201 protein-coding genes, 2 pseudogenes and 1 riboswitch (2 of these 204 running past the window's edge) are annotated in these 229,077 nt (G+C 60.5%); of the genes and pseudogenes, 95 read left to right on the top strand and 108 right to left on the bottom strand.

Features of this window, described 5'->3' with window-relative positions:
* The 6 genes from ACJ8QI_RS09280 to lapB all read left to right on the top strand — a co-directional run.
* A protein-coding gene (locus ACJ8QI_RS09280) for a sugar ABC transporter ATP-binding protein (RefSeq protein WP_060423741.1) crosses the window boundary here: on the top strand, nt 1–1,168 show its 3' portion. The gene continues 332 nt to the left of window position 1, outside the view; only the last 1,168 of its 1,500 coding nucleotides appear in the window; its start codon lies beyond the left edge, outside the window; it ends in the stop codon at nt 1,166–1,168.
* Nucleotides 1,169–1,178: 10 nt separating this feature from the next.
* Nucleotides 1,179–2,243 (top strand): ABC transporter permease, encoded by a 1,065-nt coding sequence (locus ACJ8QI_RS09275; RefSeq protein ID WP_336842159.1) that lies wholly within the window; start codon nt 1,179–1,181, stop codon nt 2,241–2,243.
* Nucleotides 2,236–3,759: an FGGY family carbohydrate kinase gene (locus ACJ8QI_RS09270; RefSeq protein WP_060439826.1), complete on the top strand. Its 1,524-nt coding sequence runs from the start codon at nt 2,236–2,238 to the stop codon at nt 3,757–3,759. Before ACJ8QI_RS09275 ends, ACJ8QI_RS09270 begins: the two co-directional genes overlap by 8 nt.
* Nucleotides 3,756–4,553, top strand: a complete 798-nt coding sequence (locus ACJ8QI_RS09265; protein WP_442532415.1) for an SDR family oxidoreductase — start codon at nt 3,756–3,758, stop codon at nt 4,551–4,553. The genes ACJ8QI_RS09270 and ACJ8QI_RS09265 overlap by 4 nt, the downstream gene beginning before the upstream one ends.
* A gap of 291 nt (nt 4,554–4,844) precedes the next feature.
* Nucleotides 4,845–5,147, top strand: coding sequence for a LapA family protein (locus tag ACJ8QI_RS09260; RefSeq protein WP_004930650.1), 303 nt, complete (start codon nt 4,845–4,847; stop codon nt 5,145–5,147).
* 6 nt (nt 5,148–5,153) lie between these two features.
* On the top strand, nt 5,154–6,326 hold the full coding sequence (lapB, locus tag ACJ8QI_RS09255) for a lipopolysaccharide assembly protein LapB (protein ID WP_025303023.1): 1,173 nt from the start codon (nt 5,154–5,156) through the stop codon (nt 6,324–6,326).
* A gap of 69 nt (nt 6,327–6,395) precedes the next feature.
* Here the strand turns inward: lapB and ACJ8QI_RS09250 are convergent, their stop codons facing one another.
* Nucleotides 6,396–6,695 (bottom strand): Arc family DNA-binding protein, encoded by a 300-nt coding sequence (locus ACJ8QI_RS09250; RefSeq protein ID WP_038876228.1) that lies wholly within the window; start codon nt 6,693–6,695, stop codon nt 6,396–6,398.
* Nucleotides 6,696–6,867: 172 nt separating this feature from the next.
* The gene (gene bhsA / locus ACJ8QI_RS09245; RefSeq protein WP_141968508.1) at nt 6,868–7,128 is read right to left on the bottom strand and encodes a multiple stress resistance protein BhsA; all 261 of its coding nucleotides are present in this window, start codon (nt 7,126–7,128) and stop codon (nt 6,868–6,870) included.
* Nucleotides 7,129–7,457: 329 nt separating this feature from the next.
* Between bhsA and pyrF the strand changes: the two genes are divergently transcribed.
* The gene (pyrF, locus tag ACJ8QI_RS09240) at nt 7,458–8,186 is read left to right on the top strand and encodes an orotidine-5'-phosphate decarboxylase (RefSeq protein ID WP_442532414.1); all 729 of its coding nucleotides are present in this window, start codon (nt 7,458–7,460) and stop codon (nt 8,184–8,186) included.
* Nucleotides 8,187–8,196: 10 nt separating this feature from the next.
* Nucleotides 8,197–8,523, top strand: a complete 327-nt coding sequence (gene yciH, locus ACJ8QI_RS09235; protein ID WP_442532413.1) for a stress response translation initiation inhibitor YciH — start codon at nt 8,197–8,199, stop codon at nt 8,521–8,523.
* A 190-nt stretch (nt 8,524–8,713) separates the two neighbouring features.
* On the opposite strand, the gene osmB is transcribed toward yciH, so the two are convergent.
* The 4 genes from osmB to ACJ8QI_RS09215 form a co-directional block, all read right to left on the bottom strand.
* On the bottom strand, nt 8,714–8,932 hold the full coding sequence (osmB, locus tag ACJ8QI_RS09230) for an osmotically-inducible lipoprotein OsmB (RefSeq protein WP_004945176.1): 219 nt from the start codon (nt 8,930–8,932) through the stop codon (nt 8,714–8,716).
* Between the two features lie 279 nt (nt 8,933–9,211).
* Nucleotides 9,212–9,958 (bottom strand): DeoR/GlpR family DNA-binding transcription regulator, encoded by a 747-nt coding sequence (locus ACJ8QI_RS09225; protein ID WP_038876236.1) that lies wholly within the window; start codon nt 9,956–9,958, stop codon nt 9,212–9,214.
* 50 nt (nt 9,959–10,008) lie between these two features.
* Nucleotides 10,009–12,441: a formate C-acetyltransferase/glycerol dehydratase family glycyl radical enzyme gene (locus ACJ8QI_RS09220; protein WP_442532412.1), complete on the bottom strand. Its 2,433-nt coding sequence runs from the start codon at nt 12,439–12,441 to the stop codon at nt 10,009–10,011.
* Between the two features lie 4 nt (nt 12,442–12,445).
* On the bottom strand, nt 12,446–13,345 hold the full coding sequence (locus ACJ8QI_RS09215) for a glycyl-radical enzyme activating protein (protein WP_442532411.1): 900 nt from the start codon (nt 13,343–13,345) through the stop codon (nt 12,446–12,448).
* Nucleotides 13,346–13,494: 149 nt separating this feature from the next.
* Between ACJ8QI_RS09215 and fsa the strand changes: the two genes are divergently transcribed.
* Nucleotides 13,495–14,160 (top strand): fructose-6-phosphate aldolase, encoded by a 666-nt coding sequence (gene fsa / locus ACJ8QI_RS09210; protein ID WP_016927538.1) that lies wholly within the window; start codon nt 13,495–13,497, stop codon nt 14,158–14,160.
* A gap of 53 nt (nt 14,161–14,213) precedes the next feature.
* On the opposite strand, the gene ACJ8QI_RS09205 is transcribed toward fsa, so the two are convergent.
* Nucleotides 14,214–16,280 (bottom strand): carbon starvation CstA family protein, encoded by a 2,067-nt coding sequence (locus ACJ8QI_RS09205; RefSeq protein ID WP_047730578.1) that lies wholly within the window; start codon nt 16,278–16,280, stop codon nt 14,214–14,216.
* A 385-nt stretch (nt 16,281–16,665) separates the two neighbouring features.
* On the opposite strand from ACJ8QI_RS09205, the gene ACJ8QI_RS09200 reads away from it, so the two are divergent.
* Both ACJ8QI_RS09200 and ACJ8QI_RS09195 read left to right on the top strand, forming a co-directional pair.
* On the top strand, nt 16,666–17,829 hold the full coding sequence (locus ACJ8QI_RS09200) for a M20 aminoacylase family protein (protein ID WP_442532410.1): 1,164 nt from the start codon (nt 16,666–16,668) through the stop codon (nt 17,827–17,829).
* 41 nt (nt 17,830–17,870) lie between these two features.
* On the top strand, nt 17,871–19,169 hold the full coding sequence (locus ACJ8QI_RS09195; protein ID WP_371935062.1) for an MFS transporter: 1,299 nt from the start codon (nt 17,871–17,873) through the stop codon (nt 19,167–19,169).
* Between the two features lie 65 nt (nt 19,170–19,234).
* Here ACJ8QI_RS09195 and ACJ8QI_RS09190 read toward each other — a convergent pair whose 3' ends face one another.
* Both ACJ8QI_RS09190 and gloA read right to left on the bottom strand, forming a co-directional pair.
* Nucleotides 19,235–21,169 (bottom strand): exoribonuclease II, encoded by a 1,935-nt coding sequence (locus ACJ8QI_RS09190; protein ID WP_442532409.1) that lies wholly within the window; start codon nt 21,167–21,169, stop codon nt 19,235–19,237.
* A gap of 187 nt (nt 21,170–21,356) precedes the next feature.
* Nucleotides 21,357–21,884 carry a lactoylglutathione lyase gene (gene gloA / locus ACJ8QI_RS09185; RefSeq protein WP_015378023.1) on the bottom strand — a complete coding sequence of 176 codons (528 nt, stop codon included), beginning with the start codon at nt 21,882–21,884 and terminating at the stop codon, nt 21,357–21,359.
* Between the two features lie 99 nt (nt 21,885–21,983).
* Between gloA and ACJ8QI_RS09180 the strand changes: the two genes are divergently transcribed.
* Nucleotides 21,984–22,838: a LysR substrate-binding domain-containing protein gene (locus tag ACJ8QI_RS09180; protein ID WP_197786688.1), complete on the top strand. Its 855-nt coding sequence runs from the start codon at nt 21,984–21,986 to the stop codon at nt 22,836–22,838.
* A 15-nt stretch (nt 22,839–22,853) separates the two neighbouring features.
* Here the strand turns inward: ACJ8QI_RS09180 and ACJ8QI_RS09175 are convergent, their stop codons facing one another.
* Nucleotides 22,854–25,160, bottom strand: a complete 2,307-nt coding sequence (locus ACJ8QI_RS09175; protein ID WP_442532408.1) for an FdhF/YdeP family oxidoreductase — start codon at nt 25,158–25,160, stop codon at nt 22,854–22,856.
* Between the two features lie 282 nt (nt 25,161–25,442).
* Between ACJ8QI_RS09175 and dacD the strand changes: the two genes are divergently transcribed.
* Together dacD and ACJ8QI_RS09165 are read left to right on the top strand one after the other, a co-directional pair.
* Nucleotides 25,443–26,612: a serine-type D-Ala-D-Ala carboxypeptidase DacD gene (dacD, locus tag ACJ8QI_RS09170; protein ID WP_060430144.1), complete on the top strand. Its 1,170-nt coding sequence runs from the start codon at nt 25,443–25,445 to the stop codon at nt 26,610–26,612.
* Between the two features lie 64 nt (nt 26,613–26,676).
* Nucleotides 26,677–27,582: a LysR family transcriptional regulator gene (locus ACJ8QI_RS09165; RefSeq protein WP_025303008.1), complete on the top strand. Its 906-nt coding sequence runs from the start codon at nt 26,677–26,679 to the stop codon at nt 27,580–27,582.
* A 43-nt stretch (nt 27,583–27,625) separates the two neighbouring features.
* Here the strand turns inward: ACJ8QI_RS09165 and ACJ8QI_RS09160 are convergent, their stop codons facing one another.
* From ACJ8QI_RS09160 to sapA, 6 genes are all read right to left on the bottom strand, one after another.
* Nucleotides 27,626–28,810, bottom strand: coding sequence for a CMD domain-containing protein (locus ACJ8QI_RS09160; RefSeq protein ID WP_442532407.1), 1,185 nt, complete (start codon nt 28,808–28,810; stop codon nt 27,626–27,628).
* 421 nt (nt 28,811–29,231) lie between these two features.
* A complete protein-coding gene (gene sapF / locus ACJ8QI_RS09155; protein WP_033648455.1) occupies nt 29,232–30,044 on the bottom strand; it encodes a putrescine export ABC transporter ATP-binding protein SapF in 813 nt (270 codons plus the stop codon).
* A 1-nt stretch (nt 30,045) separates the two neighbouring features.
* The gene (gene sapD, locus ACJ8QI_RS09150) at nt 30,046–31,038 is read right to left on the bottom strand and encodes a putrescine export ABC transporter ATP-binding protein SapD (protein WP_016927551.1); all 993 of its coding nucleotides are present in this window, start codon (nt 31,036–31,038) and stop codon (nt 30,046–30,048) included.
* Entirely contained in the window at nt 31,038–31,928 is an 891-nt protein-coding gene (gene sapC / locus ACJ8QI_RS09145; protein WP_060418571.1) for a putrescine export ABC transporter permease SapC, read from the bottom strand. Before sapC ends, sapD begins: the two co-directional genes overlap by 1 nt.
* Nucleotides 31,915–32,880 (bottom strand): putrescine export ABC transporter permease SapB, encoded by a 966-nt coding sequence (gene sapB, locus ACJ8QI_RS09140; RefSeq protein WP_004930575.1) that lies wholly within the window; start codon nt 32,878–32,880, stop codon nt 31,915–31,917. Before sapB ends, sapC begins: the two co-directional genes overlap by 14 nt.
* Nucleotides 32,877–34,526, bottom strand: coding sequence for an ABC transporter substrate-binding protein SapA (gene sapA / locus ACJ8QI_RS09135; RefSeq protein ID WP_442532406.1), 1,650 nt, complete (start codon nt 34,524–34,526; stop codon nt 32,877–32,879). Before sapA ends, sapB begins: the two co-directional genes overlap by 4 nt.
* A 205-nt stretch (nt 34,527–34,731) precedes the next feature.
* Here sapA and folE2 point away from each other — a divergent pair, with 205 nt between their 5' ends.
* Genes folE2 through zigA form a run of 3 tightly spaced genes read left to right on the top strand, consistent with a single transcriptional unit; the run spans nt 34,732 to nt 37,406 of the window.
* Nucleotides 34,732–35,658, top strand: a complete 927-nt coding sequence (folE2, locus tag ACJ8QI_RS09130) for a GTP cyclohydrolase FolE2 (protein WP_442532405.1) — start codon at nt 34,732–34,734, stop codon at nt 35,656–35,658.
* A complete protein-coding gene (locus ACJ8QI_RS09125) occupies nt 35,648–36,208 on the top strand; it encodes a carbonate dehydratase (protein ID WP_025303003.1) in 561 nt (186 codons plus the stop codon). The genes folE2 and ACJ8QI_RS09125 overlap by 11 nt, the downstream gene beginning before the upstream one ends.
* A 10-nt stretch (nt 36,209–36,218) precedes the next feature.
* Nucleotides 36,219–37,406: a zinc metallochaperone GTPase ZigA gene (gene zigA / locus ACJ8QI_RS09120; protein ID WP_442532404.1), complete on the top strand. Its 1,188-nt coding sequence runs from the start codon at nt 36,219–36,221 to the stop codon at nt 37,404–37,406.
* 193 nt (nt 37,407–37,599) lie between these two features.
* Here zigA and pspF read toward each other — a convergent pair whose 3' ends face one another.
* A complete protein-coding gene (gene pspF, locus ACJ8QI_RS09115; protein WP_149572555.1) occupies nt 37,600–38,607 on the bottom strand; it encodes a phage shock protein operon transcriptional activator in 1,008 nt (335 codons plus the stop codon).
* A 185-nt stretch (nt 38,608–38,792) separates the two neighbouring features.
* Here pspF and pspA point away from each other — a divergent pair, with 185 nt between their 5' ends.
* From pspA to tyrR, 7 genes are all read left to right on the top strand, one after another.
* Entirely contained in the window at nt 38,793–39,458 is a 666-nt protein-coding gene (gene pspA / locus ACJ8QI_RS09110; protein WP_025303000.1) for a phage shock protein PspA, read from the top strand.
* A 63-nt stretch (nt 39,459–39,521) separates the two neighbouring features.
* Complete coding sequence (gene pspB, locus ACJ8QI_RS09105; protein ID WP_039565931.1) at nt 39,522–39,749, top strand: envelope stress response membrane protein PspB; 228 nt, start codon at nt 39,522–39,524, stop codon at nt 39,747–39,749.
* A complete protein-coding gene (gene pspC / locus ACJ8QI_RS09100; protein WP_004930552.1) occupies nt 39,749–40,108 on the top strand; it encodes an envelope stress response membrane protein PspC in 360 nt (119 codons plus the stop codon). The genes pspB and pspC overlap by 1 nt, the downstream gene beginning before the upstream one ends.
* Nucleotides 40,109–40,204: 96 nt before the next feature.
* Complete coding sequence (gene pspD / locus ACJ8QI_RS09095) at nt 40,205–40,471, top strand: phage shock protein PspD (protein ID WP_442532403.1); 267 nt, start codon at nt 40,205–40,207, stop codon at nt 40,469–40,471.
* Nucleotides 40,452–41,849: a YcjX family protein gene (locus ACJ8QI_RS09090; RefSeq protein WP_038880359.1), complete on the top strand. Its 1,398-nt coding sequence runs from the start codon at nt 40,452–40,454 to the stop codon at nt 41,847–41,849. The genes pspD and ACJ8QI_RS09090 overlap by 20 nt, the downstream gene beginning before the upstream one ends.
* Nucleotides 41,846–42,907 (top strand): YcjF family protein, encoded by a 1,062-nt coding sequence (locus tag ACJ8QI_RS09085; protein WP_004930545.1) that lies wholly within the window; start codon nt 41,846–41,848, stop codon nt 42,905–42,907. The genes ACJ8QI_RS09090 and ACJ8QI_RS09085 overlap by 4 nt, the downstream gene beginning before the upstream one ends.
* A gap of 313 nt (nt 42,908–43,220) precedes the next feature.
* Nucleotides 43,221–44,792 carry a transcriptional regulator TyrR gene (tyrR, locus tag ACJ8QI_RS09080; RefSeq protein ID WP_038880356.1) on the top strand — a complete coding sequence of 524 codons (1,572 nt, stop codon included), beginning with the start codon at nt 43,221–43,223 and terminating at the stop codon, nt 44,790–44,792.
* A gap of 57 nt (nt 44,793–44,849) precedes the next feature.
* Here tyrR and tpx read toward each other — a convergent pair whose 3' ends face one another.
* On the bottom strand, nt 44,850–45,353 hold the full coding sequence (tpx, locus tag ACJ8QI_RS09075) for a thiol peroxidase (RefSeq protein WP_004930536.1): 504 nt from the start codon (nt 45,351–45,353) through the stop codon (nt 44,850–44,852).
* A gap of 225 nt (nt 45,354–45,578) precedes the next feature.
* Between tpx and ycjG the strand changes: the two genes are divergently transcribed.
* The gene (ycjG, locus tag ACJ8QI_RS09070; protein WP_060418587.1) at nt 45,579–46,553 is read left to right on the top strand and encodes an L-Ala-D/L-Glu epimerase; all 975 of its coding nucleotides are present in this window, start codon (nt 45,579–45,581) and stop codon (nt 46,551–46,553) included.
* 3 nt (nt 46,554–46,556) lie between these two features.
* On the opposite strand, the gene mpaA is transcribed toward ycjG, so the two are convergent.
* Complete coding sequence (gene mpaA, locus ACJ8QI_RS09065; RefSeq protein ID WP_060418590.1) at nt 46,557–47,264, bottom strand: murein tripeptide amidase MpaA; 708 nt, start codon at nt 47,262–47,264, stop codon at nt 46,557–46,559.
* Nucleotides 47,265–47,470: 206 nt separating this feature from the next.
* On the opposite strand from mpaA, the gene ACJ8QI_RS09060 reads away from it, so the two are divergent.
* Together ACJ8QI_RS09060 and ACJ8QI_RS09055 are read left to right on the top strand one after the other, a co-directional pair.
* Nucleotides 47,471–47,821 (top strand): hypothetical protein, encoded by a 351-nt coding sequence (locus tag ACJ8QI_RS09060; protein WP_025302994.1) that lies wholly within the window; start codon nt 47,471–47,473, stop codon nt 47,819–47,821.
* A gap of 160 nt (nt 47,822–47,981) precedes the next feature.
* Nucleotides 47,982–49,616, top strand: a complete 1,635-nt coding sequence (locus ACJ8QI_RS09055; RefSeq protein WP_060439841.1) for a peptide ABC transporter substrate-binding protein — start codon at nt 47,982–47,984, stop codon at nt 49,614–49,616.
* 159 nt (nt 49,617–49,775) lie between these two features.
* Here the strand turns inward: ACJ8QI_RS09055 and ACJ8QI_RS09050 are convergent, their stop codons facing one another.
* Both ACJ8QI_RS09050 and ACJ8QI_RS09045 read right to left on the bottom strand, forming a co-directional pair.
* Nucleotides 49,776–50,024, bottom strand: coding sequence for a hypothetical protein (locus ACJ8QI_RS09050; protein WP_004930507.1), 249 nt, complete (start codon nt 50,022–50,024; stop codon nt 49,776–49,778).
* A 194-nt stretch (nt 50,025–50,218) separates the two neighbouring features.
* Nucleotides 50,219–51,241 (bottom strand): hypothetical protein, encoded by a 1,023-nt coding sequence (locus tag ACJ8QI_RS09045; RefSeq protein ID WP_442532690.1) that lies wholly within the window; start codon nt 51,239–51,241, stop codon nt 50,219–50,221.
* A gap of 228 nt (nt 51,242–51,469) precedes the next feature.
* Between ACJ8QI_RS09045 and zntB the strand changes: the two genes are divergently transcribed.
* A complete protein-coding gene (gene zntB, locus ACJ8QI_RS09040) occupies nt 51,470–52,453 on the top strand; it encodes a zinc transporter ZntB (RefSeq protein WP_063990004.1) in 984 nt (327 codons plus the stop codon).
* Nucleotides 52,454–52,671: 218 nt separating this feature from the next.
* Here zntB and ACJ8QI_RS09035 read toward each other — a convergent pair whose 3' ends face one another.
* The 3 genes from ACJ8QI_RS09035 to ACJ8QI_RS09025 form a co-directional block, all read right to left on the bottom strand.
* On the bottom strand, nt 52,672–53,070 hold the full coding sequence (locus tag ACJ8QI_RS09035; protein WP_060418601.1) for a VOC family protein: 399 nt from the start codon (nt 53,068–53,070) through the stop codon (nt 52,672–52,674).
* 146 nt (nt 53,071–53,216) lie between these two features.
* Nucleotides 53,217–54,155, bottom strand: coding sequence for a tRNA 2-thiocytidine(32) synthetase TtcA (ttcA, locus tag ACJ8QI_RS09030; RefSeq protein ID WP_442532402.1), 939 nt, complete (start codon nt 54,153–54,155; stop codon nt 53,217–53,219).
* 48 nt (nt 54,156–54,203) lie between these two features.
* Nucleotides 54,204–54,632, bottom strand: a complete 429-nt coding sequence (locus tag ACJ8QI_RS09025; protein ID WP_442532688.1) for a tyrosine-type recombinase/integrase — start codon at nt 54,630–54,632, stop codon at nt 54,204–54,206.
* Here ACJ8QI_RS09025 and ACJ8QI_RS09020 point away from each other — a divergent pair.
* From ACJ8QI_RS09020 to ACJ8QI_RS09005, 4 genes and pseudogenes are all read left to right on the top strand, one after another.
* Nucleotides 54,580–55,713, top strand: a pseudogene (locus ACJ8QI_RS09020) (IS3 family transposase). The gene ACJ8QI_RS09025 and the pseudogene ACJ8QI_RS09020 overlap by 53 nt on opposite strands.
* Before the next feature lie 189 nt (nt 55,714–55,902).
* The gene (gene iteA / locus ACJ8QI_RS09015; RefSeq protein WP_442532401.1) at nt 55,903–57,057 is read left to right on the top strand and encodes an anti-phage ATPase IteA; all 1,155 of its coding nucleotides are present in this window, start codon (nt 55,903–55,905) and stop codon (nt 57,055–57,057) included.
* Nucleotides 57,032–59,287 carry a S8 family anti-phage peptidase IteS gene (gene iteS / locus ACJ8QI_RS09010; RefSeq protein WP_442532400.1) on the top strand — a complete coding sequence of 752 codons (2,256 nt, stop codon included), beginning with the start codon at nt 57,032–57,034 and terminating at the stop codon, nt 59,285–59,287. The genes iteA and iteS overlap by 26 nt, the downstream gene beginning before the upstream one ends.
* Nucleotides 59,288–59,468: 181 nt before the next feature.
* Entirely contained in the window at nt 59,469–60,197 is a 729-nt protein-coding gene (locus ACJ8QI_RS09005) for a hypothetical protein (RefSeq protein WP_442532399.1), read from the top strand.
* 139 nt (nt 60,198–60,336) lie between these two features.
* Here ACJ8QI_RS09005 and ACJ8QI_RS09000 read toward each other — a convergent pair.
* Nucleotides 60,337–61,453 (bottom strand): annotated as a pseudogene (locus ACJ8QI_RS09000) (IS3 family transposase).
* A gap of 86 nt (nt 61,454–61,539) precedes the next feature.
* Here ACJ8QI_RS09000 and ACJ8QI_RS08995 point away from each other — a divergent pair.
* Nucleotides 61,540–61,761, top strand: coding sequence for a DNA polymerase V (locus tag ACJ8QI_RS08995; RefSeq protein WP_442523552.1), 222 nt, complete (start codon nt 61,540–61,542; stop codon nt 61,759–61,761).
* Between the two features lie 603 nt (nt 61,762–62,364).
* Nucleotides 62,365–62,679 carry a hypothetical protein gene (locus tag ACJ8QI_RS08990; RefSeq protein WP_442532398.1) on the top strand — a complete coding sequence of 105 codons (315 nt, stop codon included), beginning with the start codon at nt 62,365–62,367 and terminating at the stop codon, nt 62,677–62,679.
* Between the two features lie 87 nt (nt 62,680–62,766).
* Here ACJ8QI_RS08990 and nifJ read toward each other — a convergent pair whose 3' ends face one another.
* Nucleotides 62,767–66,300, bottom strand: a complete 3,534-nt coding sequence (gene nifJ, locus ACJ8QI_RS08985; RefSeq protein WP_442532397.1) for a pyruvate:ferredoxin (flavodoxin) oxidoreductase — start codon at nt 66,298–66,300, stop codon at nt 62,767–62,769.
* 238 nt (nt 66,301–66,538) lie between these two features.
* Between nifJ and ssmE the strand changes: the two genes are divergently transcribed.
* The gene (gene ssmE, locus ACJ8QI_RS08980; RefSeq protein WP_060418612.1) at nt 66,539–66,871 is read left to right on the top strand and encodes a multidrug efflux SMR transporter SsmE; all 333 of its coding nucleotides are present in this window, start codon (nt 66,539–66,541) and stop codon (nt 66,869–66,871) included.
* A 499-nt stretch (nt 66,872–67,370) separates the two neighbouring features.
* A complete protein-coding gene (locus tag ACJ8QI_RS08975) occupies nt 67,371–67,625 on the top strand; it encodes a DUF333 domain-containing protein (RefSeq protein WP_015377999.1) in 255 nt (84 codons plus the stop codon).
* 29 nt (nt 67,626–67,654) lie between these two features.
* Here the strand turns inward: ACJ8QI_RS08975 and hslJ are convergent, their stop codons facing one another.
* The gene (hslJ, locus tag ACJ8QI_RS08970; RefSeq protein ID WP_060418615.1) at nt 67,655–68,083 is read right to left on the bottom strand and encodes a heat shock protein HslJ; all 429 of its coding nucleotides are present in this window, start codon (nt 68,081–68,083) and stop codon (nt 67,655–67,657) included.
* A gap of 50 nt (nt 68,084–68,133) precedes the next feature.
* Nucleotides 68,134–69,126: a 2-hydroxyacid dehydrogenase gene (locus ACJ8QI_RS08965; RefSeq protein ID WP_442532396.1), complete on the bottom strand. Its 993-nt coding sequence runs from the start codon at nt 69,124–69,126 to the stop codon at nt 68,134–68,136.
* Between the two features lie 467 nt (nt 69,127–69,593).
* Between ACJ8QI_RS08965 and ACJ8QI_RS08960 the strand changes: the two genes are divergently transcribed.
* From ACJ8QI_RS08960 to ACJ8QI_RS08950, 3 genes are read left to right on the top strand one after another with little or no spacing between them, the layout of a single operon-like run.
* The gene (locus ACJ8QI_RS08960) at nt 69,594–72,206 is read left to right on the top strand and encodes a YdbH family protein (RefSeq protein ID WP_442532395.1); all 2,613 of its coding nucleotides are present in this window, start codon (nt 69,594–69,596) and stop codon (nt 72,204–72,206) included.
* Entirely contained in the window at nt 72,203–72,400 is a 198-nt protein-coding gene (locus ACJ8QI_RS08955; RefSeq protein WP_100395721.1) for a YnbE family lipoprotein, read from the top strand. Before ACJ8QI_RS08960 ends, ACJ8QI_RS08955 begins: the two co-directional genes overlap by 4 nt.
* A gap of 8 nt (nt 72,401–72,408) precedes the next feature.
* Entirely contained in the window at nt 72,409–72,732 is a 324-nt protein-coding gene (locus ACJ8QI_RS08950) for a YdbL family protein (RefSeq protein ID WP_060418625.1), read from the top strand.
* A 120-nt stretch (nt 72,733–72,852) separates the two neighbouring features.
* Here ACJ8QI_RS08950 and azoR read toward each other — a convergent pair whose 3' ends face one another.
* Nucleotides 72,853–73,458: an FMN-dependent NADH-azoreductase gene (azoR, locus tag ACJ8QI_RS08945; protein WP_019452650.1), complete on the bottom strand. Its 606-nt coding sequence runs from the start codon at nt 73,456–73,458 to the stop codon at nt 72,853–72,855.
* 269 nt (nt 73,459–73,727) lie between these two features.
* Here azoR and hrpA point away from each other — a divergent pair, with 269 nt between their 5' ends.
* The gene (gene hrpA, locus ACJ8QI_RS08940; protein ID WP_442532394.1) at nt 73,728–77,615 is read left to right on the top strand and encodes an ATP-dependent RNA helicase HrpA; all 3,888 of its coding nucleotides are present in this window, start codon (nt 73,728–73,730) and stop codon (nt 77,613–77,615) included.
* A gap of 2 nt (nt 77,616–77,617) precedes the next feature.
* Here the strand turns inward: hrpA and ACJ8QI_RS08935 are convergent, their stop codons facing one another.
* Nucleotides 77,618–78,754 (bottom strand): MFS transporter, encoded by a 1,137-nt coding sequence (locus tag ACJ8QI_RS08935; RefSeq protein ID WP_442532393.1) that lies wholly within the window; start codon nt 78,752–78,754, stop codon nt 77,618–77,620.
* Between the two features lie 101 nt (nt 78,755–78,855).
* Here ACJ8QI_RS08935 and ACJ8QI_RS08930 point away from each other — a divergent pair, with 101 nt between their 5' ends.
* Complete coding sequence (locus ACJ8QI_RS08930; RefSeq protein WP_442532392.1) at nt 78,856–79,632, top strand: AraC family transcriptional regulator; 777 nt, start codon at nt 78,856–78,858, stop codon at nt 79,630–79,632.
* Between the two features lie 37 nt (nt 79,633–79,669).
* On the opposite strand, the gene ACJ8QI_RS08925 is transcribed toward ACJ8QI_RS08930, so the two are convergent.
* Together ACJ8QI_RS08925 and asr are read right to left on the bottom strand one after the other, a co-directional pair.
* Entirely contained in the window at nt 79,670–80,482 is an 813-nt protein-coding gene (locus ACJ8QI_RS08925) for a trypsin-like serine peptidase (RefSeq protein ID WP_049198285.1), read from the bottom strand.
* Nucleotides 80,483–80,776: 294 nt separating this feature from the next.
* Nucleotides 80,777–81,052: an acid resistance repetitive basic protein Asr gene (gene asr, locus ACJ8QI_RS08920; protein WP_025302975.1), complete on the bottom strand. Its 276-nt coding sequence runs from the start codon at nt 81,050–81,052 to the stop codon at nt 80,777–80,779.
* 185 nt (nt 81,053–81,237) lie between these two features.
* Between asr and ACJ8QI_RS08915 the strand changes: the two genes are divergently transcribed.
* Nucleotides 81,238–82,143, top strand: coding sequence for an alpha/beta fold hydrolase (locus ACJ8QI_RS08915; RefSeq protein ID WP_087762739.1), 906 nt, complete (start codon nt 81,238–81,240; stop codon nt 82,141–82,143).
* A gap of 167 nt (nt 82,144–82,310) precedes the next feature.
* Here the strand turns inward: ACJ8QI_RS08915 and ACJ8QI_RS08910 are convergent, their stop codons facing one another.
* The 4 genes from ACJ8QI_RS08910 to folM form a co-directional block, all read right to left on the bottom strand.
* A complete protein-coding gene (locus ACJ8QI_RS08910; RefSeq protein WP_197658197.1) occupies nt 82,311–83,810 on the bottom strand; it encodes a carboxypeptidase M32 in 1,500 nt (499 codons plus the stop codon).
* Nucleotides 83,811–83,844: 34 nt separating this feature from the next.
* Nucleotides 83,845–85,149, bottom strand: a complete 1,305-nt coding sequence (gene rstB / locus ACJ8QI_RS08905; RefSeq protein ID WP_049198288.1) for a two-component system sensor histidine kinase RstB — start codon at nt 85,147–85,149, stop codon at nt 83,845–83,847.
* Nucleotides 85,146–85,871, bottom strand: coding sequence for a two-component system response regulator RstA (rstA, locus tag ACJ8QI_RS08900; protein WP_049198289.1), 726 nt, complete (start codon nt 85,869–85,871; stop codon nt 85,146–85,148). The genes rstB and rstA overlap by 4 nt, the downstream gene beginning before the upstream one ends.
* 75 nt (nt 85,872–85,946) lie before the next feature.
* Nucleotides 85,947–86,669: a dihydromonapterin reductase gene (gene folM, locus ACJ8QI_RS08895; protein ID WP_060418637.1), complete on the bottom strand. Its 723-nt coding sequence runs from the start codon at nt 86,667–86,669 to the stop codon at nt 85,947–85,949.
* Between the two features lie 184 nt (nt 86,670–86,853).
* On the opposite strand from folM, the gene ACJ8QI_RS08890 reads away from it, so the two are divergent.
* On the top strand, nt 86,854–87,264 hold the full coding sequence (locus ACJ8QI_RS08890; RefSeq protein WP_038880297.1) for a hypothetical protein: 411 nt from the start codon (nt 86,854–86,856) through the stop codon (nt 87,262–87,264).
* 100 nt (nt 87,265–87,364) lie between these two features.
* Here the strand turns inward: ACJ8QI_RS08890 and ACJ8QI_RS08885 are convergent, their stop codons facing one another.
* The 4 genes from ACJ8QI_RS08885 to ydgH all read right to left on the bottom strand — a co-directional run bounded on the left by ACJ8QI_RS08885 (nt 87,365) and on the right by ydgH (nt 91,089).
* Complete coding sequence (locus tag ACJ8QI_RS08885; protein WP_060418640.1) at nt 87,365–87,760, bottom strand: pyridoxamine 5'-phosphate oxidase family protein; 396 nt, start codon at nt 87,758–87,760, stop codon at nt 87,365–87,367.
* 33 nt (nt 87,761–87,793) lie between these two features.
* A complete protein-coding gene (locus tag ACJ8QI_RS08880; protein WP_060439851.1) occupies nt 87,794–88,279 on the bottom strand; it encodes a hypothetical protein in 486 nt (161 codons plus the stop codon).
* 223 nt (nt 88,280–88,502) lie between these two features.
* On the bottom strand, nt 88,503–89,894 hold the full coding sequence (locus ACJ8QI_RS08875; protein WP_047730635.1) for an amino acid permease: 1,392 nt from the start codon (nt 89,892–89,894) through the stop codon (nt 88,503–88,505).
* Between the two features lie 244 nt (nt 89,895–90,138).
* On the bottom strand, nt 90,139–91,089 hold the full coding sequence (gene ydgH / locus ACJ8QI_RS08870) for a DUF1471 family protein YdgH (RefSeq protein ID WP_049198294.1): 951 nt from the start codon (nt 91,087–91,089) through the stop codon (nt 90,139–90,141).
* Nucleotides 91,090–91,207: 118 nt separating this feature from the next.
* Here ydgH and ACJ8QI_RS08865 point away from each other — a divergent pair, with 118 nt between their 5' ends.
* The 3 genes from ACJ8QI_RS08865 to pntB all read left to right on the top strand — a co-directional run bounded on the left by ACJ8QI_RS08865 (nt 91,208) and on the right by pntB (nt 94,561).
* Nucleotides 91,208–91,477, top strand: coding sequence for a hypothetical protein (locus ACJ8QI_RS08865; RefSeq protein WP_442532391.1), 270 nt, complete (start codon nt 91,208–91,210; stop codon nt 91,475–91,477).
* A 149-nt stretch (nt 91,478–91,626) separates the two neighbouring features.
* Nucleotides 91,627–93,156, top strand: a complete 1,530-nt coding sequence (gene pntA / locus ACJ8QI_RS08860) for a Re/Si-specific NAD(P)(+) transhydrogenase subunit alpha (protein WP_084827742.1) — start codon at nt 91,627–91,629, stop codon at nt 93,154–93,156.
* Nucleotides 93,157–93,166: 10 nt separating this feature from the next.
* Nucleotides 93,167–94,561, top strand: coding sequence for a Re/Si-specific NAD(P)(+) transhydrogenase subunit beta (pntB, locus tag ACJ8QI_RS08855; RefSeq protein WP_060439853.1), 1,395 nt, complete (start codon nt 93,167–93,169; stop codon nt 94,559–94,561).
* Nucleotides 94,562–94,618: 57 nt separating this feature from the next.
* Here pntB and uspE read toward each other — a convergent pair whose 3' ends face one another.
* Together uspE and ACJ8QI_RS08845 are read right to left on the bottom strand one after the other, a co-directional pair.
* Entirely contained in the window at nt 94,619–95,581 is a 963-nt protein-coding gene (gene uspE, locus ACJ8QI_RS08850) for a universal stress protein UspE (protein ID WP_004938281.1), read from the bottom strand.
* 126 nt (nt 95,582–95,707) lie between these two features.
* Nucleotides 95,708–96,472 (bottom strand): FNR family transcription factor, encoded by a 765-nt coding sequence (locus tag ACJ8QI_RS08845; protein ID WP_004938278.1) that lies wholly within the window; start codon nt 96,470–96,472, stop codon nt 95,708–95,710.
* 393 nt (nt 96,473–96,865) lie between these two features.
* On the opposite strand from ACJ8QI_RS08845, the gene ACJ8QI_RS08840 reads away from it, so the two are divergent.
* Complete coding sequence (locus ACJ8QI_RS08840) at nt 96,866–97,201, top strand: hypothetical protein (RefSeq protein WP_060418645.1); 336 nt, start codon at nt 96,866–96,868, stop codon at nt 97,199–97,201.
* Between the two features lie 16 nt (nt 97,202–97,217).
* Nucleotides 97,218–97,745: a YMGG-like glycine zipper-containing protein gene (locus tag ACJ8QI_RS08835; RefSeq protein WP_089186032.1), complete on the top strand. Its 528-nt coding sequence runs from the start codon at nt 97,218–97,220 to the stop codon at nt 97,743–97,745.
* On the opposite strand, the gene ogt is transcribed toward ACJ8QI_RS08835, so the two are convergent.
* The 11 genes from ogt to ACJ8QI_RS08780 all read right to left on the bottom strand — a co-directional run bounded on the left by ogt (nt 97,742) and on the right by ACJ8QI_RS08780 (nt 108,730).
* The gene (gene ogt / locus ACJ8QI_RS08830) at nt 97,742–98,272 is read right to left on the bottom strand and encodes a methylated-DNA--[protein]-cysteine S-methyltransferase (RefSeq protein ID WP_060418648.1); all 531 of its coding nucleotides are present in this window, start codon (nt 98,270–98,272) and stop codon (nt 97,742–97,744) included. The two genes, ACJ8QI_RS08835 and ogt, sit on opposite strands and share 4 nt — an antisense overlap.
* A 219-nt stretch (nt 98,273–98,491) precedes the next feature.
* Nucleotides 98,492–98,803 (bottom strand): hypothetical protein, encoded by a 312-nt coding sequence (locus ACJ8QI_RS08825; protein WP_401425744.1) that lies wholly within the window; start codon nt 98,801–98,803, stop codon nt 98,492–98,494.
* A 305-nt stretch (nt 98,804–99,108) separates the two neighbouring features.
* Complete coding sequence (locus ACJ8QI_RS08820) at nt 99,109–99,963, bottom strand: tagatose bisphosphate family class II aldolase (protein WP_442532390.1); 855 nt, start codon at nt 99,961–99,963, stop codon at nt 99,109–99,111.
* 9 nt (nt 99,964–99,972) lie between these two features.
* Nucleotides 99,973–101,139 carry an SIS domain-containing protein gene (locus tag ACJ8QI_RS08815; protein WP_442532389.1) on the bottom strand — a complete coding sequence of 389 codons (1,167 nt, stop codon included), beginning with the start codon at nt 101,137–101,139 and terminating at the stop codon, nt 99,973–99,975.
* A 25-nt stretch (nt 101,140–101,164) separates the two neighbouring features.
* The gene (agaR, locus tag ACJ8QI_RS08810) at nt 101,165–101,935 is read right to left on the bottom strand and encodes a transcriptional repressor AgaR (protein WP_087762745.1); all 771 of its coding nucleotides are present in this window, start codon (nt 101,933–101,935) and stop codon (nt 101,165–101,167) included.
* A 332-nt stretch (nt 101,936–102,267) separates the two neighbouring features.
* A complete protein-coding gene (locus tag ACJ8QI_RS08805; RefSeq protein ID WP_442532687.1) occupies nt 102,268–103,173 on the bottom strand; it encodes an ROK family protein in 906 nt (301 codons plus the stop codon).
* Nucleotides 103,174–103,190: 17 nt separating this feature from the next.
* Complete coding sequence (locus ACJ8QI_RS08800; protein WP_142109963.1) at nt 103,191–104,474, bottom strand: Gfo/Idh/MocA family protein; 1,284 nt, start codon at nt 104,472–104,474, stop codon at nt 103,191–103,193.
* A gap of 19 nt (nt 104,475–104,493) precedes the next feature.
* Nucleotides 104,494–105,606 (bottom strand): ABC transporter ATP-binding protein, encoded by a 1,113-nt coding sequence (locus tag ACJ8QI_RS08795; protein ID WP_442532388.1) that lies wholly within the window; start codon nt 105,604–105,606, stop codon nt 104,494–104,496.
* Nucleotides 105,607–105,627: 21 nt separating this feature from the next.
* Nucleotides 105,628–106,446, bottom strand: coding sequence for a carbohydrate ABC transporter permease (locus tag ACJ8QI_RS08790; RefSeq protein ID WP_004938251.1), 819 nt, complete (start codon nt 106,444–106,446; stop codon nt 105,628–105,630).
* Nucleotides 106,447–106,456: 10 nt separating this feature from the next.
* A complete protein-coding gene (locus tag ACJ8QI_RS08785) occupies nt 106,457–107,398 on the bottom strand; it encodes a carbohydrate ABC transporter permease (RefSeq protein ID WP_047730640.1) in 942 nt (313 codons plus the stop codon).
* A gap of 78 nt (nt 107,399–107,476) precedes the next feature.
* Nucleotides 107,477–108,730, bottom strand: coding sequence for an ABC transporter substrate-binding protein (locus ACJ8QI_RS08780; protein WP_089186029.1), 1,254 nt, complete (start codon nt 108,728–108,730; stop codon nt 107,477–107,479).
* 465 nt (nt 108,731–109,195) lie between these two features.
* Between ACJ8QI_RS08780 and ACJ8QI_RS08775 the strand changes: the two genes are divergently transcribed.
* The 4 genes from ACJ8QI_RS08775 (at nt 109,196) to ACJ8QI_RS08760 (ending at nt 114,417) form a co-directional block, all read left to right on the top strand.
* The gene (locus ACJ8QI_RS08775) at nt 109,196–110,866 is read left to right on the top strand and encodes a DUF4091 domain-containing protein (RefSeq protein WP_442532387.1); all 1,671 of its coding nucleotides are present in this window, start codon (nt 109,196–109,198) and stop codon (nt 110,864–110,866) included.
* Nucleotides 110,867–111,021: 155 nt separating this feature from the next.
* Nucleotides 111,022–112,743: an ornithine lipid synthase OlsF gene (gene olsF / locus ACJ8QI_RS08770; protein ID WP_049199741.1), complete on the top strand. Its 1,722-nt coding sequence runs from the start codon at nt 111,022–111,024 to the stop codon at nt 112,741–112,743.
* Between the two features lie 101 nt (nt 112,744–112,844).
* Entirely contained in the window at nt 112,845–113,627 is a 783-nt protein-coding gene (locus tag ACJ8QI_RS08765; RefSeq protein ID WP_084827747.1) for an N-formylglutamate amidohydrolase, read from the top strand.
* Nucleotides 113,628–113,703: 76 nt separating this feature from the next.
* A complete protein-coding gene (locus ACJ8QI_RS08760) occupies nt 113,704–114,417 on the top strand; it encodes a flagellar brake protein (RefSeq protein WP_049199733.1) in 714 nt (237 codons plus the stop codon).
* Nucleotides 114,418–114,477: 60 nt separating this feature from the next.
* On the opposite strand, the gene ACJ8QI_RS08755 is transcribed toward ACJ8QI_RS08760, so the two are convergent.
* The 12 genes from ACJ8QI_RS08755 to ACJ8QI_RS08700 all read right to left on the bottom strand — a co-directional run bounded on the left by ACJ8QI_RS08755 (nt 114,478) and on the right by ACJ8QI_RS08700 (nt 131,208).
* The gene (locus tag ACJ8QI_RS08755) at nt 114,478–115,905 is read right to left on the bottom strand and encodes a hypothetical protein (RefSeq protein ID WP_141959338.1); all 1,428 of its coding nucleotides are present in this window, start codon (nt 115,903–115,905) and stop codon (nt 114,478–114,480) included.
* Nucleotides 115,886–117,793: a hypothetical protein gene (locus ACJ8QI_RS08750; protein WP_442532386.1), complete on the bottom strand. Its 1,908-nt coding sequence runs from the start codon at nt 117,791–117,793 to the stop codon at nt 115,886–115,888. Before ACJ8QI_RS08750 ends, ACJ8QI_RS08755 begins: the two co-directional genes overlap by 20 nt.
* Before the next feature lie 9 nt (nt 117,794–117,802).
* Nucleotides 117,803–119,461: a hypothetical protein gene (locus ACJ8QI_RS08745; RefSeq protein WP_442532385.1), complete on the bottom strand. Its 1,659-nt coding sequence runs from the start codon at nt 119,459–119,461 to the stop codon at nt 117,803–117,805.
* A 13-nt stretch (nt 119,462–119,474) separates the two neighbouring features.
* Entirely contained in the window at nt 119,475–121,241 is a 1,767-nt protein-coding gene (locus tag ACJ8QI_RS08740) for a hypothetical protein (protein ID WP_442532384.1), read from the bottom strand.
* Nucleotides 121,242–121,369: 128 nt separating this feature from the next.
* Complete coding sequence (locus ACJ8QI_RS08735) at nt 121,370–123,526, bottom strand: hypothetical protein (RefSeq protein WP_442532383.1); 2,157 nt, start codon at nt 123,524–123,526, stop codon at nt 121,370–121,372.
* 21 nt (nt 123,527–123,547) lie between these two features.
* The gene (locus ACJ8QI_RS08730; protein ID WP_060439866.1) at nt 123,548–124,978 is read right to left on the bottom strand and encodes a hypothetical protein; all 1,431 of its coding nucleotides are present in this window, start codon (nt 124,976–124,978) and stop codon (nt 123,548–123,550) included.
* Nucleotides 124,975–126,729 carry a hypothetical protein gene (locus ACJ8QI_RS08725; RefSeq protein WP_442532382.1) on the bottom strand — a complete coding sequence of 585 codons (1,755 nt, stop codon included), beginning with the start codon at nt 126,727–126,729 and terminating at the stop codon, nt 124,975–124,977. The genes ACJ8QI_RS08730 and ACJ8QI_RS08725 overlap by 4 nt, the downstream gene beginning before the upstream one ends.
* A 4-nt stretch (nt 126,730–126,733) precedes the next feature.
* Entirely contained in the window at nt 126,734–128,341 is a 1,608-nt protein-coding gene (locus tag ACJ8QI_RS08720) for a hypothetical protein (RefSeq protein ID WP_442532381.1), read from the bottom strand.
* Between the two features lie 79 nt (nt 128,342–128,420).
* Entirely contained in the window at nt 128,421–128,945 is a 525-nt protein-coding gene (locus tag ACJ8QI_RS08715; protein ID WP_100395736.1) for a hypothetical protein, read from the bottom strand.
* A 452-nt stretch (nt 128,946–129,397) separates the two neighbouring features.
* Complete coding sequence (locus tag ACJ8QI_RS08710; protein WP_060418696.1) at nt 129,398–130,237, bottom strand: PfkB family carbohydrate kinase; 840 nt, start codon at nt 130,235–130,237, stop codon at nt 129,398–129,400.
* 3 nt (nt 130,238–130,240) lie between these two features.
* A complete protein-coding gene (locus ACJ8QI_RS08705) occupies nt 130,241–130,957 on the bottom strand; it encodes a glutamine amidotransferase (protein WP_060418700.1) in 717 nt (238 codons plus the stop codon).
* Nucleotides 130,954–131,208 carry a hypothetical protein gene (locus tag ACJ8QI_RS08700; protein WP_004938217.1) on the bottom strand — a complete coding sequence of 85 codons (255 nt, stop codon included), beginning with the start codon at nt 131,206–131,208 and terminating at the stop codon, nt 130,954–130,956. Before ACJ8QI_RS08700 ends, ACJ8QI_RS08705 begins: the two co-directional genes overlap by 4 nt.
* Before the next feature lie 66 nt (nt 131,209–131,274).
* Here ACJ8QI_RS08700 and ACJ8QI_RS08695 point away from each other — a divergent pair, with 66 nt between their 5' ends.
* Complete coding sequence (locus tag ACJ8QI_RS08695; protein WP_442532380.1) at nt 131,275–132,579, top strand: aminotransferase class I/II-fold pyridoxal phosphate-dependent enzyme; 1,305 nt, start codon at nt 131,275–131,277, stop codon at nt 132,577–132,579.
* On the opposite strand, the gene ACJ8QI_RS08690 is transcribed toward ACJ8QI_RS08695, so the two are convergent.
* The 3 genes from ACJ8QI_RS08690 to nudI form a co-directional block, all read right to left on the bottom strand.
* On the bottom strand, nt 132,576–133,562 hold the full coding sequence (locus ACJ8QI_RS08690) for an MsnO8 family LLM class oxidoreductase (RefSeq protein WP_060418708.1): 987 nt from the start codon (nt 133,560–133,562) through the stop codon (nt 132,576–132,578). The genes ACJ8QI_RS08695 and ACJ8QI_RS08690 overlap by 4 nt on opposite strands.
* A gap of 138 nt (nt 133,563–133,700) precedes the next feature.
* Entirely contained in the window at nt 133,701–134,537 is an 837-nt protein-coding gene (pbpG, locus tag ACJ8QI_RS08685; RefSeq protein ID WP_442532379.1) for a D-alanyl-D-alanine endopeptidase, read from the bottom strand.
* A 93-nt stretch (nt 134,538–134,630) separates the two neighbouring features.
* Nucleotides 134,631–135,056: a nucleoside triphosphatase NudI gene (nudI, locus tag ACJ8QI_RS08680; RefSeq protein ID WP_197779359.1), complete on the bottom strand. Its 426-nt coding sequence runs from the start codon at nt 135,054–135,056 to the stop codon at nt 134,631–134,633.
* 230 nt (nt 135,057–135,286) lie between these two features.
* Between nudI and ACJ8QI_RS08675 the strand changes: the two genes are divergently transcribed.
* Nucleotides 135,287–136,717 carry an SH3 domain-containing protein gene (locus ACJ8QI_RS08675; RefSeq protein WP_442532378.1) on the top strand — a complete coding sequence of 477 codons (1,431 nt, stop codon included), beginning with the start codon at nt 135,287–135,289 and terminating at the stop codon, nt 136,715–136,717.
* A 65-nt stretch (nt 136,718–136,782) separates the two neighbouring features.
* Here ACJ8QI_RS08675 and ACJ8QI_RS08670 read toward each other — a convergent pair whose 3' ends face one another.
* A complete protein-coding gene (locus ACJ8QI_RS08670) occupies nt 136,783–137,535 on the bottom strand; it encodes a hypothetical protein (RefSeq protein ID WP_060418720.1) in 753 nt (250 codons plus the stop codon).
* 257 nt (nt 137,536–137,792) lie between these two features.
* Between ACJ8QI_RS08670 and ACJ8QI_RS08665 the strand changes: the two genes are divergently transcribed.
* Nucleotides 137,793–138,821 carry a transporter gene (locus ACJ8QI_RS08665; RefSeq protein WP_084827756.1) on the top strand — a complete coding sequence of 343 codons (1,029 nt, stop codon included), beginning with the start codon at nt 137,793–137,795 and terminating at the stop codon, nt 138,819–138,821.
* Here ACJ8QI_RS08665 and ACJ8QI_RS08660 read toward each other — a convergent pair whose 3' ends face one another.
* The 9 genes from ACJ8QI_RS08660 to ACJ8QI_RS08620 form a co-directional block, all read right to left on the bottom strand.
* Nucleotides 138,822–139,355 carry an SRPBCC family protein gene (locus ACJ8QI_RS08660; protein ID WP_060418727.1) on the bottom strand — a complete coding sequence of 178 codons (534 nt, stop codon included), beginning with the start codon at nt 139,353–139,355 and terminating at the stop codon, nt 138,822–138,824.
* A gap of 3 nt (nt 139,356–139,358) precedes the next feature.
* Entirely contained in the window at nt 139,359–139,706 is a 348-nt protein-coding gene (locus tag ACJ8QI_RS08655; RefSeq protein ID WP_004938187.1) for an ArsR/SmtB family transcription factor, read from the bottom strand.
* 82 nt (nt 139,707–139,788) lie between these two features.
* Nucleotides 139,789–141,015, bottom strand: coding sequence for a Zn-dependent hydrolase (locus tag ACJ8QI_RS08650; protein WP_442532377.1), 1,227 nt, complete (start codon nt 141,013–141,015; stop codon nt 139,789–139,791).
* Nucleotides 141,012–141,503: an L-2-amino-thiazoline-4-carboxylic acid hydrolase gene (locus tag ACJ8QI_RS08645; protein WP_060439876.1), complete on the bottom strand. Its 492-nt coding sequence runs from the start codon at nt 141,501–141,503 to the stop codon at nt 141,012–141,014. Before ACJ8QI_RS08645 ends, ACJ8QI_RS08650 begins: the two co-directional genes overlap by 4 nt.
* Nucleotides 141,504–141,521: 18 nt before the next feature.
* Nucleotides 141,522–142,625, bottom strand: coding sequence for a branched-chain amino acid ABC transporter substrate-binding protein (locus ACJ8QI_RS08640; RefSeq protein ID WP_369803927.1), 1,104 nt, complete (start codon nt 142,623–142,625; stop codon nt 141,522–141,524).
* 82 nt (nt 142,626–142,707) lie between these two features.
* Nucleotides 142,708–143,421, bottom strand: a complete 714-nt coding sequence (locus ACJ8QI_RS08635; protein ID WP_180547264.1) for an ABC transporter ATP-binding protein — start codon at nt 143,419–143,421, stop codon at nt 142,708–142,710.
* Nucleotides 143,414–144,184: an ABC transporter ATP-binding protein gene (locus ACJ8QI_RS08630; RefSeq protein WP_308342585.1), complete on the bottom strand. Its 771-nt coding sequence runs from the start codon at nt 144,182–144,184 to the stop codon at nt 143,414–143,416. Before ACJ8QI_RS08630 ends, ACJ8QI_RS08635 begins: the two co-directional genes overlap by 8 nt.
* On the bottom strand, nt 144,181–145,293 hold the full coding sequence (locus tag ACJ8QI_RS08625) for an ABC transporter permease subunit (RefSeq protein ID WP_060418741.1): 1,113 nt from the start codon (nt 145,291–145,293) through the stop codon (nt 144,181–144,183). The genes ACJ8QI_RS08630 and ACJ8QI_RS08625 overlap by 4 nt, the downstream gene beginning before the upstream one ends.
* A 10-nt stretch (nt 145,294–145,303) precedes the next feature.
* Nucleotides 145,304–146,254: a branched-chain amino acid ABC transporter permease gene (locus tag ACJ8QI_RS08620; RefSeq protein ID WP_060418744.1), complete on the bottom strand. Its 951-nt coding sequence runs from the start codon at nt 146,252–146,254 to the stop codon at nt 145,304–145,306.
* 169 nt (nt 146,255–146,423) lie between these two features.
* Between ACJ8QI_RS08620 and ACJ8QI_RS08615 the strand changes: the two genes are divergently transcribed.
* On the top strand, nt 146,424–147,353 hold the full coding sequence (locus ACJ8QI_RS08615; RefSeq protein ID WP_060418747.1) for a LysR substrate-binding domain-containing protein: 930 nt from the start codon (nt 146,424–146,426) through the stop codon (nt 147,351–147,353).
* Here the strand turns inward: ACJ8QI_RS08615 and ACJ8QI_RS08610 are convergent.
* Complete coding sequence (locus tag ACJ8QI_RS08610; protein ID WP_102984636.1) at nt 147,350–148,669, bottom strand: ABC transporter ATP-binding protein; 1,320 nt, start codon at nt 148,667–148,669, stop codon at nt 147,350–147,352. The genes ACJ8QI_RS08615 and ACJ8QI_RS08610 overlap by 4 nt on opposite strands.
* 12 nt (nt 148,670–148,681) lie before the next feature.
* The gene (locus tag ACJ8QI_RS08605; protein ID WP_442532376.1) at nt 148,682–150,421 is read right to left on the bottom strand and encodes an ABC transporter permease; all 1,740 of its coding nucleotides are present in this window, start codon (nt 150,419–150,421) and stop codon (nt 148,682–148,684) included.
* A gap of 240 nt (nt 150,422–150,661) precedes the next feature.
* On the opposite strand from ACJ8QI_RS08605, the gene ACJ8QI_RS08600 reads away from it, so the two are divergent.
* Entirely contained in the window at nt 150,662–152,542 is a 1,881-nt protein-coding gene (locus tag ACJ8QI_RS08600) for a potassium transporter Kup (protein WP_442532375.1), read from the top strand.
* Nucleotides 152,543–152,636: 94 nt separating this feature from the next.
* Complete coding sequence (locus tag ACJ8QI_RS08595) at nt 152,637–152,939, top strand: cupin domain-containing protein (RefSeq protein WP_100395749.1); 303 nt, start codon at nt 152,637–152,639, stop codon at nt 152,937–152,939.
* Here ACJ8QI_RS08595 and ACJ8QI_RS08590 read toward each other — a convergent pair.
* Complete coding sequence (locus tag ACJ8QI_RS08590) at nt 152,936–153,526, bottom strand: TetR/AcrR family transcriptional regulator (protein ID WP_060439882.1); 591 nt, start codon at nt 153,524–153,526, stop codon at nt 152,936–152,938. The two genes, ACJ8QI_RS08595 and ACJ8QI_RS08590, sit on opposite strands and share 4 nt — an antisense overlap.
* Before the next feature lie 140 nt (nt 153,527–153,666).
* Between ACJ8QI_RS08590 and ACJ8QI_RS08585 the strand changes: the two genes are divergently transcribed.
* The 3 genes from ACJ8QI_RS08585 to ACJ8QI_RS08575 are packed head-to-tail and all read left to right on the top strand — an operon-like array spanning nt 153,667 to nt 156,533.
* Nucleotides 153,667–154,722 (top strand): sugar phosphate isomerase/epimerase family protein, encoded by a 1,056-nt coding sequence (locus ACJ8QI_RS08585; protein ID WP_442532374.1) that lies wholly within the window; start codon nt 153,667–153,669, stop codon nt 154,720–154,722.
* A 25-nt stretch (nt 154,723–154,747) separates the two neighbouring features.
* On the top strand, nt 154,748–155,644 hold the full coding sequence (locus tag ACJ8QI_RS08580; protein WP_442532373.1) for an alpha/beta fold hydrolase: 897 nt from the start codon (nt 154,748–154,750) through the stop codon (nt 155,642–155,644).
* Nucleotides 155,631–156,533: an alpha/beta hydrolase gene (locus tag ACJ8QI_RS08575; RefSeq protein WP_442532372.1), complete on the top strand. Its 903-nt coding sequence runs from the start codon at nt 155,631–155,633 to the stop codon at nt 156,531–156,533. The genes ACJ8QI_RS08580 and ACJ8QI_RS08575 overlap by 14 nt, the downstream gene beginning before the upstream one ends.
* A 48-nt stretch (nt 156,534–156,581) precedes the next feature.
* Here ACJ8QI_RS08575 and ACJ8QI_RS08570 read toward each other — a convergent pair whose 3' ends face one another.
* Nucleotides 156,582–158,015, bottom strand: a complete 1,434-nt coding sequence (locus ACJ8QI_RS08570) for an NAD-dependent succinate-semialdehyde dehydrogenase (protein WP_442532371.1) — start codon at nt 158,013–158,015, stop codon at nt 156,582–156,584.
* Between the two features lie 196 nt (nt 158,016–158,211).
* On the opposite strand from ACJ8QI_RS08570, the gene ACJ8QI_RS08565 reads away from it, so the two are divergent.
* Nucleotides 158,212–159,039, top strand: coding sequence for an AraC family transcriptional regulator (locus ACJ8QI_RS08565; RefSeq protein WP_060387784.1), 828 nt, complete (start codon nt 158,212–158,214; stop codon nt 159,037–159,039).
* 98 nt (nt 159,040–159,137) lie between these two features.
* Nucleotides 159,138–160,106 (top strand): DMT family transporter, encoded by a 969-nt coding sequence (locus ACJ8QI_RS08560; protein WP_060418765.1) that lies wholly within the window; start codon nt 159,138–159,140, stop codon nt 160,104–160,106.
* A gap of 27 nt (nt 160,107–160,133) precedes the next feature.
* Here the strand turns inward: ACJ8QI_RS08560 and fusA are convergent, their stop codons facing one another.
* Entirely contained in the window at nt 160,134–162,239 is a 2,106-nt protein-coding gene (fusA, locus tag ACJ8QI_RS08555; protein WP_442532370.1) for an elongation factor G, read from the bottom strand.
* A 238-nt stretch (nt 162,240–162,477) separates the two neighbouring features.
* Nucleotides 162,478–162,726: a glycine zipper domain-containing protein gene (locus tag ACJ8QI_RS08550; RefSeq protein ID WP_004938127.1), complete on the bottom strand. Its 249-nt coding sequence runs from the start codon at nt 162,724–162,726 to the stop codon at nt 162,478–162,480.
* 221 nt (nt 162,727–162,947) lie between these two features.
* On the opposite strand from ACJ8QI_RS08550, the gene ACJ8QI_RS08545 reads away from it, so the two are divergent.
* Complete coding sequence (locus ACJ8QI_RS08545) at nt 162,948–164,444, top strand: alpha/beta hydrolase (protein WP_197803345.1); 1,497 nt, start codon at nt 162,948–162,950, stop codon at nt 164,442–164,444.
* 45 nt (nt 164,445–164,489) lie between these two features.
* Here the strand turns inward: ACJ8QI_RS08545 and ACJ8QI_RS08540 are convergent, their stop codons facing one another.
* From ACJ8QI_RS08540 to ACJ8QI_RS08525, 4 genes are all read right to left on the bottom strand, one after another.
* The gene (locus tag ACJ8QI_RS08540; RefSeq protein WP_442532369.1) at nt 164,490–165,035 is read right to left on the bottom strand and encodes a cysteine hydrolase family protein; all 546 of its coding nucleotides are present in this window, start codon (nt 165,033–165,035) and stop codon (nt 164,490–164,492) included.
* A gap of 214 nt (nt 165,036–165,249) precedes the next feature.
* The gene (locus ACJ8QI_RS08535; protein WP_060418771.1) at nt 165,250–166,287 is read right to left on the bottom strand and encodes an ABC transporter ATP-binding protein; all 1,038 of its coding nucleotides are present in this window, start codon (nt 166,285–166,287) and stop codon (nt 165,250–165,252) included.
* Nucleotides 166,284–167,867, bottom strand: coding sequence for an ABC transporter permease (locus ACJ8QI_RS08530; RefSeq protein WP_411748660.1), 1,584 nt, complete (start codon nt 167,865–167,867; stop codon nt 166,284–166,286). The genes ACJ8QI_RS08535 and ACJ8QI_RS08530 overlap by 4 nt, the downstream gene beginning before the upstream one ends.
* A 33-nt stretch (nt 167,868–167,900) precedes the next feature.
* Nucleotides 167,901–168,917 carry an iron ABC transporter substrate-binding protein gene (locus tag ACJ8QI_RS08525; RefSeq protein WP_442532368.1) on the bottom strand — a complete coding sequence of 339 codons (1,017 nt, stop codon included), beginning with the start codon at nt 168,915–168,917 and terminating at the stop codon, nt 167,901–167,903.
* A gap of 409 nt (nt 168,918–169,326) precedes the next feature.
* Here ACJ8QI_RS08525 and ACJ8QI_RS08520 point away from each other — a divergent pair, with 409 nt between their 5' ends.
* The 5 genes from ACJ8QI_RS08520 to ACJ8QI_RS08500 all read left to right on the top strand — a co-directional run bounded on the left by ACJ8QI_RS08520 (nt 169,327) and on the right by ACJ8QI_RS08500 (nt 174,277).
* On the top strand, nt 169,327–170,946 hold the full coding sequence (locus tag ACJ8QI_RS08520; RefSeq protein ID WP_442532367.1) for an ABC transporter substrate-binding protein: 1,620 nt from the start codon (nt 169,327–169,329) through the stop codon (nt 170,944–170,946).
* Between the two features lie 141 nt (nt 170,947–171,087).
* A riboswitch (M-box (ykoK) riboswitch) is annotated at nt 171,088–171,261 on the top strand.
* 73 nt (nt 171,262–171,334) lie between these two features.
* Complete coding sequence (locus tag ACJ8QI_RS08515; protein WP_049199101.1) at nt 171,335–172,357, top strand: magnesium transporter; 1,023 nt, start codon at nt 171,335–171,337, stop codon at nt 172,355–172,357.
* 135 nt (nt 172,358–172,492) lie between these two features.
* Nucleotides 172,493–172,585: a protein MgtS gene (mgtS, locus tag ACJ8QI_RS08510; RefSeq protein ID WP_004938109.1), complete on the top strand. Its 93-nt coding sequence runs from the start codon at nt 172,493–172,495 to the stop codon at nt 172,583–172,585.
* A gap of 109 nt (nt 172,586–172,694) precedes the next feature.
* Entirely contained in the window at nt 172,695–172,874 is a 180-nt protein-coding gene (locus ACJ8QI_RS08505) for a hypothetical protein (protein ID WP_004938106.1), read from the top strand.
* Nucleotides 172,875–172,900: 26 nt separating this feature from the next.
* On the top strand, nt 172,901–174,277 hold the full coding sequence (locus tag ACJ8QI_RS08500; protein WP_442532366.1) for a cation diffusion facilitator family transporter: 1,377 nt from the start codon (nt 172,901–172,903) through the stop codon (nt 174,275–174,277).
* Here the strand turns inward: ACJ8QI_RS08500 and ACJ8QI_RS08495 are convergent.
* The 3 genes from ACJ8QI_RS08495 to ACJ8QI_RS08485 all read right to left on the bottom strand — a co-directional run bounded on the left by ACJ8QI_RS08495 (nt 174,220) and on the right by ACJ8QI_RS08485 (nt 177,350).
* Complete coding sequence (locus tag ACJ8QI_RS08495) at nt 174,220–175,065, bottom strand: inositol monophosphatase family protein (protein ID WP_442532365.1); 846 nt, start codon at nt 175,063–175,065, stop codon at nt 174,220–174,222. The two genes, ACJ8QI_RS08500 and ACJ8QI_RS08495, sit on opposite strands and share 58 nt — an antisense overlap.
* Before the next feature lie 66 nt (nt 175,066–175,131).
* Nucleotides 175,132–175,572 (bottom strand): GNAT family N-acetyltransferase, encoded by a 441-nt coding sequence (locus ACJ8QI_RS08490; RefSeq protein WP_442532364.1) that lies wholly within the window; start codon nt 175,570–175,572, stop codon nt 175,132–175,134.
* 47 nt (nt 175,573–175,619) lie between these two features.
* Complete coding sequence (locus ACJ8QI_RS08485) at nt 175,620–177,350, bottom strand: ABC-F family ATP-binding cassette domain-containing protein (protein ID WP_141959275.1); 1,731 nt, start codon at nt 177,348–177,350, stop codon at nt 175,620–175,622.
* A 450-nt stretch (nt 177,351–177,800) separates the two neighbouring features.
* Here ACJ8QI_RS08485 and ACJ8QI_RS08480 point away from each other — a divergent pair, with 450 nt between their 5' ends.
* The gene (locus ACJ8QI_RS08480; protein ID WP_060440688.1) at nt 177,801–180,230 is read left to right on the top strand and encodes a DUF3772 domain-containing protein; all 2,430 of its coding nucleotides are present in this window, start codon (nt 177,801–177,803) and stop codon (nt 180,228–180,230) included.
* Nucleotides 180,231–180,276: 46 nt separating this feature from the next.
* Here ACJ8QI_RS08480 and ACJ8QI_RS08475 read toward each other — a convergent pair whose 3' ends face one another.
* Nucleotides 180,277–180,444 carry a hypothetical protein gene (locus ACJ8QI_RS08475; RefSeq protein ID WP_164550866.1) on the bottom strand — a complete coding sequence of 56 codons (168 nt, stop codon included), beginning with the start codon at nt 180,442–180,444 and terminating at the stop codon, nt 180,277–180,279.
* Between the two features lie 129 nt (nt 180,445–180,573).
* Here ACJ8QI_RS08475 and ACJ8QI_RS08470 point away from each other — a divergent pair, with 129 nt between their 5' ends.
* Together ACJ8QI_RS08470 and ACJ8QI_RS08465 are read left to right on the top strand one after the other, a co-directional pair.
* Nucleotides 180,574–181,389: an alpha/beta fold hydrolase gene (locus ACJ8QI_RS08470; RefSeq protein WP_442532363.1), complete on the top strand. Its 816-nt coding sequence runs from the start codon at nt 180,574–180,576 to the stop codon at nt 181,387–181,389.
* Between the two features lie 55 nt (nt 181,390–181,444).
* Entirely contained in the window at nt 181,445–181,906 is a 462-nt protein-coding gene (locus ACJ8QI_RS08465) for a GNAT family N-acetyltransferase (protein ID WP_060419689.1), read from the top strand.
* A gap of 48 nt (nt 181,907–181,954) precedes the next feature.
* On the opposite strand, the gene ACJ8QI_RS08460 is transcribed toward ACJ8QI_RS08465, so the two are convergent.
* Entirely contained in the window at nt 181,955–184,093 is a 2,139-nt protein-coding gene (locus tag ACJ8QI_RS08460) for a TonB-dependent siderophore receptor (RefSeq protein ID WP_369819275.1), read from the bottom strand.
* A gap of 387 nt (nt 184,094–184,480) precedes the next feature.
* Here ACJ8QI_RS08460 and ACJ8QI_RS08455 point away from each other — a divergent pair, with 387 nt between their 5' ends.
* The 5 genes from ACJ8QI_RS08455 to ACJ8QI_RS08435 all read left to right on the top strand — a co-directional run bounded on the left by ACJ8QI_RS08455 (nt 184,481) and on the right by ACJ8QI_RS08435 (nt 189,025).
* The gene (locus tag ACJ8QI_RS08455; RefSeq protein WP_142109928.1) at nt 184,481–185,923 is read left to right on the top strand and encodes a GGDEF domain-containing protein; all 1,443 of its coding nucleotides are present in this window, start codon (nt 184,481–184,483) and stop codon (nt 185,921–185,923) included.
* 104 nt (nt 185,924–186,027) lie between these two features.
* A complete protein-coding gene (locus ACJ8QI_RS08450; protein ID WP_038871540.1) occupies nt 186,028–186,378 on the top strand; it encodes a DUF1428 domain-containing protein in 351 nt (116 codons plus the stop codon).
* An 11-nt stretch (nt 186,379–186,389) separates the two neighbouring features.
* On the top strand, nt 186,390–186,863 hold the full coding sequence (locus ACJ8QI_RS08445) for a VOC family protein (RefSeq protein ID WP_442532362.1): 474 nt from the start codon (nt 186,390–186,392) through the stop codon (nt 186,861–186,863).
* A 26-nt stretch (nt 186,864–186,889) separates the two neighbouring features.
* A complete protein-coding gene (locus ACJ8QI_RS08440) occupies nt 186,890–187,579 on the top strand; it encodes a VIT1/CCC1 transporter family protein (protein ID WP_038871544.1) in 690 nt (229 codons plus the stop codon).
* Between the two features lie 108 nt (nt 187,580–187,687).
* A complete protein-coding gene (locus tag ACJ8QI_RS08435) occupies nt 187,688–189,025 on the top strand; it encodes a D-serine ammonia-lyase (protein ID WP_442532361.1) in 1,338 nt (445 codons plus the stop codon).
* Between the two features lie 48 nt (nt 189,026–189,073).
* On the opposite strand, the gene ACJ8QI_RS08430 is transcribed toward ACJ8QI_RS08435, so the two are convergent.
* The 3 genes from ACJ8QI_RS08430 to tet(41) all read right to left on the bottom strand — a co-directional run bounded on the left by ACJ8QI_RS08430 (nt 189,074) and on the right by tet(41) (nt 192,801).
* Nucleotides 189,074–190,510, bottom strand: a complete 1,437-nt coding sequence (locus ACJ8QI_RS08430) for a 6-phospho-beta-glucosidase (RefSeq protein ID WP_087762786.1) — start codon at nt 190,508–190,510, stop codon at nt 189,074–189,076.
* A 130-nt stretch (nt 190,511–190,640) separates the two neighbouring features.
* A complete protein-coding gene (locus tag ACJ8QI_RS08425; protein ID WP_308344429.1) occupies nt 190,641–191,375 on the bottom strand; it encodes a MurR/RpiR family transcriptional regulator in 735 nt (244 codons plus the stop codon).
* Nucleotides 191,376–191,631: 256 nt separating this feature from the next.
* The gene (gene tet(41) / locus ACJ8QI_RS08420) at nt 191,632–192,801 is read right to left on the bottom strand and encodes a tetracycline efflux MFS transporter Tet(41) (protein WP_442532360.1); all 1,170 of its coding nucleotides are present in this window, start codon (nt 192,799–192,801) and stop codon (nt 191,632–191,634) included.
* 76 nt (nt 192,802–192,877) lie between these two features.
* Between tet(41) and tetR the strand changes: the two genes are divergently transcribed.
* The 5 genes from tetR to ACJ8QI_RS08395 all read left to right on the top strand — a co-directional run bounded on the left by tetR (nt 192,878) and on the right by ACJ8QI_RS08395 (nt 198,425).
* Nucleotides 192,878–193,519, top strand: a complete 642-nt coding sequence (gene tetR / locus ACJ8QI_RS08415; RefSeq protein ID WP_442532359.1) for a tetracycline resistance transcriptional repressor TetR — start codon at nt 192,878–192,880, stop codon at nt 193,517–193,519.
* A gap of 175 nt (nt 193,520–193,694) precedes the next feature.
* Entirely contained in the window at nt 193,695–194,168 is a 474-nt protein-coding gene (locus ACJ8QI_RS08410; protein ID WP_442532358.1) for a (2Fe-2S)-binding protein, read from the top strand.
* Nucleotides 194,165–196,423: a molybdopterin cofactor-binding domain-containing protein gene (locus tag ACJ8QI_RS08405; RefSeq protein ID WP_442532357.1), complete on the top strand. Its 2,259-nt coding sequence runs from the start codon at nt 194,165–194,167 to the stop codon at nt 196,421–196,423. The genes ACJ8QI_RS08410 and ACJ8QI_RS08405 overlap by 4 nt, the downstream gene beginning before the upstream one ends.
* 28 nt (nt 196,424–196,451) lie before the next feature.
* A complete protein-coding gene (locus tag ACJ8QI_RS08400) occupies nt 196,452–197,750 on the top strand; it encodes a c-type cytochrome (protein WP_089185996.1) in 1,299 nt (432 codons plus the stop codon).
* Between the two features lie 69 nt (nt 197,751–197,819).
* Nucleotides 197,820–198,425: a nitroreductase family protein gene (locus ACJ8QI_RS08395; protein WP_442532356.1), complete on the top strand. Its 606-nt coding sequence runs from the start codon at nt 197,820–197,822 to the stop codon at nt 198,423–198,425.
* 209 nt (nt 198,426–198,634) lie between these two features.
* On the opposite strand, the gene ACJ8QI_RS08390 is transcribed toward ACJ8QI_RS08395, so the two are convergent.
* Together ACJ8QI_RS08390 and ACJ8QI_RS08385 are read right to left on the bottom strand one after the other, a co-directional pair.
* A complete protein-coding gene (locus tag ACJ8QI_RS08390) occupies nt 198,635–199,207 on the bottom strand; it encodes a hypothetical protein (protein ID WP_442532355.1) in 573 nt (190 codons plus the stop codon).
* 137 nt (nt 199,208–199,344) lie between these two features.
* Entirely contained in the window at nt 199,345–200,253 is a 909-nt protein-coding gene (locus tag ACJ8QI_RS08385; RefSeq protein ID WP_336843542.1) for a DMT family transporter, read from the bottom strand.
* 144 nt (nt 200,254–200,397) lie between these two features.
* Between ACJ8QI_RS08385 and ACJ8QI_RS08380 the strand changes: the two genes are divergently transcribed.
* Entirely contained in the window at nt 200,398–200,952 is a 555-nt protein-coding gene (locus ACJ8QI_RS08380) for a helix-turn-helix domain-containing protein (protein WP_442532354.1), read from the top strand.
* A 123-nt stretch (nt 200,953–201,075) separates the two neighbouring features.
* A complete protein-coding gene (locus ACJ8QI_RS08375) occupies nt 201,076–203,001 on the top strand; it encodes a DUF3857 domain-containing protein (protein ID WP_442532353.1) in 1,926 nt (641 codons plus the stop codon).
* Between the two features lie 38 nt (nt 203,002–203,039).
* On the opposite strand, the gene ACJ8QI_RS08370 is transcribed toward ACJ8QI_RS08375, so the two are convergent.
* The 3 genes from ACJ8QI_RS08370 to ACJ8QI_RS08360 form a co-directional block, all read right to left on the bottom strand.
* The gene (locus ACJ8QI_RS08370) at nt 203,040–203,396 is read right to left on the bottom strand and encodes a DUF1937 family protein (RefSeq protein WP_442532352.1); all 357 of its coding nucleotides are present in this window, start codon (nt 203,394–203,396) and stop codon (nt 203,040–203,042) included.
* A gap of 99 nt (nt 203,397–203,495) precedes the next feature.
* On the bottom strand, nt 203,496–204,728 hold the full coding sequence (eutH, locus tag ACJ8QI_RS08365; RefSeq protein WP_033640245.1) for an ethanolamine utilization protein EutH: 1,233 nt from the start codon (nt 204,726–204,728) through the stop codon (nt 203,496–203,498).
* Nucleotides 204,721–206,181 carry an FGGY-family carbohydrate kinase gene (locus tag ACJ8QI_RS08360; RefSeq protein WP_442532351.1) on the bottom strand — a complete coding sequence of 487 codons (1,461 nt, stop codon included), beginning with the start codon at nt 206,179–206,181 and terminating at the stop codon, nt 204,721–204,723. Before ACJ8QI_RS08360 ends, eutH begins: the two co-directional genes overlap by 8 nt.
* Nucleotides 206,182–206,438: 257 nt before the next feature.
* Here ACJ8QI_RS08360 and ACJ8QI_RS08355 point away from each other — a divergent pair, with 257 nt between their 5' ends.
* The 3 genes from ACJ8QI_RS08355 to ACJ8QI_RS08345 all read left to right on the top strand — a co-directional run bounded on the left by ACJ8QI_RS08355 (nt 206,439) and on the right by ACJ8QI_RS08345 (nt 209,939).
* Nucleotides 206,439–207,842: an NAD(P)/FAD-dependent oxidoreductase gene (locus tag ACJ8QI_RS08355; RefSeq protein WP_064291345.1), complete on the top strand. Its 1,404-nt coding sequence runs from the start codon at nt 206,439–206,441 to the stop codon at nt 207,840–207,842.
* Nucleotides 207,832–209,055: an FAD-dependent oxidoreductase gene (locus tag ACJ8QI_RS08350; RefSeq protein ID WP_100395770.1), complete on the top strand. Its 1,224-nt coding sequence runs from the start codon at nt 207,832–207,834 to the stop codon at nt 209,053–209,055. The genes ACJ8QI_RS08355 and ACJ8QI_RS08350 overlap by 11 nt, the downstream gene beginning before the upstream one ends.
* 113 nt (nt 209,056–209,168) lie before the next feature.
* Nucleotides 209,169–209,939, top strand: coding sequence for a DeoR/GlpR family DNA-binding transcription regulator (locus ACJ8QI_RS08345; RefSeq protein ID WP_039566063.1), 771 nt, complete (start codon nt 209,169–209,171; stop codon nt 209,937–209,939).
* A 38-nt stretch (nt 209,940–209,977) separates the two neighbouring features.
* On the opposite strand, the gene ggt is transcribed toward ACJ8QI_RS08345, so the two are convergent.
* Both ggt and ACJ8QI_RS08335 read right to left on the bottom strand, forming a co-directional pair.
* Nucleotides 209,978–211,651, bottom strand: a complete 1,674-nt coding sequence (gene ggt, locus ACJ8QI_RS08340; RefSeq protein WP_442532350.1) for a gamma-glutamyltransferase — start codon at nt 211,649–211,651, stop codon at nt 209,978–209,980.
* A gap of 161 nt (nt 211,652–211,812) precedes the next feature.
* Entirely contained in the window at nt 211,813–212,676 is an 864-nt protein-coding gene (locus tag ACJ8QI_RS08335) for a LysR substrate-binding domain-containing protein (protein WP_060418828.1), read from the bottom strand.
* Between the two features lie 142 nt (nt 212,677–212,818).
* Here ACJ8QI_RS08335 and ACJ8QI_RS08330 point away from each other — a divergent pair, with 142 nt between their 5' ends.
* Nucleotides 212,819–213,955, top strand: coding sequence for an agmatine deiminase family protein (locus ACJ8QI_RS08330; RefSeq protein WP_442532349.1), 1,137 nt, complete (start codon nt 212,819–212,821; stop codon nt 213,953–213,955).
* 23 nt (nt 213,956–213,978) lie between these two features.
* On the opposite strand, the gene ACJ8QI_RS08325 is transcribed toward ACJ8QI_RS08330, so the two are convergent.
* A complete protein-coding gene (locus ACJ8QI_RS08325) occupies nt 213,979–214,647 on the bottom strand; it encodes a TetR/AcrR family transcriptional regulator (RefSeq protein ID WP_442532348.1) in 669 nt (222 codons plus the stop codon).
* An 82-nt stretch (nt 214,648–214,729) separates the two neighbouring features.
* Between ACJ8QI_RS08325 and ACJ8QI_RS08320 the strand changes: the two genes are divergently transcribed.
* The 5 genes from ACJ8QI_RS08320 (at nt 214,730) to ACJ8QI_RS08300 (ending at nt 222,610) form a co-directional block, all read left to right on the top strand.
* On the top strand, nt 214,730–216,244 hold the full coding sequence (locus tag ACJ8QI_RS08320) for an MDR family MFS transporter (protein ID WP_442532347.1): 1,515 nt from the start codon (nt 214,730–214,732) through the stop codon (nt 216,242–216,244).
* 129 nt (nt 216,245–216,373) lie between these two features.
* Complete coding sequence (locus tag ACJ8QI_RS08315) at nt 216,374–217,516, top strand: efflux RND transporter periplasmic adaptor subunit (RefSeq protein WP_060418836.1); 1,143 nt, start codon at nt 216,374–216,376, stop codon at nt 217,514–217,516.
* A gap of 1 nt (nt 217,517) precedes the next feature.
* Nucleotides 217,518–220,655, top strand: a complete 3,138-nt coding sequence (locus ACJ8QI_RS08310; protein ID WP_442532346.1) for an efflux RND transporter permease subunit — start codon at nt 217,518–217,520, stop codon at nt 220,653–220,655.
* 1 nt (nt 220,656) lies between these two features.
* Nucleotides 220,657–222,099 (top strand): efflux transporter outer membrane subunit, encoded by a 1,443-nt coding sequence (locus tag ACJ8QI_RS08305; protein WP_060418841.1) that lies wholly within the window; start codon nt 220,657–220,659, stop codon nt 222,097–222,099.
* A gap of 157 nt (nt 222,100–222,256) precedes the next feature.
* Nucleotides 222,257–222,610: a DUF1493 family protein gene (locus tag ACJ8QI_RS08300; protein ID WP_049200624.1), complete on the top strand. Its 354-nt coding sequence runs from the start codon at nt 222,257–222,259 to the stop codon at nt 222,608–222,610.
* Nucleotides 222,611–222,617: 7 nt separating this feature from the next.
* On the opposite strand, the gene ACJ8QI_RS08295 is transcribed toward ACJ8QI_RS08300, so the two are convergent.
* On the bottom strand, nt 222,618–223,187 hold the full coding sequence (locus tag ACJ8QI_RS08295; protein ID WP_004937978.1) for a DJ-1/PfpI family protein: 570 nt from the start codon (nt 223,185–223,187) through the stop codon (nt 222,618–222,620).
* 135 nt (nt 223,188–223,322) lie between these two features.
* On the opposite strand from ACJ8QI_RS08295, the gene ACJ8QI_RS08290 reads away from it, so the two are divergent.
* Entirely contained in the window at nt 223,323–224,861 is a 1,539-nt protein-coding gene (locus tag ACJ8QI_RS08290; RefSeq protein ID WP_442532345.1) for a long-chain-fatty-acid--CoA ligase, read from the top strand.
* Between the two features lie 39 nt (nt 224,862–224,900).
* On the opposite strand, the gene ACJ8QI_RS08285 is transcribed toward ACJ8QI_RS08290, so the two are convergent.
* Both ACJ8QI_RS08285 and ACJ8QI_RS08280 read right to left on the bottom strand, forming a co-directional pair.
* Nucleotides 224,901–226,175 carry a Glu/Leu/Phe/Val family dehydrogenase gene (locus tag ACJ8QI_RS08285; protein ID WP_442532344.1) on the bottom strand — a complete coding sequence of 425 codons (1,275 nt, stop codon included), beginning with the start codon at nt 226,173–226,175 and terminating at the stop codon, nt 224,901–224,903.
* A 537-nt stretch (nt 226,176–226,712) separates the two neighbouring features.
* On the bottom strand, nt 226,713–227,060 hold the full coding sequence (locus ACJ8QI_RS08280; RefSeq protein ID WP_060418847.1) for an antibiotic biosynthesis monooxygenase family protein: 348 nt from the start codon (nt 227,058–227,060) through the stop codon (nt 226,713–226,715).
* A gap of 510 nt (nt 227,061–227,570) precedes the next feature.
* Here ACJ8QI_RS08280 and ACJ8QI_RS08275 point away from each other — a divergent pair.
* Complete coding sequence (locus ACJ8QI_RS08275) at nt 227,571–228,191, top strand: helix-turn-helix transcriptional regulator (RefSeq protein WP_060418849.1); 621 nt, start codon at nt 227,571–227,573, stop codon at nt 228,189–228,191.
* 50 nt (nt 228,192–228,241) lie between these two features.
* On the opposite strand, the gene ACJ8QI_RS08270 is transcribed toward ACJ8QI_RS08275, so the two are convergent.
* Nucleotides 228,242–229,077, bottom strand: the final stretch of a protein-coding gene (locus tag ACJ8QI_RS08270) for a TonB-dependent siderophore receptor (RefSeq protein WP_442532343.1). Its footprint extends 1,354 nt past the window's final position; only the last 836 of its 2,190 coding nucleotides appear in the window; its start codon lies off the right edge, out of view — the gene reads right to left on this strand; the stop codon is at nt 228,242–228,244.

Here is a 229,077-nt window from a genome sequence, read left to right as displayed (position 1 = left end):
TGGCCGCATCAATGTGGACTATCAATATCAGCTGGCCAAAGCCTTGCTGCAGCGACTGGAGTTGGACATCGATCCGCATACGCCGTTGGGCAGCCTCGGTATCGGCCATCAGCAGCTGGTTGAAATTGCTCGCGCGTTGGCGAAGGACACCCGGGTGCTGATCATGGATGAACCAACATCGGCGCTGAGCCAGGCTGAGGTGCGCACGCTGTTTCGGGTGATCGCCGATCTGAAAAAACGCGGCGTCACCATCATCTACATTTCTCACCGTCTGGAAGAGCTGATGGAGATTGGCGATCGCATCACGGTGTTCCGCGATGGGCGTTTTGTTGCCGCCGAGCCGGTCTGCAACGTCAGTATCCCGTGGATCATCGAAAAAATGGTCGGGGAAAAGAGCAAACACTTTGATTATTGCGCGGCAGAGCAAGGGGATGAAGTGCTGAAGGTCGAGCGGTTGACGCTGCCGCGTGAAAGCGGCGGCTATTGCCTCGACGACGTCAGTTTTTCACTGCGCAAAGGGGAAGTGATCGGCATTTATGGCCTGTTGGGCGCCGGCCGCACCGAACTGTTCAAGGTGATCAACGGCGTGATGCGCCAGACCGCCGGCCGCATTCTGCTCAACGGCGAAAGCGTGGAGCGGTTGGGGTTTCGTCAACGCATGGCGTTGGGCATGGCGCTGGTGCCGGAAGACCGGCAGGCGGAGGGGTTGGTGCAGATGATGTCGATCAAGGCCAACATGACCCTGGCCAGCCTGGGGCGCAATGCACTGCGGCCGTTGGCGGCGGCTGGGGAGTGCGCGCTGGTCGATGGCATGATCGAAAAACTGGCGATCAAGGTGAGCGACCGGGAGCTGCCAATCACCAGCCTCAGCGGCGGCAATCAGCAGAAAGTGGTGTTGGGCAAGGCGCTGCTGACCGGGCCGCAGGTGGTGTTTCTCGATGAGCCGACGCGCGGAATCGACGTCGGCGCCAAAACGGACGTTTATCACCTGATTGGCGCTATGGCACGCCAGGGGCTGGCGGTGATGTTCTCTTCGTCGGAGCTGGATGAGGTGGTCTCACTGGCCGACCGGGTGATGGTGATGGCGGACGGGAAGCTGACGGCCGATCTGCCGCGCGAACGGGCCGATCGCGAAACGCTGATCCGCGCCTCAACCCCACATGCATAAGGATAAGGCAATGCAAACCAAATATCGGTTGTATATGTATTTGCTGCAGGCGCGCACCTTCATCGCCCTGTTGTTGGTGGTGCTGTTTTTCAGCAGCATGGTGCCGAATTTTCTGACCGTCTCCAATCTGCTGATCATGACGCAGCACGTGGCGATTACCGGGTTGCTGGCGGTTGGCATGACGCTGGTGATCCTCACCGGCGGCATCGATTTGTCGGTCGGCGCGGTGGCGGGCTTGTGCGGGATGATCGCCGGTGCGCTGTTGACCGTCGGTATCCCGCTGTGGGACGGCAACCGGCTGTTTCTCAACGTTTTCGAAGTGATCGGTGCGGTGGCGCTGTTGGGCGTATTGTTGGGGTTGGTCAACGGCACGCTGATTACGCGGCTCGGCGTTGCGCCGTTCATCTGCACCCTGGGCGCAATGTACGTGGCGCGTGGGGCGGCGTTGCTGACGGCGGACGGCAAAACCTATCCCAATCTGGTGGGCATGGAAGCGCTGGATAACACCGGTTTCGCGGCCTTGGGATCTGGCACCTTTCTGGGCATTTACAATCCGATTTGGCTGATGTTGGCCATCGTGTTGTTGGGGATCTATCTCACCAAGAAAACGCCGCTGGGGCGCTATATCTATGCGATTGGCGGCAATGAGCCGGCAGCGCGGCTGTCGGGGGTGCCGATCGTCAAAGTGAAAATGTTCGTCTATGCCTTTTCCGGGCTGTGCGCGGCGCTGGTGGGGCTGGTTATCGCTTCACAATTGCAAACCGCGCACCCGATGACCGGCAATATGTTCGAGATGGACGCCATCGGCGCGACGGTACTGGGCGGTACGGCGCTGAGCGGTGGCCGCGGCAGGGTATTCGGTTCGATCATCGGTGCTTTTGTGATCGTTTTTCTGGCGGACGGCTTGGTGATGATGGGCGTCAGCGAGTTCTGGCAAATGGTGATTAAAGGGTTGGTGATCGTCACCGCCGTGGTGATCGATCAGTTCCAGCAGCGTTTGCAAAGCAAGGTCATTCTGATGCAGCGCCAGGAAAAAAAAGCGGTGCAGCCGCTGGCTGAGGTGAGCCATGGTTAAAGCGGATTGCATTGTCGCGTTGGACGAGGGCACCAGCAACGCCAAGGCCGTGGTGGTGGATGTTCAGGGGGCGATCGTTGCCAGGGCCAGCAGGCCGCTGACGCTGCAGACGCCGCAGCCCGGTTGGGTGGAACAGCGGGGCGAGGCCTTACTGGAAGCCTCTCTGGCGGTGCTGCGGGAAGCGATTGCGTTGGCCGGGGCATCCCGTATTGCCGGTATCGCCATCAGCAACCAGCGTGAAACTGCCATCGGTTGGCGACGTTCCGACGGCCAGCCGATCGGGCCGGCCTTAACCTGGCAATGTGCGCGCGCTGCCGATTTTTGTGAACGGCTGCGGCACGATCGGCAGGCCGAAGTGGTGCGTCACGCCACCGGTCTGCCGCTTTCACCGCTGTTCTCGGCGTCGAAAATGCGTTGGTTGCTCGATCATTGCGAAGAGGGGCAACGGATGGCGGAGAACGGGGAGATCTGCCTTGGTACCATCGATGCCTGGCTGCTGTGGCAGTTGAGCGGAGGACAGGCATTCGGTTGTGATACCTCCAATGCCGCTCGTACTCAACTACTGAACCTTGCTTCCGGCGATTGGGACGAGCGGATGCTGGCGCTGTTCAACATTCCCCGTCAGGCGCTACCGACGATCCACCCTTCCAGTCATCTGTTCGGCACGACGTTGGGATTGGAAGGCATTGCCGACGGCATTCCGATTGGCGCGATGGTGGGCGACTCGCATGCGGCGCTGTACGGCCATGCGCTTGGCCAGGCAGGGCAGGCTAAGGCCACCTATGGCACCGGATCATCGGTGATGGCGCCGATCGCCGAAGCGCTATGCGGTACGAGCGCTTTGGCAACAACCGTCGCCTGGCACGATGGTGGGCGTATGCAGTATGCGCTGGAGGGCAATATTCCCCACACCGGCGACGCCATTGCCTGGATGCTGGATATCACCGCCATACCGCCGGGGGACGAGGCGCTGTTAAGTGAGCTGCCTGTTCGCGTGTCCGACAGCGGCGGCGTTTATTTTGTACCGGCCTTGACCGGGGCCGGTGCGCCCTGGTGGGACGAACAGGCGCGCGGCGTGATCTGCGGGCTCAGTCGCGGCACGCGGCGGGAACATGTGGTGCGGGCCGCTTTTGAAGCGGTGGCTTATCAAATCGCCGATGTGATCGACGTATTGCGGCAACAGCCGGGCTTTGTACTGCAGGGGTTAATGGCCGATGGCGGCCCGAGCCGCAATGACTGGCTGATGCAGTTTCAGGCCGATTTGTTGGGTTGCCCGGTGTGGCGCAGCAACACGGCGGAACTCTCGGCGCTGGGGGCGGCGCTGATGGCGATGCGCAGCCTGTGGGGGACTTCCGATCGGCAACTGGTGGCATTGTTGCCCCAACATGATGAATTTAAACCCGATATGCAGCGCCATCGGCAGCTGCAGGAAAACTACAGCGCCTGGCGGCAGGCGGTACAACGCACCTTGTGGCGGCCGCAAGCGGCTGCATTGATGACAGGAGAACAACCATGAATCGTGATTTCACGGGAAAAACCGTGGTGATTACCGGCGCATGCCGCGGCATTGGCGCGGGTATCGCCGAACGTTTCGCCAGTTTGGGTGCCAATCTGGTGATTGCATCGAATGCGGAACGCATTCTGACCACGGCGGAAACGCTGCGCCAGCGTTATCGGGTGGCGGTTCTGCCGATTATCCTCGACGTGACCGATGAAGCGCAGGTGATTGATTTTTATCGTCAGGCGTGGGAGCGATTCGGCGCGATCGACGTTTCGATTCAAAATGCCGGGGTGATCACTATCGATCGTTTTGACCAGATGCCCAAAAGCGATTTTGAGAAAGTGTTGGCGGTAAATACCACGGCGGTCTGGCTCTGCTGCCGGGAGGCGGCCAAATATATGGTCGACCAACGCCGGGGGCGGCTGATCAACACCTCTTCCGGTCAGGGACGTAACGGGTTCATTTACACACCGCATTACGCCGCCAGCAAAATGGGCGTGATCGGCATTACGCAGAGTTTAGCGCTGGAACTGGCACCGCATGGCATCACCGTCAATGCATTCTGCCCCGGCATCATTGAAAGCGAGATGTGGGAATATAACGACCGCGTTTGGGGCGAAATTCTCAGTGACCCGGAAAAAACCTATGGCAAAGGAGAGTTGATGGCCGAGTGGGTGGCGGGGATTCCCCTTAAGCGCGCCGGTCAACCCGAGGACGTGGCGGGCCTCGTGGCTTTCCTTGCCTCGGACGATGCCGACTATATTACCGGCCAGACCATCAATGTGGACGGCGGGTTAATCATGTCCTGACGTGACCGTGTCACAAAAAGGCGGCGTCGGATCGGCGCCGCATTAACCGCTTACATTTTCCCGCCATTGCAATCCGCCCGGCCGCCCCCATATCCTTATAAATTCGACGTTTTGAGAAGCTTTCTCATCAATTTGTTCGCTAAGGCCGTTTACTGCCGAATATGCCAGCAGATATGTGGTTTTATCGTGCCGCAGGGTTTCCCTGCCGCAACGGGAAATGCTAACTTAAGGGTTAGGGACGCCACGTTTTGGCATCGTTCATCCGATTCACTCGGCATCGCGGGAAAGAATGTGAAATATTTGCTGATTTTTTTGTTGGTTCTGGTGATCTTCGTGATTTCCGTCACCTTGGGTGCGCATAACGATCAGGTGGTCAATTTTAACTATCTGGTTGCGCAGGGCGATTATCGCGTATCGACCCTGTTGGCCACGCTGTTTGGCGCCGGTTTCGTTCTTGGCTGGATCATTTGCGGTCTGTTCTACCTGCGCACGCGCATTGCGCTGGGCCGCGCCGAGCGCAAGATCAAAAGGCTGGAGCTGCAGCTTGAGCAGCCCGCTGAACCGGCGGCTCAGCCCGTTGTCAGCAAGGAATAATCCTCTATGTTAGAACTGCTGTTTCTGTTGCTGCCCGTGGCTGCCGCGTACGGTTGGTACATGGGGCGCAGAAGCGCTCAGCAGGATAAACAGCAAGAAGCCAACCGCCTGTCGCGTGAATACGTGGCAGGGGTGAACTTTCTGCTTTCCAACCAGCAGGACAAGGCGGTCGATCTGTTCCTCGACATGTTGAAAGAGGACAGCAACACCGTTGAAGCCCACCTGACGCTGGGTAACCTGTTCCGTTCGCGTGGTGAAGTCGACCGCGCCATCCGCATCCATCAGGCCTTGATGGAAAGCGCCTCCCTGACCTTCGAACAGCGTCTGCTGGCGGTACAGCAGCTGGGCCGCGACTATATGGCGGCCGGGCTGTACGATCGTGCGGAAGACATGTTCAGCCAGTTGACTGACGAAGCGGATTTTCGCGTATCGGCGCTGCAGCAACTGCTGGTGATCCATCAGGCCACCAGCGATTGGCAAAAAGCGATCGACGTGGCGGAAAAGTTGGTCAAGCTGGGTAAAGAGAAACAACGCGTCGAGATCGCACACTTCTATTGTGAACTGGCGCTGCAGGCGATGGGCAGCGACGATCTCGATCGGGCGATGAGCCTGCTCAAGCGTGCGGACGCAGCCGATAAACAGTGTGCGCGCGTGTCCATCATGTTCGGCCGCATCTACATGGCGCAAAACGACTACGCCAAAGCCGCCGAGTCGCTGCAACGCGTACTGAGCCAGGATAAAGAGTTGGTCAGCGAAACGCTGCCGATGCTGCAGGAATGCTACACCCATCTGCCGGAACAACAGCACAACTGGGCTGAATTCCTGAAGCGCTGCGTAGAAGAGAACACCGGTGCCACCGCCGATCTGATGCTGGCCGAGATCATCGAGCAGCACGAAGGGCGCGACGTGGTGCAGGTCTATATCAACCGCCAGCTGCAACGCCATCCGACCATGCGGGTATTTTACCGGCTGATGGATTATCACCTGGCGGACGCCGAAGACGGCCGGGCGAAAGAGAGCCTGCTGCTGTTGCGCGATATGGTTGGCGAGCAAATTCGCACCAAACCGCGTTACCGCTGCCACAAATGCGGCTTCACCGCGCACTCGCTCTATTGGCATTGCCCGTCGTGCCGCGCCTGGTCATCGGTTAAACCGATCCGCGGCCTGGACGGGCAATAACGCGGCGGCGCGACAAAACAAAACGGGGCGATTTATCGCCCCGTTTTTTTATGCTCGTCTGTTCGTCGTTTACTTTTTCTTGCCGCCTTTGGCGCCGGTTTTCAACAGCTGGCGGAGTTTTTTCAGCTCTTTCTGGCTCAGCGGCTGTTCTATTTCTTCTTCGGTGCTTTGGTTGTCGATCTCGCCGTGGTGCAGCTCATCCGCCTTTTTGGCCGGTTTTTCTGCCTTGGCGGCGGGCGCACTGAAGCTGCTTTCCAGGCGCTGGCACACTTCCACGCTCAACGAAAATTCGTTTTCAGCGGCGGCGGCGCGGATTTTTTCCTTGAGTTCCAGAGGAATTTTAATGGTAAGTGTCGATATCTCGCTCATTTTGAAAGCCTTTTTGCAGGAAGATGCCTTCAAGCTAAGCCACTGGCGATCGGGTGTCTAGTGTGTAATAAAAATTTAATATTTATGTAACAAATGAGGGCGAGGCAAACGCGGGTTTTTTAGGCGAGAAACAGAGGCAGGGCCCGAGTGAGCGGGCCCTGTACCGGAAACATTATTTGTAGATGATCGCGGTGCCGCTCAGCATGTTGTTACCACCGGCGGAGATGATGCGGTAGCTGCTGGCGCCCTGAGCGTCGGCCTTAGCGGCCAGCTTTTTCTCCAGGCTGCTGAGGGTGGTCGCGTGGCCTGCGGAAACGACGCCGGTGGCGGTCAGGCTATCGGCCTGCTGGCTGCTGATCGGTTCAGCCGCGAAGGTGGCGAAAGAGGTCAGTGCGATAGCGGCAGCGGCCGCAAAATATTTGATGGTTTTCATAGGTGACTCCAGTCTGTTTATTAAGGAAGGAAGCCGTTCGCTTCCGATGTGGTGAATAATAAAGCATCCGTACCAATTGAAAATCTGATAATGCTGAGTAAGTCATTCAAAATATCTGATTAACAATTTACGCATCTTTACGGCGTTTTACGCTGCGTGGTTTATTGCTGACGCGCTTTCGTTGACGCGCCATGACAAAGGTGAGAAGTAACATGACAGAGCGCCGGTGCGCGCTGCGGCTGGGATTTCTGGCCCCCGGCATGTAGAATGCGGCGGTCAGTTTCGCGGGTGAGTCCCTGATTATGTCTATTTTAGAGAAGGTAGAAGAAATGAAGTCTGAAAATAACGCTAATAACAATGACTTAAAATCATCTCCAATCGTTGTGGCGTTAGATTACGCCGATAAGAACGCTGCGCTGGCGTTCGCCGACCGTATCGATCCGCAAGACTGCCGGCTGAAAGTGGGCAAAGAAATGTTCACGTTGTTTGGGCCGCAGCTGGTGCGCGATCTGCATGGGCGCGGCTTCGACGTGTTTCTCGACCTGAAATTCCACGATATTCCCAATACCACCGCGCATGCGGTCGCGGCGGCGGCCGAGCTGGGCGTTTGGATGGTCAACGTCCACGCCAGCGGCGGCGCGCGCATGATGACCGCCGCTAAAGAAGCGCTGGCGTCATTCGGGGCGGATGCGCCGCTGCTGATTGCCGTGACGGTGCTCACCAGCATGGAAGCGGAAGACCTGCGCGGCATCGGCATCGAGGCCAGCCCGGCGGAACACGCCGAGCGCCTGGCGCGCCTGACCCGTGACTGTGGGCTGGACGGCGTGGTGTGTTCGGCACACGAAGCGCAGCGGCTGAAGGCGGCCTGCGGGCAGGCATTCCAGCTGGTTACGCCGGGGATCCGCCCTGAAGGCAGCGCGGCGGGCGATCAGCGCCGTATCATGACGCCGGTGCAGGCGCTGGCCGCCGGCGTGGACTACATGGTGATTGGGCGTCCGATCACCCAATCTGCCGATCCGGCCGCGACGCTGCGCGCGATCCGCGCCTCTTTGGCCTGAGGAACCGCCGATGAATGACGATAACAGCCGCCTGGTGTATTCCACGGACACCGGCCGTATCAAGCAGGAAGAGGTTAAACCGCAACGCGCCAAGGGTGACGGCATCGTGCGCATCCAGCGTCAAACCAGCGGCCGCAAGGGGAAGGGCGTGTGCCTGATCGCCGGCGTCGATCTGGATGATGCTGCGCTCGACAAACTGGCGGCCGAGCTGAAAAAGAAATGTGGCTGCGGCGGTTCGGTGAAAGACGGGATCATCGAAATCCAGGGCGATAAACGCGATCTGCTCAAGCAGCTGCTGGAAGCCAAAGGCATGCAGGTCAAACTGGCGGGCGGTTAAGGTGAATCGCCATGCCGCGGAGCAATGCCGTGGCATGGCTTGAGGTTGTTGCTGCCGGGGGTTAGCCCGTTAACGGTAAAAGAACTCTAGACGTAAAGTAAAACAGACCTGAAATCATCGTTATTTTGGTTAATGCGTCAAAGCGCCGAGGCGCTTTTGCCAGCCTGTCGGCCGAGGACTCTCGGTCAGGTTATTTGCCAACCTGGTGACCGATGATGCCCCCCACCGCAGCCCCGCCCAACGTGCCCAACGCGCTGCCGTCTGTCAGTACGGCGCCGCCGACTGCACCGGCGCCGGCACCGATTGCGGTGTTGCGATCGCGTTTGGACATGTTGGAACAGGCGCTGAGTGAAAAAGCCAAAGTCAGTGCCAGAGCGGCGGTAGCGAAACGTTTATTGATAATCATCATAATGACTTCTCCTTAGCATTGGCTATATGGAAGTGCCCTGTAAGTATAGGCGCTAACCATAAATCAGGCCTGCCGTTGGTTCCCATACAGTATCGATATAAAAATGGCATTTTTTGTTAAAAGCCGAATAATTAGCAAGTTACGGCCCAAAAGTTGCCGAAACTGAGTATAGGTTTCTCGGGAAGGATAAACAGGTAAATAGTCTTAAAATCCCGCTGCGCAGGGGGAAAGGCGCGCGGCGTGGCCCGCGCGGCGCGCTTGGTATGATGGCGGCCCGCGTTAGTCGTTGACCAACTCCACCTGTATGCCCTGGCGTTTCAGCTGATGCTGATACTCGAGCGCCAAACGCGAATCGGTGATCACCCGGCTGATCTGGCCCGGCTGCGCCAGCGGGTTGGGCTGGATCTGGCCGAATTTGCTGGAGTCCGTCAGCACGATATTCTCCACGCCCTTGGCCAGCACCGCGCTGACCACGTCGGCGCGCATCATGTCGCGGCCGGTAAAGCCGGTTTCGGCCTGAAAGCCGTCAATGCCGATAAACGCCTTGTTGAAATGCACCTGCTGAATGCACAGCCGCGTGAGTGGGCCGACCACGGTCTCGCTTTTCTTCTGGTACATGCCGCCCAGCACAATCACGTCGCAGTCAGTTTCTTTCAGCAGGTTGGCGATGTAGTGGCTGACGGTGATCAGCGTAATGCGCTTGCGTTCGGCGATGTAGCGCGCCAGCAGGGCGTTGGCGCTGCCGCTCTCGATGAAGATCGTCTCGCCGTCGTTGACCTGCGCGGCGGCGTACTGCGCCAGCCGCTGCTTGAGAGTGAAGTTGGACATCATGCGGGCGTCGACGTCGTCGCTCTCCAGCGCCACGGCGGAGCCATGTACCCGCTTCAGGTAGCTGCGCTTTTCCAGCAGGTTGAGATCTTGCCGGATGGTGACTTCCGAGACGCCCGAGGCGCGCGCCAGCTCATTGACGCTGATCCGCCGGCGATCGTTAACCAACTGCAATATGGTCTGTTGTCGTAAATTCATATCGGCCTGATGATGCGGCCGCCAAGGTGCGGCCGCTAAGAGTCAAAGGTTTAAAGAGTATGTTCTGTGCGCGCAATAATATCATCCTGCGCCTCAGGGGATAATGCGGTAAAGAAGGCGGAATAGCCAGCTACGCGAACCACTAAATCACGATATTGGTCAGGGTGTTGCTTCGCTGCCAGCAGCGTTTCGCGCGACACGATGTTGTACTGCACATGCCAGCCGCGATAGCTCTCGAAGAAGGTGCGCAACATCAGCATCAGCTTTTCCCGATCGCGTGGGTTGTCCAGCGTCGTCGGGTTCAGCTTTTGGTTGAGCAACACGCCGCCGAGGATCGCTTCGGTCGGTAGCTTGGCGAGCGAATTGAACACCGCCGTCGGCCCCAGGTGGTCGGTGCCGGACGCCGGGCTGGCGCCTTCCGCCAGCGGCTGGTGCGCCTTACGGCCATCCGGGGTCGCCAGGGTGGCGGCGCCGAAGGGCACGTTGGCTGAGATAGACGACGTACCGGCGTAGTAGCCGCCGCCGATCGGCCCGCGGCTGAAGCGGGTGTTGCGATACTGCTTCAGTTCCTCGATGTAGGTTTGGTAGGCGCGCACCAGCAGCCGATCGACGTCGTCCACGTCGTTGCCGTATTTGGGCGCGGCGTTGAGCAGCCGCTGGCGCAGCTGTTCGCCATCCAGCCCGGCGAAGTCGTCGGCCAGCGCCGCCGCCAACTGCTGCTGGCCGATTGTCCCTTGCTCGAACACCAGTTTGCGCACCGCCGCCAGGCTGTTGCCGAGGTTGGCGATGCCGACCTGCAGGCCGGAAACCCAGTCGTACTTGGCGCCGCCTTGCTTGATGCTTTTGCCGCGTTCGATGCAGTCGTCCACCAGCGCGGAACAGAGGATATCGTGGGCGTTCTCCTCCAGCACGCTGTCCACCACGCATTCGATCTCAATTGACTTGCGCGTGTAGTAACGGATTTGCCGATCCCACGCTGCCATCACCTGCTCGAAATCGGCGAAGTTCCCTTTGGATAGCGCCTGTTCCTGCGGCAGGAAAATCTGCCCAGAGGTGGCGTCGCGGCCCTGTTCCAGCGCCGCCAGCAGCACGCGGGCGAAGTTGATGAAGCTCATGCCGGTGCAGCGATAGCCCCATTTGCCGCCGACGGCGGTCTCGATGCAGCCGATGGCGGCATAGTCGTAGGCGTCCTGCGGCTCAACCCCCAGTTTGATGAACTCGGGAATGACGATTTCGTCGTTGTTGAACGCCGGCATGCCGAAGCCGCAGCGGATCACCTGCACGCAGGCGTCGAGGAAGTCGGCGCTCATTCCGGCGTGGTAACGTACGCTGAGGTTGGGTTGGGTGGAGCGCAGGCGGCCGCAGGATTCGAGAATGGCGTAGGACAGCGGGTTGACCGCGTCGCACGGCCGGCCGTCGATCAGTTTTTGGCCGCCGATGGTGACGTTTTGGTACAGCGGGCTGCCGGCGGAGGCCTTGGAGTGCGAGCCGGAGCGGATCTTGTTGACCTCCAGCAGCTTCAGCCAGCAGCTGTGCAGCAGCTCGATGGCGTCTTCCCGCGCCAGGTTTTGCTCCAGCTCGACGTCGCGCCGATACCAGGGATAGAGATATTGGTCGAGACGACCAAAGGAAACCGAATGGCCGTTGGATTCGATCTGCAACGTCAGCTGGATGAAATAGCACAGCTGCAGCGCCTGCCAGAAGGTCCGCGGCGGGCGATGGGCGATCAGATCGCAGTTGTCTGCGATAGCCAGCAGCTCGGTGCGCCGCCAGTCGCGGGTTTCGCGTTGCGCCATGTCGCGCGCCAGGCGAGCGAAGCGCAGGATGTGCTCGCTCAGCGCCGCCAGTACGATGTCGATGGCGTTGAGAAACTGCGCTTTGTGCAGGTCTTCCCATTCGGTCAGGTGCAGGCGGCTGCGGCGCGCGTTCACCTTTTCACGCAGGCCGTCGAGGCCTAGCGCCAGCAGCAGCGGGAAGTTGACCGCCAGGTGGGCGTCGCCGGAGGTCATGTTGCCCTCGGCCTTGATGATGCCGGTGGCCAGCAGCGCCTTCTGTTCGTCGGTAAACATGCCGTAGCAGCGATCCTGCACCGTTTGGCCGCGCCACCAGGGGCAAAGACGGTGCAAAATCGCCTTGTTCTCTTCGCTGACCGAGAAGCCGGCGCCCGGCCGGTCGGCCAACTGGTCGATCTCGTTTTCTATCCAGCCGACGGTGTATTCGGGGAAGATCGGCGCGGCGCGCAGCTCACTGGCCTGGTTGCCGACGATCAGCTCGTCGTTGGCGATCCAGATACTGCGCTTCGCCAGGTGGTTGGCCAGCGCCAGCGCACGGCGCACCGGCAGCGGCCGATCCTGATGCTGTTGATAGGCTTCGGTATAGTGCTGCGCGCGTTCGGTGCACACCGGCGGTTTGACGATGTGGATCAGCGCGTTCTTATGCGCCTGAATACGGGCGCTGAGGGTGGTCAAATCCAATATGGTCATGGCGTTATCCTCGCAAAATGGCGGTCAGGCCTTTGGCGCCGGCGTACGCTTCGGCGAAGGCCAGCAGATCGGGCGCGTCCAGCGGCGTGCGGGCGGCGCGGTAGGGCTCGCCGAGCAGGTGATACTTGTTGATGCCCAGCGTGTGGTACGGCAGAAAATGGATCTCCGATACGCCGATCTCGTCGGCGGCGAAGTCGACAATCGCGCGAACAGAGTGGCGATCGGCGTTGAAATCGGGGATCAGCGGCACGCGCACGGTCATTGGCACGCCGTGCGCCGCCAGCCGGCGAAAATTGTTCATCACCCGACGGGCGGAGCCGCCGGTCCAGGTTTTGAAGCGCGCTTCATCGGTGTGTTTGAGATCGGCCAACAGCAGATCCAGCCAGGGCAACGAAGGGGCGATGTAGCGCCAGGGAACGTGCAGACAGGATTCGACGGCGGTGTGGATGCCGGCTTCCCGGCCGCGCCGCAGCAGCTCCGCCGCGATTTCCGGCTGCATAAAGGGTTCGCCGCCGGACAGCGTTAAACCGCCGCCGCTGCGCAGGTAGAAAGGCTTATCCCGCATCACCTCGGCCATGATATCGTCGGGGTTGACCGCGCTACCGCACAGGCTGAGCGCGCCGGTCGGGCAGGCGGCGGCCAGCGCCGCATAGTCGTCTTTGCTGATGACGTCGCGCCGCAGCGTCAGTGCGCCCTCGTCACGTAGCAGGCCTTGCGGGCAGCGCTCGGTGCACAGCGTACAGCCGCTCAGGCACAGGCGCTCGTCAAACAGCAGATCCGCGTGGCGCGAGCGGCTTTCCGGGTTCTGACACCAGTGGCAGCTCAGCGGGCACCCTTTTAAAAAGACCACGCTGCGGATGCCGGGGCCATCATGGGTCGAGTAGCGCTGCAGATTGAAGAACATGAGTCACCCGTTTGGCGTTGCTGAATCTTTCGCCATTAAAGATGTTTCGAATGAAAGTTGAATTGATTTTGGTCAAAAGTTGACAGGGTTTTTGCCCTATGATGATCAGAGTTTGAATCCGCCCACAGAACATGACACAGGAGTCCGTGATGGAGCTTTATCTCGATACCGCCGATGTGACTGCGGTAAAACGCCTGGCGCGCATTCTGCCGCTGCACGGCGTCACCACCAACCCGAGCATCGTGGCGAAGGAAGGCAAGCCGATCTGGGAAGTGCTGCCTGCGCTGCGCGACGCCCTCGGCGGCACCGGCAAGCTGTTCGCGCAGGTGATGGCGGCCGATGCCGAGCGCATGGTGGCGGAGGCGGCGCTGCTCAGCCAGCGCGTACCGGGGCTGGTGGTGAAGATCCCGGCAACCGCCGAGGGGCTGGCAGCGATCAAGAAGCTTAAAACGATGTCCATTCCGACGCTGGGCACGGCGGTATACGGCGCCGGGCAGGGGCTGCTGGCGGCCTTGGCCGGGGCGGAATATGTGGCGCCTTACGTCAATCGGGTAGATGCGCAGGGCGGCGACGGTATCGAAATGGTGCACGAGCTGCAGCAGCTGCTGAGCCTGCACGCGCCGTCGGCGCAGGTGCTGGCCGCCAGCTTTAAAACGCCGCGCCAGGCGCTGGAATGCCTGCTGGCGGGCTGCCAGGCCATCACGCTGCCGGTGGATGTGGCGGAGCAGTTCCTCAGCGCGCCAGCGGTGCAGGCCGCGGTCGAGAAGTTCGAGCAGGATTGGCAGGGGGCTTTCGGCTCCACGCTGCTGGGTTAAAGCCTGGCCAGTAAAAAGGGCGCCGCGGCGCCCTTGCTGGATGACTGAAACGCTTAGCTGCGGCCGGTTTCTTCCCTAAGCGCGGCGCTCACCTCATGCGCCGTCGGCTGTTCGGCACGCAGCGCCCGGCGGATCGCGAAGAAGGCGGCGATCAGCATGGTTACCGCCACCAGCATAAAGAACCCGCACAGCGCGGCGTTGATTTGGTTGCTGAACACGATGGTCTCCATGTCTTTCAGCGATTTGGCCGGCGCAATGATCGTGCCTTGCTCAATGCCGGTGGAGAATTTCTTCGCCTGCGCCAGGAAACCGATGCTCGGTTTCTCGTGGAAGATTTTCTGCCAGCCGGCGGTCATGGAGGTCACGAACAGCCAGGCGGTCGGCAGGATGGTAACCCAGGCGTAACGCTGTTTTTTCATCTTGAACAGCACCACGGTGCCGAGGATCAGCGCCATCGATGCCAGCATCTGGTTGCCGATGCCGAACAGCGGCCACAGGGTATTGATGCCGCCGAGCGGATCGACCACGCCTTGATACACGAAGAAGCCCCAGCCGGCTACCGCCACCGTGGTGCCCGCCAGATTGCCGAACCAGGAACGGTTGTTGGCCAGCTGCGGCACCGCCACGCCCACCAGATCCTGCACCATAAAGCGGCAGGCGCGGGTACCGGCGTCGACGGCGGTCAGGATGAACAGCGCTTCGAACAGAATGGCGAAGTGGTACCAGAAGGCCATCATCGCCCGACTGTTGAACACCTCGCTGATGATGTGCGCCATGCCCACGGCGAAGGTTGGGGCACCGCCGGCGCGCGACAGGATGGAGTTCTCACCTACCTCTTTGGCGATCAGCGCCAGCGTTTCCGGCGTGACGATAAAGCCCCAGCTGTTAATGACCTGCGAAGCATTTTCCACCGTGGTGCCGATCAGCGCCGCCGGTGAGTTCATGGCGAAGTAAACGCCCGGATCCAGCACCGAGGCGCAGATCAACGCCATGATGGCGACGAAAGACTCCATCAGCATGGCGCCGTAACCGATAAAGCGAATGTGGCTTTCGCGTTCCACCAGCTTGGGCGTGGTGCCGCTGGAGACCAGCGCGTGGAAGCCGGAAATGGCGCCGCAGGCGATGGTGATGAACAGGAACGGGAACAGGGCGCCGGCGAACACCGGGCCGCTGCCGTCGATGAAGCGCGAGACCGCCGGCATTTTCATCTCCGGCATGGCGAAGACGATGCCGATGGCCAGGCCGATGATGACGCCGATTTTCATAAAGGTGGAAAGGTAGTCGCGCGGCGCCAGCAGCAGCCACACCGGCAGCACCGAAGCGACGAAGCCGTAGATCACCAGCACCCAGGTCAGGGTGGTGCCGTGCAGCGTGAAGAACGGCCCCCAGTAAGGATCTTGCGCCACGTTGCCGCCGTAAATAATCGCCAGCAGCATCAGCACGAAGCCGATCACCGAGATTTCAGCGATCTTGCCCGGCCGGATAAAACGCATGTAGATGCCCATGAACAGGGCGATCGGGATGGTGGCGGCGATGGTGAACAGCCCCCACGGGCTGTCGGCCAAGGCTTTTACCACCACCAGCGCCAGCGCCGACAGGATGATGATCATCACCCCCAGCGCGCCGAGCATGGTGATCACCCCGGCGAACGCGCCCAGCTCTTGCTTGGCCATTTCCCCCAGCGAACGTCCGTCGCGGCGTGTGGAGATGAACAGCACCAGGAAATCCTGCACCGCGCCGGCCAGCATAACGCCGACCAGGATCCAGATGGTTCCCGGCAGGAAGCCCATCTGCGCGGCCAGAATCGGCCCCACCAGCGGCCCGGCGCCGGCGATGGCGGCGAAGTGGTGGCCGAACAGCACCCATTTGTTGGTGGGCACGTAGTCCAGGCCGTCGTTGTGGCGTTCTGCCGGGGTCAGACGGCGGTCGTCCAGTTCAAAGACCTTATCGGCAATGAACCGGCTGTAGAAGCGGTAGGCGATGCTGTAGCAGGCGACGGCGGCGACCACCAGCCAGACGGCGTTGACGTGTTCGCCGCGGCTGAGCGCCAGCATGGCGAAGGCGAAGGCGCCGACCAACGCCACCAGCAGCCAGATAAGTCCTGACCTGATGTTTTTCATGAAACAACTCCTTGGCGTACAGAGGTAAAAATCGACGTTGTTATTAGGAATGACGTTTTAACAGTAGAAGTTTTGCCGCCGAACCGCGGCAGGTCGGATGAGAAATGTGAAGCAGGTGGGGTTTTAGTGTAAAAACAACGTGATGAAACGGCGTTGGCGCAGGCTGCCGCCCACGCAATCCTCGGCAGTTATTCATTCTGCATTTTCACGGTGCGTACAGCGAATCATCGTCTTTTTTTATTCGGGCACGGCGTCTGGCGAATTATTATTTTATCTGTCGATGCGTGCCGAAATAAAATCATCCGTGCCGTGTTATACCTTTATTTCAACCCGCAGGTTTAATCATTCATAAAATAAATAATAAAGTCACGAAAGGAATTTAATTATGATAAATAAAATCATCGAAGGGTATTTACCGCAGCTCACGGCCATTCGGCACGATATTCATCAACACCCTGAACTGGGTTTCGAAGAGTTTCGCACCAGCGATCTGGTGGCGGATTATCTGAATTCGTGGGGCTATGAGGTGCACCGCGGATTGGCGGGCACCGGCGTGGTGGGCACGCTGCGGGTGGGTGGCGGCGTTAAACGCCTAGGATTGCGTGCCGATATGGACGCCTTGCCGATCGAGGAGAACAACGGCAAGCCCTGGAGCAGCAGCGTGGCCAACCGCATGCACGCCTGTGGCCATGACGGCCACACCACCATGCTGCTCGGTGCCGCTCGTTATCTGGCGCAAACGCGCAACTTCAACGGCACGCTGCACCTGATTTTCCAACCGGCGGAAGAGATGCTGAACGGCGGCGCGCGCATGGTCGAACAGGGGCTGTTCGAGCGCTTCCCCTGCGACGCCATCTTCGCCATGCACAACATGCCGGGGATGCCGCTCGGCGAGTTCTTCTTCCAGCACGGCCCGTTTATGGCCTCGATGGATCAGTTCAACGTGCGGGTGCAGGGGCGCGGCGGCCACGGTGCCATTCCGCAGCTGACGGTCGATCCGGTGCTGGTGGCTTCGCATATCACCGTCGCGCTGCAGAGCATCGTTTCGCGCAATATCGATCCGCTGGAGGCGGCGGTGATCACCGTCGGCAGCATCAAGGCCGGTGAGGCGGCCAACGTGATCCCGGACAGCGCGGAGATGAAGCTCAGCGTGCGCTCGCTGGATCGCCAGGCGCGCGCCACCTTGTTGGCGCGCATTCCGGCGCTGATCGAGGCGCAGGCGGCAAGCTTCGGCGCTCACGCGGTGGTGGAACACGTTAACGGCACGCCGGTACTGGTCAACGACGAAGCGATGACCCGTTTCGCCCACCGCGTGGCGGCACAGCAGTTCGGCGATGACCGCGCACACTACGGCACCCGGCCGCTGATGGGCAGTGAAGATTTCGCCTTCATGCTCGATGCGCATCCGCAGGGCTGCTACCTGATCATCGGCAACGGCGATGGCGAAGGCAGCTGCATGGTGCATAACCCGGGATATGACTTTAACGACGGCTGCCTGGCGGCCGGCAGCCAGTATTGGGGAGCGTTGGCGGAAGCGTATTTAAAATAAACTCGAAAATAATAACAGGGAAGGTAATGATGAGTGAAAATATGGCTGAAACCCAGGCGGCAATAATATCGGCCCCGAAGGCCGGCGGCAAAAAAGTCATATTCGCCGCCTCCTTCGGCAATGCGCTGGAATTTTTCGATTTCGGTATTTATAACTTCTTCGTTATTTACATCAGCGTATTGTTCTTTCCGCCGTCCAGCGATCCGCATCTGGCGTTGCTGTTGGCGTTTGCCACGTTCGGCGTCAGCTTCTTCATGCGGCCGCTGGGCGGCATTCTGATTGGCGCCTATGCCGATCGCCATGGCCGCAAGCCGGCGATGATCCTGACGATTTCCTTGATGAGCCTGGGCACGGCGATGATCGGCTTTGCGCCGACCTACGCCAGCGCCGGCTATTGGGGAACCGTCACGCTGGTGGCGGCGCGCCTGATCCAGGGCGTGGCGGCGGGCGGCGAGGTGGGGGCATCGATGTCGTTGCTGGTGGAGTCGGCGCCGCCCAACCGGCGCGGCTTCTATTCCAGCTGGTCGCTGGCGACGCAGGGCATCGCTACCGTGGTCGGCGGCGTCACCGCGCTGGCGCTCAGCGCGGCCTTGCCGGTGCTTTCCGGCGAGCCGAACGCCATGGCCGAGTGGGGATGGCGCATTCCTTTCTTTATCGGCGTGGCGCTGGCGCCGCTCGGTTGCTGGCTGCGCCTCGGGTTGGAGAGCGATCGGCCGTCGGTGTCGCGGGCTCACGAGCCGCCTGCGCAGTTGCGAAAGTACTCGCGGGCGGTGGTGCTCGGCGTGATGTTGACCATCGGCGCCACCGTCGCCACTTACATCTCGATGTATTATCTCGGCACCTACGCGGTGAAATACCTGGGGATGGCGCAGGCTTACGGCTATGCCGCGATGCTGCTGGCAGGGCTCGTCACCTTCGGCGGCAGTCTGCTGGTCGGGCACTGGTGCGATCGTTACGGCCGTCTGCCGCTGATCCGCGGGTCGCGGATCGCGATTCTGATCGTGGCCCTGCCGGCATTTTGGTGGCTGAGCGCGGTACCGCATCCGGCGGTGCTGCTGCTGATTGTCGCGGTGCTGGTCGGGTTGACCACGCTCGGTTCGGTGCCGACCATGCTGATGATTTCGGAGCTGTTCCCGCAGCGCATTCGGGCGCTGGGGTTTGCTTTGGTCTACAGCCTCGGGGTGGCGATCTTCGGCGGCTTCGCCCAGTACATCGCTTCGCAGTCGATCGCGCTGAGCGGTTCGCTGCTGGCGCCCGCCGTCTATCTGATGCTGGCGACGCTGGCTTCGCTGGCGGTGCTGCCGCTGCTGCGTGAAACCGGCGGCGAGCCGCTGCGCTAGTCGAAAAAAAACGCCGGCGGTTTTCACCGTCGGCGCTTTGCGTTGCGGCCGTTTCAGGCTGGCGTTCAGGCCGCCGGACGGGCGATCACGCTGCGGGTTTCCATGCGCACTTCGGCGATGGTGACCTGCAAGGTGTCGCTCTGGCGGTAAACCACTTCACCCTTGATCTGCACGGTGCCGGTTTCCTGGCTGCACTGCATCTCGTCGCGCACCGCGTGAATAAACGGTGCCGGGATGAAGGCAACCGCACCGTTGTCCAGCAGGCGCACGCGCAGGCCGCCGCGGGTCACGTCGATGATCTCGGCGTTGAAGCGGGTATCGGTACCGGCCTTGTCCTGCAGGAAGCGGGCGTACAGCCAGTCGCCGACGTCGCGCTCCGCCATGCGGTTCAGGCGGCGGCGTTCCGCCAGCTGCACCGTGACGTCATCCTGCGGTTTTTCTGCCGGCTGCTGGTTGATGATCGCCTTCAGCAAGCGATGGTTGACCATATCGCCGTATTTACGGATCGGCGATGTCCAGGTGGCGTAAGCCTCCAGACCCAGACCGAAGTGTGGCCCTGGCGTGGTGCTGATCTCGGCGAAGGTCTGGAAGCGGCGGATGCGGCTGTCGAGGAACTGGGTCGGCTGCGCATCCAGGTGGCGGCGCAGTTCGCAGAAACCGTCGAGGGTCAGCAGCTTCTCGGCCTCGGCTTCCACGCCGTTGGCCTGCAATACGGTGACCGCTTGCTCAACCAGAGCAGGATCGAAACCGGTGTGCACGTTGTACACGCCGAAGCCCAGGCGATCGCGCAGCACGATGGCGGCGCAGACGTTGGCGGCGATCATGCACTCTTCAACGATGCGGTTGGCGCTGCGGCGTTGCTCGGTAACGATCTCGAGCACGTCGCCTTTTTCACTCAGCACGAAGCGGTAGTCCGGGCGGTCTTTGAACACCAGCGCATGCTGATGGCGCCAGGCGTTGCGCGCGTCGCAAACGCGCTTCAGCAGGGTGATTTGTTGCGCGATGGCGTCGCTCGGCGGCTGCCAGCCGGCAATGCCTTCCAGCCAGTCGGAGACTTCGTCGTATACCAGCTTGGCTTTGGATTCGATCTCGGCGGCGAAGAACTGAATATCCTCGCCCAGCGCGCCGTCGGCGGCGATGGTTACGCGGCAAGCCAGCACCTGGCGGCGCTCGTTAGGGCGCAGCGAGCATAGGTTGTCCGACAGATCGCGCGGCAGCATCGGGATGTTGAAGCCCGGCAGGTAGTTGGTGAAGGCGCGCACGCGGGCGATATCGTCCAGCTTGCTGCCTTGTTCGACGTAGGCGGTCGGATCGGCGATGGCGATGGTCAACTGCAGCGAACCGTCGCCGTTGTCGGTCACATACAGCGCATCGTCCATGTCTTCGGTGCTGGCGCTGTCGATGGTGACGAATTCGAGCGCGGTCAGGTCTTCACGCACCAGCGCAGCGGCCGGCTCGCTGAGAGCCTGCATCTCCGGCGCTTCTTTCTCCAGGTTGTGACGCGCCAGCGTCACCCACCACGGGGCGAAATGGTCTTCACCTTCGGTGATAAAGTGGGTCAGATCGGCGTTGAAGCCGCGATCGCCTTTCAGCGGGTGACGGCGCATTTCCGCCACCGCCCAGTCGCCGGCCTGGAAGTTGTGGGTCAATTCACGCACCGGGCGGCACGGAATCGCATCTTTCAGCAACGGATGATCGGGCACGATGGACAGACGGTCGTCGCGCTTTTGCACGCGGCCGACAAAGCGCGACAGGAACGGCTCGACCAGGGTTTCCGGCTCGGCGATTTCGCGCTCTTTCTCGGTGTGCAGGGTGGCGATAATGCGATCCCCGTGCATGACTTTCTTCATGTACGGCGGCGGAATGAAGTAACTTTTTTGACCGTCTACTTCAAGAAAGCCAAAGCCTTTCTCAGTCCCTTTCACTACGCCTTCAACGCGCGGGGTCTGAGAGTGAAGTTGCTGTTTAAGCTGCGCCAGCAGCGGGTTATCTTGAAACATATCGTCCAGTGAATGGGTTGTGAGTGGCAAGATTTGCGGCTGACAGTTTTACGCGAATCACCCGCTGCGAGCAAGCCTAACGTCACGGAACCCCGCGTTGCCACGCGATTTTGCGCAAGAATGGTCAATCGGAGTGCTATCGATGGAAAACCCCGGCGCGAAGGCCGGGGTGAAGGGCGGGTGGCGATCAGTCCCGCAGCGGCGTCGGCTGCAGGATTTCAATCCAGTAATCGTCCGGATCGCGAATGAACGCCACGTAGTTCATACGGCCTTCATGCAGGCGCTTTTGGAAGGTGACGCCGAGGCGCTCAAACCGCTCGCAGGCGGCGCGCACGTCCGGCACCGTGACGCACAGGTGGCCAAAGCCGCGCGGCTCACCGTTGCCGTTGTGGTAGTGGAAATCGGCCTGATTTTCGGTGCCGTGGTTATGGGTCAGCTCGAGAATGCCCGGCTGGCTCAGCGCCCAGCGTTTGCGCTCATCGTCGTCCTGCGGGATCTGTTCACGCGGGCTGCGCGTCAGGTAGCAGATGGTAAAAGCGGCTTCTTCGAACGTTTCCAGATAGACCGGGGTAAAGCCCAGCACGCGGGTGTAGAAATCCAGCGCTTTGGTCAGATCCTTCACGCGGATCATGGTGTGGTTGAACACGTAACCGTCGGTTACCGCGTCCGGTTGGGCCGCCACGCCGGGCAGCGTCAGTAGATCATTCAGTGGCATCAGAGATCCTCCTCAGGGTGTCGGCAGACTGTAGGTGAAATCGATGCTAATCTAAAGTGATTGTTTTTAACTAATACACTAACTAAAAGTGAATGATAGATGAAGCTGAGCCAGCTGAAGTTTTTCTGTACCGTGGTGGAGCACAAAACCATCGCCGCGGCCGCGCGCGAGCTGCACTGCGTGCCTTCCAACGTCACGCTGCGGCTGCGCGAACTAGAGGAGTCGCTGGGCGGCGAACTGTTTTTCCGCGACAAGAATCGGCTGTACGTCAATCCCAAAGGGCGGCTGTTCTATCAGCAGGCGCGCGACATTGTGGCGCAGGCGGAGCGCAGCAAGCAGCTGTTCGCCGGCGAGCATCAGCGTGGGCTGCTGAACCTCGGGGCGCTGGATTTCTCGCTGGTCAGCCATTTGCCGGCGCGCATTGCCCGGCTGCGCCGTTTACAGCCTCATCTGCACATCAACGTGCTGAGCCGCGACTCGCTGGTGCTGGAACGCATGCTGATCGACAGCGATCTCGACCTGGCGATCACCGACGGCCCGATTGAACATCCGCTGCTCGCCAGCCAAAAGGCATTCGATGAACGGCTGGTATTGTTGATGCCGGCCGATGCCGGGGAACCCGACGCCGCCACGCTGGCGCCGCTGGAGTTTTACACGTTCAGCCGCGAATGTTCGTTTCGTCTGAAGGTGGATCACTGGCTGGCCTCGCGTGGGCTGAAACCGCGCATGACGCTGGAAATGGAGTCTTATGCCGCGATGGCGGCCTGCGTACAGGCCGGTTGTGGTGTCGCCTGCGTCCCCGGTTCGTTGCTGCCGCTGATCTTGCCGGCGCCGGGGCTGAAGGTGGTGGAAATGGGCGAAGAGGGGCTGAGCGACCTGTATTTCGTCTGGCGACGGCATCAGCTGTCGGACGAGTTGCAGACCATCCTGGGGATATTGGCGCGCCCGGCGTGAACCGGGCGCGCATTTTCAGGCGATGCGCAGCGAAGGTAGCTGTTCGCTGCGGCGGATCACCACCGGAATCGACTTCGAGGTCGGGGTACCGGTGCCGTCGCCGAAGCTGGCCAGCGGCACCAGCGGGTTGGTTTCCGGGTAGTAGGCCGCCAGGTTGCCACGCGGAATGTCGTAACTCACCAGCTTGAACCCGTTCACTTTGCGCACCACGCCGTCGTTCCACAGGGTTTCTATCTCTACCCGTTCGCCGTCCTGCAGGCCCAGCGCCGCCAGATCCTCCGGATGGATGAACAGCACTTCACGCTGACCGTAAACGCCGCGGTAGCGGTCATCCAGACCATAGATGGTGGTGTTGTACTGATCGTGCGAGCGCAGCGTTTGCAGGGTGAACGGTGCTTTCTCGCTGCCCAGCTGTGGGAACAGGGTGGTCGGCAGCGCGGCGGCGCTGAATTCCGCCTTGCCGCTCGGCGTGGCGAAGCGCAGTTCGGCGGCGGCATTGCCGAGGTAGAAACCGCCGGGCTGGTCGCAGCGCCGGTTGAAATCTTCGAAGCCGGGTATGGTGGCGGCGATGTGATCGCGGATCAGCGAATAGTCGTCGGCCAATTCCAGCCAGTCCAGCTGCTGGGTGCCCAGCACCGCGTCGGCGATGCCGCAGACGATCGCCGTCTCCGAACGTTGGGTCTCCGCCAGCGGCTTGCCGATGCCTTCCGAGGCGTGGACCATGCTGAATGAATCCTCGACCGTAATGTACTGCGAGCCGCTGGCCTGTATGTCCAGCTCGGTGCGGCCGAGCGTCGGCAGGATCAGCGCGTCTTTGCCGGTCACCAGGTGGCTGCGGTTAAGCTTGGTGCTGATATGCACCGTCAAATCGCAGTTGCGCAGGGCACGGGCGGTGCGTTCGGTGTCCGGCGCCGCGGCGGCCAGGTTGCCGCCCAGCGCGATCAGCACTTTCACTTCGCCGCGCAGCATCGCTTCGATCGCTTCCACCGTGTTGTGGCCCAGCGCGCGATTGGCGGTGAAGTTAAAGTGGCGCTCCAGGCTGTCGAGCAGTGCCTTCGGCGACTTCTCGTCGATTCCCATAGTGCGGTTACCCTGGACGTTGCTGTGGCCGCGTACCGGGCACAGGCCGGCGCCCGGTTTGCCCAACTGCCCGAACAGCAGCTGCAGGTTGGTGATTTCACGCACCGTCGCAATAGAGTGTTTATGCTGAGTCACGCCCATCGCCCAGGTGCAGATCACCCGTTCGGCGCCCTGATAGGTGGCCGCCGCCTGGCGCAGCTGCGCCTCGCTCAGGCCCGACTGCGCGGTAATGGTCTGCCACTCGGTGGCGTCTACCTGCGCCAGGTAAGCCTCCACGCCGACGCTGTGCCGTTCGATAAACGCCAGGTCGAACAGGGCGGGCTCGCCGGAGGCTAAACGCTGACGGTGGGTTTCCAGCAGGGCTTTCACCATGCCGCGCACCGCCGCCATATCGCCGCCCAGATTCGGCTGGTAATAGGAAGAGCTGATCGGCGAGGATTTTGGCGTCAGCATCTGTACCGGATCCTGCGGATCGGCGAACCTTTCCAGCCCGCGCTCGCGCAGGGTGTTGAAGCTGACGATACGCGCGCCGCGTCGGGCGGCGTTCTTCAGGCTGTGCAGCATGCGCGGGTGGTTGGTGCCGGGGTTTTGGCCAAACACGAAGATGGCGTCGGCCTTTTCGAAGTCATCGATGCGGATGGTGCCTTTGCCGACGCCGATGCTCTGCTTCAGCCCGACGCCGCTCGCCTCGTGGCACATATTGGAGCAGTCGGGGAAGTTGCTGGTGCCGAGCATGCGGCCGAACAGCTGATAAAGGTACGACGCTTCGTTGCTGGCACGGCCCGAGGTATACAGCTCGATCTGGTTCGGGTTGTCCATGCCGTTGATGTGTTTGGCGATCAGCGCCAGCGCGTCCGGCCAATGGATAGGTTCATAGTGGTCGGTTTCGGCGTTGTAGCGCATCGGATGGGTGAGGCGACCCTGATACTCGAGGAAATAGTCGCTCTGCTGCTGCAGCGTGCTGACGCTGTGGGCGGCGAAGAACTCAGGCTCCACGGCGCTGCGCGTCGCTTCCCAACTGACCGCTTTGGCGCCGTTTTCGCAGAAGCTGAAGGTGCTGTGGTTGTCGTCGCCCCAGGCGCAACCGGGGCAGTCGAAGCCGCGAGCCTTGTTGACGCGCATCAGGTTGCGCATGTTTTTTAGCGTTTGTTTACTGTCGAGGACAAAGCGGGTGGTGGCTTCAAGCGAACCCCAGCCGCCCGCCGGGCCGGTATAAGGCTTGATTGACGGTTTGAATTTCATGGTGACACTTCGCAGGTGGTTGTAGCTAAAAAGTAAACGCTTTTTTATGCGTCTTGCGTATTTATGTCACAAGTTTAGGGGCGCTGCGGGGTGGCGTCTAATCGAATGGGGCAATGGCGGCATAGAGCGCATCTATCGCCGGCGGGCAGTGCCGTAAACAAATGGTTGCATAAAGACACCCGCTGCAAAAGAGTAATGGTTTCGTCTGAAAGTGAATTCATGCAGTCTATCTCGCGGATTATATTGGCATTTTATTCAGCCTGCGGGCCTGAGGAACACAGCGTGAAGCGTTCAGTATCAGTGGTAATCGGCGGCATATTGCTGCCTTTAGCGGCGCAGGCGGCGGAAACGACGCCCAATTTTCCTACCATGACCCCGCCGGCGATAGACGCCGCCTCTTACGTTTTGATGGATTACACCACCGGCCAGGTGTTGGCCGCCGGCAATGCCGACGAACGGCGCAACCCGGCCAGCCTGACCAAACTCATGACCGGGTTGGTGATCGACCACGCGCTCGATCAGCACAAGATTGGCCTCGACGATGTCGTCACCGTGGGGAAAGACGCCTGGGCGCAGGGCAACCCGGTGTTCAAAGGATCTTCGTTGATGTTCCTGAAGCCAGGTGACAGGGTCACGGTACGCGATCTCAGCCGCGGTATCATCATCGATTCCGGCAACGACGCCTGCGTAGCGATGGCGGATTATGTGGCGGGCAGCCAGGCCAACTTCGTCAAGCTGATGAACGAGAAGAGCGCGCAGCTGGGCCTGCAGAACACCCATTTCGAAACGGTACACGGGCTGGATGCGCCAGGGCAGTTCACCACCGCCGGCGATCTGGCGGTGATTGCGCGCGCCATCATTATGAGTGAACCGGCGGAATACCATATGTACAGCGAGAAGTCGCTGACCTGGAATGGCATCACGCAGCAGAACCGCAATGGCCTGCTGTGGGATAAGACGCTGCACGTCGATGGGCTGAAAACCGGGCACACCGCCTCGGCCGGCTTCAACATCATCGCCTCCGCCACCGAAGGGGATCGCCGCCTGATCGCCGTGGTGATGGGCGGCAAAAGCGCTAAAGGGCGTGAGGAGCAGGCGCGTAAGCTGTTGACTTGGGGGCTGCGCGACTTTGCCACCGTACACCTGTTCAGCGCCGGCCAGAGTCTGGGGGAAGAGCCGGTCTGGTACGGCGAGAATCACCGGTTACCGGTCGGTAGCGCGCAAGAGCAGTCGCTCAGCCTGCCGAAAAGCGAGGCGGACAAGCTGAAGGCGCAGTACGTGATCAATGCCGCACGGCTGGAAGCGCCGATTGGCAAAGGGCAGACCGTTGGCGAGATCCGCATCAGCGACAATGGCCAGGTGGTGAAAACCTTGCCGCTGGTGGCGCTGCAGGCGGTGCCGCAGGGCGGCGTGTTCTCGCGCCTGGTGGATTACGTGAAGCTGAAGCTCTGACTCGCCGGGCGGACGACGGTGCCCGGTGGTATACTGGTGCGAATGCCGATCATTGAGCCGCGCTATGGATATTAAACAACTGATTTATTTGTGTAATTTAGAACGAGAACGTCACTTCGGCCGGGCGGCGGAGGCCAGCTTCGTTAGCCAGCCGACGCTATCCATGCGATTGAAAAATCTGGAAAAAGAGCTGGGTGTTTCGCTGATTAACCGCGGCAACCATTTCGGCGGTTTTACCGCCGAAGGCGAGCGGGTGCTGGCGTGGGCGCGTGAGATCGTCTCTGTTTACCAGGGGCTGAAGCTGGAGGTGGAGTCGCTCAAGCACGGCTTGCACGGCACGCTGCGCCTTGGCGTGGTGCCGCAGTGCAGTATCTCGGTATCGGAAATGCTCAAGGCGGTCAGCGAGCGTTACCCGCATCTCGATTACCGGCTGGCGGTGCTGAGCGCCGATCAGCTGCTGGAGGCGCTGACGGCGCATACCGTCGACATCGGCATCGGTTTTTTCGAGCTGTCGACCTTAAAGGAGCTGCACTTCCAATCGCAACCGCTGGTGGAAACCGGCGTCGAGCTGGTATTTCATCCGCAACACTTTCCGAAGCTGGTGGGCGATACGCCGTTGCCGCTGGAAGCGGTGGCCGCTTTGCCGCTGTGCCTGGCCGAGCCGACGCGTTATTTCCGCCGCTATCTCGATCAACACTTCCGCGACGCCGGGTTGACGCTGCACACGCGGCTGGAAACTGCCTCGATCTTCCAACTGCTGGAGGGGATTTTCGTCGGCCTGGGCTGCGGGCTGTTTCCGCGCGGCCAGCTGCAATCGCCGCTGATGCCGGCGTTGCAGCGCCGTCCGGTGGCCATCGGCGCTATGCCGCGTCATGCGGCGGTGGTGGTCGATATGGCAGAGCGCGCCACGCCGTTGGCGCAAAAATTCTTCGACGCCGCCAGCGAGTGGCTGCGTCAGCAGAATGTCTAAAACGCGGCGTATCACGGCCGGTAATCAGGCCGCGTAGCGGTCTTCAGTCGGCGGCGATGAAAGATTCGGCATCGCCCAGCGTTTGGCGCAGGCGATTTTCCCAGGCGTAGAGCGCGGCGGTGAGGATCACTTCCAGCGCCTGTGCCTGATTCAGACCGCTGTTGAACAACGGCTGCACGCTCTGCGGGGTGAATTTCTCCGGTGCGCGCGTCAGCTCGGCGGCGGTGTGGATCACCGCGCGTTTGACCGTGTCCTCGGTAGATGCCAATCCCTGAGGCAGCCCGGCGAACAGCGCCTGTACCAATCCGTCATCCTGCAATTCATGCGCCACCGTAGCCGCGCAGTAGCGGCTGCCGTTGATGCGCGAGACCGCCAGCGTCGCCAGCGCTTTCAATCGGCTCGACAACCCATATCCTTCGGCATTGATGCCGTTAAACACGCCGTTGCGCTCACGCAGTGCGGCGGCATCGTGCGCCAGCAGCAGGTAATAAGATTCGGCGCGCGCCTGCGGGTGGCTCTGATCCAGCACGTCAAGCTGTTCGGCGGCGGCGGCTTCCGTGTCGATTGGCGGCAGGCGCGCAGTCCAGCTTAACTCTTCGGCACTGAAGGTTACGCCATCGGCGTCTTCGACGTTCGGGAAACCGGGCACCACCACCGCCGGTCGGCCGGCCAACGCCGCTACGCCCGCCACCACGCGCGCTTGGTAGCTGACAAAACCGATGATTTGCGAAAAGGTGACGATATCCGCCGGGCTCAGCCCGACGTCGCCAAGCTGCTGCAGCGCTCTGCGGCAAATCAGCGTGGGCTGGCTGGCGAGCTGGCGGGCGTATTGGGTGATCTGGGCGAGGCGGATATTGCTTTCCCGGGAGGCGTCCGGGCTGTGCAGCGGGGCGAGGCGGGCGGCGTAGTGGCTACAGAGCGACTGCACGCCGGTCACCTGAGCGACGGTCAGCGCGGTGCTGAGTCGATCATAGGGTGACAATGTCACGTATCGTGATAGCGACACCTGGTCGGGAAACAGGGCGTGGTAACCGGCCAGCGAGGCGTTGAATACCCCGGCGCGGGCGCCGAGCGCAGCGTTTAACGCTTCATCGGCGAAGGCGCCCAACCCCAGCAGAAAACGATCGCGCAGGGTAGCCGCCTGTGGCTCCAGCGGCGCATCGCCCCGCACGCTGCTTTGGGTTTCGTGATACCACTGGGCATTATGTTGTCGACGGAGTCGTTCCATAGGGTCAATCCTTAATCATGAGCAACAGCCACCGGTGCGTGCGGCAGCGGCGGCTGGACAAAGAGTCAACATGCCCGCAGGCGGGGCGAAAGGTAGATTTAGCGCAGCTCATCGCAGCACAGCGCGTGGCCGTAAACAGAGAAACCGGCGGCCAGCGTGAGCAGAAACTGCGTGAGGCGGCGATGGCGAAGGCTGTTCATCAGTGCGATATCCTGTCGTATGAGAGGCTCAACGTAGGGGATATCCTCACCGATCGCCCTGGCGAGATAAAATAATGTTACGGACTAATCAATAACTGAAAGGAATAAAATATAAGGATATATAACAAGAATGTAATTTGTATGTGCGTTTTCTCGCTAAGCGGCAGGCACGCGCGGCAATAAAAAACCCGCCGCAGCGGGTTTGCATGTACAGCCGTGGCTCAGAAACGCCCGCCGTCGCGTCGCCAGGCGTCGGCGGTCAGCGCCTCGCCGAAGTGGCTGGCGATAAGTCGCTTGGTCAATTCGTGCAGCGGCGCCGCCAATACCTCGGCGGTGCTGCCGCGCTCGACGATTTCCCCTTCGTGCATCACCAGCACCTGGTCGCTGATATGCTTCATCATGCCGAGGTGCTGGGTGACATAGATATAGGAAATACCGTGTTTTTCCTGCAGCTCAAGCATCAGGTTGATGATTTGCGAGCGCATCGACATGTCCAGCGAGGCCAGCGCCTCATCGGCGACGATCACTTTCGGCTGCAGGATCAGCGCACGCGCCAGCGCGACGCGCTGTTTCTGCCCGGAAGCCAGCATGTGCGGATAGTAGTAGGCGTGATCCGGCAGCATGCCGACCTGGCGTAATGTCTGGTTGATGCGCTGCTCGCGCTCGGCGGGTTCCAGACTGGTGTTCAGCCGCAGCGGCGCGTCCAGCAGCTGGCCGATGCGCTGGCGCGGATTGAGCGAGGTGCTCGGATCCTGAAAAATCATGCGAATGCGCTGGCTGCGATAGCGATAATCGCCGAATTCCAGCGGATGATCGTCGATCAGCAGTTCGCCGGCGGTCGGTTCCACCATGCCGGAGAGCATCTTCGCCAGCGTGGATTTGCCGGAGCCGTTCTCGCCGATTACCGCCAGCGTCTGGCCTTCGCGCAGGGTAAAGCTGACCGATTTCACCGCCTCGACGTGCTGGCGGCGGAACAGCCCGGTGCGGTAGCGGTAGGTTTTGCTCAGGTTGCGCACTTCCAACAGCGTTTCCATGTTATTGCTCCTCCATGTTCAGCGGGAAGTGGCAGGCAAAGAAGTGGTTTTTGACCGGGCGCAGGCGCGGTGTTTCGATGCACTTCTTCTGTGCGTAAGGGCAGCGCGGCCCCAAGCGGCAGCCGATCGGCAGGTGTTCCAGCGAAGGAATGGCACCCGGCAGCGTGTTCAACCGGCTCTTGTGCGGCAGCGAGCGGCCGAAGTCCGGCATAGCGCGGATCAGCGCCTGGGTGTAAGGGTGGTGCGGCGCCGCCAGCAGCTCTTCGCACTGGGCGCTTTCCACCGTTTGCCCGCAGTACAGCACGTTCACCCGGTCGGCCCACTTGCTCATCATCTGCAAATCGTGGCTGATCAGCAGGATGGTGGTGTTGTTGTTCTGATTGAGGCGCGCCAACAGGCGGAAAATCTGCGCCTGGGTGGTCGGTTCCATGGCGTTGGTCGGCTCATCGGCGATCAGCAGGCGCGGTTGGTTGGCCAGCGCGATGGCGATCATCACTTTCTGGCACTCGCCTTCCGTCAGCTCGTACGGGAAGCTGCCCATGATGTCGTCATGATCCTTGATGCCGACGCGGTGCAGCAACTCGATGGCGCGGCGTTTGCGCCAGTTGAAGCGCTGCCACCAGTGGCCCTTGTAGGTCCAGCCCGGGATGGCCTGCGCCAGCTGGCGGCCGATGCTCTCGGAAGGGTCGAGACAGGACTGCGGCTCCTGGAAGATCATCGAGACGTTGTGGCCCACTAGCTTGCGCCGCTCGCGCGGGCTCAGCTGCAGCAGATCGATGTCGTCGAAGCGGAAACGATCGGCGGTGACGCGCCAGTTGTCTTTGGTCACGCCGCAGATGGCTTTGGCGATCAGACTCTTGCCGGAGCCCGATTCGCCCACCAGGCCGCGCACCTCACCCTCGGTCAGCGTCATGCTGACGCGATCGACCGCCTTGACCGGCCCTTCGGCGGTCATAAATTCAATCGTCAGATTGCGGATATCAAGTAACGGCATTATTCCACCCCGGCATTGATTGCGCGGCGCATACCGTCGCCCAACAGGTTAACCAGCAGCACGCTGACGAGGATGGCCGCGCCGGGCAGCATCACCGTCCAGGGCGCGACGTACACCAGCTCAAGCGAATCGCCGAGCATCGCTCCCCATTCCGGCGAAGGCAGCTGCGCGCCGAGATCGAGGAAGCCGAGCGCGGCGATATCCAAAATGGCCATCGACAGCGCGCGGGTGAACTCGGTCACCAGCACCGCCGCAATGTTCGGCATCACTGCGTACCACAGGATCTGCAGCGTGGAAGCGCCATCAAGCCGCGCCGCCACCACGTATTCTTTATCCAGCTCGTCGTGCACCGCGCTGTAGATGGTGCGCACCATGCGCGGCAGCAAGGCGAGCCAGACCGCCAGCATGGCGTGTTCAAGTTTGGGGCCGATAAACGCCACCACCACGATCGCCAGCAGCAGCGAGGGAATGGACAGCAGGGTATCGAGAATGTGGTTGAGCACCGCCGAGCGCAGCCCGTGAGTGACGCCGGCGAACACGCCGAGGATCACCCCGCAGAACGCCGCAGCCAGCGTCACCGCCAGCGCCGAGCCGAAGGTGGCGGCAGTGCCGGTCAACAGGCGGCTGAGGATGTCGCGCCCGAGATCGTCGGTGCCGAGAAAGAACGACACGTTGCCGTAGCGTGACCAGGAAGGCGGCAGCAGCTGATAACCGAGGAACTGCTGATCCAGCGCGTAGGGCGCCAGCAGGCTACCGAACAGCGACAGCAGCAGCAGGGCTATCACGCCGTAAAAACCGATCATCGCCAGCGCGTCGCCGTAGAAAATCCGCCAGGTGTAGCGCAGCGGGCTCGGCATCTTTTTCTCGCGGTATACGTTATCGAAGGGCATACCATTCCTTATGTTTCAGCGGGTTGGTTGCCGCACCCAGAATGTCGGCCAGGACGTTAATGGTGATCACCAGCGTGCCGACCACCATGACGCCGGCGGAGATCGCCGCATAGTCCTGCTGGCGAATGGCGTTGATCAGCCACCGGCCGAGGCCCGGCCAGCTGAACACCACTTCGGTGATCATCGCGAGCGTGAGCATGGTGGAGAACTGCAGCCCCAGCTTGGGCACGATTGGCGGAAGCGCATTGTGCAACACGTGGCGGCGAATGATGGTGAAGCGTGACAGGCCGCGGGTGGCGGCGGCCTTGATGTAGTTTTGGCTCAGCACGTCGTCGGTGCTGATGCGCATCAGGCGCACCACTTCGGTGGTGGGCGCCACCGCCAGCGCGGCGATCGGCAGGATCATGTGGCGCAGGGCGCTGCCGATCATCTCGGCGCGGTATGGCGAGTCCGACAGCCAGGCGTCAATCAGCGCGAACCCGGTGATCGGCTTCACCTGATACAGCAGGTCGAAACGGCCGGAAACCGGCAGCCAGCCCAGGTGCAGCGAGAAGAACAGCATCAGCAGCAGCGCCAGCCAGAACACCGGCATCGAAAAGCCCAGCAGCGCGAAGGTGCTGATGGCGGTGTCCTGCCATTTGCCGCGCAGCACGCCGGCGATGATGCCCAGCGGAATGCCGATAAACAGCGCCAGGGCGAAGGCCAGCAGGCACAGTTCCATGGTAGCCGGGAACACTTCGCGCAGCTGTTCGCTGATCGCCTGGCCGTTGATGCTGGAGACGCCGAAGTCCCAGTGCAGCAGGCTGACGAAGTAGAACTGATAGGCGTCCAGCAGGGCGGCGCCGTTCAGCGGCGCGCGCGGCGTGAAATAGCTCAGGCTGAAGCTGACCAGCGTCAGGAAGAACAGCGTGATCAGCAGCAGCAGAATGCGGCGCAGGGTAAAGATAATCACTTTTTCACCTCCGGCGCGGATTCACGGTACACCCCGGCGAACGAGGCGTTGCCGAACGGGCTCAGCACCAATCCCTTGATGTCGTAGCGGTAGGCCTGCAGCCGCAGGGAAGAGGCCAGCGGCAGCACCGGCAGTTGCTGCTCGAGGATCTTCTGCGCCTTACGGTAGTTGTCGATGCGCTGAGACAGCTGCTGCGACAACAGCGCGTTCTGCAACACCTCGTCGAAGCCCGGGTCACACCAGTGAGCATAGTTGGTTTGCGAACGGATTGCCGCGCAGCTCAGCAGCGGCCGGAAGAAGCTGTCCGGGTCGTTGCTGTCGGTGGCCCAGCCGGTCAGGGTCAGATCGTGGTTCATCTCCATCAGGCGCGCCTCCTGGAAGCGCCCCTCTACCGGCACGATGGTGACGTTGATGCCCACCTGGCCGAGATCGGCCTGGATCAGCTCGGCGGTTTTCAGCGGGCTTGGGTTGTAAGATTGCGAGGCGGTCGGCACCCACAGCTTCAGGTTCAGCTGGCCGACGCCGGCCTGCCGCAGCATCTCGCGCGATTTGGCCGGATCGTACTCGGTGACGTGCGCGTCGTTGTCATAGGCCCAGGAGGCGCGCGGCAGGATTGAGGCGGCGGTTTCCGCCGTGCCGTAATAGATCGACTGCATCAACCGCTGGTTGTTGATCGCCAGCGAGATCGCCTGGCGCACGTTGAGGTTGTCGAGCGGCGGTTTGCGGGTGTTGAACGCCAGGTAGGCGATGTTCATCCCCGGGCGCAGCGTCAGGCGCAGGCGCGGATCGTCGCGCAGGATAGACAGCTGGCTGGCCGCCGGATAGGCCAGCACGTCGCATTCGCCGGTCAGCAGCTTGGAAAGGCGGCCGGTGCCGCCTGCGCCCAGATCGATCACCACCTGCGGCATGCGCGGCAGGCCTTTCCAGTAGGCGGCGTTGCGCGCCAGGCGAATATATTGCCCCGAGCGGTATTCATTGAGCAGGAACGGGCCGCTGCCGACCGGCTCGCGGTCGATCAGCTCCTGGTGGCCTTCGCGCGTCAGCGTGTCGGCGTATTCAGCGGACAGCACCGGCGCGTAGTGGGTCGCCAGGTGCCACAGGAACGAGGCGTCCGGCGACTGCAGGCGGATCTCCACCGTGTAGTCGTCGAGCTTTCTCACGCTCTGCACCGAATCACCGAACTGCAGGCTGTCGAAATAGGGGTATTCGCCGCCGTTGACGTCGTGATACGGGTGTTTTTGGTCAAATACGCGCGCGAAGCTGAACACCACATCGTCGGCGTTCATCTTGCGGGTGGGCGTGAACCAGGCGGTGGTCTGGAACGGCACGTCCTTGCGCAGATGGAAGCGGTAGGTGGCGCCGTTGTCCAACACTTCCCAGCTTTGCGCCAGCTCGGGGATCAGCCGGTAGGTGTAGGGATCGACATCCAGCAGACGATCGTACAGCTGGGCGGCCAGGGTATCCACCGTCAGGCCGCTGCTGGCCATTTGCGGGTTGAAGGTATTCAGTATGCCGCTGACGCAATAGACAAAGCCGCTCTGGCGAATGTCCGGCAGCGGCGCCGCGACGGGCGCGGGCGGTGTGGTCGCGGCCAGGGCAGAGCCCGTCAGGCACAACGACAGTATCCAAAGGGGTAAACCACGCATAGAGGCTCATGGGTTTAATCAGCAATAGCGTTAGTGTATCGCACTCTGACCAGCAGCCCAATCCATTGAGCAAAATCGCTGAGTTTTCTGCTACTTGATTAAGCAAGGCGGTTCGCGACGTGAAAAAAATCTTATTTGATATGTTATAACATAACAAAATCGTGTTACCGTTCCCCGGCAAAGTCACAATAACGCAAGGGGATGTATGAACGAAGTTGCACTTCCACCACGCCGTTCGCTGCCAGACGCTCAGGCATGGCGCGGCGAAATGAGTGATGTCGGGCTCGATTGGGTCGGGATGCAAGGGATCGCGCTGCCGCTGGAGCTGGCCGGCAAGCCATTGATGGCGAAGGTCGACGCCGGTATCAACCTGCGCGCCGAAGCGGCGGGTGAACGCGGCATTCACATGTCGCGGCTGTATCTGGCGCTGGACGAATTGACGCAGGGCGAGCTGACGCCGCAGCGCATTGGCCGGACGCTGCAGGCCTTTCTGGATTCGCAGCCGGAGCACAGCGATCGCGCCAGCCTGACGCTCAGCGGCGAGCTGTTGTTGTCGCGCCCGGCGCTGCTGTCGCCGCAGCGCGGCTGGAAAGCCTACCCGCTGCGCATCGAGGCGGCGCTGGCGAACACACTGACGCTGGCGCTGACCGTCGGCGTGCCTTACTCCTCCACCTGCCCGAGTTCGGCGGCGCTCAGCCGCCAGCTGGCGCAGCAACAGTTTCAGTTTGACTTTGAACAGGCGGCGGAGCGGGTCAGCCAACGGCAGGTGAGCGAGTGGCTGTTGGAGCAGGGAATGCCGGCCACCCCTCACAGCCAGCGCAGCTGGGCCTGGGTCACCGTGACGCCCGAGAATGAACGGGCGTTCGAACCGGTGAAATTGATCGACCGCATCGAACACGCGCTGGGCACGCCGGTACAAACGCTGGTGAAACGCCGCGACGAGCAGGCCTTCGCGCTGGCCAACGGTCAGAACCTGATGTTTTGCGAAGATGCGGCGCGCCGTCTGTATCGCATGCTGCGCAGCCAGTGCGATTACCGCGCCTTCTCGCTGCGCGTCGAGCATCAGGAGAGCCTGCATGCCCACAATGCGGTGGCGGAGTTGAGCTGGCGGGGAGAAAATCATGTTGCGTAAAAATCCCAGCGGCCATCTGCCGCAGGTCTCGCCGCTGGCCTACATCGATCCCACCGCCATTATTTGCGGCCGGGTGATCGTCGAAGATTTCGTTTACGTCGGCCCTTATGCGGTGATCCGCGCCGACGAGTTGAACGCCGCCGGCGACATGGAGCCGATCGTCATCGGCTCGCACTCCAATATTCAGGACGGCGTGGTGATCCACTCCAAGAGCGGGGCGGCGGTCACCATTGGCCGTTACAGCTCGATCGCCCACCGCGCCATCGTCCACGGCCCGTGTCGCATCGACGATCGGGTGTTTATCGGTTTCAACAGCGTGCTGTTCAACTGCCATATCCAGTCCGGCTGCGTGGTGCGTTACAACGCGGTGGTGGACGGCGTGACGCTGCCTGAAAACCGCTATATCCCCTCGACCGAGCGCGTAGGGCCGGACAGCGACCTGTCGCGCTATCGCCAGGTCGATCGCGGCGCGCTGCAGTTTTCGGAAGAAGTGGCCGCCACCAACGTTGAGCTGGTGCGCGGTTACCAGGCATTACGCAATGAATTTTAATGAGGCTCCCATGAAACAACTTCCCGTGACCGTGCTTTCCGGCTTTCTCGGCGCCGGCAAAACCACGGTGCTGAACCACATCCTGAACAACCGGCAGGGTATGCGCGTGGCGGTGATCGTCAACGATATGAGTGAGGTGAACATCGACGCCGCGCTGGTGGAAAATGCCGTGCATCTCGATCGCCAGGAAGAGAAGCTGGTTGAGATGAGCAACGGCTGCATTTGCTGCACGCTGCGCGAAGACCTGCTGGTATCGGTGCGTGAGCTGGCGCAGGACGGGCGTTTCGATTACCTGCTGATCGAATCGAGCGGCATCTCCGAGCCGCTGCCGGTGGCGGAAACCTTTACCTTTGAGGACGAAAAGGGCGAAAGCCTGTCGCAGTTCGCCCGGCTGGATACCCTGGTGACGGTGGTCGACGGGGTGAATTTCATCCAGCAGTACCAGCAGGCGCAAAGCCTGCAGGAGGCCGGCCAAAGCCTGGGCGAGGACGATCTGCGCAGCGTGGCGGATCTGCTGATTGAGCAAATTGAGTTCTGCGACGTGATCCTGGTCAGCAAGACCGATCTGTTGACGCCATCCCAGCAGGGCGAAGTGATGGCGCTGCTGGCCAGCCTGAACCCCGATGCCCGCATTGTGCCGATCGCGCCGGGCAAACTGCCGCTGGAGGCGGTGCTGAATACCGGCAGCTTCAGCTTTGAAAAGGCGCAGCAGGCGCCCGGTTGGCTGAAAGAGCTGCGCGGCGAACACGTGCCGGAAACGGAAAACTACGGCATCAGCAGCTTCGTCTATCAGGCGCGGCGGCCGTTTGCGCCAGACAAGTTTTACCGCGTGATCAACGGCGATTGGGGCGGCGGCAAGCTGCTGCGCTCGAAAGGCTTTTTCTGGCTGGCGACGCGGCCGCGGCAGGCCGGGCAGTGGAGCCAGGCAGGGGGCATCGCCCACTACGGCCTCGCGGGCACCTTTTGGCGCGCCATTCCGCAAGATAATTGGCCGCAGGATCCCGAAGCGCGGGCGCACATTCAGGAAAAATGGGTGGAGCCGTTCGGCGATATGCGCCAGGAACTGGTGTTTATCGGCCAGCATCTGCAGCAGGCGACGATCGCGCGTATGCTGGACGACTGCCTGCTGAGCGACGATGAAATGGCCGCCGGCGTGGACTATTGGCTGGACATGGCAGATCCGTTCCCTGAGTGGTAATTGCGCAATCTTCGTGTGGTAATGAGAAAAATTCTCAACAAAGTGCTTTACAGACGATACTGATAACTATTATCATCGCCTGGCAGTTCACGGAAGGCCACAGTTTGCGGCTCTGATGTGGAAGGCACGACATTGCTCACATTGCTTCCAGTGTTTTTTAAGCCAGCTCGGGTGCTGGCTTTTTTTTTGCCTGTTATTCCTCGTCCGCTTCGCCATTTTGCAGCAGCGCATGCTTTTTCAGCATGCCGCGCAGCTGGTGATAGGTGAGCCCCAGCAGCTGCGCCGCCTTGCGCTGATTGAAGCGCCCCTGCTGCAGCGCCGCTTCGATCAATGCCTTCTCCTGCTCGAGCTGCCAGTGTTTCAAATCCAGCGGCAGCGGCGGTAACGCGCCGGCGTCTTCAGGAACGGGCGCGACCGGCGTGGTCTCGCGTGGCGCAAACGGGTTGATGACGATGTCGTCCAGCGGGCTGTCGCTGTCGCCGTGGCGATAAACCGAGCGCTCCACCACGTTTTTCAGTTCGCGCACGTTGCCCGGCCAGCCATACTCGAGCAACGTTCGCCTGGCATGCTCGGTAAAGCCGGGAAACAGCGGCAGCGCCAGCTCGCGGCACATTTGAATGGCGAAATGCTCGGCCAACAGCATGATATCGGGCCGCCGTTGGCGCAGCGGCGGCAGCTGCACCACGTCGAACGCCAGCCGATCCAGCAGATCGGCGCGGAACTTGCCCGCCGCCGCCAGCGCCGGCAGATCGTCGTTGGTGGCGCACACCAGGCGCACATCCACACGCAGCGGCTGGCTGCCGCCCACGCGCTCCAGCTGGCCGTATTCGATCACCCGCAGCAATTTCTCCTGCACCAGCATCGGCGCGGTCGCCAGCTCATCGAGAAACAGCGTGCCGCCGTCGGCGCGCTCGAAGCGCCCCAGATGGCGCTTTTGCGCGCCGGTAAACGCGCCGGCCTCGTGACCGAACAGCTCGGAATCCAGCAGGTTTTCATTCAGCGCCGCGCAGTTAAGCGAGATGAACGGCCCTTGCCAGCGGTTGGAGAGGTAGTGCAGACGGTGAGCGATCAGCTCCTTGCCGGTGCCGCGCTCGCCGATCACCAGCACCGGCTTGTTCAGCTTGGCGACCTGGGAGACTTGCTCCAAGACTTCGACAAAGGCGTTTGCCTCGCCCAACAAATTCTCTGGCTGTTCGTTCATGATGAAATTCGCCAATGTTTGGTGAAAATAATCACTCTACAGCAAGCGCGCAGAGAATCAAAAAAATAATATTCGTTACTTTTCAATAATATAAAAGTTGGCACGGGTTTTGATTATATCTTTGGGCAAGCTGTACGACTTAACGCGGCGCTTCAGACGCCATCAGAACCAAGAGGAAGTGAATTATGGGTATTTTTTCTCGTTTTGCCGACATCGTGAACGCCAACATCAACACCCTGCTGGACAAGGCGGAAGATCCGCAGAAGCTGGTGCGGTTGATGATCCAAGAGATGGAAGACACGCTGGTTGAAGTTCGCTCTACGTCGGCGCGCGCGCTGGCGGAGAAAAAGCAGCTGCTGCGTCGCATTGAGCAGGGTGAAAACCAGGTAAGCGACTGGCAGGAAAAAGCCGAACTGGCGCTGCGCAAAGATAAAGAAGACTTGGCCCGTGCGGCGCTGATCGAAAAACAAAAGGTGGCCGATCTGATCGCCACGCTGACGCAGGAAGTGGCGACCGTAGAAGAAACGCTGGCGCGCATGAAGAGCGAAATCGGCGAGCTGGAAAACAAGCTGACCGAAACCCGCGCGCGGCAGCAGGCGCTGGCGCTGCGTCATCAGGCCGCGTCTTCTTCCCGTGACGTGCGCCGCCAGCTCGATAGCGGCAAGCTGGATGAGGCGATGGCGCGTTTCGAACAGTTCGAGCGCCGTATCGACCACATGGAAGCCGAGGCGGAAAGCATCAGCATCGGTAAAAAGAAGTCGCTGGACCAAGAGTTTGCCGAACTGAAGGCCGACGACGCCATCAGTGAGCAACTGGCGGCGCTGAAAGCCAAAATGAACCGCTCAGAGTAAGGCGAACCGCGGCCACACGCCGGAGGTGGCCGCCTATCCAGGACCCGATAAGAAGGAATAACAATGAGTGCTTTATTACTTGCCATTCCGCTGACAATTTTCGTGCTGTTTGTCGCGCCGATTTGGCTTTGGCTGCATTACAGCAATCGGCAACAGACCGGCATCCAGCTGAGTCAGCAAGAAATGCAGCGCCTGGCGCAGCTGGCGGAAGACGCCAAACGCATGCGTGAACGCATTCAGGCGTTAGAAGAGATCCTCGATACGGAACACCCGAACTGGAGACAGTCCTGATGAGCACGACGCTGGGCAGTAAAAAGCTTTATCGCGTTCCCGAAGAAGGCATGGTGAAAGGCGTCTGCGCCGGTTTGGCCCACTATTTCGACGTGCCGGTGCGCCTGATCCGCGTGATGGTGGTGCTGTCGCTGTTCTTCGGGCTGTTCTTCTTCACGCTGGTGGCCTATATCGCGCTGGTGTTCGTGTTGGATGAAGCGCCGGCCAGCCGTTTCGAAGGCGAGCATCAGAAGACGCCGCGCCAGCTGCTCGATCAGCTGGAGTATGAGCTGGGCAGCGGCGAGCAGCAGCTGCGTCAGGTCGAGCGCTACGTGACGTCCGATACCTTCGGCGTACAGAGCCGTTTCCGCAAGCTGTAACCCTTCTTGCGATACCCGGCCTGCACAGGCCGGGTATCTTCGCCGCCGTTATCCCATAAATGTAACCTTAATCGTCTTGTGCCGGAGGGCATTGTCATGAATAAAATCGATGTCGCGAACACCGCCAAAACGGGTGGATTTAAACGAGGAGCGGCGGCAATGTTGAAGACATTGGCTAAAGTCATCATCATAGCGTTATTGAACTATGGCCCGGCGGGCGCCGCCGGCTGGCTGTTGAAGACCGTCGGCCGCAAACCGGTGCGCGTCGTGCTGGCGCTGGTGCTGGAACCGCTGTTCCGTAAAGGCCTGAACAAGGCATTCGGGCGTTACGTCAAGGAGAGCAATGAAACGACTGCAAAATGAGTTAACCTCGCTGGTCAACCGCGGAATGGATCGCCATCTGCGCCTGGCGGTGACCGGCCTGAGCCGCAGCGGCAAAACCGCCTTTATCACCGCCTTCGTCAACCAACTGTTGCATGTGCACAGCGGCGCACGCATGCCGCTGTTTTCACCGGTGCGTGAAGAGCGCCTGCTGGGCGTCAAACGCATCCCGCAGCGCGATCTCGGCATCCAGCGTTTCACCTATGACGAAGGGCTGGCGCAGCTGTACGGCACGCCGCCGGCCTGGCCGACGCCGACGCGCGGCGTCAGCGAAATTCGTCTGGCGTTGCGTTATCGCTCCAACGACTCACTGCTGCGCCACTTTAAAGACACCTCCACGCTGTACCTGGAGATCGTCGATTATCCCGGCGAATGGTTGCTGGATCTGCCGATGCTCGAGCAGGACTACCTGGCCTGGTCGCGCCAGATGACCGGGCTGCTGCAGGGCGAACGCGCCGAATGGGCCAAGCCCTGGCTTGAGCTGTGCAAGGCCTGCGATCCGCTGGCCCCGGCCGATGAAAACCGCCTGGCGGCGATCGCCCAGGCCTACACCGATTACCTGCTGCGCTGCAAAAGCGAAGGGCTGCACTTCATTCAGCCGGGGCGTTTCGTGCTGCCGGGCGACATGGCCGGCGCGCCGGCGCTGCAGTTTTTCCCATGGCCCGACGTGGCCGCGATCGGCGAATCGAAGCTGGCGCAGGCCGACAAACACACCAACATCGGCATGTTGCGCGCTCGCTTCAACTACTACTGCCAGTCGATCGTCAAAAACTTCTACAAAGAGCATTTCGTCCGTTTCGATCGGCAAATCGTGCTGGTCGACTGCCTGCAGCCGCTCAACAGTGGCCCACAGGCGTTCAACGACATGCGTCTGGCGTTGACCCAGCTGATGCAGAGCTTCCATTACGGCAAGCGCACGCTGTTCCGCCGCTTGTTCTCGCCGACCATCGACAAACTGATGTTCGCCGCCACCAAGGCAGATCATATCACCGCCGATCAGCACGCCAATCTGGTGTCCTTGCTGCAACAGCTGGTACAGGAGGCGTGGCAGAACGCGGCGTTCGAAGGCATCAGCATGGATTGCGTCGGCCTGGCCTCGGTGCAGGCGACCGAGAGCGGCATCGTCGATCATCAGGGGCAACGCATTCCGGCGCTGAAGGGCAACCGCCTGAGCGACGGCGCGCCGCTGACGGTGTTCCCCGGCGAAGTGCCCGCCCGCCTGCCGGGGCCGGCGTTCTGGCAGAGCCAGGGGTTCCACTTCGATGAGTTTCGTCCGCGCGCCATGAGCGTGGACAGCCCGTTGCCGCACATCCGTCTGGATGCGGTGATGGAGTTTTTATTGGGAGACAAATTGCGATGAGCGAGCCGATCAAACCGCGTATCGATTTTGACGAGCCGCTGCAGCCGCCGCAGGAGCCGGCGTTGCGCGCCGGCGTCGCTTTCGATGCCGAACAGGCAGAAAGCTTCTTCCCGGCGGCGCCGGAGCTGCAGCAGGAAGAGGAAGAAGGGCGCGCCGAAGGCATCATCAACGCCGCGCTGAAACCTAAACGCAGCCTGTGGCGCAAAATGGTCACCGCCGGCCTGGCGTTGTTCGGCGTCAGCGTGGTGGCGCAGGGCGTGCAGTGGGTGCATACCGCCTGGGTGCAGCAGGACTGGATCGCCATGGGCGGCGGCGTGGCTGGCGGCCTGATCGTGTTCGCCGGCGTCGGTTCGGTGGTCACCGAGTGGCGGCGTTTGTATCGGCTGCGCCAGCGCGCGGAAGAGCGCGACGTGGCGCGCGAGCTGTTGCATAGCCACGGGCTGGGGCAAGGGCGGGAATTCTGCGAGAAGCTGGCGCGTCAGGCCGGGCTGGATCAGGGGCATCCGGCGCTACAGCGCTGGCAGGCGTCGCTGCATGAAACGCAAAACGATCGTGAAGTGGTGGAGCTGTACGCCAAACTGGTGCAGCCGGTGCTCGATAACCAGGCGCGGCGCGAAATCAGCCGCTCCGCCGCCGAGTCGACGCTGATGATCGCCGTCAGCCCGTTGGCGCTGGTGGATATGGCGTTTATCGCCTGGCGCAACATCCGTTTGATCAACCGCATCGCCGCGCTGTACGGCATCGAGCTGGGCTACTTCAGCCGCATTCGTCTGTTCCGGCTGGTGCTGTTGAACATCGCCTTCGCCGGCGCTTCCGAGCTGGTGCGCGAAGTAGGCATGGACTGGATGTCGCAGGATCTGGCGGCGCGGCTGTCGGCGCGCGCGGCGCAGGGCATCGGCGCCGGGTTGTTGACCGCGCGGCTGGGCATCAAGGCGATGGAGCTGTGCCGCCCGCTGCCGTGGCTGGAAGGGGAAAAGCCGAAGCTTGGCGATTTCCGCAGCCAGCTGATCGGCCAGTTGAAAGACACGCTGAAAAAGAGCGACGGCAAGGCCAAATGACCCCACGACGGCGCTCTCAGGAGCGCCGTTTTCTCAACGGCGCCGACGCCGAACGTAATCGAGACTTGACGACAGTCGATCCCCCTGTGAGTGCATGATAAATCTCTGCAAAATTAATTCTGGTTGTGATAACTCTCTGTTTGTAGGCTAAAATGACGCCGATGCTGTTATCCGCTTGCGTTTAAAATCAGCAACCACGGCAATAAATCAGAGTTCTGTCAACTTTTGCTGACAGATCGCTTCTACCGCCCGGTGCGAGGGAGTATCATCATTGTCAACGATCCCCGCACCTGCAGAGATAAGGCCAACACTGATGCGTTTGGAAGTATTTTGCGAAGACCGCCTCGGTCTCACTCGAGAATTACTCGATCTTTTGGTATCGCGCAGCATTGACTTACGTGGCATCGAGATCGATCCCATCGGCCGCATTTACCTCAATTTCTCCCAGCTGGATTTCGATACTTTCCGCGCGCTGATGGCGGAGATCCGCCGCATCGCCGGCGTAACCGACGTGCGCACCGTCAGCTTTATGCCTTCCGAACGCGAGCATCGCGCGCTGCGTGCGCTGCTGGAATCGATGCCGGAACCGGTGTTCTCTATCGATATGAAGGGCAAGGTCGAGCTGGCCAACCCGGCGGCACAGGCGCTGTTCAGCCTGAACGAAGACAAGATCCGCAACCAGACCGCCGGGGCGCTGATCGGCGGCTATAACTTCAGCCGCTGGCTGGAGAGCGAGCATACGGCGCCGCACTCCGAGCGGGTGGTGATTCGCAGCCAGGACTTCCTGATGGACATCACGCCCATCTATCTGGAAGACGAACAGCAGCAGCCGGCCGCGGTCGGCGCGGTGGTGATGCTGAAGTCCACCGCGCGCATGGGCCGCCAGCTGCAAAATCTGTCGGTGAACGACGATACCGAATTCGACCACATCGTCGCGGTAAGCGCCAAGATGCGCCACGTGCTGGAGCAGGCGCGCAAGTTGGCGATGCTCGATGCGCCGCTCCTGATCGTCGGCGATACCGGTACCGGCAAGGATATTTTGGCCCGCGCCTGCCATTTGCGCAGCCCGCGCGGCAAACAGCCGTTCCTGGCGCTGAACTGCGCTGCACTGCCGGATGACGTGGTGGAGAGCGAGCTGTTCGGCCATGCGCCCGGCGCTTATCCCAACGCGCTGGAAGGCAAGAAAGGCTTCTTCGAGCAGGCCAACGGCGGTTCGGTGCTGCTGGATGAGATCGGCGAAATGTCGCCGCGCATGCAGACCAAACTGCTGCGTTTCCTCAACGACGGCACCTTCCGTCGCGTTGGCGAAGAGCATGAGGTGCACGTCGACGTGCGCGTGATCTGCGCCACCCAGAAAAACCTCACCGAGCTGGTGCAGCGCGGTGAATTCCGCGAAGACCTCTATTACCGCCTCAACGTGCTGACCATCACCATCCCGCCGCTGCGCGAGCGTCCGCAGGACATCATGCCGCTGACTGAGCTGTTCGTGGCGCGCTTCGCCGATGAGCAGGGTGTGGCGCGGCCCAAGCTGGCGAGCGATCTGGGCGGCTTCCTCAGCAAGTACGGCTGGCCGGGCAACGTGCGCCAGCTTAAAAACGCCATCTACCGTGCGCTGACGCAAACCGAAGGCTATGAGCTGCGGCCGCAGGATATCGTGTTGCCGGAGTTCGAGGTGGAGATGTCGCTGGGCGACGAGGTGCTGGACGGCTCGCTGGACGACATCAGCAAGCGTTTCGAGCGCTCGGTGCTGACGCGCCTGTATCGCACCTATCCCAGCACCCGCAAGCTGGCGAAGCGCCTGGGCGTTTCCCATACCGCCATCGCCAACAAGCTGCGCGAGTATGGCCTGAGCAGCCGTAAAGGCGGCGCCGAGGGCGAGGAATAAGAAAGGCGCCTTGCGGCGCCTTTAACGGATTTCCAAAGCCGGCGTTCGCCGGCTTTGTTATTTCAGCGCAGCCAGCGCTGCGTCGTAGTCCGGCTCGGTGGTGATTTCGTTCACCAGCTCGCTGTACAGGACGTTGTCCTGGCCATCCAGCACCACGACCGCACGCGCGGTCAGGCCTGCCAACGGGCCTTCGGCGATTTCGACGCCGTACGCCTGCTTGAACTCGGCGCCGCGCAAAGTGGACAGGGTGACCACGTTGCTCAGGCCTTCCGCGCCGCAGAAGCGAGACTGCGCGAACGGCAGATCGGCGGAGATGCACAGCACCACGGTGTTATCCAGGCCGCTGGCCAGCTGGTTGAATTTACGCACCGAAGTCGCGCAGACGCCGGTATCGATGCTTGGGAAGATGTTCAGGACTTTGCGTTTACCCGCGAAGCTGCTCAGCGCTACGTCTGACAGGTCTTTGGCAACCAGTGAGAAGGCCTTGGCCTGTTCGCCCTGCTGTGGCAGTTTGCCCGCTACGCTGACCGGATTGCCTTGAAAATGTACTGTCTGAGTCATTGCTAGATTCCTTTTACAGGTGTTTATACAAAGGGTATGAACCTGATGAAACGGTGCACCGGCAACGGCATTTAACATCAGGTTCACACCCTGGCGCCAGTTTATGACAACCGGGGCGGATTGGATATCAAAGTTTGCTAAATAGTTGTATATATTAGGCTGTTCTATAAAACATCACCGGCGCATCAGCCTGGCTGAATGCGCAGTTTTCGCTCAGGAGCCGTTATGAGAGACATGCGTTTTTACCCGGAAGCCTGGCCGCTGCATACCGCCTTCGTGATTGCGCGCGGCAGCCGCACTGAAGCCCGGGTGGTGGTGGTCGAAATCGAACAGCAGGACGTGCGCGGCATCGGTGAGTGCACGCCGTACCCGCGCTACGGCGAAAGCGAGGAGTCGGTGATGGCGCAGTTGGCGGAGATGGCGCCGGCGATCGCACAAGGCATGACCCGCGAACAGCTGCGGGTGCAGATGCCGGCGGGCGCCGCCCGCAACGCGCTGGATTCGGCGCTGTGGGATCTCGAGTGCCGCCTTCACGGGCAGAGCCTGTGGCATCTCAGCGGCGTGACGGCCCCGGCGCATATCCGTATGGCGCAGACCGTCAGCATCGGCACGCCGGAAGCGATGGCCTTCGCCGCGCGTGAACTGGAGCAGCAGGGCGCTACGCTGCTGAAGATCAAACTCGACGATCACTATATCAGCGAACGATTGGTCGCGATCCGCGCTGCGGTACCCCAGGCGACGCTGATCGTCGACGCCAATGAATCTTGGCAGGCGGAAGGGCTGGCGGCGCGCTGCCAGCTGCTGGCCGATCTCGGCGTGGCGATGCTGGAGCAGCCGCTGCCGGCCGGTGACGATGCCGCGCTGGAGCACTTTATTCATCCGCTGCCGATCTGCGCCGATGAAAGCTGCCACACCCGCGCCGATCTACCTCGGCTGGCGCAGCGCTATCAGATGGTCAACATCAAACTGGACAAAACCGGCGGCTTGACCGAGGCGTTGGCGCTGGCGCAGGCCGCGCGCGAACAAGGGTTCGCCATCATGCTCGGCTGCATGTTATGTACGTCGCGGGCGATATCCGCCGCCTTGCCGCTGGCGCCGGCGGCGCGCTTCGTCGATCTGGACGGCCCGACCTGGCTGGCGCGGGACGTCGAACCGGGCCTGGCGTTCGAATGCGGGGCGATCGTCGATATCGCCCCGTAGGGATTAATTCGGGTAGGTCAGCAGCTCGGTCATCGCGTCGATGTAGCGCTCGCTGGCGGCATCGGCGGAGATCGGCGGGAATTCGGCGGTGATGCACGGCAACGACAGATCCGCGCACCAGCTGCCGAACGAACCGGGCGTTTCATAACCGACGCTGGTCACCAGCGGCAGCTCGAACTTGTGCGCCAGCCAAACGCCGAGCCGCGAGCTGGCGGGATCTTCGATGCAGGCCAGCGGCTCATGGAACGACACCACCCAGTGCGGCTTCAGGCGATGGATCAGGTGACACAGCGCCTGAGTTTCCGGTTCGGAACCGGGGCGCCCGCCGGTGGAGAGCTTGACGTCGCGCACCGGCGCCGCGCTGTTCCAGCGGTAGACGGTGTCGCCGGAGCGCCAGTTGGCGGCCGGGAAATTGCGGTTCAGATCGACGCCGTTGGCATTGGCGCGCAGCCCCAGTTGGCAGCCGTCGGGGTTGACCGCCAGCACCACGTGGTGCCGCAGCCGCTCGGGGGCGATGCTGCGCAGCGCGCAGGACAGGGTCACGATGGCGGCGCTCTCATCGCCGTGGGTGCCGGCGATGATAAGCCCGGTCTCCGGGCCGCTGACCGCCGCCGGGAAATAGAGCAGCGGCGCGCCCAGCAGCGAGCTGCCGTAGTTCTCTCCTGCGACGGCCAACTGGCCACGTTCACTGCGCGGTCGATGTTCGGTCATGGTGTTGTCCCTGAGTAAAAGGCCGAGAGTCATTGTCATTTTATTCAGTGTATTACGCTTTGAGGCATCTTTCCCATCGCAATTGTGCGGCGTTTGCGCGATCTGTGACGCGGCGGCGGCGAAAACGCCAATTAAACCGCACCTGGCCTGACGCTGTTGTTATACTAACGGCAGTGCTAAGCCAATCACCCGCAAGAGGATTTAACATGCCAGTAGCCAGAATCATCGCCAGCTATAGCGAAAATGAAAATGACACCATCACGCTGCTGTGCGGCGTGGACGCTGAAAACCAGATCCGTCAGGGGGAGTGGTTCGGCGTGGTGAAAAACGACGACGGGCGCGGGGACGAATCGAATTATCCGTTCACCCTGCATATCGATTACCAGAAAGATGTCTTCTACCTTGATTACGGCTACGACGACGCCGACGCGCGCCAGCTGCAAAAAACCGATATTTCGGCCCGTCCGCTGGCCGAGAAAGGCTTTTTCACCGTGTTCGATGAAGAAGAAGGCGAAGAGTTCAGCTACCGCATCAACAGCATCCACCTGTACGACTAGCGGTCGCTGCTGCAAACACCGCCCGTGCCGCCCTGCGCCGCACGGGTTTTTTTATCGCCTGAATCGCACTTTTTGCAACTTCTCGGCCGTGAGCGCTAGGCCGGACGGATCTTGTGCTATATGATAAAAAATTCAGATGGTTAACGGGGGGAACATCATAATGACGGGAAGAAAAATGCAACGAGGTTTTCGTTTGGCGCTTTGCGCGGCGGCGATCGGCGCCTGTATGAGCAGCGCCATGGCGGCGCAGGTTCCCCCGGGCACCGCGCTGGCGGCCAAACAGGAAATCGTGCGCCACATTAAAGACGAACCGGCCTCGCTCGATCCGATTAAAGCGGTTGGCCTGCCGGAGGCCCAGCTGGCGCGCGATTTGTTCGAAGGGCTGGTCAATCAGGACGCCAACGGGAAAGTGATCCCCGGCGTCGCCACGCGCTGGCAGACCAGCGACAACCAGACTTACATTTTCCATCTGCGTAAAGACGCGCGGTGGTCAAACGGTGACCCTGTCACGGCGAAGGATTTCGTCTACAGCTGGCAGCGGCTGGTAGAGCCGAAAAACCTGTCACCGTTCGCCTGGTTCGCGCAGCTGGCGGGGATCCAGAACGCCGAGCAGATCATCAGCGGCAAATTGCCGGCCGATCGCTTGGGGGTGTCGGCGCCGGACGACTATACCCTCAAAGTGCAGCTGGACAAGCCGGTGCCTTATTTCGTCAGCCTGACGGCCAACTTCAGCCTGTTCCCGGTGAATAAGGCGGTGGTGGAAAAATACGGCAACGACTGGACCAAGGTCGGCAATCTGGTGGGCAACGGCGCGTTCAAACTGCAGGAGCGGGTGGTGAACGAGAAGCTGGTGCTGACGCCTAACGATCATTACTGGGATCATGCGCATACCGTGCTGACCAAAGTGACCTTCGTACCCATCAACCAGGAATCCAACGCCACCAAGCGTTACCTGGCAGGTGACATCGATATCACCGAATCCTTCCCGAAAAACATGTATCAGAAGCTGCTGAAAGACATTCCTGGCCAGGTGTACACACCGGATCAGCTCGGCACCTATTACTACGCGTTCAACACCCAGCGCGCGCCGACCAACGACGTGCGGGTGCGCCAGGCCTTGTCCTACGCCATCGATCGCAAGATTATCGCGGAAAAAGTGCTGGGCACCGGCGAAAAACCGGCCTATCACTTCACGCCGGACGTGACCGCCGGGTTCAAACCGGAGGCGAGTTTGCTGCAACAGCAATCGCAGGCGGAGCTGGACGCGCAGGCCAAGGCGTTGCTGCAGGCGGCCGGCTACGGCCCGAACAACCCGCTGAAGTTGACGTTGCTGTATAACACCTCGGAAAGCCACCAGAAGATCGCCATCGCCGTGGCCTCGATGTGGAAGAAGAAGCTCGGCATTGACGTCAAGTTGCAAAACCAGGAGTGGAAAACCTATATCGACAGCCGCAACACCGGCAATTTCGACGTGATCCGCGCCTCCTGGGTGGGTGACTATAACGAAGCGTCGACCTTCCTGTCGCTGCTGACCTCGACCCACAGCGGCAACATCGCCAAGTTCAAGAACGCGGACTACGACAAGCTGCTGGCGCAGGCGGGGCGGGAAACCAATCCGGCGGCGGTGACCGCCGATTACAACAAGATGGAGCAGATCATTGCCGACCAGGCGCCGATCGCGCCGATTTACCAGTACACCAACGGCCGTCTGATCAAACCGTGGGTAAAAGGCTACCCGATCACCAACCCGGAAGACGTGGCCTACAGCCAGACGATGTATATCATCAAACACTGAGTCGATTTATTTATCGCCCCCGCCTAATGCGGGGGCTTTATTTTATCGACGATGCAACGAAGACGATAATTAATTTTCCCACGCGATAAACCCCGTTTAATAATAAACAGGGTTGCCATCATCATATGATTATTTCGTTATTTCAGAGAGAGGTTACGCTTATAGACAGTCCCGCATGGCATCCACCACCACGCGGCCGCTCATGTCGGTCTGGGTGATGCGGTAGCTGGTGGGGTACGAGCGTCGGGTGCTGAAACGATCGTGGACGGAGACCTTGCCAATCTGCAGGCCGGCGGCGTTCTTCACCACAAACTCACTGATCTCTTCCTGGCCCTGGTTTTGCAAATGGATATTACTGATTTTTTCCAGCGTATCGCTGGCGTTTATTTTTAAATGGTCGCGTAACATAACTACCTCCTCGTAGTGAGAAAAGTATATGCCCCTAAAATTTGCGCTGAAACAGCTTTGTGTTGATTTATTATTATCATTTTGAATTAAAATTGATAGCAATATGTTAAGTCATAATAATAACGGCTTTGCCAGCGCTTTATCGGCGATATTGCCTGATTTATCGGCAAAGGTTTATTTCATTGCCGTTATTATTAGTCTGCATTAATGGGGAAAAGCGCCTGCCTGGCCGCCGGGGCGGGAAAGACGCAGGCGACGTTGTGCCCGCAGCCGGGAACGATCGTTAACCGATGCGGCTTATCCGGCGCCAGGTAACGCCGGTCATAGTCGGCATAGGCCAGGGCACGATGCAATCGATAGGGGCCCTGCAGCTGGGCGGCGCAGGATTTGTCGAGTATCCGATAGTAGGCGCCCGGCGCGGTGCCGGTATCACCGGCGGCGGCCAGGTAGGAGATATCCGCAGCGGCATAGCGCCCGCGGGCCGCATCGGCAGTGCGCTGCAGGTGAGCGGGAAGCGATTCCAGGCCGTATTTCCACCGGTTGGCCTGTGGACACCGGCCGGCGTTCTGCGTTTGCCAACGGAAGCGGCAGGCTGTTTCACTGCCGCAGCTCCCCCCGTTTATTGGTTGGGGGCGCAGATTATCAAAATAGAGCCAGCTGCCAGGATCGGCCACCACATAGCGCAGCCGCACCCCGCCTGGCGGATGGGCAAAGCCGACATAATGTTGCACGAACTGGGCGCCGGCAGAGAAACCGGCCACGGTTATCGTCTGCAGCGACGGCCAGCGCCGTTTCATATCGGCCAGCAGGTTATCCATGGCGTTGAATGAGCCGGTCTTCCCGGCATTATCCAAACCGCCCTCGATCCAGGAGCCGCAGCGCCACAGGGCGTCGCCGTCTTGCGGCAGGGGCAGACCGGTGGAATGGCAGTGGACGGCGAGTTTTTCCGGCACCTGGAACAGCGGGGCGGCCAGTAAGGCATCGTCTCCCGCTCCTGCCGCCTGCGCGGCGTCGATCGCCGCTTGCAGCGTTTTAACGGCGTCGCGTGGATGACCGTGCATCACCACCAGTGCGTTACGCGGCTGGGCGCTGTGCTTCTGGGCGACATAGTAAGAAAAATTGCCGCCGGCCGTCGCGACCCGTAAAGGGGTAGACATGCGTTCCAGCGCCGGCTCCGCGCGCAGCGGTTGGCTGGCGAACAGCAGCAGCGCCGCCATGGTACAGAACAGGCACCGCAGCACAGCCAGGTTCAATGCAAAATGTCTTGCGCCTGATTCACTACTTCCCGCCATCGTCGTTCCTCACCCGGTCGCAAATGTGGCTTCGCCTGAAGTATAGAGCACGCTTTTTGTCCGGCGTGAAAACTGGCGTTACAGCTTGGCCTTTGATCTCCAAGGTGTTAACGCTAGACTCAGCAACATAAGCAAGAGTGAGGGGATAAATGAATGGATGTGATTGAGGGGAGCGAGCTGCAGGTCGCTGATGCGGTTTATGCCTACCAGCTGGACGGCAAGGGGGGCGTCACGCCGATCGAGCAGGATGACAAGATCACCTGCGACGCGCCGTGCTGGCTGCATCTCGATTATGCGCACCCGGCCAGCGCCGAATGGCTGAGCACCACGCCGCTGCTGCCGGATTCGGTGCGCGAGGCGCTCTCAGGCGAAAGCTCGCGGCCGCGCGTCAGCCGCCAGGGTGAAGGCACCATGATCACCCTGCGCAGCATTAACTTCAACGCCAACTCCCGGCCGGATCAACTGGTCACCATCCGCGTGTACATCACCGATAAACTGATTATCTCCACCCGGCACCGCAAGGTGTACTCCATCGATCAGGTGGTGAACGATCTGCAGAGCGGCGCCGGGCCGACCAACAGCGGCAGCTGGCTGGTGGAGATTTCCGATGCGTTGACCGATCACACCAGTGAATTTATCGAGGATCTGCACGACAAGATTATCGATCTGGAGGACGCCTTGCTGGAGCAGCAGGTGCCGGAGCGCGGCCAGTTGGCATTGATCCGTAAACAGCTGATCGTGCTGCGCCGTTACATGGCGCCGCAGCGCGACGTGTTCGCTCGGCTGGCCAGCGATCGCCTGCCGTGGATGAGCGACGACGATCGCCGCCGCATGCAGGACATCGCCGATCGCCTGGGGCGGGGATTGGACGATCTGGACGGCAGCATCGCACGCACTGCCATTTTGTCCGACGAAATCACCACGGTGATGGCCGACGCGATGAACCGCCGCACTTACACCATGTCATTGTTGGCGATGGTCTTTTTACCTACCACCTTCCTGACCGGGCTGTTTGGCGTCAACCTCGGCGGCATTCCGGGCGGCGGTAATCCCCTCGGTTTTGCGGCATTTTGCCTGATGCTGGTCGGGTTGGTGCTTGGCGTTGCCTGGTGGCTGAAGCGCAGCCGCTGGCTGTAGGCAAAAATGACGAAAACCCGGTTAACATTGAGCAATATCAACATTTAGCCGGGGGAAATGGGGCATGATCTCTCTCGCAGGTGAATGCAACGTCAAGCGATGGGCGTTGCGCTCCATAATTGTCTTACTTTCTTATTTTTGAATTACTGCATAGCACATTTGATTCGTACAATGCCGGTTTAATCACCGGCATTTTTTTATTCGGCTTTTACTCTGCTTCAGGCCGCGCTTTCATCCCAGAAGCTGGCTTCAATCTTGTGCCCATCCAAATCCCGAACAAAGCAGCCGTAGTAAGCTTCACCGTAGTGCGGCCGCGAACCGGGCGCGCCTTCATCGACGGCGCCGGCCAACAGCGCTTGCCGGTGGAATTCATCCACCTGTTGCTTGCTGGTCGCGAAAAAGCCGACGTGCGTGCCGTTGCCGGGCGCGGCAGGCCGGCCGTCGATCGGCACCTGTAGCCAAAACTCCGGGTAGTCGCGGCCGTAACCGATGGCGCCGGGATGTTCCAACACGCGTCGGCAACCCAAGGCGGCCAGCGCACGATCGTAAAAGGCCGCGGCGGCCTCGAAATCGTTGGAGCCAAGCGAGACGTGGGACAGGCAGGGGGTAATATTCATTGCGCGCTCTCCAATTTGCTGTATAAATAAACAGTATAGGGTAAAAACGGCACTGCCCAGTAAATTTTGCGCAAACTGTGAACAGGATCGAGATCGTCGAGAGCGGGGAATGTCGCCGCTTGCAGAGGGCAAGCGGCGAGAGGGGCTTATTTGATTTCCAGCACGTTCAACCGCTCTGGCGCTGGCACCGCGTCGTCCGAGTCTTCCGGCTGCCAACCGACCGGCTGCATCGGGATGTCTTCGCGATCGAAGGCCAAGTCGCCGCCGTCCACCACGGCGCTACCGTGGTGAATGCCTTTGAAATCGAAAAGATTGATATCGCTCAGGTGCGAAGGCACCACGTTTTGCATGGCGCTGAACATGGTTTCCAATCGGCCAGGGTAACGCTTGTCCCAGTCGCGCAGCATGTCGCCGATCACCTGGCGTTGCAAATTAGGCTGCGAGCCGCACAGGTTGCACGGAATGATCGGGAAGGCTTTGGCGATAGCGAAACGCTCGATGTCTTTCTCGCGGCAATAGGCCAGCGGGCGGATGACCACGTGTTTGCCGTCGTCGCTCATCAGCTTGGGCGGCATGCCTTTCATTTTGCCGCCGTAGAACATGTTGAGGAACAGCGTTTGCAAAATGTCGTCGCGGTGGTGGCCCAGCGCGATCTTGGTGGCACCCAGTTCGGTGGCGGTGCGGTACAAAATGCCGCGACGCAGGCGCGAGCACAGTGAACAGGTGGTTTTGCCTTCCGGAATCTTGTCTTTGACGATGCTGTAGGTGTTCTCTTCGACGATCTTGTACTCCACCCCCAGGCTTTCCAGGTAGGCGGGCAGAATATGCTCCGGGAAGCCGGGCTGTTTCTGATCGAGGTTCACCGCGATTAACGAGAAGTTAATCGGCGCGCTCTGCTGCAGGTTGCGCAGGATCTCAAGCATGGTGTAGCTGTCTTTACCGCCGGACAGGCAGACCATGATGCGGTCGCCTTCTTCAATCATATTGAAATCGGCGATCGCTTCGCCCACGTTGCGGCGCAGGCGCTTTTGCAACTTGTTCAGGTTGTACTGTTCTTTCTTTGTAATTTCTTGATTTTCTTGCATTATTAACCATCTCTGGAACCAAAAGGGGCATACAAGGGGCAAAAATTTTTAAAGTGCCAGCTTACTGTTAAGCATGAGCACCTGATCGCCGTTCAGCTCTTCAATCCACGCCGCATAGACTTCATACACCATTTGCGCATTTTCATGCCCCATCTGACTCGCGATAAACGACGGGTTTGCACCAGCTGATAACAGCCAGCAGGCGAAAGTATGCCGCGTATGGTACGGATTCCGGCGACGAATGCCAGCACGTTTTACGGCGGCGTTCCAACGGTGCCCGATGCTCGATACGCTGTAATACGGTTTTTGCTCTCCTTTACGCATCCGTGGCATGAAAACAAAGTGTACGCGCTGGGTTTCTGTCCTGGACTGAACCCGCCCCGGTAGACGATCCTGCCCTATAGTTTGTGCACAGGAGGAGTGTATGGGCACACCACGATTTACACCTGAATTTAAGGAAGAAGCCGTCCGTAAGATAACGGAACGCGGTTATTCCGTTGCCGAACTATCTGACCGTCTGAGTGTTTCTGCACACAGCCTCTACAAGTGGCTACGGGCTATCAAACCTGATAACAGCGAACAGCATGCCCGGGATTTACTGGAAGCCAAAAGCGAGATCCTGAAACTACGGGCACAGCTAAAACGTACCGAAGAAGAACGGGATATCCTGAAAAAGGCCACGCGGTACTTTGCAAGGGAGCCCGACTGAAGTACCGCTTTATCAATGAGCACCGCACTGTATGGGGGGATGACGATGTGTCGGGTACTGCATGTCGCCCGGGGCGGGTTCTACGCGTGGCTGCACAACCCGGTCTCGGTGGGTGATAAAGATAACCATCGTCTGCTGACGCCTATCCGTGATTCATATTCACTGAGCGGAGGCGTATACGGTTACCGGCGGGTTCATGGCGATCTGAACGAAATCGGGGAAACCTGCAGCAAAAACCGGGTGGGCCGTACTATGCAACTGAACCGGATTAAAGCTGTGCGTGGCTATAAAGCACCACGGCGTATCGTCGGCCGACCTTCAGTGGTTGCCCCTAATCGCGTACAGCGGCAGTTTACCGTTGTCCGGGCCAATCAGGTCTGGGTCACCGACATCACTTATATCCGGACCTGGCAGGGATGGTTGTATTTGGCGGTGGTTATCGACCTCTTTGCCCGTAACGTGGTGGGTTGGTCGATGAAGCCGACCCTCTCACGCGAACTGGCACTGGATGCGCTGATGATGGCGGTCTGGCGACGTAAACCGGACAGCGAGGTCATCGTGCACTCAGACCAGGGCAGCCAGTACGGCAGCGACGACTGGCAACGGTTCTGTCGGGCCAATAACCTGGCACCCAGTATGAGCCGGCGTGGCAACTGTTGGGATAATGCGGTGGCCGAATCGTTCGTCAGTTCACTGAAAAAAGAACGCATCAGGAAGAGAATATACAAAACCCGGGAGCTGGCCCGAGCGGATATCTTTGATTACATTGGAGTGTTCTACATCCGGCCCCGGCGCCACAGTCACCTCGGCGGCGTCAGTCCGGAGGCCTTTGAACAGGCCTCGGCGTGAGGACAGAATTTGTCTACGAGCATGGGGTCAGTCCAAGTTTGTTGTTTTGTGCAGTAAACATGGGGTTTGGTGAGCAAAAGGTAAAAAAATCGTATCAATAATCCTAAAATGCGTTACGATTATCGCTATTTGCGATAAAAGTGGTATGATTTCCGTATCAATGTTGCATTTTTAGGCGTGGGTGAGTAGATGGACTATCTTTCAGAAATTTTGAAAATAATTGAAGGCGCTACTAAAGCTAATGCATCGATGGCTAATAATTATGCAGGTTTGCTAGCTGACAAACTTGAGCAATCCGGTGAGATTAAACAAGCTAAACTTATTAGAGAGCGGCTTTTGCGTGCACCTCAAGCCTTAGCTGGGGCGCAAAAGGCAGGAGGAGGTGTTTCGATAGGGTCTTTACCCGTTGACATTGACAGTAGGTTAAGCACTGTTGATGTAAGCTATCCAAAACTAGACAAATCGGAACTCTATCTTCCTGCAGGAATTAACACAAGAGTCGATGAATTCATAACTAATGTTCAGCGCTTTGATGAATTTGTAAAGGTAGATGCTGCTTTACCAAGCAGATTACTTATATACGGTAAACCTGGTACTGGGAAAACGATGCTCTCAAGATATATCGCATCTCGACTCGAGTATCCTTTGTTGACTGTAAGGTGTGATACCTTGATAAGTAGTCTCTTAGGTCAAACAAGTAAGAATCTGCGACAAGTATTTGACTATGTAAACCAGCGACCTTGCGTTTTATTTTTAGATGAATTTGACGCATTAGCAGGTGCTAGAGGAAATGAAAGGGATATTGGTGAGTTACAGCGGGTAGTAATTTCCTTGTTGCAAAATATTGATGCCGCTTCTGATAACACAATAATTATAGCCTCCACCAATCATGAACAACTATTAGATCCAGCGGTCTGGAGACGGTTTAGCTTTAGAATCCCTATGCCGTTACCTGACCAGCACCAGAGAGAACTAATCTGGAAGAGCCGGTTGAAAAATATGCTAAGCAATGAAGTTGATTTATGTGATCTGGCTAAAAAATCAGAAGGTTTATCTGGTGCGATAATTGAGCAGGTTAGCTTGGATGCGCGCCGAGATGCAGTCATTGCTGGCGATAAAAAAATCATTAACCACAAACTTTACAGGCGTTTATATCTTGCGCAATCTCTAATTGACGGTGTAAATTTACACACTTACGAAGATGAAATTTGTTGGCTTCGATCTAAAGATAAGAAAATCTTCTCAATTCGAGTTCTTGCAGAGCTATATGGTCTTTCGGCAAGAGTTATTTCAAATGTTCTGAAGGAGTCAGGATCAAATGAGCAGAAGGGGCACACAGGCTAGTATCACCAATCCCATTTTAAAAATTCCATTTTCCCGAAGGGATTTGGGGGCGATTGAAGGGGGAGGTGGCGGAGCAAAAGAACTGGTTGAAGTCACTCCCGAGTACAGGTGCGGATTAGTCCGCGCTCTCAATAGCACCAAGGCATATTTGCAGTCTAAACTCGATGATCATCCGAGGAGTCTCGGAACGATCGTTTTCAAGCTTAGAGAACAAGGCATTGCTAAATCACACAGGCCAAACAAGCTCACCCAAGAAGCAGGGTTGCAAAATGCTGGCCACGGTAAAATTGACGAGATGTTGGTTGCTGCCCATTCAGGTAGTTTTGCGGCATTGGAGTCAATTATACTGCATCGTAACATCAAAGCGATTGTTGCTAACTTGAGCGCTATTGAAAGTATTGAACCATGGGATGAAGAACGAAAAATCCCTGGCGGTCGTGAACCTCTTTTTGCCGCATCTAATATTCTTCTTCGTCTGTTTCAATATTCCGCAGAGGACGCCACAGATTCTAACCATGAAAGTGTGTTAGATATTTTAGATGACAATGAAGTCGAATATATCACCATCAGACAAAGACGCGGCCCTCCTTTGATACGTGTTGTTGGCATTTCTGAGCATGATGAATCTGTATTGGAAGCATTGATTGAGCATCCTGGAGTACGCACTTTAATTCCTGAACCTAAATACTCAGCGTTCCCTGTCAGTGCCAGCAGTGCTGAAAGCAATGGTGTAGATGACTTCCCATTGCCTCAGGGAGATTTGCCATTAGTAGCAGTATTCGATACTGGCGTCAGCCCGACTGCTATATCCATTAGTCCTTGGATAGCAAGTAGTGAAACGTATGTTATTCCCCCTGAGACTCGTTATGAGCATGGTACAATGGTCTCTTCATTGGTTTCGGGGGCTAGCATCCTGAACGATAGACATTCTTGGTTGCCTGAAACACACTCAAAAGTGCATAATGTATGTGCTTTGGACGAGGATGGATCTTACATTTCAGACCTTATTATTAGATTGACTGATGCCGTAAGTAAACGTCCTGATATCAATATCTGGAATCTATCCTTAGGCGGCGGACCATGCAGTGAACATTTATTCAGCGATTTTTCTATGGCTCTGGATAAATTAAGTGATCAATATGGCGTTTTATTTGTTGTGGCTGCAGGGAATTATCTTGATCAGCCAATCAGAACGTGGCCAGACCCTGACTCTTTAAATGGCAATGATCTAGTGTCTTCACCTGGTGAATCTGTCCGTGCATTAACTGTCGGTTCAATTTCTCACATAGATGCTGCAGATGCATTGAGCGCATTAGGCACACCTACACCTTATACGCGTCGTGGCCCTGGACCAATTTTTACTCCTAAGCCTGATATAATTCATGCCGGTGGTGGGGTTCACGCTCCATGGAGTGTTGGTTCTAGTAGTTTAAAGGTTATAGGTCCTGATAATAGAATCTACTCTAATTTCGGCACTAGCTTTGCATCACCTATTGTGGCGAGTTTAGCTGCTCATACTTGGCAGGAAATCGCAACCAGCCCTGATTTTTCTGTTTCACCTTCTTTAGTTAAAGCTCTTTTGATTCACTCAGCCCAGCTTTCTTCTCCAGATTACACTACACATGAACGACGTTATTATGGCGCAGGTCTTCCTGAAGAAGTTTTCGAAACCTTGCATGATTCAGATGATCGCTTTACATTAATTTTCCAAACATTCCTTGTTCCTGGTATGAGGTGGCGGAAGGATAATTATCCTATTCCTGAGTGTCTTAACCAAGATGATAAATTCAAAGGGGAGATTATCATCACAGCTGTTTATGCTCCGCCGTTAGATCCTAATGCTGGAAGTGAGTACGTTAGAGCTAATGTCGAACTTAGTTTTGGTTTGATAGAAAATAATAGCATGAAAGGCAAAGTACCAATGGAAGGTGAAACAGGCCAATCAGGTTATGAAACCGCCCAGATTGAACATGGAGGAAAATGGTCTCCGGTGAAGATTCATCGCAAGGCATTCACTCGCGGTATAGCTACTGGAAATTGGGGGCTTCAGGCAAAAGCTACTTTGAGAGCTAATGAACCTGCCCTTCGAGAACCCCTGCCCGTCACCATAATCGTAACATTGAGGTCTTTAGATGGTGATACCGAAGTGTATGCTGGCGGGGTTAGGGCGTTGAATGCAAATAACTGGGCTAGTTCGCCGCTTCCAGTGCGTGTTCCGATTACAGTTTAAAGCAAGAAAAAGGTTTGAAAAACTTTACTATTTAGGCCATCATTTTAGTGATTTTTGATATGATGCCGTAGTAATAAAAACATGTAAGCACATTACGCCGTCCAACTAACCTAGGGTGGTTTGTTGGGTAGTGTGTTCTCCTGTGAATCTGTTAAAATTCCTCCATCACACAGGAGGAACTATGGACTGGCAAGGCATACCTTTTCTGATGAAAGGCGATGAGGTTTTCTATCACGCAGAAGTTCTCTTAAGTAAAATCCCTAAGATTGTTTTAGAAATCCCTGATAAAAGTAGTTGGGAATCGTTTTTAACCGCATTGATTGCGGGTGGGATTCCTGCGTATGTAGCTTACCGCGCAATGAAATCCAATACCCAGTTGGTAACTCAGCAGCAACTGCAGCAGGGTAAAATAGCAGATAAAACGATCAAGGCGCAGGTAGTCGCCTCAAGTAGGCAGGTTTGGATCAATGAGATTAGAGATTTGCTCTCTCAATTTGCCGCGGACAACCGTGCATGTCTCAAGCGTCAGTGGGATTACTTCAACGCTGACAATCTATTTCAACAATATGCTTTAACTGAGCAAAATATTAACATAGAAGTATTTCTTGAAGAACGCCGGACAGCTCAGCGTATGCTTGAAGATGCGATACGGGCCAGGGATGAAATTTTAAATAAAATAAATTATGTGAAAAACCGTATTTTATTGATGCTCAACCATGATGAAGCTGAATGTGCCGCTTTGATAGAATTGATGTCATCCATTGAAAAAAAATCTAGTAACTTGAGTGAAGCTGACTTGAAGGATTATCGTGATGTCAGTAGGCAGCTAAGAGTTGATATAGATTATTTTATTATCTGTGCACAGAAATATCTTAAAGGTGAGTGGGAGATAATAAAAGCATCCATTTAATTTTATACCAAATTTTTATAAGCCACGCCTATGCGTGGTTTTTCATGCCTAAATTCGGAGTAAACAATGTATGACCCATTAACCACTTCAGCAGGGCTTGCTGCTGGTGGTGACCTGCCCCCAGGATTAGATACAACCTTCAGTTAGTAATGTCGGTTGGTTTTTGTTCATATTTTCTGTTTCGCCAGTCCGTTGCGAATTCAGCTGGTGTCTGGTAATCCAGTGATGAATGGGGACGGCACTCGTTATAATCCTGCCTCCAGTCATTAATCGTTTTCCGGGCATGAAGAATATCGCTGAACCAGTGTTCATTCAGACACTCATCGCGAAAGCGTCCGTTAAAACTCTCAATAAATCCGTTCTGCGTTGGCTTACCTGGCTGGATAAGCCGTAGTTCCACACCATGCTCAAAGGCCCATTGATCGAGTGCGCGGCAGGTAAATTCCGGGCCCTGATCGGTTCTTATTGTCGTAGGATAGCCCCGAAACAGCGCGATGCTGTCCAGAATACGCGTGACCTGAACGCCTGAAATACCGAAAGCAGCGGTGATCGTCAGACACTCCTTCGTGAAATCATCTACACAGGTCAGGCACTTGATCCTGCGACCGTTGGCCAGAGTGTCCATAACGAAATCCATCGGCCATGTAAGATTCGGTGCATCCGGGCACAGAAGCGGAAACCGTTTGGTCGCCAGCCCTTTACGGCGTCGTCTGCGTTTTACGCTCAGTCCATTAAGGTGGTAAATACGGTATACCCGCTTGTGATTGACATGAAGGCCCTCCCTACGCAGCAACTGCCAGATGCGCCGATAACCAAAACGTCTGCGTTCAAGCGCCAGCTCAGTAATACGCCCTGATAAATGTGCATCAGCAGCCGGACGCTGAGCATCATAACGGCAGGTCGACAGGGACAAACCTGTAAGCCTGCAGGCACGACGTTGCGACAGACCGGTCGCATCACACATCAACACCACGGCTTCCCGCTTCTGGCCTGTCGTCAGTACTTTCGCCCCAGAGCCTCCTTATCCAGCATGGCTTCGGCAAGCAGCTTCTTGAGCCTGGCGTTCTCTTCCTCAAGCGACTTCAGGCGCTTAACCTCGGGCACCTCCATACCTCCATACCTCCATACTTCTTACGCCAGGTGTGAAAGGTAGCGTCGGAAATGGCGTGCTTACGGCAGAGCTCACGGGTAGAAACCCCGGCTTCAGGCTCGCGGAGGATACTGATGATCTGTTCGTCGGAAAAACGCTTCTTCATGGGGATGTCCTCATGTGGCTTATGAAGACATTACTAATGTCGCGGTGTATTAATCAACGGGGAGCAGGTCACCGAGGCAGTACGAAATAGAGGGCGCTTTCCGCGCCGCTGTAAAAATTGAGCAAACGGGACGGCGTACTGTGACAACGCAGGATTTTGTTAAGCAGCTTGAGGCGGTCAACTGGAACTGGTCACTGAAGCAGGCTAACAACTGGATCGAGTGCTACGTAACAACCTTCAAAGATATCTCTGCTGAGGAAGGGGAAGCGCGTACCTTTATGCTGTTTAACCCAAATAGAGGGCGTTGAAATGGGTACTGACTACATTCAAGCGGTCAGTCTCGACGGAGTAAAAGCTTCCTACATTTCGCTCCGGCCTATGAAGAACATAAGGAATTTCTCCATCTGTGGTGCTAACGGACAATAAAAATTTTTAGGGGCAATAAAGGGGCATTCCACCATCAAAAGGGGCAAAAAAGGGCATTTTTTGAGTAAATTGGCGGTGATTGGCGTACTTAAGTTGGTAGTGTAACATTATGAAAAATAGGTGAAATATAGAAAGTTTAATAGTTTGCGGAAAAAAGGGTTATACCTTCAGGTTGTACTGCTCTTTTTGGCTAACGGATTGCTTTTCTGACATTTAAATCGTGCTCATTCTCAATGGGGGGCACTAGGGGCATGGCGTTGTAGACCGCGAGTTTACCATTCAACCGGCCAATTTTGATCATTATTCATCATCCAGCTTCCACGCGCCCGACGCGAGGCCTGTATGGTACGGATTGTGGCGATGAATGCCAGCAGGTTTTTCGGCTCACAGCATTCGCCGTCATTTGAACGACGGCTTCGAGGGAACGTTGTTTCACGGTGCGGGTCTCATCTCAGTCAGAACTTACACCGAGAGGCACAGAGAGCATGAAAGGAATCACTGTTGTTGGACTTTGCGCATCGTTTTTGGCTTACGCAGAAAACGCACTGGCGTTTGACACGATGCCTGTTGGTTTGAGCGAACCGACCGAAACCGTCGTACTGGTACCGCGAGAGCAAAAAGAGCGTCTTGATGGCAAGGATAAGGGAGATGCACTTTATTGTTACTATGACGGGAAACTATTTTCGCTGGGCGCCACGTTCAAAGACAAGGTTTGTGCTTTAGCGGAGATTAGAACGGATAAGCCATTCTCGACACGCGTCATGGCGCAATGGATAAAAGAAAAAAGCGCGGCTCGTTAAGTGTGAGGCCCTTGAGCATTGAGGGCCACCGCTGATTCAAACGGCATGTGAAAAACAGGGCGCGAATCGCTCGCGCCCTGAAGGGGATTACTCAGTGGCGGATTTTTCCGCCTTGCCGGCCAGCAGGCTGAGGAAGTCGTATTTCTCCTTCAGCTCTTTCTCGGCGGCCTGATACAGCGCGCTGGCCACTTCCGGCTGCTGCGAGTTCAGGCGGCGGAAACGCTGTTCTTTCAGCAGCGTTTCCGCCAGGCTGCTGTTCGGCGGCCGCGAATCCAGCGCCAATGCCGCCTTGCCCTCGGCGCTGCGGCGCGGATCGAAGCGGTACAGCGGCCAGAAGCCGGTGGCGGTCAGCTGTTTCATCTGATCGTGGCTGAGCGCCAGATCGTAGCCGTGCTCTTCGCACGGGCTGTAGGCGATGATCAGCGACGGGCCCGGATAGGCTTCGGCCTCCTGAATCGCTTTCACCGTTTGGTTAAGCTGCGCTCCCAGCGAGATCTGCGCGACGTAGACATGGCCGTACATCATCATGCTGACGCCCAAATCCTTGCGCGCCTTGCGCTTGCCGTGTTCGCCGAACTTGGTCACCGCGCCGAGCGGCGTGGCCTTCGACTGCTGGCCGCCGGTGTTGGAGTAGCATTGGGTGTCGAGCACCAGCACGTTGACGTTCTCCGTCAGGCTGAGCACGTGATCCAAACCGCCGAAGCCGATGTCGTAGGCCCAACCGTCACCGCCGATCAGCCAGATGGATTTATCCACCAGGTAGTCGGCGTCGGCCGCCAGCTGGCGTGCGTCTTCGCCTTCGAGACTCGCCAACAGCGTGCGCAGTTCGGCGATCTGCTTACGGCGCGGTTCCGGCGCCACGTCGTCCATCTGCAGGGCATTGACCAACCGATCCGGCAGCTGCGGCGCCAGCGAATTCAGCAGGCGCAGCACCCGCGCACGATGTTGATCGACCGTCAGGCGGAAGCCCAGGCCGAATTCGGCGTTGTCTTCGAACAGCGAGTTGGCCCACGCGGGCCCGCGCCCTTCGGCGTTGGTGGTGTAAGGCGTGGTCGGTAGGTTGCCGCCGTAGATCGACGAACAGCCGGTGGCGTTGGCGATCAGCAAACGGTCGCCATAGAGCTGGGTCAACAGCTTGATGTACGGCGTTTCGCCGCAGCCGGAACAGGCGCCGGAATACTCGAACAGCGGCGTGATCAGCTGCGAAGTGCGAATGTCGATGCGCTCCAACTGCGTCGGATCGATTTCCGGCAGCTGCAGGAAGAAGTCGTAGTTGTCTTTCTCAGCCGTCAGATTATCGAGGCGCGAAGCCATGTTGATGGCCTTGATCTCCGGGTTCTGGCGATCTTTCGCCGGGCAGACCTCGACGCACAGGTTACAGCCGGTGCAATCTTCCGGGGCTACCTGCAGCACGTATTTCTGGCCGCGCATATCGCGCGCTTTGACATCCAGTGACTGCAGGGAAGCAGGGGCGTGCTCCATCTCCGCCGGCTGAACCACCTTGGCGCGAATGGCGGAGTGCGGGCAGGCGGCGACGCAGTGGTTGCACTGGGTGCACAGGTCGGGCTGCCATACCGGGATCTCTTCGGCGATGTTGCGCTTTTCCCATTGGGTGGTGCCCACCGGCCAGGTGCCGTCCGGCGGGAAGGCGGAAACCGGCAGCGCATCGCCCAGCCCGGCCAGCATCGCGGCGGTGACGGTTTTGACGAAGTCCGGCGCGGCGTCCGAGACCACCGGCGGGCGCATCGGGCTGCTGGCGTCGACCGGCTGCAGCGGGATCTCGGTCAGCGCGGCGCGGGTGGCACCCAGCGCCTGCCAGTTGCGCTCGACGATCTCCTGACCCTTGCTGCTGTAGCTGCGGGCGATGGCGTCTTGCAGCTGTTGCAGCGCCACGTCGCTCGGCAGGATCTGCGTCAGGTGGAAAAACGCCATCTGCATTACGGTGTTGATGCGCGCGCCGAGCCGGCATTCGCGCGCCAGCTTGGCGGCGTTGATGATATAGAAACGCGCCTGGCGTTGGTGCAACAGCGCCTGAACCTCCTGCGGCAGGCGCGACCAGACCTCGTCGGCGCCGTAAGGGGTATTGAGCAGGAAGGTGCCGCCGGGCTTCAGGCGTTCAACCATTTGGTACTTATCGATAAATTGCAGCTGGTGGCAGCCGACGAAGTCCGCGCGGCTGACCAGGTAGGCCGAGTTGATCGGCTGCTCGCTGACGCGCAGGTGCGACACCGTCAGGCCGCCGGCCTTTTTGGAGTCGTAGACGAAATAGCCCTGGGCATACAGCGGCGTGGCGTTGCCGATGATCTTGATGTTGTTCTTGGTGGCCGAGACCGAGCCGTCGCTGCCCAAACCGTAGAACAGGGCTTCCAGCGAGGCGCGCTGTGGCAGGATTTCGTCGCTCAGCGGCAGTGAAAGCCCGGTGACATCATCGAAGATGCCGACGGTAAAGCGCGGACGCGGCTGCGGCTGGGCCAGCTCGCGGAACACCGCCAGCGCGCAGTCCGGGCCGAACTCTTTCGACGACAGGCCGTAACGGCCGCCGATCACCCGCGGCAGCGTGGCGCGCTCACCCCGGCTGTAGGCTTCCGCCAGCGCGGTCATCACGTCCAGATACAGCGGTTCGGCCAGCGCGCCCGGCTCTTTGGTGCGATCGAGCACCGCGACGCTGCGCACGCTGTCCGGCAGCGCGCTGAGCAGATACTGGGCGGAGAACGGCCGGAACAGGCGCACCTTCAGCACGCCGACTTTCTCGCCGCGGGCCAGCAGGGTGTCAATCACCTCTTCGCAGGTGCCGGCGGCGGACCCCATCACCACCACTACGCGCTCGGCCTGCGGGTGGCCGTAATAGTCGAACGGCCGATAGTGGCGGCCGGTAAGGGCGGCGAAGGCCGCCATGGCGTCGATCACGTGCTGGCCGGTGGCGTCATACCACGGGTTGGTGGCTTCGCGCGATTGGAAATAGGTGTCCGGGTTGGCCGAAGTGCCGCGCACCACCGGATGATCCGGCGACAGCGCCCGGCTGCGGTGAGCGTCGATCGCCGCCTGCGGCAGCATTTGCCGCAGCGTATCGTCGCTGAGCGGCACGATCTTGTTGATTTCGTGCGAGGTGCGGAAGCCGTCGAAGAAATGGATAAACGGCACGCGTGCGTTGAGGGTGGCGGTCTGAGAGATCAGCGCGAAGTCCTGCGCCTCCTGCACGTTGCCGGCGCACAGCATGGCGCAGCCGGTCTGGCGCACCGCCATTACGTCCGAATGATCGCCGAAGATAGACAGCGCGTGCGTGGCCACGGTGCGCGCGGCGACGTGCAGCACGAACGGCGTCAGCTCGCCGGCCAGCTTGTACAGCGTCGGGATCATCAGCAGCAGGCCCTGCGATGAAGTGAACGAGGTTGACAGCGCGCCGGTTTGCAAGGCGCCGTGCACGGTGGCGATCGCGCCGCCTTCCGACTGCATTTCCACCACCCGGGGGATGTCGCCCCAGATGTTTTGCCGGCCATCGCCGGACCAGGCATCCGCCTGTTCCGCCATGGTGGAACTCGGCGTGATAGGGTAGATGGCAATCACTTCGTTGGTGCGATAGGCCACGGAAGCGACTGCATTATTACCATCTGTAGTTATCATCGACGTTACCTTTTCATTGCTCACAAAGCCGCGAAAGCGCACTTTCGCAGTAATGGAAAAAAGTCTAACAGAGGGTTTGAACATGGCTTTATCGTGTTTGTGTGGCGGGTGATAAATCGTCAAAGGCGTATTTCCTCGCCGATTGGGTGCCGGCGGCAATAAATTGTTTTCACCGTTTAAAGACAATTTATTTCCGGCGCGTCATAATTGCGCATCGGCAAACTGACAGAAGAAAACCATGAGCGCATTTATGTATTTGACGATGGCGATAGTCGCGGAAGTGATCGCCACCACCATGTTGAAAGCCTCCGAAGGCTTTACCCGCCTGTGGCCGTCGGTGCTGGTGGTGCTGGGCTACGGCGTGGCATTTTGGGGGCTGTCGATGGTGGTCAAGAGCATGCCGCTGGGCATCGTCTATGCGATCTGGTCGGGCATGGGCATCGTGCTGGTGTCGGTCGCGGCGGTATTCGTTTATCAGCAAAAATTGGATTGGCCGGCGATCGTCGGTATGGGATTAATTATTGCCGGCGTGCTGGTGATTAATTTACTGTCCAAAGCTTCGGTGCACTGAGTGTTATTTTAATGTGAAAAAAGGCCGGCGTGACAGCAAGTCGCGCCGGTTGAAGAATTCAGCCATCATTCACTGAAAATAGTGGAATGCTAATTACTTAGCGCCGCCAGCATAGACGCAAATATCCTCCTCTCCGGTAGCAAAAAATGCGCCGTCATACTGAAAGCACGCGAAGATAATGAATACCGATATTGCGGGAGAAATCTCCCCGTCGGCAGCAGTGACGTTATCACTTTCTGCGTGCGGCCAGGGCCGGGTAGCGGGTGGCGCCGTCACGTTTGGCACCGCGCGCCAGTGTGGAAATATTCTGCAAACAAAATAAATGTCCGGTCGGCGCAAAAAAACGACAAATAATGGCTGGAATATATTTTCATTATTTATATATCGAGCTAGATTAAACAAGTTTGCATCAAAGATAGCGAAACGTGTCCGCCAAGTGACGCGCGTTATCAGCAATGGCGATTTTACACAGCGCAGTTCCGGGTTCAGGAGTGGGATAATGACGACATCAAAATGGCTGCTTGCCAGCGCCGTGCTGCTTTTAGCCGCCTGCAGCAGCAATAACGAAGAGCCAGTACAGCAGGGCAACAGTGCCAGAATCAATACGTTGCAGACCAGCGCCGGTTGCGCGGCGGTCGGCGGCGTCACCACCATCGCACACAACCTGAACGGTGAAGCGCTGCGCATGTGCCAAATGCCGAACGGCAAGCAGTGCGAAGAACGCACGCTGGGCCTGGGCAGCTGCGCCGGGTAAGCCCGCGGCGCCAGGCTCAGCGTGCAGGATCAATACACCCAATCGCGCAGGGTATAGATAAGCGTGTGGCCGCTGCCGTTGAGCGTCAGCTGCTGGGCGTTTAGCGTCACTTCGGCGCCGTTTTCCAGCACGGTACCGATCACCCGATCCCAGCGGTTGCGCTGTTCATCAGGGCACAGCCTGCGCGTCGTGGCCAGCGGTTTCACCGTCAGCACGCCGTCGCGTAATTGCCCCTGGCCGAAGAAGCGGTTGCACATCGTGCCGGAGACATGCAGGCTCTCACCGAACTCCAGATTGAGCAGGCCGCCACCCGCCGGTGATTTCGCCGTTTCGCCATCCACGCTCTGCAACACAAAGTTGTGATGTAACAGATCGCCTGGCGTGACGGCCGTGTGTGGTTTCATGCTGCACCCCGCTAAGGCCAGCGCCGCAAGGGCGGCTACCGTGGTTTTTCTCATCGCGTTCTCTCAAATAAACAGGGCGCCGCAAGGGCGCCCCGAGGTTACGCTCAGGCGTTCAACTGGTTCGGGCAGGCTTCGCCGCGTTCCAGCTGGCTGATGTTCTGCAGCGTGGTTTGCGAAATGCTGGTCAGCGCCTCTTCGGTCAGGAAGGCCTGATGGCCGGTAAACAGCACGTTGTGGCAGGCCGAGAGGCGGCGGAACACGTCGTCCTGAATCACGTCGTTCGACTTGTCTTCGAAGAACAGATCGCGTTCGTTCTCGTAAACGTCCATCCCCAGCGCGCCGATTTTCTGCTGCTTCAGCGCGTCGATGGCGGCGGTGGAGTCGATCAGCGCGCCACGGCTGGTGTTGATCACCATCACGCCGTTTTTCATCATCGCGAAGGCATCGGCATTCAGCAGATGGTGGTTTTCCGGCGTCAGCGGGCAGTGCAGGGTGATCACGTCGGACTGCGCGTACAGCGTTTTCAGATCGACATACTCCGCGCCCAGTTCCAGCGCCTGTTCGCTCGGGAAGGGATCGTAGGCCAGCAGCTTCATGCCAAAGCCTTTCAGAATGCGCATCGTCGCCACGCCGATTTTACCGGTGCCGATCACCCCGGCGGTGCGGTTGTGCATGTTAAAGCCGATCAGCCCTTCCAGCGAGAAGTTGGCGTCGCGGGTGCGTTGATAGGCGCGGTGAATACGGCGGTTCAGGCACATCATCATGCCTACCGCGTGCTCTGCCACGGCCTCCGGCGAATAGGCCGGCACGCGCACCACCTTGATGCCCAGTTCTTGGGCGGCGTCCAGATCGACGTTATTAAAACCGGCGCAGCGCAGGGCGAGAATTTCGACGCCCAGCGCCGCCAGTTCTTCGAACACTTCACGGCTGCCGTCGTCGTTAACGAAGAGGCACACCGCCTTGCAACCGGCGGCCGTTTTGGCGGTTTTTTTACTGAGTAAAAAGTCGAAGAATTCCAGCTCGTAGCCAAACTGCTGATTCACCAGTTCGAGATATTTACGGTCATACTGTTTAGTACTGTATATCGCCAATTTCATCGTGGTTTCTCCACCGTGATTTTGTGATCAATTTAACAGATTTTAGTAAATTCGACAATTGGTTAGCCATTTTCGACGCGGGCGATATGGCCGCTGCCGGGCAGTTGCGGAGGCGTGATACGGTGGAGGGAAGGCGACGGTGGCGGCAGGCGGCAAAAAAATCCCCACGGGGGTGTGGGGAATGGCTTCTCTAGTACACAGTTAGCTAGCAGCTAAACTTTTATTAGAATGGTTGCAAGACTATTAATCATCAACGGTAACGACAATAACAAAAGTCTGAAAACTGTCCTATTTATGTGATGTATATGTAACGAAAATCTACAACCCCGCACACGTTTGCGCCAAAAAGGTGCAAATCGCTTCTGGAACCGCACTCAGCTTCACCCTATGTCAAATTCGTGCCATCATTATTGTCAATTCAGGCATAGACTTAACGAATGCCTAACTCAGGAACAAGCAATCATTTAATGACCAGGCGATTGAAAGTATTCATAGGGACGGTGGCGGGCAGTGCAATTCTGGTGTTGGCGTTGTGGCAAACCCTGCCGCGCTGGCTGCCGGGAGTGCTATCGCATTGGTTACCGGCGGGGAGCCGGCTGGAATTGCAGGGCAATTTGCACTGGCGCCAGGGCGGCCTGGCGTTGGCGGGGGCGCGTTTCACCGCGCAAGATTGCCTGCTGGCCAACGTCGGGCCGACGCGGCTGGCTTATCACCAGGGCCGCTGGCAGCTGTCGAGCGATAAGGTCAGCGTCGACAGCGCCTGTTTGTCAAAACTCCCGGGCGGCGACGCCAGCAGCGCGCCGCTGGCGCTCGATCAACTGCAGCGGGAGCTGCCGTCGCTGGATCTCACCCTTAATGACCTGACGCTCATTCCCTGGCAGCGCTATGCCGGCAAGCTGCAGCTTTCCTCCGGCCCTGACGGGCAACGCCTGCATTATCAGGGGCCGAATCTCAGCGCCGAGGCGCAGCTGGATGAAAAACAGCAGCTGACGTTGCAAAGTCTGACCATCGTCCCGCCCAACAGCGCGCAACCGCTACACCTCGCCGGCAAGATAACCATTCCGTTGGATTTGGCCAGCCTGCCGACGCAGGGGGCGTTGCAGGGGGAAATGCAGACCGCCTATCTGGAAAAACCGGTGTTGCTGGACATGCGCTGGCAACAGCAGCAGGGCGTGTTGACGGTGAGCGAAAAAGGCGACGATCGCCCGCTGGCGGTGTTGCCGTGGGAAATCGCGCCGCAGCGGCTCAGCATCAAGCAGGGCGAGTGGCGTTGGCCGTACAGCGGGCAGCCGTTGAACGGCGGCCTGAACATCGCGCTGCATGACTGGAGCAAAGGGTGGGATGAAACGGAGATCAGCGCGCGGCTGAACGTGATCACCGCCGGCCACAACGGCAAGGGCAATGCGGTGCTCACCCTCGGGCCGGGCAAGGTAGGGTTGACCGACAGCGATCTGCGCTTCCAGCTGACCGGCCAGGCCAATCTGGCCGATTTCTCCACCACCGCGTCGATCCCGGGCGTGATTGGCGGCAGCATTCTTAATCCGACGCTGGTGCTGCAGCCGGGGTCGCTCCTGCGCCTGTGGGGCAAGGTGACGCCGGAAATGAAGCTGGAGGAGGCACGTTTACCGCTGGCGGGCGTGAAGGTGACCGCCGCCGGTATCACCGGCCGCCTGCAGGCGATTTTGAGCGCCAGCGACAGTTATTGGGGGCGCTTCAAGCTGCACCTGGACGGCCAGGCGCAGGATTTCTGGCCGGACAAGGGTGACTGGCAGTGGCGCTACTGGGGCAACGGCCGGTTGCCGCCGCTGCAGGCCGCCTGGGACGTTGCCGGCAGCGGCCGCTGGCAGGACAGCGAGCTGGTGCTCGACAAACTCTCCACCGGCTTCGACAAATTAAAGTACGGTCTGGTGACGGTCGCCGCGCCGCGCCTGAGCCTCAACCAACCGCTGCGCTGGCGGCGCGATGAACAAAACCCGCAGTTCAACAGCGAGCTGCAGCTGGCGGCGGATAAGGTCAGCTTCAGCGATGGCGGCCATCTGCCGGCGCCGGTGCTGGCGCTGCAGCTGAACGGCCGTTCGCCGGACAGTTTCCAGCTGCAGGGCAAACTGCAGGCGCAGCAGATCGGACCGATCGCGCTGCGCGGCCGCTGGGACGGCGAACGCCTGCGTGGTGAAGGCTGGTGGCCGAAACAGTCGCTGAAGGTCTTCCAGCCGCTGCTCGCGCCGGATCTCAATCTCACGCTGCGCGACGGCGAGTTTTATGCGCAGTCGGCGTTTTCCGCCGCCCGCGAGCAGGGCTTCGAAGCCGGTGGCCACTGGGTGGTGAAAAACGGCGGCATGTGGCTAAAGGACGGCGAAATGAGCGGTCTGGATTTCATCCTGTCGTACCGGTTCAAGCAGCATCAGTGGCTGCTGGGTGCCAAACAGCCGGTATCGCTGCGCATCAAGTCCTTCACCAACCTGTTCGAGATGCAGAACATTTCCGCCGATCTGCAGGGCACTTATCCCTACAGCGAAAGGCAGCCGCTGACGTTGAGCAACGTCGGCGTGGACATGCTCAACGGGCATATCAGCCTGTCGGCGCTGCGGTTGCCGCAGCATGACGCCGCGGTGCTGAAGCTGGACAAGGTCGATCTCAGCGCGCTGTTCACCGCCCTGAAACCGAAGCAGTTCGCCATGTCCGGCCGCGTCGACGGCGAGCTGCCGCTGTTCCTGAACCACCCGAAATGGCTGGTGCAGAACGGCTGGATCGCCAACGCCGGCACGCTGACGCTGCGGCTGGACAAAGACATGGCCGACGCCATCGGCAGCAACAACCTGGCGACCGGCGCGGCGATCGACTGGCTGCGCTACATGGAAATCAACCGTTCGCACGCCCGGGTCGATCTCGATAACCTGGGCGAGCTGACGCTGAGCGCGCGCATCGACGGCATCAACCCGCAGAAGAGCGCCAAGCGCGAGGTGATCCTGAACTATCGCCATCAGGAAAACGTGTTTCAGCTGTGGCGCAGTTTGCGCTTCGGCGACAATTTACAGGAGTGGCTGGAGCAGGCCCTCTCACAACCTGGGGAACAACAATGAAAATCATGAGTGTGCCGACGCTGGCAGCGGTGCTGTGCGTTTCGCTGCTGAGCGGCTGCGTGCCGCGCATCGAGGTGGCGACGCCGAAGGATCCGATCACCATCAATATGAACGTCAAGATCGAGCATGAAATTCATATCAAGGTGGATAAGGACGTCGAAAACCTGCTGAAAACCCAAAGCGGTCTGTTCTAGGAGCCGACATGAAAAAACGTTATTTGTGGCTGGCCGGCGCTGCCTGGTTGTTCAGCGGCGTGGTGATGGCGCTGACGCTGGATGAGGCGAAGCAGCAAGGGCGAGTAGGCGAAACCCTGAGCGGCTATATCGCGCCGGTGAAGCAGGACGCGGAAACGCTGGCGTTGGTGAAGCGCATCAACGCCGGCCGCGCCGAGAAGTATCAGGAAGTGGCGGACGGCAACCACATCGCCGTCGACGAAGTGGCGCGCATGGCCGGGCAGAAGCTGGTGACGCGGGCGCAGAGCGGTGAGTATGTGCGCGGCATCAACGGCCAGTGGCTGCAGAAATAAAAAAAAAGCGCGCCGTCTGGCGCGCCAAGAGATACGGATAGATGATTATTATGAGGGTAGTGCAGGTTTGACAGGACGTGTGTCTTGTCCGGCAGGGGCGTGGCGCCCCTGCGCAGGGTCTTAGGCAGCAACCACCTGAGACAGGGCCGCCTTGGCGTCTTCCTGGGCTTTGGTCGCCACTTCCGGGCCGTAGGCGATGCCTTCCGCGAAGACGAACTCCACGTCGGTGATGCCGATGAAGCCCAGGAACAGACGCAGGTAAGGTTCTACCAGGTCGGTTGGAGTGCCTTTGTGGATGCCGCCGCGGCTGGTCAGGATCACGGCGCGTTTGTTTTTCACCAGGCCTTCCGGACCGTTTTCGGTGTAGCGGAAGGTTACGCCGGCGCGGGCAACCAGATCGAAATAGTTTTTCAGCTGGGTCGGGATGTTAAAGTTGTACATCGGCGCGGCAATCACGATGACGTCATTGGCCTGCAGCTCGGCGATCAGCTCGTCCGACAAGGCCAGCGCTTCTTGTTGACGCGGGGTCAACGGAGCATCGGAAGGACGCAGCGCGCCGACCAGCTCACCATCCAGCACCGGGATTGGCTGCGCGGCCAGATCGCGTACGGTGATGGTGTCGCCGCTGTGGGCGTTGCTCCATTGCTCTACGAAGAAATCGGCCAGTTGGTTAGACTGAGAGTAGGTCGCCAGGATGCTTGATTTCAGAACCAATACTTTGCTCATCGATAATTCCTTACGTTGTGACAGTGACATCAGGACTCAGCGTCCCTTGCATGAAGTACATGCTATTCACATTCCCCCAACAGTGATAGCGCAATATTTCGAGATCTTCGTTCGATTTTATTGAATGACATGGCGACGCTTTACTCGCGGAAGTAGGGGGAGAAAGCCGTTTGTGATAGGCTGTGCGGCTAAAGTAAAAAAATCGCTAAAAAAACACCAAACCGTTGCTAAGCCTGGCCTTGGCGGCGAAGAAACAAGGAACACCGAACGTGAAATCTCCGCTCGAGGCACTGCCGGCCCAACTGGGTGAGCTGATGCTCCGCGATCAACAACGCCTGCGTCGTCGCCTGCAGGGCGCACGAAAAATCAAAAATCCCGATGCCCAGCTGGCGGTTGCCGCCGAAGTAGAAAGCGACATCGCGGCGGCGCGGCAAAAAGTGCAGGCGCGCGCCGCGTCTTGCCCGCGCATTACCTATCCGGAAAGCCTGCCGGTCAGCCAAAAAAAGCAGGACATTTTAAACGCCATTCGCGATCACCAGGTGGTGATCGTCGCCGGGGAAACCGGCTCGGGGAAAACCACCCAGCTGCCGAAGATCTGTCTGGAACTGGGGCGCGGGGTGAAAGGGCTGATCGGCCATACCCAGCCGCGCCGCCTGGCGGCGCGCACCGTTGCCAACCGCATCGCCGACGAGCTGGAAACCCCGCTCGGCGGCAGCGTCGGCTACAAGGTGCGCTTCAACGATCAGGTGGGGGAAAATAGCCTGGTCAAGCTGATGACCGACGGTATCTTGCTGGCGGAAATTCAGCAGGACCGCCTGCTGATGCAGTACGACACGCTGATCATCGATGAAGCGCACGAGCGCAGCCTCAATATCGACTTTATTCTCGGCTACCTGCGCGAACTGTTGCCGAAGCGCCCGGATCTGAAGGTGATCATCACCTCGGCGACCATCGATCCGCAGCGCTTCTCGCGCCATTTCAACAATGCGCCGATCATCGAGGTTTCCGGCCGCACCTACCCGGTGGAGGTACGCTACCGCCCGGTGGTCGACGACGGCGACGATACCGATCGCGATCAGCTGCAGGCGATTTTCGATGCGGTGGACGAGCTTGGGCGCGAAGGGCCGGGCGACATTCTGATCTTCATGAGCGGCGAGCGCGAGATCCGCGATACCGCCGACGCCCTGAACCGTCTCAATCTGCCGCATACCGAGGTGCTGCCGCTGTATGCGCGCCTGTCGAACAGCGAGCAGAACCGGGTATTCCAGTCGCACCACGGCCGGCGCATCGTGCTGGCCACCAACGTGGCGGAAACCTCGCTGACGGTGCCGGGCATCAAGTACGTCATCGATCCGGGCACCGCGCGCATCAGCCGCTACAGTTTCCGCACCAAGGTGCAGCGCTTGCCGATCGAACCGGTGTCGCAAGCCTCCGCCAACCAGCGTAAAGGGCGCTGCGGTCGCGTATCGGAAGGGGTGTGCATCCGTCTGTACTCCGAGCAGGATTTCCTCTCGCGGCCGGCGTTTACCGATCCGGAAATTCTGCGCACCAACCTGGCGTCGGTCATTCTGCAGATGACCTCGCTGGGGCTGGGCGACATCGCCGCGTTTCCGTTCGTCGAGGCGCCGGACAAGCGCAACATTCAGGATGGCGTGCGCCTGCTGGAAGAGCTGGGGGCGATCGCCACCGCAGACAATGGCCACTATCAACTGACGCCGCAGGGCCGCCAGCTGGCGCAGTTGCCTATTGACCCGCGTCTGGCGCGCATGGTGCTGGAAGCGCAGAAGAGCGGCAGCGTGCGCGAGGTGATGATCATCACCGCCGCGCTGTCGATTCAGGATCCGCGTGAGCGTCCGATGGACAAGCAGCAGGCCTCGGATGAAAAACACCGCCGCTTTGCCGACAAGGACTCGGATTTCCTGGCGTTCGTTAACCTGTGGGATTATCTGCAGGAGCAGCAAAAGGCGAACTCTTCCAGCCAGTTCCGCCGGCTGTGCCGCAACGATTTCCTCAACTACCTGCGGGTGCGCGAGTGGCAGGATATCTATACCCAGCTGCGCCAGGTGGTGAAAGAGCTGGGGCTGCCGATCAACAGCACGCCTTCCGACTACCGCAGCGTGCACACCGCGTTGCTGACCGGCTTGCTGTCGCACATTGGCCAGAAGGATGCGGACAAGCAGGAATTTACCGGCGCGCGCAACGCCCGCTTCTCGATCTTCCCCGGCTCCGGCCTGTTCAAGAAGCCGCCGAAATGGACCATGGTGGCCGAACTGGTGGAAACCAGCCGCCTGTGGGGGCGCATCGCCGCGCGCATTGAACCGGAATGGATTGAGCCGCTGGCTCAGCACCTGGTGAAACACAGCTACAGCGAGCCGCACTGGTCGAAATCGCAGGGGGCGGTGATGGCCAGTGAAAAGGTCACGCTGTTCGGTCTGCCGATCGTCGCGGCGCGCCAGGTCAATTACGGCGCCATCGATCCGCTGCTGTGCCGCGAGCTGTTTATCCGCCATGCGCTGGTGGAGGGCGACTGGCAGACGCGCCACGCCTTCTTCCGCGACAATCAAAAGCTGCGCGCCGAAGTGGAAGAGCTGGAGCATAAATCGCGCCGCCGCGACATTTTGGTGGACGACGAAACGCTGTTCGGCTTCTACGATCGCCGCATCCCCAACGACGTGGTTTCCGGCCGTCATTTCGACAGCTGGTGGAAGAGCGCGGCCAAACAGCAGCCGGACCTGCTGAACTTCGAAAAAGAGATGCTGATCAAGGACGGCGCCAACAAGATCAGCGCGCTCGACTACCCGAATTTCTGGCATCAGGGCAACCTCAAGCTGCGGCTGAGCTACCAGTTCGAACCGGGCACCGACGCCGACGGCGTGACGGTGCACATTCCGTTGCCGATCCTCAACCAGGTGGAGGAGCAGGGCTTTGAATGGCAGATCCCCGGCATCCGCCGCGAGCTGGTGATTGCGCTGATCAAATCGCTGCCGAAGCCGGTGCGCCGCAACTTCGTGCCGGCACCGAACTACGCCGAGGCGTTCCTTGGCCGCGTCACTGCGCTGGAATTGCCGCTGCTGGACGCGCTGGAGCGCGAGCTGCGACGCATGACCGGCGTGACCGTGTCACGTGATGATTGGCAGTGGGATCAGGTGCCCGATCACCTGAAGATGACCTTCCGCGTGGTGGGCGAGAAAAACCAGACGCTGCGCGAAGGCAAAGACCTGGCCGCGTTGCGCCTGCAGCTGAAAGAGAAGGTGCAGGAGACGCTGTCGGCGGTGGCCGACGACGGGCTGGAGCAGAGCAATCTGCATGTCTGGAGCTTTGGCCAACTGCCGGCGTTTTACGAGCAGAAGCGCGGCGGCTATTCGATGAAGGCTTACCCGGCGCTGGTGGATGAAAAGGACAGCGTGGCGATCCGCCTGTTCGACAGCGAAAGCGAGCAGCAACAGGCGATGTGGCAGGGCACGCGCCGCCTGCTGTTGCTGAATATTCCTTCGCCGATCAAATACCTGCATGAAAAGCTGCCGAACAAGGCCAAGCTGGGGCTCTATTTCAACCCGTACGGCAAGGTGCTGGAGCTGATCGACGACTGCATTTCGTGTGGCATCGACAAGCTGATCGCCGAACACGGCGGCCCGGTCTGGCAAGAGGAAGGCTTTGCCCGCCTGCAGGAGCAGATCCGCGCCGAGCTGAACGACACGGTCGTCGAGGTGGCCAAGCAGGTTGAGCAGATCCTGACGGCGGTCTTCAACATCAACAAACGGCTGAAAGGCCGGGTGGACATGTCGTTGGCGCTGGCGCTGTCGGACATCAAGACCCAGCTCGGCGGGCTGGTCTACCGCGGCTTCGTGACCGGCAACGGCTGGAAACGCCTGCCGGACACGCTGCGTTACCTGCAGGCGATCGAGCGTCGGTTGGAAAAACTGGCTATCGATCCGCATCGCGATCGCGCGCAGATGTTGCGGGTGGAGCAGGTGCAGCAGGCCTGGCAGCAGTGGCTGAACAAGCTGCCGCCGAAGCGACAGCAGGAGGAAGAGGTGAAAGCGGTGCGCTGGATGATCGAAGAGCTGCGCGTCAGCCTGTTCGCGCAGCAGTTGGGCACGCCTTACCCGATCTCCGACAAGCGTATTTTGCAAACTATCGAGCAGCTTTCGGGCTAAGCTCAGGTGTGCCGGCCGGCCGGCAAGCGGCCGGCACACCACAGGCTCAACAGGCCGCACAGCAGCAGCGTGGCGGCCAAATCCTGCCCGCGTGCCGCGATCGTCAACCCCAGGCCGATCAGCAGATAGTACAGCAGCCCGAATAACGCGCCGGCAGTGCCGAGTTGCTCCCGGTAGCGGGTCAGCGCCTGGCTCAGCACATTCGGGATAGCCAACCCGAACGCCAGCATCGCCAGCGCGCAGGGAAGCAGCATCCACAGGCTGTGTTGCCACCAGAACAATGCCACGCCGCTGGCCACCGCCAGCAACCCGCCCAGCAGGATCTGACGCTTGGCGCTGACGCCGCGCGCCAGCAGGTGGCGGTTCAACAGCGCTCCCGCCAGGCTACCCAGCGCCAGCATCGCGCCCGAGTAGCCAAACTGTTGGCTGCTCAATCCCAGCCTTTCGAACATGAATGGCGCCAGGCTGAAGTAGCTGAACACCATGATATTGAAGCTGGCGACCAGCAGTGCCGAACACCAGATGTGCCGATCGCGCAATATCGTCGTCAGGGCAATGCCCGGTGCGGCGGCCGTTGCGGTCTGCCGCTGCCGCGTTTCCGGCAATGTGCCGTAGCTCCACAGCAGCAGCGCCAGCGCCCAGGCCGCCTGTGCGATGAAGACTGCCGCGCTGCCGCCCCAGGCGACCAGCGCGCCGCCGGCAAACATTCCCAGCAGCGGGCTGATGGAAAGCGCGATGCCGACCAGCGCGAACATGCGCCCCAGCGCCGGGCCTTGATAGACGTCACGCAGCATGGTTTGCGTGACGATGGAACCGACCGCGGCACCGAAGGCGATCAGCGCGCGGGCGGCCAGCAACAGCGTGAAGTTGCCGCTCAGCAGCGCGATGCCGGCGCCGACCAGATAGAGCGCCAGGCCGGCCAGCATCGCCGGACGGCGGCCGAATCGATCGCAGAAGGCTCCCCAAAAGGCGACGCCGAGGGCGAAGGCGAAGAAATAGATGGATAACGTCTGCCCGGCCTGCGCGGCGCTGATGCCGAAATCGCTGCGGATGGCGGTAAGCGCCGGGCTGTACAGCGTTTCCAGGATCTGCGGCGTCATGATGGCGGTGACGAGCAGCGGTAAAGATAAGCGTTGCATGATGCACATTCTCCCTAAAAGTTAATGCGGCCAGTATAGGGAGCGACGCTTTGTTCGATTACAATCATTAGGACAAAAAACAACGGATATAGGACAATCTGATGGCGCTGATTCAACAGTATCACCCGTTCGACCCGGATCGGCTGCCGGCGCCGGTGCTCGGCATTGCGGCCGAACTGGCGGAGCACGACTCCGGGCTGCATTGGCATCAGCGCTCGCAGCTGCTGTATGCGCCGCAGGGGTGCATGACGGTCACGTTGGCGCAGCAGTGGCTGATTCTGCCGCCGACGCGCGGCGTCTGGATACCGGGCGGCATTGCGCATCGGGTGCAGCTGCGCGGCCGCGTCGCGTATCGCTCGCTGTATTTCGACCCGGTGCTGACCGCCGCCATGCAGCCACAGGCTGCGGTGCTGGCGGTGAACCCGCTGCTGGCGGCGATCGTCGAGCGCATCGCGCACTGGCCGCTGGACTCTGCGTTGGCGCAGCCCCAGGCGCGCGATTTGCTGGCGGTGCTGATCAATGAGCTGAGCGAGGCGCAGCGCGAGAATACCCAGCTGCGGCTGCCACAGGATAGGCGTCTTGCCGCCTGGCTGGCCACGCTGCCGGAGAGTGACGAGTTGCCGGGGTTGGCGGCGTTGGCGCAGCGCTTGAATCTGCACGCCAAAACGTTGACGCGGCTGTTTGTGCGGGAAACCGGCCTGAGCTATCAGCAGTGGTGCCAGCAGTGGCGGTTGATGCGTGCGATCGAACTGCTGGCGACGTTGCCGTCGGTCAGCGCGGTGGCGCAGCGGTTGGGGTTTTCCAGCGACAGCGCGTTTATCGCCTTTTTCCGTCAGTTCACCGGCACCACGCCGCGGCGCTATATGCAAGGGGGCTGAAAAGCACAACGGCGCATAATGCGCCGCTGAGAGAGGATTATTTGCCTGCGGCCAGGGCGTCCAGCGCTTCGCGGATGCCGGGCACCGCCAGGGCGCGGTTATCGGCGCGATAGCGATCTTTCGCCGCCGGCGCCGAACTTTGGATGGCGATCAGCTGCCAGCCGTCGGCGGTTTTCAACAGCAGCGGTGAACCGCTGTCGCCGGGCAGGGTATCACATTGGTGCGACAGTACGCCTTGCTGGGCCCAGCCGGTCACCTTGCAGTTTTGGTGGCTGTAAAGGTCATCCAGATGATCTTCCGGGTAACCCGCCTGAGTAATCAGCCGTTTGGCCTGTTTCAGGGCCTGGGTCAGCGCCTTGCTGTCGCCTTGCCACAGCGGCAACGGTGCGATCGGCAGCGGCTTTTTGTCTTTCAGACGGATCAGCGCAAAGTCATAGGCGGCGGCGGCGGGCGGCACGATCCAGCCATCACCGTCCGGCTTCAGCTTTTTGCCCAGTTTGCTGTCGACCAGTGTCTCGATATTGCCGGTTTGATACTGCCAGGATTTATCGCCTGCCACGAAGCGTAGCGCGATGGCTTTATCCAGTTGTCCGGGCGGCGCCAGCACGCAGTGGCCGGCGGTCAACGCCAGGTGCGGGGAGATCAGCGTGGCGGTGCACAGATTGCCGCTGGCGGTTTCGACCTGGCCGATGGCCTGCCACGGCTGGGCGGCGGTATCCGTGACCTTGATTCGTTCATCTTTGCCGAAAAACAGACGCGTTTGCTCGGCCTTGGACGGGCCGTCGGCGCGTGCCGCCTGAGCAGCGATGAGCGGGAGTGAGCACAGCAACAGTAAAACGGATATGCGCATAGATCTCTTGCCTGACAAATACGGATCATCCATAAACACACTGAATGCTAACTATAGACTGATTTAGCAGCCATGTGGATGGGCAATAATTGATTTTTCAATAATTTCCCGCCGGCGACGCGGCAGGCTACAGGTAAAAAAAGACGGCGATCAGTCCACAAAGGATCAGGGCGGTCAGAACGATCTCGAACAGGTAGCGGCGCAGCATCAATGAGAACCCCCCGATGAAAAAACACCCGGCGAACCGGGTGTCGTACACGTCAAGCCTGAAGCGGTGAGGGGACCCTCACGTCATTACGCTTTTTTGTGGCTGGCTTTCTTGTGGTGCTTTTTAGCCGCCTGGGCTTTTTGAGCCGGGGCTTTCTTACCGGCTTTTTTGTGATGCTTTTTGGCCGCCTGAGCTTTCTGAACCGGGGCTTTCTTGCCGTGGTGTTTCACCTGAGCTTTAGCCGGCGCAGCGGTGGCGGTGGTTGCGGTAGCCGCAGGTGCGGTGGTGGCAGCCTCGGCAGCGAAAGCCACGGAAGACAGACCCATTGCAGCGGCAACAACCAGAGCTAATACTTTTTTCATCGCAGAATCCTCAACATGACTTTTGGGTATCAACCCCACTGCGGGGCCGTTGAGATGATAGTAGGCAAACGGCGCCCGGCTTTCCGTGAGTGATTGGTTTCGGCTTGTAACCTAATGTACAGGGCGGCGGCGGCAAGGGGGATTGCTGCTATAATGACCGCCATGCGCGATAAAAGGGATTTAAAATGAAAGAGATAACGATTCGCTGTGGCGTGACTGAACAGGGCGAGGTGCCGCTGGCCTATGAGGACTGGGGCGATGAGGCGCACCCGCCGCTGCTGCTCATCATGGGCATCGGTGCACAGCTGCTGCTGTGGCCTGACGATTTCTGCCGCGCCCTGGTGGCCAAGGGATTTCGGGTGATCCGTTATGACAACCGCGACGTTGGCCTTTCCGGCAAAACGCAGGCGCAACGCACGCAACCGTTGTGGCTGCTGATGCTGCGCGCCCAGCTCGGTTGGCAAACGCCGGTGCCTTATACCCTGGCGGACATGGCGGCGGACGCGACGCATCTGCTCGATCACCTGCGTATCCCACAGGCCCACGTCTTGGGCGCCTCGATGGGTGGCATGATCGCGCAGGTGCTGGCCGCCGACTATCCGCAGCGTGTCGCCTCGTTGTGCATCTTGTTCTCCAGCACCAATCAACCGCTGTTGCCGCCGCCGGCACCTTCGCTGCTGTGGCTGTTGGTGCGCCGGCCTGCGGCCGATCTGACGCTGCAGCAACGCCGCGAGGGGATGAAAGCCTTCCTGCGCGCGCTCGGCACCCGGTTTTACCCGCCGGAGGAGGCGGAGCTGGATGCGTTGGTGCATCGGCTGTTAAAGCGGGGCGTGGATCCGGAAGGCATGCAGCGGCAACTTTCCGCGTTGCTCGGCAGCGGCGACCTGCGTCGCTACAGCCGGCGCATTGCCGCGCCGACGCTGGTCATTCACGGCGATCGCGATCGGCTGGTGCGCAAGGCGGGCGGGGTGGCGATCGCCCGCGCGGTCGCCAACGCCAGATTACATATTATGCCGGGCATGGGGCATGACCTGCCGTCCCCGTTGAGGCCGCAGCTGGCGGCGATGATCGCCCGTCATGCGCTGGGATGAGAGGCCGGAACGCCGGCATTTTTTGCTATTTTAGTTACAACATACAAATGGAGGGAGACCACCCGCCACTCTGTAGCCAAGGCGATGTCGGCACAGAACGTGCGTTATGAAGCATTATCCGGTCTTGCAGGCGGGAAAAGGGCGCGGCAGGGCCGCGCCAGCGGAGATTACAGGTAGCGGTTTTCCAAATGCTGACGGAAATAGCGTGGGTTGAGCGCTTCGCCGGTTGCGTTGGCGATCAGCGTCTCGGTCGGGAAACGGCTGCCGTGGCGCCAGATGTTGTGCTGCAGCCAGTGGAACAGCGGCTGCAGATTGCCGGCGGCGATGTCCTCGCCGAGAGAAGGCAGGGCCTGACGCACGCTGTGGAACAGCTGCGCGGCGTACATCGCGCCGAGCGTGTACGTCGGGAAGTAGCCGAAAGCGCCGTCGGTCCAGTGAATGTCCTGCATGCAGCCGTTGCGGTAGTTGCCGATGGTGTCGAGGCCGAGGTAAGCATGCATCTTCTCATTCCACAGCGCCGGAATGTCTTCCACTTCGATATCGCCTTCGATCAGCGCTTTTTCAATTTCGTAGCGCAGGATGACGTGGGCAGGATAGCTCACCTCGTCGGCGTCGACGCGGATCAGGCCCGGTTTAACGCGCTGGTTGAGGCGAATGAAGTTGGCTTCTTCCAGCGCCGGCTGTTCGCCAAACTGCGCGGTAACCAGCGGACGCAAGATTTTCAGGAATTCATTGCCGCGCGCCAGCTGCATTTCGAACAGCAGGCTCTGCGATTCGTGGATAGCGGTGGAACGGGCCAGGGCGACCGGCTGGCCGAGCAGATCGCGCGGCAGATTCTGCTCGTAGCGGGCGTGGCCGGTTTCATGCACGATGCCGAGCAGCGCGGTCAAAAACTCTTTCTCGTTGTAACGGGTGGTGATGCGCACATCTTCCGGCACGCCGCCGCAGAACGGGTGGGCGCTGACGTCGACGCGGCCGTTGTCGAAGTTGAAACCGAGCAGTTTCATCACGCTGAGGCTCAGCTGGCGCTGGGTGTCCACATTGAACGGGCCCTGCGGCGTCTGGCAAGGCTCATTGGCCTGTTTGGCCACCACGCGCTGCAGCAGATCCGGCAGCCAGGTTTTCAGATCGCCGAAGATGCGGTCGAGATCGCTGCTGCGCATGCCCGGTTCATACAGGTTGAGCAGGGCGTCGTAACAGCTGGTGCCGGCCGCCTGTGCGCGGATCTGCGCCTCTTCCCGACTGAGCTTGACCACCTCGCGCAGGTTCTCGACGAAACCGTCCCAATCGTTGGCCGGGCGCTGGGCGCGCCAGGCGTGTTCGCAGCGCGCGCCGGCGAGCGACTTGGCTTCGACCAGCGACGCCGGCAGCAGCACGGCGTCTTCATATTGGCGGCGCATTTCGCGCAGGTTGGCGCGATCGAGTTCGTCCAGCGTCTCTTGCTGTGCGCGATCCAACAGCTCGCCGGTGCTTTGTGCCGTTAAAATCTGGTGCTGCAGCACGCTCAGCTCGGCCAGCGCTTCGGAGCGCGCCTTGCTGCCGCCCGGTGGCATCATGGTTTGCATGTCCCAACCGGCGATGGCGGACAGGTGGCCGAAACGCGACAGCCGGCTGAACAGGGCGCGCAGGTGATCGTAAGCAGACGTGTTGGAATGTGCAGATGTCATTATTATTCGGCTCCAATGAGAAGGTCCGGCGGTATTACGCCAGATCGGCTTTTAAACTGAATGTCGGCTTCACCGGCCAGCAGAAACGGAAGCTGGCGCCGCCGAGCGAACTGCCTTCGACGAACACCTGTCCCTGGTAGGCGACGGCGATGGAATGGACGATGGCCAGCCCCAACCCGCAGCCGCCGGTAGCGCGATCGCGGCTGGGGTCGAGACGAACGAAAGGTTCAAACACCCGTTCGCGCTCTTCCGGCGGGATGCCCGGCCCGTCATCCTCGACCTGCAGGCAGGCGAGGTCGCCGTCAAACCACAGGCCCACGCGCAGACGCTGTTCGGAATAGCGCAGCGCGTTGTTGACCAGGTTGTCGAGCACGCGCTCCATCAGGCGCAGATCGACGCCGCCGAAGTCGCCGACGTGCGGGATATCGAGCTGGATGTCGCGTTCCTGATGAATAAGACGGATATCATCGACCTTGTCCTCGAGCCACTTTGGCAGATCGATGGGTTCAATGTTTAACGCAACCTGCGGACGGTCCAGACGGGCATAGGTCAGCAGCTCGTCGATCAGCGACTCCAGCTGGCCGATATCGCGGTTCAGCGCCTGCTGTTCGCTTTCGGACAGGTTATCGCTCATTTCGAGCCGGTAACGCAGGCGCACCAGCGGCGTGCGCAGCTCGTGGGCGATGCCGTCGATCAGCTGTTTCTTGCTGGCGATCAGGGTGTTGACGTTGTCGGCCATCTGGTTGAACGCCACGCCGAGCCGGCTCAGGCTGGAGGTGGGATCGAAGTGGGTACGTTCATCCAGATGCCCGGCGCCGAGCCGCTGGGCGGCGTTTTCCAGCTTGAGCAGGTCTTGCCAGTGCGGCCGCATCCACAGAAACACCGGCAGCGCCAGCGACATGCCGATAAACACCAGCAACACCAGATCCAGCAGGCGCATCTGATGCAGATAGAACAGATAAGGAATGGGGCCGACCACCAACACGTAGTGGCTGCGCGGAATGCGCTGCATAAAGGTGTACTGATCGTCGAGGGCGATGATTTCCCCCAGCCGCAGCCGTTTTTTCAGATCCTCGCTCAGCGCCTGTTTGCCGAGCGGCTCGATATGCAGCTTGAACGACAGGTTGAGATCCAGCGTGGCGATGGTCTTGTTCCAGTCCTTCAGCGGGATTTCGCGCAGCTCGCTGCGCATCAGGTACAGCGAACTTTTCATCAGGTCGTCCATCGACTGGCGGCCAGCGCGCTCGGCGGTCACTTTGTACACCAGGCCGACCAGCATCGCCATCACCAGAAAACAGACGAACAGCAACAGGAAGAACTGGACGAAAAGTTTTCTCATTGTTGCACCGATGCCCAGGCGTTCGGGGCGAACAGATAACCTTTATTGCGCACGGTCTTGATACGGAACGGCTCCAGCGCATTGTCGTACAGTTTGCGTCGCAGGCGGGAGATCGCCACGTCTATGCTGCGGTCCATACCGTCATAGCTCACGCCGCGCAGGTTTTGCAGCAGCGCCTCGCGATCCATGATCTGCCCGGCGTGGGTCGCCAGTTCCCACAGCAAATCGAAATCCGAGGTGGACAGAGTGACGGTTTCTTCACCCAGCGTGACCTGCCGGTTGACGGGATCGATGCACAATAGCCCGAAATGCAGCGCGTTGTGCTGGGTGAGCGGCTGAACCGACTCTTCTTTCGGCTGCTGGCTGTGTTGGCGCAGGTGCAAACGCAGGCGCGCCAGCAACACCGCCGGCGGCGTGGTTTTCAGGATATAGTCGTTGGCGCCCATCTCCAGCGACAGGATATGGTTCATGTCGCTGTCGAGCGAGGTGAGCAGCACAATCGGGCCGGGGAAGGTGGGGCGCAGATCGCGGCACAGCGTCATGCCGTCTTTGCCGGGCAGCATGATGTCCAGCAGCACCAAATCGGGTTGCTCGCGCTCGATGCGCGCCTGCGCGCTGTCGCCGCGCGGTTCGATCAGCACCTCGATGTCGTGTTTGCCCAGATAGGCGGCGATCAGTTTGCCGACTTCAGGATCGTCTTCCACAAAAACAATTTTATGCATATGCCCGTGTTTTAATAAGAAAAGCGGATTTCAGCATAGCGCGGCCCGCGAGGATGCGCCATGCGGATCTTTGCGTCAGCGCAGCGGCCGCCCGCCGTCGACGCCGTGGGTGCGGCCGGTCACGTAGCGGCTCTCCAGCAGGTAGTTCACCAGGTTGACCACTTCGCTCTCGCCCGGCGCGACCTTCATCAGCGACTTCGCCAACGCCTGCTGGCGATAGGCCTCATCGTCGCCCGCATTGAAGATGATCAGCGCCGGCGCGATGGCGTTGACCTTGACCTCCGGCGCCAGCTTGCGGGCAAACGATCGGGTCATATTGTCCAGCGCGGCCTTGCTGGCGGCATAGGCGATGTGTTTGTCGCTGCCTTTTTCCACCACGTAGTCGGTCAGATGGATGATGTCGGCACCGGCCTGGCCCTGGCCGGTCAGGCAGGATTCGAGCAGTTGATTGAGCAAATAGGGCGTATAGACGTGAATCTGCAGCATCGCCGCCATTACCTGCTCCGGCGGCACCTCCGGCGACTCGGCCTGCCAGGCGCTGGCGTTGTGGATCACCGCGCGCAGTTTGGGTGCCACCTGCCGCACCCGATCGGCGAAAAGGTAGATGCCTTCGTGCGTGGAAAAGTCGCCCTGAATGCAGCAGGCGCCCAAGGTTTTCAACTCGGCCATCGCCGGATATTCGCTGCGATAGGCGATGATGACGGGAACGCCGCGCTCGAGAAACGCTTTGGCGAGCGCCAGCCCGATGCGCCGCGCGCCGCCGGTAATCAGCACCGGGGCAGAGTTGGGGTGTTCCATTGATTAAAGCTCCTGGACAGACTGGCAAACAATAGGGGAATTATGCCATTATACGGCGGAAAGTCGTTAAAGCTTCGCATGATTATCCATTTCTGGATGTAAGATCCCCAATGCATTTCAGGTTGTCGCCCGGCGGCGGCTTGAAAGACCACGGGTTAACACTGGCCATGAGAGGAATGAGGGGATGAACAGCAATCACCTTGCATCCATCGCGCGCAGTGAGAAAATCTGTTTCGACTACATGGATTTTCTGTCCGCATCGTGCAGGAAGCACTGGCGCTTTGTTGATGCTATTTATGGTGTGATGCCGATCTTCGGCATGGTGTTGAAATCGCGCGTGACCACGTCACAAACGCGCAAAGAGCAGTTGAAAGAGCTGGCGCTGCAGGTGGTGTCAACGCAGGTCAGCGATGAAACCAATATCGTGCGCCTGATTGACCTGGCGCAGCAGCAGGGCCTGACGGTGTTTGATATTCAGCTTCCCTATGCGCTGGAGACTCAACAGCTGGCGGCCATTCAGAAAGAGTGCGCGGAAGGCATCGCGATTGCCCTGGTGGGTGAGCGTATGACCGTCACCATTCCCCCTAAAAGCTGACCGGTTGCATCGACCGGCCGCCCGTTCATGGTTAGGCAATTGACTGACCGCGATGGCCTAACCATGAACGTGAAATTCCGCGCTACGTATCGGCCTGCCTTTAAAGCCGGGTCCCGGCATTGGGGCCGGAGCGCAGGGTATAAATACTGTCTATATGAATGAGCACCGCGTATTTCGGCGGCTTCATTCCATTTTTTTCTGCAAATGCCAACGCGTCGTCAAACGGCTTGCCCGCCAGGAACAGTTCCGGGGTGCCGACGAAGCGGTAACCGTCCAGCGCCTCGCGGTCGATGACCACGACGGCCATTTTCGATCCCTCCCTGATATTTTGCAGCGTCTGGCCACCGGTATTTTCGTTGTAAATCAGCGTACGGTCATCATAGAGGCGCAGAGAACGTTTGGGGCCGATATCGGGCACGCCGTTCGGGCTGCTGGTTGCCTGTACAGGCAGCTGTTTGGCCAGCATTTTCTTCATGTCGTCATTCAATTCATTCATTGGCAGATTACCCCTCAGGTCGTGGTGTCGTTGTTAATGCACGGTGGCGGAATGGTTTACCGTGGGTGCGCAGACGCTGGTTTCCGGCAGCCGGTGTTCGCGTAGCACCTGCAGCGTCTCTATTCGGAAACGCAGCAGGTGCCGTTCGGCGACCTGCTGCATCTGTTCGCACAGCGAGGTATCGTCCATCACCTGCTCGATGGCGAGCCGGGCCTGATGCACGTGCGGCTCAACGCCGCGCAGGGGCTTTTGCCGCAGGCGCAGATGGGTCATGTTGTTGAACGTGACGATCAGCGCGGCAAGGGCTGACTCGAAAATATTCAGCGCTTCAAATCTGGCGGTATAGTCCGCATTTAACCAGGGTTTCTCGGCGAGGATCGCCTGAGCGACTTCCAGCGCCTGTTGATAGTGCGTCATTGCCAGGCGATCGCGTTGCTGATTGAACGCCGTGTTGCCTTCGGCGATCAGCGCTTCCCAGGCGGCAAACAGGGGGAGTGCGTGCAGCAGTTTTTCAGCCATGAAATGCCTTCCATTTTCAGCCTGTCTTAACAAGACCTCCTGATGTTTGCCATCGGGGGCCTCACCTGTGTCCTGCCGGTGATGCTATAAATGATAATGATAATTAATTGCATTTAAGATCGCAAGCATGGCAATTGACCGATCAACAACGGGGAGAGAGGTAAAAAAGAGGGAAGCGGCGAAACGAAATGCGGCTGCAGGGCAGCCGCATTGGCAGACGATGTTAGTGCAACATAAACCAGCCGGCAGGCAGCGTGGCCACCAGCAGCAAGAAGATGCTGCTCTTTTCCAGGCGATTCAGCAGATTGATATCCCGGTGGCCGCGGCGGGCATACATGAACACCAACAGCCCTGGCGCATACAGCAGCACCGACATCAGCAGGTGCATCAGCCCGGACGCGTACAGCAGCCACAAACCATAGACGCAGGCGCCGGTCGCGGCGAAGATCAGGCGCTTGTCGCGGCGGCGGTAAGCCACCTTGAACAGAAACGCGCCGACCAGGAAGTAAGGCACCAGGATCATTTCTGAAGCGATGGTCAACAGCGAGTTGTAGTTGCTGCCGGTCAGCCAGATCAGCACCAGCGCCAGCTGCACTGCAATGTTGGTCAGCCACAGCGAAGAGGACGGGGCGTGATGGCGGTTCTGCTTGCCGAACACGCGCGGAAACGCGCCGTGCTGCGCGGCCAGCAGCGGCACTTCGGCCGCCATGATAGTCCAGCTCAGGTAGGCGCCGCACACGGAAATGATCAGGCCGGCGGCGATAAGCACGTCTCCCCACGGGCCGATCAGTTCCACCATCAGCACCGCCATCGACGGGTTGCGCATTTCGGCCAGTTCGCTGCGCGGCACCACGCCCAGCGACAGCAACGTGACCATCAGATACACCGCCAGCGCCGACAGCACCGCCAGCATGGTGGCGCGGCCCACGTCTTTCTTATTGCGGGCGCGGGCGGAAACCACCACGGCGCCTTCCACGCCGATAAACACCCACAGAGTGATCAGCATGGTGTCCTTGACCTGTTCCCACACCGGCTTGCCGAGGGCGATGCCTTTGAAATCCAGCGTGAACACGTCCATTTTAAAGGCGATCGCCGCCAGAACGGCGAACATCCCCAGCGGCAGCAGCTTGGCCAGGGTGGCCGCCAGATTGATGCTGGCCGCGGTTTGCACGCCGCGCAGCACCAGCGCATGCACGATCCACAGCAGGGCGGATTCGGCGATCAGCGCCTGCCAGGTATTGCCGTCACCGAGAATGACGCTGCCGCCGCGATCGGTGAAGATACTCAGCGCCGCGAACACGATCACCAGATACGAGACGTTGGCGATCACGGCGCACAGCCAGTAACCCCAGGCGGAGCAGAAGCCCACCAGCTCGCCGAACCCTTCCTTGGCGTAGGTGAAGATGCCGCCGTCCAGATCCGGACGCAAACGCGTAAGCAGCAGCATGGCGAAGGCCAAAAACAGAATGCCGACGCCGGTGATCCCCCAGCCCAGCAGCAGCGCGGCGGGGCTGGCGACCTGCGCCATGTTTTGCGGCAGACTGAACACGCCGGCGCCCAGCATCGAGCTGAGCACCAAAGCGGTTAGCGCGGTAAGACCGAGTTTTTTTTCCAATGACGGATCCTGAACGCAGAATAAACAACTGGGAGGGAACTGCTTGGCGGCAACAATGTATTAACAACCACTGCGCGAATAGACAATAGCCCTAAAAATTGGCGCAAATTTTACGGAGGGATGATTAGAGATGCAATGATTGAATATGCGGAATTTACAAAAAACTATTCAACGTGCGATGAAAAAAGCGGCAATAAAAACGGGCAGCTCAAGGGCTGCCCGATGGTAAACCGAAAAGCGGGTTTTATTTGAACAGATCGGCGCTGACGGTCAGGTTGCCGCCGCTCTTGTTCTGCCACTGACGGGTGACGTGGTAGTACTTGGCGCCTTTCTCGGCCGCGCGTTTCGCCACTTCGGTGGAGACATCGGTCATGCTGTTGAAGTGGCCGGTGAAGGTGACGGAATCGAACGGCACCATCTGCGCGGCGGTCACGTTGTTCACTTCCTGGATCTTGGTGCCGTTAGGCAGCGTGACGGTATAGCGCTGGCCGGTAGAGGACTGGGTTTCGAAGAAACGGCCCACGTCGCGGCTTGGCGAACCGGAAGACGCGACGCCAGGAATTTCGACTTTCGCGGCAGCGGCGCCACCGGCGGCCAGTGCGGCGCGGCCGGCGTCAGAATCGGCCGGAATGGCATCCGGGCTCTGCACGCGGCGTTTTGGCGCATCGGCCTTATAGATGTAGGCGGTGACGAACTGGTTACCGCCGGAGTTGGCGTCAACCTGGCGCACGATGAAGAAGGATGCAGCGCCTTTTTTCTTCGCTTCTTTGGAGATGGCGTCGTTGATGTCCGGCTGGCTGCGGTAGAAACCGCTGACGCTCACGGTATCGTAAGGCTCCAGCAGATAGGCTTCATCTTTAGGCAGTTCGTTCACGCCGTTAAATACGCGGTATTTTGGTGTTTTGCTCACTTCTGGCGCATCTTTATGATAAAGGTCTGCGGTGACGCGCCAGTTGCCGCCGTTGTTGCTGTTGTTGCTGTCCTGGATATAGAAGGAATCGGCACCCAGTTTGTCTGCACGGCGGGATACGGCGTCGACGGCTTCATTGATGGCATTGAAGCGGCCGGTAATCGTGATGCGATCAAACGGCTTCAGCGCCGCTGCTTTCTCAGGAGTTAACTCTTGCGCCGCATGAGCAGACAGCGCGGTGAGTGATAACAAGGCTGACGCGATGATCGTGGTCTTCAGCTTCATAAAAAATCCTTTCGCCTAGCGCATTAACGTTTATAACGTACTGAACTGTTTAAGTGTAATTCAGCCGTCGATTATTACATGTAATTCTGAAAACTGTCTCAGCATTTTATGTTATCCCGTGCGACAAATCGCCGACGGTGGCGCGGGCCGCACGGATGGCGCCATCGTCATAAGTTTCCATAATAAAGGCTCTGGTGTCATTAATGTTAATTATTCACAAAATGATAACTTTTATGCTTTTTCGCCGCGCGTGGCCATAAATCGTTACGCCGGGCGTAAACCTCTTGTCACGCAGAATACGCTGTTCTGTATGGATTTTTTCACGGTAAATTGCGATTTGTCATATCACGCGCGGCGTTTTTATGTAAAAACAGAGCTGAATGCGTAAGCAATTATGGATCATCGACCTTATTTTCAGTAGGTTATAGTTGGCGTCTGAAATCAGTGCGGGCAAGTTAACGCCTCGCTCGCCGCTGGCGTCATGCTATGGGCAGGAAAATAATAAACATCATCCAAGACAGGTGAGAAGGGAACATTATGCGTATTGGTGTACCAAGAGAGCGGTTGGCCAATGAAGCCCGGGTCGCAGCCACGCCGAAAACGGTGGAACAACTGCTGAAGCTGGGTTTTACCGTCGCGATTGAACGCGGGGCGGGCAAACTGGCCAGTTTTGAGGACGTCGCCTACGAAGCCGCCGGTGCGGCGCTGGTCGACGAAAGCGAAGTGTGGCAGTCGGATCTGATCCTGAAAGTCAACGCGCCGCAAGACGACGAGATCGCCTTGATGCGCGAAGGCAGCACGCTGGTCAGCTTTATCTGGCCGGCGCAAAACCCCGAATTGATGGCCAAGCTGGCGGCGCGCAACGTCACCGCGCTGGCGATGGACTCGGTACCGCGCATCTCGCGCGCCCAGTCGATGGATGCGCTGAGCTCGATGGCCAACATCGCCGGCTACCGCGCGATCGTCGAAGCGGCGCATGAGTTTGGCCGCTTCTTCACCGGCCAGATCACCGCCGCCGGCAAAGTGCCGCCGGCCAAGGTGATGATCATCGGTGCCGGCGTGGCCGGCCTGGCGGCGATCGGCGCCGCGGGCAGCCTCGGTGCCATCGTGCGCGCCTTCGACACCCGCCCGGAAGTGAAAGAGCAGGTGCAGAGCATGGGCGCGGAATTCCTCGAGCTGGATTTTGAAGAGGAAGCGGGCAGCGGCGACGGCTACGCCAAAGTGATGTCCGAAGCCTTTATCAAGGCCGAGATGGCGTTGTTCGCCGCGCAGGCGGCAGAGGTAGATATCATCGTCACTACCGCGTTGATCCCGGGTAAACCGGCGCCGAAGCTGATCACCAAAGAGATGGTGGCGTCGATGAAACCGGGCAGCGTGATCGTCGATCTGGCGGCGCAAACCGGTGGCAACTGCGAACTGACGGTGGCCGACACCATTACCGTGACCGACAACGGCGTGAAAATCATCGGCTATACCGACCTGCCGAGCCGCTTGCCGACGCAATCTTCGCAGCTTTACGGCACCAACCTGGTCAACCTGCTGAAGCTGCTGTCGAAAGAGAAAAACGGTGAGATCGACATCGATTTCGACGATACGGTGATCCGCGGCGTTACCGTGGTGCGCAGCGGTGAAGTCACCTGGCCTGCGCCGCCGATTCAGGTCTCCGCCCAGCCGAAAGCGGCGCCCGCCGCCGCACCGGTGGCCAAACCCGAAGCCAAACCGACCTCGCCGTGGCTGAAGTACGGCCTGATTGCCCTGGCGATCCTGCTGTTCGGCTGGCTGGCGGATGCGGCGCCGAAAGAGTTCCTGTCGCACTTTACCGTGTTCGCGCTGGCCTGCGTGGTCGGTTACTACGTGGTCTGGAACGTCAGCCATGCGCTGCATACCCCGTTGATGTCGGTCACCAACGCGATCTCAGGAATTATCGTGGTCGGTGCGCTGTTGCAGATCGGCCACGGTGGCTGGGTGAGTTTCCTCTCCTTTATCGCCGTGCTGATCGCCAGCATCAATATTTTCGGTGGGTTCACCGTCACTCAGCGCATGCTGAAGATGTTCCGCAAGAACTAAGGGGTAACAAATGTCTGGAGGATTGGTTACAGCTGCATACATTGTTGCCGCTATTTTGTTTATTTTCAGCCTGGCGGGCCTGTCGCGCCATGAAACGTCGAAGCAGGGCAACCTGTTCGGCGTCGCCGGTATGGCGATCGCGCTGATCGCCACCATTCTGGGGCCGGATTCCGGCAACGTCGGCTGGATCATCATCGCCATGATCATCGGCGGCTCGATCGGCGTCTATCTGGCCAAAAAGGTCGAGATGACCGAAATGCCGGAGCTGGTGGCGGTGCTGCATAGCTTCGTTGGCCTGGCAGCGGTGCTGGTCGGTTTCAACAGCTACCTGGATCACGGCGCGCCGATGGAGCCGGTGATGGCGAATATCCATCTGACCGAAGTGTTCCTCGGTATCTTTATCGGCGCGGTAACCTTCACCGGTTCGATTGTCGCCTTCGGCAAGCTGCGCGGCATCATCTCTTCCAAACCGCTGATGCTGCCGAACCGCCACAAGCTGAATCTGGCGGCGTTGGTGCTCTCGTTCCTGCTGCTGGTGGCGTTCGTGCGTACCGACAGCGTGGGCTGGCAGGTGGTGACGCTGCTGCTGATGACGGCGATCGCACTGGCGTTCGGCTGGCATCTGGTGGCCTCGATCGGCGGCGCCGACATGCCGGTGGTGGTGTCGATGCTCAACTCCTACTCGGGGTGGGCGGCGGCCGCGGCGGGCTTCATGCTGAGCAACGATCTGCTGATCGTCACCGGCGCGCTGGTGGGCTCTTCGGGTGCGATCCTGTCTTACATTATGTGTAAGGCAATGAACCGCTCGTTTATCAGCGTGATCGCCGGCGGTTTCGGCAGTGACGGTTCGTCTACCGGCGATGCCGAAGAGATGGGCGAATACCGTGAAACCACGGCGGAAGAGGTGGCCGAGCAGTTGAAGAACTCCACCTCGGTGATCATCACGCCGGGTTACGGCATGGCGGTGGCGCAGGCGCAATATCCGGTGGCAGAAATCACCGAGAAACTGCGGGCGCGCGGCGTGAAGGTGCGCTTCGGCATTCACCCGGTCGCGGGGCGTTTGCCGGGCCACATGAACGTGCTGCTGGCGGAGGCGAAGGTGCCGTACGACGTGGTGCTGGAGATGGATGAAATCAACGAAGATTTCCCGGATACCGACACCGTGCTGGTAATTGGCGCCAACGACACGGTGAACCCGGCGGCATTGGAAGATCCGCGCAGCCCGATCGCCGGCATGCCGGTATTGGAAGTGTGGAAAGCGCAGAACGTGATCGCGTTTAAACGCTCGATGAACACCGGCTACGCCGGCGTGCAGAACCCGCTGTTCTTCAAGGAGAACACCCAGATGCTGTTCGGCGACGCCAAAGACAGCGTGGAAGCGATTCTGCGGGCATTGCAGAAGTAGTTGAGCAACCAAAAAAACGGGCCGCTTATTAGCGGCCCATTTTTTTATGCGTGAAGGCTAATCTTCGTCGTCGTGCTCATCGTCTTCATCCGCCTCGATCGGGCAGTTGAAGTTCTCCGGCTTAATCACCAGCAGATCGCATTTCAGATGGTCGATCACATGTTCCGCGGTGTTGCCGATAAAGGCCGCCGAAATGCCGGTGCGGCCCAGGGTGCCCAGAACCACCACGCCGGCCTGCAGGTGTTCGGCCAGATCGGGGATCACCTCTTCCGGCAGGCCTTTTTCCACGTGGGTGAACTCTTCCTTAATGCAGAATTTCTGCCGCAGCGCCTTCATGGCGATCAGATGCTGGCCGCGAATGGCGTCGTTGTAGACGCTCGGATCGAAGTCGGGCAGCTCGATGGCGATGTTGATCGGGGTAACGGGATAGGCGCCGACCAGGTGAACCTCGGTCTGGTTGACGTTCTGCGCCAGTTCGACGGTTTCTTGCACCAGTTTGATATTGAGCGGGTCGTGATAGGGTTCTTCGCTGGCCAGGTTGACCGCCACCAGCGCTTTGCCGCCTTCTGGCCAGGGTTGGTCTTTTACCATCCACACCGGGCAAGGGCATTTGCGCAGCAGGTGCCAGTCGGTGGGGGTGAAGATCACCGACTCCAGCCGGTCGTGCTGGTGCGCCATTTTCAGCAGCAGATCATGTTGGCCGGAAAGCACTTCCTGAATGATGGCTTCGAAGGGGCGGTTATGCCAGACCACTTTGATTTCGATCGGCACGCCGTCGTTGAGATAGAAGCGGCACTGCTCGTTGATCCAGGCGGCGCGTTGGCTGATCACACCTTGCCGCATCGCCGTTCTTTCGTCCGGGGAGAGCAGGGTCGTCATTTCGTAAGAGAAGTCATAAATGGGCAGGAAGGCTTTGATGCGCCCGCCGTTCCGTTTTACCAGGTACACGGCGCGGCGCAATGCCGGCTGATCGTCCTGATTGGGGTCAATAGCCACCAGAAGATTCTGATACTTCGCCATAGGGCCTCCTTACAGCTGAAATCAACAGTCTGTTAATTTACAGAGTAACCCAACATTGAAAAACAGAACAACAACAGAAGCGTGCCGGATCAACAATTTCGGTGAAATGTTGATCCGGCAGGGGAATCAGGCGTTGACGGTCACGTTGATGCGTGGCGTACCGGCCAGCACCGACAGGGCGTCGGCGTTTTCGATGGTGATGTATTTGCCTTTCACGCTGAGGATTTCGCTTTTCTGGAAGCGGCCCAGCAGGCGGCTGATGGTTTCCACCGTCAGGCCGAGGTAGTTGCCGATGTCGCCGCGGGTCATGGTCAACCGGAACTCGCGCGGCGAGAAGCCACGCTCCGCGAAGCGGCGCGACAGGTTGTAAACGAACGCCGCCAGGCGCTCTTCGGCATTTTTCTTCGACAGCAGCAGGATCATGTCCTGGTCGCCTTTGATCTCGCCGCTCATCAGTCGCATGATCTGCTGACGCAGATTAGGCATTTTGCCGGACAGATCGTCGAGGGTTTCGAATGGGATCTCGCACACCATCGAGGTTTCCAGCGCCTGAGCGAAGCTTGGGTGCTTCAGACCGCCGATGGCGTCGAAGCCCACCAGGTCACCCGCCAGGTGGAAACCGGTGATCTGCTCGTCGCCTTGCTCGGTGATGGTGTAGCTTTTGATGGTCCCGGAACGGATCGCGTACAGCGATTTCAGCTCGTCGCCGGCCTTGAACAGGGTCTGGCCTTTCTGGATGGGCTTTTTCCTCTCGATAATGTTGTCGAGCTGGTCCAGCTCGTGGGCATTAAGGGTGAAAGGAATGCACAGCTGGCTGATGCTGCAGTCCTGGCAATGGATCGCACAACCACCAGACTGGATACGACGAATCACGCGTTTTTCCGGGATCATAGATTACGCTCATTCAATAATTGATATGAGTCAATTTTAACATCTTTTGCTGCAGCTGATAAGGGTGGCATTAGCATGAATAGGGGTATTGTGTGCGAATTTTGCGCACACATGCCGCCGATTATTCTGTATCGCGCTGAAGTCGCTAGATTTATTTGGCACTTATGCGCAACGTGCGGTCGCCATTCCGGCGGCATAAGGCAGGGCAATCGGCGCGGGTGGTCTGCGCGGCTCGCATTGACAGGTTTTAGCGGCGTGAATCAATCATCCTTTGACACATTTACTGGCGAAAGCTTGTCGCATTCATCCGAATCCTCACCGCAAAGCCGCGCCGCATCGGCGTTAAGCTGAAGGTCAGAAAGGCAGGTGAACGATCCTGTTCGGGAGTGGATGATGAAAAAGCGCATACTGTTGATGGCGGCCGCCGCGGTGTTGATGACGGCCAGCGCCGCCGCCTTCGCCCACGGCTATTACGGCCACGGCTACTACCGGCACGGCTATTATTACGGCGGGCCGCGCGTGGTGATCGGCGTGCCCTGGGGGCCGCCGCCGCTCTATTACCCGCCGCCGCCGGTGGTGTATGTCACGCCGCCGCCGCCGCAGACCTATATCGAAAAGCCGCCGAGCTATGCCTACTACTGCCGCCGCCCTGCGGGCTATTACCCCCAGGTGCCGCGTTGTCCTGACGGTTGGATGAAGGTGGTGCCAGACGGTCCGTTCTCCCGGTGATTAAAGGCGGTGCGTGATGAGACACTCTTTTGCTTTCCCGATAGTGGCGCTGGCCGGGCTGTTGGCCGGCTGCGTCTCTGCGCCTTCCGGGCCCGGGGTCACCGCGCTGCCCGGCACGGGGAAAAGTTACGAACAATTCAATCGCGATGAGGCCATGTGCCGCGGCTATGCGCAAAACAGCCTTGGCAGCGGCGCGCAAACGGCGGCCAATTCGGCGACGGGAACGGCAGTGGCGGGAACGGCCGTCGGCGCGGCGGCAGGGGCGTTGATTGGCGCCGCATCCGGTCATGCCGGCCCCGGCGCGCTGATCGGCGCGGGTGGCGGGTTGCTGGTCGGCAGCGCGATGGCCAATAACTCGGCCTGGCGCAGCAGCGATGACCTGCAAGACCGCTACGATACCGTGTATACGCAGTGCATGTACGCCAAAGGTAACAAGGTGCCGGTGGCCTACGGTTATGGTGAGGCCACCTCATCGCCGGTGCCGCCGGACTACTATCCCGCCGCCCCGGCGGAGGGCGTCCCGCCGGACTATGTGCCGCGCTAGCGCGAGAGCAGATCCTGCGGCAGGTAACCTTCGTGCTGCAGCAGCCACTGCTTGCGCTGCACGCCGCCGGCATAGCCGGTCAGCGCGCCCTGCGAACCGATCACCCGGTGGCAGGGCACCACGATGCTGATCGGATTCGAACCGTTGGCCATGCCGACCGCGCGTGAGGCGGTCGGGCGGCCGATGCGTTGCGCCAGCTGGCCGTAGGTCAGGATCTCGCCGCAGGGGATTTGGCGCAGCTGTTGCCACACGGTGCGTTGGAACTCGGTGCCGGCGGTCATCACCGGCAGCCGATCGATAATGCCCAGTTCCCCGGCGAAATAGCGTTGCATCGCGTCGGTCAGCCCGCTGGGATCGCGCTGCTCACGCAGGGTGAAGCGATCGGCGCGGTAGTGGGTATTCAGCAGCTTCATCAGGCGCGCTTCGTGATCGGTCCAGTCAATCGCCCGCAGGCGCCCCTGTTCATCGGCAATCAGCACCAGTTCTCCCACCGGCGTGGCGGTACGATCAATCAAAAAAGTCTGCATCTGGATCACTCCTCGGTTTGGTATGGCGATTATCGCATGAAAGCGGGGGAAGCGATGGCGGATTTCGGACATGCTGATGGGCAACCGCAGGGTTGCCCAAATAGCCGGCTCAGGGTAAGCCGGGGAGTCATTGCACGTTAAATTTATAAAATAAATTTATAAGTCATCAAGACAAGTTGTGTCTTGTTTATTATTTCATCAGACATTAACGCGTTGGCGTTACTTATAGCTGATGGTCACGCGCTTTAAATGGGGATCGTTATTCACCATTTCGCTGGTGACGGCAGAGACTAATTCTTTTGGCATTTCTTTTAACGAAGAGGAAATATACCCGTTCTGATATTCCGTCACTTTACCGAAGCAGTTGGAGATAAGCTGTTCATCCTGATGTGTGATGGTGCAGGCCGGGGTGGTAATGGCGCCGGTGAAGCGCACGACGCCGGAGGCGACCGGGTTGCCGGAAAGCGGTTTTGCTTGCAGAGCGAAGGGCAGAATGACCAATGCGCTTAATACGGCTAAGTAATGGTTCATACGCTGTTCCTCTCAGAGTAAAAATGCTGCCAATTAAAAAACAAGCACGCTTGTTTTCATCAAATAAGCTATTTCGCTTGGCGAAATAAAAACGAATGGGCAAAAATCCTACTGCCTGCATCCAATGAATTTGATAATAGGGAGGTAGGGTGAGTAAAACCATGATTTGGATCATAGTGAAGACCGGTTAATGGTTTCCGGCGCGGTCAGGGTAAAAGGCTGTGATCGTTCTCTCAGGAAAGCGGGAAATGGCGGGATGTTTTCGCCCCCGTGGTGCAGCCACGAAACCGGGGGCGAGCGCGGGGTTACAGCATGCCGCTGCTGCCGCAGATGCGGATCTTTTCCGCCACCACTTCTTTCATCGCCAGCTTGCCGGGGACGATATATTTGCGCGGGTCGTTGGCATCCGGGTGCTGTGAAAAGTAGCTTTTCACCGCATCGGCGAAGGCGATTTTCAGTTCGGTGGCGACGTTGACCTTGCAGACGCCGAGCGAGATCGCGAGTTTGACCATCGCCTCCGGAATGCCGGAGGCGCCGTGCAGCACCAGGGGCACGTCCACCTGTTCGCGGATCAGCGCCAGGCGCTCGAAGTCCAGCTTCGGCTCGCCGTGATACAGGCCGTGGGCGGAACCTATCGCCACCGCCAGCGAATCGATGCCGGTGGCGGCGACGAACTCGCGTGCCGCCACCGGGTCGGTATAGAAACTGTCCGCCGTATCGACGATCAGATCGTCTTCCTGCCCGCCCAGGCGGCCCAGTTCCGCTTCCACGCTGGCGCCATAGCGGTGGCACAAGGTGACCGCAGCAGCCACTTTGGCGATGTTCTGCTCGAACGGCAGATGGGAACCGTCGATCATCACCGAACGGATGCCGCTTTTCACCTTGTGCTCGATGTCGTCCAGCTCTTCGTGATGATCCAGATGCAGCGCCAGCGGCAAATCGTAGCGGTGCGCGGCCGATTGGCAAATGCCGATCAGGTAGTCGGTGCCGGCGTAGCTGAAGGTGCCGGGCGTGCCGGCCATGATCACCGGCGAGCGCAGCTCGGCGGCGGTTTCCGCCACCACCTGCACGGTTTCCAGATTGTGAACGTTAAACGCCGGGACGGCGTAACCCTGGCGCTGCGCCTTGAGCAGCATTTCTCGGTTGGCTATCAGATACATGGGATCTCCTTACTGCACGGGGGAAGGGAAACGGTAAATCGTCACGCCTTTCACCACCCGGTTAACCTCGCCGGTGGGGCAAGGGTTGTCTGGGGTCAGCCCCAGCGCCAGCGAACTCTCGAAGGCCAGCATCTGGGTGAACAGCAGATACGGGAACAGCAGCCAGATATCGTCCGTGGCCTGATGCATAGGCAGCAGGGCATCGGACGGTGTCCGGGGCTGGCCGGTCAAACCGACCAATTGCATCGCCAACCCGTCGCGCTGCAGCTCGTTCCACAGATCGCGGTCATACTGGCGGGCGTAGTCGTCGTGGGAGAACATCACCACCACCAATGTTTGGCCGTCGACCATAAATTTCGGGCCGTGGCGCAGGCCGAGCGGCGAGTCGTAGCGCGTCACGATGCGCCCGGCGGTCAGCTCCAGCATCTTGAGCGAGGCCTCTTCCGCCAGGCCGGTAAAGCAGCTGCCGCCGAGGGTGATATAACGGCGGAAACCGCTGGCGGCCAGCGCCTTTACCTGTGGCTGCAGCGTTTCGCGCAGTGCGCGGCAGCGCTGCACCATGGCGTTCAGCGGCGCCTGGGCGGCCTCGAGCGAAAGCGGGCCGAGCAGCAGCGCGGCGCTCAGCATCATGCAGCTGAAGCTGGAGGTCATGGCGAAGCTCTGATCGTTGGAGCCTTGCGGCATCACCAGCGAACAGACGTTGTCGCGCCGATGCGCATACTGCGCCAGCTTGCTGTCCGGGTTGCAGACCAGCATCAGGTGGTAGCTTTCCGGCAGCAGTTGGTCGGCCAGCTCCACCGTCGCCACGCTTTCCGGGCTGTTGCCCGAGCGGGCGAAGGAGACCAGCAGCATCGGCCGCTCAGGATCGAGATACTGCCGCGGGTTGGCGACGATATCGGTGGTGCCGTAGGCCGCCACGTCGCGGCCGGTTCGTTCGCGCAGCCAGGGCGCCAGGGCGCGGCCGGCGAACGCCGAGCTGCCGGCGCCGCACAGCACGATTTGCAGCCGAGGATTGGCCAACAGCGGCGCCAGGAACGGCTGCCACTGCGCCTGTTGATCCTGCAGTTGCCGGTGCAGCGCCGCCCACAGATCCGGCTGCTGCCAAATCTCTGCGGCGGTGTGCCAGGCGTTGCGCTGCTTCAGCCAATCCGCCTCGTAAGAGAAATACGCGTTCATGATGACAACTCCTTAAAAGCCTCGGTTAACGGTCGGCGATAATCACGTCGATCCCTAAATGGTGCAGCGCCTGCAGATAGTGTTCCGGAATGCGGCCGTCGGTGACCAGGCGGTGGATCTGGCCGATTTCGCGGATCATGCAAAAGCTGGTGCGGCCGAATTTGCTGGCGTCGGCGATGGCGATCACTTCGCGCGCCACCTCGCACATCACGCGGTTCAGCTGCGCTTCGCCCGGATCCGGCGTGGTGATGCCGCCCGCCAGATCGAAACCGTCGACGCCGAGAAACAGCTTGTCGAACCGGTACTGGCGCAGCTGCTGTTCGGCGGCGGGGCCGTACAGCGACCAGGCCTTGCGGCGCACGCTGCCGCCGACCACCATCAGATCGATCTGCTCGTTGTTGGCCAGCTCGAAGGCGATGTTCAGCGCGTTGGTCATCACCACCAGATCCTTTTTCCCCGCCAGCTGCGGCGCCATCTGGCTGGTGGTGGAGCCGGAGTCGAGGATGACGGCGTCGCCGTCTTCAATCAGCGCCGCCGCCGCGCAGGCGATGGCGTGTTTTACGTCGCGGTTGATGCGGCCCTTGTCCTGCAGCGGGCGATCGAAGGCGAACTGTTTGTTCAACATGGCGCCGCCGTAAGCGCGCACCGCGCAGCCGTGTTTTTCCAGCTGGCGCAGATCGCTGCGGATGGTGACGCTGGACACCGAAAACTGCTGGCTGAGCTGTTCCACGCGCACCGAGCCTTCGCGGCACAGCTGGTCGATAATTAATTCCCGGCGTTTTGCGGTATTGATCATTAACGCAGACTCCTGATTTACCTGTAGCCGTGCCCGACCGCGGCTTAATAAGCCGCAGCGATACCGACCGGAGCGCTTTCAGTTGTTCGTGGCGAATTACAGCAAACGAAACACTGAAATGCAATCGATTAATTTTAAAATATCTATATCTATCAGTTGGTTATATTTAATTTTGCTTTCGGTTTAGCGGTAACCGAAAGCGGTATTAACACAAAGTGAAAACGGCAAATTCGTTATTTTTCAGTCGACAATTCTCGCGATGGCTTTATTCGGCCCTGCGGCGGCGAAAGCCGCAGCGATCATTCGACAGCCGCCGGGCTTTCACTGTTTTTTTATGCCGCCGCCTGTAATAGCGCCGCGCCACGCACGCCGCTGCTGTCACCGTGCACCGGTGGGAATACCGCTGCCGGTTCCACGCCCGGCAGCAGCCAGTGCCGCATCGCCGCCGGCAGCAGCCGATACAGCTCGCCGACGTTCGACAACCCACCGCCCAGCACGAAGGCATCGACGTCCAGCAGCAGCTGCAAACCGGCCAGCGCGCTGGCCAGAATGTCGACGTAGACGGTCATCAGCCACTGTGCGAGCGTATCCCCCGCGCGATAGCTGGCGACCAGCGCCGGCACGTCGGCGGCCGGATGGGCAAAGTGGCGGCTCAGCGCCAGCAGCCCGCTGCCGGAGACGTAGCGTTCAAAGCAGCCGGTCAGCCCGCAGTTGCAGCCGAACAGCGGCAGATCGTAGCGCTGCGCCAGCTGGGCGGAGATCGGCATATGGCCCCATTCGCCCGCCAGCCCGTTGCGCCCCTTGTGCAATTGCCTGTTCACCACCAGGCCACCGCCGGCACCGGTGCCGATGATGGCGCCGAACACCAGCGGCAGATGGGCGGTTTGCGGCGTGCTGGCTTCCGACAGCGCGAAACAGCGGCAGTCGTTCTCGATGGCGATTGGCCGCGCCAGCGCCTGCGTCAAATCATCCGCCAGGCAATGCCCGGTCAGGCAGGGCACGTTGACCGCCAGCTGGCGGCGGCTGACGGGGTCGGTGATCCCCGGCAGGCCGATGCCGATGCTGCCGCGCGTATGCAGCTCGCGGTCCGCCTGCTTGACCAGCCCGGCGATGCAGGCCACGAACTCGCCATAATCGCCGGTTGGGGTGTGCACGCGCTGAAGCAGCACCTGATTGAGCCGGCGATCGTAAGCGGCCATTTCGATCTTGGTGCCGCCGATGTCGAAGCCGTAACGCATCTCTCTCGTGCTCATGGTCAGGCTCCGTTCAGGGCGATCACCGCCGCTTCGCGGCGCGCGCGTTCGGCGGCGAACACCATCAGGTGGCTCTCCAGCGCTTCCGCCGGGCCGGCCAACACCTGGCTCGGATCGTTGGTGCGAATGGCCGCGATAAAGTGCTGCATCAGGTAGTAGTCGCCGCCGCCGTGGCCGGCCATGGCGTGCAGATCCTGGCCGGCGTCGGTGTCGTAATGCGTTTCGCCGTCGTCGAGGAACGAGGTGATGCGGATATGGCGGCCGTCGCCTTCCAGGCAGCCGCGGCTGCCGAAGATGCGGGTGTGGCGATCTTCGTGGCGGGTAAAGGCCGTCATGGTGAACGACGCGGTGCGGCCGCCGGCGAACTGCATGTTGACCACCTGATGATCGACCACGTTATTGTCGCAGCGGTAAACGCAGCGGCCGTAGGGCCCGTCGCGCAGCGCCGCCCGCAGCGTCGTCTGGTCAGGTTCTGGCGTCAACACGCGCAGAAAGCCGGGCGTGGCCTTGTGGTCGTCGCCCAGATAGATGCGTTTGGCGGAATAGGGGCAGGACGCCTCCACCGCGCAATCCAGGCAGTTGTCCGCCGCGCCGGCCGGTTGGTTTTCCCGGCGGAAGTGGCGCAGGTTGCCGAAGGAGCTGACCTGTTCGCAGGGCTGCTCCATCACGTAGCGGATCCAATCGATGTCGTGGCAGGATTTCTGCAGCAGCATAAAGGCGGCCTGCCGATCGTTGCGCCAGTTGCCGCGCACGAAGGAGTGCGCCTGATGCCAGTAGCCGACCGGCTCCAGGTGTTGCAGGCTGACGATGTCGCCGATCGCGCCGTCGCGCAGCAGCTGCTTGAGCTTTTGGGTATAGCGGGTGTAGCGCAGCACGTGGCCGACCGAGAAGATCAGCTTTTGGCGCACCACCTCGGCGACGATGGCGCGGCACTCGTCGGCGTCCGGCGACAGCGGCTTTTCCAGCAGCATGGCGTAGCCCTGGCGGGCGAAGGCCAGCGCCGGTTCCAGGTGCATCTGATCCTGAGTGCAGATCAGCACCGCGTCGGCCAGCTTGCCGGCATCGGCGGCCTGGCGCCAGTCGGTGAAGACGTTTTCCGGTGCGATGGCGTGCTGCGCCACGAACTGCTCGCGGTAGGCGTCGCGCGGTTCCGCCACCGCCACCACCTGCATCAAATCGGGGTGCGCCAGCGCATAGCGCGAGTAGATTTCACCGCGCGCGCCGGCGCCGACCACCAGTACCTGCACCGGGCGCTGGGCAACGTTGTTGGGTTGTGTTGACGACATTGCTGATACTCCGCTGTTGTTATTTGAGGTTTTGGCCGCTGAGCTCGTCGAACAAATGTGCGCGCGTCAGATCGAATGCCAGATGAATGTTTTCGCCGAGGCGCGGTTCCCAATCCGGCAGCGATGCCATGCGCAGCACGAAGCGCAGGTCGGCCAGTTCGCAGTGCAACAGCTCTTCGTTGCCCATGCGCTCGATAGTGACGATCTGCGCCGGGAAACAGTTGGCGCTGCCGGGCGTGCACAGCCGCAGGGACTCCGGCCGGATACCGAGGCACACCCGCGCATGCGGATAGTCCGCCAACTGCCGTTGCAGCGCCGGCGGCAGCTCGAGCGGGTGCTGCAGGCCGATGCGCAGCCGCACCGTTTGGCCGTCGCGCACGATCGCCAGATCGTGCAGGTTCATCGACGGGCTGCCGATAAACTCGGCGACGAAACGGTTGGCGGGGTGGTGATACAGGTTGATCGGTTTATCCACCTGCATGATGGCGCCGCGGTTCATCACGCAAATGCGATCGCCCATGGTCATCGCTTCGACCTGATCGTGGGTGACGTACACCATGGTGGCGGCGGCGCCTTCCTGCTTCAGCTGATTGTGCAGTTCGATCAGCTGCACGCGCATCGACACTCGCAGCTTGGCGTCGAGGTTGGACAGCGGCTCATCGAACAGGAACACTTTGGGTTTGCGCACGATGGCGCGGCCGACCGCCACCCGCTGGCACTGGCCGCCCGAGAGCTGGCCCGGCTTGCGCTGCAGCAGGTTGGTGATCTCCAGCTTTTCCGCCGCGTCGCGCACCCGGCGGTCGATCTCGGCCTTGCTCTCTTTGCCGATCAGGCCGAACGCCATGTTCTTGTACACCGTCATGTGCGGGTACAGCGCATAGTTCTGGAACACCATGGCGACGCCGCGATCCTTCGGCATGCTGTCGTTGACGCAGCGATCGTGGATCAGGATCTGCCCCTCGCTGACGCTCTCCAGCCCGGCGATCATCCGCAGCAGGGTGGATTTGGCGCAGCCGGACGGGCCGACGAACACCATAAATTCCCCGTCCTCAATGTCCAGATTGACGCCGTGCAGCGCGTGGAAACCGTTGGGGTAGACTTTTTTAACGCTGTTTAACTGAATTCCGGCCATGTCATTTACCTTGTCTGCGCGTTAGCCTTTCACCCCGGCGCTGGCGATGCCCTGGATGAAATAGCGTTGGAAAATAATGAACAGCATCAGCATCGGGATCACCGCCATCAGCGCCCCGGCCATCAGCAACGGGTATTCCACCCCGGCGCGGCTGGAGAGCGAGGCGAGGCCAACCGGCAGCGTCAGCTTCTCGGTGGTGGTATTGACGATCAGCGGCCACATCAGGTTGTTCCAGCTCCACAGGCCGTTGATGATGACGCAGGCGATAATGCCCGGCCGGATCAGCGGCAGCATGATGCGCCAGAAGATGGCGAAGTAGCTGTAGCCGTCGATCAGCGCCGCTTCCTCCATCTCCTTCGGCACCGCCAGAAAGAACTGGCGCAGCAGGAAGGTGGCGTAGACGCTGAAAATGCCCGGCAGCACCAGCCCGGTGATGCTGTTGACCAGCCCCAGCTTCTGTACCACCAGAAATTGCGGGATCAGAAACGCCTGGCCGGGCACCATCAGGATCGACACGCACACCAGGAACACCGCGTCGCGGCCGCGAAAATGCAGGCGCGAGAAGCCATAGGCGGCCAGGGTGGCGATCGCCATCTGCAGGGTGACGGTGAAGAAGGTCGCCAGCAGCGAGTTGAGATAAAAACCGGCGAACGGGATTTCGTGCATCACCCGGCCGTAGGCCTGCAGGCTGGGGTGCGCCGGCAGCAGCGTCAGCGGGATCTGGATGCTCTCGGCCTGGGTTTTCAGCGAGGTCACCAGCATCCAGATAAAGGGCACGACCGAGGCCAGCGCCGCCAGCCCCATAAACAGGTACACCAGCGTTTTCTTGCTTGCGTTCATGTGCAGCTCCTCAGCTGACTTTCAGGCGCTTGCCGATCGCCATTTGAATCAGGGTGATCACCAGCGTGACGGCGAACAGCACCACGGTGATGGCGGAGGCGTAGCCTTTTTCCTGCAGGTAAAACGCGTACTTGTAGAACAGGTTGGTGACGGTCATCACGTCGTTTTCCACCAGCGCGCGGTCGAACATCAGGAACACCACGTCGAAGATTTGCAGGATCTCGATAAAGCTCATCACCGACACGAAGAACAGCGTCGGCACCATCATCGGCAGCGTAATGCAGAAAAAGCGCCGCAGGGTGCCGATGCCGTCGATATCCGCCGCCTCGTACAGCTGGCGCGGAATACTCTGCAGCCCGGCCAGCAAAATGATGATCTTCAGCGCCAGCGACGACCAGATGATGATGATGGACACGCTGATGCGCACCACGTCCGGATCGGACAGCCAGGCGACCGGCGCAATGTGCAGCAGGCCCAGCGCCTGGTTGATCAGGCCGAAATCCTTGTTGAACAGCCATTGCCACACCATGGCCACCGCCGCGGGCATGGTGACCGCCGGCAGGAACAGCAGGGTGCGCAGCAGGCCTTTGCCGCGGATGTTCTGGTTGAGGCCGATCGCCAACAGCAGCGACAGGCTCAGGCTGATCGGTACGCACACCACCACGTAGAACAGGGTGTTGGCGGCGGCGGTGTAGAAGTCGTCGTCTTCGAACAGGTTGAGATAGTTATCGACGCTGATGCTGCTCCAGCGCATGAACTGGTTCAGATCGGTAAAGCTGTAAAAAATGTTCTGCAAAAAGGGGATCAGGTAAAACACCGTGACCCCTAACAGCAGCGGCAGGATCATCACCCAGCCCCAGAAGCGTTCGGCGCGTTCGAGCCGATTGAGCGCGGGGCGGGCGGTGCGCCGGGATGATTTCAGGGTGACCGTAGCCGTTTCTGCCAGTGACATGTTGCCATTCCTCACCTATCACTTTCAGCGTGGGTCCACCGCGGCGCACACTCGGGGTAGCGCGCCGCGGCGGGGCGATTACTGCTCCATGACGCGCGCGATCTTCTTGACCGACTTGTCCATTTCCTGCTTGGCGTCCGCGCCCATAAAGATTTTCTTCAGGCTGGCGATCCACATGTTCTGCCATTTCGGCGTATTGGTGCCGGCGGTGGGGTAAGCCTGGGTCACTTCAAGGGTCTGGATATAAGGCGAGACGTCGACTTTCTGGATCTGCTGCGCCCAGACCTTGGCCGCCGTCTTGTTGGCCGGGATCACCACCTTGGCCAGCTCCGCCTGCGAGGCTTCGCTGCTCATGAAGGCGATATATTTCCAGGCGGCCTGTTTGTGGGCGCTTTTGGCCGACATGGCGAAGGCCAGGCTGTGCGCTACGCCGGACTGGCGTTCAATTTTCGGCATCATTACCACGCCGATGTGATCGTTGATCAGTGGGTTGTTGGCGAACGGCGCCGCCAGCCAGGAACCGGCATAGACCATCGCGGCGCGGTTGGACTGGAAGATGTTCTCGGTTTTGACTTCGCTCATTTGCTGGGCGCTCGGCATCAGGCCGTCTTTCATCATGCCCTGCAGCTGCTGGTAGACCCAGATGGATTTGTCGTTGGCGATGTCGGTGGGTTGGCCGTCTTTCGGTACGATGTGATTGCCGTTTTGGAACAGCAGGTTCATATAGCTGTCCTGGCCGTCGATGCTGAGATCCATCACCAGCGGGAAGGCGGCGCCTTTCAGCCCGCTTTTCAGGGCGGTGGCTTTGTTTTTCAGATCGTCCCAGCTCCAGTCGCTGGTGGGGTAGCTGACGCCGGCCTGATCGAACAGTTTTTTGTTGTACCACACGGCGATGGAGTCGACGTCGCGCGGAATGGCCATCTGTTGGCCGTCGTACTGGTAGGCTTTCACCGAACTGGCGACCACGTCGTCCAGCTTAAGGCCGCTGTCCTTAATATAAGGCGCCAGCGGCTCCATAATGCCGTTTTTGGCGTATTGCACAAAATAAGGCATATTGATCCAGAATATATCCGGCGCCACGCCGCCGGCGGCGGCAGAATCCAACTTAACGAAATATTGCGCAGAGGGCGTTAATTCTATTTCTATTTTTATATCCGGATTGGCCTGTTCAAAGCGTTTGGCGATCTCCTGTTCGGCAGGTAATTGGTTTCTGTCCCAAACGGCATAGCGTAATGTTATTTTATCTGCAGCGTGGAGCAGGGTGGGTAATAATAATGCGCTGGCAAGAATAGAGTGCGCCAGCAGGCGTCCGGTATTTTTTATCGGTGACATTGCTTTCCCCTCGGTGAGCGACGAATAACGTTTTTCGCAACGTAAATTCTTTCTATCCCTTAACTTTCAATGTGTCAATACACCCCCGGATGCCCAAAAATGGGGCGAGAATGTTTCACTGTTGTTAAAATCGAAAGGCTTTCACGGCCAAGTGAAAGGTATGTTTGTTCACATTTCGTTAACCCGATGATGGGTTTTCTCCCTGCTGTCGCGGCATTTAGCGGCCCTCGCAGGCATAGGAATAACTGATAACCCTTGCACCATAATGGGGATTAAAAACATTTTTATTGTGCAAGCATCAGCTTCTTTCATTTTTGTGATGCAAATAAACAAAAAAATCGGGTCGCGGCAGTCAAAGAAGGGTATGGGAACGATTTTTATTACCGGCTATTGTCTGTGGCGATAAAAGGCGCTAGCCTGAATTTCACCGTGTTTATTCATTAAAAATAAAGAGGGCCGAACATCATGCGCCTGTCTCTGGTATTTACTCATTGCCTGGAGAAAGTATTTCATCGCCACAGCGTGCCACCTATTTCCGTGGAGGAACGGCTGAGCGGGTTAAATAACGAGGTGCTTTCCTGGCAGGCGGTGTATTGTTTGCAAACGCCCGGCAACGAAACCCGCCATGAGCTGTGTTATCAACTCGATGGGCCGCTGGCGGAGTATATCAGCGTGCGCCAGGTGCAATCGGTGCCGAGCGGTTTTCCCTGTTATCGCGAGACCGACGAGAATTACCTGACGACCGAGCCGGGGTTATTTCCCGATCCGCTGATGCCGCTGCCGCAACGGCGTTTTTTCGCCGCCTGCCGCTATTATGGCAGCCTGTGGCTGACCCTGACGCCGCCGGCCGATGCGCAACTGGCCGGCGACTTTCCGTTGACCCTGCGGCTGCTGGATGCCCAGAGCGGCGAGGCGCTGGCCGAGGCCACGCTGACGCTGCATCTGGTGCCGGCGGCGTTGCCGCCGCAAACGCTGTTGCACACCGAGTGGCTGCACACCGACTGCCTGGCGGATTACTACCGTCTGGCGGTGTTCAGCCCGGATTATTGGCGCGCAGTGCGCCACTTTGTGCGCTGTGCGGTGCGCGCCGGGGTCAATATGCTGCTGACGCCGCTGTTTACGCCGCCGCTGGATACCGCCGTCGGCGGCGAACGCACCACGGTGCAGCTGGTGAGGGTGACGCGTTCGGCGCAGGGGTATGGCTTCGATTTCAGCCGCCTGGCGCAGTGGGTGGCGCTGGCGCAGGAAGAGGGCATCGAGCACTTCGAAATCGCGCCGCTGTTTACCCAATGGGGCGCGGCGCATGCGCCGAAGATCGTGGTGGAGGAGCAGGGCGAGGCGCGACCGCTTTTCGGCTGGCACACCGATGCGCAGGGCGAACCGTATCAGCGTTTCCTGCAGGCGCTGCTGCCCGAATTGACCGCCTGGTTCCGCGAACGGGGGCTGGAACGGCAGGTGTGGTTCCATGTTTCCGATGAGCCGACGCTGGACAACCTGGCGGCCTATCGGCGCGTCGCCGCCGCGCTGCGGCCGCTGCTGGACGGCTTCCGCACCTTCGACGCGCTGTCGGATTTCGCTTTCTATCAGCAAGGCCTGGTGGAAACCCCGGTCGCCGCGACCGATCATATCGATCCCTTTATCGAACACCGGGTGCCCGGCCTGTGGGCCTATTACTGCTGCGTGCAGAAAACCGAGGTCGCCAATCGGTTCTTCGCCCAGCCTTCGGCGCGCAACCGCATATTGGGCGTGCAGCTGTATCTGTACCGCATTGCCGGCTTCCTGCATTGGGGATTCAACTTCTATAACAGCGCCCATTCGCGCGAGCGCATCAATCCGTACGCGGTGACCGACAGCGGCCATGCGTTTCCCTCCGGCGATCCGTTCGTGGTCTATCCGGGCGAGGATCTGCAGCCGGTGGAGTCGCTGCGCCTGCGGGTGCTGCACCAGGGGCTGCAGGACATGCGTGCGCTGCAGCTGCTGGAGAGTCTGACCGACCGGGCGACGGTGGAGACGCTGATCGAACGCGAGCTGGGCATGCGCATCACCTTCAAGCGTTATCCGCACCAGGCCGGGCCGCTGCTGCGCCTGCGAGAAGCGGTGAACCGCCGCATCGAAGCGTTGCTGGCGCCGATGTGAGGGGCAATGGGGGCGAAAATGCGTCTTTCGCTCCCAAATCGCCATTACTTTGCTATACCTGATAGTCGATGGATTCATTTTATTGTCATGTAACTGACACGTCAGAGTCACGGCTCTGGCTTAAGTTTGCAGCGACTACGTCAGGAGATAACGCGATGTTCAGCCTGGATTCTCTGTTGCAAGATGCATTTCCACACCGCAATACCCCTGCCTGGCAGCGCAGCCTGCTAAGAACCCTTCTCTTCGAAAAAGAATTCAAACAGTTCGCCGCCGACTATCCCCACCTGAAAGGGCTTGATCTGATCGAGCAGGTGGTGGACTACTTCAACCTCAGCTGCGAGCTGGTGGACGGCGATCTGGAAAACATTCCGAGCCAGGGGCCGGTGGTGCTCGTGGCCAATCACCCGATCGGTTCGCTCGACGGCCTGGTGCTGCTGCGCGCCGTCGCGGCGGTGCGCCCGGATGTGAAAGTGGTGGCCAGCCAGCTGCTGACCTACATCGAACCGCTGCGCAACCTGTTCGTGCCGGTGGATAACGTCGCTTATAAAACCAGCCGCAAGCAGATTGAAGGCATGCAGCAGCAGCTGGACAATCAGGGCGCGCTGATCCTGTTCCCGGCAGGCGAAGTGTCGCGTATGAGCCCGAAGGGCATCCGCGACGGCCACTGGCATACCGGCTTTCTGCGCCTGGCCGCCAAGGCGCGCGCGCCGATCGTGCCTATTCATATCAGCGCGCGCAACAGCAACCTGTTCTACTTTACCTCGCTGGTCTACCGGCCGCTGTCGACGCTGTTGCTGGTGCGGGAAATGTTCCAGCAGCGGGGCGGGCGCATCAAGATCCGCATCGGCGGCCGCGTGCCGTTCGCCAACTGGCATGACGGTCACACCAGCGCCAAGGATCTGGCGGAGCGTTTTCGCCGCCATGTGTATCGCCTGGGCCAGGGCAAGCCGGGGCTGTTCGCCAGCGAATCGCCGATCGCGCTGCCGGAAGAGCGTTTGGAGCTGAAAAAAGCGCTGGCGAACTGCGAACGCTTGGGGGTGACGCCGGACGGTAAAACCATCTACCTCTACCGCCGCCACGATGAAGCACGCACGCCGATCCTGCGTGAGCTGGGGCGCCTGCGCGAGATCGCCTTCCGTGCGGTAGGGGAAGGCTCCGGCCGCCGCCGCGATCTGGACAGCTACGACGACGACTATTATCACCTGGTGCTGTGGGATGAGGAGGAGCTGGAGATCGTCGGCGCCTATCGCTTTATCCCCACCGCCGAACAAATCGAACGCAAAGGGCTGGAAAGCATCTACAGCAATAGCCTGTTCCACTACGACCGCGATATGGAACCGATCCTGGCGCAGGGCATCGAGCTGGGGCGCAGCTTCATTCAGCCCGCCTATTGGGGCAAACGCGGGCTGGACTATTTGTGGCTGGGCATCGGCGCCTACCTGTCGAAATACCCGCAGTACCGTTATCTGTTCGGCCCGGTGTCGATCTCCGGCGGCATGCCGCTGGCGGCGCGCGATCTGCTGATCGCCTTCTATCGGCTCTACTTCTCGCCGGATCATGCCTTCGCGCAGTCGCGCCGGCCTTATCCGGCGTCGCTGCCGCAGGTGCTGGCGCAGTTTGCCGGGGACAACTACCAGGAAGATCTGGTGCGGCTGAAGAGCCTGCTCAGCAACATCGGCTGTTCGATCCCGACGCTCTACAAACAGTACACCGAGCTGTGCGAGCCGGGCGGGGTGCAGTTTATCGACTTCGGCACCGATCCGGCGTTCAACAACTGCATCGATGGGCTGGTGCTGGTGGACACCACGCGGCTCAAGCCGTCGCGCTATCAGCGTTATATCGCGGTGCACCAGCCACAGCCAGCCGAGACGGCATGATTGTAGTCTGACTCATGCCTTTTTGATCTAAGCACGACCTTGGGGCCGGCGACGGGATAGCGCTACGATAAACGTTTTGCTTTCCACCGCCGGAGCCTTGCATGCCTCACTCGTTTATCCCGCCGTTATTGTCCGCCGATGAACCCTCTGCCGCCGCCGTTGAAATCCCGCATGGCAAAGCGCCATTTTTGCTGCTGTGCGATCACGCCGGCAAGGCGATACCGCAAGCCCTCGGCGATCTCGGCTTACCGCCCGGAGAGATCGAACGCCACATCGGCTGGGATATCGGCGCGCTGAGCGTGTCGCGCCATCTAAGCCGCCAGCTGGACGCAACGCTGATCCATCAGCGCTATTCGCGGTTGGTGATCGACTGCAACCGGGCGCCCGGCATCGCCAGCTCGATCCCGCACTTGTCCGAGCTGACGCCGATCCCCGGCAATATCGGTATCGACGCCGAACACGCGCTGGCGCGCGAGCGCGAGGTGTTTTTGCCGTATCACCACGCCATTGACGATCATTTAGGGCAACGTCAACTGCGTGAACTGCCGACGGCGGTGATCGCCATGCACAGCTTTACGCCAGTGTTCAAGGGGGAATCGCGCCCCTGGCAGGTGGGGCTGTTGTTTAACCGCTACCCGGAGTTTGCCCATCTGCTGGCCGAGCTGCTGCGCGAAGAGGGGGATTTGCAGGTGGGCATCAACGAACCTTATGCGATGACGGACGCCACCGACTATACGTTGCCGGTTCATGCGGAACGCCGCGGTTTGCCTTATGTCGGCATCGAAATTCGCCAGGATCTGATCGCCGACGAACGCGGGCAGCAGGCGTGGGCGAAACGTTTCGCGCGCCTGTTGCCGCAGGCCTGGCAACGCTGGCAAATTTGACTTTAGGAATATTCCCAGAGATGATAACCGTAAGGAATACGTAAGACGTCATTAGAAAAAAAGTCAGGAGAGACGTGTGGAGCACAGCGATAACGGACTGTTTATCAAACGGGAGCGTTTTGAAGTTCTGGCGATTCTGCGTGAAATTTGCAAACAACGCACGCCGCTGCGCGTAGAAAATCAGCAGCACCGGTTTCAAAGTCTGTTATTGAGCGTCGGGCCGGACAATATCGTGTTTAGCGGTGAGGAAGCCGCGAGCGCCATCGACGGCGCCTGCACCATCGTGATTGAAAGCAACGACGCCAAAATCGAGTTTTCCGTCGGCCAGGCGGAGCTGACCGAACATCAGGGCGTCCAGGCCTGCTCGACCCGTCTGCCGCAGGAGCTGGTCTATATTCAGCGCCGTCGCCAGTTCCGCATCACCACGCCGCACTGGCGTCAATTCTTCTGCACCGGCGAATACCCGGACGGTACGCCTTATGAGCTGCGGATCCACGATCTGTCCGCCGGCGGCGTCGGTTTGCGCTTCGACGGCCCGCTGCCGGAATTCTTCCAGCCGGGTTTGCAGTTCAAGAAAGCGCTGCTGGATCTGGGCAGCTACGGCAGCTTCAAGGTCAACATGGAGCTGGTGGTGGTCAACGACGATCAGGAAACTGACGACAACGATCAGGTGGTACACTTCTCGCGCCTGTCATGCCGCTTCCTCAAGCTGGGGCTGGCGATGGAGCGCAAAATCCAGAGCGCGGTGTTCGCCTTCGAGCTGGATTTCAACAAAAAGAAAAAACGCTGATCCTCTGTTCCGGCGCGTCGGGCTGGATGCCGCCCGGCCGCGCCGCCATTCTCTCCCCGTTCAGGGGACGTAAATAATCTCGAAGCTGGACGTATTGTCGTAGGAGGACTTTTTGCCGCCGTCGACGTAGATAATCTGCAAATCGTAGTGATACACCAGCTTCTTGTCCGGATGCAGGATCAGTTCCAGCACGGAAATCTTCACGTTAACCGATTGAACGGGGTGCTCCTTGTCCAGCTCAATGGTCTGATTGTCGATGCTGACCAGCATGCGCTTGATCGGCCGCGGCCCGGCGGGATCGTAGGCGCCGGCATCGCTGCGGAATTCCACGGTCTTATTGATGTCCGCCGGTGCGGATTGCTTGATGAAATCCGGCAGCCTGTTCTGGTATTTGGCGTCCAGCGCCAGCGCCACGGGCAGATTATCCGGGTTGAAGCCGGTGAACTGCACCGCCAGATACCCCTTGAGCAGCAGGTTTTGCGGCGACCGATCGAAGAAGGCATCCCAAATCAATCCAAATTGGCTGGCGGGCAGCGTGAATGAATCCACGATGCCGCTCTGCAGATTGATCAGCGCGTTTTTTTCCTCCGTTTTGCCGTCCGGCAGCCCCAGCAGCAGCGTCAGGGTGTCCGCGTTGGCGAACGGTGCCAGCTTGCCGTCCGGTTGCATCTGCGTGAACTGTGCGGTGGCGTCGCCGATGCGCGCCTGATTGACCTTGGGTGACAGGAAATAGTCGAACGTCACCTCGACATCGTTGAGCGAGGTTGCGTGCGGCGCTGCAGAAAACGAGATAGACAGCATCGGTTTGTCGTCGTCGGCGGCGTTGGTCGCCAGCAGGAAAGTATCCGGCAGGTAATAAAGATAGTTTTTTCGTACATAGTCCTGATAGTAGTTGTACCACAGATGCCCGAAGGCCAGCGGCGTGAGGATCAGCTGCAGGCGCGGTGGCGGCGGCAGGATGCCCTGATAGATATAGGGATAGTAGTTCTCGGCGAAGTAGAAGACTTTCGGCGAGGTGATGGTGTTGAGGAGCCCGTTATCGGTGACGATGGCGACCACCAGCGTGGTTTGCGAGTCATAATCCGACAGCGCTCGCAGCAGCGCGTCACGCTGTTCCAGGCGGTCCAGGTCGAGCTGGGCGCGGTAGCGGGTCGGCGGGACGTCCAGCAAAACCTGTTCGAAGATCATTTCTTCAACCTTGCCGAAAGTGCTGAAGGTCAGCACCACGTAGGGCACCTGCTGAACGGCGCGGCTGAGCGCGAAATCCACCGTCATATGCCAGCGCGTACCGTCACTGCTGGTGGCGATGCGATAGCGCGTCTCTCCCGAGACGACTTCGGTACAAACATCGGCCTGCAGTTCGTCGGCCACCGGCGCGGGCGCGGCGCGGTAGCGCAGACGGGGGGCTTCGGCGTCGGGAAACTGTTCGCGCGCGTTGTCCAAAATGACCTTGTTCAGCGTCACCAGATCATTGAGAAAGATGTTCATAGCGATCCTCCAGGGAAGAAAGGCGTGCCAGATGTCTGAACTGGTTCAGGCAGGCGGAAGTCCAAAGAAAATGACCGTCGTGACGGCGATAGAGCGGGCTTTCGTCGTTGGTCGCCGGCAAGCGCCAGGCGGCCAGCGCATCGATCGCCGGTGCAAGCTGCGGCACCCCTTGCCGCCTGGCGTATTCCAGCGTACTCAGCCACTCATGCGGGTGGGCATAATAGGGCGTTAACGCGTTGAGGCGGTTGTAATCGCCGTCGCTCCAGCTCACCGCCTGATTCAGCATTTGGATAATGCGCGGATAGGCCGGCGGCGGGCTGCCGTGAGCGGCGGTCAACGTATGGATTAAAATCAGCGCGTTGGTATTCACGCAGCAGTCCAGTTGCGTGATGTCGCCGTCGTCTTTCATCCAGGTGTGAAAGGCGTAACACTCGGCCCAGGGATAGGGCGTCGTCTTCAGCCGCCGTTCGACGCGCTGTACCTGATAAGCCTGCATCTGCGCCAGCGTCTGTCTGGCTTGCGCCAACGAGCGCCGATGAAATCGATACAAGAGCTCAGTGATAATGGCGGTATCGTCGATGTCAGCGTCGATCCGCTGGCCCGCCATCCAGGCGGGGTGCTTGCCGGCAGGCCAAAAATGGAAGTGGTGCGGGCGGCTCTCGCAACCGAGCAAGAAGTCGAGCGCCAGTTCGATATGGGGCGCGGTCTGGGCGGTATAATCCAGCGTGCGCAGCACCTGGGCGGTGACAAAAGCATTTTCATCCTTGTGCCAGCGGCCATCCGGCGTTCTGACATGAGAGGGAAAGGCGCCGCTGGCACACTGCTGCGCCAACAGCTCCGCCAACGGCAATGGCACACGCGGTGCCGTTTCGCGCGCTTTGCATGGCAGGATTTCGAAATGCGCGTTTTGCGGGCTGAACGTGCAGCTGACGCTGTGATTGCCCTGGCGATCGCAGGAAAAGCCGACGACGTTGTACTGCAACGGAACCTGTTCGCTCACCGCGCGGTTAAGCAGCGGCATGGCTTGATCGGGCGCCAGCAGCGCGGTGATGCCGTCGAAAACGTGGCGGTTGTCGCCGAAAAAACTTGCCGCCATGGCGAACAGTGTAAAACTCTCCAGATTGCCGTCCGGCGCGTATCCCAGACTGAATCCGTAGGTGGTCGGGGGGAAGTCCCGCCTGTCCTGCTGCCGCAGCGCGCGGTCCAGCAGCGGCATCAGGGCGGAAAAACGGCTTTCTCCCTCGAACAGCCGCATGACGGAGAGGATATCGTCACGCGTGATCCGCGCACTGTGCCACTGGTAGTAATATTCGCGCGGAGAGTCGGCAGATTCCGGGTAATACCCCACCATCAGCAGCATCAATCCCGCCGCGCGGCGGGCCTCGGCGGTGAGCGGCCCTTGCAAGCCATCGGGTGCGGCCGCCATGTCCGCGGGGATTTCAACGTAGACCTTGGTTTTGATGGCGTCCGGGGCGTATTTTCGCCCCAGCCAGGCACCGAAACGCAGCGGCTGAACGCTTGCACATTGCATACGTCGCACCGCCTCCAGGCTGTTGGCGGGATCGGCGAGCGGGGCCGCGGTGATCGCCTCACAGTGTCGGGCAAAGGCGGCGGCGCTGCGGCGCTGCGCATAGCGCGGTAAAAAGGGATCCAGCGTGCAGGCGAGCCCCTGCGGTTTGGCCGACGACACGGTGAACTCCAGCGGGCTGCCGTTATAACCGAGCAGGCTGGTGGTAAACGCGACGGACAAACCGCCGGGCGTCGCCTTCGTCCGGCTGAAGCGGGCGACGTCCGGGGCCAGCGTGTTTTGCAAATGGGGCGCTTCCTTGCACAGGGCGTTGACCAGGGCGTTCCATGCCGCGGGTAACACTGCGTTGCGATCGATCATGGTGCTCACCTAAACCAGGTTGGGGATGACGATCGCCGGCGGGTTTTCGCTGCCGCTGCGTTCGACGGTTTCCCCGCCAACCAGGAAGTAGATCAGTGTGTAATTGACCGCCCAGGGCTTCTCCGTCAGACAGCGGTATTTGAACGTTTGGCTCTCGTGCGCGCCTTGCGTAAAGGTATATTTCTTGGTCTTGCGGCTTCCTTTGTCGTCCTGATAGCTCAGCTCCACCATGACCTGGTTACAGTTTTCCCACGAGAATTTGCGGTCGAGGAAGATACTGATCTCGTTGAAAGACAGCACCGAGCCGGGATCCATGTTCAGCAGGGTCGAGGCCGATTTGGACTGCGGCTGATAGCTACTGCTGCCTTCCCAGCCCGAGGAGGCTGCGGATTTGAACGCGAATTCGCTGGTGATATGGAACAACTCGTTCTTATCGCTGCTGCGGGCAATGCGTTTGGTCCATGTCCCGTCATCGTTGGTGAAAGGCGCGCCGGTATAAACCTGGTTGTTGTAACGGATGTTGAAAGTGGCGGCCTTGATACCGTACTCCTCGAAGCTGTCCGGCCCGAGCACGGTCAAATCCAGCTGTTGGAAGAACGGATCGTTGACGTTGACCTGAATAAAGTAGGGCGCGGTTTTCTGGGCGTGCAGGATATCGCTGCCGATGAAGTTTTGCGGCACGGCGGACTGGCTGAGGGCTTTCGACGAGGTGTAGTTGAAGTTCAGGCTTTTGGTTTCCTCGATCCGCACCAGCTTGATCTCCAGCGAAGCGCTGGGGAACAGGCCGCCTTTGCCGGTTTCTTCGCCTTCTTTCTTGTCGCTGGCGATCAGCGAATCCAGAATGGCGTCGCTGGCGGATTTCGCCTGCGGGTTGCTGTCGTCGTTAGGTTTGAGCGTGGCGCTGAAAAAGCTTTTCAAGATCTCTTCCTTGACGAACTGCAGTGCCCACTCTTTCTCTTTGGCCTCTTCGTCGCCCGGCATGCTTTCGGTGACCTTGATCACCAGTTTCTGATCCTGCTGCAGTTTTTTGATGACGCTGTCGAAGCCCAGCCAGAAGCTGGCCGGCGTCTCAACCGGAATGGGAATGTTGGCGCCGAATTTCAGATCGAATTCTTTGTAGATGCTTTCGAACTGTGCGGTCACTTCGACCTTCAGCGCCGGCGTGATGCCGGTGAAGCTGAGGTTATAGGCGACGGCGGCCGGCGCCTTGGCCTGGGTGAACGCGGCTTCGAGGATCACCGCCTGGGACGGCGTCAGCTTGGCGCTGAAAATGGCGCTGTTGTTGCCGAACAGGCTGGGGCAAGGGGCGCTGATCAGCTCACCGTTGGTGGCGCCCGCGTCGAGCACGAAGAAGTTCACCGTGCCTTTATCATACGGCACCTGGGCCTTGCGGGCATTCTTGGGATCAACGTTCAGTTTGCGCAGATAGTCGTTGAAGGCACGGTTCAACACCGCTTCGTCGATCGCCGTATTGACCTCGAAGTTGATGTATCCCCCTTGCGGATCGCTGGCGTCGCCGGTGTATTTGATCAGCGAAAACACCGGTTCGCCCGACTTCTGCGCAATGTGGATATCACCGGGCAGATACCAGAACTGGTTATCGTCTGAATCGTCGGCGAAGAAGGTGATGTTGTTGATGGTGGCGGTTTTGGCTCTGAGTAATAACATGGCGTTTCCTTAGTTAACTGAGGGTGGCGAGATCGAGAGCGTTGGCGTCGGTCGAGCACTGCACGTTTTCGGGCCGATCGCCGCCTTCGCCGGGTTGATAGGTAAACCAGATATCCAGACAGACGCTCATCTGCTCCGGATCAAGCTGATCGGCGCTGAAACAGCGCGGGGCGGCATCGGATTCGGTAAATTGAAACACCTGCTGCAGCGTTTCCGCCGGCGTGCAGGCGTAGCTGGCGGAAACGATGACCATTTCCACCCGGCGCCAGTCCATGTCGGCCGACAGCGTCAGCACGCGCTGGCGATACAGGGTCGAGAACAGGTAGACGTCCTGACCGGTCGGTTCTTGCAACTCGGCGGAAATATGCGGTGAGTTGACGGCGGCGCTGTAGGTTTTGTCGACGTCGAATTGGTATTCGTCCGGCTCCGGCAGCATGACCGGGTAGTGGGCTCGCGGGCTGGTCTGGTCAAGTTGGAAGCTGCGCGACACGCTGCTGTTCGGCTGTTGCCGGTGGCGATAGCGCAGCGTGACCAGCACGGATTGATAGCGCTGCCAGTCAAACTGTTGCGCTGCTTCGATCGCGAAATCATAGCGGCCGTAGAGCGACTCGACGTCCAGAAAGACCTCGCTCATCTCCGTTTGCAGGCTGCCGGAGCTGACCGAAGTCACGCCGCCTATCGACTGGTTGAAGTACACGGTGAAGTCATACTCGACCGGCCACAGCATTTTTCCCGTTTTCGGGTCGATCAGGCTGGGTTCCTTAAACGGTTTGGGCCCGAAGTCGTCGCGGGTAAATTTCAGCTGTCGGCTGTTTGAGCCATAGCGCAACCGGGCCGTCACCAGCAGGATATTGGCGTCAAGCGCATCCGACAGCAGGCTGACCCGCACCTCGCGATAGGCGAAAAAGTCATCCTGCAGATCGCGTTTGACGATCGCGCGATCGGCCTGATAGTCCGTGCCGTTGACCAACTGGGCGAACAGGGCCTGCGGATAGAGCGAACGCTGCACGACGGTGGTTTCGCTGATCTTGCCGCTCAGGCGGCGTTGATCGATGTTTTCAACCGAGACCTGTTGCAGATAAAAGCCGGCTTTGGGGCTTGTCTGCTGCGGTTCGTTGGCGATAACCGGCGTGAAGAACTGGCTGGTGAGGATCTGCGTCAGTTCGGCGGCCGCCTGCGCCATATGGCCGTCGGGATCGGTGTCCCTGACTTTGACGGTGACGATTTTCTCGCTGATCAACTGGGCGGATGTCTGCTCGATACCGACGCTAAAGATCAGCAGGTTAAAGCCTATCGAGCGCTGCAGGTAACGGTAAACCTGGTCCCAGTTGGCTTCCAGCTCGAAGGTGGCCGGCGGCAGTTGCTGCAGGTAGTCGATTTTGTAACTGACGGCGATCGGCGTCGAGGCCGGCGTGCGCATCAGGCTTGCCAGCAGCAGGATATCGTCGTTGTTGTCCAGTTTGGCGGACAGGTAGCAATATTGCTGGTCGCTCAGCGAGGTTTTGCTGGTCTGCCCGGGGATAAGATCGGGGATATTCAGCGTCGCGCTGCAGGCGATCGCCTGCAGCGGCAATAAGATCGCATCGCGCGGTATATCCGGGCTGGCGTCGGCGGCGCGTTGCGCCGCGTCGGGCGAACTGGCCAACTGGGTCTGCAACGACAGCGTGGCGTAGTAAAGATCGTCCGGTTGGTTGAGGTTTCTGAAAATTTGCAGTTGGACATCGGGTTGATTGCCTGCGGTGACCTGCACGCTCGGCGCGGCGGCACAGTAGTAATACACGGGCCGATCCGGGTCCGCTCGAATAAAACAGATGTCTTGCATGATTACCTGATCGCGCATAGCGGCAACCCCACGTCATCAGAGAGGGAGCCGGAGCAAGGCGTGCTTGCTCCGGCGGAGACCGGCCGTCAGAAGGTCACGACCACGATGGTGCTGGTGCCCGTGATCGGCTTGGTGACGGTTTTCTCCTGGTTATCGCCGTAATAGACCGTGGCGGTGTAGCTGATCTGCGGCTCGTTGCCTTTCTCTTGCTGCATCAGGTTGAATGTCAGGTACTGCGTGAGTGACTTGGTGTCGAACTCGGTTAACGCAATGGGCTGCGTCTGCGAGAAGTCCCATTTCGGGTAGTTCACCGTCATCTCGAAGGTGATCAGCGAAACGTCTTTTTGCGACGGTTTGAAGATGATGGTGTATTTCTGCTGCTTCGGCAGGGCGTTGGCGATCAGGATCTGATTGCCGCGTGTTTCGCCATAGCCGGGCAGCTGCGGGTTGCTTTCCACGCCCGGCGGGAGGTAGGTCAGGCTGTCGCCGTCCAGCGCATAGTAGTCGGCCGAATAATAAAGCGGCTTTTCCACGTTGGTGCCGATCGGATAAATAAACGGCACCGGCGGGTTCTTGTCGCTGATCACCTGGGTGTATTGCTTGAGCGGCACGCTGTGCTCTTTGTCTTCGTACTGGGTCTTGACCACGACCTGGCTGAAGACCTCCCAGCCCAGCGGGTTGAGCAGGGTGGAGATATCTGCGTAGACGATGCCGCTTTGCGCCGCGTTGATGGTGACCACCAGATCGTCTTTGACCTGGATGTCCCCAGACAGGTAAGGCCTGGCCTGCATGCCGGTGAAGTTGACGGTGTAATGATAACGGTAGGCGCGGCCGAGCTCGGGTTTGATAAACCACTTGTCGGTTTTCTTCGGCCCCGGATCCTTCGGCGTAAAGGTCAGCGTGCTCTTGAGATCGTCGTCGTATATCGCGGTGACCACGATATTGGCGATGTCATACTTGGCCATGTCTTCGGTGACGAAGAACTCCGGCTGGATGTACTGATAGAACGGGTCGTGGAGATCATACTCTTTGAAGTACTGATCCAAATCGGCTTCGCCGACGATTGAGCGTATCGACGGCAGCTGAGTTTGCGGGTAAATGGTGGAGGACACCACGGCGTTCTCTTCATATTCGCGGGTGAAGCTCAGAGTTTGCGAGATTTTGGACTGGAATTTTTCGAAGCTGCCGGCGTCGTTCAGCAAATTGAGACTCATGTCGATGCCGGTTTGGCTGCTCAGGATCTGCTCGACCTGCTGTTGCCCCCAGTTCCGCAGACTTTCCTTCCATTTATCATAGGCGGCGGGTTCCATGCCCATTTCTTGCGCCGTCAACCCGATCCGCACGTCCACCTTGATCGCTTCCTTGGCGTAAAACTCCTGCTCGATCTTTTTCTCGTCGGCCGACCAGGTGTGGTAGTTGATGGTTTGCGCTACGGACTTGGCCTGCTCGCTGTTGTAGGTGACGATCACTTTGGCCGCCGACATGGAGGCATCCAGGGAGAGGTCGAAGCGCACGCCGACGCTGGCGTTTTTATCGGTGCCTTTCAGCACCTGTTCAAACAGCGTGGCGCCTTCCCCGGTCAGCGACAGGCTGAACACGGTATTGTTGTCGCCGAGGCCGGAGGGGGACAGCGGCGTTGGGATCTGGCGATAGAACTTATCGTTGCCGTCGAGGATCAGCATGGCCTGCGCCGAGGTGTAGCGCGGCTGCATCAGTTCGATTTTTGCAGCGTCCGCCGGCATCAGTTCGCTGAGGAATTGATCGTCGCCCTTGTTGCCGTCGTAGAGCGCGACAAACCGGTTGAGCTGTTCATCGCTCAGGCCGGTATTCTTCTGCGCCTGGTCCATCGCGGTCTTCTTGGTGTTGTTTTCCGGGTCCGCTTCATAGGCCTGTTTTGCCTTGATGTAGTCGACAATGAGCTTGGATTTTTTATCCAGCGGGCCGTCTTTTCTGCCAAGGCCGTTATACAGCTGCAGGCGGATGCGGTCTTTCATTTCCGCATTCGGCTGCGGCAGCTGCACGGTGAATAGCGCGTAGCCGCCTTGCGTATCTTCGCTGCGGTATTTGTAAAACATAAAGCTCGGCGTATTGGTATCCCGTTTGGCAAACACCGGGATCTCCGGCACCACATAGAAGATATCCTTGCTGTCGCTGTCGCCGTAGCAGGTATACGCGTATTCCTTGACGCCCAAATACTCGGTGACGTCGATTTTTATCGATTGCTGCAAAGCGGTGGTTAACATAGGGCGGTCCTCTTGTTTATGTCACTTGTGGTATTGCAGTTTGATGGGGCCGGTGGTGGCCTGCAGGGGGCCGGAGTCGTAGTTTTTGGGGAATAGCGCCGCCGTTTTCCCTTGCCAGCGATAGTCCACCCGGCCGTTGAGGCCGGCGGCATGGGCGTTGATCCACCAGATGGCCTGCCACTGCGCGGCGGAAAAGGCGAAGGTGAAGTTTTGTTTCTTGCCCTGGCCCGCCGGGAGATAGCTGGCGCTGCCGGAGATCGTTTTGAATTCGGACTTCAGAGACTCGGCGTCGAACAGCAGGCTATAGAAACCCACATCCTGCGGCGTCAGCGCGATGGCGTTCTGCCACGCCAGCCGGCTCTCGAAGCTGGTGTAATCGGCGAAGGTCACCTTGAGTGCGATATCGCTCACCGCCGCTGTCGTTTCCAGCGTCACTGGCGGGAAGCTGGGCCACGCCATCGGCGCCTGTTGATCTGCCCAGCGCAGCTCTATTGCCATGATATTGAAGCCTTTCGGATCAAATCCCAGGCTGACGGTGCAGCGTTGAGGCTCGATCGGCTTATCCGGCCTGCTGGGTTCCGGCAGGGGCGTAGCGGTAAAGGAGATGATGCCGTCGGCCGGCAGCCGATTCAGCAGTTCGGCAATGTCGCGTTGCTGCTCCAGCAGATAGCGCTGGGGCACGGTGTCGTCGTATTCGATTTGGTAATTCAGCTTGTTGGGGATTTGTTCTGGCGACGAGATATTGCGTAGCGTGTTGGCGATCAACAGTGAGGCGGTGTTTACCAACGCCTGGCGAACGCGAGCTTGCGTCTGCTCTGAAGGCGCATTGTCGAACTGCGCTTGCACAATGACGACGCCGGCGTCGATTTGTTGGTTCAGCAGCCTGGCGATCGCTTCCGGTTGCCGCGCCTGCTCGTTGAAGGCCAGGGTGACAAACGCGACCCAATCGGCCTGCAAACGGGCATTGACGCGGCTGTCGACGCTGAACCGGCTGCGGGTGAGAAAATAGACCTGGTCTTTTGTTCCCTGGATCGCGCCCGCCAGCCGGCCAGACTCCTCATGGGTCAACGCCATTTTGGACTGTTCAAATTCGACGCTGTAGGCGGCAGCAGCCGGCCGCTGCGCGAAGTGCAGCCACAGCGATTGCTGGATCTCCTCCTGCTCCAGGGTGATGGTTTCCGGAGCGGGGACGAAATGGCGGCGGATATAGTCCTCGATCGCAGCCCTGTCGACCGGCAGCTTCGGTGCAATGAAGGTCGCCAGGCCGCCGCCGGGGCTGGTCAGCAAATGCAGCGAGCTGATCTTGCCGGCCGGCGTTTCCTGCACCACCTGCGGCGTATAGCTGCCGTAGGTGTAACAGCCGCTGGGGCGCGTTTGGTCGTGAAACGCCAGCGCGCGGTCAAGAAGAAAGAAGTTTTGCAACGTACGTTGCGGATCCAATTCGTCGGTCATGGTGTATCACCCTTGATATCGATCGTTTGGTCGCCGGTGACATAAGGCGACCAGGGGCCAGTGGGAGTCTTGTAGCGGAAGCCGGCGGCGAAAATGGAGGTGACGTTCCATTTGTAGACGAAGCTCGGCTGCGAATGCGTAAAAGTGCGCTCGCTGGTGCGCTCGCTGTCCTGCGGCTGAAAACTCAGTACGGCGCTGAGCGACTGCGGCGGCAGCCGAACGATGATCGTCACCTGCTGTGCGCCGAACTGCGGAAAACTGTAGGCGCCGATGGTGGCGTTTTGCACGATCGGGGCGGGTAACGGGACGGCGCCGTCGCCGGAAAGCGAATAGGCGGTCGCCTCGGCAAAAGTCGGGTCGCCCAGGATCGGTGCGCTGAAATAGGGCGCCGATGCGCTGAGCGCCCACGTTTGGCGCCAGTCGGCGGAGTAATAGGGGCCGCCAAGTCGGCTTTGCTGGGCGAACGTTGGGTCGAGATAAAGGGTCAGGAAGCGGCAAGGCAGCGCGGCGTAATCCAGTACCAGGTTATCCTCGTCGCAGCGACGTTGTTCGCCGGGCAACGTGCGGTAAACGCCGTCTTGCGGGTAATTCACGCGGATCTGGTAGAAAAACGGCTGTGCATCCAGCGCGCTGTTGTGAAACTTGAAGGTTAACCAGGTGCGGTCGGGGCGCAGCGCCAGCGTTTGCGTTTGCTCGATCGGGTAGATATTGCCGGGCGGTACGGTCAGCTGAATATCGATCGTAACGCCGGATTGCAGCCCCAGCGGGTAGGCGTAAAAGACGTTGATCTCTCGCTCTCCCGCCGGCAGCGGCGGTGCGGTGGTACGATGGATAATGGTATCCGGCGAAACTTTGGCGATCTGCTGCGCGGCGGCGAACGGATCCAACGTGAAGCAAAGTGGCCGCTGAGTCAGCGCGACATTGGCCAGATCGCACCGGGTCCGGCCGGTATGCGGGGGCGGCGTCAGAAGGATCTGCGCCACATTGCCGGCGGCGGGGCCGGCAGACGGCGCACCGTACAGGTTGTATAGCCGATCGAGCAAAGCCTGGCTGAGCAACAGATCCCCGGCCGGATCGTTCGCCGGTGGCGGTGGGTCGATGTCGAGCGGCAAGCGGGTGAGGTTGCGGCTGAGGTAGAGGGTCAGCCCGTCATAGGGAAAGACAATCCCGGTATCGCCCACGGCATGGGCACCTTCCACGCCGGCGGCCAGGGCCAGGATCAGCGCACGGGCATCAAATTCCACCCGGTAGGCCAGACGCGGCGATACGCCTTCGACGAAACCGTCCAGACGCGCGTTGAAGCCTATCGTCTCATCGAGCAGGGTGCGCTCGATCAACTGAGTGCTTGCCGCATTGAGCAGAATGATGAATTGACTGCACTGTGCCGAATACCAGGTGGTGTCGTAGTGCCGGCCGTACAGTTCGCTGTGGTAGTCGATAGGCACGTCGAATTCCAGGCTGCCCGGCAAGACCGGCAGCGCCTTCACCGCACAATCCGGATACTGTTGCTTGAATACCTGCAGGCTTTGTTCACCGGCGAACTGCAATTGCGTGGTGAAATTCAGCCAGCCGTAGAGGCTTTCGGTACTGTAGCTGCGCACGATATCCAGCGAGAAAGCCAACGGGTCGGCCACCAGAATGCTGAGCGCCTGCGGATATAAATAATAGGCGTCGTTTTGCCGATACGCGGCGACGAAACGTTGATCATCGCAGATAATAATGCGCTGGAAGTCGGGGTAGCCTTCATACATGATATTATTCTTCCGCTGCATTGATCATATTGTGGTAATCCTGGTGCCACTCGGCAGGCAGCGTTTTCAGCACGTTTTTAGGGCGTTGGTGATATTCGTCTTCATAGAGGTGTTGAACCAGCGCGTCACCGACCAGCACGCCGTTAGCATAAAAAGTACTGAGGGTGCATTGCGTTTTTTGCAGCGGAGAGTCAGCGCTGAGTTGCAGGTTATAAACGGTTAACTCACCGGACTGGAGAGAGAGGGCGGTAATTTCGCACTCACCGTGCCGAGTTTTAAGACGCATGCCTGAGGTCAATTCACGGGCAAGACAAATACCGTTTGCGGTGACGAAAGGGTGCCCCAGGCTGGCTTTTATGCGATATTCACGTGCCGCCTGGTCGCGGGCGGTAATATCAATGTAATGCTGCTCCTGCCCCGTGGTGATATTCTCAATGCGTCTGGGGTAGTTATTGCCGCAAATAACGAATTCATCTGCCGTGAGGGCCTTTATCGGCTTTTCTGTCCCATCCTGCATTAAAATCAACGTATCCTCTGCCAGGCAGCCATAAATAATCTGCATCGGTTTGATTTGTACGGTATTGAGCAGGCGGCGATCCGGATCGCTTTCTTTGGGCGCGTTAGTAATAAAGGCGGCGATGCTGCGGCCTTCGACATCAAGCGTAATTTTAAAAACGTAATAAACCATCTCACCGGATTCAAAATCGACGCGGTTGAATTTCAGCCAGTCAAGATCCCAGGTGATGTTATTTCCGCTGATTCGGGTTGCGGCAGAATTAAAAATATTATAGCCGCCGTAAGGGGTGATCGGATCGCCGCCGGCACGGGTGCGGATAAGATAAATGGTATTGCTGGCGTTGACCGGCTTGCCATTGCTGAGATCAATATTGCCAAAATAGGTGATGTTGCCTTTTATCGGCACTTTAACCGTGCCGTCCTGATCGTAGCCGGTGCGATAATCACAGTCGCCATCGTCACGCGTCAGGCAAATCTTGATCATGCGCTGGTTATACAGATTCCTCGGGGAATCGTTGATCATTTCTTTCGGGTAGCTTTGCGTCGTGACGATTTCGGCGCCGTAAACGGTTTGCTGGCCGACCGTTTGCGCGAAGGTATAGATCACCGTAACCGGAAAGCTGCCGCCGGTCTGGCTTTGCGGATAGTCACCGCTGGCACCGATGGTGCAGTCCGCCGTGTAAACGTAGTCGCTTTTGTATTCCACCTTGCCGACGTTATCGGCGCCGCCGTCGAACAGGCCGAGGGTTTGCGTCACATTGGTCGCCTGAACCGGCAGAGAGCCGATGGCGTCGGTTTGATAACGTTTACCGTCGGTGGAATCCAGCCTGACGATGCTGTACACCGGCTGAGCGCCGCTGGTGTTGGCCTCGCTCATCCGGCCTGCGACCCGTTTGACACGTTTCGTCTGCTGCCAGAGCTGGGTGAATTGCGGTGCGGCGGCGGCGGTGACGCCGGCCAGTTTTAATTGAATATCATAAAATTCGGTTAAAACCGGATCGCCTGGCTCGATAAGAAATACGCCGCTGTTCTCGTATCGGTCGATAACGTTTTTTACGATGCGTTTCTCATCTGACGTATAATCTTTTGCGAGCATAATATCGGCACCAATAAATTAATGGCATTGCCAGAGATGCACGCCATCATCATGGCGTGCCCATCGTTTTTAACAGGCGTTATTTGCAGGTTTCTTTACAGTAAGCGTAAATGGCGCTCAGGCAATCTGAAGATAAATACTGTTCGAATTCCGCATCGGTGGGTTCAATATCGACATCCAGCGTCATTGCATAAAGCTCTTGAGCAAACATGTCTTTAGTGGCAGCGGGTTTGTTTTTAAAATAGGCTTTTATTTTGCCTTTGCTCACTTTCCGAATCCAGGCAAACTCACCGCCAATGGCCACTTTCCCGGTGAAAGTGAAGTCTTTACTGGTATAAACGCTGATGTCATTGGGGTAAACCTGATATCTTACCACCTGTTCCACGCCGATATTTTGATTGGTTTCTTCCCATGTTTCTCTTTTTATTACATTCAACGCAAAGTTTTTTCCATCGACCGGGCCATCTTTAGCATCGGCGGTGCCGCCAAATAACATCGGGCAACCTCTGGCAAAACCTTCGTTCTTTAACCCTAATAGAATAAAATCGGAATTGCCGACAGCTTTGGGCGCGCTATCAAGAATGACATACTTTTTAATAGGCATAGTCAGATCCTTATACGCAGGATGGTATAAAAAGGAGGTGGTGAATCGCTTTGTCGCCGCGTTTTACTCACATTCAACAATAGCAATGGCGCCTGAAAAAGCAATACATACATAAAAATAAATTAAGTGTTTATTCTTGCATAACAGATAATCAATAAAATCACGGCGTTGTAAAAGAGGAGGAATAGTTTAAGAAATCAAAAAAACAGAATGTTTTTTGCGGTTTTTATTTTCTTATTGGCTTTAATTTTAATAAATCAATGTGTTGAGTGTGGTTATGATTTTAAATGGCTCTAATCATTAGTTGTTTAATCTTTTATATATAGTGAATTAATTTATCATTACTGTGCGCATCATTGACGGAGTAATAAATAAAATTCGCAGCGGAATGATTGCCACGGTGAGCAATCAAGACGGATGAGGCGGGGCAGCAGGCTGCCCCAGGTCAGGGTTTAGGTTAACGCCCGCAGGCTGCCGATCTCTTCCCAACCGAAATGCGCCGCTTCGGCCAGCACGTCGCACACTTCGCCGCCGGCGGCAACCACTGCTGCGTCGAGCGCGGTGCCGTGCAGCAGATGGCTCACCAGCAGTGCGGTGAACAGATCGCCGGTGCCTTTGACCGCCGATTTGACCTTCGGATGGGTAAAGCACTGCGCTTCCTGCCGGGTGACCAGCATTAAACCCACTTCGTCTTCGTGCTGTGCCACGCCCGGCGCGCTGGTGACCAGCACCCATTCGGTGGTGTCGTTCAACAGCGCCTGCGCGGCGTGTTGCGTCTGCTCCCGGCTGCTCAAAGAGCGGCCGCACAGCTGCTCCAGTTCGAAACCGTTCGGCGTCAGGCCGTTGGCCAGCCGCAGGAACGGCGAGCGATAGCAGTTGACGATGCGCTCATCCACGTAGATCCCTTCGCCGTAATCGCCCATCACCGGATCGATATAGATCTTTATCTGCGGATTGAGGGCGCGCACCCGCTGCAGCCAGTTGGCCAGAATATGGCACTGCATCACGTCGCCCAGATACCCGACGATCACCGCCCGGGTGCGTTTCATCACGCCGCGGGCGATCAGATCGTCGAGAAAGCCGCCGAACCACTCGCCGGAGATGACGCCACCGTGCGGTTTGCCGTAATAGGGTGGGCAGCCGAACAGCACGCTGGGCACCTGCAGCGCTTCCAGCCCCTTTTTCAGCAGGGCGCGGTAGGCGATACCGTTGCCGACGCTGCCGTAGACCACCTGAGATTGAATGCTGATCACGTCGATGGACGGTGACCGTAAGGGTGAAGTCTGTTGCATGAGTTACATCCTTGGTTCGTTATTATCCAGCCAGCGGGCGAACACCTGCCGCGCACGCTGTTCCAGCTGTGTGCCGTGGCGCGCCGCCTGTTCGCGCAGGCTTTGGGGCGCAACGCCGGCCAGTTCCAGCTCGCAGGCATGGCCAATCAGCCAGCGTTCGATATCGCGATGATCCGCCTCCAGATGGAACTGCAGGCCGAGCGCAAACCCCTGATAGTCGAAGGCCTGATGCGGACAAACCGCCGTGCCGGCCAGGCAGCGGGCGCCCTCCGGGATCGTGAACATATCGCCGTGCCAATGCAGCACCGGCGTATCGGCCAGCGGCGCTAGCGGCGAGTCGTCTTCCGCCGCTAGCGTGGTCAGCGGGGCGAAGCCGATCTCTTTGACGCCGAGCGAGATCACGTCGGCGCCCAGCGCCTGGGCGATCACCTGAGCGCCGAGACACACCCCGAGGGTCGGCCGCCGCTGCGCCAGGCGCTGTTTGACCAGCGCCAATTCATGGTCGAGAAAATCATAGCGCAGCGCGCCGGAAAAGTGCTGGGCAGCGCTGATCGGCCCGCCGAGCACCACCAACAGATCGGTCTCTTCATTATTGATAGCACGAATATCATCGCGGCCGGCATCGTAATAGTCGATCTGATAGCCACGCAGCGAGAGCAGGGAACCGAGGATGCCCAGGTTTTCAAAATTGACGTGTCGAATGGCGACGGCTTTTTTCATTGTTTAACCTCGTGAGCGTGGGTGAACGGCGTCAGCGCCAGCGACTCGCCCAGCACGGTGATGCCTTGCGCGCCGCTCTGGTAGACGATACGGCGTTCGCTGACCTGGCTGAGCTGCACCTGATAACCCTGCGCAGCCGGGAACAGCGCGCAGGCCTGCTCCAGCTGATCGGCGGCCCAGGGGGTGAACATCTCCAGGCGGGCAAAGGCTTTTCCTGCATACTGAATGTCGAGCACGTAATGTTTATCCATGGAACCCCTTACTTTTGGCCGCGGAAGCTGCTAATCTTTTTTGAACTAGTACAAAAGGATTTATGTATGACTTCATTGTATGCAAAAGGCGGCGGCGCTGTCCAGATTGCCGAGCAGATCGCCGCACGCATCAAAGGCGGCACGCTGCGGCCGGGTGAGCTGCTGCCACCGGTACGCCAGCTGGCGGCGGAGCTGGAGGTCAATGCGAATACCGTCGCCAGCGCATACGGCCGATTGCGCGATGCCGGTCTGGTGGCGACGCGTGGGCGGGCGGGAACGGTGGTGCTGGAACCGCCGCTGGCGGCGGTGAGTGCGGCCTATACGCCGCGCCAGGTGCCGGCGGGAATGTGCGATCTGGCCAGCGGCAATCTGGATGCCGCCCTGTTGCCGGCGTTGGCGCTGGGCGCGGCGGAGGGATTCCCGCAACAAAACGGCTATGACATCAGCGGCGATCTCCCGGTGCTGACCGGCCTGGGGCGCGAGTGGCTCGGCCGCCAGGGCGTTAGCCTGGGGGAGCCTGCGGTATTCTCCGGCGCGCTGGACGCGATGGAAAAGGCACTGCGCTGCCATATGCAGCCGGGCGCGGCGGTGTGGGTGGAAGATCCCTGCTGGCCGCCGCTATTGACGCTGCTGCGCCACCTGCGTTTGCGGCCGCTGCCGCTGGCGATGGATGAGCAGGGATGCCGGTTGCCGGAAAGCGGAGCGGCGGGCGCGGTGATCCTGACGCCGCGCGCCCACAATCCGACCGGCGCCTCGCTCTCTGCGCAACGCGCGCAGCAGTGGCGGCGTTTTCTCAGCGCTAATCCGCAGTGTCTGGCGATCGTCGACGACTTCTGGGGGCCGCTGTCGCAGCAGCCGCTGCATCTGCCGTTCGACGGCGATCGCGGCCTGTACGTGCTGTCGCTGAGCAAGTTTCTCAGCCCGGATCTGCGCATCGCGCTGGCCTGCGGTAACCCGACGTTGCTGCAGGCGATGCGCGCCGATCAGTACATCAGCGAACGCTGGGTCAGCCATATCTTGCAGCAGATTGCCGCCAGACTGTGGGGGCAGGCCTTGCAGGAGGGGCAGCTGCAGCGGGCGCAACAGGCGTATCAAGCCAGAAGGGATGAGCTGGTGCAGCGGATCAACGCGCTGAATCACACGGCGCTGGCGGTGGGTGAAGGGCTGCATCTGTGGTTGCCGGTGCGGTCGGAAACCGCCGCCGCGCAGCTGATGGCGCAACGGGGGTGGCTGGTGCAGGGCGGTGAACCTTTCCGCCTGAAGGGCGACCCTGCGATCCGCGTCAGCCTGGCCAACGTCGTGCCGGCGCAGCTGGCGCCGCTGGCGCAGGATCTGGCCGACGCCATGCGGGCCAGCGCGGCGATCAACTAGGCCGGCGTCAGGCTCTCCTCCGCCAGCAGCTGCAGTGAGGTGAGCCGGGCGCTCGGTTCGCCGATCGGCGTGTCGATGATGAACTCGTCCACGCCGTAGCGCTGCTGCAGCTGCGCCAGTTGCTGATGCACCTGCGGCGCAGTGCCGAGCAGGATATGGCTTTCTCGGGGTTCGATGCGGTAGTCGGTGGCGCCGGCCTGCTGCACGAAACTCTCCGCCTGGGCCAGGCTGCCGACGGTCACGCTCTGCTCACCGGCGACGTGCACGCGGTATTGCTGAATATCCGCCGCCAGCGCCGCGGCCTGTTCCGCGTTTGGCGCCGCGATCGCCGCCACCGCCAGCAGCGCCTTGCGGCCACCGCTCAGTGCGGTGTAGTGCGCCAGCGCCTCGCGGATATCCTGCGGATTGCCGTTCAGATGCGCGGCGAACACGAAGGCCCAGCCGGATTCGGCCGCCAGCGTCGCGCTCTCTTTGCTGGCGCCGAGCAGAAAGCGCTGGGCGGCGTGCGGCGGCAGCGGTGTGGCGCTCAGTCCCGGCTCGGCGTCGTCGTTCAGATAGGCGGTCAGCTGCGACAGCTGCTGCGGGAAAGCCGGTTTGTTTTGGCGGTCATGAGCGGCCTGCAGCGCCTGGGTGGCGAGCGGCAGCCCGCCGGGCGCTTTGCCCACCCCGAGATCGACGCGCCCCGGTGCCAGCGCCGCCAGCAGGTTAAAGTTTTCGGCCACCTTGTAGGCGCTGTAGTGTTGCAGCATTACGCCGCCGGAGCCGATGCGAATGCGCGATGTCTGGCCGAGCAGGTAGCCGATCAGCACTTCCGGCGACGGGCAGGCGAGCTGCGGCGTGTTGTGGTGCTCCGCCAGCCAGAAACGCCGATAGCCCCAGCGTTCCGCCTGTTGCGCCAGATGCAGCGTGCGCGCCAGCGCCTGAGCGGCGCTTTCCCCGTCGGCGATCGGACTCTTTTCCAATATGCTCAAGGCATAAGCCATTTTCCCGCTCCTTTCCTCATCAGATATGCCTGACAAATACCATGCGGGCGGCGCGCGCCTTAATACTGATTGGCGATAGGATATTCCATTGATCCAAAACGGATTTGGATATGCGCAGAACGGTAAAGCGCCGCGATGTTATCCCTCGAGCCAGGCCTTCAGACGAATGGCGTCACGGTAGTGGCCGTAGCGCGGCTGCGCGCCGAGCAGGATCATCACCACCGGTTGTCCTTTGATGGTGGTGCGCATCACCAGGCAGTGGCCGGCCTCGTCGGTAAAGCCGGTTTTCTGCAGCTGAATCTGCCAGGCCGGGTTATTGATCAGGCCGTTGGAGCTGCGGTAGACCAGTTGGCCGCGACCGGGGCGCACGATCTGCTGCTTGTCGGTGCTGAAGCGGCGAATCGACGGGTAGCGATAGGCGTGATTGACCATCTTGAGCAGATCGTTGGCGGTCGCCACATTACGCGGCGTCAGCCCGGTCGGATCGTAGAAGCGGGCGCGTTTCATGCCGATGGCGCGCGCTTTCTGGTTCATTTTCGCTACGAAGGCTTTGCGCCCGCCGGGATAGCTGCGGCTCAGCGCCGCAGCGGCGCGGTTCTCCGAAGACATCAGGGCGATGTGCAGCATGTCGCGGCGGCTGAGCACCGAGCCGATGGTCAGGCGCGAGTGGGTTTTCTTCAGCAGATCGCGATCGGCGGTGGTGACCTTGAGCGGGCTGCTCATCGGGCGTTTGCTGTCCAGGGCGACCATGGCGGTCATCAGCTTGGTGATCGAGGCGATCGGCAGCACACGGTTCGGCTGCTTTTGATAAAGCGTTTTTCCGGTACGCTGATTGACGACCAGCACCGCTTTGGCATTCAGCACCAACGGCGGCGGGGCAGCATGGACGGGCGCCAACACGAATAGCAGGCTGAACAGAAGAGCGGCGCCGAAGCGCCGGACGGGCAGACGGAGAAAAGCGTGAGATAAAAGCATAGCGACGGCAATAATGACCCTAAGTGATTAAAAAATATCAAAAGAGTCTGCCCGGCAAATGTGAAGGAAATAGGGCGATAATCGCTCAAACTGTTACAGCAGCCCGCGTTGCCGCAGCGTGAAGCGGGTGGCCTCGTTCAGATCGTAGTCCGCCAGGCGCTCGCGCGGCACCCAGGCGTAGTCGTCAAATTCGTCGTTGATCGTCACGTCGCGGTTGGCGGCATGGCAGTCGAAAATCAGGTAAATCATATAGATTTGCTCCTGGCTGCCGTCGGCGTAGGTTTTGATGCGCACGTCGTCGCGGAAGGTCCAGGGCGTGATGCTGTCGAGGATCAGCGCGGCGCCCAGCTCTTCGCGCACTTCGCGCCGCAGCGCCTGTTCAATCTGCTCACCCGGCTCGACGCCGCCGCCGGACAGTGCCCACTGGCCGGGGAATACGCCCTTGTGGGCGGCCATCTTGCACAGCAGGAAGGCGTTATCGTTTTCAATCAGCGGGCAGACAATGATGCGTTGACGCATGGAAGACTCCTGTCAAAAAAACCAAGCCGCAGGGTAGCAGATTTGGTGGAGCGGGGCAGCGAGGAAGGTCGCGTTCTACGCGGCGGCGGGAAATCCGATTGGCGCTTGCTATACCACCGGCTTTGTCTTCTTCAACGGGAAATCAATCGCCGATGTTAATAAGTATCAATTAGTATGATTTCTCTTCAGGATAAAGAACGGACTTTAACCTGTCACGGAGTGGATAACGCATGCTTAATGGAATAAAACCGCTGTGCCTGACTCTCTTGCTGTTGCTGTCGGCCTGCCACAGCGAGCCGGTCAGACCGCCACCTCACGACGCCACGGCGTCTGCTCCTATCGATCCAACCAAGTCGCTTTTTCCGTTGGACAATTATTCGCAGTCTGTCGATAAATGGCTGCCTCCCGGCCCGCAGCGGCAGGTTGCCGTGCTGGATCTCGCCGCCCAGCAACGTCATTTTTCTGCCCTCAAATCCCACTATTTTGGCATGGGGCCGGATGAGGAGTCCCCCTGGAATCCGCATTACATCGCTTCCGTCTTGAGCCGTGAAGCGGAAAGCCACCGTGATGCCGCAATGGAAAAATATCTTGGAAATGACAGCGTTTCCTGGGGGGAAAATTTCAGGACTCACGCTGAGCGCTGGAAACAGCAGGTCAGGAATAATGCGTCTGTCGGCATTGACAAGGCTTATCATTCTTCGGCCAGAGGTATTGCGATTAGGGAAACGCTGGTCAGGATGTTGCCGACAGACGATCCGGCTTATGACGATCCGCGTCTGGCAGGGCAAGGTTATCCCTTTGATAATTTGCAGGACTCTTCTATCCGCCCCGGTACGCCGGTATACGTTGTGACGGAAAGCCGCGATAAACGCTGGAAATACGTCATATCGCCTACGGTGATCGGCTGGGTGCATAGCGAAGATATCGCGGCGGCGGATCGGCGGTTTGTCAGCGAATGGCTGGTGCTGGCAGGGAAAAATTTGGGGGCATTCATTCAGCAGCCGGTGTCGGTACAAGAGGGGGAGCTGTTTTATTTTACGGCGCGTCATGGCACGGTTCTGCCATTTTACCGCCATCGGCAGGGCGTTTTTAGCGTCGCCGTGCCGGTACGCCGGGAGGATGGTCGCGCGCAAATTCGCCGGATCGATTTAAAGGAGGGGGAGTTTGCCGCCATGCCGTGGCGAATGACGCCAGACCATCTTGCCACGCTGATGCGTTCGATGAGCGGCAGGCCCTACGGCTGGGGGAATGATAACTTCAATAATGACTGCTCTTCTGAACTGCGCAGCCTGTTGATGCCTTTCGGGGTGTTTCTTCCCAGGAATTCCGCCGCGCAGATAGAGGCGGCAAGCCGAGTGGTCGATCTCAGTCAGGCGAACACGGATGAGCGGCTGCGCTATCTCAAGGAGCATGGCAAGCCGTTCACCACGCTGGTCTACATTCCGGGCCATATCATGCTGTATATCGGCAATGCGGCGATTAACGGCCGGAGTGTCCCGATGACGTACCAAAATATCTGGGGCCTGCGCCCGGCAGATTCAAAAAGCCGCAGCATTATCGGCGGCGCAGTCTTTTTCCCGCTTCTGGCTACCTACCCGGAGGATCCTGAGCTGACCTCGCTGGCGGGCAAGGCGCAGTTCAAACTGGGTTTTATTGAGTAACGTCTGAATGCCTATCAAGTGGCCGCCTTGACGGTCTCTTGATAGGCGAGGGCAAGCGGGGCGTGTTAATTGCCTAGCCGGTTTTTGATGATTTTATTATGTTCATCCGTCAGGTTGGCGTAATTCCAAATAAACAATCCGCCAAGATTAAAATCCAGAACCTGATCGATAAAGTAATTTAAATTCCAGTCGGTCAATCCCCGGGTCGTCAGGGCCAGAATGCATTTTTTATTCTCGGCACCGTTGGCCAACGATTGTTTTAATGCCGGGATGACATTGGCGACAATATCGTCATCGCTCCACATCGCTGCGGCATAGCAGTAATGAATAAAGCGATCGCACTGGCCTGACAGGATGATTTTTCTGACTTTCTCGTTGAGCTTTTTACCATTTTCCGTATTGGGATGATTGTAGGAATAGCCGGCAATAAAACCCAGGCTGGTCTCTTTTCGGGCCTCTTTTAGCCGTTTCATGGCTTCGATGACCCGTTCGGTGTTCATATTGCATTCGTCATCAAAATCGACGCCGTCCCAGCCCCGGTCTACCGTGGCTTCGACGATCCTCAACACTTCATCCTCATTTGCCGGCTTTTGCTGTGGGGAGCATCCGCCGCCGCCATAAACCCAGAGCGTCTTTCCTTTAAAACCGGGGAGAGTATCGGGTTTGTTTTGCTTTTCCGGGCTCCATCCTGGATGCGCTGATGTGCCCGTGGTCAATCCATCAAGGTTGGTGACCATGCCATACATCATGACATCGAACTCTTTGAGAGGCTGGCCAGTCAGAGACTGGCTCCATCCGCCTGTAATAAACGTATTCATTGTCATTATCTCCTTATTGGTCGTGTTCCTTAAATAAATATGTCTTGCGTGATGGAGGGTACCAGTCTCTATATTCATGTTGCCATTGTGCGGTCGCTGAGCGGGCAAGGGATGAAAACGATGTTGAATGGCGATGACGCTTTTATGACGAAAATATTAATCATCGGGAACGCTGAAAATCATTAACGCCGATAGATAAAGATTGCTATAACAGCGAGGACGATCTGGGTTAACGGCGAGAGGCAGGATAAGGCGTTATGGTGCAACGGTTAGCGGAAAAGATGCATAAGCTTGATTTCGATGATGAAGTGACCGGGCTGATCTACGGCCATGCGTTTCGTTCCGGTGAGCCGCCGGCGCGCCTGAACTCGCAGCAGGTTTGTCAGGCCTATCAGGCGTTGCCGCCCGGCAACGGTTTTATCTGGCTGCACCTCAATCTCAACCACGCGGCGGCGGAGAAGTGGCTGAAAAATCATTTCGCCATTTCCGATTTTTTCTTTCACGAGATTCGCCACGGCTCCCACACCACGCGCATCGAGCGCCAGGGCGACGATCTGTTCGCCGTGCTCAACGACGTGATTTTCCACCCCGAGGACAGTAACCCGGAGACGGCGACGCTGTGGCTCTATTGCTGCCGTGGGCTGGTGGTCACCGTGCGCCACAAACCGGTGCGACTCATTGAACGGCTGCTCGGCCGCCTGACGGCGCTGCAGCTGGCCTCGTCCACTGAACTGCTGGCGCACCTGCTGGAAGAGCAGGAGGACGTGCTGGAACAGGTGGTGCGGCAGGCCAACCAGTATGTCGATACCATTGAGGATCGTCTGCTGACCCGCCGCGTCAAACGCAACCGCGCCGAGCTGGGACGTATGCGCCGCATGTTATTACGCTTTCAGCGCCTGTTGGCGCCCGAGCCGGCCGCGCTGTTTCGCCTGTTGAACCGGCCGCCGACCTGGCTGAGCCGCGAAGTGGTGCAGGATCTGCGGCAGTTTACCGAAGAGTTCACCGTGGTGTTGAACGATCTCGCCAGCCTGACCGAACGGATCCGGCTGCTGCAGGAGGAGCTGGGCGCCAAGCTGATGGAGCAGAACAACCGCACGCTCTACACGCTGACGGTGATTACCGTGCTGGCATTGCCGATCAATATCGTCGCCGGTTTCTTCGGCATGAACGTGGGGGGGATCCCGCTGGCCAGCAATCACCACGGTTTTATCCTACTGGTGTTGCTGGTCGGCAGTTTTACGCTGATCGCCGGTTATCTGGCGTTCAGGCGCAGGGACGAGACGTAATTACAGGCGGGCGCGGTACTCTTCTTCCAGCCGGGCATGGGTGCTCCAGAACGGCTGCGGCGCCCGATCGTGCAGGCGATCTAACAGGATATCCAGATGGGTGTGCCAGCCGCCGGCGACGCTGAGCATCTCGTCGCGGTTGGCCAAGCGCCGGTGGGTGACCGTCAGCAGCACGGCGCTTCCCTGTTCCGTCAGTTCGAAAGTCACCTCGGAAGGACGGCCCTGATCCTGTTCGGCCCAGGTAAAGCTCAGCAGGCGCGGCGGAAACAGGCAGGTGATGTGGCCGCGGTTGCTGACGCAGCCGCCGTGCTGTTTGTACTTGGCCGGCGGTGGTTCGTGCTCGCCCGCCAAATCGGAGTTGCGAAACTCCAGCTCCAGCGGCGCGCCGTTTTCCAACTTCATGGCGCCGGCCGCCAGCCAGGTGGCGCGCTTGTCGGATTCGGTCAGGTAAGCCCACACCCGCTCGATGGGGCCGGGCAGCAGCCGCTGGATGCGCAGCGTGCCGGGTTCGATAATCATGCCGTAATCATTCATGGTTCACTCCTTGGGAGGAAGCTGTTCGGGCTGCAGCAGCGCCTGTTCGAGCGCATCCAGCCGTTCAGTCCAGAAATGTTCATAGGTTTGCAGCCAGTGCATGGCCTGCGCCATAGGCTCGGGTTCAAGCCGGCAGATATGGTTTCTTCCTTGCACGGTGCGTTGCACCAGGCCCGCATGTTCCAGTGCTTTCACGTGCTTGGAGGCGCCGGCGAACGACATTTGCAGCGGCGCGGCCAGTTCGCCGATGCTGCGTTCACCGCCGGCCAGCGCGCGTAACATCGAGCGGCGGGTCGGATCGGCCAGCGCATGAAAAATGGCGTCCAGCTGTGAGGAAGATAATTCAACCATATGGTTGAATATAGAACAGGCAGGCTAATATTCAACCGTTTTGTTGAATATTTTTTGCCCCGGCGAAAAACCGGGGCGAGGTTCAGGCGTCGGCGTGCGCCAGCAGCGCGTTCAGCAAGACGTCGGCACCGGCGGCGGCCCAGGCGGGGGGGATGTCCTCCCGTTCGTTGTGGCTGATGCCATCCACGCAGGGAATGAAAATCATGGCGGTCGGCGCGACGCGATTAAGGTAACAGGCATCGTGGCCGGCGCCGGAAATCATGTCGCGATGGCGATAGCCCAAGGCTTGTGCGGCGTGGCGTATGCTGTCGATGCAGCCTCGATCGAAAGCGATCGGAGGATACTGAAAGATGCGCTCGGCGCGAGCGGTCAGGCCGCTGCCGTTGACGTGGTTTACCGCTGCCAGCAGGCGCTGCTCCATCTGCTCCAGGGTTGCCTCCTCTGGATGACGGAATTCGACGCTGAAAAAGACCCGGCCCGGCACCACGTTGCGTGAATTGGGGGTGATTTGCGCCATGCCCACCGTGGCGCGCGCATCGGGCGCGAAATCCCAGCCGATACCGTTGACCGCCGTCACCAGCTCGGTGAAGCCCAGCAGGGCGTCGCGGCGGCGATCCATCGGCGTGGTGCCGGCATGGGCGCTGAAGCCGACGACTTCCAGCTCGTACCAGCGCTGCCCTTGTGCGGCGGTCACGACGCCGATGTCGAGATGTTCCGCTTCCAGAATCGGCCCCTGTTCGATGTGCAGCTCGAAGGCGGCGTGGATCGGCATGCCGCCCACCGGATGCTCACCGGCGTAGCCGATGCGTTCCAGCGCCTCGCCGAGGCTGATGCCATGCTCGTCGCGGCGCGACAGGCCGTACTCGAGATCGAATACCCCGGCGAACACCCCGGAGGCGATCATCGCCGGCGCGAAGCGCGCGCCTTCTTCGTTGGTCCAGTTGATCACTTCAATCGCGCGTTCGGTGACGATCTGCCGATCGTTAAGGCTGCGAATAACCTCCAACCCGGCCAGCACGCCGTAGATGCCGTCGAAACGGCCACCCTGGGGCTGCGAGTCGCCGTGAGAACCGGTGACCACCGGCGCCAGCTCGGGCCGCGAACCTTCACGGCGCAGGAACATGTTGCCCATTCGATCGACGCGCACGCTGCAACCGGCCTCCAGCGCCCAGAGATGCAGCTGGTCGCGCGCCTGCCGGTCCTCTTCGCTGAGCGCCAGGCGGGTGACGCCGTTGTCGGCGATGGCGCCGAACTGCGCCATCGCGTGCAGGCTTTGCCACAGGCGCTCGCCGTTGACCCGATACGTCATTGTTCTTCTCCCGGTGTTTTGGCGGTGTAGCGGAAATCGCAGCAGGGGGCGCCGGACATGATGGTTTGGCTGCGCTGCAGCTCGACCTCCGGGGCATAGCCGACGATAAACTGGCTGTCGCGCGCGCAGGAGAGCAGGTGGCCGATTTCCCCCAACCCCATCTCGTGATACATCTCGGCATAGCGGCAGCGGGTGACGTTATAGTCGAAGTGCTGTTCGTCCTGGTTGATCACCTCGACGCGCAGCGCATCGTCTTTTTCCCACAGGTACTGCAAGGCGGCGAAGCTGCGCAGATCCGCGCCGTTCGGCTCCTGTGCGGCGAACTGCTTGCCTGCCGCGATGGCGGCATTCTCGATGGCTTCGCCGATCACCGCCTGAGCGCGCACCTTGCCGATTTCACGCACCAGAATCTGGTAGATCGGTTTGATGATCTCCGCTTCGATCTTTCTGCGGGCCAAAATGCCCAATTCGTTGTTTGCACAGCTCATCGCCTTGCTCCTCTTGATTTATTGTGGTTTGGCGCCGCCCAACACGGTTTGCGGCTGCCATTTGCCGTCCACGACCCGGTACAGGGTGAAGCTCGGCTGTTGCAGGTTGCCCTGCGCATCGAAGGCAATGGCGCCGGTCACGCCCTGGTAATGTATGGCGCGCAGTTTCGGCAGGTAATCGGCCGGATTGGCCGAGCCGGCCTGCTCGATGGCGGCGATCAGCACCCGGGTGGCGTCGTAGGCGAAGGGCGCATGCAGTTCGATGTGGGTGTGGTAACGATCGCGGTAGGCTTGTTCAAACGCCTTGCCGCCCGGCATCTGTTCCAGCGGCAGCCCTGGCTCCAGTGCCACCACGCCTTCGCCTTCCCGCTGCGCCAGCGTCAGGAAGGTCTGGCTGACAAAGCCGCCGGCGCCCATCAGCTGCGCATTCATGCCCAGCTGTTTCAGTTTGCGCGCCAGCGGTGCCGCCTGGGAATCCACGCCGCCGAAGAAGATCAGATCGGCGTTTTTGCTGCGCACGGTGGTCAGCACGGCGCTGAAATCGACGGTCTTGTCGTCGACGTACTCGCGGGTGACCGGCTGCACGCCCTGGGCCTGCAGCGATTTGATGAACTCGTCTGCCAGCCCCTGGCCGAAGGCGGTGCGATCGTCGATCACCGCGATGCGCTGGGCTTTCAGCGTTTTCACCGCATACTGCCCGGCATAGTTGCCGCCGTCGTCGTCGTGGCCCATCACGCGGAAGCTGGTGTCAAAGCCTTGTTGCGTGTAGCCGTGGCCGGTGGCGACCGGTGCCACCTGGGCGATGCCGGCGTCGTGGTAGATACGCGCCGCCGGGATGCTGGTGCCGGTATTCCAGTGGCCGACCACGCCGGCCACGCCTTCGTCGACCAAACGCTGCGCGACGGCCACGGCGGTGCGCGGATCGGACTGATCGTCCTCGGACAGCAATTTGAAGGTGACCGGTTTGCCGTTCAGCGTCGGCTTTTGCGCGTTGGCGTCGGCGATCGCCAGGCGCGCGCCGTTTTCGAGATCTTTGCCGATGCGCGCGGAAGGGCCGGTCAGCGGCCCGGCCAGGCCGATCAACACGGTGTCGTCCGCCAGCGCCGGAAGGCTCAGGATCATCGTTACGGCGGCCAGCGCCAACGGCTTGATGCGAAAGTTCTGCTGCATGTCATACTCCTGGTGCGGTTAAAGGTAGCAACGGTTATTCACCCAAATAGATCTGTTTGATTTTTTCATCGTCCAGCATCTCGGCGGAGCGGCCGCTGTGGCTCAGGCTGCCGCTGTCCAACACATAGGCGCGATCGGTAGACTCCAGCGCCAGGCGGGCGTTTTGCTCGACCAGCAATAGCGTGACGCCGTCACGAGCCAACTGTTTGATGACCGAAAAAATGGCCTCCACCACAATCGGCGCCAGCCCCATCGACGGTTCGTCTAATATCAACAGGCGCGGGCGGCTAAGCAGCGCGCGGCCCATCGCCACCATCTGCTGCTCGCCGCCCGAAAGCAGCCCGGCCGGTTGATGCAGGCGTTCGTTCAGGCGCGGGAAGGTGGCGCATACCCGTTCGAAATCGTGCCGCACCGCCGGTTTGTCACGGCGCGCATAGGCGCCCAGCTGCAGGTTTTCTCGCACCGTCAGGCGGGTGAAAATGCCACGACCTTCCGGCACCATCACCAGCCCCTGTTGCAGCAAGCGGTGCGGCGGCACGCCGCGAATCGAACGGCCGTCGAACAGGATGTCGCCCTCGAACGGCTGCAGCCCGGTCAGCGCCCGCAGGCTGGAGGTCTTGCCCGCGCCATTGGCGCCGATCAACGTGACCTGCTCGCCGGCGTTGACCATAAAATCGATGCCTTTGACCGCGTGAATGCCGCCATAAGACACTTTGAGTCGTTTAACGCTCAGCAGGGCTTCAGACATGCGCGCCGCCTCCCAGATAGGCCTGAATGACCGCCGGTTCACCCCGAACCTGCGCCGGTTCGCCTTCGGCAATCGCTTTGCCGTAATCCAGCACCGTCAGGCGATCGCACAAACCCATCACCAGCTTGACGTCGTGTTCGATCAACAGCAGCGTTTTGCCGCTGTCGCGAATGCGCAGCAGCAGCTCGCGCAGCGCCACTTTTTCTCCGGCGTTCATGCCGGCCGCCGGTTCGTCCAGCGCCAGCAGCCGGGGCTCGGTCGCCAGTGCGCGGGCGATCTCCAGACGGCGCTGGTGGCCGTAGGCGAGATCCCCGGCGCGGTAATGGGCAAATTGGCCAATGCCGACATACTCCAGCAGCGCATGGGCCTTGTCGCGCACCGCCTGTTCTTCCTCCCTGGCGCGGCGGTGGCGGGCGATCGCCGCCCACAGGCCATTACGGGTGCGTACGTGGCAGCCGACCATCACGTTTTCCAGCACGCTCATTTCGTTGAACAGCCGCAGGTTCTGGAAGGTGCGGGCGATGCCGGCCTGCGCCACTTTATCGATCGCCTGGGGCTTATAGCGCTGGCCCTGCAGGCGAAATTCGCCCTCGTCGGCACGGTACAGGCCGGTGATCAGATTGAAGCAGGTGGTTTTACCGGCGCCGTTCGGCCCGATCAGGCCGTAGATCTCCCCCTGGCGGATGCTCATGCTGACGTCATCCACCGCCGTCAGGCCGCCGAAGCGTTTGCTGACGTGGTGTAAAGCGAGCAAAGGCGTCATGCGGCATTCCCTCTTAGGTGGCGGGCCGGCCACAGGCCCGCCGGGCGATACAGCATCACCAGGATCAGCGCCAGGCCGTAAAACAGTTGGCGGATAATTTCCGGGTCGATCAGCACCTGGCCGAACAGCGCCTGCTGCAGCGGCCCCATGCTGCTGCGCAGCAGCTCCGGAAGAGCGGCCAGCAGTAGCGCACCCAGGATCACGCCGGGGATGTGCCCCATGCCGCCGAGCACCACCATCGCCAGTACGGCGATCGACTCTTGCAGGGTGAACGATTCCGGCGACACGAAGCCCTGAAACGCGGCGAACAGCGCGCCGGCCACGCCGCCGAAGGTGGCGCCGATGGCAAAGGCCAGCAGCTTGAAGTTGCGGGTGTTGATGCCCATCGCCCGCGCGGCGTCCTCGTCTTCGCGGATCGCCGTCCACGCGCGGCCAATGCGCGAGTTTTGCAGCCGCAGGCTGATAAACAGGATCGCCAGCAGCAGCGCGGCGAACAGGTAGTAATAGAGGTACAGGCCGGAGAAACGCACGCCGAACCACTCATGCATGCCGGAAAACTTCAGGCCGAACAGGCTGACCGGGTCGATGCCGGAAATGCCTTTGGGGCCGTTGGTGAGGTTGACCGGGCGGTCGAGGTTGCGCATCAAAATACGCACGATCTCGCCGAAACCGAGCGTGACGATCGCCAGGTAGTCGCCGCGCAGCCGCAGCGTCGGCGCGCCGAGCAGAATGCCGCACGCCGCCGCCAGCAGCGCCGCCAGCGGGATCAGCCACAGCATCGACAGGTGCAGCCCATCGGGGAACCACTGCAGCAGCAGCGGGAACTGCTGCGTCAGATGCGGTGACGACAGCAGCGCGGCCAGATAGGCACCAACGGCGTAAAAAGCGATAAAGCCCATGTCCAGCAATCCGGTCATGCCCACCACGATGTTCAGCCCGAGCGCCAGCATCAGGTACAGCAGCGCGAAGTCGACGACGCGCACCCAGTAGTTGCCGCCGGCGGCGCCCGCCACCCAGGGTGCCAGCAGCAGGGCGAGAATGAACAGCGTCAGCCCCAGCCTGGCGCGCCGAGGCGTGGCCAGAGGAAGCGAGGAAGTTAAAACGGTCATCGTGATGTCCTTATGCGCGCGTGGCGATGCGTTCGCCCAACAGCCCGGAGGGGCGGAAGACCAGCACGGCGATCAGCACCAGAAACGCGAATACGTCCTGGTAGTTGCTGCCGAATACGCCGCCGGTCAGCTCGCCGAGATAGCCGGTGCCCAGCGATTCGAACAGCCCCAGCAGCAAACCGCCGAGCATCGCGCCGCGCAGGTTGCCGATGCCGCCGAGCACGGCGGCGGTAAAGGCTTTGATGCCGGGCAAAAAGCCCATCGAGAAACCGGCGTTGCCGTAGTTGCTGGCCATCATGATGCCGGCTACCGCCGCCAGCGCGCCGCCGAGCGCGAAGGTCAGAACGATGATGCGGTCAGGACTGATGCCCATCAGGCCGGCGACCTGCGGGTTTTCCGCCGTGGCGCGCATGGCGCGGCCGAAACGGCTGTGTTCGACCAGCAGCCAGAGGCCGGCCATGACCGTCACGGCCACCGCCAGCGTGACGATCGCGGTGCCGGTGATCACCGCCGGCGCATGTTCGGCGCTGCCTGCGGTCAGGGCGATGGGCGTCATCGGCAACAGCTGCGGAAACATCAGGGGATTGCGTGACCAGATCAGCATCGCCAGGGTTTGCAACAGCAGCGAGACGCCGATGCCGCTGATCAGCGGAGCCAGGCGCGGTGCATTGCGCAACCGGCGATAGGCCAGACGTTCGATCGCCATCGAGGTGATGGCGCAGACGGCCATGGCGAACAGGGCCGCCAGCAGCAGCGTGGCGTAGGGCGGTAACGCGGGAAAATGATGCTGCAACACGCCGATCGCCGACAGCGCGCTGAGCGCCCCGACCATCAGCACGTCGCCATGCGCGAAGTTGATGATGCGCAGGATGCCGTACACCATGGTGTAGCCGAGCGCGATCAGCGCATAGATGCTGCCGAGCATCAAACCGTTGACGGTCTGCTGTACCAGCGTATCCATAGGGAGAGTCCGGAGATAATGAGTCAGGAGGCTCACAGTAGAGAATTTAAAAAAATTGTAAAATACGGAAAAATACTTTCTTATACAAAAAACGAGTGATTTTAATGCTTTGATTTTTATGTATATTAAATAAATACTTCTCCTGGACTTTCCATAAAACAATCGATATATGAAAAAAACAGAACAGTACGATGAGCCGTTGCCGATGTTGCCGAACGATCCGCCGCTGCGCGCCGTGCGGGCGTTCGAGGCCATCGCGCGCCTGGGCAGCATCAGCGCGGCGGCGAAGGAGCTGATGATTTCGCCTTCGGCGGTCAGCCATCAGCTGAAAACGCTGGAGGCATTCTTGCAGATGCCGTTGACCGAAAGGCAGGGGCGCCATCTGGTGCTGCGCGGCGAGGGGCGGGAATATTACCGCTCGATCCGGTCGGCGTTTAACGTGCTGCGCCAGGCGACCGAACACGTGCGCGAGCAGTCCGCGTCGCGGCAGGTCACCATCAGCCTGATCCCGCTGTTCGGCATGGGCTGGTTCATTCCGCGGCTGCGCGGCTTTCTGCGGGAAAATCCGGATATCGACATCAATGTGGTTTACGCCAACCACCGCAATTACCTGAGCGACGCCGCCGATCTGTCGATCCGCTTCGGGGTTGGGCAGTGGACCGGCTATCGCAGCGAAAAGCTGATGTCCGGCCAAATGGTGCCGGTGTGCAGCCGGGCATTCAGTAAACTGCACGGTTTGCTCGATACGCCGGATCAGCTGGCGGCGCTGCCGCTGCTGCATGACGAGGAGCGTAATACCTGGATGCAATGGTTTCAGCTGGCCGGCGTTAAACGCCCGCTGCGCAGCATCGGGCCGATGTTCGAAGACGGGTTGCTGACGCTGGCGGCGGTGCAGGCGGGATTGGGGTGTGCATTGATGCGCGAGCCGTTAATCGCCCAGTACCTTGAAAGCGGCGAGTTGATCAAAATGTTCGATCTGCCGATCGACGACGGTCGGGATTATTACCTGTGCGCTCGCCTGGATAGCGAACTGTCGCAGGAGGGTGAAAACCTGCGGCAGTGGCTGCGCCGCGAAGCCGATGAGCGCCGGCTCGCTTAAAACTCGACGTCCTCCAGGCTGAAAAACGCCGTTTGATCGTTGTAGGAGAAGATTTCGCCGTAACGGCCCCAGTTGATCACCGTATCCAGCGTCTCTTTGGCGGCGCTGTCCGACAGCGAATCCTCCAGCTCCTGCTCGAAACGCACGCGCGGCGCGCGGTGCCCCGGCCGCTCGTCCAACACGTTTTTGATCAGCGCGGCCAGCGGCACATAGCGCAGCAGATGCTCCGCGAACAGCACTTTGCGCGCCTGAACGTCGCCGTCGGCGAAGGCGCGCGCCGGCGGCGTCAGGAAGATGTCGCCTTCACGCACGTCGGCGAAGCCCAGCGACTGCAGCACTTCGGCGATGGGGAACAGCTCATCGACCTCCAGATGCAGCGAGAGGGCGATCTCCGGCATGTCGGCACGGCCGAAATAGGGCGCGGCGGCCAGGGTTTCGATCAGGCCGGCGATCAGGTTGGTGGACACGTGCGGCAGCCGGGTGCCGAGCTTCAGCCCTTTCTTGACGTTGCCGTCGGTCGGGCGGGCGGTCATCTTGGCGTACACATCGTCCACCAGGTGGCGGAACTGCGGATCCAGCCGGTTGCGCGGGTGGCTGAACGGCACCTTGATTTCGGCGATCACCCGGCCGGGGTTGGAAGAGAGCAGCAGAATGCGATCGCACATGAAGACCGCTTCCTCGATGTTGTGCGTGACGATCAGCACCGATTTGATCGGCATTCGCCCCTCGGTCCACAGATCCAGCAGGTCGGTACGCAGCGTTTCGGCGGTCAACACATCCAGCGCCGAAAACGGCTCATCCATCAGCAGCAGCGTCGGATCCACCACCAGCGCGCGCGCAAAGCCTACGCGCTGGCGCATGCCGCCGGATAGCTCGCGCGGGTAGGCGTTTTCAAAGCCGTCCAGGCCGATAAGATCGATGGCCGCCAATGCCCGCTCGCGCCGTTCGGTAGGGGCGACGCCCAGCGCCTCGAGGCCGGCCTCAACGTTTTGCAGCACCGTCAGCCAGGGGAACAACGCGAAGGTTTGAAACACCATGGCGACGCCTTTGGCGGGGCCGTTCAGCGGCTGCCCCAGGTAGTTCACCGTCCCGGCGGTGGGGGTAACCAGACCGGCGATGATGCGCAGCAGCGTCGATTTGCCCGAGCCGGAGCGGCCCAGCAACCCGACGATCTCGCCCGCCCGCAGCGACAGATTGACCCCGTCGAGGATCAGCAGCTCGCCATGTGCCTTGTCATAGCCATGGCTGACCGCGTTGACCGCTAAAATTTCCTCGCCGGGCGAGTGCGTCGCCTGCGTTGGGTGAAGGTCTGACATCTGAACGGCTCCTTAATCGATGCGGAAGCGGGATTCGGCGTAGGCGTAAAGCGGCCGCCACAGCAGACGGTTGAACAGCGTAACGAACAGTGACATCACGGCGATGCCCAAAATGATCTTGGGGAAATCGCCGGCGGCGGTGGTTTCGGCGATGTAGGCACCCAGCCCATGTGCCTTCACCTGGGTGCTGCCCCATTGCACGAACTCCGCCACGATGCTGGCGTTCCAGGCGCCGCCCGACGCGGTGATGGCGCCGGTGATGTAATAGGGGAAGATGCCCGGCAGCATCACCTGGCGCCACCATTGCCAACCGCGAATGTGAAAATTGGCGGCGGCCTCGCGGTAGTCGTTGGGCAACGCGGTGGCGCCGGCCACCACGTTGAACAGAATGTACCACTGGGTGCCCAACACGATCAGCGGCGACAGCCAGATATCGGGGTTCAGCCGGAAGTGGACGATGGTGATGACGAACACCGGGAACAGCAGGTTAGCCGGAAACGCGGCCAGAAACTGGGCGATCGGCTGGATCTTTCCGGCCAACGTCGGGCGCAGGCCGATCAGCACGCCGAGCGGCACCCAGATCAGCGACGACAGGGCGATCAGCACCGCCACGCGCAGCAGCGTGATCAGCCCCAGCACCATCACATGGCCCACGTCATTGAGCGTCACGCCGGTCTGCACATAGAGAATGACGCGCCAGGCGATCGCCAGCGTCAGCAGGATGACGATGGTGCTCCAACACCGATCGATCATGCGCGAACGCCGCTGCCGTTGGGCGCTATTGCCGCGGCGCAACGGCCGGGCGGGCAGGCTCAGTTTCAGGCGCGCGGTTTTGGCCAGCAGTGCGCCCAGCGGCGTCAGCAGCAGGTGGATCAGGCGCGTGCGGCGCATCAGGTTCAACAACCAGGAAGTGGGGGCGCTCGCCGAGCGGGTGGTTTCCATGCGGAATTTGTCCGCCCATGCCACCAATGGCCGAAACAGCAGTTGATCGTAGGCCAGGATCACCACCGTCATGGTGAGCAGCACCCAACCTATCGCGAGCAGATCCTTGCTGAGGATCGCCTGCGCGAGATACGCGCCGATGCCCGGCAGCGTAAAGGTGTTGTTGCCGACGGTGATCGCTTCCGACGCCACGATAAAGAACCAGCCGCCGGACATCGACATCATCATGTTCCAGATCAGCCCCGGCATGGCGAACGGCGCGTCCAGCTTCCAGAAACGTTGCCACGGACTCAGATGGAAGCCGCGCGCCACTTCTTGCAGATCGCGCGGCACGGTGCGCAGCGACTGGTAGAAGCTGAAGGTCATATTCCACGCCTGGCTGGTGAAGATGGCGAACATCGCCGCCAGCTCGACCCCCAGTACCCGGCCGGGGAACAGCGCGATGAAAAAGGTGACGGTGAAAGAGATGTAGCCGAGTACCGGCACCGACTGCAGAATATCGAGGATCGGCACCAGCACTTTTTCGGCGCGCCGGCTCTTGGCGGCCAGGGTGCCGTAGACCAGCGAGAACGCCAGCGCGGCCACCATCGCCACCAGCATGCGCAGCGTGGTGCGCAGGGCGTATTCCGGCAGGTTGGCGGGATCGAGCGATATCGCCTGCGTTTTCAGCGTGACGATCGGTTGCAGGGTTTGATGCAGGCCGATGGCCATCATGGCGATCAGGCCGATGATCAGCGGAAAGGCGATGACGTCCCAGCCATTGGGCAGCAGGCGCCGGGCGGAAACATGGGTGTTGAGCCGGACGTTCATTTCACTTCTCCCACGGCGGGCGCAAACAAGAAAGTGACAATCGCATAAGGACTATAGACCATCCGGCGCGGGCGATTCTAAACCGTTGCTCACCGGCGGCGGTTTCTGTGCCGCAAACGGGCGATACTGTAACCCGTGAAGATGACGGTTAAGTTATGCTTATCGCTGCCGAGCGAGTGGCGCGGCGGCAATAAAGTGACAATAATTCCAACTCACTGTGCAAGGCTAAGGAGCAAGCAGATGTCTGTCGGCAATGATACGGAAACCTCGAACAAGACCGGCCTGGCGCCGTTGGCGCTGGGCGCTTTGGGCGTGGTGTTCGGCGATATCGGCACCAGCCCGTTGTACACCCTGAAAACCGTGCTGTTTCTCTCCGGCGATGCGCCGTCGGCGCCGGTGATCCTTGGCCTGCTGTCGCTGATTTTCTGGACGCTGGTGATCGTCACCTCGCTCAAATACGCCATGTTCGCCATGCGCATCGGCAACCGCGGCGAGGGCGGCATCATGGCGCTGATGTCGCTGCTGGTCAGCAGGCGGAAATCCCGGCCGCTGGTGCTGTTCGCCGGCCTGTTCGGCGCGGCGTTGATCTACGGCGACGGCGCCATCACGCCGGCCATCTCGGTGCTCTCCGCCCTTGAGGGGCTGAATATCGTGCTGCCGGCGTCGCAGCCCTACATTCTGCCGGCGGCGGTGGTGATTTTGCTCAGCCTGTTCGCCATTCAGCCGCTGGGCACCGCACGTATCGGCCGCGTGTTCGGGCCGATCATGGCGCTGTGGTTCCTGTCGATCGCCGCGCTGGGCGTGTGGGGCATCATCCAGCACCCGGCGGTGCTGCTGGCGCTGAACCCGATGTACGGCATTCATTTCCTGTTCTCGAACGGGCTGACCAGTTTCCTGGTGCTGGGCGGCGTGTTTCTGTGCGTCACCGGCGCCGAAGCGCTGTACGCCGACATGGGGCACTTCGGCAAACGGCCGATTTGGCTGGCCTGGTTCGGCATCGTTTTTCCCAGCCTGTTGCTCAACTACGCCGGCCAGGCCGCGCTGATTTTGGCCGGCGCCGACGTCACGCAGAACATCTTCTTCCGCCTGTGCCCGCCGGCGCTGCTGATCCCGCTGGTGATCCTGGCCACGCTGGCGACGATCATCGCCAGCCAGGCGATCATCAGCGGCGCGTTTTCGATGACCCGCCAGGCAATCCAACTGGGGTGGCTGCCGCGGCTGCGGGTTAAACAAACCACCGAGGAAAGCTACGGGCAGATCTACATCGGCGCCATCAACTGGCTGCTGATGGTGGTGACGCTGTTCCTGACGGTGTTCTTCAAATCCTCGGACAATCTGGCCGCCGCCTACGGCATCGCCGTTTCGTTGACCATGATCATGACCACCGGCTTGCTGTTCGTGGCGATGCGCGAGGTGTGGCGCTGGGGGCTGGCCGCCAGTCTGTTGGTGGCGGGGTGTTTCTTCGTGGTCGATCTGAGCTTCCTGACGGCCAACCTGACCAAGGTGTTGCAGGGCGGTTATATCCCGCTGCTGCTGGCCGCCGCGGTCTATACCGTGATGCTTATCTGGCATCGCGGGGTGCTGGCGGCCGTGCGCACCCTCGGTGAGACGACGGTGCCGATCGCGGATTTCCTGGCGAAAATCCAGCGTGAATCCGTGCCGCGGGTGCCGGGCACCGCGGTCTTTCTCACCCGCAGCCTGCAGGGCACGCCGCCGGTAATGAAATGGCACGTCAAACGCAACGGCTCGCTGCACGCCAACGTGCTGGCGCTGACCATTGCCATCGTCAATGAACCGCGGGTATCGAATGCCGAACGCCTGGCGATGCGCGAACTGGCGCCGGGGTTTTGGTGCGGCGTGGCCAGCTACGGCTTTATGGAGCGGCCGAACATCCCGCAGTTGCTGCAGCACGTCGAAGCGCAAAAATGCGGCCTGAACTTCGACGAGGCGACTTACTATCTCGGCCATGAAACCGTGGTGCGCCGCGAGGCGAGCGACCGGATGCCGTCCTGGCAGCGCAACCTGTTCGCGCTGATGGTGCGCAACGGCATGCACGTCACGGATTATTATTACCTGCCCAGCGATCAGGTGGTGGAGATCAGCCGCCGGGTGCCGGTATAGGCCTGGCGGGCATAAGCTACAACCCGGGATTCTTTCCACGCCGGCCGCAGTCGGCGTAGAGTGCCGCTACGTTCGATAACCACAGGGGGTACCGATGCTGTTCGATTTAAACCTGCAGGCGGCCGAACTGCCTGAGGCCTGGCGTTCTACCGTGCTGGGCCGCGTCGGTGCGGCCAATATCAAAGTGCTGCGCATGGATGAGCGCAGCATAGCGGATGAAGTGCATGATTACAGCGAAGGGCTGCTGGTGATCCGCGGGCAGCTGCGGCTGCAGGTGGCGGGGGAAACGATTATGGTGCAGGCCGGCCAGCTGTATCAGGCCGCGGCCGGCGTGCCGCACCGCGTGTTGCCGGGCAGCGAAGGCACGCTGGTGATTTTCGATCTGCCCGAAGATTAAGCGTCGCCCAGGGCGGTGAGCGCCACCTTGACCGCCGCCAACAGTCGCGCTTCAGTGACGCCGTCACGCGCCTGAATCGACAGGCCGTGCAGGAAGACGGCGAAAAAGTCCCCCAGGCTGTCGGCGTCGGTACCGGCCGGCAGTTCGCCGGCTTGCACCGCCTGCCGCAGCCGTTCGACGATCTGCTGGGTGCGCTGCAACCGATGCTCAGCCAGCCAGGTTTTGAGCCCGTCGTTCTCCGCACTGACGCTGGCGGCGGAGGAGACCACCATGCAACCCTGCGGCAGATCCGGCCGGCTGTAGAGCCGCACGGCATCTTCCAACATACGTTGGATCGCCGGGCGAATGCCGCTTTCCTGCGCGAAGGCGCGATCGGCGAAGCCGCCTTCCTCGGTTTCATAACTGGCGATCGCCTCTCGGAACAGCTGCTCTTTGGAGCCGAACGCCTTGTAGATGCGCGCGGAAGCAATGCCCAATTCCGCCACCAGATCCGACATCGAGGTGCCTTCGTAGCCCTGTCGCCAGAATAAGTTTCGCGCCTTCAAGAGCGCCTGTTCGCGGTCGAACTCGCGCGGTCTGCCAGCCATTCTCTGCTCCAATTTACCTGCCATTCAGCGACATAGGATCGCTTAAATCGGCGGGAATACCAATGTCTTTATAAATTTCGCTTGCGGTCATCGCGCTTTGCTCCTATTGTTTGTCAATCGACAACTAATAGGAGTTTACGATGAAAACCCTCAAAGGTCCAAGCCTGCATCTTGCGCAGTTCAGCGATGAGACAGCGCCGTTCAATAGCCTGCCCGCCATCGCCGAATGGGCGGCGCAGACCGGCTTTAGTGCGCTGCAGATCCCGGCCTGGGATCGGCGTTTATTCGACGTGGCCACCGCCGCGGAAAGCCAAACCTACTGCGATGATTTGACCGGCATGTTGGCGGAACAGGGGTTGGTGGTCAGCGAATTGACCAGCCATATCTTCGGCCAGCTGATGGCGGTACACCCGGCTTACGATGCGCTGTTTGACAGCTTCGCGCCGCCGGCGCTACAGGGCAATCCGCAGGCGCGTGGCGAGTGGGCGCGGCAGCAAATGCTGTTGGCGGTGAAGGCGTCGGCGCGGCTCGGGCTCAGCGAACTGGGCACCTTTTCCGGTTCGCTGGCCTGGCCCTATCTGTTTCCGTTCCCACAGCGTCCGGAAGGACTGATCGATACCGCGTTCGACGAACTCGCCAGGCGCTGGCTGCCGGTGCTTAACGCCTGCGACGAGCAGGGGATCAACCTGTGTTACGAAATTCACCCGAGCGAGGATCTGCACGACGGCGTGACATTCGAAATATTTCATGAGCGCGTCGGCCACCCTCCGCGCTGCCGGGTGCTGTTCGACCCGAGCCATATGGTGCTGCAGCAGCTCAACTATCTGGAGTTTATCGATATCTATAAAGAGGTTATCGGCATGTTCCACGTCAAGGACGCCGAGTTCAATCCGACCGGTCGGCAGGGCATTTACGGCGGCTATCAATCCTGGATCGATCGCGCCGGCCGCTTCCGCTCGCTGGGCGACGGCCAGGTCGATTTCAACGGCATCTTTTCACGCCTGACGCAGTACGATTATTCGGGCTGGGCGGCGCTGGAGTGGGAATGTTGCCTGAAAAACCCGCAGGACGGCGCACGCGAAGGCGCAGCCTTCATTCGCGATCGCATTATCCACGTCACCGACAAAGTGTTCGACGATTTCGCCGGCGCGCCGGTCAACCCACAGCAGATCAATGCCTTGCTCGGCATTCGCTGAGCCTAATTCTTCAGGGAGTTACCCCATGCAATACCGACAGAACGAGGTCACGTTGGCGGATCTCGCGGCGGAACACGTCTATCTCCAGGTCAACGGCCGGCGCCTTCACTGCGTGGTGGCGGGTGAAGGGCGGCCGGTGCTGCTGATCCCCGGCTGGCCGCAAACCTGGTACACCTGGCGCCATGTGATGCAAGCGCTGGCGGCGGCCGGTTTTCAGGCGATCGCCGTCGACCCGCCGGGCATCGGCGATTCTGACAAGCCCGCTGGCGGCTACGACACTGGCAGCATTGGAGCAGCGTTGCACGCGATGATGGCGCAGCTGGGCCATGAACGTTACCAACTGGTTGGCCACGACATCGGCATGTGGATCGGTTACGCCATGGCGAGCGATTTCCCGCAGGCGGTGGAACGTCTGGTGCTGACGGAGGCGGTGATACCCGGGCTGGCGCCGCCGCCGCCAATTTTCGTCGCGCCGGAGGAGAACATCTTCCTGTGGCACTTCATGTTCAACCAACTGGCTGATTTGCCGGAGACCCTGACCCAGGGGCGTGAGCAGGAGTATCTTGGCTATATCTTTAACCGTTGGTCCTATCGGCGCGATCGGGTGGCGGCGCAGGTGTATATCACCGCCTATTCGGCGCCGGGCGGCCTGCGCGCCGGATTCGACTATTACCGGGCAATCCCGGAGACCGTGCGGCAGAACCGGCTGCGCGCCGCCACGCCCCTGATGATGCCGGTGTTGACGGTAGGGGCGGAGCACGCCACCGGTGATGCGCCGCTGACGACGCTGCGGGGCAATGCGCACGATCTGCGGGGCGAAACGGTCGCCGGCTGCGGGCATTTCATTACCGAGGAGCGCCATGAGGAATTTATTGCCCTGATTACGCCGTTCCTGGCAGGAGAACCCCATGCCGCTCGATGAACGCATCGCTGCCTTTTTGACGGCGTCGGCCGATGCGCCGCCCCCCGCGTCGCTGGCGGAAATGCGCGCGGCCACGGAAACCGGTTTACTCCGGCTGCAGGGCGAGGCGGAACCGAGCGGCGGCGTCAGGGACTATACGGTGGTCGCCGCCGATGGACACAGGATTGCGCTGCGTACTTATTTACCGGCAGGGGAAAACCGCGCAAACGCGCAGCCGGCGATGCTGTTCGCCCACGGCGGCGGCTGGTGCTTCGGTTCGCTGGCGCTGTACGATCGGCCTTGTCAGGCACTGGCCAACGCCACCGGCCGGGTGATCCTGTCGGTCGACTACCGTCTGGCGCCGGAATACCCGTTTCCGCAGCCGCTGGAAGATGTGTACCAGGCGCTCTGCTGGGTGGCGCAACAGGCGCCGCAGTTGGGGATCGACGCGCAGCGCCTGGCGGTGGGCGGCGACAGCGCCGGGGGCAACCTGGCGGCCGCCGTCGCGCTGCTGGCGCGGGATCGCGGCGGCCCGCACATCGAGCGCCAGCTGCTGCTGTACCCGGCGCTCAGCCGCGAGATGACGACGACGAGCTATCGCGAGTTTGCCGAGGGGCACTTTCTGACGCGCGACGCGATGGTATTTTGTTGGCAGCAGTATCTGGCCCAGCGGCGCGATCCCGGCGCCGAGCCGCTGCACGCCGCCACGCTGCGCGGGTTACCGCCGGCCACCATCCTGAGCTGCGAATATGATCCGCTGCGCGATGAGGCCGAGCAGTATGCGCAGCGGCTGCGCGAGGCGGGCGTGCCGGTGCGCTGCGAACGGTTGCCGGGCATGGTGCATGCCTGCATTCACATGCTGGGGCTGACCCCGGCGGCGCGGCGGCTGTTCGAACTGGCTCGCGAGTAAAAAAAAGCCCCGCACTGCGGGGCTTTTGGCTATTCATCCGACGCGCGATTAACGGCCGGCGACGGTGACGAAGCGGGTTTCCAGGTAGGACTCGATCGCTTCGCTGCCGCCTTCGGTGCCGTGACCGGAGTCTTTCACGCCGCCAAACGGCGTTTCCGGCAGGCCGAAACCGATGTGGTTGATGCTCAGCATGCCGCTCTCCACGTCGCGCCCCAGCGCATTGACGGTGGCGATGTTGCGGCTGTAAGCGTAGGCGGCCAGCCCGTACGGCAGGCGGTTGGCTTCGGCGATCGCCTCGTCATAGGTGGCGAACGGGCGCAGCAGGGCGACCGGGCCAAACGGCTCTTCTGACATGGCGCGCGCGCTCAGCGGCACGTCGCGCAGCACCGTCGGCTCGAAGAAGTTGCCTTTGCCCGCCACGCGCTTGCCGCCGGTGCTGGCTTTTGCCCCGTGGGCGACGGCATCCTGCACCAGCGCCTCGATATTGTCGACGCTGCGGCCCAGCACCATCGGCCCCATGCTCACGCCGTCTTCCAGCCCGTTGCCGAGCTTGAGCTCACGCACGGCGGCGGTGAATTTCTCCACGAAGGCTTCATAAACGCCTTGCTGGATCAGGAAGCGGGGCGGGGCGATACAGACCTGGCCGGCGTTGCGGAACTTGGACTGCGCCAGCTCTTTGGCCGCCGCGTCGAGATCGGCGTCGTCGAAGATCAGCACCGGCGCGTGGCCGCCCAGCTCCATGGTGGCCTTTTTCATATGCTGGCCGGCCAGCGCCGCCAGATGCTTGCCCACGCGGGTGGAGCCGGTGAAGGAGATCTTGCGAATGGTCGGATGCGGGATCAGGTATTCCGAGATTTCCGCCGGGGTGCCGTACACCAGCGCGATCACCCCGGCCGGGATCCCGGCGTCGGCGAAGGCTTTGATCAGCTCAGCCGGCGAGGCCGGCGTTTCTTCCGGGCCTTTGACGATGATGGAACACCCCGCCGCCAGCGCGGCGGACAGCTTGCGCACGATCTGGTTGATCGGGAAGTTCCACGGCGTGAAGGCGGCCACCGGGCCGACCGGCAGCTTGAGGGTTTGCTGCTGCACGTCGCGGGCGCGGGACGGAATGATCTGCCCGTAGGTGCGGGTAGCTTCGCCGGCGAACCAGTCGATGACGTCGGCGGCGTTGAGAATTTCGACTTTGGCCTGCGCCACCGGTTTGCCCTGTTCCTGCGTCATGACGGCGGCGATGGCGTTAGCGCGTTCGCGCAGCAGCGCCGCCGCTTTGCGCATCAGGTTGGCGCGCTGGTGCGCGGCGGTGTCGCGCCAGACGTTAAATCCGCGCTCGGTGGCGGCCAGCGCCAGATCGAGATCCTCTGTGGCGGCGTGCGCCACTTGACCGATTATCTCGTCGGTGGCGGGGTTGGTGACCGGCAAGGTTTTCCCGGCCAGCGCGTTGCGCCATTGTCCATCGATATACAGTTGAGTATCCGGATACATTGTTGCCTCTTGTTTGCGGAGTGTCAGGGGCCGATGAGCTTCGCGATGCGGCGCGCCTGAAAGGGACAGGGACCTTAACCCTACGCCGAATGGCGGCGATCGTCCAGGCGAGGGGCACGAAAGCGCCAGGGCGGCTACTCAACCGGCGATGTTTTGGCTATGCTGAGCAGATTGTCAGCACGGACGAGGAGGTCGGGTGCAAGGGGTACCACAACAGTTTCCGTTCGAGAAGGATTGCGCGCAGTTCCGGCATTTGTCGCATCTGCCGGGCGTCGAACTTTATCAGGCGCATATCGAACGCTATGCCTTCGAGCCGCATACCCACGACGCCTTCGCTATCGGCACCGTAGACACCGGGGCGGAGCGTTTCCGCTATCGCGGCGCGCAGCATCTGGCGGCGCCGGGCGCGCTGGTGCTGATGAACCCCGACGAGCTGCATACCGGCGAAGCCGAAACGCCGGGCGGCTGGTGTTACCGCATGCTCTATCTGGCGCCCGAGGCGCTGGAGCAGCTGTCCGGCGATAGGAGCCAGTGGTTCACCGATGCGGTGCGCCACGATCCGCGGGCGGCGCAGCGCCTGTCCGCCATTCTCGCCACGCTGTGGCAAACCGACGATCCGCTCACGCTGGACGGCCTGCTGTTGGAGGCGGTCGAGCTGTTGCACCCGCACATTCGCACCGGGCAGCGGGAAAAAGCCGAGGCGGCGCACCGTTTTGAGGTGGTGAAAAGCTACCTGCACGACAACTTCGCCGAGGCGGTGACCCTCAATCAGCTGGCCGAGCTGGTGTCGCTCAGCCCGTACCATTTTCTGCGCAAGTTCAAGGCCGAATACCACGTTTCGCCGCAGCAGATGCTGATGGCGATCCGGCTGTCGCAGGCCAAACGCATGCTGGAGCGCGGCATGCCCGCCGCTCAGGTGGCGGCGGCGGCGGGGCTGACCGATCAGGCACACCTGACGCGCGCCTTCGCCAATCGTTACGGCGTCACGCCAGTGCGTTTCCAGAAACAGGTGAAATTGGGCTAAAACAGCAACCTGCTACAATAATTCCTTCCCGCGTTTTCGCTACTCTGCCGCTGTCTTGTCGGGCGGGTTGGCCGCACCGGCCGTTTGTCGGAGTCGTTATGTTCATTGGCGTTGTGTTTGCCCTGGCCGCCGGGCTGATGTGGGGATTGATCTTCGTCGGCCCGCTGCTGGTGCCGGATTATCCCGCCGCGCTGCAGTCCACCGGGCGCTATCTGGCCTTCGGGCTGATCACCTTGCCGCTGGCGTGGTTCGATCGCCGCCGCCTGCGCAAGCTGCGGCGCCAGGATTGGCTGGAGGCGCTCAAGCTGACGGCCATCGGTAACCTGCTGTACTACCTGTGCCTGGCCAGCGCCATTCAGCGTACCGGCGCACCGGTATCGACCATGATCATCGGCACCTTGCCGGTGGTGATCGCCATCTGCGCCAATCTGTTTTACGGCCGCCACGACGGGCGGCTGGCCTGGGGCAAGCTGGCGCCGGCACTGCTGCTGATCGTCTGCGGGTTAGCGTGCGTAAACGTCGCCGAGCTGCGCGGCAACGCGCTGCCGATCGACGGCTGGCGTTATCTCAGCGGCCTGGGGCTGGCCGTGTTGGCGGTGGCGTGCTGGACCTGGTTCCCGCTGCGCAACTCGCGCTGGCTGCGGGAGAACCCGACGCAGCGGCCGGCTACCTGGGCCACGGCGCAAGGGCTGGTGACGCTGCCGCTGGCGCTGCTGGGCTATCTGGCGGTCTGCGGCCAATTGGCGCTGAGCGAACCGGCGTTCGCCTTGCCGTTCGGCCCGCGCCCTGAGGTGTTTATCCCGCTGATGCTGGTCATCGGCGTGTTCTGCTCCTGGCTGGGGGCGCTATGCTGGAACGAAGCCAGCCAGCGCCTGCCGACGGTATTGGTGGGGCCGCTCATCGTGTTCGAAATTCTGGCGGGGTTGGCCTATACCTTTCTGCTGCGCCAGGCCTGGCCGCCGCTGCTGACGCTGGCCGGCATCGTCTGCCTGATCGCCGGCGTGGTGTACGCCATGCGTATCAAGCCGCAGCCGGTGGTGGTGGCGCTGGAGGACAAGCAGGGGTGACGCCCGCCGCGAAGGCGGGCGCGAGGGTTAACGCTTACTGTGGTGAATGATCTCTTCGGCCACGTTGCGCGGCGCTTCGGCGTAGTGGCTGAATTCCATGGTGTAGGTGGCGCGGCCCTGCGACATCGAACGCAGGGTCGTCGAGTAGCCGAACATCTCGGACAGCGGCACCTTGGCACGAATTTCCTTGCCGCCGCCGCCCGGTATCTCTTCCATGCCCTGCACCAGGCCGCGGCGTGAGGAGAGGTCGCCCATCACGTTGCCGGCGTAATCTTCCGGCGTTTCCACCTCCACTGACATGATCGGCTCAAGGATCACCGGGTCCGCCAGGCGGCAGGCCTCCTTGAAGCCGAAGATCGCCGCCATGCGGAACGCCTGTTCCGACGAGTCGACGTCATGGTAAGAACCGAAGGTCAGGTGCACCTTGACGTCCACCACCTGATAACCGGCCAGCACGCCGTTGTTCAGCGCCTCGAGCACGCCTTTTTTCACCGCCGGGATAAATTCGCCGGGAATGACGCCGCCCTTGATCTCATCGAAGAATTCGAAGCCGTTGCCGGGTTCGTTGGGTTCGACGGTCAGCACCACGTGGCCGTATTGCCCTTTACCGCCGGACTGGCGCACGAACTTGCCTTCCACGTCGGTTACCCGTTTGCGGATGGTTTCGCGGTACGACACCTGCGGCTTGCCGGTGGTGGTCTCCACCCCGAACTCGCGGCGCATGCGATCGACGATGATCTCCAGGTGCAGCTCGCCCATGCCGTAGATGATGGTTTGGCCGGATTCTTCATCGGTGCGCACGCGGAACGACGGATCTTCCGAAGAGAGGCGCTGCAGCGCGATGCCCATTTTCTCCTGGTCGCCCTTGGTCTTCGGCTCGATCGCCTGGGCGATCACCGGCTCGGGGAAGGTCATGCGTTCCAGCGTGATGATGGCGCCGGGGTCGCACAGCGTATCGCCCGTGGTGACGTCCTTCAGGCCGACGCAGGCGGCGATGTCGCCGGCGTGCAGCTCGTCGATGTCCTTACGATCGTTGGCGTGCATCTGCACGATGCGGCCGATGCGTTCCTTTTTGCCCTTGATCGGATTGTAAACGCTGCTGCCTTTGGCCAGCACCCCGGAGTAGACGCGCACGAAGGTCAACTGGCCGACGAACGGGTCGGTCATCAGCTTGAACGCCAGCGCCGAGAATTTTTCGTTGTCGTCGGCTTTGCGGGTGATGATTTCATCGTGTTCGCCGTGGCCCTCCATCGGCGGCACGTCGAGCGGCGAGGGCATCAGCTCGATCACCGCATCGAGCATGCGCTGCACCCCTTTGTTACGGAACGCCGAGCCGCACAGCATCGGCTGGATTTCTCCGGCGACGGTGCGCACCCGCAGCCCGTGGACGATCTCCTCTTCGCTCAGCGGTACCTGGTTGAGGTATTTCTCCATCAGTTCTTCCGAGGCTTCGGCGGCGGCCTCAATCATGTTTTCGCGCCACTCCTGCGCCGAATCGCGCAGCTCGGCCGGGATCTCTTCGAAGCTGAAGTTCATGCCCTGCGAGGCTTCGTCCCACAGGATGGCCTTCATCCGCACCAGATCCACCACGCCGCTGAAGTGGTCTTCGGCGCCGATCGGAATGACGATCGGTACCGGGTTGGCTTTCAGACGCTCGATCATCATTTTCCGCACGCGGAAAAAGTCCGCGCCGATGCGGTCCATCTTGTTGACGAACGCCAGCCGCGGCACCTTGTATTTGTTGGCCTGGCGCCAAACGGTTTCCGACTGCGGCTGCACGCCGCCCACCGAGTCATAGACCATCACGGCGCCGTCCAGCACGCGCATCGAGCGCTCCACTTCAATGGTGAAATCGACGTGCCCGGGGGTGTCGATGATATTGATGCGGTGCTGCGGATAATTATGCTGCATGCCGTTCCAAAAGCAGGTGGTGGCCGCCGAGGTGATGGTGATGCCGCGCTCCTGTTCCTGCGCCATCCAGTCCATGGTCGCCGCGCCGTCATGCACTTCACCCAGCTTGTGGCTGACCCCGGTGTAAAACAGAATCCGCTCGGTGGTGGTGGTCTTGCCGGCATCGATATGCGCGGAGATGCCGATGTTGCGGTAACGTTCGATAGGGGTGGTGCGAGCCATAATCAACCTTTCTTAGCCGCGTGAAGGAGAGCGGCTTAAACAGCATGGATAATGGTGATAATCCTCATAGGGTTATCTGCCGGATCGCAGAGCCTCGCTCTGGTCACAAACTAATCGTAGTTGAAGGCGTTGGTTTTTATAAGCGATGGCTGTGATAGATGAAAGTTTGCGCGCAGGGGGAGAAAAGGGCGAAAAAAAGGCCCGTAACGGGCCTGTTGTCGAGCGGCGCATTCGCCGCTTATTTGCGTCCCAGCAAGAAGCCGAAAACGATGCCGACCGCCGCCGCAACGGCCACGCCGGCCAGCGGGTTGGCTTCCACCTGGGTTCTTACGCTGTCCGCTGCGTCTCGGGCGGCATAGCTGGCCTGGGAGGCGTATTTGCGCGCCGCGCCGCGCACCTGATGCTCCGGCGAATCCACGGCTTTGCCGAACGCTTCTTCTACCGCGCCTGCGGCTTCATTGGCTTTGTCTTCCGCTTTACCAAACATGCTGCTCTCCTGATCCTTATGGGTTAACGAATCCTAAGCCTAGCAGGTAGACGCCGTTTTTTGCAGCATTCTGTGCGTTATAAGAGCAATCCGAGCAGAGAAAAATCTTGCCGGGCGCGCGGTGACGGCTTCACCCGCGCGGCTTTTTGTGTTCTATTGGCTAGCTGTTTAACCGGGTATCGTTAACCTTTGACCGATTCGTTGAGTTGAAAGGACTCCCCATGTCAGTACTGCGTATTCTGGCGCTGCTCGCCGCGACCGCCGCCGCGTTGCCCGCCCAGGCCAAGCCTGTGCTCCACGGCGTGGCGGCCGAGAACGGCATTCGTTGGCAATCTTGTCTCAACAGCGGTTTTCAGCGCTGGTTCGATGAGCCGCCACCGCCGGGGCTGCGCTGCGGTTACCTTGAGGTGCCGTTAGCCTACGCCACGCCGCCCGCTCATGCGGCGCAGGCGGGCGAACAGACCGTGCGTTTGGCGCTGACCCTGCTGCCCGCCACCGGGCCGAAAAAGGGCAGCGTGGTGATGATCAGCGGCGGGCCGGGCCTGCCGGGCATCAATCCTTATTTGGGCAATGATGGTCACGTCGCCAGGCTGCGTAAATCCTACGATATCATCGGTTACGATCCGCGCGGCGTCGGCCAATCGACGCCGAAAATCTCCTGCCAGGTGGCCGAAGGCGACGAAACCCCGTCACCGGACGACAACGACGTGGCCGGTGCGGAGAACCAGACGCGCACCCTGATTGCCGCCTGCATCAAACAGACCGGTGCGGACGTGCTGCAACATATCGGCACCGATGAAGCGGTCAACGATCTGAACGCGATCCGCCACGCGCTGGGCGAACCGGGGCTGACGGCGGTGGCGTACTCTTATGGCACCAAGGTGGCGGCGCTGTATGCCGAACGTTTTCCGAAGAAAACGCGCGCGCTGGTGCTCGACGGGGTGGTGGATCTGGCGGAAGACGATTTCACCCAGCGGCTGAACCAGGAGCGGGGCTTCCAGCAAAGCTTCCTGCGCTTCGCCGCCTACTGCGGCAAAACCGACAGTTGCCAGCTGGGCGGCGGCGCCAATCAGGCGCTGCAGCGTTATCATGCCTTGCTGCGCAAGCTGCATGAGCAGCCGTTCGTCACCGCGGCGGGGTATGAAATCTCCGCCGATGACGTGCTGACGGTCACGCGTTCGCTGCTGCTGTGGCCGGAGCGCTGGCACGAGCTGGCGACCGTGCTGCGCCAGCTCGATGCCGGGATCGCCGGGCAGCAGGTTTCCGATCTGATCGACGAAAGCTATTCGCCGGATGCCGATGACGCGCTGAACGTCATCACCTGCGCCGACGTCGCCAACCCGACGGCCGATCCGCAGCTGTTGCGCCGGCAGCGGCAGGAGATCAATACCGCCGCTATGTATGCCCACTATCTGCCGCTGCACGAATACCCGCTGGAAATGTGCGATCTGTGGCCGTACCGCGGCAAAGATCGGCCGCACACGCCGGTGGCGTCTGCCGCGTTGCCGCCGCTGCTGTTCGTCGCGCAGCGCTACGATCCGACCACGCCGTACCGCAACGCGCAGGTGATGGCCGCCGCCTTTAAAAGCCCGCTGATCACCCGCGAACGCGACGGGCATACGCTGGTGCTGAACGGCATCGACAGCTGCGTTGACGAAAGCGTGGTGGATTATCTGCTGGCGCCGAAAAAGCCGCGCCACGACAAGACTTGCCGTTGAGGAGGCCGGGCGGAAGCCCGGCCTGACAGCCAAGTCGCCTGCGTTTTAGAATTTCACCTCTTCCGCCAATGTCAGCGTCACGAATGGCCCCGACAGGGTCTGGTTATGGTGACGGATAATGGCTTCGGCACCGAGTTCCGCCGTGTCTGAACAGCTATGGGCGTCGGCGGCCAACACCATGTCAAATCCCAACTCTGCACCGCGCCGACACGCGGTGTCTACGCAGTATTGCGTTTTCATTCCCGAAATCACCAACCGACCGATGCCGGCTTGCTTAAGCCGCTCAGCCAGGCCAGTCTGGTAAAAACAGCTGGGATGGGTTTTATCGATGAACCAGTCGGTTTCCGCATCGGTGTCGAGATCGGGGTGAACTTGCCACCGCGGACTGTTTGCGGCGATAGGCGAACCTGTCGGGCCGGTGTGGCGAATAAACACTACGAGCGCATTCGCCACGCGTGCGGCGCGAATCAACGCATTGGTCTTCGCCAGAAGGGTTTCGGCGGCGAACGGCGGATCGTCCGGCGAGGCGAACAGGCCGACTTGCATGTCGATAACCAGCAGGGCGCTGCGCGGTGCGGGGATAGTTGGCATAGGTCTTCTCCGTAATGAAATTGCCGGCGGGCACGGAGAAATAAAAAACCCCGGCCATGGCTGGCGGGGCTTGGATACGTCGTTAGCTGATGCGCACCCGTGCAGCCCGCCATTGCGTGGCGGTTGCGGTGGTGGTGAGGACGTGCGCGAAGCGTTTCATAGCGTTGATAATGCGCGGTGGTGAGGGGGACGTCAAGAGGCTCCCCCCGCCATGTCAACCGGCGAAAATATGCGCCTGGCCCATCACGTTGAGAGTGACCTGAGAACCGGGCTGCAGGCCTTCGCGGCTGACGGTTTTGATCTCGATTTGCGCGCCGCCGGCGGCCATTTGCAGGTTGAGCGTAGAGACGAAGCCGGCGAAATCGATGCCGGTGATCACCGCCTGGCCGTGCTGCGCCGGATCTGACAAACCGATTTGAATCTGCTCCGGGCGCAGCATGATGCGCGCCGGGCCGCTGCGTTGCCGATCGTCGACGGCGATACGCCCCAATGCGCAGTCGGCCCAACCGTGCGCCAGTTCCGCGGTCAACACCAGCGTTTCGCCAAGGAAGCTGGCGGTCGGCTCATCGACCGGCCGCAGATAGAGATCTTGCGGCGCGCCCACCTGCGCCAGCCGGCCGTTGCGCATCACCGCTACCTGATCGGCGAACGACAGCGCTTCGCTCTGATCGTGGGTGACCAGAATCGACGCCACCTTGGCCTCCGTCAGCAGTTCGGCGACCGCTTTGCGGGTGGCGGCGCGCAGGCCGGTATCCAGCGCCGAGAACGGTTCGTCCAGCAGCATCAGCCGGGGTTGCTGCGACAGGGCACGCGCCAGCGCGACCCGTTGTTGCTGCCCGCCGGACAACTCGTGCGGCCACAGCGCGGCCAGACGGCGATCCAGCGCCACCATCTCCATCAGCGCCTCGATGCGCCGCTGTTTCTCACGCTTGCTGCCTTTAAGGCCAAAACCGATGTTGCCGGCGACGGTGAAGTGCGGGAACAGCGCGCCATCCTGCGGGACGAAGCCTATGCCGCGCAGATGCGCCGGCACCCAGCCGCCGCCGTTGCCCATGGCTTGCCCCTGCAGCAGGATCTGGCCGCCGTCGGGAATTTCAAAGCCGGCGATGATGCGCAGCAGGGTGGTTTTGCCGGAGCCGGAAGGGCCGACGATCGCCGTGCGGCTGCCGGCGGCAACCTGCAGGTCGATGTGTTCCAGCACCCTGATGGCGTTATAAGATTTTTCGATACCGTGCAGTTCGAGCGTGCTCATAGTCCCGCCGTGCGTTTAGATTGAGAATAAAGAAGCCAGGTGAGCGGCAATGACAGCGCCACCATAATCAGCGCATAAGGCGCGGCGGCGACGTAGTCTATCTCGCTGGTCAGCGCCCAAAATCCGGTGGCCAGCGTGCGGGTGCCGTTCGGCGCCAGCAACAGCGTGGCGGTCAGTTCATTGGCGATCGCCAGGAACACCAGCGCCGCGCCCGCCGCGGCACCCGGCGCCGCCAACCGCAGCGTAGTGCTCCACAGCGCCTGCGCCGGCGATTTGCCGAGGCTACGCGCCACGTTTTCCAATTCCACCGGCGCCTGTGCGATGCCGGCGCGCAGGTTGATCAGCGCCCGCGGCATAAACATCAGCAAATACGCCAGCAACAGGGTGATTTCGGTTTGGTAAATCGGCCGGAAGCTGTGAATGGTGATGGTCACCAGGGCCAGCGCCACCACGATGCCGGGCAGCGAGCTGGTCACGTAGTTACAGCCTTCCAGCACGCGGTACAGCCGGGCCGGATAGCGCACCGACAGCCAGGCCATCGGAATGGCGCACAGCGTGAGCAGCAACGCGCCGACGGCGGACAGCGACAGCGTTTGCCACAGCGCGGGCCACAGCTCGGCGTTGCGCCACACCTCGAATCCCCCCAGCCACAGCCAGCGGGCCAGGGTAATGAAAGGCACGCCCAGCGCCAGTGCGGTCAGCGAAATCGGCAGCAGCAGCGCCAGCGCGGCGAGCGGCAGCGAAAGGCGACGCGGCGTTTGGCTGCGGGCGCTGCCGGAACCGACGCGGGCATAGCGCGCGCGGCCGCGGCTGAGAGCCTCAAGCAGCAGTAACCCGAGGCAGCACAATACCAATACGCCGGCCAGCATGTTGGCCGCCGGGCCGTTGAAGGTCGACTGGAACTGATCGAAGATCGCGGTGGTGAAGGTATCGAAGCGGATCATGGCATACAGGCCATACTCCGCCAGCAGGTGCAATGCGATCAGCAGGGAACCGCCCCAGACCGCCAGCTTCAGCTGCGGCAGCACCACGCGGAAAAAGACCGCCAGCGGCCGGGAACCGAGCGAGGTGGCGACGTCTTCGATACCGGGATCCAGACGGCGCAGCACGGCGGCGGCCGGTAGGTAAATAAACGGGAAATAGGCGAGCACCGAGATGAAGACCCCGGCGCCCAGGCCGTGCATCGACGGCACCAGGCTGATCCAGGCATAGCTTTGCACAAAGGCCGGCACCGCCAGCGGCGCGGTGGCCAGTACCGCCCAGAGACGGCGGCACGGCAGCGTGGTGCGCTCGGTCAACCAGGCCAGGGCTACGCCCAGCACGGCGCAGATCGGCAGCGTCAGCACCACCAACAGCAGGGTGTTCAACAGCAGTTCCGCCACGCGCGGGCGGAAAACCAGAGCGTTGACCGTTTGCCAGCCGGTTTCAAACGCCACGCCGATAACGAAACCCAGCGGCAACAGCGCCAGCAGCGACAGCAGCACGGCGCTGGCCACTACGATCGCCCCCGGCCGCTGATGACGGGGGACAACAGAATAACGCCGCGCGGTCTGCGCGGCGTGGGTACTCAGGTTTGACATAACGATCAAAAACTCTCGGTTTGCCGGCGGGCCTTACAGCAGGCCGGCTTCGGTCATCAGTTCGACCACTTTTTTACTGTTCAGCTGCGCGGCATCTACTTTCGGTGCGTCCAGATCTTTCAGCGGCACCAGTTTCGGGTTGGAGGCTGCGCCGATGCCGACGGCGTATTCGAAGGCGTTGTTGGTGCGCAGGATCTCCTGGCCCTGTTTGCCGGTGATCCACTTGATGAACGCCTGCGCCTGCTGCTGATGCTTGCTGGAAGCCAGCACGCCGCCGCCGGAGATGCTGACGAACGCGCCCGGATCCTGATGTTTGAAGTAGTACAGCTTGATGTTGTTGCTGTTCTCGCCGGTTTTAGCGCCATCCACGAACGGGTAGTAGTGATAGATCACGCCGCTGTCGACCTGGCCGGCATTGACCGCTTTCATCACCGTGCTGTTGCCCTTATAGGCGGTGAAATTGGTTTTCATCGCTTTCAGCCACTCCAGCGTCGCTTTCTCGCCTTTCAGCGCCAGCAGCGCGCTGACGATCGCCTGGAAATCGGCGCCCGACGGCGAGGCGGCCCAGCGGCCTTTCCATTCCGGCTTGGCCAGGTCCAGCAGCGACTTCGGCAGCTGTGCTTCGGTCAGTTTGGCCGGGTTGTAGACGAACACGGTAGAGCGGGCGGCGATGCCGGTCCAGCGGCCGTGGCTTGGGCGATACTGCGGTTCCACCTGGGCCAGCGTCGCGGCGTCCAGCGGGGCGAACAGCTTGGCGTTATCCACCAACACCATCGCCGGGGAGTTTTCCGTCAGGAATACGTCGGCAGGCGAGGCGCTGCCTTCCTGCACCAGCTGATTGCCCAGCTCGCTGTCGCCGCCGTTGCGCAGCGTGACCTTGATGCCGGTGTCTTTGGTAAACCCGTCGACCCAGGATTTGACCAGGTTTTCATGTTGGGCGTTGTAAATGACGATGCCCTGATCGGCCTTGGCCGCCTGAGCGCCGAAGGCCAGCATCATCGAGGAGGCGAGCAGGGCGACGGGGCCGAGAGATGAAATACGCAGCTTCATGCAGTTATCCTTTTAGCGTTCGAATGAGGAAAACGAATATCGCCTGGCAAGCGCAAGCAGGCCGATTTTAGCCAAGAACATCAATAATGATAGTGAAAACGATTCGTATTAAATTATTTTTGACGATCGCTCACAAAATGAATTGCCCTAAGGATAAGTTAAGTTTCGGCTGGAATAATCTGTATTGATTGTCTGAATTTATTTCACCGCCGGTTCGCGACGTTCCTGTTCGGCGATGCCGGCCGCCACGTCCTCCCGCTTGTTTTCGTCAGTATTCGCCACTATTTCGTTGATAATGAAAGAAATTCAACACCGCTTTTGGTTATGACTCATAGCGATTAATGATTTAATTTATTCCACTGCCACATTGCATATTGAACGCGATAAAACACTAATCAGGGATATCGACGTGAAATATTCATTTAATGGCAAGAAATTGGCTGGTTTAATCCTCCTGACTTTTAACGCGACGGCAGCTCAGGCGGCCGACGTACCGGCGGGCGCTAAACTGGCGCCGGTACAGGAATTGGTGCGCGCCAACGGCTATGAACCGGCGACGCTGGATCCGAACCTGGCCGAGAGCAATGTGGAGTTCTACATCTTCAACGATCTGTTCGAAGGTTTGCTGCGCGTCGGGAAAGACGGCGAAGCGATCCCTGCGCTGGCGCAGAAATGGGAGCATCAGGGCAACGTCTGGACCTTCCATCTGCGGCCGCAGGCCAAATGGTCGAACGGCGATCCGGTGACCGCCGACGATTTCGTCTACAGCTGGCGGCGCCTCACCGATCCGAAAACCGCGTCGCCGTACGGCAGCTATCTGGCTTCGGCCTACGTGCTTAATGCGGCGGCGATCAACGCCGGCAGCAAACCGCCGAGCGAGCTGGGCGTCAAGGCGCTGGACGCGCATACCCTGCAGGTGACGCTGTCGGAGCCCAACTCCTACCTGCTCAAGCAGCTGGTGCATTTCCCGGTCTTGCCGGTTAACCGCAAGGTGGTGGAGCAGTACGGCAAGAACTGGACTCAACCGGCGCATTTTGTCGGCAACGGCGCGTTCCGCCTCAGCCAGTGGGTGGTGAACGAAAAGGTGGTGGTGGAACGTAACCCGCAGTATTGGGACAACGCCAACACCGTGCTCAACAAGGTGACGTTCTTGCCGATACAGGGCTTCCCGGAAGTGGCGCGTTTTCGCGCCGGCGAGGTTGAGTTGGGGTATACCACGCCGCCGGAGTTGTATCAGCAGCTGAAAAAAACGCTCGGCGAGCAACAGCTGGTGACCTATCCGCTGCTCTCCACCAGTTATTTCGCCTTCAACAACCGCCAGGCGCCGTTTAACGACCTGCGGGTGCGCCAGGCCCTGAATCTGGCGCTGGACAAAGAGATTATCGCCGGCAAGGTGCTGGGATACGGCCAACAGCCGGCCTGGACCTTTACCCCAACGGGGGCGGGCGGCTATAGCCTGCAGCCCGGCGCGGCGGCCGGCTGGACGCCGGAACAACGGCACGCCCAGGCGAAGCAACTGCTGGCGCAGGCAGGTTTCAACGCCGAGAACCCGCTGCGCTTTACCGTGCTGTACAGCAACGACGCCACCATCAAGAAGATCGTCATCGCCGCCGCCGCCATGTGGAAAAAGAACCTAGGGGTAGAGGCCAGCTTGCAAAGCCAGGAGCGTAAAGTGACGCTGGATAATATCAACCGCGGGCAGTACGGCGTGGCCTTTACCCGCTGGCTGGCGGATTACAACGATCCATCCACCTTCCTGAACGTGTTCCGTTCCGACAGCAGCGAGAACAGCCCCAAATACCATAACCCGGACTATGACCGCATTCTGCATCAGGCGACGGTGGCGCAGACGCCGCAGCAGGTGCAGCAATATTTCCAGCAGGCCGAGGCGGTGCTGGCCGCCGATACGCCGGTGGCACCGGTGTACTACGAGGCTAACGCCACGCTCATTAAACCTTACGTGAAGGGGATCGACTTTACCCGTCAGGGCGCCTTGTACGATAAAAACGTCTATCTTCTCGAGCACTGAGAAATAAAAAACGGCTGATTTATATCAGCCGTTTTTATAGATTCGTGTTTAATAACATTATCCTAAATACTCCATAAACGACGGGCAATCTTTTCTTCCCGCTGAAGAAAACACCGCCTATACTGCGCCGGTAGTTTATATGCAGTATCTCGTTTGGCGAGGCTCCTATACAAACACAGGTTACTGATCTGACGACATCGAGAGATGCCCAAGGTTAAGACAGGCTTTATCGGATTAAGGTTCAGCCCAAAGTAACTTCCGAATAACAGTTCGGATACGTTGTATAGTGCTAAAACCTGGACGCGGAGATAGGCAGTCTGCACTCCCTCTGTGGTTACGCCCCTATGCGATTCGCTGTTGAAGTTCAAAACAGAAATAGGGACTGACAATGATCAAGTCACATCAACATTATTCTTCTCCGGCGCTGAGCGCGACTGAAACTCTCGACGAGACCTCGGTCGCCGGCTATATGAACGCCGATTTTATTACTGTTCCCGCGACGATGACGGTCAATCATGCCCGGGAATATTTACTTTCACAGCTAAAAACGGACGAAATTCCCACCCGGGTATTTATTACCGCGGACGATTATCATCTGCGCGGCACGCTGTCGGTGAAAAAACTGCTGCAGTGCGACGAGCAGGATAAAGCGGTCGGCGTGATGATGGACCACAGCTATTTTCAGGTTTCGCCCGACGACGATCGCAACGATGTGGCGCATCTGCTCGGCAAGGGCGGCCTGGACGTGGTGCCTGTCGTGGCGAACAACACGCTGGTCGGCGTGCTGGGGGAGCGAGAGATCGCTCGCCTGGTCGAGGATGAAAACACCGAAGACGCGCAGCGCCAGGGCGCGAGCCTGCCGCTGGACAAGCCTTATCTGGAGACCAGTCCGTGGGCGCTGTGGCGTAAACGTTCGGTGTGGCTACTGATGCTGTTCGTCGCCGAAGCTTACACCGGCAACGTGCTGAAGGCGTTTGAAGATCAGCTCGAAGCGGCGATCGCGTTGGCGTTCTTCATCCCGCTGCTGATCGGCACCGGCGGCAACAGCGGCACCCAGATCACCTCGACGCTGGTGCGCGCCATGGCGCTGGGTGAGGTCAGCCTGCGCAATCTGGGCGCGGTGATCCGCAAGGAAGTGACGACCTCGCTGCTGATCGCCGTCACCATTGGCCTGGCGGCCTGGGTACGCGCCTGGATCATGGGCGTCGGCATGGAGGTGACGTTGGTGGTCAGCCTGTCGCTGGTGGCGATCACCGTGTGGAGCGCGATTGTCTCGTCGATCATTCCGATGCTATTGAAACGTCTCGGCATCGATCCGGCGGTGGTATCGGCGCCGTTTATCGCTACCTTTATCGACGGCACCGGCCTGATTATTTATTTCAAAATTGCCCAGCAGGTATTGGGTATTTAACCGCGCTCCGCCCGATGTTGCAGGCGGAGATGTAAAGCCTTAATGAGGAGGACGTTAAAAAACATGGATACCGACCAACCCCGATATTTAACGCAAGGGGCTTTTATCGATAACATTTAACCTGAGGACAAAATAATGGGAAACATGACTATTTTTATGGGATTCCTGGCAATGATCAGCTCACTGGGCCTGTTAGCGGCCTATATGAGCACCAAATGGGATGATTGATGAACGCAAAAGATCCGCCTAGATGCATCCTCCCCGTAACCGCTATTTATTATGGGGAGGATTTTTAGCGGCGCGCCGAACGCGCGGCCTGATACGGGAGTTGATAATAATGACGATTCTTATTCTGGGATTGCTCTACGCCATTTTAATGATCTCGGTGGGCGTTAATGAGATTTATTTTTATTCCACCGGAAAATCCAATTTTCTTACTAGCCTCATGCTGACATTTTCTGGCAGTATGCTGCTGATCGCCTTTGTCTGGCAATTATCCTCTAAAGTAAAAAAATAAATCACCGTCCGAATGTGAGCAGCATAATGCAGAATGAAAAACAGGCCGTGGCCAGAAACTCGATGATCGCCAGCGGGTTACTGGCTACGGGCAAGTTCGTCGCCGGCATTTTTACCGGCAGTATTGGCCTGATATCCGAAGGGATCCACTCTTTTACCGATTTTATCGCCACCAGCATCACCTGGCTGGCGGTGCGCATCAGCGATAAGCCCGCCGATGACGATCATCACTTCGGCCACGGCAAGGTGGAAAACCTGGCGGCGCTGTTCGAGGTGCTGCTGTTGCTGGGCGCCGCCGGCTGGATCGTTTATGAGGCCGGCAGCAGCCTGCTCGGGCAACCGCATGAGATCGTCGCCGCGCCGGTGGTGATTGCGGTGCTGCTCATTTCCATCTGCGTCGATTTCTTCCGCGTGCGGGCGCTCAACCGCGTCGCCAAAGCGACCGACAGCGCGGCGCTGGAAGCGGATGCGCTGCATTTCTTCTCCGATATGCTTTCGTCCGGCGTGGTGCTGCTGGGCATGGTGTTTGTGCTGCTGGGCTTTGGCCGCGCGGACGCCATCGCCGCGCTGATCGTCGCCGGCTTTATCTTTGTCGCCGCGATCAAACTGGGCAAACGCTCCTTCGACTCGTTGATGGATGCCGCGCCGGCCGGGGCTACTGAGGCGATCCGCGCCACGCTGGCAAGTTTTCCGGCGGTGCTGGCCTGCGACAGCGTGCGCATTCGCAACGCCGGCGCGGTGCTGTTTGTCGAAATCACGGTGGCGGTGTGCCGCACCTTGCCGCTGGAACGCATTGACGCGCTGAAGCGAGAGATCGTTGAGCGGCTGCGGGAGCTGTACGCCAGCGCGGAATTTACCGTCATCGCGGTGCCGCAAACCCGCAGCGATGAAGACATGGCGACGCGCATTCGGGCGATCGCCGCCAACCACGGCGCGCAGGTGCAGAATGTGACCTTGCAGCAGCTGCCGACGCGCATGGCGATCGGCATGGATTTGGCGGTGCCGGCCAACGCCAGCGTGGCGCAGGCGCATGACATTGCCACGGAGATAGAGGGGATCCTGCGCCAGGCGATCGGTGAAGACACCGAGATAGAGACGCACCTGGAGCCGCAGACGCCACATTGGCTGACCAGCGAGGATGTCGATGCGACGGAGCTGGCCGATATTCGCCGCATCCTGCAGTCGGCGCTGGAGCAGGGAGAGAGCGTGCAAGACGTACACAACGTCCGCGCGCGCAAGACCGACGGGGGCATCATCGTCAACTTCCACTGCCGGATGTCGCCGGCGGTCACCATCGCCGCCGCGCACGATGCGGTCGATCGGGTCGAGCGCCGGCTGCGCTCGCTTTATCCTGCCATCACGCGCGCGATAGGGCACGTCGAGCCGATCAAGCCTGGCATTTGAATCAGTTCGACCAACTGCGGGTAGAGCGCCGCGTTGGCCAGCAGCAGCGGGTTGCCGCGCCGCAACCCGTCGTTGTGCATAAAGTCATTCACCACGCCGCCGGCTTCGCGCGTCAGCACCCAGCCAGGCAGGCTGTCCCAGGCATTCATGTGCGGTTCGTAATAGCCCAGCAGCCGACCGGCGGCCACCTGGGCGGTCATCAACGCGCCGGAGCCGCTGCGCACAAACATCCCTCCCGCCTGCAGCAGGCGACAGAGAAAGCCGCTGAATTCCGCCGCTGAAGCGCGCGGTGAAATCCCGACGCCCATCACGCCATCCGCGACGCTGCGCCCGGCATGCACGCCGATCGGTTCCCCGTTGAGAAAGGCGCCGTGGCCGCGACAGGCGCGGAACATCTCGCGGTGGTTGGGATCGTAGACCACGCCTATCGTCGGCTCGCCGTCGATCACCACGCCTATCGCGATACACCAGGTATGCAATCCGTTCAGGAAGCAGGCGGTGCCGTCAATCGGATCGACGACCCAAACGCAGGCGGCGTTTTCGCCTGTGCTGCCGCTTTCCTCGCCGAGAAACCCGTCCTGAGGAAAGCGCCGGCTGATCATGCGGCGGATCAGCGCTTCGACGCGGCGATCGGCCTCGCTGACCACGTCCTGCAGCCCCTGTTTGAAGTCGACAGCCAGAGTTTGCCGCCGTTGATAAAAGCTGAAAGCGAGATCGGCGGCGGCGCGGGCGATCTCACGCGCAAAGCGGTAGCGCGCCTCGATGTCCCGTGGGGAAAGTGAAGTCATGGCAGGCTCGATAGCAAAGAACGAATCGGGTTACCCTGCCATAAAAGGATGAAGGTAATGTGTCGCTCAGCGCGGCGGGGATGAAAAACGCAGCTGCATTATGGCATCGGGGGCCGATAGCGGTTCGGTCGTGGCCCCGGCCGGCATTACCGCGCGCCAAAACGCCAGCCCGCGCGGATTATCCGGGCTGACCGACAGCGACCAGCCGCCGGGATGTTGCGCGAACAAGGCGTGGGCGGCCCGTTGCCCCAGCCCGGTGCGCCTCCACTCGGGCTTGACGTAGAACTCCGCCATTTCGACGGTGGCGCTGTCCAGGCGCCGGACTAACGCGAAACCGGCCGTTTGCCGATCGCTCAAAATCAAATAGGGGTAGCGGCCGATCTCGCGCCAGTAGAGCGGCAGATAGGGGTAATCGCCATCGGCGCCCAGCTCGCGAAGGCAGTCGGACAGCATGACCGCCAGCAGCGGCCGCTGCGCGTGCGTAGCCTGCTCAAGGGAAAATGCCATGTCGCGCTCCGTCAAAAAACAGGCCGCCGGAGGGCGGCCTGTCAGGGTTAGCCCAGATTCAGCCGGGCGGTGATGTCGGCAATCTCGCGGCGCCAGCGCGCCTGAAGCGCCGGTTTCTGGTGCTTCGGCTTGCGCGCCAGGTCATCCTCCAGTTTGCTTTCGAGGGCAAACAGGGCGGTCAACAGCGCTTCTTCGCCTTCCAGTCGCTCATCTGGCGTCGGGCCGCCTGCGTTGGCCTTGCCCGCCGTCGGTAGCGCCGGCGCTTCGCCCGCCAGGCGCTGATACACCGGCGCCAGATCGTGCCACTCCTCCAGTTTTTGCTGGTCGATCAGCCAAAAGCGGTTGCAGCTCTGTTCGATCAGCATCCGGTCATGGGTGACCAATATGACGGCGCCGGCGAACTGGCGCAGCGTTTCCGCCAGCTCTTCTTTGCCTGCCATGTCCAGGTGGTTGGTGGGCTCGTCCAGCAGCAGCAGCGAATGGTTGGCCAGCGTCAGGCCGACGAACAGCAGCCGCGAACGCTCGCCGCCGCTCAGCGAACGGATCTGCTGATGGTGGCGCAGGTAAGGGAAACCGGCGCCGATCAGCGCCATTTTCCGCTGTTCCTCGGTCAGCGGCGCAAACTGCGCCAGCGCTTCGCTCAACGTGTCTTCATCGCGCAGCTGTTGCAGGCTCTGATCGTAATAGCCGATGCGCACGCGCGGGTGGAAGATCGCCGGGCGTTCCGCGGGGTGCTGATACGCCTGCCACAGCAAGCGCAGCAGCGACGATTTTCCGCAGCCGTTGCGCCCGACGATGGCGATGCGATCGCCGCTTTTGACGCGCAGATGCCCCAGGCTGAACAGCACCGGCGCATCCGGCGCCGGGCGCACGGCCCATTGCGGCAGCGCCAGCAGGCGATCGGCGTCCAGCGCCTCTCCCTGTAATCGCAGCCGCCACGGGCTGCCGGCGGTCAGGGTGGTCTGTTCTTCCTTCAACCGATCGACGCGCTTTTCCATTTGCTTGGCTTTGCGCGCCAGATCTTCGTTGTCGTAGACCTTGCCCCAGATTGCCAAGCGTTTGGCGCTTTTTTCCACCCGGTCTATCTCTTTTTGCTCGGCCTGGCGCCGATGCTCGTCCGCAGCGTCCTGTTCCGCCAGTGCGGCGCGCGCAGCGGAGCAGGGCAAACGGAAGAACTGCAGCGTTTTATCGCGCAGGATCCAGGTACAGTTGGTCACCTGATCGAGCAGATAGCGATCGTGCGATACCAGCACGAAGCTGCCGCTCCAGCTGCGCAAGAACTGCTCCAGCCACAGCAGCGTGGGCAGATCCAGGTGGTTGCTGGGTTCGTCGAGCAGCAGCAGATCGGGCTGGCGGATCAGCGCGCGCGCCAGCAGCAGGCGGGTGTGCTGGCCGCCGCTGAGGGTGCCGGCGGTCAACGTCCAGCTCCCCGGTTCAAACCCCAGCTCGGCAAGCAGCGCTTCACAGCGCCAGCGTTCGCTGAGGTGTTGGCCCGCGGGCAATTGCGCCAGTACCGCATCCAGCAGGGTGCTGGCGTGCAGCTCAGGCGGCAGGTGTTGTTCGATGCGCGCCATCAGGCATTGGTGTGACAATGTCACCGTTCCGCTGTGGATGGGCAGGGCGCCGCTGAGCAGTTGCAGCAGGGTGCTTTTGCCGCAGCCGTTGTCGCCGATCAAACCGATGCGATCGCCTTTTTTCAGGCTGAAGGAAATCTCGCTCAGCAGGACGCCGAACGCGTTGTCGTAACCGACAGATTGTGCAGACAGTAGTGTGCTCATTGCTTACTCAAGAGTTACAGGCATGACAATGCCTATCGTCAAACATTGCTGACGACAACCCGGTAAGCCGGAGGGAAGATCCTGGATTTTAGTAAGCTTCGCTCAAGCTGGGTTATCGCAGCACGATACCGGTAATGCTTGAGCGGCGACGATTACCAAAGAAGTGTGAGTGAAAAAACAATTCACACGTCAGCATAGTAAGTCTCCTTTTATTGGTTGCAGGTTAATCGGTGGCAGGAGTATAGAGCGCTTTACGCTGCGCCGCCAGTGTAAAAGCGCCTGAATAATCAGCAGGCTAAGTCCCGTGGGCGCGCGTGGCACACAATGGGAATAATTACTGTATTTCGGCCGACATTAAGCAGCTATTATAATTAGCGTTTATGGTTAAGCGACGGTTCATCCGCCGCCTGTTCGTCTGTCTATCAGATAATGATGCTGAGCACTGAATTTATGTTAAAGCCTCGCCCGTTCCTGCTGTTGTTGTTATTGCTGTTGGGTTTGCAGCTGACGCCGCTCGCCGCCGTCGCCGCTACCCAGGATGATCCCGCCGCCGAAAGCGCGCCCGATCCCGCCACGCAGCTGAAAGCCGCGCAAAAGCAGTTGGACAGCATGAAGCAGCTGGTTTCCAAAGCGACCACCGATACCCAGCTCAGCAAACTGCGGCTGGCGACTGACGATCTGGTCGCCGGCATGGAAAAACTTGCCACCGATCTGCAGCCCGAGCAGGACAAACTGAAAGCGCAGCTGGACGTCCTGGGGCCGGCCCCGGCGGCCGGCGCGCTGCCGGAAACCCCGGCGGTGGCCCAGCAGCGCAACGCGCTGAACAACAGCAAAAAGCAGCTGGATGACGCGGTGAAACGCGCGCAGGCCATCAAGAGCAGCGCCTTCGATCTGGGGCAGCAGATTGGCGATCTGCGCCGGGTGGCGTTTAAAACCCAGCTGGCGCTGAATACCGGCAGCATTTTGGGTATCAAATTCTGGGCGCCGGTGCTGCAGCCGTCAGAGGATGACGTACAGCGGCTGGATCAGTTCAACGCCGAGATGAAAGCGGCCTGGGACGCCAGTTGGCAGGACGAATGGCGTTACGGCACGCTGGCGTTGCTGGCGCTGGCGGTGATTGTCTGGTCCTGGGGGCGTTATTTCTCCGAGCGTTTCCTCGCCTGGGTCAGCATCCGTTTTCTGCCGGACGGGCGACTGCGCCGCAGCTTTATGGCGATCGTTACCGTGGCGGTGACGGTGATCACCACCTCCATCGCGCTGAACCTGCTGTATTACGTCTTTGTCCGCGTGCAGCCGCTGCCGGTGACGCTGGAGGATTTCGCGGAAGGTTTCAACCGTCTGGGGATTTTCTGCGCGCTGATCGCCGGGCTGGGGCGTGCGGCGTTGTCTCTGAATCGCCCGTCGTGGCGTCTGGCGTCCATGGATAACGACGTGGCCGCCGGGCTGCGTTACTTCTCGCCGCTGCTGGCCGGCCTGGCGCTGGCGTTCGGCACCGTGGAGCTGATCAACAACGTCGTCAGCGCTTCATTGGCCACCACCATTTTCGGCAACGGCCTGGTGGCGGGGTTGATCGGCATGGTGCTGCTGGCGGCGCCGCTGCGTGGCCAGCGCATTCGTCGCCGTCTGGAACAGCAGGGCGCGCACCTGGAAAAACGCACGCTGATCGGCGGGCTGGTGCACCTCGTCACCCTGGTCTGTTCGATGGTGATTCTGTTTTCCCTGCTCATCGGCTACATCGCCTTCGCCCGCTTCCTGACCTACCAGCTGATCTGGGTGGTGCTGGTGCTGATGGCGTTCTATTTTATGGTGCTGTTCGCCACCGATTTGTGCGCCGCGCTGTTTTCGCCGCAGACCGTCAGCGGCAAGATGCTGAAGAAAACGCTCAGCTTCAAGGATCGCCATCTGGAACAGATGTCGATCATCACCACCGCATTGGCCAAATGTTCCCTGTTGCTGTTGATGATCGTCGCGCTGTTCAACGGCTCATTCGGCAGCACCACGCCGGGCTCGCTGATGGAGAAAATCGTCTCCATCCTGACCGGTGAAGGATTGCAGCGTTTCAACATCGTGCCCGGCAACCTGCTCAACGCCGTGATCTGCCTGGCGATCGGCATCTATATTTTGCGTGCGGTGCGGCGCTGGCTGGGTTCTGAACTGCTGCCGAAAACCATCTCGGACGTCGGCATTCGCGCCTCGCTGGTGACGCTGTTCAGCAATATCGGCTATGTGCTGGTGATTCTGATCACCCTGGCGGCGCTGGGCATCCAGTGGAGCAACCTGGCGTGGATCGTCAGCGCCCTGTCGGTTGGTATTGGTTTCGGTTTGCAGGAGATCGTGAAGAACTTTATTTCCGGCCTGATCCTGCTGACCGAACGCCCGGTGAAGGTGGGGGATATGATCGGCATCGGCGGCGTGGAAGGCGACGTGCGGCGCATCAACGTGCGCGCCACCGAAATTCAGCTCAGCGACCGTTCCACCATGATCGTACCGAACTCGCAGCTGATCTCGCAGAACGTGCGCAACGCCACTATGGGCAACGCGCAAGGGGTGGTGACTATCGCGCTGACGTTCCCGACCTCCATCGATCCGGAGCAGGTGCGCAATATCTTGCTCAGCGCCTATAACGAGTACGAAACCATTCTGGAAACGCCGGCGCCTTACGTGCGCTTCAGCCAGCTGGGGCCGGACGGCATTATCCTGAGCGTGACCGGCTACGTGCCGAGCCCGCGCATGGTCGGCGCCACCAAGAGCGAACTGCTGTTCAATATCCTCAAGCTGCTGCGCGCGCAGGAAGTGAGCCTGTCCAGCCCGCAGGAAGTGGTGTTTATGAAGCAGCAGGCGACGCGATATCAGGCCAACGAAGAGGAGCACTCCTCCTAGTCCCCCTAAGGCGGCGGGCCTCTACGCGACGGCCCGCCGAACGCGGCTAGTACATCGACGGCTCCACCGATTGCGAGCAGTCGCTGTTGGCGCTGGATTTGGTGCAGGTATAAGGCTCATTCGGCGATGCCGACGGCGCATTCGACGGGCCGCCGCCGCCGCCGATACACCCGCTCAGCATCAGCATCAAAAACACGAGAATTATTTTCTTCATCTCACCGTCCTCCATTGCGATTCCTCCCTTAAGTATATGTCGGGAAAGCGAACGGCACCGCTCACCGGGGCGATCTATACTCCTTTGATGCCTTGTTGGCGCACAACGTCGGCGAATGAGGAGGAAAAGATGCAAACCGACGACGAGTTGACCCGCTTTGCCGCGCAGGGCGCGCCGCCGTTGCCGCCCACGTCCAGGCAGGGATTTGTCGAACATGACGGGGCGCGCATCTGGTATGCCGCCTATGGCGCGGCGCCGACGGTGATCCTGCTGCACGGCGGCCTGGGCCACAGCGGCAACTGGGGGTATCAGCTGCCGGCGCTGCTGGCCGCCGGGTATGGCGTGCTGGTCATCGACAGCCGCGGGCACGGGCGCAGCACGCACGACGCCCGGCCTTACCGTTACGATCGCATGGCCGATGATCTGTTGGCGGTGATGGACGCGTTGCGGATCCCGCACGCCGGGCTGGCGGGCTGGAGCGACGGCGCCTGCGTCGCGCTTATCGCCGCCCATCGGGCGCCGCAGCGGGTGGACGGCGTCTTTTTCTTCGGCTGCAATATGGATCCCAGCGGTGTTAAACCGCCGGCCGCCAACCCGATCGTCGAGCGCTGCTTCGCCCGCCACGTGCAGGACTATGCCGCGCTGTCGCCGACGCCGCAGGAGTTCGATGAATTTGTCGCCGCCGTGAGCCTGATGATGAGCAGCCAGCCGAACTACACCGCGCAGGAATTGGCGGCCATTCGTGTGCCGGTGACGATTGTTCACAGCGAACACGATGAGTTTATCCGCGCCGAGCATGCTGCCTACCTGAGCGGCAGCATTCCCGGCGCCCGTCTGGTGACGCTGCCGGGCGTCAGCCACTTCGCGCCGCTGCAGCGGCCGGCGGTGTTCAACCGCGCGCTGTTGGATTTTCTCGCCGATGTGATGCCGCCGCCTGCGCGTTGACGTGCGTTGTTCTATGCTGGAGGCGGGGTATTTTGACATCATCGAAGAGGACATCATGAGCGAAAGCATCGTGGTCAGGCCGCTGGAAGCGCGGGATTACGCCGCCTGGCTGGCGCTGTGGCAAGGGTATAACGCATTTTACGGCCGTGAGGGGGCAACGGCGCTGCCGGACGAGGTGACGCAGACCACCTGGCGGCGTTTTTTCGACGCCTACGAACCGATGTTTGCGCTGGTCGCGGAGCATCAAGGCCAGGTGGTCGGGTTGACGCACTACCTCCTGCACCGCAGCACCACCCAGCTGCAGCCTAACTGTTATCTGCAGGATCTGTTCACTGCGGAGACGGTGCGCGGCAAAGGCGTAGCGAGAGCGCTGATCGCGGCGGTCTACGAGCGTGCGCAGCAGCTGGGGTTGCCGCGGGTTTATTGGAATACCCACGAAACCAACCAGACCGCCATGCGGCTGTATGACAAGGTGGCGGAGCGCCCCGGTTTCGTGATGTACCGCAAGGCGCTTTGACGCCGGGCGAAAAGAAAACGGGCGCCAAACGGCGCCCGGAGATGGGGGTTAGAAATCGACCGTCGCCTGCAGGCTGAGGCTGCGCGGTTCGCCTTCAATCACGCGCAGGTTACCGGCGCTGGAGGCGTAGTATTCGCGGTTAAACAGGTTTTTCACATTCAGTTTCAGCTGAGTATGTTTGCCAAGCAGCTTGCTGTCCCAGGCGACAAAGGCATCCGCCACGGTGTAGGCCGGCATGGTGAAGCTGTTCTCCGGATCGCCGGCGCGGCGGCCGACATAGCGCGCACCGCCGCCCACGCGCACCTCGCCGGGCACCACCGGCAGCGTCATGCGGTGGCTGAGATACAGGCCGCCCATGTTGGTCGGGGCGTTGACCAGCCGGTTGCCGACGTTGGCCGGATTGAGGTTGTCTTCGACGATCTCGGTTTTGTCGTAGCTGTAGTTGGCGGTAAGATCCCAGTTGGGCGCCACTTCGCCGTTCAACTCCAGTTCAGCACCGGTGGATCGCGCCTTGGGAATGCTGCGGGTCACGCCGTTGATAAAGATCGACATATTGCTTTCATCAATACGATAGAGCGCCAGCGTGGCGTCGAACGCCGGGGCGATCTGCCATTTGCCGCCCACCTCATAGGTGGTGCCGGTTTCCGGCGTGGCGACGTTGCCGTTATCGTCGATGGCGGTGGACGGCGTGAAGGAACGGCTGTAGTTACCGTACAGAGACAGGTTCGGCGTCAGCTTATACACCAGCCCCGCCTGCGGCAAAAACTGATCGTCTTTGTCATTGAGCGTATTTTTCGGCTTCTGGAAACCGTTGCTGTTGTTCTGGTAATACGACTGATAGCGTGCGCCGAGCACCGCAATCCACCGGTCGGAGAGATGAATGCTGTCCTTGGCGTACAGGGAGCGGCTGAACAGCGTCGTGCGCAGGTTGCTCAATGCGTCGTTGTAGGTGGTGCTGTCGGTGACGGGCGCTTCGCCATACGCCGGATCGTACATGTTGAACGTCTTCGACACTTTGCCGCGATAGGAGTAGGCCTTGTAAGTCTGGTTCTTTTCGTAGTCCACGCCCAGCAGCAGGTCGTGTTGCATGCCGAACACCTCCGGCGAACCGGTCACATCCCAGGAATAATAATCGGTCTGGTGATTGAAGCCGCGGTTGGCGTCGGCGCGGCGCGAAACGATGCCGGTCGCGGTGTCGATCGCGGTGGCGCGCACTTCGTTGCTGTCGTAACGGCGTTGCAGCCAGGCGTAGTTGAGGCGGGTGGTCCAGATCGGATCCAGCGCATATTCATAATGGGCGTTCAGGCGTTTGTTCTTGCCCCAGGCGCGGTTGGCGTAGTCATCCAGCCGGCGGTTATAGGGCACATCGACCGGTTTGCCGTCGATAAACGCGGTGCCGCGATCGTAAGGAATGTCGTATTTGTACTCGCTGTAGGCGATGTTAAAGGAAGCCTGGTCGCCGAACCAGCTGAGTGAAGGAGCGATCAGCGTGTGTTCGTCGCTGCCGAAGTTACGCCAGTAATCCTCGTGCTGTCGCTCGGCGATCAGGCGGAAGGCGAAGCCGCCGCCCAGCGGGCCGGTCACATCGACGCTGCCGCTGCCGCCGCCGAAGCTGTTGGTGGCGCCGCTAATGCGGGTGTTCCAGTCATACTGCGGTTTTTTGCTGATCAGGTTGATGACGCCGCCGGGGCTGAGGATGCCATACAGCAGCGAAGCGGAACCTTTCAGCACCTCGACGCGATCGGTGGTGGCGTCCATGCTCAGCCCTTGGTTGCTGCGCACGCCGTCGATGAACACCGAACCGTCGGAGTTAACCCCAAAGCCGCGTTTGACGAAGCCATCCTCGGTGCCGCCGAGCGTGTTGCCCTGGGTGACGCCGCTGACGAATTTCATCGCGTCATTGACGCTTTTGACCTGGAAGTCGTCAATCACCTGTGAGGTGACGACGCTGACCGATTGCGGCAGTTCACCGATTGGCGTGGCGGTTTTGCTGCCGGTTGAGGCGGTATCGGCGCTATAGCTGCCGGCAGGCAGGGCGGTGGCGGTCACCGTGATGGCGTCTTCCTTTTTTGCGTCGGGCGCGGCGGCGATCGTCAGGGCGGGAAACAGGCCGGCGATCAGGGGCAGCGAGCGGAAAACGTGATTTTTTTTGTTTTTGTTGGGGCGGCGAAGAACTGACTGGTGCATATCATTCCAGGGTAAATAATAAATAATAACGATTATCATTATAATTATCGTTTGATGGGTTTGGATAGAGGGCAAAGGAGAGATCCGCACATTGCCCGATTTTATTTTGTCATCAAGGAAAAAGACGGCGGTTTTACCGGTAAAAATCCGACGAATTGACCATAATGATCAAGACGGCCGGGATGCCTTGGCAGTTTCTGCGCCAGATAGGCGATTGTCGTCAATATATTGATACACAAATATATTTTTCCTTGATGAATAAACAGGTGTCCGGACCGGCAAAACTGGCAATAATAGGCGGGTCGGCCGTTTATCTTCTCCTCATCGTCGACGGTTGTGACACGCAAAGACTGTCACCTTACGCTAGCGGAAGTCTCTGGATCCAAGATGCAAACCACCTCGTTGTCCGATACCCGGAAAATCTGGCCCGCGCTCAGCATTTTTTTGCTGGTGTTCGCGCTGTGTCTGCTGGGCATCGTGAGCCGGCCCGGCAGTTTTCTGGCGATATTCTGGCCGGCTAACGCCGTGCTGCTGGCCGTTTTGGTGCGCCGCCCGCAGTGGGCGACGCGCGCCGGCTGGGGGATGGCGGTGCTGGGCTACCTGGCGGCGGATCTGTTGACCGGCAGTGCGTTGGAGAAAGCGCTGCTGCTGAACGCCGCCAATCTGGCCGGCGTGGTGGTGGGCTATCTGCTGTTCATGCGGCTGTCGCCGCCGGCGCGAATGTTGCAACGCGGCGCGTCCAGCATGTATCTGTTCGGTATCTGCCTGGCCGCCGCCGCCGCTACCGGCTTGGTGGGGGCCGTTGCCTCGCAGTGGTTGTTCGGCAGGCCCTATTTGACCTCCCTGGCGCTGTGGTTCTCATCTGAATTCACCAACTACGTCACGCTGATGCCGTTCATTCTGGTGTTTCCCGCCGATTGGCGACATCGCCTGCGCGCGGCCTGCGCCATGTTGATACAGCGCAGCCAATGGCCGCAGGCGGGGGGGAAACTGGCGGTGTTGGCGCTGCTGGCGCTGGCGGCGGTCTGCAGCGTGCTGATCGGCGGCCCCGGCGCGGTGATCTTCCCGATGCCGGTGCTGCTGTGGCTGGCGATGTCCTTTTCGTTGTTCAGCACCATGATCGCGGTGCTGGTTTACGTGCTGTGGTGCCATCTGGCGATCGATTTCGGGTTGCTTAGCACCACGCTCGACATGAAGGTGCTGCAGAACGCGGTATCCATGCGCCTGGGCATCGCGCTGCTGGCGTTGGGGCCGATCGCCGTCGCCAGCATGAACTATGCGCGCAACGCGTTGTTACGCACGCTGGAGCACGTGGCGAATCACGATGCGTTGACCCACGTGCTGACGCGCAATGCGTTTATGCAGCGCGGCGAGCGGGTGATCGATCAGAAAGGCGAGCTGGTGTGCGTCATGATGCTCGACATCGACTATTTCAAATCGATCAATGACCGTTTCGGCCACGCCGGTGGCGATCAGGCGCTGATGGCGTTTACCCGTGCGATCGCCGCCGATCTGAACGTCAACGATCTGTTCGGCCGCATGGGCGGCGAAGAGTTCGCCATCGTCTCGACGCTCGGCCAGCCGCAGCAGGGGTTGCAGCTGGCCGAACGGCTGCGGCAACGCATTGAGGCGGAATCGATCACCATGCCGGCCGGCCATCCGCTGCAGATCACCGTCAGCATCGGCATGGTGACCTGCCCGGGCGGTTCCGGCCATAGCCTGGCCGACCTGCTCAAACTGGCGGATCTGGCGGTATACAAAGCGAAAAATGCCGGCCGTAATCGGGTCGCCACGCCGGAATCTTACCCGCCGAACGATCCGGGCTGCTGAACTTCCGATCCGGGCCGCGCGCCCGCCGTCTAAACTGGTAGGGGGCACGGGCAACGTCGCCCGTGCTGAACCGACTGTCCTTAATCAGACAAGAGGATACCAGGATGAAATACGTAGACGGGTTTGTGGTGGCGGTGCCGGCCGCCAACAAGGAGGCTTATCACCGGCTGGCGGCCGCTGCGGCGCCGCTGTTCAAAGAGTTTGGCGCCACGCGCATCGTGGAGTGTTGGGGCGATGACGTGCCCGACGGCAAACTCACCGACTTTCGCGGCGCGGTAAAGGCGCAGGAGGGCGAAGTGGTGGTGTTTAGCTGGATAGAGTACCCCTCCAAGGCGGTGCGCGACGCCGCCAACCAGAAAATGATGAACGATCCGCGCATGAAGGCGCTGGGCGAGATGCCGTTTGACGGCAAACGCATGATCTTTGGCGGGTTCGCGCCGATCCTCGATGCCTGAAGGAGGCGCCGATGGCCAGAATTACGCAACATCTGTGGTTTGAAAAAGACATGGAGGCGGCGCTGAATTGCTACGTCGCGCTGATCCCCGGTTCGTCCGTGAACTGGTTTTCCGATCTGCCGGCGGATACGCCGAGCGGCCCGGCCGGCAGCGTGAAGCTGGCCTCCTTCACTCTGGGTGACCAGCGCTATGCGGCGATCGAGGCCGGGCCGTTGGATCCGTTCAATCACAGCTTTTCCGTGATGGTGGAATGCGACGATCAGGCGGAGGTTGACCGGCTGTGGGATGCGTTGAGCGAGGGCGGCGAGGCGGAGCAGTGCGGCTGGCTGCGCGAACGCTGGGGGCTGTGCTGGCAGATCGTGCCGCGGCGCCTGACCGAGCTGATGAACGACCCCGACGCCGCGCGCGTGCGGCGGGTCACGGAAGCGATGCTGCTGATGGGCAAAATCGACATCGCCGGCCTGGAAGCGGCGGCGCGGGACTAGCGGAAAGAGAACGTGGGAGAGAAAGGATGCATCGAGAGCGGCACAGTATTGAACGCATCGGCTGGCTGCGGGCGGCGGTGCTCGGCGCCAACGACGGCATCGTCTCAACGGCCAGCCTGCTGCTGGGCGTGGCGGCGGCCAGCGCCTCGCATTCCGCGCTGATGATCGCCGGCGTCGCCGGGTGGGTGGCGGGCGCGATGTCGATGGCCACCGGCGAGTACGTGTCGGTGTCGTCGCAGGCGGACACCGAGAAGGCTGCGCTGGCCGAGGAACAGGCGGAGCTGCTCGAAGACTATCCGGGGGAGTTCCGCGAACTGACGTCTATCTACGTGCATCGCGGGCTGGACCCGGCGCTGGCCCGGCAGGTAGCGGAAAAGCTGATGGCGCATGATGCGCTGGAGGCCCACGCGCGCGACGAACTGGGCATTTCCGCCGCCACGCGCGCCCGGCCGCTGCAGGCCGCGTTGGCATCGGCCCTCAGTTTCTCTCTCGGCGCGCTGTTGCCGCTGCTGGTGGCGCTGTGGGTGCCGGTTGCCTGGACGCGGCCGGCGCTGGTGGCATCGGCGCTGATTTCCCTTGGCATTCTCGGCGGTATCGCCGCGAAAACCGGGGGTGCGCCGATCTTGCCGGGCGTAGCGCGTATCCTGATCTGGAGCGCCCTGGCGATGGCGGTTTCCTCCGGCGTCGGCATGCTGTTTGGCGTCGCGGCCGGCTAGCGCCGCGCTTGCATCAATCTGTTGCACCTCAAGTTCAGTATTTATCATTTGTCAGCCGCCGGCGTTCGCGGCATGGTGACGGCAACGCCAAATCAGTCAGGGACATTTATGCAAAAATCACAGATTCAACCGTGGGTTGCGCAGCATCCGCTGTTGCAACGACTGGTCGCCCTCGAGCCTATCACCTGGTTCAATCCGCGTGCGACAACGCTGGCCGCAGGCTTGCCCCATGTCGGCCTGACCGCCGCCGACGTCGCCGCAGCGGAGCAGCGCCTGGCGCGCTTCGCGCTTTATCTCGCCGCGGCCTTTCCCGAAACCCAGCCCACTGGGGGGATCATCGAATCCGAGCTGGTGGCGATCCCCGCCATGCAGCAGGCGTTGGATCGGCGCTATGGGCTGCGGCTTGGCGGGAAGCTGCTGCTGAAAAAGGACAGCCATCTGCCGATCTCCGGCTCAATCAAGGCGCGCGGCGGCATCTACGAGGTGCTGACGCACGCGGAGACGCTGGCGCTGGAGGCGGGGCTGCTGCAGACCGGCGACGACTACGCCCGGCTGTTTTCCGACGAATTTCGTCAGTTCTTCAGCCAGTACCGCATCGCCGTCGGATCGACCGGCAATCTGGGATTATCCATCGGCATCATCAGCGCCCGGCTGGGGTTTGACGTCAGCGTGCACATGTCGGCGGATGCGCGGGCGTGGAAGAAGCAAAAGCTGCGCGATAACGGCGTCACGGTGGTGGAGTACGCCGAAGATTACGGCGTGGCGGTCGAGCAGGGGCGCAAGCAGGCGGCGAACGATCCGCGTTGTTTCTTTATCGATGATGAAAACTCGCAAACTCTGTTCCTCGGCTACGCGGTGGCCGGCGGCCGCCTGAAGCGGCAGTTCGCCGAACAGGGCATCGTGGTGGACGCGCAGCACCCGCTGTTCGTGTATCTGCCGTGCGGGGTCGGCGGCGGGCCGGGCGGCGTGGCGTTTGGCCTCAAGCTGGCGTTCGGCGATCACGTTCACTGTATTTTCGCCGAACCGACCCATTCGCCCTGCATGCTGCTCGGCGTCTACAGCGGGCTGCATGACGGCATTGCGGTGCAGGATCTCGGCATCGACAACCGCACCGCGGCGGACGGGCTGGCGGTGGGGCGCGCCTCCGGCTTTGTCGGCCGGGCGATGGAGCGCCTGCTGAGCGTGTTTTACACCCTGAGCGACGAAGAGATGTTTGCGCTGCTCGGGCTGTTGGACAAGCACGAGCATCTTCAGCTGGAGCCGTCCGCGCTGGCCGGCATGGCCGGGCCGTGGCGCGTTGCAGCCCATGCGAAGGCGCTCAGCGAGCAAGGCATCAGCGCCGAGAGTCTGGCGCAGGCGACGCACCTGGTATGGGCGACCGGTGGCGGCATGGTGCCGCCGGCGGAAATGGCGAAGTATCTCGCCGCCGGGCAGGCGGCGGAATAAGGCGCAGTAAAAAGGGGCGAAAATCGCCCCTGATTGCCTGCCGTGCGGTTACAGCTGTTCGCCGTTGCTGGCGATCACCCGGCGGTACCAGTCGAAGCTCTTCTTGCGCGAACGCTCGAGCGTGCCGGTGCCGTCGTCATGCTTGTCGACGTAGATGAAGCCGTAGCGTTTGCTGTACTCGCCGGTGGTGAACGACACGCAGTCGATGCAGCCCCACGGCGTATAACCGATCAGGTCTACGCCGTCTTCAATCACCGCTTTCTTCATCTCTTCGATATGGGCGCGCAGATAGTCGATGCGATAGTCATCGTTGATCCGGCCGTCCGCTTCCACTTTGTCGAAGGCACCGAAGCCGTTCTCCACGATAAACAGCGGCTTCTGGTAGCGTTCATACAGCACGTTCAGCGAATAGCGCAGCCCGACCGGATCGATCTGCCAGCCCCAGTCGGAGGCTTTGACGTGCGGGTTGGGCACGTTGCCCGGGAAGCCGAACATGCCGTCGCTGCCGTCCACCGCGTTAGCCTGCAGGGCGTTGCTCATGTAATAGCTGAAGCCGATGTAGTCGGTGCAGCCCTCGCGCAGGATCTGCGCGTCCTGCGGCTGCATCTCGATCTTCAGCCCTTTGCGTTCCCAATCGCGCAGCAGGTAGCTTGGGTAGTAGCCGCGCATCTGCACGTCGGTATACAGATAGCGTTGGTGCATCGCCTCGACGGCGTACATCACGTCGTCCGGCTTGCAGGAATACGGGTAGAACGGCACGCAGGCCAGCATGCAGCCAATCTTGAATTCCGGGTTGATCTGATGGCCGAGTTTGACCACCTGCGCGCTGGCGACGAACTGGTGGTGCAGCACCTGATACAGCGCCTGTTCCGGGTTGTCTTCCTGGGTGTAGTCCACGCCGGAGCAGCAGTAGCCGAACAGCGGATAGCGGTAGTTGCTCTGGTTATTGATCTCGTTGAAGGTCATCCAGTACTTCACTTTTTCGCGGTAGCGGCGCATCACCACCTCGCTGAAGCGCACGAAGAACTCCACCACCCGGCGATTTTTCCAGCCGCCGTAGGCCTTCACCAGATGGTAAGGCATTTCGAAGTGGGACAGGGTGATCACCGGCTGGATGCCGTATTTCAACAGTTCGTCGAACAGATCGTCGTAAAACTGCAGGCCGGCCTCGTTCGGCGTCGCTTCGTCGCCGTTCGGGAAGATGCGCGTCCAGGCGATCGAGGTGCGGAAGCATTTGAAGCCCATCTCGGCGAACAGCGCCACGTCCTGCTTATAGCGGCCGTAGAAATCCACCGCTTCGTGGTTAGGGTAGCGATAGCCCTCGAGCACGCCGTCGGTCATCACGCGATCCACGCCGTGCGAGCCGCCGGACAGCACGTCGGCGATGCTGGGCCCTTTGCCGCCCCGATCCCAACCGCCTTCAACCTGGTGCGCGGCAACCGCGCCCCCCCACAGAAAATCCTTCGGCAACTGTTTCATCGTCAATGTCTCATCGGTTTATTTAATGAAGGGTAATAACGCTGCGTTGAGAATAGAGTAGCAAGACCGAAAGAAATGTCACGATATAACAAATCACCGTGGAAAGTGATTTGTCACAATAAAAAAACAGCCTGTTTTATTTTGCCGAATTAATATGCCCGAGCCGTTTACCGATGGTTTCAATAATGTAAAGTACGGGGATCTGCGTGGTGATATTGTGATGCCCGCCGATCAAATGCTGCGGAACGTGGTAGGAGAGGTTGAAGTCCGCCAGCCTCGCCAGCGAAGAGGTTTCGTTGTTGGTGATGCTGATGATCTTGCAGTGATGCAGGCTGAACTGGCTGGCCAGCCGCAGGATCTCTTCGGTTTCGCCGGTGACCGACAGCATGATCGCCACCGCGTTTTTATACATGTCGCTGTTGACGGGATAATAAGGATCGTCGATGTGGGTGCTGAATTTCCCGACGTTGGAAAAGAAGCGCGCGCCATATTTCCCCAACGCGCCTGAGGTGCTGATACCGACGAAAATAATCCGCTCGGCGGCGGCGATATGGTGCACCGCCTGATCGATCAGCTGATTAAACTCTTCGTTGCTGACGCTTTTAAAAAAGCTGAGGATTTCGCCGATGCCGGAATCGGCCGGCGGCGCATCGGTTTGTTCCAGGTACAGCTTGAAACGGATGCGAAATTCCGAATAGCCGTCACAGCCCATTTTCCTGCAAAACCGCAGCACGGTGGTGGTGGACACGCCGGCGGCCTCGGCCAGCTCGCGGATGGTCATGTACATCACTTGATTCTTGTGTTTGCTGACGTAGGTATAAACCATCAGCTCCAGGGCGTTGAGCTCGGCGATTGCTTTATGGGTAAACATGAGTCGGTCCGGCGGCTGAAAACGGGAAGCTTATCTGCGGGTTAACATAGCAAAATTCACCGCCGCTGGCACTGCCGGGCAAAAAGAAAAGCCGCACCAGTCAGGCGCGGCCCAGGGTTCACGACGAACAAATAAAGCAAAACGTTCCGGAAGACATGCCATGAAAACGGGTTTCATCACACCGGTTTAGCATAGGTCAGCGGATCCCGGCGGCAAAATGCCGGTTTCTGCTTTCTAAAGTTAAAGAACGGCAAAGTTATGGCGCCGCATCCCTGGCGCGTGAGCGTGCCAGCAGCGGCGGCACCGCCAGGTACAGGGCGGCGGCCAACGCCCACACCAGCCCAGGCCAGACATCGCGCGTGGCGGCATACAGCGCCGTCGCCACCAGCGGCCCCGCGACGCCGATCAGGCTGCCCATGCTGGCCAGCGTTCCTTGCAGCTCGCCCTGATGATCGTCGTCCACCTTGTGCGCCATCAGCGCCTGCAGTGCGGGCAACGCCATGCCGCCCGCGGCGAAGAACGGCAGCAGGGCGAACGGCGCCCAGCCGCGCGTGGCGACAGACAACAGCGCCAGGCCCACGGCGTCGGCGGCCAGGCCGATCAGCAGCGCCTTGCGCTCGCCAAGGCGCGCGACCAGTGGGCCGATGGCAAAGGCCTGCGACAGCGCGTGGCAGGCGCCGTAGCCGGCCAGCGACAGGCCCGCCACCATCATGCTCCAGCCGAAGCGATCCTGACCGTATAAAATCCACAGCGTGGCCGGCGCCTGCGAAACCAGCGCCATAACCAGATAAATGCCGGCCAGCGGCAGCAGGCCAGGCTTGCCGTGCAGCCGACGCAATGACGAGAAGGGATTAAGGCGCATTTTCTCGGCGGCGCGGGGGCGGGATTTACGCGATTCGGGCAGCAGGAAAAACGCCATCACCAGGTTGAGGGCATTCATCACCGCCGCCGCCAGGAAGGGCGCATGCAGATGCCATTCGCCCAGCGATCCGCCGAGCAGCGGGCCGACGATAAAGCCGACGCCGAACACCGCGCCCACCAGGCCGAAACGCCGCGCGCGCTGGCCGGCGGGGGTAATATCGGTGACGTAAGCGGTGGCGACCGCCATGTTGGCACCGGTGATGCCCGCCAGCAACCGCCCCAGATAGAGCCAGGCCAGCGTCGGCGCGAACGCCATCAGCAGGTAGTCGGCCGCCGCGCCGGCGAGCGAAATCAACAGCACCGGCCGCCGCCCGAAACGATCGCTCAGCGCGCCGAGGATCGGCGAAAACAGGAATTGCATCAACGCATAGGCCGCCAGCAGGGCGCCGTAATGCACGCTGCCGGCATCGAGACCGCCCAGCGAGCGCAACAGCGCCGGTAGAATAGGCATGATCAGACCGATGCCCACCGCATCCAGCAACACCGTCAACAAAATAACCAGCATGGTTTTTTTCAAAATTGTGACTCTAACAGTGATAGAGTATGGAGTATTCCACAGTTACCCTATCAGTGATAGAGAGATGAGCGAAAAAAATACTGCGACGCGTTTAACGCGTGAAACGGTCCTGCGCGGGGCGCTGGCGTTACTGGATGACATCGGCATCGATGCCCTCAGCACCCGCCGCCTGGCGCAGCATCTGGGCGTGCAATCCCCCACGCTCTATTGGCACTTCAAAAACAAGGCCGAGCTGCTGAAGGCGATGGCGGAAACCATCATGTTGGACCACCGCGAAGAGGTGCCCGCCGACATGCCCTGGCAGGCCTGGGTGACCGCCAATGCGATCAATTTCCGCCGCGCGTTGCTGGCTTACCGCGACGGGGCGCGCCTGCACGCCGGCACCCGGCCGCAGGAACCGCAATTCGCCATCATCGAGGCCAAGGTGGCGCAGCTGTGCCGGGCGGGCTTTACGCCGGAACACGCCGTTAATCTGCTGTTCGCCGTCGGGCGTTTTGTGGTGGGTTGGGTGCTGGAAGAGCAGCAAATGCAGCCCGATGATGCGCTGAACGAAGCCGATCGCCGGCGCTACCCGCTGCTGTGTGGAGGCTGGGAAAAGCTGCAGGACAAGGGGGCAGACGCGCTGTTCGAAGCCGGCCTCCGGCTGTTGGTCGACGGCGCCGAGGCCGCGTTGACGAACGCCAATAATCACGGCGCGCAATCATAAAACCAGGCTTATCTATAGGAAATTTATAGAAAATACCCACTTTTCGTTAAAGCCATGGCGGCTACATTCCCTTAACATTATCAAGTCTTTTGATGATAATTATTAGCACGCTGCACAATTATTCATCGCAGTGATGTTACGGATTAAATCCGTTTGCTTAAGGGATAGTTTCACCATGGAAATCAATGTTAACGGCCGGGTGGTTCCACTCGGCGATATCTCGCCCGACACCCCGCTGCTGTACGTTTTACGCAACGATCTGCAATTGAACGGCCCCAAATACGGCTGCGGCCTGGGGGAGTGCGGCGCCTGCACGGTGCTGATCGACGGCGTCACCGCACGCTCCTGCTCAATGCCGCTGTCCGCCGTAGGAAAAAAATCCGTCACCACGCTCGAAGGCCTGAGTACACCGGAGGCGCTGCATCCGGTGCAGCAGGGGTTTATCGATGAGCAGGCGGCGCAGTGCGGTTACTGCACCAACGGCATGATCATGACGCTGGTCGCGCTGTTCGAGCGCGAGCCGGAGGCGGACGAACAAACCATCAAGAAAGAGCTGGCCTACAACCTGTGCCGCTGCGGCACGCATATCGAGATCCTGCATGCCGCCGAGCGCGCCCGCGATCTGCTGGCCGCGCGGAGGCAAGCATGAGCCGCCTCGAACTGACCCGCCGCCAGCTGCTGCAGGCCGGCGGTGTGGTAATGGTCAGTAGCCTGCTGCCCGCGTCGTTTAACGCCTTCGCCGCCGAGGCGGTTGCATCGCCCGCCGAGCTGCCGCTGGATCGGGTGGACAGCTTTATCAGCCTCACCGCCGACGGCCGGGTGACGGCGTTCAATGGCCACGTCGATCTGGGCACCGGCATTCGCACCGCGCTGGCGCAGATCGTCGCCGATGAAATTTGCGTGCCGTTCGAGCAAGTCACGATGATCCTTGGCGATACGCAACGCACGCCGGATCAGGGGCCGACCATCGCCAGCGCCACCCTTCAGGTGACGTCGGTGCCGCTGCGACAGGCGGCGGCGCAGGTGCGGCACCTGCTGACGGCGCTGGCGGCCAAAGCCTTCGAACTGCCGGCCGAACAGCTGACGGCGGCGGCGGGGCAGGTATTTGTGACCGGGAACCCAGGGCGATCGCTGAGCTATGCGCAGCTGGCGAGCGGGCAAAATCTGCACGTGATGCTGGATAAAAACGTGCAGCTGAACAGTGAACGGCAGAACCAGTATGTGGGCCGCGCCGTGCCCCGGGTCGATATTCCGGCCAAGGTCAGCGGTGGGCTGACCTACGTACACGACCTGCGCTTGCCCGGCATGCTGCATGGCCGCGTGGTGCGCCCGCCATACGCAGGCGCCGACAGCAGCGCGCCGTTGGGCAGTGGCCTGCTGTCGGTGGATAAAAGCTCGATCGCGCACCTGCCGGGCATCGTGAAACTGGTGGTGATCAACGATTTCATCGGCATCGTGGCCGAGCGCGAGGAGCAGGCAATCGCCGCCATGCGCCAACTGAAAACCACCTGGCAACCCTGGGCCGGGTTGCCGGATCTGTCGCCGGAAGCGCTGTCCGTCACGCTGGAGGCCAACCCGAAAACCGACCGCGTGCTGCGCGACGACGCGGGCACGGACGCCGCGCTGGCGGCTCTGCATACCGAAGTGCAGGCCGACTATGTCTGGCCTTACCATCAGCACGCCTCGATCGGCCCTTCCTGCGCGGTGGCGGAGGTCAAAGACGGGCGGGCGCAGGTGTGGTCCGGCACGCAAAACCCGCACGATCTGCGCAAAGATATCGCCAGGCTGCTCGAGCTGCCGCCTGGGCAGGTGCACATCACCCGCATGGAGGCTTCCGGTTGCTATGGCCGCAACTGCGCCGACGACGTCTCGGCGGACGCGGCGCTGCTGGCGCGGGCCACCGGCCGACCGGTGCGCGTGCAGCTGATGCGCGAACAGGAATCCGGTTGGGAGCCGAAGGGCACTGGCCAGCTGATCCGGGTGCGCGGCGGCCTCGATGCGCAAAACCGGGTGGCGGCCTACGAATTGAAAACCAGCTATCCCTCCAACAATGCCGTGACCTTGCCGCTGGTGTTGACCGGCAAAGTGGCCAACCGGGCCGACGTGCAGCAGATGGGCGATCGCACCGCCATTCCGCAATACGAGTATCCGCACATGCGGGTGGTCTGCCAGGACGCCGCGCCGATCGTGCGGGCTTCGTGGATGCGCGGCGTTTCGGCGCTGCCCAACGTGTTCGCCCATGAGTCCTGGATCGACGAGCTGGCCTGGCGCGCCGGCGAGGATCCGATCGCGTTTCGTTTGCGCTATCTGAACGATCCGCGTGCGGTGGCCTTGATTGAAGCCCTGAAACGGCAGGCGAACTGGCAAGACGGCCCGGCGCACCGGGCGCGCGCCGCCGGCGCCGAAGTGGTGAGCGGCCGGGGCTTCGCCTACGCGCGCTATTTCCACAGCAAGTTCCCCGGCTTCGGCGCCGCCTGGGCGGCCTGGGTGTGCGATCTCAGCGTCAACCGCCGCTCCGGGCAGATCACGCTCGATAAAATCTTCGTGGCGCATGACTGCGGCCGCATGATCAACCCGGCCGGGGTGCGCCATCAGGTGCACGGCAACATTATCCAGTCCGCCAGCCGGGTGCTGAAAGAGTTTGTGACCTTCAACGAGACGGGGGTGACGTCATTGGACTGGGGCGGCTACCCGATCCTGCGCTTCGACGAACTGCCGCAGATCGATATCCAGCTGATCGACCGTCCGGAGGAAGCGCCGATGGGCGCCGGAGAATCCGCCTCGGTGCCGAGTGCCGCGGCGATCGGCAACGCGCTGTTTGACGCGCTCGGCGTGCGGCTGCGCGAGGTGCCGTTTACGCCGGCGCGGGTGCTCGCCGCGCTGCGCGCTCAGGCCGGCCATTAACCCCCCGTAACGAACAAGGACAGCAAAGATGAGTAAGATGAAAAAAATCGTCGGGTGGGGTGGCTTCACGGCGATCGCCGTTGTGGTGGCCGGCGTTGTCGCCAGCTGGCAACCGGAAATCGCGCCGCTCGCCGCCGATGCGACGCACAGTTTCAGCGAGGCGCAGATCGCGCGCGGCAAAACGCTGGCCGATCTCGGCGATTGCGCGGTGTGCCACACCCGTTCGGGCGGTGAGCGCAACGCCGGCGGGTTGGCGATGGAGATCCCCTTCGGCACCATTTACACCACCAACATCACGCCGGACGTGGAAACCGGCATCGGCAGCTGGAGCTATGCGGCGTTTGAACGCGCCATGCGCCACGGCGTCGATCGCCAGGGCCGCTACCTTTACCCGGCGTTTCCCTATACCGCCTTTACCCGCACCCGCGACGACGATCTGCAGGCGCTGTACGCCTACCTGATGTCGCAGCCGCCGGTCAACTCCCGGCCGCCGGCCACCGATCTGCACTTTCCGTTCAATATCCGCCAGGGCATCTTCGCCTGGAACCTGCTGTTCCTGACGCCGGGCGCGATGCAGGAAGACCCGGCCCAAAGCGCCGCCTGGAACCGCGGCGCTTATCTGGCCGAAGGGCTGGGGCACTGTAGCGCCTGCCACTCGCCGCGCAACGTGCTGTTCGGCGAGAAAACCGGTAGCGACCACCTGGCCGGCGGCGTGGCGGAAGGCTGGACGGCGCCGGCGTTGACCGGCCGCTCGCCTGCGCCGCTCGATTGGACGCAGCAGGATCTGGTCGATTTTATGCGTACCGGCTACTCGGCCAACCACGGCGTGGCCGCCGGCCCGATGGCGCCGGTGATCGAAGAAGGGTTGTCCCGCTTGCCGCAGGCCGATCTGCAGGCGATCGCCGTCTATCTGCGCAGCTATCATCCTGAAACGGCGGCGAGCGCGACGGCGGCCGCGTTGAATGCTCAGGCGGAACGGCAGGTGGAGCCCCTGAGCTCGCAAGGCGCGCGGCTGTTTTCCGGCGCCTGCATGGCTTGCCATGCGCAGGAAAAAGGCGCGCAGATGGCAGGAGTGCGGCCGTCTCTGGCGCTGAACACCAACCTGTTTGCCGAGGCGCCGGACAACGCCATTCGCGTGGTGCTGGATGGCATACAGCGGCCGGCGAACGCCGAACTGGGCTATATGCCGGGCTTCCGCCATAACCTGGATGACGCGCAGATCGCCATCCTGCTCAACTACCTGCGGCAGCACTACGCCGGTCAGGCGCCGTGGCCCGATCTGGCGGCGCAGGTCGGCCGCCTGCGCGCCGAAACCGCGCAGAAATAGCCGCCGAGGGCTGGACAGGCGCGCCGCGTTGGCGACAATAGGGCCTTTCACATGGACAGAGGCAGTAAAATGAATACGTTAGACGCAATCCGCCAGCGCCGCGCCACCAAGCAGTTCGATACGCAGCACGTGATGACGCTCGAAGAGAAAAAAGCGTTGCTGACTATCGCGCTGCAGGGCGCACCCAGCGCTTTTAACCTGCAGCACTGGCGCCCGCTGCTGATCGAAGATCGCGCTCAGCGCGAGAAAATTCGCGAGGCGGCGTGGGGGCAGGCGCAGGTGACCGACGCATCGATGCTGGTCGTGCTGTGCGGCGATCTGTCGAGCTGGGAGTCACAGGTAAAAAACGTTTGGGCCGAGGCGGCGGAGCCGGTACAGCAGTTCATGATCCCGGCCGTCGATCAGTATTATCGCGGTAAGCCACAGGTGCAGCGCGACGAAGTGATGCGCAGCAGCGGCATCTTCGCCCAGACGCTGATGCTGGCGGCCAAGGCGCAGGGCTACGACTCTTGCCCGATGGACGGGTTTGATTTCGACGCCGTGGGCGAAATCATCAACAAACCGGCGCACTATCAGATCGCGCTGATGGTCGCCATCGGTAAGGCGGCGAGGCAACCTTATCCGCGCATCGGCAAACTGCCGTTCGACGACGTGGTAAAAACCGACCGTTTCTAATCTGAACGGTGAATGACAAAAGGGAAGGCTTGCGCCTTCCCTTATTTTTTTGCGACGCACAGTTCGTTCCAGTAGCTGAAACGGATGCGCCGTTGCAGGCGGTGATGCCACATAGAACACTCCTTCTACCCTACACGGTTTAAATAAATAGCACCGCGCCGGGCGCAAGACGAATGCCTTATTGTGCATAGCTTGCCCGCCGTATGGGATTAGCGGTATTTATTGACGTTGGCCACGGCGGAATCTAAAGACGTTACCTTATATTTCCAATAGGTTATTTTATTGGCCTGCGCTGCGTCCACCGCACCGAAATAGGTTTGCCACGCCGTGGCGCTGGTCAACAAATCGCTAAACATCTGCCCCAGGTCGGTCACGCTCCAGACGGTACGGTAGCCTTTCACCGCAGAAGGCGCCGGCGGCGTATGTTGAACATAGCCGCCAACCGAATACCGGTTCTCGTAGGCCATAAATACGGTGTAAACCCGTCCGTGCGGCGCCGTATGCTGGTACCAGGGGATCACCACAAAATGGTGGACGGGCGGGCCAATCATGAAATGCCAAACGGCGGTTTCCGAGTTCGCCCCAGAGAACCCCAGCGCGATATTGATATTCTTTTGCATGTCACGGTTATTTTCGATCGTGGTTCCGGCCCCGCTATCGTCCTGCGTTTTGCCATAAACGGCCCGGCTCATTTGGGCGGGAACGCCAGGGCAATTATTTATTGCCATCAGAGAATTATTGCTGACGATGGCATTGATTAATGTCTCACCGGTATTGCTCATATTGATATTTCTCCACGCGCAAGGTAAATATTCTAATTATTTCCATGCTTAATAATTAGAATGGATTAAATAGGCTGAGTGGCGGCATCGATAATAAGGTTAGACATAAAACGCCTTCGGCATTCGTTTATGCTCACTTATTTTTCTGTCTCACGACGGCAGGTTCGGCTGCTGCTGAGATTGAATGGGCGTTTATAGAACATCATGCCCGCCGCAGCGCCCAGGATCGCCAGCGTGCCCAGCAGCTGCAGCAGGCTGAGGCGGTGGCCGAACACCGCCCAGTCCACCACGATCGCCACCGCCGGGTAGATGAACGACAGGGCGCCGACCAGGGCCGTGGGGATCTTCTGAATGGCGCCATATAGCAACGTGGACATCAAACCGGTATGCACCAGGCCGAGGGTCGCCAGCAGCAGCCAGTCGAGGGGGGCCGCAGGCGGCGTAGCCAGGCCGGCGAACGGCGCCAGCGCCAACGCGCCGACGGTCAGCTGAATCAACACGATCAGCTGCGGCGGCAGCGCGGCCAGCTGTTTGACGATCGCCGCCGCAATGGCGTACATCAGGGCTGCGCCCAGCGCCAGCGCCACGCCGAGCAGGTAGCCATCGCCGCTGCCGCCGTTTTGCCGGCCGGCGACGATCAACACCATCCCCGCGAACGCCAGCAGAAGCCAGCCCAGCCGATCGGCCGTCAGTTTTTCGCCGAACAGCAGCGCCCCCAGCGCCACCAACATGAACGGCTGAACGTGGTAGGTGACGGTGGCGACAGCGATCGAAGCATGCTGATAGGCGGCAAACAGCAGCGTCCAATTGAGCACCAGGGCGATCCCCCCCAGAATGGCGAAGGCCAGCTGGCGGCGGTTGATCGCGCCTTGTTTCAACTGACCGAGTGCGGCGCAGGTCGCCAGCATGGCCAGCGCGCCGAACGCGCAGCGCCAAAACACTACCGTCGCAGGCGGCTGCCCCAAAACGAGCACCGGCCACCCCACGGTGCCGGAGATGGTCATGGCGAGGATCATTTGCACTGCACCGCGCGTTTTCGTTTTCATGTTGTTTCCTTCGTTGCCTGGCCGTACTTGTGGTGAAGCGGCTTAATCATTAAAATGAACAATCGAACATTATGATGAACACGAACACGAGTGTTCGTCAAGCCGAACAAATGGGTGGTATAGCGAACAATGAGTGACGATCGGATGCAGAACATCACGCCTATCGGCCTGCTGTCGGCGGCAATCCGCCGCGAGCGGGAGCGGTTGAACCTGTCGGTGACCGAACTGGCGAAGTGTGCGGGCATCGCCAAATCCACGCTGTCGCAGCTGGAAGCCGGCAGCGGCAATCCCAGCCTGGAAACGCTGTGGGCGCTGGCGATGGCGCTGGACGTGCCGGTCAGCCGGCTGATTTCACAGCCGAGCAGGCAGGTGCAAGTGATCCGCGCCCATGAAGGCACGCCGGCGCTGTCGGAGCAGGGCAACTACGCCGCTACGCTGCTGGCCACCTGCCCGCCGGGGGCGCAGCGCGACATTTATCGGCTGCGGGTGCAGCCCGGCGAAGCCAAACTTTCCCGGCCGCATCCCCCCGGCACCGTCGAGCATGTGATCATCAGCAGCGGGCGGGCGCGCCTCGGGCCGGCGGACCAGCCGCTGGAGCTGAGCGCCGGCGATTACATCAGCTACTCCGCCGATCGCGAGCACGTTTTCGAGGCGCTGGAGCCGGAGACCACCGCTGTGATGCTGATCGAACAGGGGTAGCTCCGGCGTTGAAGGTCCGTTTATTGAAAATGATTCTCAATTATATTAGTGTGCCCGCCTGTTTTGACGCCGGGACGGGCGCGTAGCCCGGCGTCGCCGTTTATTGCCCTTCAAGGACCGAAGATGAAAATCGCTATTCCTTCCCTGCTGTTATTCGCCGGTTTGACGGCAACGCACCCGGCCACCGTGTTGGCCGTTGCACCGCCCGCCGCGGCGGATCAGGGCCAGAACGACACGGCCAACAACGATTTCAGCTTCGTACGCTATCGCGCGGATTACCGCGTCAACGCCAACGCCACCAACGTGAAAACGGAAAGCTACGAAATGCTGCTGAAGACCAAGGCGGCGGTCGAGAAATTCAGCCAGATCCGCCTGAGCTACAGCGAAAAAATGGAAACGCTGGAGGTGGTCGCCGCCTACACGCTGACCGCCGACGGCCAGCGCCACGACGTGGCGCCCGATCGCATCTATACCCAGGAAAGCTACTCCAGCGCCACGGCGCCGCTGTATGCCGACCGCAAAGTGCGCGTCATCGTGTTCTCCAACCTGGCGCCGGGATCGCGCGTGGTGTATGAGCTGCGCCGCACGCAAAACACCCCGTATTTCCCCGACTATTTCGGCCTGTGGGAGACGTTCAGCGTTTTCGATCAGTTCGACGACGCCGAAGTGACCCTGCAGGCGCCGGCCAGGCTGCCGATGCATATCTTCACGCGCGGCGTGGAAGGCGGGGACCAGCCGCAGATCCGCGACGGGCAGGCGCACTGGCGCTGGCATTATTCGCGCAGCACGCCGATGAAATCACAAAACTGGGCGGCGGACAGCTGGACCTTCAGCCCGACCATCATGGCCAGCACCTACCGCGAGTGGCCGCAGCTGGCCAAGGCCTACCAGCTGAAGGCCGGCGCGGCGGCGCAGGTGACGCCGGGCATTCAGGCGCTGGCGGACAACATCACCGCCGGCATCAGCGATCGGCGCGAGCAGGCGGAGGCCCTCTATCGCTGGGTGGCGCAAAACATTCGCTACGTGGCGGTGTACCTGGGCAACGGCGGGCTGGAGCCGAATTCGGCGCAGAGCATTCTCGACAACCACTACGGCGACTGTAAGGACCACGTGGTGATCCTGGAGGCGCTGCTCGCCGCCAAGGGCATTGCAAGCTCGCCGGTGCTGATCGGCATGGACGAAGGCCCGATACTGCCTAAGGTGCCGCTGCTCAGCCGCTTTAACCACGCCATCACCTACGTGCCGGAATTCAAACTGTACCTGGACTCCACCAATCCGTGGGCGCGGTTCGGGCAACTGCCGGAAGGCGACCTGGGGGCACCGGTGCTGCTGACGCGCGACGCCAAGCTGGCGCGCACGCCGGGCAGCGACGAGCAGCCGGTCAAGAGCGCGCTGAGCGTCGATTTCGTGTTCGACAAAGCGGGCAATCTGCACGGGCAAACCGAGCGTCGGCTGAGCGAAGTGGAAGAGATTGACCTGCGGGGCTACTTCTCGCAGATCAACCGGCAGAACCGGGCGCAGGCCGAAGCGTCGATCATGTCCGCCTCCGGCATCGACGGCAGCGGCGAGGTGGCGATGAACAGCGATCCGCTGGATCTCAAAAAACAGTTCGGTTACCGCTTCCGCTTCAAGGCAGACGACTACGTCGATTTCGGCGTGGTGGGCGGCATGACCCTGCCGAATCCGCCCGGCGGCAAATCGTTCCGCACGCTGTATACCACCACGGCGGCGCCGGGCAACGAAACGCCGTTCTACTGCAGCGCACAGCGCTACGACGAAACCTACCGTCTGCAGCTGCCGGCCAACGTGCCGATCATCGCCATTCCGCAAGACAGACAGTTCCGCAATGCGGCGGGCGACTATCGCGTGGCGTGGCGACGCGACGGGCAGCAGGTGATCGTCAATCATCAGCTGCAAGTGAACGCCATTCGCGGCAAGGAAGCGCTGTGCCAGGCGCAGGATTACCCGGCGTTCCGCGAGCTGTTCCAGCAGGTGCGGCGCGGTTTCCGCGGCCAGGTGGTGTACGGCGAATTGGCCAACGGAAAATAAGCTGCTGCCCCGTCGCGCTAAGCGGCGGGGCGCACGCCTCAGTTGAACTCGCCCGCGACCTCGGACCACAGGCTGACGCGGCAGCCGCGCGCGGCGAAAGAGTCCATCTCGCGCTTGATGCCGCCGCTCTCTTGCCAACCCGGCAAATCGAGCACGATCAACTCATCCATCGCCGCCATGAACAGGGCGTCGATCGGCGCCCACAACTTGCCGATGGCGGTTTTGTCGAGCTCTTGCAAACAAAAATTGATCGGATGCGACATGCTGACCTGGCTAAAAACGGCGCTGCCGGCGCGCACGATAGCGGCGGCGACGTCGTTGCACGCCATAAAGCGCTGCTGCACGACGTTGGCGTCGGCGTGGCTGTAGGGGCAGGCCAAAAATATCTTTCTCATTACCGTTTTCTCTCTCAATAACTAGAACGTGGGGGAAAAAAGGGCGCAGCTTCCCCGTGAGGCGGCGCCCCGTTTATTTTTTATGGTGCAGGGATAAATTCAGCGAGCGGCGGCGGCGATGGCCGTCGACTGCCTTTGCGTCTGTTCTTTTTCCAGCAATTCGGCTTCCGGCACCGAGATCTTGATGGCGATCAGCACGGCAATCATGCCGCCGAGAAATTTACCCATCATGATCGGCAGCACCAGCGAAGGTTGGAAGTTAGCGGTAAACGCCAGGTGATCGCCCAACGTCGCCTGCGCACAAATACCGAAGGCGACGCACAGCACCTTATCGCGTGCCCGCATGCCTTTGAACAGGTGATAAACCGCGATGATATTGGCCAGCACCATAATAAAGCCCAGTGCGCCGGTATCCGACAGGCCGAGTTTTCTGCCGATGAAATGCATCGGCTTACGGCAATAGCGCTGGAACAAATAACAAATGGGGAATGTGCCCGCCAGCATAATGCCGATGTAACCGGCAATCTCGATAGCGCGGAATAATTCGTCTTTGTCGGCGAATAACGGATCGAATACCCAGCCGCCGAAGACCTTTTTAAACACGCCGGTAAAATGCTCGATGATGCATAGCGCCAACACCAGTTTGATAAAGGCGTCCGCCGCCTTGCCGAAGATCAGGAATCCTTTCACCATGGCCGCCGGCCGCAGCTTCAGGCCCAGCGCCAGCAGGAAACACAGGGCAAACAGCGGAGACAGCAGCCGCAGCGCCTGCAGGAAGTCCAGCTGCAGATAGTGCGCGGCGGGCGAGGTGGTGGAAATGATCTCCCTGACCGGCAGGTTGTTGAAGGTGATGGTCACCAGGGCGATCAGCACGGCGAACGGAATGCTGATAAGACCCGCCATCGCGCCCAGCGCCAAATATTTATGGTCGTCGCGGTTCAGCATGATAAGCCCGACGGGGATCAGGTACACGATGCTGGCGCCGGAGGTGTAACCCACCAACATGGCGACGATCCACATGTCGCGGTTGGCGGCGATAGCGTCAGCCAACTGATAGCCGCCCATGTCCACGGCGATCACCGCCAGCGCCGCGATCGAGGCGTCAGAGCCGAGCGCCGAGAAGAAGGGGCCGATGCTGTACATGATCAGGTAAGAGATGATTGGGATCGCCGCCATGATGCCCGCCTGGGCGAGAAACACCGGGCCGATGGCGTGAATGCCGTTGACGAACTCACGTCCCAGCTCGCCTTCCGGTTTGACGATCGACGCCAACGCCCCGATCAGAGTGCCGGCCATGATGATATAGATGATGAAATTACCGAACTCAGCCATGGTGTTCCTCCTGCGATGAACGTAAGCCGCGCGAGCGCGCGATGATGTCCTGATAGCGGGCAAACCAGACCGCCATATCGACCTCGGCGGGCTCCGTCACTTCATAGCGGTTGAGCACCTTGAGCGGCTGTTCCACGCCCAGCCCTTTACGCGCCAACAGCGCCACGCCCTGAGCGGTGATCTCTTTATTGGCGGGCGTAACGATGCGCTTTTGGATCAGGTTGGCGAGGAACTGCGTGAAATAGCGGTTGGCGGACAGGCCGCCGTCCACCGAAATGCTGTCGCCGATCGGTTTCAACTTATCCATGGCGTTGATCACCTCGGCGGAACGCATGGCGATGCCTTCGAGGATCGACTGCAGCAGATCCTTGCGTTCGGTTTCCAGCGACAGGCCGGCCCACATCCCGGCGGCGGAGCGATCCCAATACGGGCAGGCCAGCCCGGAAAGCGCGGGCACAAAGGCCAGGCCGCGCGCGATGGCAGGCTGGGCCGGGAAATCGCCGAATTCATCGAAGTCGTTGAACAGGCCTATCTTTCTCGCCCAGTTAATGGCGGAGGCCGCGTTATAAACGCCGCCGTCCAGGCCATATACCGGCTCGCTACCGGGCAGCTTCCAGCACAGCGTGGGTAACAGGCCGGACTCGCCGGCGTTGATCGGGCGCGGCCCGGTGATCGCCTGTAAAAAGGCGCCGGTACCGAAGGTGATCTTCATCTGCCCCGGTTGATGGCAGCCGTGGCCGTATGTGCCGGCAAACTGGTCGACGATGCAGGCCGTCAGCGGCACCGGTTTGCCGTTGAGCGCGACGTCGCCGAAGTGGCCGATGTTGTCTCTGACCTCGGGCAGGCTGTCGATCGGCACGCCGAACAAACGGCACAGCTCTTCATCCCACTGCAGGGTATGAATGTTGAACAACGAGGTGCGCGAGGCGGAGTTATAGTCGGTGAGATGCCGGCCGCACAGGTGGAACAGGAAGAAGGCGTCCATGGTGCCGAGCCGCAGACGGCCGCGTTGCGCCAGCTGCCTGGCCCCCGGCGCGTTGTTCATCAGCCAGCCCATCTTGCTGGCGGAGAAGTAGGTATCGAGCGGCAGACCGGTTTTCGCCATCACCAGCGGCTCGACGCCTTCGCGTTTCAGGCGCTGGATCTCCGGCTCGGTGCGCTGATCTTGCCAAACGATGGCGTTGTACAGCGGCAGGCCGCTGTCGGCGTCCCAGGCCAGCAGGCTTTCGCCCTGATGCCCTAAACCGATGGCGTCCACCATGTCGCACTGGCTGAGACAGCGGCGGATATTCGCCAAAATCTCCAGGGCGTCGTGTTCCACCCAGCCCGGATTGGGGGTGATCTGCTTGTGCGGCATGCTGGCCGGCGAATGGTGCCTGCCGTCTTCGCCGAACACCACGACCCGGGTGCCGGTGGTTCCCTGATCAATCGCGGCATAACGTTGATTCATCATTGCTTCGCTCTCTTATAGGTTTTGTTTTTTATTGTGCCTGGTGTTGGTTGTGTGACTGTTTTAATAATCTATCTTCAATTTCACACATTAAAGCAACATAAATCACAAGATAAAATAACCCCGCGTGATCGACTTCATACTTTTTGCTTATCACCCCATTCTGCGGCTTTTTTTTGGGAGTTATGTTGTTTTTGTCATTTCAAATGCGGTTATTGTGTGGTTTTATTGTGGTTATCACATCAAAACGGGACATCAGCATGATGGAAGAACAAACGGGTTGGGACATTGTCGTGATTGGCGGCGGTGTGGTCGGGTGTGCGGTATTCCGCAAATTCTGCCTGATGGGCGCCCGTACGCTGCTGTTGGAAAAGGGGGGCGATATCCTGTCCGGCGCCAGCAAAGCCAACAGCGCGCTGCTGCATACCGGCTTCGATGCGCCCAGCGGCAGCCTGGAGCTGCGCTGCATGCAGGCCGGCTACCGAGAATTTATCGCCATTCGCGAACGAATGAATCTGCCGCTGCTGCCCACCGGCGCGCTGGTCGTGGCCTGGGACGAGCAGCAGTTGGCGGCGCTGCCCGCGATCGTGCAGCAGGCACATGACAACGGCGTGCCGGACGTGGCGCAGATCGACGCCGCCGAGCTGTATCGCCGTGAACCGCAGCTGGCGCCCGGCGCATTGGCGGCGGTAGAGGTGCCGGGCGAGAGCGTGATTGATCCCTGGAGCACGCCGCTGGCTTACCTGACGCAGGGCGTCAAACACGGCGGCGACTATCGCTTCAATACCGAGGTGACCGGCGCCGAACGCTTGCCGACCGGCTGGCGGCTAACCAGCAACCGGGGCGAGTTTCACGGCAAAATCGTCATCAACTGCGCCGGCAATCAGGGCGACCGGGTAGAAAGTTTCTGCCATCAGCCCGAGTTTGAAATCCGCCCGCGCAAAGGGCAGTTCCTGGTGTTCGACAAGGCCGCCGCCGGGCAGGTCAACGCCATCATCTTGCCGGTGCCGACGGCGATCACCAAAGGGGTGCTGCTGTCGAAAACCATCTTCGGCAATCTGTTGCTGGGGCCGACCGCCGAAGAACAGCAGGATCGCGAGACGGCGACGGTGGACGAAACCAAAATGCGCGAGCTGATCGAGCAGGGCACCCGGCTGCTGCCCACGCTGGCAAATTACAGCGTGACCGCCAGCTATGCCGGATTGCGCCCGGCGACCGAACAGAAACACTACCGCATTCAGCCCTATCCCGAGCGGCAGTGGATCTGCGTGGCGGGCATTCGCTCCACCGGCCTGACGGCGGCGCTCGGCATCGCGCAATACGTGGAGCAGCTTTACCGCGACCATTTTACGCCGTGCTTCACGCCGACGGCGCCGCAGACCGTGCATTGGCCGCAGATGCCGATGCTCGCCGACTACGGGCTGCGCGATTACGCGCGCCCGGACAACGGCGGCATCGTTTGCCATTGCGAGCTGGTGACCCAGCGGGAAATCGAGGCAGCGTTCGATTCCGCCGTGCCGCCGGAGTGCATCGGCGGGCTGCGGCGCCGCACGCGCGTGATGATGGGGCGCTGCAACGGTTTTTATTGCAGCAGCCGGGTGGCGGAAATGGTAGGCGATCGTTTTGGCCAGACGCTGGCCGTAGGGAGCATTGATGAAAACTGAGTATCAGGTGGCGATTGTCGGCGCCGGGCCGGCCGGGATCGCGGCGGCGACCGCGCTGCGGCAGGCGGGGATCGAGGATGTGGTGCTCCTGGAACGGGAGCGGGAAGCGGGCGGCGTGCCGAGACACTGTCGGCACCCCACTTTCGGGCTGCAAACGTTTTACCGGCCGATGCTCGGCTCCACCTATGTCGATAAGATACTGGCGCGCGCCGGGCAGGTGGAAATCCGCACCGGCGTGACGGTGCTCGCCATCAAGCCGGGCGGCGAGCTGAGCATCACGGATCGCCGCGGCGTCAGCACCTTGAAAGCGCAGCGGGTGATCCTGGCGACCGGCGTGCGAGAAACGCCGCGCCATCCGCGCCTGGTGAGCGGCCTGCGGCCGCAGGGCGTGCTGACCGCCGGCGCGCTGCAGCAGTTCGTCTATCTGCGCGGGCTGCAGCCGGGCAAGGCGCCGGTGGTGGTCGGCACCGAGCTGGTCAGTTTCTCCGCGCTGTGGACGCTGCGCAACGCCGGCGTGCGCGCCGTCGCCATGATTGAAAACGGCGACAGGCCCGTCGCCTGGCGTCTGAGCGCGCTCTATGCGCGCCTGATGGGGGTGCCGATCCATTACTCTTCGCGGGTGACCGATATTGCCGGCCGCGATCGGGTCGAATCCATCGAGGTGGAAAACCGCCGCGGGGAGAAACAGCGCATCGCCTGCGACAGCCTGATCTTCACCGGCCGTTTCACCGGGGAGTATACGCTGATCCGCCAGAGCCACCTGGCGCAGCGGCCGGACAGCGGCTGCCCGCTGACCGATCAGTTCGGCCGCTGTTCCGACACCGCCTATTTCGCCGTCGGCAACATGCTGCATCCGGCGGACATGGGCGACCAGTGTTATCAGGAAGGGCTGCGCGTTGGCGAAGCCGTTGCCCGTTCGCTGCAACGCACGCTGCCGCCGGCGCGGCAAATTCTCCCGGTGCGACACGACGAGCGGATCCGCCTGACCGCGCCTGCCAACGTGGCGCTGATCGGCAAACCCACCCGGGTCACGATCAATATGCGGGTGGAACGGGCGGTGTCCGGTTCGGTGGTGGTGCGGCTGGGCGAGGAAGTGCTGTATCGCAAAACGCATCGCTGCCTGCCGGAACGGCGGATCCTGCTGCGCAACATCGCTTTGCCGGCCGACGGCGAGCGTGACGCGCTGCACATCAGCATCGAATCCGCCGGCTGAACGACGGCAACGGCTTGCGTCTAACGCCCTGAAACCCGTAGTATTCCGTCAGTTGACGCCGCGAGTCTCGGCGCAAGCAGTCACTCTTACTTAAGGCAGCGAGTGTAATGTGAATGGATATCTCTAATTCCGTGGATAGGCGCAATGAAATACTGGCGCTGATCCAGGCCAACGGCCGGGTTTACGTGAATGAGCTGGCGGATAAATTCCAGGTTTCGCAGGAAACCATTCGGCGCGATCTCAACAAGCTGGAAGATTATCGGCTGATCAAGAAGATCCACGGCGGTGCGGTCAGCAGCCAGTTCAAATTCGAGCATGAATTCAACGAACGGGCCAAAATCGCCGAGGCCGAGAAGCGCGCCATCGCGGAGAAAGCGGTGACGCTGATCCAGCCGGGTGATACGGTGTTCGTGGATTTCGGCTCTACCACGCTGGAGTTCGCCCGCCAGTTGGCGACCGTCGATCAGCTGACGGTCATCACCAATTCGCCGCTGATCGCCAACGTCTGTCTGGAAAATGACTCCATCGACGTGGTGCTGATCGGTGGGCAGTTCATCGGCTCCAAAATGGAGTGCCTGGGGGCGATCGCGCTGAATAACATCGAGGCGTTTTTCGCCGATTACGCCATCATCGGCGCCGGCGCGGTCAATGTGCAGACCGGGGTGATGGATCAAAACGTCAATGAGGCGGCCATCGCGCGCAAAATGATTGCGCAAAGCCGCAAATGCATCGTATTGGCGGACGAAAACAAGCTGCGTGGGCATGCGATGACGTTGGTGGCCAAATGGCCAGAGATCGATTATCTGGTGACCTCCGACAGCGGCAACGCGTTGGAGGGGTTGGTTTTCCCGGCCAACGTCAATGTGTTGGTCGCACAGGTATAAGCGGCGGCCCGTTTAACCGGAGGCGGGCCGCCGGGGCGTTACTTTTTCACCACCAGGCCCACGCCGCGGCCGCGCGGATCGGACGCGGTTTCCGGCGTGCGGCCATCGATGCGGATAGCCTGAATGTCCCCCATGTTCCAGCCCTGATCTTCGAGGGTGTAGCCCATGGCTTTCAGCTCTTCCGCCGGTTTGCCGGTCAGCGGCGCAAAGCTGTCATAGTACAGGGTGTCCTTCGGCAACAGCTGATGGTGCACGCGCTGGGCGGCCACCGCCTGCGCCAGCGGCAGATGGTAATCGTAGAGGTTGTTGATCACCTGGAAGATCGACGTGAAGATGCGCGATCCGCCCGGCGTGCCGAGCACCAGGCTGACCTCGCCATCGCGGGTGATGATGGTCGGGCTCATCGAGGAGAGCATGCGCTTGCCCGGCTCGATGGCGTTGGCGTCGCTGCCCACCACGCCGAAGGCATTGGCGACGCCGGGTTTGGCGCTGAAGTCGTCCATCTCGTCGTTGAGCAGGAAGCCGGCGCCTTTGACCACCACGCCGCTGCCGAAGTCCCAGTTGAGCGTATAGGTGTTGCTGACCGCATTGCCGGCGGCATCAACGATCGAGAAGTGGGTGGTTTGGTGGGCTTCCAGCCCTGGCCGCAGCTGTTCGGTCGGCGAGATCGCCGTCGGGTTGATTTCGGCGGCGCGTTTTTGCAGGTAGTCGGGGGCGATCAGCTGTGCTTCCGGCACCTTAGTGAAATCCGGGTCGCCGAGGTAGTCGGCGCGATCGGCGAACACGCGCTTTTCGATTTCCGCCAGCAGGTGGATATAGCGCGCCGAGTTCAGCGGCACACCTTTGAAGTCGGCGGCGCGATCTTCTTTTATCCCCAGCAGCTGCGCCAGCGCAATGCCGCCGGAGCTGGGCAGCGGGGCGGTATATACGGTGTTGCCGCGCCAGCTGATGCGCATCGGCTCACGCCATTTCACCCGATAGTCGGCCAAATCCGCCGCGCCGATCAGCCCGTTGTCGCGCTGCATTTGCGCCACCAGCAGGCGCGCGGTTTCGCCGTGATAAAAATCGTCGGCGCCCGACTTGGCGATGCGCTCGAGGGTGGCGGCCAGCTCCGGCTGTTTGAACACTGTGCCGGGCTTCATGGCGCCGAAATAGTCGCCAAAGTTGGTTTTACCGGCGAACAGCTTGTTGGCGTCTTCACGGTACTGATACTGCTGATCCGCCACGGTGAAACCTTGCCGGGCGTAGCCGATCGCCGGCGTCAGCAGTTCGGCCCACGGCAGTTTGCCGAAGCGCTTGTGGGCTTCCCACAGCCCCAGCACGGTGCCCGGCACGCCGGCGGCGCGGCTGCCCACCAGGCTGAGATTTTCGATCACTTCACCTTTCTCGTTCAGGTATAGGGTTTTGCTGGCGGCCTTGGGGGCCACTTCGCGGTAGTCGAGGAAATAGGGTTTGCCGTCGATATACAGCGTCATAAAGCCGCCGCCGCCGATATTGCCGGCTTCAGGGTAGGTGACCGCCAGGGTAAAGGCGGTGGCGACCGCCGCGTCGACCGCGTTGCCGCCGGCCTGCAGAATGTGCGCGGCGACTTTTGCGCCATACTGATCCGGGGCGGCGACCGCGCCGGCGGTCAGATCGGCGGCAAAGGCGGTGGGAACGGTGCAGGCCAGGGCCACGCTCAGAGCTATCGTTTTCAATAAACCGGCAGACATAGAAGATCCTTTTAGCGATTTTCAGTTATCAGGTGAATTCAACTAATTATTTTGAAACAGCAGGTTAGCGCGTTTTCTTCGGGCTGTTGCGGCGCTTTATTGAAGGTAGCAGCGGTCAGGCGGGGCCGCCTGACCAGAGTAGCGAATCGTGACGTGGCGCGTTATGCGCCGGCGGGCAACGCCGACTGCAGCCATTGGCAGAAGTGCCGGGCGAGCGGGTTGTGTTCGCTGTCGCGGTGCAGCAGCCACCCCCAGTTGGCGCCGCGCACGCGTTGCTCGGTTAACGGTTGCAGCAGCCCGGCGTCGCGCGCGTGCTGCGCCAGCAGTTGGCTGACCAACGCGATGCCGAGGCCATTGCAGGCGGCGTCCAGCAGCAGACCGGGATCGGAGAAGTTCAGCCCGCTATCGCGCTGGCCGACGTGCGCACCGCCCGCCACCGTCCAGTGGCTCCAGTCCATCTCCCGTTCGCCGTGCAGGGTCACGCGCTGCTCCGCCGCCAGCGCCAGCAGGCTGGGGTGGCAGGCGGGATAGAGCCGGTCGCTGCAGAGCACGTTAAAGCTGCAGTCCGCCTGCGCGCTGAGATCGTCGCGGATCGCCAGATCGATACTGTCCGTCGCCATATTCGGCGGTTCAAAGCTGGTGAACAGCCACAGGTCGACCTGCGGATGCTGCCGATTGAAGTCGCCCAGCCGCGGCATCAGCCAGTGCCGGGCGAAAGCCGGAGTGGTGTTGACGATCAGCTGATTGGGTTTGCGGTACTGATCCAAACGGCGAATGCCGACCGCCAGCTGTTGCAGCATCACCTGCGCGGTGCTGAACAGATCGTGGCCGGCGTCGGTCAGCGCCACGCTGCGGCCGGTGCGGAAGAACAGCGGCTGCTCCAGAAACGCTTCGAGGCTGCGGATCTGCTGGCTGATGGCCGATTGGGTAAGGTGCAGCTCTTCGGCAGCCTGATGAAAACTGCCCAGGCGCGCTGCCGCTTCGAAGCCGCGTAGCGCGCTCAAGGGGGGCCAGTGTTTTAACATTATCGATAAGCCTGTCTAATCAGATATCCACTAAATATATCGTTTGTTGCGGTGGCAGGGGAAGACTAGCATAAATTCAACCGCATAACCGTGATTTATTCGGTTAACTTTTTGAATTATAAATGATTAAAAGAGGTCTTTAATGTCAACTCGCCGCGTGTTTATTAAACAGCTTTCCGCCGTCGCAGGAGTCGGTCTGACGGCCTCGCTGGGTGTTTCGTTACACGGTCACGCAGAAGCTGCGCTTAATCCGGCCTGGCGGATGCCTGACGAAGGGGAACCGCAGCAGCGGGCATTTCTCGCCTTCGGCGCGCAGCGGGCCATCTGGGGCGAATTCACGGCGGATGTGCAGGCGGCGCAGGGCCGTATCGCCCGCGCCATCGCCGAGTTTCAGCCGGTGACGGTATTTTGCAGCGAGCATGAACGGCAATTGGCCGAGGCCACCTGCGGCAGTCACAACGTCAGCTATGTCGTCACCGAGCTGGATGACATCTGGGTGCGCGATTTCGGCGCCAATTTCGTCGTCAACGGCGCCGGCGAACTCGGGGCGGTGGATTTCAACTTCAACGGCTGGGGCAATAAGCAGCGGCATGCCAAGGATGCGCGCCTGGCGGCGTTTGCCGCCAACCGCTACGGTGCCGCCCAACTGCGCCGCAGCGCACTGATAGGCGAAGGCGGCGGTATCGAAGTGGACGGGCACGGCACCGGCATCATGACCGAAAGCAGCTGGGTGAATGCAAACCGTAATCCGGGCTGGAGCCGGGACCGGGTGGAGCAGGAGCTGAAAGCGATGCTCGGCCTGCGCAAAATTATCTGGCTGCCGGGCATTAAAGGCCGGGACATCACCGACGCCCACGTCGATTTTTACGCCCGCTTCGTGCGGCCGGGCGTGGTGGTGGCCAATCTGGACACCGATCCGGCCTCTTATGACCATGCGGTTACCCAGCAACATCTGGCGATCCTCAAGGCGGCGACCGACGCCGACGGCCGCCGGCTGCAGGTGCATACGCTTTCGCCGCCGCTGGCGCCGCGTGACAGCCGATTCAGCCGCAACAATCCGGATTTTGCGGCGGGCTACATCAACTATTTCGTCATCAACGGCGCGGTGATCGCCCCGGAGTTTGGCGACCCGCAGGCGGACCGGGCGGCGCTTGAGCTGCTGACGGCGCTCTATCCGCAGCGCAAGGTGGTGCAGCTGGAGATCGACGCCATCGCGGCCGGCGGCGGCGGCATTCACTGCGCAACCAACCAACTGCCGGTGCATGGCAGGTCACGCTGAATAGGGCGCTTCGCGCCCGGTGGCTAACGCGCCGGGCCGATGCCGTAACGCAGCAGGGCGACGGCGTGGCGGGCGATATCTTCGGCGTTCAGCTGGCCTTTATCCCGTTCGCGCCGCCATTTCGGCGCGGTGGCCAGCGGCAGCAACGTGATGCCGAACAGCGTGAAGAACAGCAGGGAAGGCTCGAGATCGGGATTGAGTTTACCCTGCGCCTGCCAGCGCGCGATGGATTGTAGCGCGATTTGGCGGCGCTCATCGCCGAACCGTTCATCCATGCGCTGTTTCAGCACGCCGCTTTCACTCATGACCTCCCGCAGCCACAGCGGGGCGAACCAGGGGTGTTCCAACGCGATGTCGATAAAACGTTGCGTCAGCAGGGTGAAGGCGGTGACGGGATCGTCCGCGTTGGCGTCGAACACCTCGCCGGCCATTTTGCGCACCGGCAGAAAGCGCTCCGCGATCAGTACGTCCAGCAGCTGATCGCGGTTATGAAAGTAGTAGTGCAGCATGGCCGGGGTGACGTTTGCCTCGCGCGCAATGGCGTTCAACGAGGTGTCTACGATCCCCTGGCGGGCAAACAGGTTCAGTGCGGTATCAAGCAAATGCTCGCGTTTGTCCGCCCCTTTGGCGCCGCCGCTCGGCCGGCCGGGGCGGCGAGGCTTGGCGGGAGTTTGAACGTTTCGTGCTGTCATCGCGGTGAGATCCATTGACCGGAGAAAAGGATGACTCATATATTAATTATGCGATTAATTAATTACAAGTGAACTGACTCCGATGGAGATTGAAAACCCGACAACCCGGCCCGATCACAGCGGGGCGCCAGCCAAGGCGCCTTCGCTCACGTTGCTGTTTTCCGCGTTGCTGCTGGTGATGCTGCTGGCGGCGCTGGATCAAACCATTGTCTCCACCGCGCTGCCGACCATCGTCGGCGAGTTTGGTGGGCTTGAGAAACTGTCGTGGGTGGTGACGGCCTATCTGCTGTCTTCCACTATCGTAGTGCCGCTGTACGGCAAATTCGGCGATCTCTTCGGCCGCAAGATTGTGCTGCAAATCGCTATTGTGCTGTTTTTGCTTGGGTCGGTACTGTGTGGGCTGGCGCAAAACATGACGCAGCTGATTCTGATGCGCGCGCTGCAAGGGTTGGGCGGCGGCGGGCTGTTGGTGGTCACCCTGGCGGTGGTCGGCGACGTGATCCCGCCGGCGGAACGCGGCCGTTATCAGGGGCTGTTCGGCGGGGTATTCGGCTTGGCCACGGTGGTGGGGCCGCTGATCGGCGGCCTGCTGGTGCAGCATTTTTCCTGGCGCTGGATTTTCTACATCAATCTGCCGCTGGGCCTGTTCGCCCTGCTGGTGATTGGCGCGGTGTTTCAGTCGCAGGTCAATCGAGTGCGGCATGAAATCGACTTCCTCGGCGCCGGTTATCTGGCGATGGCGCTCACCTGCATCATCCTGTTCACCAGCCAGGGCGGCACGGTCATGGCCTGGTCGGACGGCCAGCTGTGGTGCATTCTGGCCTTTGGCCTGGTGTCGCTGGGCGGCTTTATCTATGAGGAACGGCTGGCCGGTGAACCGATCATTCCCCTTGGGCTGTTTCGCAACCGCACCTTTGTGCTGTGCGGCCTGATCGGCTTTATCGTCGGCATGTCGCTGTTCGGCTCCGTGACTTTCCTGCCGCTGTATCTGCAGGTGGTGAAAGGCTCGACGCCATCGCAGGCCGGGATGCAGCTGCTGCCGTTGATGGGCGGCATTATGGTCAGCTCGATCATCAGCGGCCGGATCATCAGCAAACGCGGTAAATACCGGCTGTTTCCGATCGTCGGCACCCTGTGCGCATTAGGGGCGATGACGTTGCTCGGCACCCTGACCAATAACACGCCGGTGCAGCATCTGTACCTGTACATTTGCCTGCTGGGGTTGGGGCTGGGCATGGTGATGCAAGTGATGATCCTGACGGCGCAAAACAGCGTGGAGCCCCGGCATATGGGGGTCGCGACCTCGAGCGCCACGCTGTTCCGCTCTATCGGCGGTTCGATAGGCGTAGCGGTGTTCGGGGCGATTTTCACGCAGGTACTGCACACCCGTTTGGCGGCGCTGTTGCCGGAAGGCGCGCAGCTGCCGCGCGCGCTCGGTGCAGAAGCGGTGCACCATCTGCCGGCGGCGCTGCAGCAGGATTACCTGCAGGCCTTCGGCGGGGCGATCCATTCGGTGTATCAAATTGCCGCCGGGGTGATGGCGTTGGCTTTTGCGCTGACCTGGCTCTTGAAAGACGTGCCGCTGCGGCACAAATAATCCCGACGCCGGCCGCTCCGGCCGGCGCTGCCCGACGAACTTTTACCGCATCCTTACGCAACCCTTTCAGAAGCGCATTCCGGCATTCGATATATTGAGAATAGTCATTCTCAACAGGATCGTATTGCAATGCAGAGGAAAACGCTTTTGGTGCTTGGGCTGTCGCTGTTGCTGGCCGCCTGCGATGGGCAAAACGCCGGTGCGCCAGCCGGCGCGGGCGCAGAACAGGAGGTCGGCGTGGTCACGCTGCGCGGCCAGTCAGTGACCCTGAGCAGCGAGCTGACCGGCCGGGTCAACGCAACCATGACCTCCGACGTGCGGCCACAGGTCGACGGCATCATCAAGCAGCGGTTATTTACCGAAGGGGCTGAGGTGAAAGCCGGGCAGGTATTGTATCAAATTGACCCTGCCAGCTATCAGGCCAGCTACGATCAGGCCGCCGCCCAGCTGAAAAACGCCCAGGCCACGGTGCAATCCACCCGGCTCAAATCGCAGCGCTATGCGGCGCTGGTGAAAGAGAACGGCGTTTCTCAACAGGATGCGGACGATGCCAAAGCCGCCTATCTGGCGGCCGTGGCGTCGGTGGCCCAGTATCAGGCGGCGCTGGAGACGGCGCGCATCAACCTCGCCTATACCCAGGTGCGGGCGCCGATCGCCGGGCGTATCGGCATCTCGTCGGTGACGCCGGGCGCGCTGGTCACCGCCAGCCAGAGCGATGCGTTAGCCACCATCCGCGCGCTCGACCCGATCTATGTCGATCTGACCCAGTCCAGCGCCCAGCTGCTTAAACTGCGGCGCCAGCAGGCGGCGTTACAGCGCGGCGCGGTCACGCCGGTCGCCATCAAGCTGGAGGACGGTACGCCTTATGCCCATGCCGGCAAGCTCGAGCTGACCGAAGTCGCGGTGGACGAAGCCACCGGTTCGGTCACGCTGCGCGCGGTGTTCCCCAACCCCGAACATGAGCTGCTGCCCGGCATGTATGTCCACGCCACGGTGGATAACGGCGTCGATCCCAAAGCGATTCTGGCGCCGCAGCAGGGCATAACCCGCAACGCCAAAGGGGAAGCCACCGCGTTGGTGGTGGACGAACAGAACAAAGTGGCGCAGCGCACCGTCAGCGCCGAACGGGTGGTGGGCAGCAATTGGCTGATCGGCAGCGGCCTGAACGAAGGCGATCGCCTGATCGTCGAAGGCACCAGCAAGGTCACGATCGGCGCCGCGGTGAAGCCGGTTGAGGTTTCGGTCGACAAAACCCAACGCGGGGAGCAGTGATATGGCGCAGTTCTTTATCCGGCGGCCGGTATTCGCCTGGGTGATCGCCATCATCATCATGCTGTGCGGCCTGATGTCGATCAATTCGTTGCCCGTTTCGCAGTACCCGGACGTCTCACCGCCGCAGATTTCCATCTCCGCCACCTACCCGGGCGCAGACGCGGAAACGTTGGAAAACAGCGTCACGCAGGTGATTGAGCAGCAGCTCACCGGCCTGGACGGCCTGCTGTATTTTTCTTCGACCAGCAGCTCCAGCGGCTCGGTCAGTATCAACGTCACCTTTGATCAGGGCACCGATCCGGATATCGCTCAGGTGCAGGTGCAAAACAAGGTGCAGCAGGCGGAAAGCCGTTTGCCGAGCGCGGTTACCGCGCAGGGCGTGACGGTCAAGAAATCCCAGAGCAGCTTCCTGCTGATCGTCGGGCTGTATGACGAAAGCGACAAGGCGACGATGGCCGATATCTCCGACTATCTGGTCAGCAACCTGCAGGATCCGCTGTCGCGCATCGAGGGCGTGGGGGACGTGCAGGTGTTCGGCTCGGAATATGCGATGCGTATCTGGCTGGATCCGACCAAGCTGGCGAGCTATGCGTTGATGCCTTCCGACGTGCAGACGGCGATCGAAGCGCAAAACACCCAGGTGTCCGCTGGCAAGGTAGGCGATCTGCCGGCCGCCGCCGATCAGCAGCTGACCGCCACGGTAAAGGCGCAGTCGCGGCTGCAAACGCCGGAACAGTTTCGCAATATCATCCTGAAAAGCGACAGCAGCGGCGCGCTGGTGCGGCTGGGCGACGTGGCGCGAATTGAGCTGGGCAACGAGGACTACTCCGCCAGCGCACACCTCAACGGCCACCCGGCGGCGGGGATCGCGGTCAAGCTGGCGGCGGGCGCCAACGCCCTCAACACCGCCAAGCTGGTGAAGGCCAAGGTGGCGGAATACCAAAGTGCGATGCCGCAGGGCTACAAGGTGGCCTACCCGAAAGACAGCACCGACTTTATCAATATCTCGATCGAGGAGGTGGTGAAAACGCTGTTCGAAGCGGTGGCGTTAGTGGTGGTGGTGATGTTCGTATTCCTGCAAAACCTGCGCACCACGCTGATCCCGACCATCACCGTGCCGGTAGTGTTGCTGGGCACCTTCGGCGTGCTGGCGGCGTTCGGCTATTCAATCAATACCCTGACGCTGTTCGGCATGGTGTTGGCGATCGGGCTGTTGGTGGACGACGCCATCGTGGTGGTGGAAAACGTCGAACGCGTGATGCGGGAGGATAAGCTGCCGCCGCGCGAGGCGACGGAGAAATCGATGCGTGAAATCACCGGCGCATTGGTCGGCATCGCGCTGGTGCTGTCGGCGGTGTTTCTGCCGATGGCGTTCTTCGGCGGCTCCACCGGCGTGATCTATCGCCAGTTTTCAATCACCGTCGTCTCCTCGATGGTGCTGTCGGTGGTGCTGGCGTTGACGCTGGCGCCGGCATTGTGCGCCACGCTGCTGAAACCGGCGCACGATGCGCAGACCGATAAAGGCTTACTGGGCAAATTCAACCGCGGCTATGACCGGCTGCAGGAGAAGTACGCCGACAAGGTCGGTGGGGTAATCCACCGGCCGACGCGCTTTCTGCTGCTGTACGGCCTGCTGTTGATCGCCGCGGCCGTGATGTACCTGCGTTTGCCGACCGGCTTTCTGCCCAACGAGGATCAGGGCACGGTGATGGTGCAGTACACCTTGCCGGCGGGTGCCACCAACGCGCGCACCTCGGCGGTGAGCGAAGCGGTGACCGCCTATTTCCTCGACCAGGAAAAGGCCAACGTCAGCACCATTTTCACCATCAACGGTTTCGGCTTCAGCGGCAGCGGGCAAAACGCCGGCATGGCGTTCGTCAGCCTCAAAGACTGGAGCCAGCGCAGCGGCAGCGCGAACACCGCCGACGCCATCGCCAAACGCGCCATGGCGCACTTCGCCTCGCTGCGCGACGCCCAGGTCTTCTCCATGAGCCCACCGGCGATCGACGGTTTCGGCCAGTCCGACGGCTTCACCTTCGAGCTACAGGCCAAAGGGGCGACCACCCGCGCCGAGCTGCAGGCGATGCGCGACCAGATCGTTGCCGCTGCCGGCAACAACCCGGCGCTGCTGGCGGTGCGCGCCAACACCTTGCCGGACACCCCACAGCTGCAGGTGGAGATCGACAACGGCAAGCTGCAGGCGCTCGGCCTGAGCGCCGCCGACGTCAACAGCACCCTCAGCAGCGCGTTCGGCAGCACCTACGTCAACGACTTTATCGATCGCAACCGGGTGAAAAAAGTCTATATGCAGGGCGATGTGCAGTACCGCGCCAAGCCGGAAGATCTCGACCGCTGGTTTGTGCGCGGCACCAACGCGTCGGGCGCCAGCAGCATGACGCCGTTCTCCGCCTTTGCGTCTTCGCACTGGATCTACGGGCCGGAAAATCTGTCGCGCTATAACGGGCTGTCGTCGTTCGAGATCACCGGGCAGGGTGCCGCCGGCGTCAGCTCCGGTACGGCGATGAGCGAGATGGAGAAACTGGCGGCAACATTCTCCGCCGGCAGCAGCTATTCCTGGAGCGGGCTGTCCTATCAGGAGCGGCTGACCAGCGGCCAGGCGTCGTCGCTGTACGCCATTTCGCTCATCGTGGTGTTCCTGTGCCTGGCGGCGCTGTATGAGAGCTGGTCGATTCCGTTCGCGGTGATGTTGGTGGTGCCGATGGGCGTGGTGGGATCGCTGCTGGCGATCACGCTACGCGGGCTGGAAAACGACATCTACTTCCAGGTGGCGCTGCTCACCATCATCGGCCTGTCGGCGAAGAACGCCATTTTGATCGTCGAGTTCGCCGAGGAGATGCATCAGCGCGGTGAAACGCTGATTGGCGCGGCGGTCCACGCGGCGCGCATGCGCCTGCGGCCGATCCTGATGACCTCGCTGGCGTTTACCGCCGGGGTGCTGCCGCTGGCGGTATCCAGCGGCGCCGGCGCCAACAGCCGCATCGCCATCGGTACCGGCATCATCGGCGGCACCATCACCGCCACCGCATTGGCCATCTTTTTCGTCCCGCTGTTTTATGTGTTGGTGCGCCGCATGTTTACCCGTCGGCCCGCCAACCCGCCGTCACAGGCAGGAGAATAACGTGTTGCAACGAGTCATGATGTTAACTTTACCGCTGCTGCTGACCGGCTGTCTGTCGCTGGATCCGCACTACCAGCGCCCGGCGGCGCCGGTGCCCGCCAACCTGCCGCAGGGCGAGGCCGGCGGCAACCAGGCGCTGAGCTACCCGGACGTCGCCTGGCGCGACTATGTCCAGGACGCCCGGCTGCGCCAGGTGGTGGCGCTGGGGCTGAACAGCAGCCGCGATCTGCGGGAGGCGATCGCCAATATCGCGTCGGCGCGCGCCCTGTACGGCGAGCAGCGTTCGGCGCTGTTCCCGACAATCAATGCCACCGCCGACGGCAGCCGCGGGCGGGCGCTGACTGGCAGCGGCAACGCCACCGCGCTGAGCCAAAGCTACGAAGCCGCGGCCGGCGTCAGCGCATTCGAGTGGGATCTGTTCGGCAAGAACGCCAGCCTGTCGCGCGCGGCGTTCGAAACCTATCTGGCGAACTCGGAGGCGGCGAAAAGCACCCGTCTGACGCTGATCGCCGATATCGTCACCGACTGGGTGGCGGTGGCGGCCGAGCGCAGCAATCTGGCGGTGGCGCAGCAGACGATGGCGAGCGCCAAACGGTCGCTGGACGTCACGCGCAACAATCAGCAGCACGGGATTGCGTCGCTAGTTGACGTGGCGTCGGCGGAAACCGTCTATCAGCAGGCGCGATCGGACGCCGCCAGCTACGCCACCAGCGCCGCGCAGGCGAAAAACGCGCTGGATTTGGCGGTAGGGCAAAGCGTGCCGGAAAACCTGCTGCCGAGCGGCATCGAGGCGCTGGGCGGGATCATGCGCGATCTGCCGGCCGGCGTCTCTTCGCAAGTGTTGCTGAAGCGGCCGGACGTGCTGCAGGCCGAGCATAACCTGAAATCTGCTAACGCCAATATCGGCTCGGCGCGGGCGGCGTTCTTCCCGTCGATCAGCCTGACCGCCAGCGGCGGCGTGGGCAGCGGTGAACTCTCCTCGTTGTTCAGCCACGGCGCCGGCGTCTGGTCGTTCGCACCGAGCATCAGCCTGCCGATCTTCAGCGGCGGCTATAATACGGCTCAGCTCAACTACACCCAGGCGCAGAAAGACCTTTATGTCGCCACCTATGAGAAAGCGGTGCAGACGGCATTTCAGGAAACCGCCGACGCGCTGGCGCGCAAAGCCACGCTGCAGGAACAGCTGGCGGCGCAAACCGGCTATGTGGCGGCGGCGCAGCAATATTATCGCCTGGCCGAGCTGCGTTACCGCCAGGGCGTGGACAGCTACCTGACGCTGCTGGACGCGCAGCGCACGCTGTACACGGCGCAACAGGCGCTGATCGCCGCGCAGCAGACCGCGTACGACAATCAGGCCACCCTGTATAAAGTGTTGGGCGGCGGCGTTACCGCCGAGCGGCAGGGGGATGGCGTCCTCGCCGACAAGGCGACGCTCAGCCGCTAACCGTCGACTGCGCGCGCCAGGCATTTGGCTGCGCGCGGTTTTTTTATGGAAAGTGTAAAGAAACAGAAAACCCGGCCGGCGGCCAGAACTCGCCGCGGTGAGCAGAGTCAGACAGAGAACCGCATTCATCTTTTACTCATACCGGCTCGAGGTCGTCATGGCAGAAGACATTCAGCAACAGGTCATCGCGCTTATCGCCGCCTTCAACGCATCAGGGCGGCTGAAGAAGGGCGTGGCCATCACCCCGGAAACCGAGATCAACACCGCGCTCAACCTGTCGTTCAGCGATTCCAATACGCTGATGCGCCGCTACTTCGATACCTTCGGCGTCGACAGCGGCAACTACAACCACGAACTGTATTTCCAGCCGCCGACCAACACCGGACGCTGGTTTTCCCCCTCCGCGTGCAAAGAGCATCCCCGGCCGCTGTGCGTGTCGATGCTGGTGCGTTCCGCGCGCGCCAAGCGCTGGCTGTACGACATCCACTTCCTGATCGAACAGCTCCGCTAGCGCTGCGTTACTGCTCCAACACCTCGGCGAACTTCGCCAGCCACTGCGGATGCGCCGGCCAGGCCGGGGCGGTGACCAGATTGCCGTCGACGTGCGCCTGATCGATGCCGATCTCCGCATAATGGCCGCCGCCCAGCCGCACTTCCGGCGCGCAGGCCGGGTAGGCGCTGCAGGTGCGGCCTTTCAACACCCCGGCCGCCGCCAGCAGCTGCGGGCCGTGGCAAACGGCGGCGATCGGTTTTTTCGCGGCGTCAAACGCCTGCACCAGCGCGATCACGTCGGGGTTCAGACGCAGGTATTCCGGCGCCCGGCCACCGGGGATCAAGAGCGCATCGTAGTGCTCTTCTTTGGCGGCGGCGAAGTCGGCATTTAAGGTAAAACGGTGGCCGGGTTTCTCGCTGTAGGTCTGCGCCCCGTCAAAGTCGTGGATTGCGGTTTGGATGTAATCGCCGACGGCTTTGCCGGGGCACACGGCGTCCACCCAATGGCCGATCATCTGCAATGCCTGAAACGGCACCATGGTTTCGTAATCTTCGGCGTAGTCGCCGACCAGCATCAGGATCTTTTTCTTGCTCATGATCACAACTCCTGCGGGATAGGGATTGCCTAAGGTATAGCCCAGCGCCCCTGGGAATGCGAACCGCAAAGCGCCTATCTATACTCGTGATACTGCGGCGCTTTTCTCGCCGCTCAACCCCAGGGAGGATCCCCGATGCTGAATCTGGCTACCTTGCTTGAAGAGAGTGCGCGCACCTGGCCGGAGCGGCCGGCGGTGATACAGGACGACAACCCGCTCAGCTATCGGGCGCTTAACGAAATGGCCAATCGGGTGGCGAATTTGTTGGCCGCGCGCGGCGTGCGGCCCGGTGAACGGGTGGCGCTGGCCTGCCCGAACCGGCCGGAGTTTCCGGCTATCTATTACGGCATTCTCAAAAGCGGCGCTGTGGTGGTGCCGCTGAATATTCTGCTTAAAAGCGCAGAGTTCGACTATTACCTGGCGGATTCGGCGGCGGTGGCGCTGTTTTGTTTCGAGGGCAGCAGCGGCCTGCCGCTGGGGGAGGAAGCGCTGCGGGCGGCGGCGAAGGCGGAGCAGTGCCGTGAGGTGTTTATCATCGGCGATCGGTTGCCGCTCGAGGGGGAACGTTTCAGCGCGGCGATAGCCGAGCAGGCTACCGAATTCGCTTCGGCGACGACGATCGAAAGCGACACCGCAGTAGTGTTGTATACCAGCGGCACCACCGGCCGCGCCAAAGGGGCGGAGTTGACTCACGCCAATCTGGTGCTCAACGCCTTGGGATCGGTGCGGCTGTTCGACGGTTCGGAGACGGCCCCCGATCGTCACCTGGTGACCTTGCCGCTATTCCACACTTTTGGTTCGACGGTGCAGATGAACGCCGGTTTCGCTTCCGCCGCCACTCTGGTGCTGGTCGAACGCTTCGACGCCGCGCAGGCCATCGCGCTGATGCAACGGCACGGCATCACCTTTTTCGCCGGGGTGCCGACCATGTATTGGGCGCTGTTGAATGCACTGGATGAGCATACGGATATCGAGCGCTTGCGCAGCACGCTGCGTATGGCGGTGTCCGGCGGCGCCAGCCTGCCGGTGCAGATCCTGGAGGATTTCTCGCGCCGCTTCGGCGTCAACATTCTCGAAGGGTATGGGCTGTCGGAGACCAGCCCGGTCGCCACCTTTAACCATCCCCATCGGGTAACCAAACCCGGCACCATCGGCCAACCGATCTGGGGCGTGGAGGTGCGCCTGCTCGACGCCACCGGTCAGCCGGTCGACGGCATCGACCAGGTCGGGGAGATCGCGGTGCGCGGTTACAACATCATGAAAGGCTATCTGAACCGCCCTGAGGCGACGGCAGAGGTGCTGGAAAACGGCTGGTTCCGCACCGGTGACCTGGCGCGTCGCGATGCCGACGGCTTCTATTTCATCGTCGATCGGGCCAAGGACATGATCATCCGCGGCGGGTTCAACGTCTATCCGCGCGAGATTGAAGAGGCGCTGATTCGCCATCCGGCGGTGTCGTTGGTGGCGGTGATCGGCGTCGAGCACCCGTCGCTGGGCGAAGAGATCAAAGCGGTGGTGGTATTGAAAGAAACGGAAGAGCCGATCGAGGAGGAAACGCTGATCGCCTGGAGCCGGGAGCGGCTAGCGGCGTACAAGTATCCGCGTATCGTCGAGTTCGTCGAGCGTTTGCCGATGACCAGTACCGGTAAGGTGTTGAAGCGCTGTTTGCGCTGAGGAAAATCCGGCCTGCCGGGGCAGGCCGGGATACGGGCATCAACCTGGGTAGATGCCGCGCTCTTTACGTGCGGTCAGGATGCGCTCACAGGCCACGATGTAAGCCGCGGTGCGCAGGCTGCACTCTTTCTCGGCCGCCTTGTTCCAGACGTGGACCATGGCGTCGGTCATGATCTTGTCCATACGCTCGTTGATCTCGGACTCGCTCCAGAAGTAGCTCGCCATGTCCTGCACCCACTCGAAGTAACTGACCGTTACGCCGCCGGCGTTACAGATAACGTCCGGGACCACGGTGATGTTACGGGAACGCAGAATGTCGTCCGCTTCTGGGAAGGTTGGGCCGTTAGCGCCTTCCAGCACCAGCTTGGCGCTGAGGATTTCGGCGCGCTGACGGGTGATTTGGCCTTCCAGCGCCGCAGGGATCAGGATGTCCATGTCGACCGACCAGAACGCTTCGCTTTCGATCTCGTTGGCGCCAGGGAAGCCGGCGATCTGCTTATGCTTGGCCTGGTATTCGGTCAGCGCGGTCAGGTCGATGCCGTTGGCGTTGAACAGGGTGGCGGAGTGGTCCTGGATGGTGACGACGCGCGCGCCGACGCCAACGAACAGGCGAGCCGCTTCGCTGCCCACGTTACCGAAGCCTTGTACCGCCACTTTGGCGCCTTCGATCTGCACGCCCAGACGCTTGGCCACTTCGCTGCCGGTGACGAACACGCCGCGGCCGGTCGCTTTCTCACGGCCCAGGGAGCCGCCGAGGTGGATTGGTTTGCCGGTGACCACGCCGGTGATGGTGGTGCCGTGGTTCATGGAGTAGGTGTCCATCATCCAGGCCATCACTTTGGCGTTGGTGCCGACGTCCGGCGCAGGAATGTCTTTCTGTGGCCCGATGATGAAGCCGATTTCGCTGGTGTAGCGGCGGGTCAGTCGCTCCAGTTCACCTTCAGACAGTTTGAACGGGTCGACGCGGATGCCGCCCTTGGCGCCGCCGTACGGCAGGTTGACCGCGGCACACTTGATGGTCATCCAGGCGGACAGGGCCATCACTTCGTTCAGATCGACGTCAGGGTGGAAGCGGATACCGCCTTTGCCCGGCCCACGCGACAGGTTGTGCTGTACGCGGAAACCTTCGAAGTGACGGATGGTGCCATCGTCCATCTGCAGCGGGATATCGACAATCAAAGCGCGCTTAGGGTGACGCAGCGTATCAACCCAGCGTGACAGCTCGCCGAGGTAAGGGGCGACGCGATCGATTTGTTGCAGATATGTAGCCCAAGCGGTGGTGCTGCTGTCTGAAGCGTAGGATAGCTTTTCCATAACCAACCTTTATATATTAGAGGTATTTATTTCGTTTAACCGTGGATTAGCAAGCGCATAACACTTTGCGACGCTAAATTTACCACTAATTATGCCGGTTGTTAGCCCCCCTCTCATCGGGCCAGCGGACGGTTTTTCGCCGCCTGCAGGGCCGCAAATGAATAGTTAATTACTTTTCATCGACGCTGAGCGTGTGCATGCATACTTTATGCATATAAAGCGCATAAAAACCCTTTTTATCTATTTTTCAGAAGCTTGAATGTGATCAAAAAGTTTCATTTTATTTAACTGCTATGTTGACAATGGCTTTTCCCCTCGGCAGCGTTAAAATCCTGTTAAAACGCCGTCTGCCGCCACGTTTTGCGTGGGCGAAGAGGAGCCGGATTCGGGATTGTTTTAATGTGTTACGGCAGCGGAGAGGGTCTGAAACTGTGCTCACCTGAAACGGACGGGTGACAGCGAGCGGCCACCCGTTCAGGTTTTGCCAGTCAGCGTTAAAGAAGACCGCGCCGCCGTGGCGTGGTCATCCGGCACGCATTACGCGCCGGTATGCTGATAGCGTTTTAATTCCACCGGCTCAGCGCCGATACTCGCCAGATATTCTTTGACGGACGCCGGCGCGGAAGCCCGCGTAAATTGGTAGATGTTTTCATCCGCATCCAACAGCGTCTCCCATTTTACAATGTTCACCCAGCGAGGTTCATTGTCTACGCTGATGCCTGAGTCACGCGAAATGAACCCGTTCTGGTTTGAGATAAATTCCTCTTCTACACGCTTGTCCAATACGGCAAACGCTTCAGGGCTGAGTGAGGCCGGCAGTTTAAAACTTGAAACTTCAATAATGTAGCCGTTGGCGGAACAGTCCGCCCTGGATTCATGGTTCATAGTAAAAGTCCTTTAAATTAAATTGCTTATACAACTCAAATTAAGCTGCATCCTTATTGCCGTACTGCAAGTTAAATTTATTCTCGATGCCAGAAGGAAATAGTTAGGAATAGTCCGAATTGGCGTTTTTCTTTATGTAAAAGATGATGATTTTAATGGGATTTTTCTTGGATAAAGGAGTCCGCTAATCAATTCGCGATCGGCATGAAGTGAATAATTAAATAAAGGGGGGGGATTAATTTCATTGGCAAAGGTGCGGCCTTTAAATAACAAAACGGCATGTGAATAAAGTGACTTTAAATATTTCCCTTTCCTCTTTCGCCTGGCGGGGGTATTTTTCCGACGACCGGCAATGGCCAATTCTGATCCCGGATGTGAACACTAAGGGCGTTTGCAGCGCCGCCGTCGGCGCAGGGGGCGCAAACGCCATCCGCTCGGCAAGCGGTGGCAACTGCGGTATGCTAAGCGGCTGAACAGCAAACCAAACCGGGCTATACGGAGACCCCCAGCGTGCCGAACTCTTCTTCTCAACTCGAACTTTTGCGCTCGGTCGCCGACGGCATCGCGGCGCTGTTTTTCCCGAATGCGGAAGTGGTGATCCACGATCTGGCCACCAACAAGATTGCTTATCTGGCGAACAACCTGTCGAAGCGCAAACCGGGTGACGACGCCGGGCTGGACGACTTCGAGCTCGCCGGCGGCGCCGGCGTGACCGGCCCCTATGAGAAGCTGAACTGGGACGGCAAAAAGATGCGCTCGGTGAGCATCGCCGCGCGCGACGAGCAGGGCAAGCCCAGCTATCTGCTGTGCATCAACCTGAGCACCGCGATGTTCGAGGACGCCCGCAACGCGCTTGACATGTTCCTGTCGGTCACCCGGCTGCAGCCGCAGCCGCAAGCGCTGTTCAAAGATGACTGGCAGGAGAAGATCAACACCTTCCTACACGACTGGCTGCGGCGCGAAAACGCCGCGCTCGGTGCATTGAGCCGCGAACAGAAACGGCGGCTGGTCAGCGATCTCTATCATCAGGGGGCGTTCAAGGCCAAAAGCGCCGCGGACTACATCGCCAACGTGCTGTCGATGGGGCGCGCCACGGTGTACAAGCATTTGCGAGAGCTAAAGCAGGAGTAAAGGCGGCGGGAAAGGCGGAAGAAATGGGCGGCGCTGGCCGCCCATTTTTGTTACCAGCGGTAGTTGATCGAAGCGATGATGCTGCGGCCGCTGCCGTAGAAGCAGGCGTACTCGCCGCTGCAGGATGAAACGTATTTCTTGTCCGTCAGGTTCTGTACGTTGAGCTGAAGCGCTGCACCGCGCAGCGCCGACGAAGCCTGGCCGAGGTCATATTTCACCATGGCGTCGTACAGCGTGTAGTGCGGCACATCGTACTGGCCGATGGCGTCGGCCGGCGCATCGCCGATGTAACGCACGCCGCTGCCGACGGTCAGGCCGTTCAGCGCGCCGCTCAGGAAGCTGTAGCTGCCCCAGGCGGACGCCGCGTGGCGCGGGATGCCCGCCGGGCTGTGGCCGATTTCGTCCGCCGAGTTGGAGTCTTTGGTCACTACGTCGGTGTAGGTATAGGCGGCGGTCAGCTTGATCTCCGGCGTCGGCTGAGCGTGCACTTCCGCCTCAATCCCTTTGGATTTCACCTCACCAATCTGCTCGTAGGCGGAGGTGAGGCGGTTATAGGACGCCACATTGCGCTGGGTAATGTCGAACCAGGAGAGGGTCAGCAGGGTGTTGCCGCCCGGGATCTGGTACTTCACGCCCACCTCGGTTTGTTTGCCGGTGGTCGGCTTGAGCGGATCGGCGCCCGGCGCGCTCGGGTACAGGTTAGGATCGAACGAGGTGCTGTAGCTGACATACGGTGAAATGCCGTTGTCGAAGGCGTAAAGCAGGCCCGCGCGGCCGGTAAACTGGGCATCGTTGTAGGTCTGCTCTTTACCGCCGCTGGTGCGATCGCGGGTGTTGACCTGCGACCAGTCCTGACGGCCGGACAGCAGCAGGTTCCAGTTATTCC

Origin of the sequence: Serratia sp. CY84636, assembly GCF_052166245.1 — a bacterium.
GTDB classification, from domain to species: Bacteria; Pseudomonadota; Gammaproteobacteria; order Enterobacterales; family Enterobacteriaceae; genus Serratia; species Serratia nevei.
The sequence above is the reverse complement of the archived record's forward strand: the minus strand, read 5'-3'. Positions and strand labels throughout refer to the sequence as shown.

Coding starts and splice junctions, on each gene's coding strand:
- ACJ8QI_RS08525 (WP_442532368.1), bottom strand. CDS start 168,917: ATGAAGCTGCGTATTTCATCTCTCGGCCCCGTCGCCCTGCTCGCCTCC.
- tpx (WP_004930536.1), bottom strand. CDS start 45,353: ATGACTCAGACAGTACATTTTCAAGGCAATCCGGTCAGCGTAGCGGGC.
- ACJ8QI_RS08660 (WP_060418727.1), bottom strand. CDS start 139,355: ATGAATGATTACGGCATGATTATCGAACCCGGCACGCTGCGCATCCAG.
- ACJ8QI_RS08815 (WP_442532389.1), bottom strand. CDS start 101,139: ATGAACGCGTATTTCTCTTACGAGGCGGATTGGCTGAAGCAGCGCAAC.
- ACJ8QI_RS08750 (WP_442532386.1), bottom strand. CDS start 117,793: ATGATCGATCGCAACGCAGTGTTACCCGCGGCATGGAACGCCCTGGTC.
- ACJ8QI_RS08915 (WP_087762739.1), top strand. CDS start 81,238: ATGAAAGAGATAACGATTCGCTGTGGCGTGACTGAACAGGGCGAGGTG.
- ACJ8QI_RS08730 (WP_060439866.1), bottom strand. CDS start 124,978: ATGACCGACGAATTGGATCCGCAACGTACGTTGCAAAACTTCTTTCTT.
- asr (WP_025302975.1), bottom strand. CDS start 81,052: ATGAAAAAAGTATTAGCTCTGGTTGTTGCCGCTGCAATGGGTCTGTCT.
- ACJ8QI_RS08575 (WP_442532372.1), top strand. CDS start 155,631: ATGCCGCTCGATGAACGCATCGCTGCCTTTTTGACGGCGTCGGCCGAT.
- ACJ8QI_RS08700 (WP_004938217.1), bottom strand. CDS start 131,208: ATGGATAAACATTACGTGCTCGACATTCAGTATGCAGGAAAAGCCTTT.
- rstB (WP_049198288.1), bottom strand. CDS start 85,149: ATGAGAAAACTTTTCGTCCAGTTCTTCCTGTTGCTGTTCGTCTGTTTT.
- pntB (WP_060439853.1), top strand. CDS start 93,167: ATGTCTGGAGGATTGGTTACAGCTGCATACATTGTTGCCGCTATTTTG.
- ACJ8QI_RS09180 (WP_197786688.1), top strand. CDS start 21,984: ATGAAGCTGAGCCAGCTGAAGTTTTTCTGTACCGTGGTGGAGCACAAA.
- ACJ8QI_RS08505 (WP_004938106.1), top strand. CDS start 172,695: ATGACGATTCTTATTCTGGGATTGCTCTACGCCATTTTAATGATCTCG.
- ACJ8QI_RS08800 (WP_142109963.1), bottom strand. CDS start 104,474: ATGTCGTCAACACAACCCAACAACGTTGCCCAGCGCCCGGTGCAGGTA.
- ACJ8QI_RS08610 (WP_102984636.1), bottom strand. CDS start 148,669: ATGTCAGACCTTCACCCAACGCAGGCGACGCACTCGCCCGGCGAGGAA.
- ACJ8QI_RS08405 (WP_442532357.1), top strand. CDS start 194,165: ATGAGCCGCCTCGAACTGACCCGCCGCCAGCTGCTGCAGGCCGGCGGT.
- ACJ8QI_RS08290 (WP_442532345.1), top strand. CDS start 223,323: ATGCTGAATCTGGCTACCTTGCTTGAAGAGAGTGCGCGCACCTGGCCG.
- ACJ8QI_RS09270 (WP_060439826.1), top strand. CDS start 2,236: ATGGTTAAAGCGGATTGCATTGTCGCGTTGGACGAGGGCACCAGCAAC.
- ACJ8QI_RS08675 (WP_442532378.1), top strand. CDS start 135,287: ATGCTTAATGGAATAAAACCGCTGTGCCTGACTCTCTTGCTGTTGCTG.
- pspC (WP_004930552.1), top strand. CDS start 39,749: ATGAGCACGACGCTGGGCAGTAAAAAGCTTTATCGCGTTCCCGAAGAA.
- ycjG (WP_060418587.1), top strand. CDS start 45,579: ATGAGAGACATGCGTTTTTACCCGGAAGCCTGGCCGCTGCATACCGCC.
- ACJ8QI_RS08320 (WP_442532347.1), top strand. CDS start 214,730: ATGGAGATTGAAAACCCGACAACCCGGCCCGATCACAGCGGGGCGCCA.
- ACJ8QI_RS08535 (WP_060418771.1), bottom strand. CDS start 166,287: ATGAGCACGCTCGAACTGCACGGTATCGAAAAATCTTATAACGCCATC.
- ACJ8QI_RS08580 (WP_442532373.1), top strand. CDS start 154,748: ATGCAATACCGACAGAACGAGGTCACGTTGGCGGATCTCGCGGCGGAA.
- ACJ8QI_RS08375 (WP_442532353.1), top strand. CDS start 201,076: ATGAAAATCGCTATTCCTTCCCTGCTGTTATTCGCCGGTTTGACGGCA.
- ACJ8QI_RS08780 (WP_089186029.1), bottom strand. CDS start 108,730: ATGTCACCGATAAAAAATACCGGACGCCTGCTGGCGCACTCTATTCTT.
- ttcA (WP_442532402.1), bottom strand. CDS start 54,155: ATGCAAGAAAATCAAGAAATTACAAAGAAAGAACAGTACAACCTGAAC.
- ACJ8QI_RS08735 (WP_442532383.1), bottom strand. CDS start 123,526: ATGTTAACCACCGCTTTGCAGCAATCGATAAAAATCGACGTCACCGAG.
- ACJ8QI_RS08935 (WP_442532393.1), bottom strand. CDS start 78,754: ATGCAACGCTTATCTTTACCGCTGCTCGTCACCGCCATCATGACGCCG.
- ACJ8QI_RS08790 (WP_004938251.1), bottom strand. CDS start 106,446: ATGAACGCAAGCAAGAAAACGCTGGTGTACCTGTTTATGGGGCTGGCG.
- osmB (WP_004945176.1), bottom strand. CDS start 8,932: ATGATGATTATCAATAAACGTTTCGCTACCGCCGCTCTGGCACTGACT.
- ACJ8QI_RS08335 (WP_060418828.1), bottom strand. CDS start 212,676: ATGTTAAAACACTGGCCCCCCTTGAGCGCGCTACGCGGCTTCGAAGCG.
- ggt (WP_442532350.1), bottom strand. CDS start 211,651: ATGTCTGCCGGTTTATTGAAAACGATAGCTCTGAGCGTGGCCCTGGCC.
- ACJ8QI_RS08620 (WP_060418744.1), bottom strand. CDS start 146,254: ATGGATACGCTGGTACAGCAGACCGTCAACGGTTTGATGCTCGGCAGC.
- ACJ8QI_RS09215 (WP_442532411.1), bottom strand. CDS start 13,345: ATGTTCTTCAATCTGCAGCGCTACTCGACCCATGATGGCCCCGGCATC.
- ACJ8QI_RS08385 (WP_336843542.1), bottom strand. CDS start 200,253: ATGAAAACGAAAACGCGCGGTGCAGTGCAAATGATCCTCGCCATGACC.
- ACJ8QI_RS09125 (WP_025303003.1), top strand. CDS start 35,648: ATGTTGCGTAAAAATCCCAGCGGCCATCTGCCGCAGGTCTCGCCGCTG.
- ACJ8QI_RS08885 (WP_060418640.1), bottom strand. CDS start 87,760: ATGAATGAATTGAATGACGACATGAAGAAAATGCTGGCCAAACAGCTG.
- tyrR (WP_038880356.1), top strand. CDS start 43,221: ATGCGTTTGGAAGTATTTTGCGAAGACCGCCTCGGTCTCACTCGAGAA.
- ACJ8QI_RS08380 (WP_442532354.1), top strand. CDS start 200,398: ATGCAGAACATCACGCCTATCGGCCTGCTGTCGGCGGCAATCCGCCGC.
- eutH (WP_033640245.1), bottom strand. CDS start 204,728: ATGGCTGAGTTCGGTAATTTCATCATCTATATCATCATGGCCGGCACT.
- ACJ8QI_RS08295 (WP_004937978.1), bottom strand. CDS start 223,187: ATGAGCAAGAAAAAGATCCTGATGCTGGTCGGCGACTACGCCGAAGAT.
- ACJ8QI_RS09035 (WP_060418601.1), bottom strand. CDS start 53,070: ATGAATATTACCCCCTGCCTGTCCCACGTCTCGCTTGGCTCCAACGAT.
- ACJ8QI_RS08325 (WP_442532348.1), bottom strand. CDS start 214,647: ATGACAGCACGAAACGTTCAAACTCCCGCCAAGCCTCGCCGCCCCGGC.
- ACJ8QI_RS08540 (WP_442532369.1), bottom strand. CDS start 165,035: ATGCCAACTATCCCCGCACCGCGCAGCGCCCTGCTGGTTATCGACATG.
- ACJ8QI_RS08585 (WP_442532374.1), top strand. CDS start 153,667: ATGAAAACCCTCAAAGGTCCAAGCCTGCATCTTGCGCAGTTCAGCGAT.
- ACJ8QI_RS08640 (WP_369803927.1), bottom strand. CDS start 142,625: ATGATCCTGAGCCTTCCGGCGCTGGCGGACGACACCGTGTTGATCGGC.
- ACJ8QI_RS08500 (WP_442532366.1), top strand. CDS start 172,901: ATGCAGAATGAAAAACAGGCCGTGGCCAGAAACTCGATGATCGCCAGC.
- pspD (WP_442532403.1), top strand. CDS start 40,205: ATGAATAAAATCGATGTCGCGAACACCGCCAAAACGGGTGGATTTAAA.
- ACJ8QI_RS08910 (WP_197658197.1), bottom strand. CDS start 83,810: ATGACATCTGCACATTCCAACACGTCTGCTTACGATCACCTGCGCGCC.
- ACJ8QI_RS08425 (WP_308344429.1), bottom strand. CDS start 191,375: ATGTTTACCCATAAAGCAATCGCCGAGCTCAACGCCCTGGAGCTGATG.
- ACJ8QI_RS08975 (WP_015377999.1), top strand. CDS start 67,371: ATGACGACATCAAAATGGCTGCTTGCCAGCGCCGTGCTGCTTTTAGCC.
- agaR (WP_087762745.1), bottom strand. CDS start 101,935: ATGATCAATACCGCAAAACGCCGGGAATTAATTATCGACCAGCTGTGC.
- ACJ8QI_RS08715 (WP_100395736.1), bottom strand. CDS start 128,945: ATGCCTATTAAAAAGTATGTCATTCTTGATAGCGCGCCCAAAGCTGTC.
- ACJ8QI_RS08355 (WP_064291345.1), top strand. CDS start 206,439: ATGATGGAAGAACAAACGGGTTGGGACATTGTCGTGATTGGCGGCGGT.
- ACJ8QI_RS08440 (WP_038871544.1), top strand. CDS start 186,890: ATGCATCGAGAGCGGCACAGTATTGAACGCATCGGCTGGCTGCGGGCG.
- ACJ8QI_RS08720 (WP_442532381.1), bottom strand. CDS start 128,341: ATGCTCGCAAAAGATTATACGTCAGATGAGAAACGCATCGTAAAAAAC.
- azoR (WP_019452650.1), bottom strand. CDS start 73,458: ATGAGCAAAGTATTGGTTCTGAAATCAAGCATCCTGGCGACCTACTCT.
- ACJ8QI_RS09085 (WP_004930545.1), top strand. CDS start 41,846: ATGAGCGAGCCGATCAAACCGCGTATCGATTTTGACGAGCCGCTGCAG.
- ACJ8QI_RS08490 (WP_442532364.1), bottom strand. CDS start 175,572: ATGGCATTTTCCCTTGAGCAGGCTACGCACGCGCAGCGGCCGCTGCTG.
- ACJ8QI_RS08360 (WP_442532351.1), bottom strand. CDS start 206,181: ATGATGAATCAACGTTATGCCGCGATTGATCAGGGAACCACCGGCACC.
- ACJ8QI_RS08515 (WP_049199101.1), top strand. CDS start 171,335: ATGATCAAGTCACATCAACATTATTCTTCTCCGGCGCTGAGCGCGACT.
- ACJ8QI_RS09205 (WP_047730578.1), bottom strand. CDS start 16,280: ATGAAAAACATCAGGTCAGGACTTATCTGGCTGCTGGTGGCGTTGGTC.
- ACJ8QI_RS08495 (WP_442532365.1), bottom strand. CDS start 175,065: ATGACTTCACTTTCCCCACGGGACATCGAGGCGCGCTACCGCTTTGCG.
- ACJ8QI_RS08460 (WP_369819275.1), bottom strand. CDS start 184,093: ATGCACCAGTCAGTTCTTCGCCGCCCCAACAAAAACAAAAAAAATCAC.
- ACJ8QI_RS08805 (WP_442532687.1), bottom strand. CDS start 103,173: ATGCGTTACGGCTTCGACATCGGCGGCACCAAGATCGAAATGGCCGCT.
- pspF (WP_149572555.1), bottom strand. CDS start 38,607: ATGAACGAACAGCCAGAGAATTTGTTGGGCGAGGCAAACGCCTTTGTC.
- lapB (WP_025303023.1), top strand. CDS start 5,154: ATGTTAGAACTGCTGTTTCTGTTGCTGCCCGTGGCTGCCGCGTACGGT.
- ACJ8QI_RS08725 (WP_442532382.1), bottom strand. CDS start 126,729: ATGTATGAAGGCTACCCCGACTTCCAGCGCATTATTATCTGCGATGAT.
- ACJ8QI_RS08435 (WP_442532361.1), top strand. CDS start 187,688: ATGCAAAAATCACAGATTCAACCGTGGGTTGCGCAGCATCCGCTGTTG.
- ACJ8QI_RS09195 (WP_371935062.1), top strand. CDS start 17,871: ATGGCTGAAACCCAGGCGGCAATAATATCGGCCCCGAAGGCCGGCGGC.
- zigA (WP_442532404.1), top strand. CDS start 36,219: ATGAAACAACTTCCCGTGACCGTGCTTTCCGGCTTTCTCGGCGCCGGC.
- ACJ8QI_RS08645 (WP_060439876.1), bottom strand. CDS start 141,503: ATGAGCTGTGCAAACAACGAATTGGGCATTTTGGCCCGCAGAAAGATC.
- ACJ8QI_RS08455 (WP_142109928.1), top strand. CDS start 184,481: ATGCAAACCACCTCGTTGTCCGATACCCGGAAAATCTGGCCCGCGCTC.
- pspB (WP_039565931.1), top strand. CDS start 39,522: ATGAGTGCTTTATTACTTGCCATTCCGCTGACAATTTTCGTGCTGTTT.
- ACJ8QI_RS08835 (WP_089186032.1), top strand. CDS start 97,218: ATGAGACACTCTTTTGCTTTCCCGATAGTGGCGCTGGCCGGGCTGTTG.
- ACJ8QI_RS09060 (WP_025302994.1), top strand. CDS start 47,471: ATGCCAGTAGCCAGAATCATCGCCAGCTATAGCGAAAATGAAAATGAC.
- sapA (WP_442532406.1), bottom strand. CDS start 34,526: ATGCGTGGTTTACCCCTTTGGATACTGTCGTTGTGCCTGACGGGCTCT.
- ACJ8QI_RS08825 (WP_401425744.1), bottom strand. CDS start 98,803: ATGAACCATTACTTAGCCGTATTAAGCGCATTGGTCATTCTGCCCTTC.
- ACJ8QI_RS09190 (WP_442532409.1), bottom strand. CDS start 21,169: ATGTTTCAAGATAACCCGCTGCTGGCGCAGCTTAAACAGCAACTTCAC.
- ssmE (WP_060418612.1), top strand. CDS start 66,539: ATGAGCGCATTTATGTATTTGACGATGGCGATAGTCGCGGAAGTGATC.
- gloA (WP_015378023.1), bottom strand. CDS start 21,884: ATGCCACTGAATGATCTACTGACGCTGCCCGGCGTGGCGGCCCAACCG.
- ACJ8QI_RS08450 (WP_038871540.1), top strand. CDS start 186,028: ATGAAATACGTAGACGGGTTTGTGGTGGCGGTGCCGGCCGCCAACAAG.
- ACJ8QI_RS08705 (WP_060418700.1), bottom strand. CDS start 130,957: ATGAAAAAAGCCGTCGCCATTCGACACGTCAATTTTGAAAACCTGGGC.
- ACJ8QI_RS08655 (WP_004938187.1), bottom strand. CDS start 139,706: ATGGTTGAATTATCTTCCTCACAGCTGGACGCCATTTTTCATGCGCTG.
- ACJ8QI_RS08890 (WP_038880297.1), top strand. CDS start 86,854: ATGAACAGCAATCACCTTGCATCCATCGCGCGCAGTGAGAAAATCTGT.
- ACJ8QI_RS08465 (WP_060419689.1), top strand. CDS start 181,445: ATGAGCGAAAGCATCGTGGTCAGGCCGCTGGAAGCGCGGGATTACGCC.
- ACJ8QI_RS09165 (WP_025303008.1), top strand. CDS start 26,677: ATGGATATTAAACAACTGATTTATTTGTGTAATTTAGAACGAGAACGT.
- ACJ8QI_RS08880 (WP_060439851.1), bottom strand. CDS start 88,279: ATGGCTGAAAAACTGCTGCACGCACTCCCCCTGTTTGCCGCCTGGGAA.
- iteA (WP_442532401.1), top strand. CDS start 55,903: ATGGACTATCTTTCAGAAATTTTGAAAATAATTGAAGGCGCTACTAAA.
- ACJ8QI_RS08925 (WP_049198285.1), bottom strand. CDS start 80,482: ATGCGCATATCCGTTTTACTGTTGCTGTGCTCACTCCCGCTCATCGCT.
- sapD (WP_016927551.1), bottom strand. CDS start 31,038: ATGCCGTTACTTGATATCCGCAATCTGACGATTGAATTTATGACCGCC.
- ACJ8QI_RS09005 (WP_442532399.1), top strand. CDS start 59,469: ATGGACTGGCAAGGCATACCTTTTCTGATGAAAGGCGATGAGGTTTTC.
- ACJ8QI_RS08560 (WP_060418765.1), top strand. CDS start 159,138: ATGTTCATTGGCGTTGTGTTTGCCCTGGCCGCCGGGCTGATGTGGGGA.
- ACJ8QI_RS08315 (WP_060418836.1), top strand. CDS start 216,374: ATGCAGAGGAAAACGCTTTTGGTGCTTGGGCTGTCGCTGTTGCTGGCC.
- ACJ8QI_RS08485 (WP_141959275.1), bottom strand. CDS start 177,350: ATGAGCACACTACTGTCTGCACAATCTGTCGGTTACGACAACGCGTTC.
- ACJ8QI_RS08785 (WP_047730640.1), bottom strand. CDS start 107,398: ATGTCACTGGCAGAAACGGCTACGGTCACCCTGAAATCATCCCGGCGC.
- zntB (WP_063990004.1), top strand. CDS start 51,470: ATGGATGTGATTGAGGGGAGCGAGCTGCAGGTCGCTGATGCGGTTTAT.
- ACJ8QI_RS08930 (WP_442532392.1), top strand. CDS start 78,856: ATGGCGCTGATTCAACAGTATCACCCGTTCGACCCGGATCGGCTGCCG.
- ACJ8QI_RS08990 (WP_442532398.1), top strand. CDS start 62,365: ATGAAAGGAATCACTGTTGTTGGACTTTGCGCATCGTTTTTGGCTTAC.
- ACJ8QI_RS08635 (WP_180547264.1), bottom strand. CDS start 143,421: ATGTCTGAAGCCCTGCTGAGCGTTAAACGACTCAAAGTGTCTTATGGC.
- ACJ8QI_RS08395 (WP_442532356.1), top strand. CDS start 197,820: ATGAATACGTTAGACGCAATCCGCCAGCGCCGCGCCACCAAGCAGTTC.
- ACJ8QI_RS09220 (WP_442532412.1), bottom strand. CDS start 12,441: ATGACCATATTGGATTTGACCACCCTCAGCGCCCGTATTCAGGCGCAT.
- nudI (WP_197779359.1), bottom strand. CDS start 135,056: ATGCGTCAACGCATCATTGTCTGCCCGCTGATTGAAAACGATAACGCC.
- ACJ8QI_RS09265 (WP_442532415.1), top strand. CDS start 3,756: ATGAATCGTGATTTCACGGGAAAAACCGTGGTGATTACCGGCGCATGC.
- ACJ8QI_RS09200 (WP_442532410.1), top strand. CDS start 16,666: ATGATAAATAAAATCATCGAAGGGTATTTACCGCAGCTCACGGCCATT.
- ACJ8QI_RS08400 (WP_089185996.1), top strand. CDS start 196,452: ATGAGTAAGATGAAAAAAATCGTCGGGTGGGGTGGCTTCACGGCGATC.
- ACJ8QI_RS08280 (WP_060418847.1), bottom strand. CDS start 227,060: ATGAACCATGAATCCAGGGCGGACTGTTCCGCCAACGGCTACATTATT.
- ACJ8QI_RS08545 (WP_197803345.1), top strand. CDS start 162,948: ATGTCAGTACTGCGTATTCTGGCGCTGCTCGCCGCGACCGCCGCCGCG.
- ACJ8QI_RS08965 (WP_442532396.1), bottom strand. CDS start 69,126: ATGAAATTGGCGATATACAGTACTAAACAGTATGACCGTAAATATCTC.
- ACJ8QI_RS08775 (WP_442532387.1), top strand. CDS start 109,196: ATGCGCCTGTCTCTGGTATTTACTCATTGCCTGGAGAAAGTATTTCAT.
- ACJ8QI_RS09175 (WP_442532408.1), bottom strand. CDS start 25,160: ATGAAATTCAAACCGTCAATCAAGCCTTATACCGGCCCGGCGGGCGGC.
- ACJ8QI_RS08845 (WP_004938278.1), bottom strand. CDS start 96,472: ATGATCCCGGAAAAACGCGTGATTCGTCGTATCCAGTCTGGTGGTTGT.
- ACJ8QI_RS08600 (WP_442532375.1), top strand. CDS start 150,662: ATGTCTGTCGGCAATGATACGGAAACCTCGAACAAGACCGGCCTGGCG.
- pspA (WP_025303000.1), top strand. CDS start 38,793: ATGGGTATTTTTTCTCGTTTTGCCGACATCGTGAACGCCAACATCAAC.
- ACJ8QI_RS08950 (WP_060418625.1), top strand. CDS start 72,409: ATGAAAAAACGTTATTTGTGGCTGGCCGGCGCTGCCTGGTTGTTCAGC.
- pyrF (WP_442532414.1), top strand. CDS start 7,458: ATGAAGTCTGAAAATAACGCTAATAACAATGACTTAAAATCATCTCCA.
- folM (WP_060418637.1), bottom strand. CDS start 86,669: ATGGAACACCCCAACTCTGCCCCGGTGCTGATTACCGGCGGCGCGCGG.
- ACJ8QI_RS08345 (WP_039566063.1), top strand. CDS start 209,169: ATGGATATCTCTAATTCCGTGGATAGGCGCAATGAAATACTGGCGCTG.
- mpaA (WP_060418590.1), bottom strand. CDS start 47,264: ATGACCGAACATCGACCGCGCAGTGAACGTGGCCAGTTGGCCGTCGCA.
- rstA (WP_049198289.1), bottom strand. CDS start 85,871: ATGCATAAAATTGTTTTTGTGGAAGACGATCCTGAAGTCGGCAAACTG.
- ACJ8QI_RS09250 (WP_038876228.1), bottom strand. CDS start 6,695: ATGAGCGAGATATCGACACTTACCATTAAAATTCCTCTGGAACTCAAG.
- ACJ8QI_RS08625 (WP_060418741.1), bottom strand. CDS start 145,293: ATGACCGTTTTAACTTCCTCGCTTCCTCTGGCCACGCCTCGGCGCGCC.
- bhsA (WP_141968508.1), bottom strand. CDS start 7,128: ATGAAAACCATCAAATATTTTGCGGCCGCTGCCGCTATCGCACTGACC.
- ACJ8QI_RS09225 (WP_038876236.1), bottom strand. CDS start 9,958: ATGAATTTACGACAACAGACCATATTGCAGTTGGTTAACGATCGCCGG.
- ACJ8QI_RS08955 (WP_100395721.1), top strand. CDS start 72,203: ATGAAAATCATGAGTGTGCCGACGCTGGCAGCGGTGCTGTGCGTTTCG.
- ACJ8QI_RS08605 (WP_442532376.1), bottom strand. CDS start 150,421: ATGAACGTCCGGCTCAACACCCATGTTTCCGCCCGGCGCCTGCTGCCC.
- ACJ8QI_RS08390 (WP_442532355.1), bottom strand. CDS start 199,207: ATGAGCAATACCGGTGAGACATTAATCAATGCCATCGTCAGCAATAAT.
- ACJ8QI_RS08445 (WP_442532362.1), top strand. CDS start 186,390: ATGGCCAGAATTACGCAACATCTGTGGTTTGAAAAAGACATGGAGGCG.
- ACJ8QI_RS08550 (WP_004938127.1), bottom strand. CDS start 162,726: ATGTTTGGTAAAGCGGAAGACAAAGCCAATGAAGCCGCAGGCGCGGTA.
- tetR (WP_442532359.1), top strand. CDS start 192,878: ATGAGCGAAAAAAATACTGCGACGCGTTTAACGCGTGAAACGGTCCTG.
- ACJ8QI_RS08570 (WP_442532371.1), bottom strand. CDS start 158,015: ATGTATCCGGATACTCAACTGTATATCGATGGACAATGGCGCAACGCG.
- ACJ8QI_RS08820 (WP_442532390.1), bottom strand. CDS start 99,963: ATGTATCTGATAGCCAACCGAGAAATGCTGCTCAAGGCGCAGCGCCAG.
- ACJ8QI_RS08285 (WP_442532344.1), bottom strand. CDS start 226,175: ATGGAAAAGCTATCCTACGCTTCAGACAGCAGCACCACCGCTTGGGCT.
- ACJ8QI_RS08840 (WP_060418645.1), top strand. CDS start 96,866: ATGAAAAAGCGCATACTGTTGATGGCGGCCGCCGCGGTGTTGATGACG.
- ACJ8QI_RS09045 (WP_442532690.1), bottom strand. CDS start 51,241: ATGGCGGCGCTGCTGCTGTTCGCCAGCCAACCGCTGCGCGCGGAGCCG.
- sapC (WP_060418571.1), bottom strand. CDS start 31,928: ATGCCCTTCGATAACGTATACCGCGAGAAAAAGATGCCGAGCCCGCTG.
- ACJ8QI_RS09050 (WP_004930507.1), bottom strand. CDS start 50,024: ATGTTACGCGACCATTTAAAAATAAACGCCAGCGATACGCTGGAAAAA.
- ACJ8QI_RS08710 (WP_060418696.1), bottom strand. CDS start 130,237: ATGCAACAGACTTCACCCTTACGGTCACCGTCCATCGACGTGATCAGC.
- ACJ8QI_RS09090 (WP_038880359.1), top strand. CDS start 40,452: ATGAAACGACTGCAAAATGAGTTAACCTCGCTGGTCAACCGCGGAATG.
- mgtS (WP_004938109.1), top strand. CDS start 172,493: ATGGGAAACATGACTATTTTTATGGGATTCCTGGCAATGATCAGCTCA.
- yciH (WP_442532413.1), top strand. CDS start 8,197: ATGAATGACGATAACAGCCGCCTGGTGTATTCCACGGACACCGGCCGT.
- nifJ (WP_442532397.1), bottom strand. CDS start 66,300: ATGATAACTACAGATGGTAATAATGCAGTCGCTTCCGTGGCCTATCGC.
- ACJ8QI_RS08590 (WP_060439882.1), bottom strand. CDS start 153,526: ATGGCTGGCAGACCGCGCGAGTTCGACCGCGAACAGGCGCTCTTGAAG.
- ACJ8QI_RS08670 (WP_060418720.1), bottom strand. CDS start 137,535: ATGAATACGTTTATTACAGGCGGATGGAGCCAGTCTCTGACTGGCCAG.
- olsF (WP_049199741.1), top strand. CDS start 111,022: ATGTTCAGCCTGGATTCTCTGTTGCAAGATGCATTTCCACACCGCAAT.
- ACJ8QI_RS08475 (WP_164550866.1), bottom strand. CDS start 180,444: ATGAAGAAAATAATTCTCGTGTTTTTGATGCTGATGCTGAGCGGGTGT.
- ACJ8QI_RS08665 (WP_084827756.1), top strand. CDS start 137,793: ATGGTGCAACGGTTAGCGGAAAAGATGCATAAGCTTGATTTCGATGAT.
- ACJ8QI_RS08300 (WP_049200624.1), top strand. CDS start 222,257: ATGGCAGAAGACATTCAGCAACAGGTCATCGCGCTTATCGCCGCCTTC.
- ACJ8QI_RS08480 (WP_060440688.1), top strand. CDS start 177,801: ATGTTAAAGCCTCGCCCGTTCCTGCTGTTGTTGTTATTGCTGTTGGGT.
- pntA (WP_084827742.1), top strand. CDS start 91,627: ATGCGTATTGGTGTACCAAGAGAGCGGTTGGCCAATGAAGCCCGGGTC.
- ACJ8QI_RS08330 (WP_442532349.1), top strand. CDS start 212,819: ATGTCAACTCGCCGCGTGTTTATTAAACAGCTTTCCGCCGTCGCAGGA.
- ACJ8QI_RS08765 (WP_084827747.1), top strand. CDS start 112,845: ATGCCTCACTCGTTTATCCCGCCGTTATTGTCCGCCGATGAACCCTCT.
- pbpG (WP_442532379.1), bottom strand. CDS start 134,537: ATGCTTTTATCTCACGCTTTTCTCCGTCTGCCCGTCCGGCGCTTCGGC.
- uspE (WP_004938281.1), bottom strand. CDS start 95,581: ATGGCGAAGTATCAGAATCTTCTGGTGGCTATTGACCCCAATCAGGAC.
- ACJ8QI_RS08370 (WP_442532352.1), bottom strand. CDS start 203,396: ATGAGAAAGATATTTTTGGCCTGCCCCTACAGCCACGCCGACGCCAAC.
- ACJ8QI_RS09055 (WP_060439841.1), top strand. CDS start 47,982: ATGACGGGAAGAAAAATGCAACGAGGTTTTCGTTTGGCGCTTTGCGCG.
- ogt (WP_060418648.1), bottom strand. CDS start 98,272: ATGCAGACTTTTTTGATTGATCGTACCGCCACGCCGGTGGGAGAACTG.
- ACJ8QI_RS09275 (WP_336842159.1), top strand. CDS start 1,179: ATGCAAACCAAATATCGGTTGTATATGTATTTGCTGCAGGCGCGCACC.
- ACJ8QI_RS08530 (WP_411748660.1), bottom strand. CDS start 167,867: ATGTCAAACCTGAGTACCCACGCCGCGCAGACCGCGCGGCGTTATTCT.
- ACJ8QI_RS08595 (WP_100395749.1), top strand. CDS start 152,637: ATGCTGTTCGATTTAAACCTGCAGGCGGCCGAACTGCCTGAGGCCTGG.
- ACJ8QI_RS08410 (WP_442532358.1), top strand. CDS start 193,695: ATGGAAATCAATGTTAACGGCCGGGTGGTTCCACTCGGCGATATCTCG.
- ACJ8QI_RS08470 (WP_442532363.1), top strand. CDS start 180,574: ATGCAAACCGACGACGAGTTGACCCGCTTTGCCGCGCAGGGCGCGCCG.
- iteS (WP_442532400.1), top strand. CDS start 57,032: ATGAGCAGAAGGGGCACACAGGCTAGTATCACCAATCCCATTTTAAAA.
- ACJ8QI_RS09160 (WP_442532407.1), bottom strand. CDS start 28,810: ATGGAACGACTCCGTCGACAACATAATGCCCAGTGGTATCACGAAACC.
- ACJ8QI_RS08795 (WP_442532388.1), bottom strand. CDS start 105,606: ATGGCCGGAATTCAGTTAAACAGCGTTAAAAAAGTCTACCCCAACGGT.
- ACJ8QI_RS08960 (WP_442532395.1), top strand. CDS start 69,594: ATGACCAGGCGATTGAAAGTATTCATAGGGACGGTGGCGGGCAGTGCA.
- ACJ8QI_RS08350 (WP_100395770.1), top strand. CDS start 207,832: ATGAAAACTGAGTATCAGGTGGCGATTGTCGGCGCCGGGCCGGCCGGG.
- ACJ8QI_RS08310 (WP_442532346.1), top strand. CDS start 217,518: ATGGCGCAGTTCTTTATCCGGCGGCCGGTATTCGCCTGGGTGATCGCC.
- fusA (WP_442532370.1), bottom strand. CDS start 162,239: ATGGCTCGCACCACCCCTATCGAACGTTACCGCAACATCGGCATCTCC.
- folE2 (WP_442532405.1), top strand. CDS start 34,732: ATGAACGAAGTTGCACTTCCACCACGCCGTTCGCTGCCAGACGCTCAG.
- ACJ8QI_RS08630 (WP_308342585.1), bottom strand. CDS start 144,184: ATGACGCCTTTGCTCGCTTTACACCACGTCAGCAAACGCTTCGGCGGC.
- ACJ8QI_RS08690 (WP_060418708.1), bottom strand. CDS start 133,562: ATGGCTTATGCCTTGAGCATATTGGAAAAGAGTCCGATCGCCGACGGG.
- ACJ8QI_RS08695 (WP_442532380.1), top strand. CDS start 131,275: ATGACTTCATTGTATGCAAAAGGCGGCGGCGCTGTCCAGATTGCCGAG.
- ACJ8QI_RS08745 (WP_442532385.1), bottom strand. CDS start 119,461: ATGTTATTACTCAGAGCCAAAACCGCCACCATCAACAACATCACCTTC.
- ACJ8QI_RS08615 (WP_060418747.1), top strand. CDS start 146,424: ATGAAAAAAACAGAACAGTACGATGAGCCGTTGCCGATGTTGCCGAAC.
- ACJ8QI_RS08755 (WP_141959338.1), bottom strand. CDS start 115,905: ATGAACATCTTTCTCAATGATCTGGTGACGCTGAACAAGGTCATTTTG.
- sapF (WP_033648455.1), bottom strand. CDS start 30,044: ATGGAAACGCTGTTGGAAGTGCGCAACCTGAGCAAAACCTACCGCTAC.
- hslJ (WP_060418615.1), bottom strand. CDS start 68,083: ATGAGAAAAACCACGGTAGCCGCCCTTGCGGCGCTGGCCTTAGCGGGG.
- fsa (WP_016927538.1), top strand. CDS start 13,495: ATGGAGCTTTATCTCGATACCGCCGATGTGACTGCGGTAAAACGCCTG.
- ydgH (WP_049198294.1), bottom strand. CDS start 91,089: ATGAAGCTGAAGACCACGATCATCGCGTCAGCCTTGTTATCACTCACC.
- ACJ8QI_RS08650 (WP_442532377.1), bottom strand. CDS start 141,015: ATGACGTATCGGGTCAACGGCGAGCGCCTGTGGCAAAGCCTGCACGCG.